Here is a 230,686-nt window from a genome sequence, read left to right on the forward strand (position 1 = left end):
AGTCGCCCCTCTTGGGTGAGCCGGGATGGACGACACATACGCCGAAACCGAATTTCGGTAAAGTGGAATATTTTTAGCGAAGCGGATTGACAGAGGGCGACACAGGCTCGGCCCCGGAGCCCGGATGAGCGTAGCGACATCCGGGATCGGCGCGGGTCGCGGCACAGCGATGGGCGCAGACGCGCGGAACCTGTTCAGCGACATCGAGCCGGACAGCGCGGGAGCGCAAGGGCTCTCGTTTGCGCCCTCAGTCGTGAGCGCCGGACATTTCGTCGTGCTTCAAGTGCCGCCTGCGGATATTGCGGGTGACGATCCAGACCACCGCCACGGCGACCGGCACGAAGATCGCGGTTGCAAGCGAAGGCTCGACATGCAGGCCGCCGTCATGGGCACCCTTGGCGAGGTAGCCGAACAGGCTGACGACGTAATAGCCGATGGCCGCCACCGACAAGCCTTCGACCGTGCTCTGTAGCCTCAATTGCAATCGGGTGCGCTCATCCATCGAGCGCAGCAGATCGCGATTCTGCTCCTCGAGCTCGACATCGACGCGTGTGCGCAACAGATCGGCCGCGCGCGCGAGCTTGATCGACAGATCGGCCTGCCGGTCCTCCATCGTCGCGCAGGTGCGCATCGCAGGTGCCATGCGGCGGGCGAGGAAGGAGGACCAGGTCGGATAGCCCGCGATCTCGCCGCCTTCGATCACGGCGAGGCGCGCCTGCACGATGTCGTTGTAGGCGCGGCTGGCGCCGAACCGAAACGAGCTGCCGGCAGCTCCCCTTTCCAGCGAAGCCGCCAATGCGGTCAGTTCCGTCAGGAGATGATTGTTGAGCTTGAGATCCTCGGCGCCCTGCATCTCCTCGAGCACTTCGACGAGCCGCCTACCGATATGATCGACAGCGGGCGCAAGCTCAAGCGCGGCGGGCAGACCGAGCAGCGCCAGCGTGCGATAGGTCTCGATCTCCAGCACACGCTGCACGAGGGCACCGAGCCGGCCGGGCGAGAGGCCGTCGTTGCAAACGAGAATGCGGACGAAGCCCTGATCGTCCGTGCGAAAGTCGGATGCGACGACGGCAGGTCCGCTGCGGACCGCGGCAATGGCGAGACTGCCTCTCTCGAACAGCTGCTGCGCACGCTCCAGCGCCGCCGAAGTCTGCTCGACCTCGAGCTTGACGGCGACCAGCAATTGGCCGGATTGGCGCAGAGACCGGATCAACGCGGCCGACTCTTCACCGATCTCGCCGAACCGGCGCGCGGGCGTCTGCGGGCTGCTCAGGATCCAGGTGAAGGTGCTGAACTCCGAGTGTTGCTCCCAGCGGAGCTGGGTGTCACCGATCATCACCTGATGATGCTTGGTTCCGGCGTCCGGCGGCGCCTGGCCGTGCGACATGCAGAATGCCACGAAGCTCTGCCGGTCCGCCTCAGCGACCTCGCCCTGGCCGAGAAAGGCAAAGCGCAGCACCGTGACCGGCGCTGTCAGCCGGGTGAATGGGCGGGCATGCACCTCGGCCAGCACCGCACCACGCTGCGGGTGCAGTTCGAAGTCGGCGAGATCGAGGTCACGGTTCATCGACGGTCCCCCTGCTGGGCTTTCAGGCCGCGATGTGTCGCCAACCTCGCCGTTCACTACCACAACACACCTCGCCTGCAACGCATCGCGCGTTGCGGGACCATTTTTTCGCGCGGAGACTCTCGCGGCCCATGGCCTGCCGCGACCTAGAACGTCCCGGCGATGGTAAGACGGAACGTCAACGGCTCCACGGGGTGCAGCACGTAGTCCATCACGCCGTTCTGACAGACTGAAGTTGGCGCAGTGCCCGATATGCAGAGGTTGTAAAGCGTATCGGTCTTGAGCAGGGAGCCATAGGCATAGCTGATCTGGTTCGCCCTCGTGTTGAAGAGGTTCAGCACGTCGAGCTGAAGGTGCCAGCCATTGTCGATGCGATAGCCAAGGCGGCCGTTGAAAATGCTGGTCGCAGAGGAACGGAATGCGTTGTCCTCCGTCAGCGGGCTCGACGCCAGATAGCGCCAGCGCAAGGTTCCGAACCAGCCGGTCCTCTCGCCCAGCGTGACGCCTGCCGATGCCACCATCGCCGGCGCGTTCGGAATGTAGTTGCCGGGCGCGTTACCGATCTGCGCCTCGGGATAGCCGGCGAGCGAGGCATAGACGTCCGCCTGCTCGCTGTCATAGCCGCGGAAGCGTGCATGAGTCATTGCGAGATCGGCATCGATGTCGATCCAGGATCTGGGCCGGTAGTGGTTGGTCCATTCGAAGCCGTAGCGGCGGCTGGCGCGGGTTGCCGACGTGTCCCCGGCATCGCCGGAGAACAGGATCTCGGAATCCTGATCCAGCATGAGGACGCTGAGCGAGGTGTCGAGGCCGGGAACGATCCTGCTGCGCACGCCGACCTCTGCACCCCTGGTGCGCACCAGGAGCGGCGATGGCGTCAGCCTCGTCGCGGGATCGCTGGGATCCTCCGTCGTGGTCGCGCCGCGGGCGTCGTTGGAGTGCATGCCGTAGCCGGCGCCGAAGAAGAATTCGGTCTGGTTGAACGGGCCGAGCACCATCCTGAATTTCGGGCTGCCGAGCGCGGCGTCGGTGCGGCCGGAGTTGTTGGCATTGAACCGCGAGGTGACGTCGGCGGCATAATAGTCGCCGCGCCATCCCACCGTCGTCCTGAGCCAATCGGTCCATCTCACTGTGTTTTCGGCATAGACGCCGACGCTGCCCTCGCCGACCTTGTCGCTGCGAATGTTGGCGAGGAAGCCGCGCTGGAAAGTGTTGGTGAGCGCGAGATCGATCGCATCATAGCGCGACTGCAGGCCAAAGGTGGTCTGCATCGGCAAGCCCGCCAACGAGCCGTTCAGCGTGCGCGAGATGTTGGCGCCCGCCATCAGGCGATCGTCGTGCTGGTGGAACTGGTCGCCGAGCACGGGATCGCTGAGGAAGTAGGTGAAATTGTTGAAGAGGTCGAGCTGGCTCTTCACGACATAGGCGTTGGCTTGCCAGGAGCCGAGGTCGTCGCTCTGCGCGATGCGGCCCGAGAGCGCGAAACGGTTGGTGTTGCCGCCGTCGCTTGGATCTTCCGAGCCGAAGCGATCGAGAAAGCCGGATGCGATCGCGCGCTGCGGGACCTGGTCCGTCGAATTCCATTTGTTGGCGTAAGCCATGCCGGTGACGGAGACGCCGTCGGTCGCGGTGCCCTGGCTGTAGCGCACGAGGCCGTTGAGCTTTCGCACATTGTCCGGGTTGTCCCACGGGCCGTTGTAGGTCCCGATCTCGCCGGCCACGAGCAAGGAGCCGTCACCGACCTTCGCGGAGTCCATGCCGAGCAGACGGCGATAGCCGAAGCTGCCGGCGGTCACCTGCGCTATTCCCCTGGTGCGGTCGATCAGACCGATATGGACGCTGCCGGCCGAAGCGAAATCGCCTTCGTCGGCGAAGTACGGCCCCTTGCGCGCGTCCACTGCGGCGATGGTTTCCGGGATCAGCCAGTTGAGATCGGCATAGCCCTGGCCGTGCGCGTGGGTGCGCATGTTCACGGGGACGCCGTCGACAGTGATGGCAAGGTCGGTACCGTGGTCGAGATTATAGCCGCGCAGGAAATACTGGTTGGCTTTGCCCTCGCCGGAATGCTGCGTCACGATGAGACCCGGCACGGCTTCGAGCGCTTCGCCCGGCCGCGTGAAAGGGCGTGCATTGATCTCCTCGCCCGCGACGGAGATCTCGCTGGCCATGCCAAGCTGACCCTTTGCACCCGAGGCGACGCTGCGCACATCCGACGCTTGCGCCGCTGCCGGATACGCGGGGATGCGGTGGTCGGCCGGGGACGGCTTGCCGGCCCGGCGCGATGCGACCGGCTTCTTGCGCCCCGCCGTCTCGCCGCGGCCGACCTGGATTGCCGGCAGCTCGCGTGAGGTGCTCTCGCCCTGCGCCAAAGCGCGGCCATCATCCGCGAGCAGCACCAGGACCGAGAGTGTCGTCAGCGCGCCGCCGCCACGAAAGGGCTCATGCCGCTTCGGTTGCATCGGCGCATGCCAGAGCTTTCGTCGCGGCCCGGTGCCGGCCGTCCGCAAAGATGCGGCGATAGAGCACGACCGAGACGAGCCAGGCGATTGCAAACAGCGCGATCACGGCAAAGCCGACATTGGCGAGCGACTCGTTGAGGCCCTCGACCAGCGTCCACATCCCTCCGGACAAGTCGAGCCGGTCGGCGATCAGCCCGAGCGCCTCGATACCGCCGATGAACAGCGCGACCGCCACGGAGGCGCCGGTGATCGTGAGGTTGTACCAGAGCTTTCGCAAGGGATCGACGAAGGCCCATCGATAGGCGCTCACCATCAGCGCGGAGTCGGCGGTGTCGACCAGCGCCATGCCCGACGCGAACAGTGCAGGGAAAACCAGCACGTCGGCGATTGACGCGCCGCGCGCGGCTTCGGTTGCTGAGATGCTGAGCAGGCCGATCTCGGTCGCCGTGTCGAAGCCCAGCCCGAACAGGAAGCCGAGCGGATACATGTGCCAGGGTTTTGTGACCAGGCGGAACAGCGGTCCGAGCAGTCGCGCGAGGAAGCCGCGGTTGGCGAGCATCGTCTCAAGACCCTCGGCGTCGTGAACCCCCTGCTCCCGCGCCGCGCGAAACGTCCGCCACAGGCCGGCGAAGATGACGAGATTGATGGCCGCGATCACGAGCAGGAACAGCGCCGACACCGACGTGCCGATGAGGCCCCCGATCTCCTTGAGCAGGCTGTCGCCGCCAAGGCTCACCACGCCGAGCGCGAGCAATATGGTCGCGACCACGACTACGGTGGAATGGCCGAGCGCAAAATAGAGGCCGACGCTGCGCGGCGCGCCACCCGTCTGCATCTGCTTGCGCACGACGTTGTCGATGGCGGCGATGTGGTCGGCATCGACGGCGTGGCGCAGACCGAACACCCAGGCCAGCAGCGCAGTCGCCAGCACCGTCGGCCGATCGCCGAACAGCGCGAAGGCCCAGGCCCATGCGGCGATGTTGGCGGCGATCAGCCCCCCGAACAACACCACCGTTCCGGGCTCGACCACCCGCGAAGTCCGCCTCACCGCCTGCTCCATCCACCTGATCCCGCAGTATGACGTTTATCAAGAACCCTCATACTGGCAAGAGCAAGAGCCGCGCCACTTTTCGGCCTGGCGGCCGAAAGGGCTCACCGAGACGGAAGTCACCTCGTTGATTCAATGGAGACTTTTCTAGTCCGGCGCATCACGGCGCCGGAGCGGAATGCTGGGCTGCGTTTCACGCAAGCGAAATGCGCAACGATCACATGTCCACGGTCATCGACAGGAGATATGTGCGCGGTGCTCCCAGGAAGAACGTTCCGAACGAAGCCACGCTGGACCAGTAACTCTCACCGGTCACGTTCTGGATGTTTGCGCGGAAAACCGTCTTCTTGCCGTTGATCGCGGTGGTGTAGCGAGCGCCGAGGTCGAGCCGCGTCCACTCGGGAATCGGCTGCTTGTTCGCGGCGTCGACGAACTGCCTGCCCGTGTAGATCACGGCTCCATTCACGGTGAGCCCTCTCATCCACGGGAGGTCCCACTCCGCGCCGATATTGGCCTGTATGTTCGGAACGCCGATCGGTGTGTTGCCCACATTGGCCGCGACGGCGGTCTTGGTCAGGGTGCCGTCCAGCAGCGAAACGCCTCCGAGGATACGAACATCCGGCGTGAGCTCGCCGGATACGTTGAATTCGAGCCCGCGGACTCGTTGCTCGCCTGTCGCCGCGAAGCGCCCGGCGGACAGCTCGCCGCTCGCCTTCGATATCTCGAAAGCGCTGAAGGTGGTTGCAACCCGGCCAAAATCCACTTTGATGCCGGCCTCGTACTGCTTGGCGACGTAAGGCTGCAGCACTTCGCCAAAGTTGGACGCGTTCTGAGGAGCCACGTCGCCCCGGGCGAGACCTTCGACGTAGTTCGCGTACAGGGAAATATTATCCACGGGCCGGACGACGAGGCCGACCACAGGGGTGACCGCGCTCTTGTCATAGGACGACGTCAGTGTCCCGACGTTGGAGAGGTAGTTGTGCGCCTCAATGCCCTGGCGCCGGACGCCCAAAGTCAGCAGGACGCGCTCATCGAGCACGGACAAGGTGTCGGCAATCGAGAGCCCGGTAAGCTCGCTGTCCGAGAGCCGGGGGCGGTCGCTGATCTCGTTCGCGAACTGCGTCGGCGCGACAGTGGGACTGTAGATGTTCGAGGTGACCAGACTGCCATTGGTGAGCCGCCGGTGCAGCGCGTCGTGATAGACCGAGGCCTGGAAGGCGACTGCATGGTGGACGAAGCCGGTATCGAAGCGGGCGCGAACACCGCCATCATATGTAGTTCGATCGATGCTGAGGCCGAAGTACTGGGGCGTTGAGGTCGTATTGCCGCTCGTGCTGACGATGGTCGGAAGACCGAAGAACCGCTCGACGTTGGTCTTGGAGCCGCCGACGTCCGCGAACAGCGTGACCTGCTCGGTGAGATCGTACTCGGTCCGCAGCAAGGCGGACTGGTCGTTGATGCGCGACCATTCCCAGGGCTGGGTCACGTTCAGCTTGCCGTCCGGCGCCTTCGGCACCTGCAGGCCGGGAGCCATCAGAAAGGGACGTGACGGCGCGTCGAACCGATCGGTCTGGGCGATGAGATAGAGCCAGGATCTGAACCGTTCGCCTTGATAGTCGAGCGCCAGCGATCCGACACCTGTCGTCTCGGACTGGCGGTCGATGGGCGTGTCGCCGCCGCGGACGCTTCCGCTGGCGCGTACGCCCCATTCCTTGCCATCGCCGTAGCGCCTCGCAACATCCCAGTGACCGCCGAAACGTGCGGTCGAGCCGTAGCTCGCGGTCAAGCGGGTCAAATCCTCTTCCGCGCGCTTGGGCACGACATTGATGACGCCGCCAACGCCGCCATTGGGCGCCATGCCCGAGAGCGCGGCCGAGGGACCCTTGAGCACTTCGATGCGCTCGACGTAGTCCGTGAAGATCCGATATGTCGGCGCGATTCCGTAAAGGCCCTCGAAGGCGAACTCGCCGTTATTGCCTTCGTTGATCGGAAAGCCGCGTATGTTGAAGGAATCGACGATACCGCCGGTCGGATGGGAACTTCGCACGGAGGGATCGAGGATCAGGGCATCCGCACCCGTTGCCGCCTGCTGATCCCGAATGAGCTTGTCCGTGTAGCTCGTCACGCTGAACGGTGACTTCATGGTGTTGGTATTTCCGAGCATCCCCAGTCGTGCGCCTTGAGCGACCTGCCCGCCGGCAAATGGCGGGACGACAGCCGGTTGCGATTGCACTGCGACCGTCGGGGCTTGCGGGGCGCGCCGTGAGGTCGATCGGACCCGCGCGTCGTTTCGCCTGGTTGGCGCACGGCGAACCGACTGTTGCGTCGGGGCTTCGACAGTCACGGGCGGAAGGGAATTACCGCCCTGGGACGTTTGGGATTGAGCAGGCGATTCGAACCACGTCAACCACGCCACACCACCCAGCAGCGCCGCACCGAAGCGAGCTACCGTCTTATCCCCACCCGCACGTCGCATTCCAGAAAGTCCTTCATCAATAGTGCGCAGCCCGCCGTGAAGCGGCTTCCGCGTCTGGCCAGCAACGACCATGGATCGAAGAGCAGCTCTTCGTATCCGAGCTCGGCCGGCATGCATGGCCCGTCAATCAGTTGCTCTGCAGACGCGCACGCGCGTTTGCTGCCTTCGTCTTGGCGGCAACATTCGAATGTCAGCGATCTGCATCGCCTCTTTAAAAAGACGCCATTGTGACGGCAACGCAAATGCGTGCGCGCGACTTAGAATGCCTCGATCATCGCCAACCGGGAGGAGAATGTCTGGAACGATTCAAATGCGCTTTCGATGATTGCAGATCGGTGCGGTCAAAATGCCGCAGGAAGATTCGCCGGGAGTGCGGTCGTCAGGAATGCTTCGGCGCCATCACTTCGTTGCTGTGGCCTTTATTGCGACGACATCTGCCGCTGACGCGCTCGATCTCAGCGAGATCATGATCCGGCTGATGGTGGCTGCAATGCCGATACGTCTGGGGTCGCGACAGGACTGACGGGGCTGCTCAGGTCGGCGAAAATTGCCGAGCGTTGCGACATTCTGGTTGTGAGACGCGCGATGTTGAGCTGGTGGATCCGGCTGGTGCCCTCATCTCATTCCTGCAGCGCCTCCTCGCGCCGCGCCCGGATCGTGGGTAGCATGATCAGGATAATCGCGATGGCGGCCGCGGCCAGGAGGCTCGCCGAGAGCGGCGATGTGAGCAGCACGGTGACGTCGCCGCGCGACAGCACCATGGCACGGCGAAAATTCTCCTCGATGGCAGGGCCCAGAACCAGCCCCAGCAGCAGCGGCGCCGCCGGCAATTGCAGCTTGATCAGGACGTAGCCGAACACGCAGAACATTGCGGCCTCGTAGACCTCGAATGTTCCGCTGTTGATGGAATAGACGCCGATCGAACAGAACACCATGATCGCCGGAAACAGATATCGGTAAGGAATGGTGAGCAGCTTCACCCACAGCCCGACGAGCGGAAGATTGAGGATCAGCAGCATCAGATTGCCGACCCACATCGAGACGATGAGGCCCCAGAACAGGGTCGGGTTCTTCGTCATCACCTCCGGGCCCGGGTGGATGTTGTGGATGTTCATGGCGCCGACCATCAGGGCCATCACGACGTTGGAGGGAACGCCGAGCGTCAGCAGCGGAATGAACGAGGTCTGCGCGCCTGCGTTATTCGCCGATTCAGGCCCTGCAACGCCTTCGATGGCTCCTTTGCCGAACTGCTCGGGATGCCGCGACAGCTTCTTCTCGAGCGTATAGGACGCAAAGGACGAGAGCACCGCACCGCCGCCGGGCAGGACGCCCAGCAACGTGCCCAGGGCCGTACCGCGCAGCATCGCCGGCACCATGCGGCGGAAGTCGTCGCGGGTCGGAAACAGATTGGTGATCTTCTGGGTGACCAGCGACAGCTTGTCGTCCTGCTCGAGATTCTTGACGATCTCGGCAAAGCCGAAGATGCCCATCGCCAACGGCACGAAATCGAGACCGTCGAACAGCTGGGGAATGCCGAAGGCAAAGCGCTGGCTGCCGCTGTTCAGATCGGTGCCGACGAGGCTGAGGAGCATGCCGAGCACGACCATGCCGATGCCCTCGATGAACGGGCCGCTCGACAGCACCGAGGCGAGGATCAGCCCCAGGATCATGAGCGCAAAGAATTCCTTTGGGCCAAACAGCAGCGCCGTCGCGGTCAGCGGGCCTGCAAGGGCGGCCAGCGCGAGCGTGGCCACGCATCCTGCAAAAAACGAGCCGATGGCAGCGGTGGCGAGCGCGACGCCGGCGCGGCCCTGCTTCGCCATCTGGTAGCCATCGATCGTGGTCACCACAGAGGAGGACTCGCCGGGCAAATTGACGACGATGGCAGTGGTCGAGCCGCCGTATTGCGCGCCGTAATAGATTCCGGCGAGCATGATCAGCGCGGCGTCCGGCGGCAGCGCATAGGTGATCGGCAGCAACATCGCGATGGTTGCGAGCGGGCCGAGGCCGGGAAGCACGCCGATCAAGGTCCCGAGCAGACATCCGAAGAAGGCGTAGAGCAGGTTGGCGGGCTGGGCGGCGGTCGCAAAGCCGATCGCCAGATTGTGGACGAGATCCATCGATCGGCCCGTTCAGTTGAGAAGGGACGGCCAGACGGGCAGCTGCAACCCGAGACCGTAGACGAAGACGGCAAGACACAGCGCAATCAGCACCGCCGCATTCGCCAGCGCGCCTGTCCAGGTGAACTCTGAGCTGGCCCGGCTCGACACCATGATCAGCACGAACAAGGCGCCGACCAGACCGAGCGGAAACAGCAAGGCTGCGAACAGGACCACGGACCCGGTCACCCAGGCGAGCCCCTTGAAATCCCATTTGCGCAGCAGCTGCCGTTCCGCGGCGGGCTTCATGGCACTGAGAATCACGACGAGGCCGATGGCAGCGAGCACGATCGCGAGCAGGCGCGGGAAATAGCCCGGCCCCATTCGCGCGACCGTGCCCGCGGGGTAGCCGAGCGCCGCCACGAAGAAGAAGATTGCAAAGGCGAGGAACAGGGCGCCGGACGCGAAGGCCCTGTGATTGCGGATCGCCAATCCCTTCATGCTCGCTCTCCCTCGCCCGGCCCTTCCCCGCTTGTGCCGGCCATCGACGAACGCTCATCGAGGGCTTCCATCAGAACCGGCATGCCGATGGCGCAGGCATGAACGCCTAGATGCGCGGTCATCTGGAGAACCTGAAGCATCTCTCGCTGGCCGATGCCGAGCCGCAGGGCCCGTTTGATCTGCACACGCAGCCCTTGCGGGTTGAGCGCTGTGAAGCAGGCGTTCAATGCGATCGAGATCAGACATTGCGACCGCTGGTCGAGGCCCTCCCCGGCCGCTCCGCCCGCGAGGAGATCGAACAAGAGGGCAAAATAGCCGGGATCACGTCGCAGCCACTGCTCGCAGAAGTCAGGCCAATCGCCGAACCGCGCGACATAGGCATCCCGCAGCACCCTCTGCTCGTCGGAGAGCTCGCCTTGATCGACCTCCAGGCCCGCGCTTGCCAGTTCTTCCGCGAGAATGCCGACGCCGACGTTGCAGCCGTCGAGCCCCTGGGCCGTTGCGAGACGGAATACATCGACGATCTCCCGCGCCGACGCTCCCTCCTGAAGCGCGAGGCGGAGGTGCAGTGCGAGCCCTGAGCGGAACAGATGCGTCGCTGAGCCATCGAGCGCGACGTAGATCAGCTCCCGCATCTTGGGCGACAGCGGCCCCTTCTCCGCGGCGTAGCCCGCATACTTGCCATAGGTCTGAAGAAATTCGGGATCGAGGCGCAGCAGGCCTTCCGTCCAGGGCCGCCAATAGCCGCGCGCCTTGATATAGGCCTCTTTCAGGACCTGCTGTTCCGGCGTCAGACTGGACATGGCGATCGCACCGTCAGGCAATGTTGGTGAGGGTGATCCCGCCGTCGACGGTGAGCACCTGTGCCGAGATGAATCCGCTGTCGTCGCCGGCGAGGAAACAGATCGCCTTGGCGATGTCGTCGACCGTGCCGAGCCGCCCCAGCGGCGTTCGCGCGATCCGGCGCGCATCGAGCTCGGCGTTGCGGTTGCGCATGGTTCCCTCGGTCGGAATCGCCGAGGGCGCCACTGCGTTGACACGGATGTTGCGCTCCCCGAGCTCCGCCGCGGCTGCGCGTGTGATGCCCATGACGCCGGCCTTGATGCCGCTGTAGACGATGCTGTTCTTGGCCGAAAGCAGACCGGCCACCGAAGCGACGTTGACGATCGCGCCGCCACGTTCGGCATCCATGACTTCCGCGGCCGCCTGGATACCCCACATCACCGACTTGAAGCCGATATTGAGCATGCGCTCGACGGTCTCCGGCGCGATGTCGGCGACCGATTGATAACGGACCCAGGCTGCGTTGTTGACGAGGATGTCGAACCGTCCCTGCCGCTCCGCCACTCCAAGCACCGCCTGCCGCATGCCGTCGCGACTGGACACGTCCTGCGTAACGGCCAACGCCTCGCCGCCGGAGGCCTTGATCGCATCGACCGTGCCGTTCACGAATTCCGGCTTCAGATCATTGACGCCGACAATCGCGCCGCGTGAGGCCAATTTGAGCGCAGTCGCACGGCCGATGCCGTTTCCGGCACCGGTGACGAGTGCAACGCGGCCCGCGAGCGTCTGATCCCTGGTCTCGGTCATGGTCATCTCCTTCATGCTCCTGCCTCAGTGAACGGAGCAATTTCCGATACGTAACGGCGGCCAAATGCGCTGATCAGGCCGCTGGCATCGCCCTGCGCTTGCAGCGTGCGGATCCGGCGCAAATGACGATGCACCGGAATGTCCCAGGTGAAGCCCATACCGCCATGGATCTGCAGCGCGCCTTCGCTGATCGAGCTGCCATAGGTTGCCGCGGCCAGGAACGCCGCATCGCGCTGAACGGAACCACTCCCCTCGGACAGGCTTCGCGTGATCGCATGACGAATGCTCTCCAGTCCCAGCTTCTGTCGCGCCAGCGCATGACGAATGGCTTGATTGTAGGACAGAGCGTGACCGAACTGCCGGCGCGTCGACGCATGCTCCTGCGCCAGCGACAGGCAGGCCTCGGCAGATCCCAGGATGGCCGCGGCACGCAGTACGTTGGCGTCTGAGCTGAGCATATCCCATGTGTTCGCCGGCAGGATCGAGTCGATGGGAATGCGGACCCTCTGGAGACGCACCGCGTGTTCCGGCACAGTCAGGTCGAGGCCTGCCGCGTCTTCCACCACAACGCCTTCGGCATCGATTCTGACCAAGGCCGCAGCACCTTCGCCGATCCGGGCCAACAGATAGTCGACCTTGTCCGCGCAGGGGGCTCGCGCAACCCAGCCGCTCAGCACGACAGCTTCCCCTTCCCGCTCGGCGACAGCCTCGCCCTGCCACGCGATGGACACCAACGTCTCGCCCGAGACGATCGCGGTGGCGAGATGCGGCAGCGACTGCTGGAGCAGGCGGCCGGCAAAGAGCGTCTCGAGCAGCGGAAAGCCGAGCAGTCCGGAATGGGCGGCCGCGATCACCGGCACCGCGAAGCCGAGCGGAAGGGCAAGTCCCCCGACCTCCTCGTCCGCGATGATGCCGAGCAGTCCGTCACCGGCGAGATTGCGCGCCTGCGCCCGCATCTCCTGCCCCGCACAGGCGACGACCGCACGCGTCGCGGTTGCGGCGAATTCGGCGGGCTGAAGTCCTTCACCGGCCACGATCATCACTTGCCTCGCGAGAGCTGGAGGATCCGATCGGCGATGATGCCGAGCTGTATCTCGGTCGTGCCGGCGTAGATCGTTTCTGCGCGGGCCTGCAGATAGATCGCCTCGAACCGCCGCCGCGCCACCTTGATCGCCGCGAGCTGCGGCAACATGGCCTGCTGGAGCAGCTCCAGGGCGAGCGCGGCAAAGCGCTGATGCGATTCGCTCCAATAGAGCTTCGCAAGGCTGCCCCGCGCGCCGATCTTGTCACCGTTGACGAGCGCCTCGACGGCGGTCTCGACATGCGCTTTCAGCACCTCGATCTCGACCGCGACCTCGCCCAGCCTGACCGCGTAGTGATGATCATCGACCATCTGCGACAGCGCAGCGTCCGCCTTGCAGGCCGAAATCAGATGGCGCAGCTCGTTCTCGAAGCGCCAGGCGCGATACATGCGGTTGGTCGCACGCTCGATCTCCAGCACGCGGATCGCCGCGGCCCAGCCCTCGTCGGGCGCGCCGATCGCATCGGTCTGGGCCACCTCGACCTCGTCGAAGAAGACCTCGCAGAAGCTCTCGCGGCCATCGATCGACTTGATTGTCCGCACCCGCACGCCCTTCGCATCGAGCGGCACCGCGAACATCGCAAGGCCGCGATGGCGGTCCTCCAGCGGCCCGGTGCGGGCGAGCACGAGACAGCGTTGAGCCCGGTATGCGCCGCTGGTCCAGATTTTCTGGCCGGTGATGCGCCAGGCGTCACCGTCCCGGGTGGCGCGGGTGCGGAGCCCCGCCAGGTCGGAGCCGGCTTCGGGCTCGGAAAAACCCTGACACCAGATGTTGCGCATGTCGAGGATCGCAGGCAGGAAACGCTGCTTCTGCTCTTCGGTCCCAACTGCGAGAATGATGGGACCGGCAAGCTCCTTGCCGATCGAGTTGACGCTTTCGGGCATCGCGAGCGCACCGATCTCCTGATTGGCGATCAGGTGCTCACGCAAGGAGCGGCCGTGCCCGCCATAGGCCTGCGGCCAGGTAATGCCCGTCAGCCCGGCGCGGTACATCGCCGACTCCCAGGCAATGGACTGCTGAAGTGTGGGCGATGCGAATGCGGCGCTGTCGCTGCGGAAACTGGCGGGCAGATTGCCTTGCAGCCAGCGACGCATCGCGCCGCGATAGGCTTCACCCGTCAGGTTCTCCACCACGACGGCTTGCATCGATACCGCTTCAACCACACTCATCGCACGCTTCCTGCTTTCGTCATATCCGCCGACATGTCCTGCCCGGCCGCCTATCCTTCACTGCGACTTGAGAAGATCGCAGGCGCTTTCCGATGCCGGCCGCCATGCATCCTCGGGCGCGATCGTGCCTGTGATGTCGTAATAGTCGTAGGTGTATTTGGATTCCGCCGGAGCCTTGATGCGCGCGACATGGAGCGGTCGCATGACCTGGCCGTCAGCCCTGATGCTGACATTCTTCATTTCGAAATCGTTGATCGGCGTGTTCTTCATTTGCCGCATCACGGCGTCGCCGTCGTCGGAACTGGCGGCAGCGACCGCCTTCAGATAATGCGTGATGGCGCTGTAGGTGGCGGCCTTGCCCTCGTTGAGAAGCTGACCATTCGTCGCCTCGGCATAGCGCTTGGCAAAGGCCCGGCTCTCCGGCGTCATGTCCCAGTAGAACGGCGTCGTCAGCCGCACGTTCTGAAGATCCTTGAGACCAATTCCATGCGTCTGGCTGATCATGAGGCCGAGCGGAACAAGCAGTTGCGATTTGGTCAGCCCGAACTCCTGCGCCTGCTTGATCGCATTGGCGAAATCCGCGCCCGAATTGGCGAGCGCAATCGCCTTGGCGCCGCTGGCCTGTGCCGTCAGCAGGAACGAGGAGAGATCCGACGAGTTGAGCGGATGCAGCACCGAGCCCACCACCTTGCCGCCGCCCGCTTCGATGAACTTGGTTGCATCCGCCTGCCAGGCCTTGCCGAAGGCATAATCCACCGTCAGGAAAAACCAGCTGTCGATCCCTTGCGCGAGCAGGGCTTTCACGGTGGCCTTCGGCTGGGCATAGGTATCAACCACCCACTGCGTGGTCATCGGCGAGCATTTGTCGTTGGTGAAGAACGAGCCCGCGGTGCCGGCCAGAAGATAAGGCTTCTTGCGGTTCTTCATGATATCCTGCACGGCCAGCGCGATCGACGACGCCGAGCAGCCGACAATGGCGTCGACACCTTCATTGTCGACCCAGCGCAGCGCGATGGCGACGCCGATATCGGGCTTGTTCTGGTCGTCAGCGATCACGAGCTCGATCTTCTTGCCATTGAGCGTTCCGCCAAAGTCGCCAACCGCGAGCTTCGCCGCGGCGACCGAGCCGAGGCCGCAATTGTCCGCATAGGGGCCGTTCTGGTCGTTCATGATGCCGATCTTGACGACGTCGCCGGAGATGCCCTGTGCGGACAGCGGCGCATTCGTGAGCAGCAAGGCAATCATGCCGAGCGCAGTGATCGTCGATCTCTTCACCGTTTCCTCCTGCTTTGACGCGCTTCCTCTGGACCGGCTTCTGCCGGTTCTCTTCGTTTAGATTCAGTGTGGGACCGGCCGCTCTCCGTGCGGGATCAGCAGCGCATCGAGCGCCACGGCCCCCTCGCCCTCCGCCCGTAGCAGCAGCGGGTTGACGTCGATCTCGGCGATCTCATCGACATGCGCGGCGGCAAAACGCGACAACGCGGCAACGGCCGAGGCCGCAGCTGCGAGGTCGGCCCGCGGCCGGCCGCGCGCGCCGTCGAGCACCGCGAACGCCTTGAGCGATTTCAGCATCGCCATGGCCTGCGTCTCGCTGACCGGCGCCATCTCTACGGCGGAGTCCTGCAGGATTTCCGCGAAGATCCCGCCGAGGCCGACCATCACCACCGGTCCGAAGACGGGATCGATGCGGCTGCCCAGGATGAGCTCGGCGACGCCCTTGGCCATTGGCGCCACGATCACACCATCAATCGTTGCATGCGGCGCCCTGGTGGCGACGCGATCGCGCATCTGGGCAAAGGCCCGCCGGACCTCGGCTTCCGAGCCCAGGCCTAAGACCACACCACCGGCCTCGGTCTTGTGCGGCAGATCGGGCGAGGCAATCTTGAGCACCACGGGATAGCCGATCTCGGTGGCGGCACGCGCCGCCGCATCGACATCCTGCACGAGACGCTCGGCAAGGACAGGAACGCCGGCCTCGGCCAGCGCGCGCTTGGCTCCGAGTTCGTGGCGGAACGCATCGGTTACAAGCGGTCGTGCTCGCTCGACCGCCGCGGGCGCCTCCTGCGGGTGCTTCGACACCGCCTGCAATCGCACCAGTGCAGCGATGGTTGCGCAGCAGCCGTCGAAGCTTTCCACCGTCGGAAAGCCCAGTGCGTGCAGCTCGGTCAGCGCATCCTCAGGGCCGTCGACACACAGGATGACGGGACGGTGCGGAAACTGCGCGCGGATGTTGCGCAGCGTGTCCATATAGATGGATCGCAGGCGCGGCAGGTGCAGCGAGAACGGCAACGGCAGGATCACCGCATCAGCGCTCTCGTCCGCCACGACCGCGGACATGATCCTTTCCAGGAGATCCGGACGGCTCGACATCTGCGCCGTGGCGTCGACCGGGTTGCGGGCCGACGCGAACGGCACCAGCTCAAGAATCTGCCGCTGCGTCTCCTGTCCGAGTTCCGGCAAGGTCAGCCCAACCGCCTGTGCCGCATCCGCGAGCAGCACGCCGAAACCGCCCGACGCCGTGAGGATCGCGACGCCCGGCCCCTTCGGCAGCCGATCCGGCAGCAGGATCGATGCGGCATGACCGAGATCGATGAGTTCGTCGACGCTGCGGACGCGCACCGCACCACAACGGCCGAACAGTGCGTCGAATACGGCGTCCGCCCCCGCCATCGCTCCGGTGTGCGACGCCGCGGCGGCCTGCCCAGCCGCCGATGTCCCGATCTTCATCGCGATGACGGGCTTGCCGGCATCACGCGCCTCTTCCAGCGCCGAGATCAGGCGGCCGGCGTCACGGCAGGCTTCGAGGCAGCACAGGATGACCTTGGTGGCGGGATCACGCGCCATCCAGGCGATGCCGTCAGCGATGTCGATGTCGCACTCGTTGCCCGTCGTGATGAAGCGGCTGACGCCGACACCGCGCTCGCTGGCGAGCCGCATGGTGTAGCTGCCGAGATTGCCGCTCTGCGACACGATTCCGAGCGAGCCGGCAACCGGCATGCTGTGCTCGAGCACGATCGAAAACGTCGCGATGCTCTTCTCGGCGATGCTGACCGCGCCGAGGCAGTTCGGCCCCAGCAGGCGCATGCCGCCATTACGCGCGGCGACGCGCAGCCGCTCCTGCATCGCGCGGCCCTGCTGGCCGAGCTCGGCAAAACCGGACGAGAACACGACGACGCTGCGGACGCCACGCGCGGCGCACTGCTCCACGGCCTCGCCCGCGCGCTCCGCGTCAACCGCGATGATGGCGAGATCCGGCGCCTCCGGCACCTCGGCAACGGAAGCATAGGCCTTCAGGCCCTGCACCATCGCGGCCTTCGGGTTGACCGGATAGATGCGGCCTGCGTAGCCGTGGCGACGCAACAGATCGACCGGCCGGCCGCCGATCTTGGTCGCCTCTTGCGAGGCGCCAATGATCACGATCGAACGCGGCGACATCAGCGCGTCGAGACCTTCTCCCGGCCGCATCTCAGCGCCCCTTGAACACCGGTGCGCGCTTCTCCAGGAACGCCATCCGCGCTTCCTTGGCGTCTTCCGTCTTCGACAGCGCCATGGTGATGTTCTGCTCGAAGCGATAAGCGTCGCGCGGCGGCATCAGCTCGACCATGTTCGCCGCGTTCTTGGCGTATTCCATCGCGATCGGGCTCTTGGACGCGATCTCCCGAGCGAGCTTCATCACTTCGGGGATCAGGTTTTCCTTGGTCGTGCAGGCCTCGATGATGCCGAGGCGGTAAAGCTCGGCGGCCGGCACGCGATAGCCGGTGAAGAACATGCGGCGCATCAGCGAGCGGCCGAACAAGGTGTTCAGCATGGCCGCACCGCCGGCGAGCCCCACATTGATCTCGGGCATGCCGAACACGGCCTCTTCGCTGGCGTAGAAGATGTCGCAGGAGGCCATCAGGCCAACGCCGGCCCCCAGCGCAACGCCGTTGATGGCCGCAATGACGGGCTTTGAGCATTCGCGGATGCAATTGCCGGTCTCGCGCGTGATCCGGTTGTGGCTGTGGAACGCACCGATCTTGGTCGGATCCGGACGATCCTTCAGATCCGCGCCGCTGCAGAACACCTTTCCGGCTCCGGTCAGGATTGCGACCCTGACGTCGCTGCGCTCGGAAATCTCGTCGAACACGGCGACGATGCGGTCGCGCATCGCGCGATCGAGCGCATTCACGGGAGGCCTATTCAGCGTCACCAGCGCGATGTGGTCGGACACTTCGAGGGTGACGATATCTCCTGACATGGCTTCCTCCTGGGCTTCTGCTTGCCTGGTTTGTCTTGCTTGTTATCTCCTGACCGATCGGTCAGCTTTTCGCGGTGATAGCACCGAACGTTGCAGCTGGCAATATCCTGCCGATGTCCTATTGACCGACCGATCGGTCAGCCGATAGATTCACATGCAATCAAAGAACGACCTTGAGGAGGACTCGCATGCCCAGGATCAGCCGACGCCAGGCGGCAACTCTGATCGCCGGCGCCCTCGCCGCTCCGCTTGCCGCACCTGGCATCGTGAGAGCGCGCTCCTCTCAGACGGTTTTCATCATTGTGCCTTATGCGCCCGGCGGCTCCATCGACAGCCTGATGCGCTCGATCGCGAAGGCGATGGCGGAAAACCTGGACCAACCGGTTCTGGTCGACAACAAGCCCGGAGCCAACGGCATCGTCGGATCGCAATATGTGGCGCGCGCGCCGAAGGACGGATCGGTTCTCTTGGCCGGCGGCACCGGCCCGATTTCGCTGAACGTCCTGCTGCGCAAGAACCTGCCCTACAAGCTCGCGGATTTCGCCTCCGTCGCCATGCTCTGCAACGGCCCGCTGTCGCTGACCGTCAACGCGCGGACGCCCGTCGCCGACGTGAAGAGCTTCGTCGCCTATGCCAAAGGGCGCGACAAGCCGCTGTTCTACGCCACCCTCGGTCCGGGCAGCGTCACGCATCTGTTCGGAATCATGATGAGCAAGTCGATGGGATTTGCCGTCACCGACGTCGCCTATCGCAACAATCCGGCCTCCATCATGGAAACGCTGTCGGGAGAATGCGACCTCAATTTCGCAACGCCCGCCGCAGTCATCGAGCACGCGCGCAGCGGTCAGCTTCGCATCCTCGCGGTCTCTTCGGACAAACGCATGGCCAGCTTCCCGGAGATCCCCACCCTGGCCGAATCCGGCTATTCCGACCTGACGGCATCATTCTGGACCGCGCTGCACGCGCCTGCGGGCACGCCGCGCGATGCGACCGCGCGGCTGAACGCGGCGGCCAACGCCGCGATGCAGAAGCCCGAGATCGCAAAGCAGCTCGAGACCGACGGCCTGATCACCGATACCGGCGCACCGGACCGGCTCGACGCGCAGCTGACCAAGGATGCCGCGCTCTGGGGACCGGTGATCAAGGCGCAAAACATCGTGTTGGAATGAGGCCCGGCCGCCAGCCGCCGCTCAGCGCGATTTGCGCCGGCCTGTCTTGAGCGGCTCCTTGGGTGGCACCGCTCCGGGAAGCTCGACCAGCTCGCCGCTTCGTAGCCCATTGAAGATCATGTCGAAGAAGATCTCCGCGATCTGCTCGGGGGTCGCGGACTTGTTGGGGTTGTACCAGCGATGCATCCAATTGAGCGAGGACAGGATCAGCCGCCCGGTCATGGGAACGTCGACCTTGCGGATTTCGCCGGCATCGATGGCTTCCTGGATCAGGCCGCGGAGAAAATTCTCGAAACGGTCGCGGCGCGTCAGCCGCTCCTTGTGCCTGTGGCGATCGGGATCGTTCCAGAAGGCGGTCGTGGAGGCGATCCAGGCCCAACGATAGCGCCGGAAGTATTCGGCCGTGGCGACCATGAACGCGCGGATCTTCTGCGAGGGCGCCCCGTCGGGAATGCGATCGCGCACGAACAGATAGAGCTCGAGCGTCGAGCCGACCGCCACGCGCGCGTAGATCTCGTCCTTGTTGGCGAAATGGTGGTAGAGCAGCGACTTGGAGATGCCGCAGGCGAGCGCGATATCGCGCATCGACGTTCCCTCGAATCCCTTGCTGGCGAACAGCCGCCCGGCTTCGGCAAGAATCTGCAGCACGCGGTCGGAGGCCTCGGCCTGGTTCGCAACGCCGTCCTTCATCGTTGACAGTTCAGTCATGAAGCCTGCAATCCATTCGGCGGCCCGGCGCCAACCAGAGAACCCTGGAATGAAACTAGTTTTTCACAGACCGATCGGTCAAGCCCGGCGACCCCTTCGAGAGGAACCATGAGCGCAATCCGGATTATGCGCGTCGGCGCGACAAAGGACCAACTCGGCGAGAGCCCGGTATGGGATGAGCGCCGCAAGCGCTTCTTCTGGATCGACGCGCTGGCCGGATTGATCCGCATGCGCGATCCCGCCACCGGGACGGCGGACGCGTTCAGCGTGCCTGCGCCGATCGGTTCGATGGCCCTGCGAGACGATGGCGGCGCGGTGCTGGCCATGCGCCACGGATTTGCCGGTTACGATTTCGACAAGCGCACACTGATCGAGGGACCGTCGATCGGGCTGGACCACCCGAAGCTGCGGCTGAATGACGGAAAGGCCGATCCCCATGGTCGCTTCCTGGCAGGCACGATGCACAGTGACCGCGCCCAGGATGAGACGCCGCTGGGCGGTCTCTACCGGCTGGACGCAACAGGCGCGGTGGAACTGCTGGAGACCGACCTTGCCGTGAGCAACGGACCGTGCTTCAGCCCGGACGGCCGGACATTCTATCTCGCCGACAGCGCAAGACGGATGATCTGGGCCTATGACTACAGGGCGGAGGGCCCCCTCGCGAACAAGCGCGTCTTCGTCGAGACGGAGGCGCAGCAGTCGGGTTGCGACGGTGGAACGATCGACTCGGAAGGCTATCTTTGGTCCGTCCTCGTGCGCATCGGCAAGATCGCGCGGTTTGCACCTGACGGGACGATGGTGCGGACGATCGACATGCCGATCCGTCACCCGACCAGCCTCGCCTTCGGCGGACCCGATCTCGACGTCCTCTACGTGACATCGATCTCGCGCAGCCACGCACTCGCCGACGATCACCCGGATGCCGGCGGCCTGTTCGCGATCGAAGGCCTCGGCGTGCGCGGGCTGCCGGCGCACAGGTTTGCTTCGGGCTAAGCGCGACCTCGATTACTGCGATCGCTTGACCTGCTTCGGTACGTTCTCCGCCATGTAGTCCACGAACACCCTGATCTTCTCCGGCAGATAGCTGCTCTGGAGAAACGTCGCGTAAATGCCTTCATCGAAGGTGGAGTTCGTCACCCGGAAGCCCGGCAGCAGGCGGATCAGACGCCCGCTCTTCAACTCCTCCGCTACGGTGTAGTCGTCCAGCAGGGCAATGCCGTGCCCGGAAACGGCGTGATCGCACAGCACCACGCCGTTGTTGCTACTGAGGGACGAAGGCACGACGATCTCGCGCAGCCGGTTCTTGCGCATGAACTTCCAGACCACGTCGTCGGGACCCATCCAGTAGGTCAGGCAATTGTGGCGGGTGATGTCCCCCGGTTCTCGCAATTTCGGCATCCGGCCGACATAGTCCGGTGAAGCCACGAGAATCCGCTCGCTCCTCAGCAGCCTTCGCTGCATGAGGCCCGCGTCCTTCGCCGCCTGGATCTGGAAGTCGACGTCGAATTCATCTTCGCGAAGCTGTGGACGCCGCTCGGACAGACGCAGCTCCACCTTCAGCTCCGGATAGAGCTTCTGAAAGCCCGGTATCAGGGGCGAAAGCACCTTGATGCCGAACAGCGTCCGCGAGTGCACCCGCAGGGTTCCACGCGGTGCAGTCTGAAGCGCAAGCGCCGCGGCTTCGGCATCTTCGATGCCGTGCAGCACCTGCTCGGTGCGCTGGAAGAAGATCTTGCCGGCATCGGTCAATCCGAGATGGCGCGTGCTGCGGTTCAGCAGCTGCACGCCGAGCTGCGCCTCGAGCTCGCCCACGTAGCGCGACACCGACGCCGGCGAGAGCCCGACGCGGCGCCCGGCCGCGGAAAAGCTGCCTTCACGGACGGCGCTGACGAACAATTCCATGGCCTGAAGGCGATTCATTCGATCTTTTCAGATTTTGCAAAGGACATGCTCAGATTACGTCAATTGTTCGAAAAAGCTCAAGCCCCTAGCTTGCTGAGAACGCGTCGCAAAAGCGACGAGCGGCCGCAAGCGCGGCCGAGAAGCAATCCGGTGGAGGACGCAATCGATGGAATTCGGCGTATTCATTCTGGCGCAGCAGCGCGGCTATCATCAAAGCTCGCAGCAGGTCATCAACAACGCCGTCGAGCAGACGGTTACCGCCGAGCACGCCGGTTTCGACACGGCGTGGTACGCCGAGCATCATTTCAACAATTACAGCCTCTGCCCCTCGCCGCTGATAATGGTCGCGCATTGCGCCGGCCTGACCAGGCGCATCCGCCTCGGCACTGCGGTCTGCGTGCTGCCACTGTACAATCCGGCGCGACTGCTCGGCGAGATCGGCTTTGCCGACACCGTCTCGAACGGCCGCCTCGATCTCGGCATCGGCTCGGGCTACCAGAAATTCGAGTTCGATCGCTTCGGAGTCGATCTCGATCATTCGCACGCGCTGTTCGCCGAGTTCTACGACGTGCTCGAGGCCGGCATGCGCGAACGCATCTTCTCCTATGACGGCGAGCACCTGAAGATGCCGCCGACCGCGATCGCCGTGCGCACCGTGCAGAAACCGATGCCGCCAATCTGGGTCACGTCCGGCCATGGCGAGACCCTCGGCCGCGCCATACGTGACAACCACAATCTGTTCGTCACTGCGCTGCTCAACGGCCTCGACGCCATCAAGGCGCTGCGCGAACGTCTCGAGGGGATCGCGGCTAAGGAAGGCCGTTCCATCGACGACACGCATTTCGGCTTCCTGCGCTGCGCCTATGCCAGCGACAATGACAGTGAGATCCAGTCCTATCTGGACAATGCGCGCTTCCAGCGCCGGCTCTCCGAAAGCCTGAAATTCCGACGCGCCCAGAGCGACGACGGTTATCTGATCAAGGAAGAGGCCGGCCCGAACGATATGAGCCTGGAAACGATGCGCAGCAACCTGCCCGTCGGCAGCGTCAACCAGGTGATCGACCGTATGCTGGAAGAGATCAGCATTCTCAAGCCGTCCCATATCGCGCTTCAGACCCAGCTCGGCGATTTCGATCAGCGCACGATGCTGCGCCAGATCGAATTGTGGGGCAGCAGGATCATCCCCGCGATCCGGAAAGAGCTGAAATCCGCCCCTGCCGGGCGCGGCATGATCGCGGGCGATACGGTTTCGGCATAGCGCGGCGCCAGGGCGAGCCCGGAGGTACGTCATGGGATGCCAGATCACTCAAATGACCGACGTCCGCTCAGTCGAAGCTGCCGAATTCCGCCTGGCCATGCGCAACCTCGCGAGCGGCGTCGCGATCGTGGCGACGGGAACGGGGACCGCACGGCGCGGGCTGACGGTCAGCTCCGTCACCTCGCTGTGCATGGAGCCGCCCTGTCTGCTCGTCGGCGTCAATGCGAGCTCCGAAACGCATGCCGCCATCCTCGCCAATGGCTGCTTTGGCATCAGCCTCCTCGGCAGCGGACAGGAAGATCTGGCGCTGCGTTTCGCCGGCGGCGCCAAGGGCATTGACCGCTTCGCGACGGCGCCATGGGCACAAGGCGTCCTTGACGTGCCGCTGCTCGAACCGGCGATCGGCGTCCTGGAATGCGTGCTGCACCACCACCAGATGGTCGGCACGCATGGTCTCTTCATCGGCAGGATCGTGGCGACGCGCGGCGGGGACGGCGATCCTCTCGTCAACTTTCAGGGCGCACTGCGGGCCTTGCCTCAAGCATAGGCGGCTCCGGCGGTACCAAATCGGCATCGTCGCCCGAGGGCCAGAACACTGGAGCGGCATCGTGATCATCGAATGCTTCGACGGCGGAATTGTCCGGCTCACCGAGCCGTTCGACTTCCGCAACTTCAAGCTGGCGCTGCATGCCGACGCGAATTCCGAAACGCAGGGCTGGAAAGGGATCACGCTTCTCGACGATCGTGATGCGCTCGTCTCGATCGATCTGGTCCCTACGCTGGCGGGCCGCCCCGATGACGCAAGCTGGGATCGGCGCTATGCGGAGATGGTAGCCAAGGCGCGCCAGCATGGCTGGATCGATGCCGAGCGACAGGCGATCCGGGCTCATATCGAACGAGCGCGGTAAGGCTGGCAGTTTGATGCAGCGGGCAGACCCGATGGCACTGACCGCCACCGGCAGAACATCCCGAAGAGCTCTCGCTCAGCGACGGCTTCCGTCGGCATTGGTTCCGGCTTCACACGCAGGCCTGGCGCGATCTCAATCGCGCTTGAGCCCGGTCGACCTGACGATGGGAGCCAGGCGGACCAGTTCGTCCTCGACCAGGCGCTGAAACTTGTCGGGACCCGAATCGATGTCCGGCTCCAGACCTTGTGAGCGATAGCTTTCCTGCAACTGAGGATCGGCCATCGCCGTGCGGGTCGCCGCTGCGATCCGCTCCACGATCGTATCCGGGGTCGCTCTTGGAGCGAACAAGCCAAACCAGCCGGCGTAGTTGAGGCCCGGCATGCCGGATTCAGCCACCGTCGGAATCTCCGGCGCGCCGCTCAACCGCTGTTCGCTCGTCACGGCGATCAGCCGCAGCTTGCCCGCAAGGTGCAACTGCAGGATCTGACTCGATACCACGGCAATGACGGCAGAGATCTGGTTGCTGACCAGGTCGTTGGTAGCGGGGCTCATGCCCCGATAGGGGACGTGGACGACGTCCGCTGCGAGGCCGGATTGCAGCCTGAACATTTCCCCGACGAGATGATTGCCGGTGCCGACGCCTGGAGTGCCGTAGGAGAGCTTGCCCGGATGAGCCTTCGCAAAGGCTATCAGTTCCTGCAGATCTTTCACCGGCAAGGAGGGATGAACCGCGAATGCGAGCGTGCTGGTAATCAGGCGATAGATGGCGCGGAAATCACGAACCGTGTCGTAGGCGGGTTGCGGCGACGATAACGGAATCATCACCTGCGTGCTGCCATTACCGAGCAAAATCGAATAGCCATCGGGGGCGCTCTGCGCCACCGCGGCGGATCCAATCGCACCACCGGCGCCGCCGATATTCTCGACATAGATCGGCCCCAGCAGCGAGCCCATCCTGTCCGCCCAGGGACGTCCGATCTGATCACCAGCGGCGCCAGCCGTATAGGGAATGACCAGCTTGATGGGACGGGAGGGATAATCGTCGGCGGCAGCGCAGCCGGGCCATGCGGCCAGCGCCGTGATCCGCGCCGCCATATCGAACAGCTCTCGCCGTGAAAGGGGGGACATCTTCCGCATATTCCGAACTGAGCTGGTCATCATACACGAATGAGGGACCTTGGAAATCCGTGCAGGACGATCGCTGCCGCGCTTGGCGCAAGCGCACATTCACGACCACCACCGGCGTCAACGACGAGGTTTCGTTGGGGCGGGTGAACTTCAGCTGCCCGGAGCCTTGTCTGGCATCAGGCCGCCTCTGCACAATCTCATCCTGAGACCAAGCCCAAACGGCTCTGGAATTTAAGAATTTGGTAACGATACGAACGTGGTTGAGCGCGTTAATGCAAATCGCACGCCGCCGGTGTCTTGCCCGTAACGGCCTGCTATAAGGCGTAGCTCGATCGACTTCGCGAATTATCCGGTTTCCCTGATTGCGCATGAACAAGCTTAGCAACACGTTCGACATCGTCATCGAGCAGGCGTTCGACTTTCTGTCTCCGGAATATGCCGAGCTGTTTGATCGCTCGGCTGCTACTGCGTTCCAGCATCCGATCTGGCTGCACAGCCTCTACACCAGGCTCGCGTCGGATGCGGGTGCGACACCTCTGGTCGTCGTGGTCCGCCACCGCGCGACGGGCGCCCTTGCGATGGTGCTGCCCTTGCTCCGGATCCGGCGCGGTCCGATCCGAACCGTCGAGTTCGCCGACCTCCGTGTCTCCGATTATCTGGCGCCGGTTTGCAGCCCGAAATTGTTTTCACAACTGCTCGACGACGCCGAAGCATGCGCGGAGATCCGGCGCCTCGTTCGTCCTTTCGATCTGCTCCGGATGACCAAGCTGCCCGACGGGCGGCTTCCGATCGAGAACCTCCTGGCTACGTCCCGCCGCGTATCGATGGACACCAATGCCTACGCGACGGTGCTCGTCGCGCCGTTCGAGCAATGGCGGGCCAGCGCGATCGATCGCTCCTATCAGAAGGAGCTTGCAAAGAAATATCGTCAGCTCCAGAAAAAAGGCGCACTGAGCTTCTCATGCTGCAATGACAGCGCCTCCGTGCTCGAAGCGCTGGATGTGATGAGGAAGTTTCGCGGTCCGCGCTTTCAGGCGCAAGGCGACGGAGATCTGCTCCAGCGTCCCGAATATTTCGGCTTCTATTCCGACGTGGCCCTTCGTGGTCTCGGCTCCTTTGTGCGTCTCTATGCCATGAAGATGGACGGCGAAGTGATCGCCGCCGTGCTCGGCCTCTGCCATCAGGGCAGTTTCCTCATCATCATGAGCGCCTTCGACATTGCCGGGTACAAGAGCCAGTCGCTCGGCGCGCTGATGTTCGAGCAGGTCGCGCGGGATTGTATCGAGCGCGGCGATCAGATGCTCGATTTCACCATTGGTGACGAGCCATACAAGAAACTGTTCGGCGGACAGCCCTCGCCGATGTGGGCGATCACGAAAGCCGGCAGCACCGCAGGTGCCGTCGCCCTGTTCGCGCTGAAGCAGGCTCCCTGGCTCAAACTGGCGGCCAAGCGGCTGTCGGATTTGCGGCTCCTGCCCGCCCGCACTCCAACGCCCACGCGCTGAAAAACGGCAGGCGAAGGGCTACGGAGCTCAGGCGCGCAACGCCCCGCGAACTCGCCCGAGCCAGCCGGGATGCATTTGATCGACGCGGTGCGCCAGGCTGCGCCGCAGGAAGTGCAACCGGCGCCGGACATCCCAGCCGATATCGTTGCGGGATGTCAGGGCCTGGCGGAAGCGCGCCATCTTCAGGGACTGCTGGTCCGCCGCAATCTTGTCGCGGTCGGAATAGAACTGCGGGATCTTGTCCAGGCCCATGCCTGGGGTCGCGAGCCACTTCGGAGCATATTCAGTGCACAGACGATCGACGTCCACCAGCAGGCGCGCGACGCCCGTGCCGGCGGCGGGACAATTGGTCTGGAACGCATCGCCGATGAGCACGATGCCGGGCTGGAGATGTCCCTCGACCACGGTCAGATCCATCACCCAGTTCTGGACACGGTCAGTGACGCGGAAATCGCCGAGATAGGGCCGCAATCCCGGCAGCAGACGCAGAACTGTCGCTTCCGGCTCACGACGCAGCTCGCGCATGATCGGATCGGTCGGGTCGCGGAACATGAAAAGATTGGCCCGCATGCCGGCGCGCACCGGAAACAGGCTGAGATAGTCGATGCCGTCGGCGGTGCGCTCGCCATAGCAGGTCAGCGCCTCGAAATCGAACGGCGCGCCATCGCGGCGGGCGATCGTGAAGCCGAACGAGACCGAATGGCGTTCGGCCAGAATCTGCCGCTTGATACCGAGTTTGTAACCGAGAGCCGCCGCCATGCCCGTGGCCAGAACGACGAGGCGCGCAGTCACGCGCCGTCCGGAGGCCAGCTCGAGATGCTGGACGTCGTCGCTGCAGCTGATCGCGGTGACCTCGTCGACGATCAGATCGGATGGATCGGGGATCCGGCTGCGCGCCATGGCGACGAGATCGGCATAGGGAAATCCGTAGGCCTGGCCGACGCTGACATCGACCACCTTGCCTTCCCGGATATTGAGCACCTGATCATATCGACAAGCGACATTTTCGAGCGCATCGAGGAAGCCCAGCTTGCGGAGCATCGCCAATTGATGGCCGCCGATCTTTTCGACCCGGAACTCGTCCGGATAGACTGCCCGCTTGTCGATCAGGACGATGCGATGCCCTGCCCGCGCCAGCACGGCCGCCGCAAGCGATCCCGCAAGGCCACCACCGACGATCGCGATGTCCGCAACGATCGTCGAAGTGCCAGCTGCGCCGATCGGCTCGGTCACAGTTCTATCCGCCGTCATGATCCAGGCTCCCACGGTCAACCAAAGCCGCACGTGCAATTCTCCGGCCTGATGTCGCATCGCAGGACCAAACGCGATCATTTCTCGGTATCGAGGTTAATGAAGCAGAGAGCCGGGCTACCCAGACGATAACCGGCACGCCTCTTGCTCGGGATTCTCGGTAAATTCCGGCTTCCGGCAGTTCTGCGGCCGATCCCGGCGAGCCATTCCGCATTCAAGCGCCTGATCTCGCCTTTATCGGCCGTCGATGCGGCACTATGCCGTCAGTCGGCCTGAGCTCGGCGCTGCTCTATTTGGGACAACGGGGAAGGCGATGTTCCACAGTGGAGCAACCGGCATCATCGCGGTATCGAGCCGCGGGCGAGATCCTGGACGCCCGCATTAACACTCGCTGTTTTTCGGCATGCTAGGTTGTCACCGATATCGGAACATGTTTTTCAGGGGAGAGCAGCTCCTTAAACTTCCATGATTAAATCCATCCTCCAGCTCATGCGGCGCGATGTCACGCGCGGTGTCGTCGGTACCATCCTGCTCAAGGTTGGTAGCGGCGCGCTCGCGTTTGCGTTGTTTTCGCTGGCGGCGCGAACGATGTCGCCCGACGGCTTCGGTATCTTTGCGACCTGGCTTTCGGTTGCCCAGATCGCCGCCGTCGTGGGACTGGTCGGCCAGGAATCGTTGCTGGTGCGGTTCCTGAACGAGTATCAGGTCGGCGACAGGCCGGACCTCACCAAAGGTGTTCTCCTGTCGAGCTTCAAGATTACCTCGGTCGCAATGCTGATTGTGATCATCGGGATCGCCATCGCGGCGGACATGAGAGGCGACGGGTGGCTGCTCATACTTGCGGTGTCGGCCTATACGGCCGCGACTGCCGGAGTGATGCTTGGCAGCCAGATCGCACGCTCCCTGGTCAGCATTCTCACGGGCGAAGGAAATCGCGAGTTCTTCTGGCGAGTCATCGTCGTCCTGTTTCTGCTCGCCATGCTGCTCGGTCATCGGCAACTCGATCCCGCCGAGTTGATGGCGGTGATGACACTTGCCATATCGGTGGGCCTGGTTGCGCAAATCGTTTCGATCGCGCGCGTGCTGCCGGATTTGCGCGGTACTCCGGCGCGCTCCGAAACGTCCCGCTGGCGCTCGAGCGCCCTGCACTTCTGGCTTGCATCCATCCTTGAAGCTGCAAACCAGTATTTCGACGTCATTCTGGTGTACTGGATGCTGGATCCGGTGACTGCCGGTATCTACTTTGCCGCATCGCGCCTTGCCAACATCTTCGCCATGCTGTCGGCAGCGCTATACACGTTCGGAGCCCGCCGGCTTCCCTCGCTGTATTTCAGCAAGAACCACCGGGAGTTCGAGCGAACCTTGCAGCTGATGGCGGAGGTGACCGCGCTATGCGTGATCGCCGGGCTGGCAACGATCTGGATCGGCGGCCCCTATCTCCTCAACCTGTTCGGACCTCATTTCACCGCGCAGCACTCGGTCTTGATCGTGCTCGCAATCGGGACGGCCATCCAGGCCGCAGGCGGCCCGTCTGCTGCGATCCTGCAACTGACCGGCCATGAACGAATCTACGTCCCCGTCGTTGCCGCCAATGTCGCGCTGCGGCTCGTGGGATTTCTCATCCTCATTCCCTGGCTCGGTGTGCTTGGCGCCGCGATTTCGGCGACCGTATCGCTGGCGCTCGCGACCATTGCCCTGAACGTCCTCTGCCGCCGCCGAACAGGGGTGGATCCTTCGATCCTCGTGCTGCTGCGCTTCTCCGCCTTGAAGCGCGGCAATTATGCAGTGCGCGGCGCCGACTCCAGCGACTAGGCCTCAATCACGCCCTCCCCCGGCAGTTCGCGATCACGCGCTGGTAGCGCTCGGGATCGATTGGTTAACGCGCTCGCTGCGCAGCATCCTGGAACCCGTGAAATGCCTGCGGGAGCGATGTCGGCGGCCAGGCCTGGCATTAACTCCGTTTGTTGCTAGTCGGTGTCCGCGCGATGCCCGCATGATAGGTACGGAGTTAAGAAGGTGAAGATTTCGTTTCTTTAGCGGGTCGGGATCGGTGCTCCACTATCAGCCGAACAAGGAATTGGGCGAGACGACCGCGACGGCACCCGCGCGGTCGAACGGCGGCGGACGAAAGCTGCACGTGCTTCTCGCGCAGACCCAAGCCGAGAACGCCGGTGCGCAGGAGATCTCCAGGCTTCTCGGCGCCGGGCTGACCGCGCGTGGCTACCGCGTCACCAATCTATTTTTCTTCCGCAAATCGGATTCCTTCGACGAGCCGCCCGATACGCTCTATTGCGCACCGAGCCGACCCGGCAATCCGGTGGCACTGCTGCGGATGCTGTGGGCGCTCGGCCGCCATATCAGCACCATCAGGCCCGACGCCGTCCTGACCTTCCAGCATTTCGGCAACGTCATCGGCGGCGGCGTGACGCGCCTCGTCAGCCGCGCACCTGTCATCGCCAATCAGGTGTCATCCGCATTGTCGATGAGCTGGCCGGTCCGCACCGCCGACATCGCCATGGGCAGCCTCGGCTTCTTCGATCGCATCACGCTCAATTCGCAAGACATGGAGCGCGAATATTCGCGCTACCCCGCGGCCTACCGGTCGCGCATGGTGCATGTCCCGCACGGCTTCGATGACAAGGCCCTGATCCTGTCGAAGGAAGCCGCACGACAAAAATTCAGCCTGCCGCCGGATCGTATATTGCTCGGCTGCGCAGCGAGGCTGCATCCGCACAAGCGTCTCGACCTGGCGATACGTCTGCTGCCGGATCAACCGTCCTGGCACCTCGCGCTTGCCGGCCAGGGAGCCGACGAGGCCCGGCTGAAGCTGCTCGCGAGTGAATTGAAGGTGTCAGACAGGCTGCATTTGCTGGGGGAAATCCCGCCCAGCCGGATGGCGGAGTTTCTCGCCTGCCTCGACGTGTTCGTATTCCCGACACAGGCCGAGACCTTCGGTCTGGCCGCGGTCGAAGCTGCGAACGCCGGTGTTCCCTCCGTCGTCAACGATCTTCCCGTCTTGCGCGAAGTGTTGTCCTACGAAGGAAGACCGACTGCGCTCTTCGTCGATGCCTCCGATCAAGCGAAGCTCTCTGCAGCCGTCTCCGGGCTGTTGACGGACCAACATTTGAGCGACCAACTGCGACAAAACGCCAAAGGCCTGCGGCTGCGCTATTCGGTAGATGCCATGGTGGAGGAATACGTTCGAATTCTCGGCCAGGTCACTTGACCTGATACGTTGGAATAGATGGGCTCGACATGATCATCGAGTTTCGCTGTGAACGCGACTACGCGCGGCGGTGGATGGATCGCCAGACACTGTCGATCGACGGCCGGGACGTTCCGGTTCAAATCGCGTGGACGGCGACTGCAGAGCCGCGTCCCACAGGCCTCGACGCCCTGTTCGAGCTCGAACGCCTGGTGTTGCACAAGGGCAAACACAGCGGCGCCAACAGGCTGAACATTGTTGCGGAACGGACGCAGGCGCCCACCGGGACGGCCGACGTGATCGTCGATTTCACCGGCGGCGCGCGCAATCCGAACGGCTCGGCCCGGCTGTATCTCCGTCCGCTGTTCAATGGAGTTGCAGGCGAAAACGCCGCGCTCGCCGCCATCCTGGCCGGCGACCTGCCGGTGATCGACATCGTCAACGAAGTCGACGGCTCGGTCGTCGATCGCGGCCATCCTTCCGGCGAAATCGCCGCAGGCCTCAGCGGCGCACTCGAAACCGTCATGGCGCGAACGCTGACTATGGTGTCGGCGATCCTGTCGGGACGGCCGCGGATTGTGCCGCAACTGGCGCGTCCCGCCGGAGATGGCTCGCGGCGGGGTCCCGCCGGCTATGTCGCGCGCGGCCTTGCCGTGTCGATCGCCAAGGAGATCTATCGCCTCTGCTGCTACGCCCCGCATTGGCATATCGGGTGGCGTTTCAACGACGGCGCAGGCGTCTGGCAGACGGGCGACCTGTCTGGACCAGGCTGGAACATTCTTCCCGATCCCGGCAATCACTTCTACGCCGATCCCATTCCCGTCACGTGGCATGGCCGAACATTCGTCTTCTTCGAAGACCTCGATCACCGGGTTGGAAAGGGCATCATTTCGGCGATCGAGTTCGGTGACAATGGGCCGACCGGCGAGGTCGTGCCCGTGCTCGAGGAGCCCTGGCACCTCTCCTATCCCTTTCTGATCGAAGACGGCGGCGATTTGTGGATGATCCCGGAGAGCTCGATCCACGGCGACGTTGCCCTCTATAAATGCGTTCGCTTCCCGGACAAATGGGAGCGACACGCGACGCTGCTGTCAGGCCTTGAGCTCGCCGACGTCACGATCACGCGGCACAACGGCCTGCATTATCTGTTCGGCGCCTGGCGCGATGGCACCGGCGGTTATTCGGACTCGCTGGCGATCTATTACGCCGAGCACCTCCTGGGACCCTGGTTGCCGCACGCCAGCAATCCGGTCCTGATCGACCGTGCAAGCACGCGGCCGGCGGGGAATTTCGTGACCATCAATGACCAATTGTGGCGCCCGGTCCAGAACTGTGCCGACGGATACGGTGCGGCGCTCGCGCTGGCGGAAGTCATCGAGCTGTCGCCGACGGCCTTCAAGCAGATCGTCCGCCATTCCCTCAAGCCCGGACCGGTGTGGCCCGGCAGAAAGCTGCACACCCTGAACCGCTGTGGCCGGCTCGAGGTGATCGACGGATCGCGTGTCCAACCCAAGACCCGCGCCTTCGCGAGCAAACTTCCGTCCGCCGTTCAGTCTCCGCGCACCAGTTCATACACCGCCGGCTGAAGCCGCCGGCGCGCCGTCGCTTGCGCCGTGCCCAAGCGCGCGGGCGAGGACATGCCCGATCGTTCCGACCTGTGACGCGCTGCCACGCCAGGCCACGATCTGGTCGGGGCGTATCAAAGCAAGGTCGGCGTCATAGAGTTCGCGCAAGGATCCCGGCAGCTTGACGAGCTTCACATCCGCCCCGAGCGCGCGGACGCCGTCGGCGACCGCAGCGGGCGCCGGCGCGGCCTCGCCGAACTGGAGCAACGTCCATTCGAATCCGAATAAATCGTACAAGGACACGCCGTCCTCCAGCCACGCATGCGGTGCGCGTCCGCCAGGACAGGCGCTGGGAATGTAGACGTTCGCAGCATCAGGCGGCGGCCGGCTGCCGTCGGAGACGATGATTGGCGAACCGTCGTAACGCCCACCGAAGGTAACACCGGGGATGTTGAATTCGGCACGAGCGTGCTGCTCGAGATAGACGCCTGCCGTCCGCCGCGCTTCGTTGCCTTCGTCCGTGGCGTCCTCGATGTCAGGCGCGGGCGCGAACAGACCAAGGGAGTCCGCGAAGCGCCGGGCATAATCGGTGTTGCGGAGCGCCACCGGACGCCGCTCGACCTCGTAGCTGTCGAGCAGCGATACCGGGCTTACGCCCTTGACGACGCTTGCCAGCTTCCAGCCGAGGTTGACCGCGTCCTCGATCGCAGTGTTGTAGCCGAGCCCGCCGGTCGGCGTGAACAGATGTGCCGCGTCGCCGCCGAGGAACACCCTGCCCCGCTGCATGCCGTTCGCGACCAGCGCGTGACCTGCGGTCCAGGTCACGAACGACAGCACCTCGCATTCGATCGGCGCGCCGCAGGCGCGCTGGAACGCGGCCTTGGCCTCGTTGACCGTGATCGCACTCTCATCTTCACCCGGCCGCAGCTGGGTGTGAAACGCGAATTCGTCGCGTCCGTTCACCGAGGCCATGAAGGCCCGGCGGTCACCATTGAAGCAATTGTACATCCACGCCTTGGCGTGCGGGATGCTGGCGTAGAACTCCGGCGCGCGGAGATACACAGCCAGCATGCGGCCGCCCATGAAATCGCGCTGCGTCCCGGTCTCGCCGCCATAGACGATGCCGAGCGATTGGCGAACCGCCGAGCGGGGTCCGTCGGCGCCGACCAAGAAGTCGGCCCGGACCTGAAAGCGCCTGCCATCATCGAGACATTCGATCTCGCCGACGATGCCGTCATCGTTTTCGGTGTAACCGACGAGCCGGTGGCCATAGTTGAGCTGCATACCGGGAAGCCGCTCGGCATGGCCGCGCAGCACCGCCTCGACATATTTTTGCGAGACGCGATGCGGCAGCTCCGCTGCGCTCCAGGAGCCCGACATGCCCTTGATCAGCTCGCTCGCGCGGGACGATGACGGCAATGCAAAGCGCGCCAGCTCGTAACCGGTATAGCGGGTGAAATACGCAACGTCGGTCGGGTAGTCCGCGGGCAGGCCCTCGCGCCTGATCTCGTCGGCAAAACCCAGCCGCCGATAATGCTCCATCGAGCGCGCCTGCGTTGCGTTGGCTTGCGGATTGAATGCGGTGCCCGGCTTCTCGTCGACCAAGATCGCGGACACGCCGCGCCGGCCGAGCTCGTTGGCCAGCATCAGCCCGCATGGCCCCCCGCCCACGATGAGCACCGAGGCCGTCAGACGTGTTTCCAATAGGCTTCTCCCCACCAGCATTATCTCGCATGGTAAGGCTGCCTGACGATATCGTCAAGTTACCTGACTAATCGATATCGTCGAGCGTGTCGAACTTCGCCCCGTAGACCGTCAGCCCTTTCAGGATCGCGTCCATGGCGGATTTGCCGAGCTCGACGCGCATCTCCTGCTCGGCGATGTCGACCGCATCGCGGAACGCGTCGAGCCATTTGCGCCCGGCCGGCGTGAACATGACGATGCGGGCGCGCCGGTCGGTCGGATCGGCGATGCGATCGACCAGGCCGAGCTCGGCGCATTGATCGACCAGCTCGCCCATCGCCTGCTTGCTCATGGATGCACGGCGGGCGAGCTCGGTGAGCCGCGTCCCCTCCACGTCGAGATTGCGGGTGAGGCTGACATGGGCAATGCGCGTCTCGTCGTGTCCCCGCTCGCCCATCAATTCGAAGACGCGGCCTTCGAAGCGGCGAACCGCGTTGTTGAGCAGGCGGCCGATATTGGCATGCCGCCACGCGGTGCCGGATGTCCTGGATTTCACGAGATCTGCTTCCGATTCGACCGGTCGAGGTTGCGCGAGGCTAACACAAGAGGCAGCCCGCCCGCTCGTACAGCAGATCGGCACGTGCATCGGCTTTGGCATGACGGGCAGCGTGGTTTCAAACGCCGCCCGTCATCCCCGTTTCAATCGCTCCCGGCACGGGACCGCATCTTACTGCGAACGATCCGAGGTCCAGCCCTTATACTCGGCGACGTTGTCCCGGGTCACGAGCTTGGACGGCAGCAGCTCAACGGTCGAGGCCGGTTTCTGGCCGTTGAGGATGCCGACACCCACCTGCACGGCCCGCCGTGCCATGAAGAACGGATCCTGCGAAGCCGAGGCCTGGATCTGCGGCGACTGCGGATCTTTCAACGCGGCCTCGATATCGGGCGCGCCGTCGACCGCGGTGATGACGATGCCGCTGCGGTTTTGCTGGCGCGCCGCAAGGTCGGTGCCGATCGCCTGCGGATCGTTGATGGCGAAGATGGCGTCGATCTTGGGGAAGCGGGTCAGATAACCCTGCGCGACGGTGAGGCCGCCTTCGCGCGAGCCTTTGCCGTCCTGGTCGTTGGACAACACCTTGATGCCGGCGTTCTTCGAGAAGACGTTCTTGCAGCCGACGACGCGGTCGATCACCGCCGAGACCTGCGGCCCGTTCTCGATGATGACATCGCCCTTGCCGCCCAATTTGTCGACGATGTACTGGCAGGAGATCTCGCCGGCCTGCACGTTGTTCGTGGTCACGGTGGCATCGGCGCCTTCGGCCGCGGTGTCGACCGCGACGACGACGATGCCCGCCGCCTGCGCCTTCTTGATCGCCGGCCCGATCGCCTTGGGATCGCCCGGATTGAGCAGGATCAGGTCGACGCCGGCGGCAATGAAATTGTCGATCTGGGTGACCTGCTTGCCGAGGTCGTATTCGAAGCCGACGGTCGTGATCTTCACATTGGGATTGGTCTTCTTCGCCTCGAACTCGGCGCCCTTCGACAGCGCGACGAAGAACGGATTGCCCATCGACCCCAGCGAGACGCCGATCGACTTGAGCTCCTTGGCGAAGGACGGCGCGGTGCTTAGGGCAAGTGCCGTCGCGGCGCCGGCGAGCGTGATCGTCTTCAACATTGGCTTCCTCCCTGGTCTGTCTTCATGTCAGGCACGGCAGACCAGTAGCCGCACCGGAACCTTTCACGTTCTGGCGGAGCCCTGCAGCCGGTAGCGGTCGAGCGCGACGGCGCCGATGATCACGAGGCCTTTGATCACGTATTGCCAGATGTCGGAGACGCCGACGAGGATCAGGCCGTTCGACAGCACCGCGATGATCAGCGCGCCGACCAGCGTACCCCAGATCGAGCCGATGCCGCCGACGAATGAGGTGCCGCCGAGGATCACGGCGGTGATGGCGTCGAGCTCGTAGGACTGGCCGAGCTGCAGGCCGTTGGCGGCGTAGAGCCGCGCCGCCTGCATGGCGCCGCCGAGCCCGGCGAAAAGCCCGGAGACGCCGTAGACGAAGATCAGCACGGCCCAGACCTTGATGCCGGCTAACCGCGCCGCGCTTTCATTGCCGCCAACCGCGTAGATGTGCACGCCGAGCACGGTCCGGCGCAGCACCAGCCACGAGACGAGAATAACGAGCAGGGCGATCACCGAGAGCCATGGGATCGAGACGACGCCGGGAATGAGTGTCAGCGAGCCGTTGCCGATGAAGGCGTAGGGAATCGAGGGATTGAACACCGTGGTGTCGGCGCCGAGCAGTCGCGCCAGGCCGCGCACGGCGGTGAGCGAACCGAGCGTGACGATGAAGGGCGGCAATCGGAGCAGCGCGATCAACGCGCCGTTGACGACGCCGAAGCCAAGGCCGGTGAGCAGCGCGGCCGGCAGCCACAGCATCCCGAGCTCCGGCATCTTGGAGAGCGTCAACCCGGCCATCGCGGAAGCCGCCAGGATCGAGCCGACCGAAAGGTCGATGCCGCCGGTGAGGATGACGAAGGTCATGCCCGCGGCGAGCACGGTGTTCACCGCTGCCTGCTGCAACACAATCCCGAGATTTTGTCCGGTGAAGAAGCGGCCCTCGGACAGGAAATGGAAACCGCCGCACAGGATCAGCAGCACCGGCAGCATGCCGAGCGCGCTGATCAGCACCCTCACCCGCTGGCGCTTTGACTCTGCGGCAGCACCGTTGGTCGTCGTCGATGCCGGCTTGGCCTGCGAAGCACCATTGTCAGGCATCGAGATGCTCCATCCCCGTCGCAAGCGCCATGATGTCTTCCTGGTTCAGCGCGACCGCCGCTTCACGCCTGACCTCGCCGGCGATGTGCCCGGCTCGCATCACGACGACGCGGTCGCAGATGCCGATAATCTCCGGCAGATCGGACGAGATGACGAGGATGGCGGTGCCGGCCTTGGCGAGATTGTCGATGATCGAATAGATCTCGGACTTGGCGCCGACGTCGACGCCGCGCGTCGGCTCGTCGAGGATCAGCACCTTTGGCGCAATGGCAAGAAGCCGCGACAGCAGCAGCTTCTGCTGATTGCCGCCGGACAGGCCACCGGCGGGGACGCCGACATTGGCGGCGCGAATGCTGAGCCCTGCAAATGCTCGATCGGCGCGCTCGCGTGCCTTGTCACGATCCAGGAACCAGCCGAGCTTCGCATCGCGGCCAAGCACCGCGAGGTTGATGTTGTCCAGACACGACATGTCCAGGAACAAGCCGAGCGCCTTCCGGTCCTCGGTCAGGTAGGCGATGCCGGCCTCGAGCGCCTCACCCGGTGTACGGATCTCGACCGGACGCCCCTCCAGCTCGAGACGTCCCGACGTCTTGTGCGCCGCGCCGATGATGAGATGCGCAAGCTCGGTGCGGCCGGCGCCGATCAGGCCGGCGAGGCCCACCACCTCGCCAGCGTGCACGGTGACCGAGCAGCCCTTGACGCGCAGGCCATCGGCCATGTCGATCGCGGCGAGCACGGGATGGCCGCGTCCTGCCTCCGGATCATGGTCCTTCTTGTAGAACGATGAGACGTCGCGCCCGACCATCAGCCGCACGATGGTGTCGGCACGGATCTCGGCCTTGTCGAGCGAGCCGACCAGCCGGCCGTCGCGCAGCACGGTGACGCGGTCGCCGAGCGCGTAGACCTCGTCCATGCGATGCGAGATGTAGATGATGGCGAGCCCCTCCGCCCTGAGCTGGCGGATCAGCGCGAACAGCCGCTCGCTTTCGGCGGCCGACAAGGAGGTGGTCGGCTCGTCCATGATCAGGATCTTTGATCTCGCATGCAGCGCCCGCGCGATCTCGACCAGCTGCCGTTGTCCCATGGACAGATGCGCCACCAGCGTCGACGGCTGGAAGTCAGCGCCGAGCCGTTTCAGGATCGGACCGACGGCCTCGCGCATGGCACCGCGCGCCAGCAAGCCTGTCCGCGATATCTCCCGTCCCAGATAGATATTCTCGGCAACACTGAGATTGGGCGCGAGCGACAGCTCCTGATAGATGATGGAGATGCCCGCCGCGCGGCCGCCGAGCGGGCCTTCGATCCGTACCGGATGTCCTTCGATGCGGATCTCGCCGCCGGGATCGGGTCTGTAGGCGCCGGACAGGATCTTCATCAGCGTCGACTTGCCGGCGCCGTTCTCACCCATCAACGCATGAATTTCGCCGGCATAGACGGTGAGATCGACGGCACGCAGCGCCTTGATGCCGAAGAAGGATTTTGAGACCCCACGCATCTCGAGGATCGGATCGTTCATCGTGCCTCCCGGCGCACAATGCGTTTCCCACCCGCGTCTCAATCATTCTGTCAGCGCGGCTTGCGCATTAAACAAAAGGCCGCGGCACAGGGCAATACCGAACAGGCCGGAATGTAGCATCGAGGCGATGCTAGTGGCGCGGCCGATACAGTTCGCGCCACGCGGGAAGCCGCTCGGCATAAGCATCCGTCAGCCCAGCGTCAGGTTCGAACGTCTCGATGCGTTGCGGCCGCGTGCACACGGTTTCGATTGCCTCACCCGTGACAGCAAGTCGCCCCAATCTCGCCGCACCGAACGCGGCGCCGGTCTCACCTCCGGCGAAGCGGTGGATCGGAACGTTCAGCACGTTCGCCAACACCGAGAGCCAGAAGCCGGACCGTGAACCACCGCCAATGGCATCGGCTTCCGCAATCACAATGCCAGCATCGGCGAGTGCGTCGCGGCAATCGGCGAGCGCAAACGCAACGCCCTCGAGCACCGCCTGCACGATCATCCCGCGATCGGTGCCATGGCTCAAGCCATCGAGCATGCCGCGCACGACGGAATCGTCGTGCGGCGTCCGCTCACCCGCGAGATACGGGAGGAAGCTCACGGGCGAAGGTGCCCGCGGGCGCGATCCGAGCGGTGCCAGCAATTCAGCCTCGGTAACGCCGAACACGCGCGCGGCCCAGGCAAGGCAGGAGGCAGCCGACAGGATCGCGCCGGCTTGAATCCACATGCCGGGAATGGCGTGGCAGAACGTGTGCACGACGCGGTCGGGGTTGGCGGCTATCCTGTTGGTCGGGGCCAGCAAGGCACCCGAGGTTCCCAGCGAGATGAATGCGGTTCCCGGCTCGATCGCGCCGATGCCGACGGCGCCGGCCGGATTGTCGCCGGCGCCGCCCGCGATCACCGGCTGCCGGGTCATACCCCAGCGTTCCGCGAGCTCGCTGCGCAGCGTCGTTGCAGGCGCGCATCCCTCGACCAGACGCGGCATGTGATCGCGCGACAGTCCAGTCGCGGCGAGCGCTGCGTCCGACCAGTCGCGGCGCGCGGCGTCGAGCCACAGGGATCCCGACGCATCCGAGACGTCCTCGATGGCTTCGCCTGATAGCACCAGGCGCAGGTAGGCCTTTGGCAGCAGCACCAACTTCGTCGCTGCAAAGACTTCAGGTTCGTGCCTCGCGATCCAGAGCAGTTTTGGCGCGGTGAATCCCGGCATCGCCTTGTTGCCCGTCACTGCACGCAAGGCGGGCCAGCGCTGCTCCAGGACGCGACACTCGGCGGCGGCGCGTCCGTCGTTCCAGAGGATACAAGGCCGCAGCGGTCTCAAGCTCGCATCGAGCAGCATGGCGCCATGCATTTGTCCGGACAGCCCGATGCCCTCGACCGCCGCGAGTTCTCTTCCATGCGATACCTTCAGGGCATCGAGCGTGGCGAAGGTCGCCTCGATCCATTGCGCGGGATCCTGCTCGGAATAGCCTGATTGCGGAGAGGTGATCGTCAGCGGCCGGCTCTCGCTTGCAATCACGCGCTGGGCACCGTCGACGAGAATGGTCTTGACTGCGGAGGTGCCGAGATCGATGCCGAGATACATGGATGCTTCCGCTCACTTCGCCGCGTCGATCCAGATCCCCGGCTCCGAATGCTCGCGGATGTGGCTGACCAGGAAGTCGGAAAACACCCTGATCTTGGCGGGCAGCCGGACGCGGTTTTGATAGGCGATGTTCATGGTGAGCAGCGGCAGCTCCCAGCCCATCAGGACAGGCACGAGCCGGCCGGCCGCGATATCGCTCTGCACGATGTAAAGTGGCTGGATCAGGATGCCGAGCCCCGCGCGTGCCGCACCGCAGATGATCTGGCCATCATTGCTGTCGAGCGTCGGCGCGATCCGCACCGTCTGCGTCGTGCTGCCCTGGCTGAGCCGCAGCGAATAGGGATCGTTGGCGAGATTGTAGATCAGCATGTTGTGGCGGGCGAGATCGGCAGGGTGCTCCGGCCGGCCGTGCTTCTCCAGATATGACGGGGCCGCCGCGAGCACGCGGTGCATCTGGCCGATACGGCGGACGATGATGTTGGAGTCCGGCTCGTGCTCGCGCGTGCGGATCGCGACGTCAATGCCGGCCTCGATGAAGTCCAGGTAGCGGTTTGCGCTGATGATCTGCACGCTCAGATCAGGATAGAGCGCGCGGAAGGCGGGCAGCATCGGCGCGAGATAGATCATCGCAAAGGACAGCGAGCTCGTCACGCGCAGCATGCCCTTCGGCGACAGCGCGCGGTCGGAGACGGCATCCTCGGCTTCGGCGAGCTCGTTCAACAATGTGCCGCACCGCTGCAGGAGCTCCTGCCCTGCCTCCGTCAGCCATAGGCGGCGCGTGTTGCGCTCGATCAGCCGGACTGCGAGTCGTTCCTCCAGCGCGCTGAGGTGGCGGCTGGCGGCCGCGTTCGACATCCGCAGGATTTCGGCGGCCTTGGACAGGCTGCCGAGCTCGGCGGTTTTGGAGAAGACTTCGAGTTGGAGCAGCCGGTCCATTTTTGCGAAAATAGGAAAAGAGACTTACAAATTTTGGCCTTTATTTCCGATTTCTGCAAGGCAAAATAGCGCCAACAAAGCACAATGGCAGGCGAGGAAATCAGGAAATGTCGGGCCCGATCAGGCACATCGTGATGTGGCGGCTGCGCGGGGAAAGCCCCGAGGAGCGCTCCGCCGCCCGGGTCAAGGTCAAGACCCTGTTCGAGGGCCTCAAGGGCCGGATCGACGGTCTCACCCATATCGAAGTCGGCATGGATGTCAGCGCCGTCGACTACGCCTGCGACGTGGTGCTGTTCTCCGAATTCACCGACCAGGCCGCGCTCTCGGCCTATGCCAACCATCCGGAACATCTGCGCGTGCGCGAGGCGCTTGGCGACTTGCGGATCGGGCGCTTCCAGGTCGATTATCCCATCAAAGAGACCGGCGCATGATCGGTTCGTTCACCTTTGAAAACCTGCCCTGCCGCGTCGTGTTCGGCAGCGGAACGCTTGGCTCCGCGAAGGCCGAGGTCGAGCGGCTCGGCGGCAAGCGTGCGCTGGTGCTGACGACGCCGCAGCAGGAGGCGCAGGGCAAGAGCCTGGGGGCGGCGCTCGGCTCGCTCTATGCCGGACTGTTTTCCGGCGCCACCATGCACACGCCTGTTGAGGTTACGGAGCGTGCGCTGGCGGCGATGAAGGCGTGCGAGGCCGATTGCGTCGTCTCGCTCGGCGGCGGCTCAACCACCGGCCTCGGCAAGGCGCTGGCCTTGCGCACCGGAATCAACCAGCTCTGCATTCCCACCACCTATGCAGGCTCCGAGATGACGCCGATCGTCGGCCAGACCGAGAACGGCCTGAAAACCACGGTGCGCGATGCGGCAATCCTGCCGGAGACCGTGATCTACGATGTCGATCTCACCTTGACGCTGCCGGCGAGCCTGGCCGCGACATCGGGCATCAACGCGATCGCCCATGCCGTTGAGGCCCTCTATGCGCGGGATGCCAATCCCGTGACCTCGCTGATGGCGGAAGAAGGCATCCGCGCACTGGCCCGCGCCCTGCCTGCCATCGCGGCCAAGGGCGACGACCGCGAGGCCCGCACCGAAGCACTTTATGGTGCATGGCTATGCGGCGTCTGTCTTGGCACCGTCGGCATGGCGCTGCATCACAAGCTCTGCCACACGCTCGGTGGAACCTTCGACCTGCCGCATGCCGAGACACACACCATCGTGCTGCCGCATGCGCTCGCCTACAACGCGCCAGCCGTGCCCGACGCGATGGCACGCGTCTCGCGCGCAATCGGCGCTGCCGATGCATCGCAGGGACTTTTCGAGCTTGCGAAGCGGTTGGGTGCGAAGACGGCACTGCGCGATATCGGGATGCCCGAGGGCGGCATCGACAAGGCGGCGGATCTTGCCGTCACCAACGCCTACTGGAATCCGCGCCCGCTCGAGCGCGGCGCCATCCGCGACCTGATCGCGCGCGCCTGGGCTGGCGAGCCGCCGGCCCCAATCAAGGCGGCGGCTTGACGATGCAGCGCACCTTGATCAGATCCGCGACCGTCATCAGCATGGATGACGCGATCGGCGACCTCGGCAACGGCGACGTGCTGGTCGAGGGCAACCGCATCGTCGAGGTGCGGCCATCGATCGACGTTGCGGCCGACACCGAGGTCATCGACGGCGCAGGGCGCATCGTCATCCCCGGCCTGATCAACGCGCATATGCACACTTGGCAGACCGGCCTGCGCGGCTATGCCGCGAACTGGACGCTGCTGGAATATTTCCGCCGCATGCATGCGGGCCTTGCGACCGTGTTCCGGCCCGACGACATTTACATCGCAACCCTCGTGGGCGCGTTGAACCAGATCAATTGCGGCACCACCACGCTGGTCGACTGGTGCCACAACAATCCGACGCCTGATCATACCGACGCCGCCGTGCGCGGCCTGATCAAGAGCGGTATTCGCGCCGCCTTCTTCCATGGCTCGCCAAAACCGGAACCAAAGCCCGGCGAGCCGCATTTCTCGGAAGTGCCGCATCCGCGCCGCGAGGTCGAGCGGCTGCTGGCCGGTCCCCTCGCCGACCGCGACGGCCTCGTCACGCTCGGGCTTGCGATCCTCGGCCCGCATTATTCGACGCTCGAGGTCGCCATGCATGACTTCCGCATGGCGCGCGAGCTCAAGCTGATTGCATCGATGCATCAGGGCGGCGGTCCGGCCAAGACACCCGGCGGTTGGGAGAAGCTGATCGAAGCCGGCCTCGTCGGCACCGGCATCAACATCGTCCATGGCAACGATCTGCCCGACGATCTGCTCGATCGTCTCGTCGATCTCGGCGTCTCCTTCTCGGTGACGCCCGAGAACGAGATGATCCAGGGCCATGGCTTTCCGATCACCGGACGGTTGCTCAGGCGTGGCGTGCGACCGACCATCGGCATTGACCTCGAATCAATCCTGGCCGGCGACCTGTTCTCCGCCGCGCGCATTGCGCTCTCGATGCAGCGATCGCTCGACAATGCGGAGTCCCGCAAGACCAGCGGCACCATCCCCGCAACGACCACGATTCCCGTGCGCGAGGCGCTGCGCTGGATCACGACGGAAGGCGCCCGCATGCTCGGCCGCGAAGATCAGATCGGCTCGCTGACACCCGGGAAACTTGCCGACCTCGTCATCATCAACGCCTCCGATCTCAACCTCGTCCCGGTGCACGATGCCGTTGCGACCGTGATGATGCAGACGAGCCTCGCCAATATCGAGGCCGTCATGATCGGCGGCGCCTGGAAGAAGCGGAACGGCCGACTGCTGGCTGAGGGGTTGGAGACGAAGAAAGAGCTGCTGGCGCAATCCGGCCGGCGGCTGGTGCAGGACATCGAACGACAGGGACGCGCCGCCTGAGGCGCCAACGGACAACAACAATGACAGACACCTCGAAAAACATCGCTTTCATCGGGATCGGCAAGATGGGCCTGCCGATGTCGGCGCTCGTCACCAAGGCCGGTTATGCCGTCACCGCGTTCGACCAGAGCGCGGCGCGGATCAACGAGGCACGCACGCAAGGCATTGCGATTGCCGCATCGCCGGCCGAGGCCGTGAGCGGCAAGGCGGCTGTCGTCACCTCCCTGCCCGACGACGTCGCGTTGCGCGGCGCCCTGCTCGGCACCACCGGCATTATCGCCGCCATGGCGCCGGGCGCCAGTTTGATCGAAACCAGCACTGTGAGCGTCGAGGCTTCCACTGAAGTTGCGGCCGCGGCGCAGGCCCGCGGCATTGCCTATCTTCGTTCACCGGTCTCCGGCAACGCCAGCATCGTTCATACGGGCGCGCTGACCTGCTTCGTCTCGGGGCCGAAAGACGCCTTCGAAAACGCAAAGCCGCTGTTCGCCGCCTTCACCCGCGCGCAGACCTATCTCGGGCCGGCCGAGGAAGCCCGTTACGCGAAACTCTCGGTCAATCTGATGATCGCGGTATCGGCGGCGATGATGGCGGAGAGCCTGGCGCTGGCGCGCAAGGGCGGCATCGCCTGGCAGGACATCTTGAAGGTGCTCGACGACAGCGCGGTTGCCTCGCCGATGGTGAAATACAAGACCGCACCGCTGCGCACCCGCGATTTCGAGTCGACCTTCTCCTGCAAGCAGATGGCCAAGGATCTCGACCTGATCCTGGGGGCCGGCCATGCCGTCGGCGTGCCGTTGCAGCTCGCGGCGCAAGTGCGCGAGACCTACGGCTCGCTGGTCGCGCAAGGCGACGGCGACACCGACTTCATCGCGACCGTCAAGCACCTCGAACGGCTGTCCGGGCTCGGCGAGCCCAAACTCTGATCGGCGGAAGGCACATATGCGCAATTTCAACGAGAACACGATCACCGACGCGGTGCTGGAGCGGATCAAGGACGCAACCGATCCGCGCATCAAGCAGGTCAGCGAAGCGCTGGTGCGACACCTTCATGCCTTCGTCCGCGAGATCCGTCCGACCCAGAAAGAATGGGAGTTCGGCATCGACTTCCTGACCCGCACCGGCCACATGTGCGACGACAAGCGCCAGGAGTTCATCCTGCTGTCGGACACGCTCGGCGTCTCCATGCTGGTCGATGCGATCAACCACCCGGTGCCGGAGGGCGCGACCGAGACAACGGTGCTCGGCCCGTTCTTCGTCCAGGCCGCACCGGAGAAGGACAGCGGCGCGGATATCTCCGGTCCGATGGAGGGCGATCCGATGCTGGTCACCGGCTCGGTCTCGACCGTCGACGGAAAGCCGCTCGCAGGGGCCGTCGTCGACGTCTGGCACTCCGACGATGACGGCTATTACGACGTGCAGCAGCTCGACGCTATCGGCGATCTCGCGATGCGCGCGCGCTTCCACACCGACGCCAACGGCAGATTTCATTTCTGGTCGATCAAGCCGGCCGCCTACCCCATTCCGCATGACGGGCCGGTCGGCGAGATGCTGGAGGCGCAGGGCCGTCATCCCTGGCGGCCAGCGCATGTGCATTTCATGATTTCCGCGCCCGGCTTTGAGCAGCTCGTGACACACGTGTTCGTCGCCGGCGACCAGTATCTCGATTCGGACGTGGTGTTCGGCGTCAAGGACAGCCTGATCCGTGAATTCGCGAGACATCCGGCCGGCCGTGCGCCTGATGGTCGCATGGTGGACAGCGAGTATTTCCATCTCAACTATGATTTCGGCCTGAAGCAGGCCGCGAGCAACGCAAGAGCCGCTTAAGCTAGAGCGGCGACGGACCAGCAAGAGTCCGGCAACAGGGAGCAGACGGGAGCTGAGGATGGGACCGCGGGTCAGCACGAGCATCTTGGCCGAGCGCCTCACGGGCATGATCGGCCCGCGCGCGAGCGTTGCGCGCGGCGTGCTCGATCAGCACGGGCAAAGCGAGTCGCATTATCGCAATTTGCCGCCCGACATCGTCGTCTTCCCTGAGACCACGCAGGAGGTCGCGGAGATCGTCAAGCTGTGCGCGAGCGCGGGCATGCCGATCGTTCCGTTCGGCGCCGGCACCTCGCTCGAAGGCAATGCGGCCTCGGTCGCCGGCGGCGTCTGCTTCGACTTCGCCCGCATGAACAAGGTGCTCACCGTGCACGACAGCGACATGGATGTCGTGGTGCAGCCTGGCATTACCCGCAAGCAGCTCAATGCGGAGCTGCGCAACACCGGCCTGTTCTTCCCGATCGACCCCGGCGCCGACGCCTCGATCGGCGGCATGACCTCCACGCGCGCCTCCGGCACTATGGCGGTGCGCTATGGCACCATGAAGGACAATGTCATGGCGCTGGAAGTGGTGCTGGCCGATGGCCGCGTGATCCGGACCGCGAAGCGTGCGCGGAAGTCGGCCGCCGGTTATGACCTCACCCGCGTGTTCGTCGGCGCGGAGGGCACGCTCGGAATCATCACCGAGATCACGCTGAAGGTGCATCCGGTGCCGCAGGCGATCTCGGCCGCGGTCTGCAGCTTCGACACACTCCATAATGCCGTCGACACCGCGATCTCCGTGATCCAGTCCGCGATCCCCGTCGCACGCATCGAGCTGCTCGACGACGTCATGATGCGCGGCATCAATGCCTACGCCAAGCTCGGCTATCGCGAAGCGCCCACCCTGTTCTTCGAATTCCACGGCTCCGAGAGTTCGGTCGCCGAGCAGGCCGAGGCCGCGCAGACGATCGCCGCCGACAATGGCGGCCACGGCTTTGCCTGGGCCAAGGCACAGGAAGATCGCAGCCGGCTCTGGCACGCCCGCGACAACACGCTCTATGCCGGCCTCGGCCTCCGGCCCGGCGCGCGCGCCGTGATCACCGATGTCTGCGTGCCGATCTCGCGGCTGGCGGAATGCCTGACCGAGACGCGGCGCGACGCCGACGAGCACGGCTTTACCGCGCCGATCGTCGGCCATGTCGGCGACGGCAATTTCCACATGCTGATCCTGATCGATCCGACAAAGCCGGAGGAGGCCGAAGGCGCCAAGGCGCTGCAGGCCCGCATGGTCGCCCGCGCCATCGCCATGGACGGAACCTGCACCGGCGAGCACGGGATCGGGCTTGGCAAGATCGATTATCTCACCGACGAGCTCGGCGAAGCCGTCGATGTGATGCGATCCATCAAGGCCGCGCTCGATCCGAATGGTCTGATGAACCCTGGAAAGATCTTTGCGAGCGGAGCCAAAGCATGAGCGACGCGCTCCCCATCGAAGTCACCTCGCCGACGCCGCTGCTGGAGCTGCGCGACATCAGCAAGGAGTTCCCCGGCGTCAAGGCGCTGGATGACGTGTCCTTTGCCGTTCACCCCGGCGAGGTCCACATGCTGCTGGGCGAGAATGGTGCCGGCAAGTCGAGCCTGATGAAGGTGCTGTGCGGCGCCTACCGCGCCGATGCCGGCGAGTTCTACTACAAGGGCGAGAAGGTCGCGATCTCCTCGACGGCAGATACGCAGAAGCTCGGCATTGCCGTGATCTTCCAGGAATTCTCGCTCGTCCCCTATCTCGATATCGCACAGAACATCTTCCTCGGCCGCGAGCCGAAAGGCCACATCCCCGGCACCATCGACCGCCGCAAGATTTTGGCTGACGCAAAGCGCGTGCTCGATACCATCGGCTTCGACATCGATCCCTCCACCATTGTCGATAAGCTCGGCGTCGCGCAGCAGCAGATGGTCGAGATCGCCAAGGCGATCAGCCAGAACGCCCGCATCCTCGTCATGGACGAACCGACCGCGGCGCTGTCCGACCGCGAGACCGAGTTGCTGTTCGCCTTGATCGCGCGGCTGAAGGCCGACGGCGTGTCGATCGTCTACATCTCGCACCGGATGGCCGAAGTGTTCGCACTCGGCGATCGTATCACGGTACTACGCGACGGCCGGCGCATCGACGGCGTCCGGCCCGCCGACGTTACGCCGGACCAACTGGTCCGCATGATGGTCGGCCGCAACGTCGACATGACCTATCCGCGCAACTTTGCCGACAAGCCCGGCGATCTGCTGCTCGAGGTCAAGGGTCTGACCGCCTCGACCGGCATCTCCGACATCAACATCGAGGTGCGCCGGGGCGAGATCGTCGGCCTATGCGGCCTGGTCGGCTCGGGCCGCAGCGAAGTCGCGCGCGCCATCTTCGGCGCCGATCCCGTCAGCGCCGGCGAGATCATCTTCGACGGCAAGACCATCTCCGGCGAGCCTGACCTCGCCGCCCGCCGGGGCATCGCGCTGATCCCGGAGAGCCGCAAGAGCGAGGGCCTCGCGCTGCTGCGCTCGGTCAGCGACAATCTGGTGGTCTCGGCGCTGCGAAAACTGTTCCCGAGCGGGCTGTTCGACCAGCGCGGTGCGCAGCGCACGTCCGACGGCCTGATCCGGCAATTGAGGATCGCGACACCGAGTGCGCGTCAGACCGTCGGCCTGCTCTCGGGCGGCAACCAGCAGAAGGTCGTGATCGGCAAATGGCTGGCGGCCGGCTCAAAGCTCTTCATCTTCGACGAGCCGACGCGCGGCATCGACATCGGCGCCAAGTCCGAGATTTTTGCGCTGATCGACCGTCTGGTCGCGGAAGGCGCGGCGGCACTGATGATCTCGTCCGAGCAGGTCGAGATCTGCCATGTCTGCGACCGCGCCTATGTGATGCGCGAGGGGCGCATCGCCGGCCACCTGAACCGCAACGAACTGACCGAGGAAAACATCGTGCGATTGGGGATGCATCATGCGTGAGGCCGCGGTCGTTTCACAACCCAATCCGTTGCAACGCATTCCCGGCGTTGCCATCGTCCTGGTGCTCCTGATCACGCTGTTCAGCGTGATCGCGCCTGGCTTCCTGTCGGTCGCCAACCTCTCCAACGTGCTGGTGCAGTCGACCATCCTGACCATGCTCGCGCTGCCGATGACCCTAATCATCATGACCGAGGGGCTGGACTTGTCGATGGGCGCGGTGCTGACCCTGACCTCGCTCTGCGTCGCGATCGTTTCGCTGGCCACCAAATCGATGTTGCTGGGTTTCGGCGCCGGCCTGCTGGTCGGTGCGGCCTTCGGCGTCGCCAACGGCTGGCTGGTCGCCATCCTCGGCATTCCGCCCTTCGTCGCGACGCTGGGCACGCTCGGCATGGCCCAGGGCCTGTCGCTGATCGTCAGCGACGGCCAGAGCGTGGTCGGCATCCCCCACAGCGTCCGCGACATCTATTCGGCGACACTGCTCGGCATTCCCGTGCCGATCGTGATGGCGCTCGTCACCTACGCTGCGTTTCACGGCCTGCTCTATCACACCCGCTTCGGCACCTACATCTTCGCGCTCGGCGGCAACCGCGAGGCCCTGCGCTATGCCGGCCTCTCGCCGAACAAGCTGCTGATCGCGGTCTACGCGCTCGGCGGCGCCATGGCCGGCATCGCGGGCCTGTTGATGACCGCGCGGATGAATTCCGGCCACCCGACCGCCGGCCTTGGCCTCGAATTCGATGCCATCGCCGCGGTCGCCGTCGGTGGCACCTCGTTCGAGCGCGGCAATGGCTGGCTGCTCGGTACCCTGCTCGGCGTCCTCTCGGTCGGCGTGCTGCGCAACGGGTTGAACCTGATCTCGCTGCCCTCCTCCGTGCAAGTTGCTAGCGTCGGCGTCCTCGTCATCATCGCGCTGTTCCTCGATGGTCTCAGGAGCCGGGCATGACCGACATCTCCAAAGAGGCGATGATGCCACCCCGCTCATTCCTGTCGCAGGACGCGATCCAGGTGTTCTATCGCCTGCTCGCGGCCCTCTTGATCTGCGCGGTGCTCGCCGTGCTCAGCGATTCCTTCCTGAGCCTCGGCAACATCCTCAATGTGCTGAGACAAGCGAGCCTGACCTTCTTCATCGCCTCCGGCCTGATGCTGGTGGTGCTGACGGCCGGCCTCGACCTCTCCGTCGGCGCCAATGTTGCGCTGTCGGCCTGCATCGCCGGCACTGTGATCCACAAGACCGGTTCGCCCGCGCTCGGTATCCTCACCGGGCTTGCCTGCGGCGGCATCGTTGGCCTGCTCAACGGCATCATGGTCACTGCGCTGCGCATCCCCTCCTTCATCGCCACCTATGGCATGCTGTGGGTGCTGAACGGCCTCACCTACTGGTACATGGCGGGCGAGACCCTTCACGGCTTCCCCGCGGGCTTCCGCCAGATCGGTAGCGGCTATCTGTTCGGCCTGCCCATCCCGGTCTATCTGCTGCTGGTGTTCCTCGGGATCGGGACGCTGTTTGCGCAGCGCACGATCTGGGGCCAGGAGATCTATGCGATCGGCGCCAATCCGGTCGCGGCCCGCCTCTCCGGTATCCCCGTCGCGCGCCGCCTGCTGCTGGTCTACGCGGTCTCGGGCACCATGGCGGGCCTTGCATCGATCATCTTCCTGTCGCGGCTCAATTCGGCCGAGGCCGATATCGGCGAGAGCCTGACGCTGCCCGCGATCGCGGCCGTGCTGATCGGCGGCACCTCGCTGTTCGGCGGCGTCGGCACCGTGTTCGGCACCTTCATCGGCGCGCTGATCCTGACGCTGGTGCTGAACGGCATGAACCTGCTTTCGGTCAGCGCCAACTGGCAGCCGCTCGTCACCGGCATCATCGTCATTCTCGCGGTCTGGCTCGACATGAAGACCCGCCGCCGCGCGCAGTAAGTGTTTTTCGATATCCAACAAGCAAAACGAGGGATGGAGGCAATATGAGACAGAAACTGGGCTATCTGGCGCTGCCGTTGCTGATGGCGGCCGCGTTCACCACGCAGGCGCGCGCCGACGGCGAGACCATCGCCGTCTTCACCAAGAACCAGACCAACCCGTTCTTCCAGACGGTGCGGGTCGGCGCCGACAACATGGGGAAGACGCTGAACGCCAAGACGCTTCAGTACATCCCGACCAAGCCGGATTCGATCCCGGAGCAACTGAGCCAGATCGAGGATGTCGTGGTGAAGAAGCCGAGCGCGATCGTCTTCACGCCGGTCGACTACAAGGCGATGGTACCCGGCGTCGAGAAGATCAACGAAGCCAAGATCCCCGTCGTCAACATCACCGACCGCTCCGCGGGCGGCAAGTTCCTCTCCTTCGTCGGCGCCGACGATTACAGCCTCGGGCTCGAGACCGCGCGCTACCTGCTTAAGTCGCTGGGCGGCAAGGGCAACATCGTCATCATCGAGGGCGTCAAGGGTTCGCTGACCAATGTCGACCGGGTCCGCGGCTTCAACGACGCGCTGAAGGAGACCCCTGGTGCGAAGCTCCTGGCCTCGCAGCCGGGCAACTACCAGCGGCTCCAAGCGCTCCAGGTGATGGAGAATTTGATGCAGTCGAATTCGCAGATCGACGGCGTGCTGGCGGCCAACGACGCCATGGCGGTCGGTGCGATCGAGGCGCTCGACGGCGCCAACCGCAAGGCCCAGGTGATCGGCATCAATGGCACCAAGGAGGCCATCGACGCGATCAAATCCGGCAAGCTGCTCGCCAGCGGCGACTATAACGGATTTGCGCAAGGCTGCCTCGGCACCATGATGGCGATCCGGTCCCTGCGCAATCAGCCGGTCATCAGCGAGATCGTGCTGAAGCCGACCGTCATCACCAAGGACAATTTTGGGCCCTTCGACGTGCCGCTGGAGCAGCGGACCTGCCCAACCTTCGAGGAAGCCGGCAAGCTCGGCGCGAAGTAGACCAACCCTTCACAGCAAGTCCGGACGGCCGCCTCTCGCGGCCGTCCCAAGAACCAAAGTCAAGAAACGGAGACCACCATGCTGTTCGCCATTCACGCCGTCGACCGCGCCGGCGCGCTGCCGACCCGGCTCGCCAATTACGATGCCCACAAGGCGTTCCTGAGCGACACCTCGCGCTTCGGCGTCAAGATCGTGATGTCGGGGCCGCTCGTCTCCGACGATGGTCAAACGATGATCGGCAGCCTGTTCCTGATCGAGGCCCCCGGCCGTGGCGACGTCGAGGCCTTCAACCGTGCCGACCCCTTTGCCGCGGCCGGCATCTGGGAAAAGGTGACGATCACGGGCTTCCTGCGCCGGCAGGGTTGAGGCCGGGCCCCATCAAAAATGCGAAAACAACCCCATGCACAGTAGAATGGGGTTGTTTTTGCTGACGAATTTCCGGCGCGAATCTCACCCTTCAGCCGCTCGTCGCCACAGCTCCGTCTTCGAGATGACAGGCCACCCACTGCTCGGTCCCAACTGCGCGAAGCACCGGCTCTTCGACCCGGCAGCGATCGAAGACGAGCGGGCAGCGGGTGTGGAAGCGGCATCCCTTCGGCGGATTGATCGGGCTCGGCACGTCGCCCTTGAGGATGATGGGATTGCGCTGGGCGCCGGGCTCGGGGAGCGGCACCGCGGACAGCAGCGCCCTGGTGTAGGGATGCCTTGGCGCGGCAAAGATCTCTCGGCGCGGCGCTATCTCGACGATCTTGCCGAGATACATCACGGCCACGCGGTGGGTCATGTGCTCGACGATCGCGAGGTCGTGGCTGATGAACAGCAACGCGAGGCCGAACTCGCTCTGGAGATCCTGCAGCAAATTGACGATCTGCGCCTTGACCGAAACGTCGAGCGCCGAGACCGCCTCGTCGCAGACGATCAATTCGGGTTCGGCCGCGAGCGCGCGGGCGATGCCGATGCGCTGGCGCTGGCCGCCGGAGAACTCGTGCGGCCTGCGGTTCAGCGCCTCGCGCGGCAAACGCACGGTGTCCATCAGGGAGGTGACACGGACCTCGAGATCCTCGGCGGATTTGGCGAGGCCGAAATTCCGGATTGGCTCGGCCAGGATGTCGCGTACCCGCATGCGCGGATTGAGGCTGGAGAACGGGTCCTGGAACACCACCTGCACGCGCCGGCGCATCTGGCGCATCGTGCCCGGATGTGCGTCGTCGATACGCTGGCCGTCGAGGATGACCTGCCCTGCGGTGATGTCGAACAGCCGCAAAATGGCGCGCCCGACTGTCGACTTGCCGCAGCCGGACTCACCGACCAGCGACAGCGTCTCGCCGCGCGCGATCTCGAAGGAGACGCCATCGACCGCATAGACGAATTCGGACTTGCGGCCGAACAGGCCGGACTTGACCGGAAAGTGCTTCTTGAGGTCGTTGACCTGGAGCAGCGGAGGGCTCATGCCGCGACAGCTCCCTTGGCTGCGTAGTGGCAGGCGGCGACGTGACGAGGGCCTTTCTCTTCGAGCCCCGGCGCATATTGACGACAGAGATCGGTCGCAAGCGCGCAGCGGCCGGCAAAGACGCAGCCGGTGATCGGCTTTCTGAGATCGGGCACCTGCCCGGGAATTTCGGCGAGCCGTCTTGCCGTGCCCGTCAGCGACGAGCCGAGCCGCGGCACCGCACCTAATAAGCCTTGCGTATAGGGATGCCGCGGCGCGCGGAACAGTTCTGCCACCGGCGCCTCCTCGACCTTGCGGCCCGCATACATCACCATGACGCGCTCAGCGATCTCCGCGACGACGCCGAGATCGTGGGTGATCAGGATGATGGCCGCGCCGACCCGTCGCTTGAGGTCCAGCATCAGCTTCAGGATCTGCGCCTGGATCGTCACGTCGAGCGCGGTGGTCGGCTCGTCGGCAATGAGAAGCTTGGGATTGCAGGCCAGCGCAATCGCGATCATGACGCGCTGGCGCATGCCGCCGGAGAGCTGGTGCGGATATTCGCGCACGCGGCGTTTCGGCTCGGGGATGCCAACCAGCGTCAGCATCTCGATCGCGTGCGCCTCGGCGGCCTGCTTGTCCAGGCCCTGATGGATCATCAAGGTCTCGCGGATCTGCCGGCCGACGGTCAGCACCGGATTGAGGCTCGTCATCGGCTCCTGAAAGATCATCGAGATGTCGTTGCCGCGGATCGCGCGCATCTCGCGATCGGAGAGTTGCAGCAGGTCTCTCCCTGCAAAGCGGATCGCGCCTGCGATCCTGCCCGGCGGCTCCGGGATCAGCCGCATCAAGGACATCGATGTCACCGACTTGCCGCAGCCGGATTCACCGACGATGGCGAGCGTCTCGCCCTCGTTGACATGGAAGGACACCCCATCCACCGCGCGGTTGATGCCGCCCGGGGTACGAAAGTGGGTCTGGAGGTTTTCGACTTCGAGCAGCGCCATCGCGATCAACCCCGGTCAGAGACGCTTGGCCATGCGCGGATCGAGCGCATCGCGGAGACCGTCGCCGAGTAGATTCACCGCAAGCACGGTGACCGAGAGGAAGGCCGCCGGAAAGAACACGATGTAGGGCTTGACCTGCCACAGCGCGCGGCCCTCGGCCATGATGTTGCCCCAGGACGGAATGGTCGGCGGCGTGCCGGCGCCGATGAAGGACAGGATCGCCTCGGTGATCATGGCGCTGGCGCAGATATAGGTCGCCTGCACCAGCATGGGCGCAAGCGTATTGGGCAGGATGTGGCGCAGGATGATCATCGGCGTGCGCGTGCCGCAGGCGATTGCGGCATCCACATAAGGCTGCTCGCGCAACGACAGCACCACGCTGCGCACGAGCCTCGAAACGCGCGGGATCTCGGCAACGGTGATGGCGAGGATGACGTTGCCGACGCTCCCCCGCGTCAGCGCCATCAGCGCGATCGCCAGCAGGATCGGCGGGATCGACATCAAGCCGTCCATGAAGCGCATCAGAATGCCGTCGGCCCAGCGGATGAAGCCGGAGACCATGCCGATGGCCAGGCCGGCCACGGATGCGAAGATAGCGACCGACAGGCCGACCGTGAGCGAGACCCGCGCACCGAACAGTACGCGTGAATAGATGTCGCGGCCGAGCACGTCGGTGCCGAACCAGAAATCGGCCGACGGCGCCCGGGTGCGCTTGGCGGGGGCGAGCGCGGTCGGGTCGACCGTCCAGAGATAGGGCGCAAAGATCGCGATCAGGACGAGCGCCAGCAGCAGCGCGCCGCCGATCGCGACCGTGGGATGGCCGCGCAAGAACCCGACGAAGCCGCGCCGGATCGTGACCGGCCGCAGGATTTCAGGCAGTTGTGGCGCAAGAACGAGCCCGGCCGGAAGCGATTGCGGATTGACGGTCGTATCGGTCAATAGCGGATCCTCGGGTCAACGAGCGTGTAAATGACGTCGATCATCAGATTGACGAGGACGTAGACGAAGCTGAACAGCAGGACGATGCCCTGGATGACGGGATAGTCGCGGCGCAGGATGGCATCGATCGTGAGCCGGCCGAGGCCGGGAATCGCGAACACGCTCTCGGTCACCACCGCGCCGCCGATCAGCAGCGCGATACCGATCCCGATCACGGTCACGATCGGCACCGCCGCGTTCTTCAGCGCGTGGATGAACAGGATGCCGCCCTGCCCCAAGCCCTTGGCCTTGGCGGTGCGAATATAGTCCTGCTGCAAGACTTCGAGCATGGCGGCGCGGGTGATGCGCGCGACCAGGGCAATGTAGACGCAGCCGAGGGCGATCGCCGGCAGGATCAGGTTCTCGAGCCAGGGCCAGAAGCCTTGGTTGAGCGGCGTATAGCCCTGCACCGGCAGCCATTCGAGCTCGAGCGCGAAGATGTAGGCGAGCATGTAGCCGACCACGAAGACGGGCAGCGAGAAACCGAACACGGCAAAGCCCATGATGACGCGGTCGATCAGGCTGCCGGCCTTCCAGGCCGCCACCACGCCGAGCGGCACCGCCACCACGATCGTGAGCAGCAGCGTGACGATCATCAGCGACAGCGTCGGTCCGAGGCGCTGCCCGATCATCGCCGAGACCGGCAAATTGGTGAAGATCGAGGTGCCGAGATCGCCGTGCAGGATACGCCAGACCCAGCTTCCGAACTGGACCAGGAAGGGGCGATCGAGACCGAGGCTCTGGCGGATGCGCTCCACATCCTCCGGGCTCGCCTGGTCGCCCGCGATCACCACGGCGGGATCGCCCGGCGCGATGTAGAGCAGGCTGAACACGAACAGCGCGACGATGGCCATGACCGGCAGGGTCGCGACGATGCGACGGAGGATGTAGGAGAGCATCTGGCCTCAACGCACGATCATGCAGACTTCGACACGCCCCAGAAGAACGGCAGCGGCCCCTTGGTGATGCCGGAGACGTTCTTGCGCCAGGCTGTGTAGGTCAGGAAGAAGCCGGTCGGCGCATAGACGACATCCTCGAGCGCGGCCTTGTTGACCCGCCCGATCGCCGCCTTCTCCTCCTCGAGATTCTTGGCGTCGAACCAGGTCGTGATCTCCTTCTCGGTATTCGGGCTATTGGGCCAGCCGAACCAGGCCTTCTCGCCATTGGCGCGGATGGCGGTGTAGGCGGCGGGCGTGATGCAGTCGGCGCCGGCATGCCAGCTGTGGAACATGTTCCAGCCACCCTGCCCGGGCGGCGTCTTCGCCGCGCGGCGCGAGCCGACCGTGCCCCAGTCCGTCGCGACGAAGTCGACATTCATGCCGAGCCGCTTCAGGAGATCCGCGGTGACGTCGCCTTGCGCCTTGGTGATCGGCTGATCCTGCGCCACGAGGCACGTCACCGGCTGGCCGGAATAACCGCTCTCGGCCAGCAGCTTCTTGGCCGCATCGAGATCGCGCTTGCCCTTCAGGATCTCGCCACCCAACTCGCTGTAGAGCGGGGTGTCCGGCGTGAAGAAGCCAGGCAGCGATTTCCACAATGCGTTGTCGTCGCCGACGATCGCGCGCATGTAGTCTTCCTGGCTCATCGCCATCAGCACCGCGCGCCGCGCCCGCACGTCGTTGAACGGCGCGAACAGATGGTTCATGCGGAACGAGCCGATATTGCCGAGGGGATCGCCGATATCGACGCTGATGTTCTTGTTCTTCTTCAGCACGGGCACGAGATCGGCGATCGGGTTCTCCCACCAGTCGACCTCGCCGTTCTGCAGGGCGGCGGCCGCGGTGGCCGGATCCGGCATCACGATCCATTCGATGCGATCGAGCTGCATCTGCTTGCCGCCTGCGAGCCACGACGGCTTCTCCTGGCGCGGCACGTAGTCGGTGAACTTCTCGAACACGGCCTTGGCGCCTGGCACCCATTCGCCCTTGGCGAACTTCATCGGCCCGGAGCCGACATACTCGGTGATCTGCTTGAACGGATCCGTCTTGGCAATGCGCTCGGGCATGACGAAGGAGCACGGCGCGTTGTTCTTGGCGAGCGCGTAGAGCATTTTCGGGAAGGGCTGCTTCAAGACCCATTTGAAGGTGCGGTCGTCGACGACGGTCAATTCCTGCTGGTTGGCGAGGATCATCAGCCCCATCGGATCGCGCGCAGCCCAGCGCGACAGGCTCGCGACGACATCCTTGCTCAGCACCGGCTCGCCGTCGTGGAACTTGAGACCGGGGCGCAGCTTGAACGTCCAGATCTTGCCGTCGTCCGAAGTCTCCTCGGACTCGACCATCTGCCGCTGCGGCTGCAGCTGCGCGTCGATGCCGTAAAGCGTGTCCCAGACCAGCGCGGCGGCATTGCGCACGACATATTGCGTGCCCCAGATCGGATCGAAATTGGCGAGATTGGCTTGCGGCACGAAGCGGAGGGTGCGGGCTGATGCGCCTTGCGCGATCGCGGGGGCCGAGAGGCCCGTCAATGCCAGACCGCCCGCGCCAGCCAGTCCCTTCAATACGGTCCTGCGATCCATGAAGTCCTCCCGTTAATGCCGTGATGCCGGCCATCGTTGGCCAAGAGCAGGTGAAACCAGAACCCGTTGGCGTGCAAATGGTATGCCACTAACCGGACCTTCGCCAGCGGGATCTCAATGTCTTTTGGGCCGGCCCAGGCCTCACAGAGCTGCCGCCAGCATCTCGCCGGTCTCGATATGCGGGATGGCCTCGACCAGCTTGCGCGTGTAGTCCGTCTTCGGATTGTCGAACAGCGCCCGGCTCTCGCCCTGCTCGACGATTCCGCCATTGCGCAGCACGATGGTGCGGTCGCAAAGCATGCGCACCACGTTGAGATCGTGGCTGACGAACAGCAGCGCGATGTCGTTCTCGCGCCTGAGGCGGTCGAGCAGTTGCAGCACAACCGCCTGCACCGAGACGTCGAGCGCGGCCGTCGGCTCGTCCAGCACCAGCAGCCGCGGCCGGCAGGCGATGGCGCGGGCGATGCCGACGCGGGCCTTCTGGCCGCCGGAGAGCTGGTGCGGAAAGCGCGGCAACAGATCCAGCGGCAGCCCGACCCGCTCCGCACATTCTTCCACCCGTTCGCGCAGCGCCTCACCCGCCCGCATGCCGCCAAGCCGCATCAGGGGGTGGGCGATACAATCGAAGGCCGTAAAGCGCGGGTTGAGGCTCTCGTTCGGATCCTGGAACACCATCTGAATGTCTTTGCGCAAGGGCGAGCGGTGAAAGTCGCGCGAGGCCACGTGGCCGATCGAATGCCCGTCGAACACGATGTCGCCTTCGCTCGGGTCGATCAGGCGGCAGATCATCCGCGACGTCGTGCTCTTGCCGGACCCGGACTCGCCGACGAGACCGACGCTCTCGCCACCGGCCATCGTCATCGAGAAGTCGGCCACCGCAGCAGAGCCCTGGTCGAAACGCTTTGCCAGTTTTCGCACCTCCAGAAGCGGCGGCGTGCCGTGCGCGAGCTCCGCTCGGGGCTTGCCGACGACAGTCGCGTAGCGCTCCCGCTCCTCTTCCGTCACGAGATCTTCGATACGGGACGTCGCGGTCGGCGATGCCGCGACCAGGCGCCTCGTATAGGCGTGCTGTGGCGCGCTGAAGAGTGTCCTGGGACTCGCCTCCTCGACGATGCGGCCACGTTCCATCACGGCAATACGGCGGCAATAGCGCGCCGCGAGCCCGAGATCGTGCGTGATCAGGATCGTGGCCATGCCGCGCGCGGCGGCGATGTCCGCCAGGAGATCCATCACCACTTTTTGCGTGGTGACGTCGAGGCCGGTGGTCGGCTCGTCCGCGATCAGCAGCGCGGGATTGCAGGAGATCGCGATCGCGATCATGACGCGCTGGCACATGCCGCCGGAGAGCTCATGCGGATAGGCGTTCATCCGCGCCTCGGGCTCACGGATCTGAACGGCGCGCAGCAGGTCCAGCGCCTCGCCCCGCGCGGCCTCTTTCGAGATGCGCTTATGGGTGAGGATTGCGTCCGCGATCTGCAGGCCGATGGCCCGGATCGGATTGAGCGCCGCCCGCGGGTTCTGGAAGATCATCGACATCGCGGCGCCCTGGAGCTGACGAAGGTCGTCGCCCCTGAGTTTTGTCACGTCCTGCCCGCGAAACAGGATCTTGCCGCCGGTAACGCGGCCGGCCGCGTCGAGCAGCCGCGTCGTGGCAAAGCCGGTCACCGACTTGCCCGAGCCACTCTCGCCGACGAGGCCGAGCATCTCGCCCTTCTCGACGGTGAGCGTCACGCCGCGCACGGCCTCGACCATGCCGCGTCGCGTCGAGAACGCGACGTGGAGGTCGTCAATGTTGAGCAGCGCCTCGCTCATGTGCGCATGCGGGGGTCGAGAATGTCCCGCATCCCGTCCCCGAGGAGATTGAAGCACAGCACGGCCATCATCAGCGCCAGCCCCGGAAATGCGACCAGCCACCACCGCCCGGTCGAGATGAAGCGCGCGCCTTCCGCTACCATGATGCCCCATTCCGGCGTCGGCGGCTTGACGCCCAGACCGATGAAGGACAGGCCCGCGGCGTTGAGAATGGCCCAGCCGAGGTTGAGCGAGATCTGCACCGCCATCGCCGGCAGGATGTTCGGCAGCAGGAAGCGCAGCACCACCGAGAAATGGCTCTCGCCGCAGGCCCGCGCCGCCTCGACCCAACCGACATTCCGGCGGACATTGACCTCGGCCCGCGCGAAGCGGATGTAGAAGGGAAGATTGATGATCGCGGTTGCGATCACGATGTTCTCGATCCGGTTGCCGAGGGCTGCGACCATGGCCATCGCCAGCACGAACAGCGGAAAGGCCATCATCACGTCGACGAAACGGCCGACCCCGCGGTCGAGCCGGCCGCCGGCATAGCCACAGAAGGAGCCGACCACCGCACCGATCGCGAAGGAGATGCCGACGGCCGAGACCGCAATGGCGAGATCAAGACGCGCGGCGATGATGAGACGGCTGAACACGTCGCGTCCGAGTTGGTCGGTGCCGGCGATGTGCGCCGCGCTCGGCGGCAGCAACGCCTCCGAGACGTTGGAGGCTACGGGATCGTAAGGCACGATCCACGGTCCGAAGATCGCAACCAGCACGAACAGGAGTACACCGGTGGCGGCAACGGCGGTGAGCGGGTTGCCGCGCAGGATCCAGACCGAATGGCGGAGGGTTGCGCTGGTCATCCGATCGAGACCCTGGGATCGGCGATGCCGTAGCAGATGTCCACGACCAGATTAACCAGCACGAACAGGCTGGCCATCAGCAGCACAAAGCCCTGCACCGGCGCATAGTCGGAGGATAGCAGCGCATCGAGCGCGTAGGAGGCAACGCCCGGCCAGGAGAACACCTTCTCCACCAGCACATTGGCGCCCAGCATGGTCGAGAACACGATGCCGGCGATGGTGATGACGGGCAGGATCGCATTGCGCAGCGCGTAGGTCACGACCACCTTGCGCCAGGACAACCCGACCGAGCGCGCGGTGCGCACGAAGTCGCTGCCGAGCGAGACCAGCATCGAGGCACGCGTGATCCGCGCCAGCGGCGCGATCACGAACAGCGCCATGCTCACCGCCGGCAGGATCAATTGCTTGCAGGCCGCCCACCATCCCTCGAAATCACCGGCGAGCAGGAAGTCGATCGAGAGAAACCCGGTGTGCTGCGGCGGCAGCGACGTGAAGACGTCGATCCGCCCTGTCGGATCGGGTGCAAGGCCGAGCAGATAGTAGAAGACGTAGATCAGCAGCAGGCCCGACACGAAGGTCGGCACGCAGACGCCGAGCGCGCAGAACAGCCGGACGCCGTGATCGACGACCGAGCCCGGCTTCAAGGCCGCGACCACGCCGAGCGGCACCGCGGCGATCAGCGCGATCAGGAGCGCGGTGAAGGTGAGCTCGAGCGAGGCCGGCAGCCGCTCGCGCAGATCCTTCAGCACCGGCTGCCCGGTCATCATGGAGCGGCCGAGATTGCCGCGGCCGATGTCGGAGAGGTAGAACACGAGCTGCTCCGGCACCGATTTGTCGAGCCCCATCTGCTTGCGGATCTGCTCGATCTCCTCCTTGCCGGCATTGGGCCCGGAGGCGAAGAACACCGCGGGGTCGCCGGGCAGGACGCGCATCAGGAGGAAAGTGAAGACCAGCACACCGAACAGCGCCGGCAGCGACGACAGCAGCCGCCTGCCCGCCCGCACCATCGTTGCGCCAAGACCGGTCCTCACCTTCTAGAGCTCCTTTGGACTGACGCTATCACTTGCGGCTGACATCGCGATAGTCGACCTGGCGGTGGAACTCGTAGGTGTAGCCCTCGATCGAGGACGCCATCACCGCATCCTGGTTCGGCTGCCACAGCATGATTTGCGGCATCAAATCGAAATGCATCGCGTTGAGCTTGCGGCCCGCTTCCTCATACTTCGCCTTATCCGGCTCGAAGCGGGCTTCCTGCGCGATCGCGGCAAGGTCCGGGTTGTTGATCGAGCTGTAGTTCCAGCGCTGATTGCCGGTGTAGAAGTTGCGGTAGAAGTAGTCCGTGGACGGCAGCCACGCGACGATGCCTTCGGTGTAAAAGGGCAGCTTCTTCTCGTTGATCTGCGTCGACATCTGCGCGTCCGGCAGCTTCTGGATGTCGACCTTGATCCCGATCTTGCCGAGCGACTCCTTGACCAGCGCCGCCATCGGCTCGGCGGTCGAGGCCTGGCCTACATTGAAGCTGAAGGTGGTCGAGAAGCCCTCGGGGAGCCCTGCGGCCTTGAGATATTCCCTGGCCTTGTCGAGGTCGATCTTGACGGGCTGCTGGAACGGATAGATGCCGTTCAGCGGCTTGCCGTCCGGCCAGCTCGCACCGAACAGCGGCGCGCCGCGGCCGAACAGAGCGGCCTTGAACATGTCGTCATAGGGCAGCGCAAAGGCGACGGCGCGGCGGACATTGACGTTATCGAAGGGCGGGATCTGGTTGTTCATCGAGACGAAGGTGATCGAATTGTATTGCGGGGTCGAGATCACCTTCAGCTTGCCCTTGGCCTCCAGCGACTGCACGTCGCTGGCCTGGAGATCGACCACGAGATCGGCATCGCCGCGCTCGACCAGATTGGCGCGGGTCGCCGGCTCCGGCACCGACTGGATGATCACGCGCTTGAAGAACGCCGGCTTATCGGGCGAACCGCGATTCCAGGCCTCGTTGCGCTTGACGATCACCTGCTCGCCCGGCTTGAACGTCTCGATCACATAGGCGCCGCTGCCGGCAGTGTGCTCCTTCAGCCAGGCGGTGGCCCAGGGATCATCCGCGGTCGCATGCTCCTTCGCCACCTTCGAATTGATGATCATGGGATAGACGGTGGCGAGGTTCGGCAGCGCGAGCTTGTCGGGCTTCGGCAACGTTACCTCGATCGTGAGAGGATCGATCACCTTGAACTGATCGGCCGACGTCAGGGAGCCCGTGAGCAGCTGCGCCTTGCCGAGGATCGGCGCGGTGACGCAGCGATCGAGCGACCATTTCACGTCCTCGGCCGTGACCGGCGAGCCGTCCTGGAATTTTGCGTCCTTGCGCAGGCGGAAGGTCAGCTTCAGACCATCGGGACTGACGTCGTAGGATTCGGCGAGCTCGCCGGTGATCTTGTCGAGATCGAACACCCATTTGCCATTGAGCTGCTTGCGGCCGAACGCCACCAGCCGGTCATAGGTGCTCATGCTCAGCGCGAACGATTCCCGCGTCGAGCCGGGGATGTTGGGATCGAGCGTGTTGACGGATGCGCCGGTGACATAGCGCAGCGTCTCCGCCCGGGTTTGCGCCTGCGAAGGCGCGGTGGCGACGAGCAACAGCGCAGCGGCGGCGAGCACGGAGGACGCCGGCCTGAAAGACACAAAACGCATTGGTTTTTCCCCGAATTTCGAACAAGAATGCCAGCAAGGCAGGTTAAGAAAGAAGCAAGTTGCGCGCCAGTCTCGCAGAGGCGCATCGTCGCGGCGGCGCATGGATAATCATCGCGCTTCTCCTATCTTTCCCGCCCTCCGCGTGACCACGGCCTGCGGCACGTCGTAGGCGCTGAGCGAGGCCCAGTGCCGCGCAACATCGGCGCGGAATAGGCCACGCGTCAGGCCGTGGACCAGCTTCGGCACGGCCGTCGTCATCGCGTTGATTGATGACCCCGACGGGCCGAAACTCATGGTCGAGGCGATGGCGAACAGATGGATGTCGGAGATCCAGGGCGTCTCGCCCGGCACGCGCTCGGTGAAGGCGTAATCGTCGGCGAGATAGGGGAAGCGGCCGAGCCGCGCGTTGCGCTCGTTGTCCGGCGGCTGATAACGGTCGGCCCAGGTCGCGATATTGCCAGAAAATCGACTGAGCTCGCCGCGCGCGGCAAAGTTCATATCGATACCGGTGCCGCAGATGACGAAGTCCGCCGCGATGGCGCCAAGCGGCGTGTGCAATTCAATACCTTTTCCGGTCGCGCACGCGGCCTCGAGCGGCGCACCCTCATGCAATGTGAAATTGGCGTGGCGCGCGCAGCGGTCGTAGGTCGCTTGCGGAAATCCTTCCCGCATTTCCAGGATGGCGCGCATGAAGCGCCAACGCCAGGCATCGTCGAGATCGCTGAGGTGGCGCAGGAAGCCGCGGAAGGTCAGCCAGCGATAGGGCTGGATCACCTGGATCTGCTCGCGCCGACAGAGCAGGTGCACCTCACTGGCGCCCGCCTCCAGCGCCGTGGCCGCATTGTCGAACGCTGATGCGCCGGCACCGATCACGGCGACGCGCTTGCCGCGAAGGTTTTCGAAATCGATCTCGTCGGCGACGGTTGCGACCGAACGTGTAGGAAGATCGCGCAGCGGCTCGGGGATCATCCAGCCGCCCATGCCCTCCTGTCCCGTCGCCAGCACGATCTTGCGCGCATGGAGCGTCTCGACTTCTCCGGATCGTTTCACGATGGCAGCCAGCAGGCCATCGGCCGCCGGCGCAATCTCCAGAAGCTCGCAGCCGTTGCGCACAGGCAGGTCTATCGTGCGTCGCAGCCAGAGCAGATAGTCCGCCCAATGCTCGCGCTCGATCAGGCCAAGCCCCTGCCAGCTCTCCTTGCCGAAGCGGGCTTCATGCCAGGACTGATATGTCAGGCTCGGGATATCGAGGTCGGGCCCCGTATAGTCCTTCGGGCTGCGCAAGGTCGGCATGCGGGCATAGGTCAGCCACGGCCCCTCCATCCCCTCCGCGGCCTTGTCGAGCAGCAGGATGTTGCTGACGCGGGAGCGCATCAGACCGAAGCCGATGGCCACGCCGGATTGGCCAGCGCCGACGATGAGCACGTCCAGAGCGGGCTTGCCGTCCGGCCCCATCTTCGGTTCGAGCCAGGCGGCGCCGGGATGCGCGATCCTGGCGAGATCGGCGCGAATGCCCGCTTCGAGCTGTGTCAGCGCATCACTCATGCCGCGAGCCAACCTCCGTCGACCACCATCACCGTGCCGGTCGTGAACGAGGATGCGTCGCTCGCCAGATGCAGCGCGGTCTGCGCGATCTCCTCAGCCACGCCGAACCGCTTCATGGCATGGCGGTTGCGGGAGGCTTCGCGCACCTCGTCGGCATTGCCATGCCGGGCAAAGCTGCGGCGAAGCATCGGCGTGTCGATCGCACCCGGCGCGATGGCGTTGACGCGGATGCCGTCGGTGGCGAAATCCACCGCTATCGTGCGGGTGAGGCTGACGATGGCGCCCTTGGCAGCGATGTAGGCACTGTTGCCCTTGCCGCCGGCGATCGCGAGTTGCGAGGCCAGCGTGATGATGGAGCCGCTGTTCTGCCGCTGCATCTGCGGCACCGCGGCCCGCGCCCACAGCCAGGTGCCACCGACATTGGTGCGGAACACGGCATCCCAATCGTCCGGATCCGTGGTCAGCACCGTGCCGCCGACGGAAAATCCGGCCGCCGTCATCAGGATGTCGAGCCGGCCGTGCCGAGAGACAACGTCGCTTACGACGGTCTCGGCGAATGCGGCATCGCCGACGTCGCCGACATGCGTCGTGGCCTCGCCCACCAAGCGCAACGTCTCTTCGAGCCCTGCGGCATCGCGATCGACCAGAGCGAGATGCGCGCCCTCCTCCGCGAACAGATTTGCGCTGGCCCGGCCGATGCCCGAGCCCGCTCCGGTGATGATGGCCGTGCGCCCCTGCAGCCGCATGTCAGATCCCATCCTTGTGCTGCATCCACCAGGCGCTCATCGCAGCGGCCGACTCCGCGCAGCCGAACCGGGCGCGCCAGCCGAACTCATCGGCCATCCGCTCGACCGACAGTGGCGCCCGATCCCCGCCGTGGAGCTTGATGACGGTTCTTTCTCCCGGCGCGGCCAGCCGGCATTGCAGCCCGGGATGCAACGCCGCAAAGGCCTCGCCCCATTGCAGCGCCGACCAGGCCGCACCGCTGGAGATGTTGTAGAGCCGGTGGCGCGGCCGCTCGGCCTCGATCAGCACCGCCACCGCTTCGGCGGCGTCGGGCGCGTAGGTCCAATCCTTGGTGCCCGGCGCGGGAAGAAGCGCCGGCTCACCGCGGGCGAACTCGGCGAGAATCTGGAACTGGAGGCTTGGCGTATCTCGCACCTTCCCGATCCGTTCCCACGGACCGAACACCGCACTCAAACGTACGCTCAGGAAATCGCCGCCCCACAGCTCGGCAAGGCGTGCCACCGATCGCTCCGAGGTAAACTTGCTGATCGCGTAAAAGGAAACTGGATCGCAGGGCGTCTCCTCGTCCAATACCGGATGGCGCTGCCCCGCAGCACCATAGGCGGAAGCGGAAGAGAGGTTGACCACGCGTCGAACGCCACGGCGGTTCGCCGCGCTCAAGATCGGTATCTGAGCCATCACGTTGATCTCGAGGATATTCGAGGTGACGGACCGTTCGAGCTGGTCCCCGGCCGTTATGGCAGCGCCAAGGACGATCGCATCGCAACCGTTCTTTATGAGCGCGTCGATCCTCTCGACGTCTGTGATCTCGCCCTGAACAATCGTAAGCCGCTCCCGGTGATCGGCAAAGGACCGCTCCGCTCCCGCTGGAAGTTGCTTACGATCATACAGCGTCACCTCGTGCCCGCGCGCGAGCAGCACCTCGGCGAGGTTGAGGCCGACAAAGCCGGTGCCGCCGAAGATGACGATTTTCATCGCGCGCGATCCACGATCACAGCAGTTTGGCCCCGAAATTCCGTTCCGGATCCATGTCGGCGACCAGCCGGCCCGTCGGCTTCGCCGCCTCGCCGCCGCTGCGCGCCAGGAATTTTCCGCTGCCGGCGCTCGCGAGGCACTTGTCGCCGTCGATGATGACCCGGCCGCGCGACAGCACCGACACCGGCCAGCCCTTCAGCTTGCGCCCCGCGAACGGCGTGTAGCCGGTAAGATCATGCATCATCTCGTCCGCAATCGTGACCTCGCGGTTCGGATCCCAGATCGCGATATCGGCATCGGCGCCGACCGCAATCGAGCCCTTGCGCGGGTGCAGATTGTAGATCTTTGCCGGCGCGGTCGAGGTCAGCTCGACGAACTTGTCCAGGCCCAGCCGCCCCTTCGAGACCATCGCGTCGAACAGCAGCGGCAGCCGCAGCTCCAGCCCCGGCAGCCCGTTCGCGACCTGCTTGAAATTGGGGTTGGATCCGGCGCGCAGCTTGCCGGTCTCGTCAAAGCGATAGGGCGCGTGATCCGACGAGATGGTCTGGAGGTCGCCGAGCGACAGCGACTGCCACAGCGCCTCCTGATCTGCATGCGTGCGCGGTGGCGGGCTGCACATCCACTTGGCGCCTTCGGCGCCGGGCTTGTCGAGATCGGCGGCGGTGAGGAACAGATATTGCGGACAAGTCTCCGCGAACACCTTCAGCCCCTGCCCGCGCGAGTCGCGGATCACCTTGGCGCCTTCGGCGGTCGAGACATGGAAGATCATGATCGGCTGGTCGATCAGCGCCGCCATGCCGATCAGCCGGGTGAAAGCTTCCGCTTCCGACACACGGGCATGACTGACGGCATGGTATTTCGGCATGGTGTAGCCGCGCGCGAGCAGTCGCTTGACCATCCAGGCGATGATGCCGTGGTTCTCGGCATGGGCGCACAGCATCGCGCCGGACTGGCGCGCCGCGAGCAGGATGTCGAGCAACGGCTCGTCGTCGACCTTGAGCCGGTCATAGGTCATGAAGATCTTGATCGAGGCGTGGCCCTGCTTCACCAGCGCCGGAATATGCTCTTCGACCGTCTCCTTGGTCGCGTCCGCAATGATCATGTGAAAGGCGTAGTCGATCACCGCGCCCTTCTTCGCCAGCGCGTGATAATCCTCCACCACCTGCGGCAATTTCATGCCGACATGCTGGGCGGCGAACGGGATCACCGTGGTGGTGCCACCGAAAGCGGCAGAGACGGTCGCGCTCTCGAACGTGTCGGCATTCATGATACCGGCGGCCGACAGCTGCTCGATATGGGCGTGGCTGTCGACGCCGCCAGGCAGCACCAACTTGCCGCGCGCATCGATCTCGCGCCTGGCCGCCGGAAGCCCGCGGCCGATGGCCGCGATGGTCTCGCCGGAGATGGCAACGTCGGCCTCGAAGACATCGGTGGTCGTGGCGACGCGTCCGCCGCGGATGATCAGGTCGTAGGTGGGTTCAGTCATGAGGCACTCCGTGATAGGCTTGGGCAAATGATCTCCGTTTCGTAGGAAGACCATCATGTCCCGGCCACGCATTCTCGTCATCAATCCGAACTCCAACCCTGCAGTCACGCAAGGGCTGGAGGAGGCCTTGAGGCCGCTCGGTTTCGAGGGCGGACCGGAACTGGTCTGCCAGTCGCTGGCAGAGGGTCCGTTCGGCATTGAGGCCAGGCCGACGTCGACGGCGTCGCGATGCCGCTGCGACGGCTGGTGGAAAGCGACAACAGCTCTTCGGCCTTCGTCATCGCCTGCTATAGCGATCCCGGCCTTCAGGTCTGCCGCGAAGGCACGGAACGGCCGGTATTCGGCATTGCCGAGTGCGGCGTGCTGACCGCGCTCGCCCGCGCCGAAACGTTCGGCGTCATCGCCATCGCGCAGCGCTCGATCCCGCGCCACATGCGCTATCTCAGGCAGATGGGATTGACCGATCGCCTCGCCGGCGAGCGGCCGCTCAACATGAGCGTCGCGGAGACCGCCTCGGGCGACGGAACACTCGCGAAGATGATCGAAATCGGCCGTGCGCTGCGCGACCAGGACGGCGCCCGCGCCATCGTGATGGGCTGCGCCGGCATGGCGCGCCATCGCCGCCCGCTCGAAGACGCGCTGGGCATTCCCGTGATCGACCCGACACAGGCGGCCGTCACGATGGCGCTGGGCACGGTGCAGTTCTCGGCTCACTAGGCGTCCTTCAGCTCTTTGGCGTCCTGCCGCGCGCGCCATTGCGCGTGGCTCTCGCGCGTCAGCGAAAAGACATCCCGCTGGGTGGTGTAGAGATTGCCGAACATGCGGCCGATCGGCCGATAGGCGTCGAGATCGACATACATGTTGGCCTCGTCGACCAGGCCCTCACGGGCGTGAATCCTGAGCACCTCGCCAACCAGCAGTTCCCGGTCGGGCGAGAAGTTCAGCACCACATGGCGCCGGCATTCCAGCGCAAAGGGCGCTGCCGCGAGGCGCGGCACTTTCACATCGACGGAGGGAAGCGTCGCAAGCCCGGTCGCCGCGACCTCGCTGTCGCCCGAGGGGAAATCGACCGCGCAATCGTTCATCGCCACCGAGAGCGCCTCATCCACCATGTGCACGACGAACTCGCCGTCGCGATGGATGTTGCGGGTGGTATCCTTCGGGCTGTGATCCGGCTTGTGCTGAAGGCCGAGCACGATCAGCGCGGGGCTCTCGGAGAACACGTTGAAGAAGCTGAACGGGGCCGCATTGACCGCCCCGTTCTCGTCCAATGTCGTCACCAGCGCGATCGGCCGCGGCACGATTACGCCGCAGAGCAGCTTGTAGCGATCGCGCGGATCAAGCTCGCGCAAGGATATGCCATTATCCGACATCGGCGTCATTTCTCCGGCGGCGGCACCGCGCCGGTTTGGCTGGTGATCAGGCCGTAATGCTCGATCCGGCGATGCTGCGCGAAATTGAAGATCGTGGTCTTGCCAAACTTTGTGGCATCGAGATCGCAGGGATGGAGCAGGAGTTCATCGTCCTCCGTCCTGGCTTCAGTGACGATCTCGCCGTTGGGATCGACGATCAGGCTGCCGCCGAACAGCGGGTGGCCATCCTCATTGCCGGCCTTGGCGACCGCGACGACCCAGGTCGAATTCTGATAGGCGCCGGCCTGCACCGAGAGGCGGTTGTGAAACAGGCGCTTCTCGACGCCCTCCTCGCTTCGCTCCGCGTTGACGGAGGGCGTGTTGTAGCCGATCAGCACCATCTCGACGCCCTGCAGGCCCATCACGCGATATGTCTCCGGCCAGCGCCGATCGTTGCATATGGCCATGCCGATGATGCCGCCCAGCTCACGCCAGACGTTGAAGCCGAGATCGCCCGGCTCGAAATAGCGTTTCTCCAGATGCTGGTGCGAGCGCTTGGTGTCGTACTCCACATGGCCCGGCAGATGGACCTTGCGATATTTGCCGACGATCTTGCCGGACTTGTCGGTCAGGATCGCCGTGTTGAAGTGATGGCCGTCCGGTGTCAGCTCCGCATAGCCGAAGTTCATCGCCATCTGGTGCTGCGCTGCGCGCTCGAATAGCGGCTTCGTCGCCGCGTTCGGCATCTCACGCTCGAACCAGATGTCGAACTCGGCGCGGTCCTCCGCGTACCAGCGCGGAAAGAATGTCGTCAGCGCCAGTTCCGGATAGACGATCAAATCGGCGCCCTTGCTCTTGGCTTCGTCCATCAGCGCGATCATGCGCCTGACCACGGCCTCGCGGCTGTCGGCCTTCTGGATCGGACCCATCTGGGCGGCGGCAACATTGACGATACGCATCAGCGATTTCCCGGTGATCTCTTGGAGGAAGTGAAAGCTTCAACGAATTGCGGGCGCGTGCAGCATAACGCGGCACCGCCGAAGGTTTCCAGCCGGATGGGTTGGACAGTTTTTGTGGCGCGATCGGCGCTCATCGGTGCTCCTCGTCGGCGACATCGAGGCCATGATCGAGCGCGTCCAGAAGCTGGTCGGCCTCACGTTCGGACATGACGAGCGGCGGTGCCAGGAACAGCGAAACCTGCTCGCCGCTGGTTCCGATCACCGCGCCGGCTTCCAGCGCCCGCGTCGCGACGCGCGAGGCGATCGGCACTTCGGTGGTGTCGGCGTGCCAGGAGCGCCAGTCCGGTCCGTGCAGCTCCACCGTCCAGTGCAACCCTTGCCCCGCCACGCGCTGGACGCTGGGATGTTTCTGCGCGATCGCGAGCAGGCGGCGGCTGAACAGCTCTTCGAGGCTCTTCACATGCTCGAGAATCTTCTCTTCGCTGATGACCTTCAGGTAAGCGCTGACGGCGGCCATGCTGATCGGGTGGCCCCGCAAGGTGCCGTAATTCTGCCAGCTCGTGCCATTCAACCGCTCGACGATCTCTTTCGACACGACGACCGCCGCCACTGCGGCCGCACCGCCACCGAGCGACTTTCCGAGCGTCACGATATCGGGGCGACTTTCGGCGCCCTGAAACGCGAACCAGCGCCCGGCGCGGCCCGCGCCGGTGACGACCTCGTCGGCGATCCGGTATGAGCCCGCTTGTCGCGCGCAGCGCGCCACTTCGTCCTGATAGGCGCCGTCGTAATAGATGCCGCCCTGGGTGTAGTCGATGATCGTCGCCGCGGTATCCGACAGCAGACGCGTGGCGTCGGCCAGATATTCGCGCGGCGGCTTGTTGCTGGCCGGCCCACCGTAGATCGCGCCATCCGGCGCCGGCAGGATTCGCACCGGCGCCATCGGCGCCGGTAGCCTGGAGCCGCCGGAGTGCACCGCAAGGCCGCCATGCCATTGCGGCTGCACGGTCATGCTGCGCGACAGGCCCGTGATGCCGTGATAGGCACGCTCACGCGTCGCTAGCGCCGAGCGCTGCGTCAAGGCCTGGCAGAGCGACAGCGCCATGTCGTTGGCCTCGCTGCCGCTGATGCAGAAGCGCACTGCGCCAACCCAATCCTCCTCGCCGCCGAACGCCGTCGCCATCAAATCGTCGGCGGCCTGCTCGCGGCCGACCCAGGTCCAGCCCTCGTTGACGACGGGCGTATCCGCCGCGCGGCGGATCGCCTCCACCATCGCGGGATGACGGTGACCGAGACCGCCGCCGGTGTTGCTGCCGTCGATGAGCTTGCGGCCGTCCGCAAGATGAAAATAGACGCCCTCGCCGCCGACCACGGCCATAGGCGCGTTGTCGCCCGCGTTCAGCCCGGTTCGCAACAATTTGCTCATCGCAATCCCTTCACTCCGCAGCTTCAGCGCCGTAGCCGCCGCCGCCGCAAGTCTCGACGGTGACGAGATCGCCGTGCTGCAGCACGAGGTTGGATTTGCCGTCGATCGCGACGTTTACGCCCTGCCTGACAAGCGAGATGCGACAGGCCTTGCCGGGTTCACCGCCCTGCATGCCGAACGGGGGAATCACCATGCGCTCGATGCAGGTGGTCAGATGCATGGACGGAGCCAGAATGCGGTAAGCGCGCACGACGCCATCGCCGCCGCGGTGGACGCCGGCGCCGCCGGATTGCCGGCGGATGGCCTGCTGCTCGAGGCGGATCGCGTAGTTCGCTTCGATCACCTCGACCGGCGTGTTCGAGGTGTTGGACAGATGCACCCGGGTCGCCGAGATGCCGGCCCGGTCGTGACGCGCGCCTTCGCCGCCGCCGTGGACCTCGTAGAGCATCTTCCAGGAACCGTCCTGCCGCGGCTGCGCAAAGAACAGGACGCCTGCGGTGGTGGCGCCGCCCGCCGACAATCGTTCGGGGATGGTGTCCTGCATGGCGCGGAAGATCGCATCGACGATGCGCATCGACGTCTCGTGGTTGCCGGCGGCGACGGAGGCCGACCAACCCGGCTCCAGGATCGAGCCCGGGCGGGTGATAATGGTCAGGGGGCGCAGCGCGCCGGCATTCTGCTGCATGTCGCGCCCGCTCATGATGCGCGCGGCATAGGCGACGGCCGAACGCGCCATGAACGGCGTCGTGTTGCAGAAATTCGAGACGCGGTCACAGCTCCCCGAAAGGTCGAAGGTCGCCTCGTCGCCGGCAATGGTAATCTTGACGTGGATACGCGCGGGCGCGTCGTTCGCGCTGCCGTCGTCGAGATGATCTTCGCCTTCGTAGATCCCGTCCGGCAAGGCGCGCAACGCCTCGCGCATCTCGATTTCGGAGAGATCGTGCAGGCGCGACTGCGTCGCGGTGAACACCGCCTTGCCGTGCTCGCGGCAGAGATCGACGATGCGCCGTTCGCCGGCTTTGGTTGCCGCGATCTGCGCGAGAAGATCACCCTCGCAGGATTCGGCGTCGCGGACGTTGGCCTTGAGCAGCTGCACGATCGGCGCGATGACGCCGGCTGCGGTCGCGATCAGCACCGGCGGGATACGCATCGCCTCCTGGAACGTGTCGATGGCTTTTGCAAAATAGCTGCCGGGCCAGGTGCCGCCGATATCCGGCCAGTGCGCGAGGCTGACCGCGAACGCCACGATCTCGCCATCGACGAAGACGGGGCGCACGACCTTGACGTCGTTGAGATGATTGCCGCCGAGCGCGCCGACATTGTAGATCAGCACGTCGCCGTCGTTCAGGCTGTCGCGCGGCACCACCTTCAGCAATTCGGGGACCGTGTAAGCCATCGCGCCAAGGTGGATGGGGATGTCGCGGCCCTGCCCGACCAGGCCGCCATGGCCGTCCGTGATCGCCGACGACAAATCGCCGGCCTCGCGCAGCAGCGGCGAGCGCGCCGACCGCGTCATCACCAGACTCATTTCCTCGGCCGCAGCGGAGAGACCGTGCCGGATGACCTCGACGACGAACGGATCGAGCTTCATGTTGCCCTCCGCGTCAGGAACAGATTGCCTGCGGCATCGGGCCTCGCCTGCCAACCCGGCGGCACCACCACGGTCGACCAGGCGTCTTCAATGATGGCTGGGCCGCGGACGGTGTCGGCCAGCGAGGCACGGTCGATGATCCCTGTCGCGATGTCGGGGTAGCCGTCGAACGAGCAAAGGCGCGTGCCTGACGACATCGCCCTCGCCGCTGTCGCCGGCCGGCTCACCACCGTTGTCGACGGCCGGCGCGCCTGCACCCGCACGGATTCGATGACGCAGGGCTCGCTCGTCGCATAGCCGAAGAGTTCGTGATGCCGCGCCAGAAAATCGCTCTTGAGCCTGATCACGTCGAGCGGCAGTGCGAGCGGGACTGGAATGGCGTCGTTCTGCGCCGCGTAACGCATCAGCGCCACCAGCTCGATTTCGATCTCCGCCTTCGCGACACCGTTGGCGATCAGCGGCGCCGACGCATCGTCAATGAGCGCCCCTATGCGCTCCGATACGCGTACGAGATCGATGCCGTCGAGACCGGCGCGCAAGGTCTGCTGCTGCAGGAAGCTGAAGTCGGCGGTGAGACAGCCCAGCGCCGAGAACGCGCTCGATGCGCTGGGCACGACGACCTGCGCAATCCCGTAGAGATCGGCGAGCCCCGCGGCATGCATGGGGCCACCACCGCCGAAGGCGAGCAGCGTACAGTCGCGCCCGTCGATGCCGCGCTCGACCGTGACGCGGCGCAGCGCGCGGGCCATCGTCGCGTTGGCGACCTTGATGATGCCGAGCGCCGTTTCGGTCAGGCTCAGCCCCAACGCCCGCGCGATCGGCTCGATGACGCGCCTGGCCGCCTGGACGTCGATGCCGATCCGGTCGCCGAGTTTGGTTTCGGGATTGAGATAGCCGAGCACGGCGTTGGCGTCGGTGATGGTTGGCTCGGTGCCGCCGCGGCCGTAGCAGGCCGGACCCGGCTCGGAGCCGGCACTCTCCGGCCCGACGGTCAGACCACCCGGGCCGTTGCGCACGATCGATCCGCCGCCCGCCCCGATGGAGTGAACCGCGAGCATCGGCTGGCGCAGCGGCTTGTCGCCGAGCATGCGGCCGTCGGTCATCTCGGCCTGGCCGTCGACGATCAGGCAAACGTCCGTCGTGGTGCCGCCCATGTCGAAGGTCAGCATGCGCGGCGTGCCGAGCTGGCGCGCGATGCTGACCGACGCCGAGACGCCGGCGGCCGGGCCCGACATTGCCATCACAAGCGGGCGACGTTTCACCGCGGAGATCGGGATCATCGCGCCGGCGGAATGAAACACCTGCAACCCCGGCCCGATCGGCAGCCGCTGCTCCAGCTCGCTCAGATATTCCACCGCAATCGGCATCGCGGCGGCGTTGAACACGGTCGCCGAGGTCCGCTCATATTCGCGTGCCTCGGGATTGACCTCGTGCGACAGCGAGACATGGGCGACGACGTCCTTGAGGCGCTCGCCGAGCATTTTTTCGTGCACCGGATTGGCATAGGCGTGAAGCAGAGCCACCGCGACGCTCTGAACGCCGGCCTCCTTCAGCCAGGCCACCAGGCGCTCGATCTCCGCTTGTTCCAGCGGCTTCAGCACGCGTCCCTCGTGATCGAGGCGCTCGGCGAGCCCGAAGCAGCGCTCAGGCGGCACGAGCGGCGGCGATTTCGGCGGAACGTCGAGACGGTAGAGATCGCGGCGGCGATAACGCGCAATCTCGAGCACATCGGCAAAGCCCTCGGTCGCAACCAGCGCCACCTTCGGCAGCCGGCCCTCGACGATAGCGTTGGTCACGCGCGTGGTGCCGTGGACGAAGCGCCTGACCTCGCTTTTGCGCAGGCCCACCGCCTCGATCGCTTCCAGCATCGCCTGAACCGGAGCGCCGGGGCGCGACGGCACCTTTGCGATCCGCGCCTCCGATGAATCGCGCCGGATCGCGATGATATCGGTGAAGGTGCCGCCGATATCGGTGCCAACCTCCCAGTGATTTTCGGAGGAGCTCATGTGCGGGGGCAGCGACGCATGAGGTCCGAACCGGACGCCGGGCTGTTACCGTCCATCGCGACATCCAATGCCCAACCGAGAGCGCTCATCATGCATCCCTTGTCTTGCCATTGTCCGCGAGTGTGCGACAGAGCGGTCAGGTCGGGATAGAGCCAGAGTTGTCGCAAACCACCGGGCCGGCGCCGCGAGCCGCAAATTCGGTTGCACGTTTTGGTGCAGCTCTGCCCGCGCGGAGAGCATGCAGATGTCGACTGCTGAACACCAGCAAAGTGCATCGCACCACGGGTTTTTCGGCGCAAACCGTCACGTCCGTTGCAGTGCAATCGCAACGTCAAAGATCATCTGTCTAATTTGCAGGCGATCGGACGCGAGGTTGGTATCCTATGAGCTATGCACGGCAGGCGGCACAGCCTTTCTTTATTGTACGGTCAGTAAGCGAGGATATCGTCTCGCAAGCAGCGCCGCGATCCGGTGGGACGAGCTCGTTAGAAACCATCGAGATTCGAACGTCCTGCGTTGAAAGTCGCGATCGCGGGCCAGATATTGCCTGAACCCGCCAGTCATGTTCGGATCGACCATCGCCTGCCATGCCCTTCTTCCGGCTCAACGACGACCATATGAACCCCGATGATCTCGGGGATTTCGATCCTGAAACCGTGCCGCGCGCCGTTGCCGCTTTCGGGGGCCAGATGGTCACCAAGGGCATGGAGCTGGCCATGCACGAGCATCGCAAGGACGAGCTCGTCCTGACCACGCGCGGCCTCGTCAGGCTGGAGGCCGGACACGGCGTCTGGATCGTCCCGCCGCGCTGTGCGGTGTGGATTCCCGGGCATGTTCCGCACAGCGTCAGCGTCGCCGGCGACGTCGAGATGCATTGCCTGTTCGTCGAACCGGAGGCGGTACCGGCGCTGCCGCGGCAATGCTGCGCGCTGACGATCTCGCCCTTGCTCGAGCGTTTGCTGGTGCATGCCACCCACATGCCGGTGATGTACGATCTCGACGGCGCCGACGGCAGGATCGCCGCGGTGTTGCTCGACCAGCTGTCGCTGGCTCCCGCCGAAGAGCTGCTCTTCCCGATGCCGGCCGATGCCAGGCTGCGCCGGATCGCCAGCGCGATGATGACTGATCCTTCCGATCGCGCGACGATCGAGGATTGGAGCCGGCGCATGGCCGTCGCCCCGCGCACCCTCACCCGCATCCTGCAACGCGAGACCGGCATGAGCTTCGGCCGCTGGCGCCAGCAGCTCCACATCCTGATCGCGCTTCAGCGCCTCGACCAGGGCGCATCGGTTCAAGCGGTGGCGCTCGATCTCGGCTATGAGGGGGCCAGCGCCTTCGTCATCATGTTCCGCAAGGCGCTGGGCAAGCCGCCGGCGCGATATCTGGCCGAACGCCGCATCGGCGCACACTGACCGGAATTCGCAATCGATTGTCCCGTTCGCGGAATGCGGTCTGAGGGACCATTTCGTATCCAGGCTCCGAAGCGCCCGGCGGGCGCATTAAGGAGCCGACCGACATGGATTCACTCAGCAAGGGCGCCGTCGCCGACGTCCTCCTTCGTCTTCACCAGGAAGCGGAGGTCGCCGACGGACAACTGATGCAAACCTTCGCGAACGAAGCGAAGAGCCGGGATGAGATCATCAGCAAGACCATCGCCGCCGAGAGCCGTGATCTGAACGAAGTCTATCGTGGACTTGCGGACAATTTCCTGAGCGTCTCTCCGCGGTTCGGACGCTTCCTCTACATGTGCGTCCGTGCCACCAAGGCACAGCGCATCGTCGAGTTCGGCTCCTCGATGGGGATTTCCGCGATCTACATGGCGGCGGGCCTGCGCGACATCGGTGGCGGCCGTCTGATCGGGACCGATCTCGAACCCGGCAAGATCGAGCGGGCGCAAGCGAACCTTGCCGCCGCGGGGCTCGCCGACCTCGTCGAGTTCAGGCACGGCGATGCGCGCCAAACGCTCAGCTCCGGCCTCGGCGGCGAGGTCGACATGGTGATGCTCGATGGCGCTTTCACTCTCTATCTTCCCATTCTCAGGCTGCTGGAGCCGCACCTGAAGCGCGGCGCGCTCATCGTCGGCGAGAACGCGCTCGAGGAAGCTTCGGGCTATATCGACTACGTGCGCGATCCCGAGAACGGCTACCTCTCACTATCGCTGCCGTTCGAGCCGGGACGTGGCAACGAATTCACGATCAAAGCCAGATGATCGGCACGGCGGTGAACCCTGTGATGGAGCCAAACTTGAACGAGCCCGCTCACGAGCCACAAACGTCCGAGCCATCGCGGGCACCGCAGGGACGGCTCACGCGGATGTTGCTGCGATGGCTGATGCGTCCTGCACACGTTGCCGGCGTCAGGACGCTCTCGCCGCATTTCCGGCTCGTCGAGCTCGAAGGCGAAGCGCTGGAGAACGTCGCCTGGACGGCCGGCGACAAGATCCAGGTCGCGATGGGCTCGGGCCTGAGCGCGCGCACCTATACGCCGATGTCGTGGGACGCCGGCAACGGCAGAACGCGGCTGCTCGCCTTTGCACATGGCGATGGCCCCGGCAGCCGCTGGGCCAGCGGCTTGCGCGCGGGCAACGCCTGCCAGTTCTTTGGTCCACGCCGCTCGTTCGACCTCGCGGACCTCGGAGCGCCCATCGTTCTGTTCGGCGATGAAACCTCGTTCGGCCTTGCGGCCGCGTTGCGCGACAGCCTACAGGCTGGCGGCGCGCTCCATCTGTTCGAGGCCGCCGATGTCGCGGAGTCGAGACTGGTGCTGGATTCCATCGGCCTCGGCCAGGCCAGATTAATCGCACGCAGTGCCGATGACACCCATCTTGCAACTGCAGAATCCGAGCTGCTGCGTCTTGCCGCAAACGGCGCACAGTTCGTCCTGACCGGCAAGGCACCCTCGATCCAGCGCGTCGGCCGCGCCCTGAAGGCCGCCGGCGTCGCATCATCGCGGATCAGAGCGAAAGCCTATTGGGCACCGGGCAAGACCGGTCTGGATTAGAGAGAGCCGATATAACCGCCGGCCCTCGGTCAGGACATGCGCGTCGGTCGGGGCCGCAGACGCCGCCAGCCAATCGCGATCCCGGTGACGGAGAACACCAGTCCCAACACACAGAGTCCGACGATGATGGTATCGCGCAGACGCGGGTGCGCCACCAGAAGGGGAAAATCGAGGGTGTGGAGCGCGCTGTAGAGCCAGCGATAGGCCCGCCGCGAGGCATCCAGCCTTTGCAGCACACTGCCGTCGGCACCGTCGATATCGAACCAGAGGTCGCCGCAGCGCGAACGGTAGACGGGCGCACCGGCAATAGCCGATTGCGCGGGGTAATCGTCGTTGCCAGCAAGAACGGACGCCGCGCCGCAGCCGGCAGCAAGGTGCGCCACGAGACTCTGGATCTCATGCACGTCCAGAAATTCCGTTGGTCCGTCGCGGGACGCGTCCCCTGCTTTGATCAAGACCTGATGGTCAAGGCTCACCCGATCGCGGCGATAGACGTTGCCGTTGAAGGCAAACCATTCGATCTCCCGGGCCGAGGGCGATATCGGCTGCCGATCGAGCCATGAGGCAGCCGCCCAATCAAGCGGCGCGTTCATCACGCCGGATTCGGCCAAGGTCAATTGTCCGCGCGAGAACAGCCGGCCGTGATCCATCGAGAGCCAGCCGCTGAGACTCCATGTCAGCACGAACATTGTTGCCGCGAGGCCAATGACGTGGTGCAACGCGTGCCAGCCACGATAGGGCGAGGACATCCGGCGCCCTCGCAGCTTCACCCGCGCGATCCCGAGCACCGCACCAAGCATTGCCGCGATCAAGGCCAGCAATGACAGCGTCCAGACGACGCGATCCCACAGGAGCCGGTTGCTTCTCAGGACCGTCGGATAAATCCAGTGCAGGACACTACCGGCCCAATTCCAGCCCCGCTCGCGCCGCGTCGTATCCAGGACGATCTCGCCGGTGGGCGAGGAGACATAGACTTCCGTCCCGGCAGCATCGCCGAAGGCCACGCGAAACAGCGGCCGATGGCGATCGAAGCCGTTCGGCACGCTCCACTGATCATAGTCCGGACGGGCAACGACCGCGGCCTGCACGGCATCGAGCCCGCGATTGCGCGCGTGCTCCCGCGCAATCGCAAGGACGGTATCGGCAATTGCGACCGACGCATCCGCTCCGTCGGAGGCGCGGACCGCGCGCACGCGCGATGATCCCGACACGATGTAGACCGCTGCATCGCTCCGCTGGATCAGCCGGACGCGCACGGCGTCCGCGACCCCGCTCACAGCGACCGCCGCCGCAACCGGGATCCTCGCCGCTTCGCGATCCACCGGCGCCAGGCCGGCAAACCGTTCCGCTTCCGTCAGCGACGGAAACGGCACGAAGTGCATCACGATCCCCGTCGCGAACCACATCGCGAACAGCAGGCAGAACGCGATCCCGAGCCAGCGATGCGCAAGGACGATCGCGCCCATCATGCGTTCATGATCCTACCATTTGAACGCGGCCGAGAGCTCGTAGGTCCTAGGCGCGCCGAGCAGGATCTGGTCGGGATAGAACGGATCGCCCCAGATCGCATAGCGCTTATCGGTGATGTTGCGGACGCGGAAGGTCAGGCGGGCCTGATCGACCGCGTTGAACACCGTCTTGGGAATGTCGACGAAGGCATAGACGTCGGCGACGGTATAGGCCTTCATCGTCACGACATTGGCATCGGTGTTGTAGCGGTCGCCGACATGGCGGCCGACGATGCCGAGCTCTACCGGCCAGGGCGTGAAGAAGCGCCAGGACGCGCCAGCATTCGCCACAATGCGCGGCACGTTCGGCGGCGTATTGCCGGAGAACGAGCCGCCGGCGAAATTGTAGTCGGCATAGCGGGCATCGACATAGGCGATGTTGCCCCACAGACGCAGCGGATCGATCGGACGAACCGAAGCGGCAAGCTCGACGCCCTTGGATTCCTGGCGCCCGGCGATGTTGAGCGCCATGCCGCCGGCCGCGGCATAGACGTTCTTGCGCACGATGTCATAGGCCGAGAACGACCACTCCGCCCGGTTGTCCCAGAACAGGTGCTTGACGCCGGTCTCATAGGTACGCGCGGTCGTCAGGTCGAGCGGCTGGGTCGGCAACAGCAGGAAGCTGGTGTTCGCGGAGACGTCGGCGCCGGTGGCGTACTGACTGAAGAAGATCAGGCCGGGCACGGCCTCCCAAGTGTAACCGATGCGGCCCGTCACCGGCGCCCAGTCTTTCGTGAACGGAAAGCCGGCTCTCACAAGCCCGGCGGAATCGGTCGAATTGCGGTCGAGCCCGATATGCTCGACGCGCAGGCCGCCGATCAGCGCGAAGGTCCGCGTCAGCTTCAGCCGGTCCTCGAACGACAGCGCCTCGTTGTTGATGCGCGCGGTCTGCTGCTGCGTCGTGAGCGAGCCGTAAAAGCCGCGGTTGGGATCGACCAGCGAGACATAATCGTTCGGGAAATTTGCCGCGCCCGGCCTGACGAAGTCGAGATAGCTCGATGACAACGTCGTGACCAGCCGATTGTCGAAACCCGCGATATCAGCGTCCCAGATCAAATCGGTGATGTTGCCGACGAGGCGCTGGCTGTGCGCGACATAGAAGCGCTCGCGATACACCTGGTTGTTGGTGGAATCGAACGCCTCGATCTCGTTGTTGAACCAGGTGCGCTCGGCGCCGTAGCCATAGGCTTGACTCTTCAGCGTCAGGTCCGGCGCCAGCTTCAGCTCGAAGCCGCCGCGCAGCCACACCTCCTGCGCGACATTGCGATTGTCGAGGACGTTGTAGTTGGTATTGAAGGTGCGGTCGTCGATCGTGACCGCGCCAAGATCAGTCCTATTGAAGTAATTACCGGAGACGATCCTCGTCGTCGCGTGCGAGCCGCTGAAGGCGATCGGCACCAGCGGCGCGCCCCAATAGGCTTTCGAACGGTCCTCGCGATACTCGATCGCGCCCCAGATCTTGAGACTGTCGGAGATGCGGTAATTGAGCTGGCCGGACACATCGAGCATCTTGGTATTGGTGTCGTCGGCAAAGCCGTTGAGCGCGGAACGGCTGATGTCGAAGCGATAGTCGAGGCCTTGGACGTTGGTGCTGCCGCCCGAGCCGTAATGCGCGCGGAACGAATTCAGCGAATCCCAGGAGAAATCAGCTTCGTTCCGGATCGGTCCCGTGTGCGGCTGCTTGGTCACAAAATTGATCGCGCCGCCGGCGGCGCCTTCACCCGAGATCAGCGATGCCGGGCCCTTCAGGAATTCCACGGCCTCCAGATTGGCGGTGTCCATGATCCGCGAGGTCATGTTCTGCGGGCCGATCTTGATGCCGTTGTAGAGCGTGTTGATCTGGCTGTTGGTGAAGCCACGCATCGAGAAGGCGGAAGGTTCGGCCGGGTTATCGCCGGCGGTGACGCCGACCGCGCCCTGGGCCACGTCGGACACCGTGCGATAGCCCTGCTCGCGCATGGTCTCGGCGGAGATCACCTCGACGGTCGCGGGCGTCTGTCGCACCGTCAGGCCGAGCCGCGAAGCGCTTTCGGCGACGGCATTGCTGTTGAGCGGCGTCGGGGGTGCCGTAGCCGGCACGACGGGCTTCGGCATCGCTGCCGCGGCCGCCGGCCTGCGCGCTGCTTGCCGGTGCGCGCTCTGCGCCTCCCGGGCGGCAGGCTTGGCCTGCTTGCGGGATTGGGCCGGCGATACTTCGACGGGCGGCAGGGGTTCCCGGGCCTGCTGCGCCAGCGCAGCGGGCAGATCGAGTGCGGCAAGGGATGTGAGCGCAGCGGATGCGAGCAGGAATTGTCGCGGTCGTACGATACGGATGGAAGACACGGTTTTCGGACCTCGGTATGACGTCAGTGGCACGTCACAGCGAACGAGGTCTCACCTTTTGGCTCTTCAGCCGTCCGATGAAGCCGAATGTCTGTACTCCCCGACCGACATCTTCGCGTGTGACCACGGCTGACGGCAGGTCTCCTGGCTCGCGGGTCATCACCACTTCGTCGCCTTCCCGGGACCGAGGACCCAGTGGCTTCTGACGAAGGATTATCCGCTCACAGTTGCGGGGGCAGCCACGGCGTTGGGGACAATGTCCCCGCACCGTATTCCCTTTTCATCCCCTCTCGGGGAAACCGTCGCGAGCATCTAGGATTACCATCACAACAGAGTCAATGTGCCAGTTGCGGCGTTATGGCCACAACGACCAACTTCCTTGGAGATGAGCATGGAAGGCGAGACCTTCCTCTGGTTGATACGGCACGCGCCCGTCGCGGGCGTCACAGGCACCATCCATGCCGCCGACGCGCCGGCCGATCTCAGCGATCGCGTGCAACTGGACGCTGTGCGACGGCGCCTGCCACCGGATGCCGCCGGCTATGCCAGCCCGTCGCGGCGCACGATCGAGACGGCACGCGCGCTGGGGCTCGAACCGAAGCTGGTCAGTGAATTCCGCGAGCAGGATTTTGGTGACTGGACCGGCCACCGCCATGACCAACTCGAGGCGACCCGCGGTGAGGCCTATGCGCAGTTCTGGAGCGATCCGGCTGGCGGACGGCCGCCCGGCGGCGAAAGCTTTGCGGATCAGGTCGCGCGTGTCCGGCTGGGCCTGTCGCGGATCGCAGCCGGATCGGCCACGCTCGTAGTGCATTCCGGCACCATCCGCGCCGCGCTCTGCATCGCGCTGGATCTGACGCCGCAGGCCGCCTTGCGCTTCGTGGTCGATCCGCTGTCGCTGACCCGGATCGATCGCCTCGCGAGCGGCTGGCGCGTCGTCTCCGTCAATCAGCCGATCAGTTAGGTCTGTCAGGCACATTGGCCTGCGCAAACGTCGCCATGCCGTTGTGAAGGCTACAAGCGAGCCGCACCAGCGGCAGCGCGATGGCGGCGCCCGATCCCTCGCCGAGCCTGAGATCGAGGCTGATCAACGGCTGCACGTTCAGCGCGCGCAACACCAGCCGATGCCCCTGCTCCGCCGATTGATGCGACGGCAGCAGGAACGGCTGGCACGACGGATTGAGTCGCACTGCTGCGAGCGCTGCCACCGATACGATGAAGCCATCGATCAATACGGGAATACGGCGCTGCGCCGCCGCAATGATCGCACCTGAGATCGCCGCGATCTCGAGGCCGCCGACGGCACACAGGATTTTTTCGGGCGAGGCGCCGCCAACGCCGTGACGCGCGATCGCCGCGTCGATCACGCGGGCCTTATGTGCGCGGCCGGCCGCATCGACGCCGGTGCCGCTGCCCGCGATCTCTTCGGCGCTGATGCCGAGCAGGCCTGCAGCAATCGCCGCCGACGTCGTCGTGTTGCCGATCCCCATCTCGCCGAAGATCAAGAGATCGGGCTGATTGGCTTGCGCGCGCGCAACCGCGCGCTGGCCGACCTCGAAGGCATACGCCAGCTCGGCGGGTGCGAGCGCGGCTTCGACGCTGAAATCGCGCGTGCCATGGCGCGGCTTGTCGGAGATGACACCCGCCATCGCCTCTGTTGCTAGCGTGCCGGCATCGACGACGTCCAGGCTCGAGCCAAGCTCGCGCGCCAGCACCGAGATCGCGGCGCCGCCGGAGGCAAAATTCGCCATCATCGCGATGGTCACGGCTTGCGGATAGGCCGAGACGCCCTGCGCGACGATGCCGTGGTCGCCGGCGAAGACAATGATCGGCACCCGTGCGGCACGCGGCTGTTCGGTCGCCTGCAGGTCCGCAAGCTCGATTGCGAGCTGCTCCAGCCGGCCGAGTGCACCGGTCGGCTTTGTCAGTTGCGCCTGCCGTGCGATCGCGGCCTCGCGATGCACGGCGGAGACATCGGGGCAATTTCGGGTGACCCATTCGGGGAGCATGCTGCCTCGCTTACGGCCTGCGCTTGAGAATGTAGCTGTCCATGATCCAGCCATGCCGCTCGCGCGCTTCCTGCCGCGCCGCAACGATGCGCGGGCCAACCTCGGCGAGCACGCCGGACATGACGATCTGGTCGGGCATGCCGAGATAGGCGCCCCAATAGATTTGAATCCCGGCTGGATCAAGCGACTGGAATGCCGTGCCGCCGTCGAGCATTACAACAACGGTATCCACCCCTGCCGGCCAGCCGCCTTCGCGCAAACGCCGCCCCGTCGTGACCAGAAAGGGCTCGCCGATGTCGTTGAGCGGCAGCGCATGCGCCGCGCACAGCGCCTGGATCGAGGTGATGCCGGGCACGACCTCGATGTCAGGCAGGGGATTGAGCCGCCGCGCAATCCGCAGCGAGGAGTCATAGAGGGAAGGGTCGCCCCAGATCAGCAGCGCAACCTTGCCCTCGCCTTCGAGATGGTTCGCAATCGCTTTCGACCAAGTCGCGGCAACCGCATCGTGCCAATCGTCCACGCCCTTGCGGTATTCCGCCTCACCTGCGTCGCGCACGGGAAGGTCGAATTCAGCGATGGCTGTGTTATCGCCGGTGAGTACATTCGCGCAGATCGTCCGCCTGAGATCGGCGAGATCGGACTTCGCGGCACCCTTACGCGGAATCAGGACGAGGTCGGCGGCGTTGATCGCTTGAACAGCGGCGCGCGTCAGCTGGTCGGGATCGCCGCAACCGATGCCTATCAGGGAGAGCGTGAGCATCGCGAACGCGACGGGCGGCCCTGCTGGCCGCCCGTTCGCTTATCTCTCAGGCCGCGTTATGCAGGCGCGGGGTGACGAGACCGGGCGCGGTGACGCCGCGCAGCGACTTCGCCAGTGCCAGCACCGCGAGATCGGCCAGCGGCTCGATTACGATGACGAGCGCATAGGACGCCGCGAACGTCGCGATGTTGGCGAGGTTGCTCATCGCAAAGCCCGAGCCATAGAGCGCCCAGAACGCCACCCAGGCGATCACGCCGGCCTGGTAGGTCGTCGAGAGCGCCAACGCCTGCCGATACTTCAAATCGACATAGGCGGTGTTGCGCGAGATGATCCGTGTGGCGATCGCCTGGATCGCGAACAGCGGCACCAGCAGCGTCGTGACGTTCATGCCGTATTGCGGGATGTCGACCGGCTCGAAGAATACGCCCTGGAGCAGCAGGCCGAATGCGAGGCCGAAGGCCGCGGGCGCTGCGCCGAACAGCAGGAACAGTGTCGAGCCGAGAATGAAGTGCACCTCGGAGACGCCGACCGGGAAGTGCGGCAGGATCTCGAAGAAGATGAACACAAGGACTGTGGTGGCGAGCGTCCGCGCTGCGAACGACGTGATGCCCTGCTCACGCACGGTCTCCACCGCAAGCTTCAGCGCAACGCCGCCTGCGGCGATGCCGGTTGCGTAACTCAACACGAGCTTGGCGCCCGTCACGACCCCGGGTTCGATATGCATGGCTCAATTCCTTCCTGCCGTCACACCCGACGGCCTTGGCCTCAAAACGTGCAGGGCCGGTCTCCTGGCTCGCGGTTCCCCGGGATTTCCGGCCTTCCCGGACCTTGCGGCCCAGTGGCTGATCGGAGTCCCTCACCGCTTACAGTCGCGGGGGCGGCTGGGGTTTTGGGCGCCGCAACTGGGTCCGCCCACCCCCATTCCCGATTATGCTCCGGCGCTTTGCGCCGCGTCGAGCACCATGCTTCTCTTGTGTGCCCCTTTCGCTGAGCCTGCGTCAAGGGGCGAACGGCGGCCAAGGCCGTCATGACGGATAATCCCCCGCCAGCGCCCCAAACAGGATCACGGCGGCCGTCGACGCGGCGCCGCCGCGCGCAAGCTGCTCGGCAAGCTCGGCGATGGTGGTGCGGACCAGCCGTTCGTCCGGGCGGCCGAGGGATTCGGCGAACAGCGCGGGAGTATCTGCAGCGAGGCCGTGCGCGATCAACTTTGCGACAAGCGCGGGGAAGGTGCGCCGACCCATATAGACCACGGTCGTCGCCTCAGGATCGGCCAGGGCCGCCCAATTCAGATTCGGCGGCAACTCGCCGGTGACATCAGCGCCGGTGACGAATTGCACCCGGCGCGAGGTGTGGCGCCGGGTCAGGGGGATGCCGGCTTGCGCTGCGGCAACGCAGGCCGATGTGACGCCGGGAACGATCTCGTAGCCGATGCCGGCCTCACGCAGCGTCTCCAGCTCCTCCTCGAGCCGGCCGAAAATGCCGGCATCGCCCGACTTGAGCCGAACCACGCGCGCACCTGTTGCGGCGTAGTCGACCAGCAGGCGGTTGACGTGGTGCTGCTTGGTCGAGGGACGCCCTGCCCGTTTCCCCACCGCGACGAGATTGGCGCCGGGCCGGGCGAGATCAAGGATCGCGCCGGAGGCGAGATCGTCATAGAGCACGACGTCGGCCTCGCGCAGCCGCGCGGCGCCCTTGAGCGTGAGAAGCTCGGGGTCGCCGGGGCCGGCGGAGATGAAGGAGACGAATCCGCTCACCGGTCCTCCGCGATCAGATGAAAGAACGTGCCGGTGGCGTGGCCGCGCTGCGAACCGGTCTCGGCAATGACCGCGCCGGTTGCATCGTGCACGACTGCCAACGGCGTATCAGGCTGGGCAAGAATGGTCGAATAGTGGAACTCATGGCCGCGCAGGCGCGCACTGGGGCGATGTCCCGGCATCGGCGCGGCCAGCGTCGCGAGACGATAACCGAGATGCATGCGACGTTTGGCAAAGCTGGTCTCGAGGCCAAGCAGGCCTGTCATCTCATGGCGAACACCGTCCGCATCGGTCAAAGCGGTTCCCAGCACCATATAGCCTCCGCATTCGCCGTGCACCGGTCGCGTTTCGGCGAAGGCGCGCAGGCCGCTGCGAAAACGCGCATTGGCCGCGATCCTGCCGGCATGCAGCTCGGGATAACCGCCGGGCAGCCAGCACACATCGGCGCTCGCGTCGGGCGCTTCATCGGAGAGCGGCGAGAATGTCGAGATCTCCGCGCCCGCCCCGCGCCAGGCTTCCAGCATGTGCGGATAGACGAAAGAGAACGCCGCATCGCGCGCGAGCGCGATGCGCCGGCCCGGCGGCGTCACGTTCAGCCCATTCGCGGCGGGTTGTGGTGTCCAGGACGCAGCCGATCGCAGCACCGCATCGAGATCGACATGCTCGGCAACGAAGCGCGCGGCCTCGTCGATCAGCTTGCCGATCTCGGCCTGCTCCTCGGCCTGCACCAGGCCGAGATGCCGCTTCGGCAGGCTGATCTCGGCATGGCGCGGCAGCGCGCCGAACACGGCAATGCCGGCGTCGTTGAGCGCACGCCGCACGAGGTCTTCGTGGCGCGGGCTGGCAACGCGGTTGAGCACGACGCCGGCGAGCCGTACGCCGGGGCGATAATCACGAAGACCCGCGGCGATCGCCGCCGCGGTCTGCGCTTGTCCGGAAGGATCGATCACCAGCACCACCGGCCAGCCCAGCATCTCCGCAATGTCGGCGGTGGCACCGGTGCCGGAAACACCGGGCGCGGCGACGCCGTCGAACAGGCCCATCGATCCCTCGGCAAGCACGACATCGGCGTCCGCGCCGCGGCCGACGAGATGCGAGATCGCCCCGCGATCCATCGCCCAGCTATCGACGTTGACGGAAGCGCGCCCCGTGGCGGCGGCGTGGAAGGCGGGATCGATGTAATCGGGACCGCTCTTGAAGCACTGCACGTTCAAGCCGCGATGGCGCCAGGCGCGCGCGAGCGCCAGCGTCAGCGTGGTCTTGCCGACGCCGGAGGCCGGTGCGGAGATGACGAGGCCTGCCGCCATCACGAGCCTTCCGGAAAACGCGGCTCGGCGCCGACCGGCCGATAGCGGCGATCGTAATCAGCGGCGTAAAGGCGGCTCTCGTCGAAATCCGCAGCGCCGAGCGTCTTGCCGACCAGAATGATCGCGGTGCGCTCCATCTCGGTGCCGACGGCAGCATCGAGCGTAGCCAGCGTGGCGCTTATGATGCGCTGATCCGGCCAGCTCGCGCGCCAGACGATCGCGACCGGACAGTCCGCGCCGTAATGCGGCGCGAGCTCGGCGACGACCTTGTCGAGCAGATGGATCGACAGATGAATCGCGAGCACTGCACCGGTCGCGGCGAAGGCTGCCAACTTCTCGCCCTCAGGCATCGCGCTGGCACGGCCCGGCGTGCGCGTCAGCACCACGGTCTGAGCCAGGCCGGGCAAAGTCAGCTCGGCCTCGAGCGCTGCCGCAGCGGCGGAGAAGGACGGCACACCAGGCGTCACGGTGAACGGAACGCCAAGTGCGCGCAGGCGGCGGAGCTGCTCGCCCATCGCCGACCAGATCGAGAGATCGCCGGAATGCAGGCGGGCGACGTCCTTGCCCGCCGCATGCGCGGCGGCGATCTCGGCAATGATCTCGTCGAGCGACAGCGCCGCGGTATTGACGATGCGCGCGCCGGGCGGACAATGCGCCAGCACGCCCTCGGGGACCAGCGAGCCGGCATAGAGGCAGACCGGACAGGCCGCGATCAGGTCGCGGCCGCGCAACGTCAGCAGATCGGGAGCGCCCGGCCCCGCGCCGATAAAATGCACCGTCATGCGCCGTCTCCTTCCGCGATCGCGGCCGTCGCCGTGCGATCCTGCGAGACAACGCGTGTCGAGATCAGCCGAGCGCGAGGCCCGGCCGCAGCGAGCGCCGCGGCTTCGGCGATCGATCCAGTGCCGAACTTCTCCATCACGAGATTGGACTGGGTCGGCGTGGCGATACCGGCCAACATTTCGGCCGGTACAGCCTTGATCGGCACACCGCACTCACGCGCGAGCTGCTGCAGCGGCTCCGCGTCGGCCTTGTCGCTGACGGTTGCCATCGCAGTGAGGCCTTCGGGATCACCCGCCGCCAGCAGTGCTTCGCGCAGCGAAGCGAGACTGACATCTCTTCTGAAGCCAAACCCGGCCACCTTCATCGGACCGTACTCCACTGCACCACCGGCCGTGCCGCCTCCCAGGAGCGGTAGCGGCCGAGCGGCGCGGCATGCGCGATCTCCACCCGCATCAGCTCGCCGCCGTGGCGCTGGTGCAGATCGCCGAGCAACGCTTCCGTCTCCAATGTGACTGAATGTGCAACCAGCCGCGTGCCCGGCGCAATTCGCGACCAGATCTCATCGAACATCGCGCTATCGAGGCCGCCGCCGATGAAGACCGCATCCGGTGCTTCCAGGGCAGCAACAGCCTCGGGCGCCCTCCCTTTGACGACGGTGATCCGGTGCGAAAGTCCAAACGCCGCTGCATTGCTGCGGATGTTTGCGGTGCGTTCCTCGCGCGCCTCGATCGCAGTCGCTGTCCCGCCGCACAGCGCCCACTCGACCGAGATCGACCCCGAGCCGGCGCCGATATCCCACAGTCGCTCGCCCGGACGCGGCGCCAGCGCCGACAGCGCCAGCGCGCGCACCGGCCGCTTGGTGATCTGGCCGTCATGGATGAACAGATCGTCTGACAGGCCCGAGCTGCGGGGCATGCCTTGCGTGCCCCTCGCCAGCAGCGCTACCGCAACCAGATTTCCAGCGATATCATCAGCAAAGAGATCGACGCGATGCTGATCAATGTATTCCCGTGGGCCGCCAAGTGCCACGAGGGTCCACAAGAGTGAAGCGCCCCATCCGCGTTCGGTCAACCATTTCGCGAGATCGTCGACCGCCGCTGCGTCGCGTACCAGGCAGATGATGCGTGCATCTCGCGCCAGATGCGGCACGAGACGCTCGAACGGCGCGGCATGAAGCCCGATGCAGGTCACGGACTCCAAACGCCAGCCCAGCCGCGCGGCCGCAAGCGAGAAGGTCGACGGTGCCGGATGCGCGATCCACTCGTCCCCTCCGAGCTTCTCGGCAAGACCTGCGCCGGCGCCGTACCAGAATGGATCGCCGGAAGCGAGCACCGCCGTCGGCCGGCCGCGGCAGCTCAGAACGACACGGGCGTCGAACGGCACCGGCCACGGACGGCCGCGGCTGCCGACGCCGGCAAGCGCGAGATGCCGTTCACCACCGAAGACGGTTTCGGCCTCATTGAGCGCCTTTCGGCTTGCCTCCGACAGCCCGGCAAGGCCATCTTCGCCAATACCAATGATGGTCAGCCAGGGATCAGCCATGACGCGCGCCCTCATTCTGGGCGGAACTGCCGATGCGAGCTTGCTCGCCGCGGCGATCGCGCGAGCAGGCATCGAGGCCGTCTACTCCTATGGCGGTCGCACCCGCGCGCCTGCGGATCAGCCGCTGCCGACCCGCATCGGCGGCTTCGGCGGCGTTAGCGGACTGGCCGATTACATCCGCCGCGAAGGCATCACGCACGTGATCGACGCGACGCATCCGTTCGCTGCCGAGATGAGCCGCAATGCGGTCGAAGCGTGCGCGGAAACCGCCACACCGCTGATTGCGCTGGAGCGCCCGCCTTGGACGAAAGCGCCCGGCGACAACTGGATCGAAGTCACGGACGTCAGCGCCGCCGTCGCCGCGCTGCCCGAGGCGCCCGCAAAAGTGTTCCTCGCCATCGGACGCCAGCATATCGCGCCGTTTGCGAACAAGCCGCAGCATACCTATACGCTGCGGTTCGTCGATCCGCCGGAGGCGCCCCTGCCCTTCGCCGCCGACGTGATCGTATCGCGCGGGCCGTTCACGTTCGACAGTGAGCTTGATCTGTTGCATGGGCGCGGCATCGGCTGGATCGTCGCCCGCAATTCCGGCGGCGACGGCGCGCGCGCCAAGATCGACGCGGCCCGCATGCTCGGCCTGCCCGTGATGATGATATCGCGGCCGGAGCTGCCCGAGCGGTTGCGGGTCGAGAGCGTGGCCGAGATCATGCAGTGGCTCGGTCATTCTACCCGCCTCGGCGCATAGACCCAGCGGCCGACCCGGCGGGTCTGCGAATTGCAGACGATCACCAGCGTGCGCATGTCGGCCATCTCGGGCCGGGCTTCGTTCAGCGTGACAGTTTCGATGCTCTCATCAGAATCGCTGATCGCGCGCGCAAAAATCACGAGGCGCTCGCCGCAGCCTGCGTCCTTCAGCACCGCAAGCGCGCGGCCGAATCCTTCCGGCCGGCTTGCCGAGCGCGGATTATACATCGCAATCGAAAAATCGGCCTCGGCGGCGAGCCGCAGGCGCTTCTCGATGACTGCCCACGGCTTGAGATTGTCGGAGAGATTGATCGCGCAGAAATCATGGCCGAGCGGCGCGCCCGCACGTGCGGCCGCTGCCAGCATCGCGGTGATGCCAGGCAGCACGCGAATCGAAAGATCCCGCCATTGCGGCGCCTGTTCGAGCGCCTCGAACACGGCCGAGGCCATCGCGAAGACGCCGGGATCGCCGGAGGAGACGACGACGACCTGCCCGCCTTTGGCGGCAAGCCGCAGCGCTTCGCTCGCACGCTGCAGCTCCTCGCGGTTATCCGAGGGGTGCAGCTTAAGCCCAGCACGCGGCGGCACGCGCGCGACATAGGGCGCGTAACCCAGAATGTCGGTCGCGGAAGCCAGCGCGGCCGTGACCTCGGGCGTCACCAGCGCATCGCTGCCCGGCCCGAGGCCCGCGATGGTCAATGTGCCCGTCATTCGGCAGCGTCCAGGTGCCGGCCCTTGCCGTGCACCAACACAATCGCGAAATAGGGACAGTCGGCGCCGTCGACCTCGGCGAGCCGCACCACGCGCTCGCCTGGCATGGTGCCGCGCTCGACCAGCCAGGCATCGTCGAGCCGGCCGGCAGAGCTGAGTGCACGCCGCACCTTTGCGAGATTGCGTCCCGTCTTCATGACGACGATCGCATCGGAATCGCGCATACGCCGCTCGAGCTCGTCTTCGCGAAGCGTCCCCATCAGCACGGTCGTCACGTCATCGCCGAGTGCGATCGGCTGTCCAACGCCGTTCCAGCAGCCGACCATGCCGGGAATGCCCGCGATCACCTCGATCTCGACGCGGCCCTGCAGGCGTATGTGCAGATGCATGAAGGAGCCGTAGAAATAAGGATCGCCCTCGCAAAGTACGACGACGTCGACCGCGCGCGCAAGCCGCGCCAGACGCTCCGCCCACTCGTCGTAGAAGCCGGCCAGCAGCTGCACGTACTCGGCGCTGTCGAAGGCGATCTCCGTCGTAACGGGATATTCCATGGGATATTCGGTGACATCGGTCGCCAACATGCCTTCGACGATGCGCCGCGCCTGGCCCGGCCGGCCCTTCTTGCGGAAATAGGCGACGTGCTGCGCGGCGCGCACGGTGCGATCGGCGCGCACGCTCATCAGATCAGGATCGCCGGGGCCGAGACCGCAGCAGATGATGCGTCCCATCGCTATTCGCTCCGGCTCGCCAGCGCATTCACCGCGGCAACCGTGATCGCAGAGCCGCCGAGGCGGCCCTGGACCGTCAGCGCCGGCACGGGCGGATCGGCCATCAGCGCGGCCTTGGACTCGGCCGCGCCGACAAAACCGACGGGACAGCCGATGATCGCCGCAGGCCGCGGGCAGTCGCGGTCCTCCAGCATGTTGAGCAGATGAAACAGCGCGGTCGGCGCATTGCCGATCGCAACGACCGCGCCATCGAGATGCGGCCGCCACAGCTCCAGCGCCGCGGCCGAGCGGGTGTTGTGCATGGATTGTGCGAGTGCAGGCACGGTCTCGTCGCCAAGCGTGCAGATCACAGCATTGGCTGCGGGCAACCTTGCGCGCGTAATCCCTTCCGAGACCATGCGCGCGTCGCAGAGGATCGGCGCGCCCTTCTGCAAGGCGGCGCGCGCAGCGATCGCCATGCCCGGGGTGAAGCGGATATGCGCCTCAAGACCCACCATGCCGGCGGCATGGATCATCCGCACCACGACTTGCTCCTCGTCGGGCGAAAAGCGCGCGAGATCGGCTTCGGCGCGGATGGTCGCAAAGGACTGCCGGTAGATCGCCGCGCCATCGGTCTCGTAAGTGTGCGGCATCAGTTCCCTCCCACCAGGATGGAGGGGTCGCTGACGATGTCGGCGCCGTTCAGGCCGCGCAACACCGGCTCGTCGCGGATCGAGCCGTCACGGACGAGATCGAAGCCGGCGCGGGTCGCCACCAGCGTGACGGCGGCCGTGCCGGAATGGGCACAGCCCTTGCCGCAGCCGGAGACGTGCAGCCGCGTATCGGCGGCGATGCGCGGGGCGAGCGCTGCTGCGAGCGCGCGCGTATCGGCATGGGCTTCGCGGCAGCGCGGCGCGCCACTGCAGGCGATGACGCGCAACGCGGGATCGAACGGCTCGGTGATCAGGCCCGGCGCGCTCGGCATCTCGCGCTTGCCTTCGCTCAGCACCATCCGCCAGGGCGTCATGCGCAGCGCATGTCCGCAACCGGCGAATTGATGCAGCGTCGTATGCAGCATCTGCCCGAACGCGACGCCCACCATCGCGCCTTGCGGATAGTGCCCGGGGCGCGAGGCGGCCATCACGGGCGCGGGCTCGGTCTCGCCGCGCAACGATTGAGGCAATAGCGCGCCGGAGGCGATGTGGGCCGCCATGCGCCCTCGCCCGCCCGTCGCGCCGCCGGAGACCAGGAACCAGCTTGCGAGCGCGAGCGCCGTGCTCACGGCCTCTCCGCGTGCGACGGAGCGGCCGAGCTTTGCGCCGTTGGCCCGCACCAGGAGACCGCCTGTGCGATCGCGCTCGATGCGTATGTCGGCGGAATCGCCGGCGAGCACGCGCGAGGTCCCGTCATCGATCGCGAAACCGAACTTCGTTGGAAGCGCGAGCGCGTTATCCTCGAGCGCTTCTTCGAGCTCGGCTGCTAGCGGTTGAGTCGCGTCGCCAGCGCGCCAGAACGGCGTGACGAGGATGTTGCGACGGGCTTCCGTCGCCGGATCCGGATCGAGCAGCGCCAGTCGCGCAAGGCCGTCGATCAACGGCCGATGGCCTTCTTCGCTAACGCCCCTGATCTGCAGATTGGCACGGCTCGTCACGTCGATCAGACCATTGCCGTGTTGCCCGGCGAGCTCGGCAAGTCCTGTGATTTGTGGTGCTTCGAGCCGCCCACCGAACGGACGCACGCGCACCACGAGCCCGTCGCCCGAGAGCATCGGGCGCAGCGCGCCGGGACACCAGCCCTTGACCGTGGCCGCGCTCATGAGGCCTCCCGCAGCGCCGCCGCGATCGAATTGCGGCGCGTTTGCCAAAGCGCCGCATCGTGCAGGCGCGCGAAACAGGTTTCCATCGCGGCGAGAGCGGACGGATTTTCACGCGCCATGAAGGCGCGGACGTCGTCATTGCCGAGCGTCGCATCGTAGTAGAGATCGAACAGATGCGGCGGCACGGCGCCGGCAAGATGAGCGAAAGCGGCCATATGCTCCAGCGTCGCGGTGATCTCGGCGGCGCCGCGAAAGCCATGACGCATCATGCCGGCGATCCACGCCGGGTTGGCGGCGCGCGCTCGGACGACGCGCGAGACCTCCTCGGTCAGCGTGCGCGCGTGGGGCTGCTCGGGACGAGTCGTGTCGAGGTGATAGAGCGATGGTCCTGCCGCGCCCAGATGCTCTGCAGCCGCCGCAACGCCGGCTTCATGCGCGGCATAATCGGCCGCGAGCAGCAGATCAGTTTCCGGCAAATCCTGGACATGGACAAAGCCATCAGCCGAAGCAAGGCGCTGCTCGATGCCGGCGCGATTCGGCTGCATCTCGCCGTCGGCCGAGAACGCCCAGGACGATGCCGACAACCAGGCTTCGCCCGCGGCTTCGCGTGTCTCGGGCGTGAAGGCATCGGGGATCGCCGATAGACCGACGCCGTATTGTCCGGGACGCGGCGCGAACACGCGGGAGGCGCGGTGGCGGTACGGATTCTCGTCGCCCTCGTCCTCGCGCGTCGCAAGCGCTTCGGAGGCGGCCTCGAACAATTGCGCAAGGCCTGAGAAGACGTCGCGGAACAGGCCCGACACCCGCAACGTGACATCGATGCGGGGACGGCCGAGCTCGGCCGGCGCGACGATGTCGTATCCGATGACGCGGCCGAAGGCGTGATCCCAGCGCGGCGCAAGGCCGGCCAGATGCAGCGCCATCGCAAATTCCTCGCCCGCGGTGCGCATCGTTGCCGAGCCCCAGAGATCGACCACGAGGCCCTTCGGCCAGTCGCCATGATCCTGCAGATGGCGGCGCAGCAGCTCTTCGGCAAGCTTGATGCCCTGCGCATGCGCCGACGGCGTCGGCACCGCGCGCGGATCGACGGCAAAGAGATTGCGTCCGGTCGGCAACACGTCCTGACGGCCGCGATAGGGCGAGCCCGACGGTCCCGGCGCAACGCGCTTGCCGGCAAGTGCCGAACGCAACGCGTCGCGCTCCGCATCGCCGCAGGCGCCGCGGCCGAACACATGCAGGCCGTCGCCGAACTGGCTTTCCTTGAGATCGCAGACGAAGCGATCGATCCGCGGAATGGCTTCGGCGGGCGCGGCCGAGGCATCCAAACCGAGATCGTCCTCGAGGCCCGCCACGCGCGCCTCATCACGGATCGCTGCGATCAATCGCTGACGGCGCGCGGGATCGAGACCATCGGCGGTCGAATATTCGTCGAGGAGCTGTTCGAGCCGGCGCAAGCCTTCGGGCACGGCGGATGCGGTGAGCGGCGGCGGCAGATGACCAATGGTGACGGCCCCCAAGCGCCGCTTGGCCTGCGCGGCCTCGCCGGGATCGTTGACGATGAAGGGATAGATGATTGGAAGATCGCCGATCAGGGCTTCCGGCCAGCACGCGGACGACAGCGCCACGGATTTCCCGGGCAGCCATTCCAGCGTGCCATGTGCGCCCATGTGCACGACGGCGTCACAGGCCTGCTGCCGAAGCCAGAGATAGAACGCGACATAGGCGTGGCGCGGCGTGCGGGCGAGATCGTGATAATCGGTATCGCGCGTGGTCGCATCGCCGCGTTCCGGTTGAACCGCGATGATCGATCGGCCGCATTGGATCGCGGCGAAATGAAACGCGCCGTCGCGGCAGCTCGGATCACTCTCGGGCGCGCCCCAGGCTTGCGCGAGATCATCCTGCAAGGCTTGCGGCAGGCGCGAAAGCGCCGCGCGGTAGTCGGCGACGCTCCAAGTGAGCTTCTGCTTGAGCAGCGCCTCGCCGAGCGCATGGACCGGAACAACATCGAAGCCGGCCTCGGCGAGATCCGACACCAACGCCTCGACCGAGGCCAGCGCATCGAGCCCGACCGCATGCGCGATCTGGTGCGGCCGGCCCGGATAGTTCGAGAGCACGAGCGCCAGGTGCTTCTCACCGGCCGGCGTCTCCGCAAGTCGCCGCCACGCCGCGACGCGCGCAGCGACGGCCGTCACGCGCTCCTCATCGGCGCGATGCGCCAGGTGTGAGAACTGCAGATCGGGGTCACGAATGCCGGCTGATTTGAAGCTCACCACGCCCGCGAACAAACGGCCGTCGACCTCGGGCAGCACCACATGCATCGCGAGATCGCCGGGCGACAGGCCGCGCAGCGACTCCGTCCAGTCCTCGCGCCGGGCGGTGGAGAGCGCGACCTGGAACACCGGGCACGCTGCGGCATCGAACGGCGTCGTGCCGTCGTCGCCAGCCGCGGAGAACGCCGTCGCGTTGACGATCGCCGCCGGAGGATTTTGCGCAAGATGCGCCCGCAACCAATCCGCGACGCCCGCGGCCTTCAGCGAGGTCACGAACACGCCGCAGGCTTCAAAGCCGCGCCCGCGCAGCTCTGCGATCAGGGCATCGACCGGGCCCATGTCCGCGGCGGTGAGATATGAGCGATAGAACGTTACCAGCACACGCGGCTTGCCCTCGCCGTGCGCCGGTGCCGCAATGACGCCGCGGGCGGGATCGTAGAACCCCATCTCGGGCACAGCGGTGTCGCCGATAACAGGCCCGGCATAGAGTCCCGAAGCCAGTGCGAGCTGTGCGATCGCGGCTTGCGCGGCGACCGGTCCGCCGGTGTCGCAGAGCACCTTGAGCCGGCGCAGCGTCGAGACCGGCAGGGTCGAGTATGCATCGAGCCGCGGGTCGTCGCGGCCGTCGGCCGGCAGCACGGCCAGCACAATGCCACGGTCCTTGGCGAGCTGCCGGAGCACAGCCAGACCATACGGCCAGTAGGACTCACCACCAATCAGGCGAACCAGAATGCCACGCGCCTGAGACAGCGTGCGCTCGATATAGGTGTCCACTGACAGCGGATGACGCAGCTCCGCGAGATTGGCGAGCCGCAGCGTCGGCAGGCTGTGGCGGCCACGCCGCCAGCCGGCTGCGAACGCCGCGAGATCCGAATCCGAATACGAGAGCACCACGAGATCGGCCGGGTCCTGGCCGATATCCCTTGGCGTCGCGGTCTCCTCCAGACCGCGGCTCTCGCGGAAGACGACGTGCATCAGATACCTAGTCCTGCCTTGATGGCGGCCTCGTCGATATCGCCGTGCTCGCCGATCACGACGAGCTTCGACCGCCTGTGACCTGCGCCCCAGGGCTTGTCGAACTGGTGGCGCACGCGCTCGCCGACCGCCTGCAGCAGCAGCCGCATCGGCTTGCCCGCGACCGCGATGTAGCCCTTAGCGCGCAGCACGTTCTGCTCGCGCGCCAGCTTCTGGACGGATGCGACCAGCGCATCGACGTCGGCGACTTCAGGAAGGTCGACCACGACCGAGGCGAAATCATCGTGCTCGTGCTCTTCCTCGCCGTCATGATGCGAGGGACGCGCGGCGAGATCGTTCTCGGCGGCAGCGCCAAGACCGAGGATGACGCGCGCATCGATCGCACCGTCGGTCACGGGGAGCATCGGCACGCGGCGCGGCATCTCGGCGGTGATGGCAGCCTTGGCCGCTTCAAGTCCCGCCGCGCCAACGAGGTCGGCCTTGGTCAGCAGCACGATGTCGGCGCAGGCGATCTGATCCTCGAACACTTCCGACAGCGGCGTCTCGTGATCCAGGCTCTCGTCCGCCGCGCGCTGCGCTTCGACGGCGTCAGGATCCGGCGCAAAGCGGCCAGCGGCGACAGCCTCGGCATCCGCGAGCGCGATCACGCCGTCGACGGTGATGCGCGAACGGATCTCCGGCCAGTCGAATGCCTTCAGCAGCGGCTTGGGCAGCGCCAGGCCCGAGGTCTCGATCAGGATGTGATCGGGCCGCACGGGCCGCGCCAGTAGTTTTTCCATGGTCGGAATGAAATCGTCGGCAACGGTGCAGCAGATGCAGCCATTGGCGAGCTCGACGATGTTCTCCTCCGGGCAATTGGCGTCGGCGCAGGATTTCAATATCTCGCCGTCGACGCCCTCACTGCCGAACTCGTTGACGAGCACCGCGAGCTTCTTGCCGCCGGCATTGCTGAGCAGATGCTGGATCAGCGTCGTCTTGCCCGAGCCGAGAAAACCGGTGACCACCGTCACAGGGACTTTTGCGAGCGAGTTCATTCGGCGGCCTCCGGCACGACGGCAATGGGGGGAATGCGGGCAAGCGACTGCTTGCGGAATATTTCCGGCCGGCTGCGCCAGGGCACGAGGCCGTCAGGCGCGGCCGCATAGGCCGCGGCGCCCGCGACCACATCCTGCGCATTTGCATCCGAGAGGCGGCCATAGACGTAAGACCACCGGCCGGGCGCGCTCAGCGCGACCGAGCAACCCTGGTTGCATGCCGACAGGCATTCGACGGGAACCACATTGACACCCTCGGGCACGCCCGCGTCGAGGATCGCCCCATGCAGGCGCTTGCCGGGCGTCGCCTCGCCTTCGCCAGGCGTCTCGCCGGCACGGCAGGTGATGCAGACGTGAAGTGTGACGGTCATCGCCTCTTCCAGATAACAGCGGGAGGCGATGAGGCACACGGACCGCTCTATTGGAGGCCCGTTTTCCCCGTCGCGGAACACCCCGTCCGCCGGTCCAAAACTCGTCCGCGCTGGCAGGTCTCCCGGCTTGCGGAGCAGGGTTTTCCCCTTCGATCCCCGCCTTCCCGATTCCCTGAGGGAATCAGTGGCTTCGGACATCTCTCCGGTCACGGTCGCGGGGGCGGCTGCATTTTGGACCCAAATCTTGCCGATTCGGACCCTATCGCATTCCCTCTTCGCCTGTCATAGGACAGGAACCAACGCCGGGCCACCATTTGCCGGTGGCCGCCACTTGTCAAGCCGAAGGACCGGGACCCGATGACGCCTGAACCGGATACAAAAACGGCCGAAGAAACCGACGCCCGCCACGCCACGAAAATGGCGAAGAAGAAGGCCGCCCGCGACAAGATCATGGCGACCAAGAGCGGCGAAAAGGGCCTCATCATCGTCCACACCGGGGCCGGCAAGGGCAAGTCCTCGTCGGCCTTCGGCATGATCGTCCGCTGCGTCGCGCACGGCCTTCCCTGCGCAGTCGTGCAATTCATCAAGGGCGCCTGGGATACCGGCGAGCGGCGCCTGCTCACCGGCCATTTCGGCGACCTCTGCCAGTTCCACGCCATGGGCGAAGGTTTTACGTGGGAGACGCAGGACCGCGCCCGCGACATCGCCGCCGCGCGCGCCGGCTGGGAGAAGGCCAAGGAGCTGATCCTCGATGAGAGCCTGCGTATGGTCGTGCTCGACGAGATCAACATCGCGCTGCGCTACGACTATCTCGACATCGCCGAGGTCGTCGAGTTTCTGACCACCTCGAAGCCGCCGATGACGCATGTCGTCCTCACCGGCCGCAACGCCAAGGAGGAGTTGATCGAGATCGCCGATCTCGTCACCGAGATGACGCTGGTGAAACATCCCTTCCGCTCCGGCATCAAGGCACAGGCCGGCGTCGAGTTCTGAGTTCGATGGCACGCGCGCTGATGATCCAGGGGGCCGGCTCGGACGTGGGCAAGTCGCTCATCGTCGCCGGTCTCGCGCGCGCCCTCACGCGGCGCGGCCTGCGCGTGATCCCGTTCAAGCCGCAGAACATGTCGAACAACGCCGCCGTCACCGTCGATGGCGGCGAGATCGGCCGCGCCCAGGCGCTGCAGGCGCTGGCCGCTCGCGTCGAACCGCACACCGACATGAACCCCGTGCTGCTCAAGCCCGAGACCGACATCGGCGCGCAGGTGATCGTCCAAGGAAAGCGCATCGCGACCGCGCGTGCCCGCGACTATGCCGCGATGAAGCCATCGCTGATGGGCGCGGTGCTGGAGAGCTTTGAGCGGCTGAAGGGGCGGGCCGATCTGGTGCTGGTGGAAGGTGCCGGTAGCCCGGCCGAAGTGAACCTGCGCAAGGCCGACATCGCCAATATGGGCTTTGCGCGCAAGGCGGACGTGCCGGTCGTGCTGGTCGGCGACATCGACCGCGGCGGCGTCATCGCCCAGCTGGTCGGCATCAAGACCGTGATCGACCCCGACGATGCCGCGATGATCCAGGGTTTTGTCATCAACAAGTTCCGCGGCGATCCCTCGCTGTTCGACGACGGCTACAGGCTGATCGAACAAAGAACGGCCTGGCTCGGCTTCGGCGTGCTGCCCTGGTTCGCGCGCGCCGGCGAGCTGCCGGCCGAGGACGCGCTCGGCCTCAGCGACGCGCGCAAGCCGGGCCAGTGCAAGATCGCCTGCCTGGCGCTGTCGCGGATCGCCAATTTCGACGATCTCGATCCGCTCAAGCTCGAGCCGGGCGTCGATCTCGTGATGGTACGCCCGGGCGAAGCGATCCCGGGGGACGTGCGTCTCGTCATCATCCCCGGCTCGAAATCCACCCGCGGCGATCTCGCCTTCCTGCGCGCGCAAGGCTGGGACATCGATCTGCTCGCGCATCACCGCAGGGGCGGCCATGTGCTCGGTCTCTGCGGCGGCTATCAGATGCTTGGGCGCAACGTCGCCGATCCTGACGGCATCGAAGGCACCGCAGGCGACACGCCGGGCCTCGGGCTGCTGGACGTGGACACGGTGATGAGTCCGCAGAAGACGCTGACGCGTGTCGCGGCCGTGCATGCCGACACAGACCAGCCAATCGAGGCGTACGAAATCCACATCGGCCGCACTGACGGGCCGGACCGCGCGCGCCCGTTTGCGAAGCTGAACGGCGAGCCGGAAGGCGCGATCTCGCGCGATGGCCGCGTGCAGGGCAGCTATCTGCACGGCCTGTTCACGTCGGATGATTTCCGCAAGGCCTATCTGGCCAGGCTCGACATTCCCGCAGGTGGCGAGCCCTATCAAGCCAGGGTCGAAAGCGCGCTCGATGCGCTGGCCGATCACATCGAAAAGCATCTCGACGTGGAAGGACTGCTCGCGCTAGCGCGCTAGCACCTCGGCAAGCCGCGTCCATTCGGCTTCGCTGCCCGGAAGCCCGAGGCGCAGCCATGTCGGCCTTTGTGCAAAGACGCGCGACCAGATATGGCTTCGTGCCAATCTCTCTTGCGCGGCGAGCGCGCCGGGCGTCTCGTAGAGACGGAACAGCGGCGTCCCCCCAAGCAGCATCCAGCCTTGCGCGTGCGCGATGGCATCGAGGCGAACACAGTCCCGGGCGAGTCGCGCTGACGTGGCCTCGGCCCAGGCGTCGTCACGCAACGCGCGACAGCCGATCGCGATCGCCGCTCCCGAAACCGGCCATGGACCCGACATCAACGCAAGCTTGCCTATGTCGGCGGCATTGCCGATCGCGAAGCCGAGCCGCAGGCCGGCAAGACCATAGAACTTTCCGAACGAGCGCAGGATCAGCAGTCCCGGCCGACCGGCTTCCGATGCAAGTGACAGCAGCGGAACGGCGTCGACAAAGCTCTCGTCGATGACGAGGCGGCCGACGCGCGGCAGCAGTGCGAGCAGATCCTTCGGTGCATGATGCTGACCGCCGGGATTGTTGGGATTGACGACGATGGCGAGATCCGCGCCTGCCAGCGCGTCGAGCTCGCTGGCCTCCTGGACATCCCAGCCTGCGGCCGACAGAACCCCTGCGTACTCGTTATAGGTCGGCGCGAGAATGCGCGCGCGGCCGGTCGGCACCAGTTGCGGCAGCAATTGAATGGCAGCCTGCACGCCGCCCATCGCAACGATCGGTGCGCTGGTGCGATAGGCCTGCTGCGCCGCCTGATGCAGGGCGTTGAGGTCGGATCGCGAAGGCAGTGCGTTCCAATAGCGCGGATCGATCTCGGCCACGGGGTAAGGCAGCCGGTTGATCCCTGTCGACAGGTCAATCCAGTCTTCCGCGCGCCCGCCAAAATGCTGCTGTGCCAGATCCAGATTTCCACCGTGCTCGCGCATGCCCCGTTCTTTCACGCGAAGGCCAGGATCGCAAGGGTGCCAGCGAGCAGCACCATGGCGCGGCGATAGACCGTCAGTCCCTCGCCGATGTCAGCTGCCAGCGGATCGCGCGCACCTTCATTGAGCCAGGGCTCATTCGTCGAGCTGCCGTGATAGATGCGAGGGCCGCTGAGCCGCACACCGAGCGCACCCGCCATCGCCGCTTCCGGCCAGCCGGCATTGGGCGAGCGGTGACGGCGCGCGTCCCGCGTCATGCACGCCAGCGCCTGCGATCGGTGCGGGGCCAGCAGCACGAACAGAAAGCCGGTCAGCCGCGCCGGAATGAAATTGGCGACATCGTCGATGCGCGCCGCGGCCCAACCGAAGGCCTCATGCCGCTCGCTACGATGGCCGATCATGGAGTCCAACGTGTTGATCGCCTTGTAGCCGAGGATACCCGGCAGGCCGAACAGCGCGCCCCAGAACACTGGCGCGACGATGCCGTCCGAGGCGTTTTCGGCAAGGCTTTCGATCGCCGCCCGCGCGATGCCGGCTTGATCCAGCGCTTTGGGATCGCGACCGACGATGCGCGAGACCGCCTCGCGCGCGGCGGTGATGTCACCGGCCATCAGAGGATTCGCGACGGCGGCGACGTGGTCATGTAGCGAGCGCGAAGCGACCAAGGGCCAGGCTAGGATGCCGATCAGCACGATCTGGATCCAACCCGAGGAAAGCAAGGCCTGAAGCGTCCAGCCGAGTGCGACGGAGAGCGCAATCACCAGAAGCGCGCCAGCGACACCAGCAGCGCGGCGAAATGCCGGCGGATCGGACGAGCGGTTCCAGGTGATGTCGATGGCACCGATCAGCCGACCCAGCCAGGTCACGGGATGACCGATCCGCGCGAACAGCCACGACGGCCAGCCCAGGAGGGCATCCACCGCCATCGCCACCACCATCGCGCCCGCAAAGCCCACACACGCCTCCTGTCCCGCCCCTGTTGCGCAAAGCAAGTCCCAAGCGCAAGCCCCTACCCGCCTGATTTCGGCTTTGTCTTTGGCCGCGTTTGGTGATTAGTCAGGCCCACAGGAGACCTTTATGGCCGTCATCTTGATCACCGGCGGAGCGAGATCGGGCAAGAGCAAGCGTGCGGAAACGCGCACGCGCGCTTTTCCCGGGCAGCCCGTCTATGTCGCGACGGCGGAGGCACTCGATACCGAAATGGAGGCGCGCATCGCCAAGCATCGCGCGCGCCGCGGAACCGACTGGATCGAGCGCGAAGTGCCGCTTAATCTCGTTCCCGCGCTAGTCGCAAGCGATGGCGGCGGCGCACGGCTGGTGGACTGCCTGACACTGTGGCTTTCCAACCTGATGCATGCGGAACGCGACTGGGAGCGTGAAGTGACCGAACTCGCGGCCGCCCTGCCCCGCCTGAAAAGCCCGGTCGTCCTCGTCACCAACGAGGTCGGTCTCGGCATCGTCCCCGACAACGCGCTGGCGCGCAGCTATCGCGACGCCGCCGGCATCATGAACCAGATCATCGCCGAAGCCGCCGACGAGGTCGAGTTCGTCGTCGCCGGTTTGCCCATGAAATTGAAATGATGCCGCGCGCCGAGCTCTTCAAGGACGTCGTCGCCGATCTCAGGATGGCAGCGTCGTTCGTCACGATCCTTCCCGTCGCATCGTCGAAGCCTGCAGGCGACGGCGCCGTCGCGCGCGCGACCTGGGCGCTACCCGTCGCGGGACTGCTGGTCGGCCTTGCCGGCGCTTTCGTCTACAAGGTCGCCATCCGCTTCGGACTGACACCGAACATTGCTGCCCTGCTTGCACTCGCGACGACCGCCCTCATCACCGGCGCGCTGCACGAAGACGGTCTCGCCGACACCGCCGACGGGCTCGGCGGCGGTCGCACGCGCGAGCGCAAGCTCGAGATCATGCGTGACAGCCGGATCGGGACCTACGGCGTCTGCGCGCTGATTGTGTCGTTCGGCCTGCGCTGGAGCGCACTCGCGGCCATCGCCGATCCCTTGCTGGTTGCATGTGCACTGTTGTCAGCGCATGCCGCCGCCCGCGCCGGCGTGCCGGCCTTCATGTCATTGGTACCGCCAGCGCGGCCTGACGGGCTGTCGGCGAGCGCGGGATCGCCGCCGGGCCGCAGCATTGCCATCGCCTTCGCTCTTGGAACGCTCGCGCTCGCTCTCGCGTTGGGGCCGGGCAAGGCGCTGGTCGGCCTGATCCTGCTGTCGCTCGCCGGCCTGTTGCTGGCGCGGCTTGCGGTGCGCCAGATCGGCGGGCAGACCGGCGACATCCTCGGTGCCTTCGAGCAGATCGGCGAGATCCTCATTCTGCTGGTCGCGGCATCCTTCCGGATGGGAGGCTGATCTCATGGTCGAGTTCGACGACACCTTCCGTCAGCACTTGCGCGAGCTGTTCGTATGGCGCCGCGACGTCCGCCGCTTTCGAGCTGACCCGCTGCCGGCCGGCGCCATCGATCGCCTGATCGAGACCGCTTGTCTCTCGCCCTCGGTCGGCCTGAGTCAACCCTGGCGCTTCGTCACCGTCGATGATGCTGCACGACGTCGCGCCATCATCGACGATTTCACGGCGTGCAACGCCGACGCGCTGAACTGCTATTCCGGCGAACGTGCGGCCCGCTACGCCACGCTGAAATTGTCGGGCCTCGAACAGGCCCCCGGACACCTCGCCGTGTTCGCCGACAAGGCCAGCGACATCGGCCACGGCCTCGGCCGCGCGACCATGCCGGAAACCACCGAGTATTCCGTGGTCGCTGCCATCACCGCGATGTGGCTCGCCGCACGCGCAGAGAGCATCGGCATCGGCTGGATCTCGATCCTCAATCCGGATCGTATCCACGCCGTTCTCGACGTGCCCGATACCTGGAAGTTCATCGCCTATCTCTGCATCGGCTATCCGGAAGTCGAATGCGACCAGCCCGAGCTGGAGCAGGCGAAATGGGAGCACCGGCGCGGCGCGGATGAGTTTACGTTGCGGCGTTGACCCCAAGCTCGTCATGCCCGGGCTTGTCCCGGCATCCACGTCTTCGTTTCCACGTCAAAAGAACGTGGATGGCCGGACACGCCCGGCCATGACGGAGACGCTACGACCTGCTCCTGCCAGCCATCGCCGCCACAGGCGAGGGTGGCTCCGGCTTCTGGAACATCAGCAGCGGCCGGAAGATGACGCGGCCATAGGCCTCGTAATGGTTCTGGGTCGAGACCGCCATCTTCAGCGGCGTCGCGTAATTCGCCTCGAACGTCATGAACGACGCATAAGTCCAGGAGAAGCCGACGCCGACAGAGGCCATTTCGGTGACGCCGGGGAAGGTCGAATACACCGCACCCCAGTCGGTGAAGACGTAGGTGTCGAAACCCCTCAGCCATTGCGACCAGTTGTAATGCAGTTCGGCGTTGAGATAATAGCCGCTGTCGCCGGAAGCCGCATTGGAGGGATAACCGCGTACGGTGGTGGGGCCGCCGATCGAGAAGATCTGATCGCCCGGCAGCAGCTTCTCCTGCGTGTACTGCCAGCTCGCCAGCACATTGGCGCTGAAGTTCTGGGGCCCTGCAGCGCTCGTCGCGATCAGCGAGCCGGTATAGGTGTTGAACGCGCGGTTGTTGCCGAGCACATAGTCATGCCACGCGATGTAGTTCACTGCCGGTGAGACCGTGATCGAATAGGTGTTGCCGGACTTGGTCACCGAGATTCCGGCCGTGGTCTTGTCGTAGTGGTCGTCGGTGACGGCGACCGTGGCAAAGCGGCTGACGGTCTTGCCCTCGGTCAAGGCGGCGTTGAGCAGCACCAGCCAGTCCTGGGTCACCCAGACCGGCTGGCTGAAATTGACCGCGGCCTGGCTCGAGCGGCCGGTGACGTCGAGCGCGACGAACGGCCCCTGGACGATCTTGATCTTGCCTTCGGTATAGCTGACGCCGGCGCGGCCGCCCCAGGGATTGACCGGGATGCTGTAGGCGACGTTGCCGTTGAGATTGCCGTCGGAACGGACGCCGTAGAAGGTCAGGCGGTCGTCGACGCCGAACAGGCCGTGGCGCTTGTAGAAGGCACCGCCTTCCCAGCGCCCCGTGTTCTCGGAACCCTGGTTGTCGGTGAAGAGCTGCAAGGTGTCGACCGGCGGCTCGATCACCGCGAATTGGAGGTCGGTGAGGCCGAAGCTCGTGCCGGGCTGCAGCAGCGCCTTGATCTGGACGTCGTTGGTCCGGTTGAACCAGATCACGTCGCGGTTGAGCTTTGGAACGTCGAGGACCTCGCCTTCGGGCTCCTTCACGCGATCGAGGATGTAGTCGGTGCGGGTCTGCTTGTTGCCCTCGACCGTCGTCTTCTGCAGCCGACCTTCGGTCAGCTTGACGCGGACGACACCGCCCTTGGCGTCCTGCTCGGGCAGGGTCGCGATGCCCGTGACGATGCCGCGCGCGGCATAGATCGCGTTGATGTCGGCAACGAGCTGCAACAGCGAGGCGATGTCGACGTCCTTGCCGACATATTTCTTCGCGATCTCATCCAGCTCCGCCGGCGTGATGAACTTGGACTCGTCGAACGTGACCTTGCGCAGGCGAAATTTCGGCCCGCCCGGCTTCAGGAGCTGGGACTTTTCCCGCTCGCCGCCGATCACCGCCGGCCCGGTGAGCTTGGGCGGCGCGCTCTGCTGTTCGAGCTGCCGCCGCTGCCGGTCGACGTCGTTCTGGATCACGCCGGGATTGATCGACTGGGCGCGCGCAGACGCGATGCAGCAAGCTGCAAGCCCGATCCCCAACGATGCCCCCAGAATCCGCATCCCGAATCCAATTACCATGCCTGTGCGAGACGGCCAACGGCCGGCTTCGCCGATTCAACCGCCGCATCCTTCCAGCCCGGACGTCCCGCACGCTGCCCCTTCTGGTGCAGCTTGCGCATGTCGCTGAGCCCTTCGATGTTGACGGCGGGGCCGGACCCGACGGCCTCGACCGGCCGTGGCGTCAGCAGCGCATCGAGCCGCGCCTGACCGGAGAGACCGAGCAGGTAGAACGTCCCCCCATCCTTCTTCGCGAGCCAGGTCTCGATGCTCTCTTTGCCCTCGCCGTCGACCGAGATGTTGCGCGCCATGCTGGCGCCGGTGAAGACATTGCAGCAGGTGTGGGTCGGGCCGTAATTGGTGACGGTCGCCGAGACGTCCCCGGTGTAGAACACCACATAGGCGTTGCTGATATTGGCGTTGCCGGTCTGGCTCATCGTGAACACGCCGCCCGGCTGGTAGAGCTGGAGCGTCGGCCAATTGGACGGCGCCGGCGTACGGTTGTTCAGGAGTATCTGCTGGGTCGCCGTGGTGAGCATGAGCTGGCCCGGCACGTAGCCGTTCAGGATCGAGACAGCCGGCGCATCGGTCCAGAAGGTCGCGTCCACCACCCTGAACTGGTTGACGATGATGTGGTCGGGATCGATCGAGATGTTGGCGGACTTCGCGACGCCGCCGTTATAGCCGGTGACGTTCAGGATCAGCGGGACCGCCGGGTTCGAACGAATCTGCTCGCCCTTGACGTTGATGGTATCAGCCGCGAGGTCGAGCTCCCGCACGACGCTGACCCAGTTGATCGTCAAATCACCCGACGAGGTCATCTTGACGATGTCGCCGCTGATCCGGTCGAGCGAGACCGGTCCGACCACATCGAAATGCGTGTCGCCGTGCGCGGAGATCGATCCGCCGCGGAGCGAGCCCGTGTCGGACTTGATGTTAAGATCGCCGGCATCACCGGGGATCCCCGTCGTGGTGAGTTGGCTGAAGACGACGTCGTTCACGGCATGCAGGGTCTGCGTGCCGCCGCTGATGGCGGTGCCGACGGTGATCCCTCCGGTCGTCGCGGTGACGTCGAGCGTGCCGCCGGCGTTGAGATTGTCCCAATGAACGACCGTGCCGCTGAGGACTGCGTTGCCGGTCGAGGCCGTGAGGTTATGGCCGGTGTTGGTACCCGCCGCGATCAGCCTCGCCGAGCCGTGGGCCGAGACCGAGCCGAGTGTCGGCACGCCGCCTGACATCACCGTCTGCGCGAGGATGAAACCGTTGTCCGCGGTGACGTTGATGCTGCCGGCATCACCGTTGATGCCCGTCGCCGTCAACGCGTTGAAGCTGACGTTGTCGTGGGCGCGGATGGTCTGCGTGCCGCCACTCTGCGCGGTCTGGAAGGTGATGCTGCCCTGGCTCGCCGTCGCGCCCAGCGTCGTCCCGACGTTGAGCGTGTTCCAGTTGATCGGGCCGCTATTAGCCGTCAGCAGGCCCGAGCCGGTCGTGGCGGCGAGCGTGTTGCCGGTGATGGTCGTGGCGGCGAGCAAGCTCGCCGAGCCGTGGGCCGAGACCGAGCCGAGCGTGGTCACGCCGCCCGAGGTCACGGTCTGCGCCAGGATGAAGCCGGTGTCGGCGGTGACGTTGATGTTGCCGGCATCGCTGTTGACGCCAGTCGCCGTCAACGCGTTGAAGCTGACATTGTCGCGGGCGAGAATGGTCTGCGTCCCCCCGCTCTGCGCGGTCTGGAACGTGATGCTGCCCTGCCCCGCGGTCGCGCCCAGCGTCGTGCCGACGTTGAGCGTATTCCAGTTGATCGGGCCTGTGGCCGTCAGCAGCCCCGAGCCAGTCGTGGCGGCGAGCGTGTTGCCGGTGATCGTCGTCGCCGCCAGCAGCGTCGCCGAGCCATGGGCCGAGACCGAGCCCAGCGTGGTCACACCGCCCGAGGTCACCGTCTGCGCCAGGATGAAGCCGTTGTCGGCGGTAACATTGATGTTGCCGACGTCGCCGCTATTGCCGGTGGTCGCGAGCGACTTGAACGTCACGTTCTGGGTCGCGTGGATCGTCTGCGAGCCGCTGCTGTCGGCGGTGCCGATGACGATGCTGCCATTGTTCGCCACAGCGCGGAAAGATCCGCTCGCGCCGGTCGCCGTGCCCGCCATCACCTGGTCGAGCGTCAATCCGCCAGTGCCGATGATGTCCACGCTGCCCTTCAGCGCGGATAGCAGGCTCACCTCGGTGTCGGTGAGAACCTTGACGTAGATGTCGCCGGCACTCGCGCTCGCCGACAGCCGCGCGGCACTGACGGTGAACCGGCCGGTCGCGCTGCCGATGCCGTTCGAGGCGCCCAGCGCGAGTTCGGCGCCCGCGCCGGAGGCGATGAACCTGGTCTGGCCGTCGGCATTGTCGATGATCGCGCCGAGCGAGGCGACGCCGCCAGCGGTGACGATGATCGACGGGGTGTTCGAGGCGGCCGCATAGGACAGCGACGAATTCAGCTGGCCGATCGTCGCATCGCCCGTGGTCGTCACCGAGATCAGCCCGGCCGCGTTGATGGCGGAGTAAGCGCCCATCGACAGGGTGGAAGCCACCAGCGTCACGCCGTCCAAGCTGCTGGTCGCAACCACCGGCGCCGCACTGGTGCCGGCCGCGAAGGTCATGCCGCGGTTGGCGAGCAGCTGCATCAGGCCGCCGCTGGTGATGGCAGTATTGATGGTGAGCGCACCGCGCGCCGCGCTCAGCGTCAACGCGCCGCCGGCCGTCAGCGCCCCATAGGGACCGCTCGTGCCGACCGCGAGATCGCCGGTCACCGCGAGGATGCTGAGATCGCCGACCGCCGAGCCGGTCACCGCGCCGGAGATGTTCACCTGCAGCGGCTGGAAAGTCGAGCCGTTGAAGCCGATGCTGCCGCCGGCGCGCAGGTCGAGGTCGGTGCCGAGGATGTGGATTGCGGAGCGATCCGTGAAGCCGGCTTCGGCGTAGATGCTGCCGGTCGCGGCGAGCTGGATCGCATTGCCGGCGGCGATGTTGCCGAGGATGAGATCGCCGGTGGTCTGCTTCACATAGATGCCCTGCGCCGACGAGACCTGGTCGAGCTGGTCGTTGCCCGGGTCGGCAAACGCGATCTGAAGCGCGTTCGCGTTGGTCGCGGGATTGCTTCCGGCCGCGCCGGGCGCGCCGACATTGCCGCGCTCGGCAATCAGGGTCAGGTTGGCAATATCGCCTGAAATCACGGCGCCGGCCACATTGGCGGAGATGTTGCTGACGGCGTCGAGCTTGACGTCGCCGCGGCCGGTCACCTGGATGCCGTTGGCCTGGGCGGCCGTGATCGGGCCGTAATTGGCGGTGACGCCGCCGAGCGCGAGGCTGTTCTTGCTGCCGAGATAGACATTGGTCAGCGCCTTGGCCGAGATCGCGATCGGGTTGTCGACGACGACGAGGTTCTGCTGCGACAGGCTGACCGTATAGGTCGTAACATGGGTCGTCGGGTCCGTCACCGCGCCGACGGTGAGCTGGCCGGGACCGGCCGAGGACAGCAATGCCCGCTGCTCCGTCGTCAGCGAGGAGGCATCGACACTGGTGAAGGTGAAGCTCTGAGGCGCCGCCGAATTGCCGACCGAGCCGCGCGGCGCGTAGAGCATGATCTGGTTGGCGCTGATATTGGCGACGACGTTCTCGTCGATCGGCGGCGGCGCCGCGCCGATCGAGGACGACGAGACGGTGTAGGCCAGCTGGCTCTGCGTCCACTGCGCACCCGCGGTGATGATGCCATAGACCCGCTCGGTCGATGCCAGCGTGTAGCTGTAGCTCGCATTGTACGTGTTCAGCGCGGTCTGCAGCGCGGTGTTGGTCGGCATGCGCTGGTTGGCGGTCGAGACGCCGTCGAACAGCTTCGTGAACAACGTCGTCGACAACGAGCTGCCGAACAGCGTGCCCAGCGGATCCGAAGGTGCGGTGCCGAGCAGGCTCGTCAGCGAGGTCTTGAGCTCGTCGGTGGTGATCTTGCCGAGCAGGAACTGATCCCGCAGGAACCGCGTCGTGGCCTCGGTCTTCATCTGCGTCGTCGTGACATTCGCGGGGTCGATACCGAGCTTGGCCGCCACCTGCGCCCGCAGCACCGTCTGCCCCACCGAGGTCGGGGCGTAGGTGCTGCCGTTCGGGAAGGCGATGTTCTTGAGCTGGAAATAGTCGTTGTAGGCTGACGTCACCATCGACTGATAGCTGTTGACGGCGTTGGTGGCGGCGTTGCCGCTGAGCAGGTCGAGGCTGGCCCAGACGTCCTGCAGATGCTGGCTCTGCGCCTGGGTGAGACCGACCGCCGCCCGGCCGTTCAGGATGCTGGCCTGGTTGCCGTCGGAGCCGGCGGCCTCCAGGAAGACCGGGCCGCCGGTCGACTGGATCGTGCCGAGCCGCAGATCACCCTTGGACTGGATGATGTAGGTACCGGTGGCCGAGGCACTGTCGAGCACGCCGCCATCGACGGCGCCGCCCGCCTGCACCGTCCCCGTCGCCTGGATCACCAGCGGATTGATGTTGGTCAGGGTGGAGGCGTTGTTGACGACGGCGCTCGTCGCGCCGATCGCACCGGAGGTGGAGTTGATCTCGATGTTCTTGCCGATCACGACGGGTGTCGCGACGTTGTAGGCGGCGGCCGAGTTGATGTCGCCGGTCGCCGAGAGGAAGACGCTGCCCTGCGGCGTGGCGCCCGCCGAATTCACCTTCACCTGGTTGATCGACAGCGCGCCGACGGCCGAGATCGCGATGTCGCGGTCGATCGAGCTGGCGGTCAGGCTGCCGCCATAGAGCTGCACCTGGACGGGAGCCTTGGTGGTGCCGAGCGTGCCGATGCCGCCGTCACCCCGGAGCGAGACGCTCGTGCCCGAGATCACCGGGTTATTGGCATTGGCGCCGACCGTGATCGACGAGTTGACGCCGGTGGCGGCCAGCGTCGTCGTTCCCTGCTGGTTGTTGATCGACCCGTTGATGACGATGCCGGAGGTCGAATTGACCACGACGTCGCTGCTGCTGCCACCGGTGAACTTGATGTTGATCGGGTTCGACGCCTTGACCGTGTTGGTCAGCGAGAGCGTCAGGTGATCATAGATCGCCTGGTACCAGTTGTACTGGGCATCCGCGCCGCAGCACGCGTTGGAGTGGGTGTTGAGTCCAACGGGGCTCCCGTCCGGGTTCACGCCGCCCGCCCAGTGATAGCTGCCGGTGGCGGTCGTGACCTTCTGGTAGTTGGTGCTCTGCACGCCCGAAACCAGGCTGGTCGTGGTGGTCCAGTTTGCCCCGGTGGCCTGATTGGGCGTGAACTGCCAGCCGTAGTCGAACTGCGTGCTCGTGGTCGGACGATCGAGGGTCGCAGTGTCGACCCATTGATAGAGCATGTTCTCCTGCGTCGCGTATTGGATGCCTGCCGTACCGGTCCTGGCTGTAAGCATCGACGGGTCGATCGCGGCCGCGTTGACGCTATTGACCTCGTACTTTGAGACCTGTTGGTTGCTCGCCGCCTTGGGATCGTAGACCCACCACGTCGTTTTCCCTTTCAGCTGATCGACGATCTCGACCACGCTTTGGGCGGTGGCGCTGGTATTGATGGTATTGGTGACCAGCTGGAGCCCGCTGGTGTTGTTGACCGTGACCGTGCCGGCGCCGCCCTTGATCTCGATGTTTCCCTGGGTCTGGGTGCTGTCGGTCGAGGTCGAGATGATCTTGCCGTTCAGATAGACGTAGCCGCCGGCGCCCTGCGCCACGCCGTTCAGGATGAGCTGGTCGGTGAGAGCGTTGTACCTGACCCCGATCTTGGCGTCGCCGCTGGCCGACGCCGTCACGGAGCCGGAGACGTCGTAGTAGACGCCGTTCCGCGCATTGGCCTGGGCCGCGGCAAAGTCCGCGCCGTCGTTGCGGTTCTTGAGGCCGTTGCTGCCATAGATGGCATCGTACGCCGCGGCGCCGATGTTAACCGAGTAATTGCTGCTCGAGCCGGCCTGGATGGTGCCGTTGATGTTGATCACCGACGCCGAGATGATGACCGCCTGGCCGGTGATGGTCCGGGAGGCTGTCGCGGTGGCCGGCGAATTCGCGGTCTTCGGCGTGATCGCATCCGGCTGGATGTTGATCACCTGGAAGAAGCCCGAGCTGTCGCAGGCTGACGCACAGTTGAATGGCGTCTTGTACGGACCGCTATCGGTGTAAACGTTTCGGCCGTCATAAGTCGTTTTCTTCCACTGCGCGAGCACGACATTGGTCGAGTCCTGCGACTGCCCCTCGATGATCTTGAGGGTCGCGACGTCAGGCACGCTGCCGGCATCGGGAGTGCTGGTGTTCCCAGGCGTACCCCTGCCCACCGGCAGGAAGATCGACGAATAGAGCGAGGTGCCGTCGTAATACGTCATCAGCATGCGCGCGGTGAAGATCGTGCTGGCATCGGCGTTGCCGACGGGTTGATAAATGCCGTGGCTGCCGTCGGCGCAGCAGTAATAGAAGTATGGATGATCGGCTCCGGAGCCGATATGTGGAGCGGTATAGTAGTCACCGTAGGCGCCGAGATAGGTCGCCGCCGTCATCACCGCCGTCAGCGCGTCTTCCGGCCTGTTCTCGGTGCTGGCCCATTGCGAGGTGACCGCGCTGCCGCTGTCGTAGAAGCTGCCGACGCCGCCGAGGAAGGTGAAGGTGCCCTTGGGCACGACGATCTGCACGGTCGCGGCGCTGAGCGACTGCGATGCGACGACGCTGCCGAGATTGTTGATGATCTTGAGCAGACCGTTCGCGTTGCTGACCGCGCCATTGAAATAGATGTCCGGCGTGCGGGTCAGCACGTTGCCGTTCTGGTCGATGCCCTGGCCGCTGTCAGGATCGAGGCGGTTGTAGGTGGCCGAGATGTCGATGGTCGGCGAGGCGCTCGGCATCGCGGTGAAGGTCACGTTGGAGTGCGAATCCGGGTCGACATGGTCGGTCTGGCGATAGGTGATGTTGCCTCCGGTCACGTCGGTGACCGTGAGGTTGCCGAGGCTCATGAAGTCGAGCCCCTTGTTCTCGATCTTGATCAACGGCGAGCTACGCGCGATGACCGCGGGCGCGGCCGGGTTCGAGCCGCTGTTTCCGGTCAGCTTCTGCGCCAGGATCGAGACGTTGCCGGCGGACACCAGGATGTCGCCGAACGCGAAGGCGTTGCCGGGCGCGTCGGAGGTGAACGGCGCCTGCTTGATCAGCGTGTCGATCTGGCGCTGGATGTCGCCGGTCGGATCGGTGCCGGACGGCGACATGCTGGCGGGCGACGTCGGCGTCGCCGCTGCAAGCTGGGAGCGGACCTGCGCCTCGGTCAGGCCGGTCAGCGACGCCAGCTGGTTGACCACCAGCTGGTAGGGATTGAAGTTGCCGACGATGGCGTACTGGACCGTCTGGTGGTTCCAGCTCATCACCGGGCTGAAGTGGTTGACGTCGGCGACCGACTCGAGGGTCAGCGCGGAGTAAGGGCTCGTCGTGCTCAGCGTCGGCGTGCTCGCGCCGAGCTGGATCGTGATCGTCACGTCGTTGTTGATGCCCGCCACCACCAGGCCGTTGAGCGCGACATCGCCGGTTCCGCTGGTATGGCTGTGGTTGTCGCTGTTCTTGGCGCTGAAGATGTCCAGGTACGGGTTGTAGTTGCTGCCGTTGCCGACGGCCGTGACCTGCCCCTGCGTGGCGCCGAGATAGATGTCGCGCGCCCCGAGGATGCTCGAGGTGGACGCGAGTGTCAGGCTCGTGGTGTCGTCGGCATTGGCCGTGCCGCGGTACAGGGTCGAGATCGGAATGGCAGTGTTGTTGTAGACGACCGTCGTCGCCGTCGCCTGCACGCTGCTGAAGACGCTGCCGTCGCCGGCAAGGCCGGCATAGATGTTGATGTCGCGCCAGGCCACGATCTTCGCGTTGGCGCCGACGTTGACGGACTGGTTGGCGTGAACCCAGCTGTTGGTGCTGGCGCCGACGCCCGCGATCGCGCCATAGAGGCTGGCATTGGCGTTGTTCGCCGCCGCCATCTTGGCCGCCGTGCCGACATAGATCTTGCCGGCGCTGAACAGCTCACGGGCGTTGATGTTGACCGCGAGCGTGGCATTCGCCGTCATGTTGGATTCAGCACCACCGCCGGCGAAGAAGCTGGCTGTGGCGAGACTCGCGGTGTCGTTGGTGTTCAGTGTGTTGTAGGCCTCGATGTTGATCACGGCCGTCGAGGTCCTGGGATCGTCGTTGAGGCTCAGCACCGTGCCGGCGCCGATATTAGTGGTGACGTTCTGCGTCACATAGGACTCGCTGAGCGCGGCCGCCCCCGAGAACGAGCCGCCCGAGCCTGAACGCGCACCGCCGCCCGCCTGATTGACGACGTCGTTGGCGATAACGACCATGTCGCCGGCCGCCGAGTTGATGATCAGATGCGTCCCGACTTCCGCCGTGGTGGTGGAATCGACGTCATTCCTTGTCTTGCCGGCAGACACGCCGGCCGTGGAGGCCTGATAGGCGTCGCCGCTCGCGAGGTAATTCGTGGTGTGCTTGGCGTCGATGCGGAAGCCGCCGAAATAGAGCGTGTCGTCGGTCGAGCCGCCATCGAACCGCGCATTGGTCACCGCGGTCGCGTCGGTGGTGGCGACCGCCGCCGCGCCGGCATAGGTGCCGCCCGCGCCGACCTTCGCGTTGGAGACATTGGTGTCCGTGCCGGTGGCCTTGATCCAGAGGACGCCCGTGTAATTGCCGTGGCTGAGGAAGTCCATGTCCGCGGGCGCACCCAGATAGGCATAAGTGTGCGCGCTGGACGAGGTCTGCGCGACGGTAGCGCCGAGCGCGAGGAAGCCGCTCGAAAGGCCGGTTGCCTCGGCGTATTGGGCACTGTCGTTTTCAGCTTCGATGGTCACGTTGGCGTTGGGCAGCCTGATCCCCGTTCCGCCATAGGCGTTGACGGTCGCGTTCTGCGAGGCCTTGGCGTAGCTGCCCTGCGCGCCGATCAGCGAGCCGCCGCCGCCGGCCAGCGCCTTGGCCCAGGTCGTCGTCCCGCTGGTCGGAACCAGCGCCTTTGCGCTCACGTCGAGCGCGCCGCCCGAGAAGCTGACGGCGTCGCCGACATCGGCGGTCACCGTGGCCCCGACCGTCGACTGGGCGATGGCGATGCCGACGGCACCGCCGCCGACCGAAACGCCGATCGCCTCGCTCGACAGGTTGGGCGCGATCGCCGCTGCCACCAGCGTGCCGATCCCGGTCGCGGACGTCGTGATCGAGGCGCTGGCGCCGATCTCGGCCAGCACCGAGGAGTTCTCGGTGGCCTCCGCATCCGCACCTGTACCGGCGATAATGCCGCCACCGAGGGCGGTTGCCGTTGTGCTCAAGGTGCCTGCGCCGGCTGCGCCAATCAGCAATTGCGAGGTGTTGATGGTGGCGCCGTCAAGAACCCGCGCTGCGACCGAGCTGTGCCGGCTTGCCGTCGCCACCGAAGCGCCGACGGCCGCGGCACCGGCGGAGACGCCGCCCGTGAAGACCACCTGGGTCGTGGAATCCTGCGCCATGACGGCAGCACCGGTCCCGCCGGTGCCGTTAACATTGCCGCCGAGCAGCGCCGTGACGGTGTTGGTGACATTGCCGACCGCCACGGCGGCCTGGGCGCCGAAGTAGAGAGCTGCCCCGCCGGCGATCGCCTCGGTGTCGATGGTCTTGCCGCTATAGGGACCGGTGTTGGCGTCCTGGACGACCGCGGCGACGGAGATTGACGGCGCCACGACAGCCAAAGGCGTATCCGCGGCGACCAGCACGCCGGAGCCGTTGCGTCCGTAGTCACTGAGATTGGCGAGCACGGCGCTGTTGACGCTGGTGTAGCCGATGCCGGCACCAATGCCGACGTTCTTGGCAAAGCCCGCGCCCAGCAGATACATCTTGGCCGCATTGGCGCTGGTCGCCCCGACATTGACCTGCGAGCCCCTGATGTTGCCGCCCGCAATCTGCGCGACCACGACGTCGCTGCCGCCGCTCAGCACATTGCTGACGTCGTAGGTCGAGCTGACATTGGCGCTGTTCGGATTGCCGGCGGTGCCGCTCGCGACGGCGCCACTGCCATGCGTGGTGCTGGTGCCGCTGTTCACGGACGCGATGGTGCCGCTGCCGCCCTGATTAAGTTGGCCGGTCTGTTGGCCCTGGGTGTCGGCGTCGGCGGTGTTGGTGCCGATGATGATGACGCCGACGGTCGCGCCGATGCCGACGCTGCCGCCGATGCCGGCGGTGACCGCGTAGGACAGCACCTCCTTGGTGCTGAGCGCATTGACGTTGATCGCGCCTGACGAGTTCAGATTGCTGTTCCAGCTCTCGGCGACGGTCCGGCTCTTGAACACGATGACGTTTGCGGCTGCGCCGACGCCGACGCCTCCCCCGCTGGCGCCGACCGCGAGCGCACCCGCGATCTCCTTGATCGCCACGTCCTCGTTCGCATTGATCGTCACCGCGCCGGCTGTGCCGCCCGTCACCCCTTGCAGCGTGGTGTCATAGACGCCAGCGATGGTGGTGTTGTTGGCAACCTCGATGTTGGCCATGCCGGCGATCGCAGCCGTGCCGGTCGAGAGCGCGCCGCCGATCGCATAGGCCTCGAAACGGTTCTTGGTCTTGGCCTCGACGTCGATCGCGCCGCTCAAATTGAGCGCGGTCGTGTGCGCGGCGCCATTGCCCTGATAATGGAACTCGTCGCCGACATAGGCCTCGGTCCGGTTCGAGGAGACCTGGACCAGGAACGCCGCGCCGATCGCGGCCTGGCTGCCATAGGCACCGGAGCCGTTCGCGGAGAAGATGCCGGTGTTGTTGGTGGCGTTCACCGTCAGTGACGCGGCCGTCAGCGCGCCGCCGTCGACATAGGCTTCCGTGGTCGCCTGGAAGACGTTCAGCCCGACCGAGCCGGTGTTGAAGCCGATCGCGATCGAGGACGCATCCTGCTCGGCATTGGCCTTCACGGTGACGGCGCCGACGGTCGCGCTCGACGACTGGACGCCGCCGACCGTGGCATTGGTGATGAAGGCCAAGGTCTCGCGCGACATCGTCGTCGAGATGATCGTCGCGCCACCGCCGCCGCTGCTGCCGTAGGCGATGCCGGCACCGAACGCGCCGGAATAGGAGAAACTGGACGCGGCGACCTCGATCTGCGGCGCCAGCGTCGACGAGGCCAGGCGCGTGTCAATGGCCGCGCTATCGATATAGGCCCTCGTTGCTCCGCTCATCACGTTGGTGATGGGATTGATCATGATGGCGATGCTGGAGCTCGCAGCAAGCGAGGCGACGTTAGTCACGACCGCCTGGTGCGAGCTCGCGACCACGGCAAGGCCGCGCACGGTGTCCTGGTTCTCGGAGAGGTCGGGCGTGGTGTCGGTCGGCGCGTGGGCGGTGCCGAGATCGAACGCGTGGACGAGCGTGCCGTTGTTGACCGACAGCGTATCGGACGAACTGGTTCCGAGCGCATCGACCTTGGTGTTCGCCCCGCTGATATAGGCCGCGGTGGTTCCCGTGATCTGGTTGGTCACCAGCGAACCTGCGCCGCCGGCCGCGCCCTTGCTGATCGACAAGGCGCCGGCGAACACGGCCGCCTTGTCGTTATTGCCGGCGATCACGCCGACATTGTTGGTGGCGGTCACGTCGGCGCCGTTGATACCGTTGGTGCCGGCAGCGGTGATGCTGGCGGTGACGTTCGTTCCCATCAGGTTGGTGGCGACCGAACCGGCGAGGCCGACCTGCGAGGACATGGCAACGCCGACGGCAACCGTCGAGATGCTGGCATTCGAGTTCGCACCGACGGCAACGCTGCCCGAGGCCGTCAGCTTGGAGCCGGTGACGCCGGCGCTGACATTGTTGGCAATGCTGCTGTAGACCAGCGCGAGGCCCGCGGCGCTGCCTTGCGTCGAGGCGCCGGCGATCGCGGCGGTTCCGGTGATGCTGGAATTGTCGGTCGCGTTGACGGAAATGTTCTTGGCCGTGACGCTCGACTGCGTCATGCTGGACAAATTGTTTCCGATCGCCGCCGAGACCGTGTTGGCGATCGAGCTGATCGTCGTGCCGCCGACGCCCGCAAACTGTCCGGTCGCAAGACCGAAGCCAATCGTGACCGCCTGGATATTGGAGGAATCGACCGCGCTCACGCTGACAGTGCCGTTACTGCCGGCCGTCATCAGGACGTTGGCGATAGAGGCCGAATGCGTCGTCGCGATCGTGTTGTAGACGATCGAGGCGCCGACATTGTTCTTGCCGGCCTGGATCAGGCCCGCAACGGAAACGATGCTCGCGCCTGGACCGTTGCCCGTGCCGTCGTTGAGCGCAGCCGCGCTGAAGTCGATGCAATTCTGCCCGCCCGTGCCGCCGGCGACCGTGCAGGTGTCCGTGGCGAGATGATTGTTGTTCGACTTCTTGACGAGATTGCCGAGCGCAGTGTCCAGCGCCGACACCGCGCCGCTGTCCGCCAGCACCGTCACGCGGCCGACATTGATGCTCACCGTCGAGCCGCTGTTGATATAGGCCGTCGTGGTGGGCGTGATCTCGCTGACGACGACCGCGCCGGCAAGACCGTTGGACCCCGCCCCGCCCGAAGCCGCGCCGGCCGCAATCACGCTGGCGCTGTCGGCCAGCACCAGCAGCGAGTCGTAGTTCGAGATCGAGGTGCTGCGGATATGCGCGTCGGTCGCGTTGCCGCCGGTGGGATCGCCGATCGACGCATAGGTCAGCCCGATGCCGACGCCGGCCTGGCCGCCCGAGATATAGAGCGAGCCGCCGCCGATCGCGATGTTCGTGGTCTGATAGGCGTCCACCTCGAGCGCGCGGTTGACGCCGCTCGCCGGCCCCGTGATCGTCGAGCTCTCGATATAGGCGTTGGCGCTGTCCGTGATGATGCCGACGGACGCCGACAGCGACGCCGCATTGGATTTCGATCCCGCCACGCCGATGGCGACGACGGTCTCCGAGCCGCCATTGAGCGCCTGCACCGTCACCGAACTCTGGTTGTTCAGGGTGGTGCCGTAGATGTAGGCGAGCGTCGCGTTGTTCGACATCGCCGCCGCGATCGCGCCGCCGATTGCGGCGCCCTGGGCGGATGCCCCGGCCAGATTGAGCGCCGCCGAACCGGAACCACTATTGAGCATGGTGTCGTTAAGTGCCTGAACGATCGTGTTGGTCGTGACGGTGCCCGCCGTCGTGTACTTGTTGACCGTCGTGTTCCTGATATAGGCGCTGGTGCCGAGCGCGACGTCGTCGATCGCCGAACTGCCGGCGAGATCGATACTGAAGCCGTCAGTGCTCGATCCCGAGGTCGAGCCGATCTTGCTCGCGGCCGTCGCCGCGCCGGCGGCCCCGCCGGTCGCACCTGCACCGGCGGCTCCCGCCTTGTCCGAGAAACTGGAGGCCTGCGGCTCGGAGATCGAAGCCGCGACCGCGGCGGTCGTGATGCGTCCGGAGGTGGTCGCGCTGAGCGTGAGATTGTCGACGTTGACGACCCCGCTGCCGCCGCCATTGCCGGCGAATGGATCATCGGCGCTGAAGGGACCGGGCCGGATATCGGAATGATTGTCGCCGATATAGGCCGACGTGTCGGTGTTCGCACCGAGATAGGCGACCGCCAACCCGACTGCCGAACCGCCGCTGGTGTTCCGGCTCATTGCGCCGGCCAGCGTGATGACCGATAGGTCCTGCTGCGCCAGGATTCCGACCGTCGGAGCGTACACGGTTGCCTGGCTCGATATCGACGCATGGGTCGTGTTGTTGAGGAAACCGAGCGCGGTGATGCCGTTGAGCGCCAGTGCGCCCGCAGCCTTGCCGGACGTCGGGGCGACGGCAATGAACTGATCAGCGGTGATGGCGTTGACGGCGATATCGTCCGCCGCTCGCACCGTTGCGCCGTCCGAAATGCCGGCGATGGTCCTGGTGTTGAACTGAACGAGATTGAGCGCGCCGCCGACCGCGGAGCCGCCCGACGTGTTGCCGGACAGGAAGCCGAGCGTACCGACATTGCCTGCCGCGTCGATCGACGCCATGGTCGTCGTCGCTGCGACCTGCAGGCTGGCGTTGTAGGTGTGGACGTCGCCATTATCCATGCCCACCGACCAGCCGGTGCCGCTGCCGCAAGCCGCGGCCGCGCAGGTCGTGGTCAGGTTCGCACCGCCCGCGACCCAGGCCGTCGTGTTGTTGTTCACAACGAAATGGTTCAACGAGCCGGCGATGCCGATGGTATCGCCGGCATCCGCGGTGGCGTTGGCGTAACTGGTTAGAATGTTGCCGCCGACACCGAGATTGCCGTTCAGGTGGCTCAGCACGGCGCCCAGGCCGTCCCATTTCAGCCAGGAGTTGGTGATCGGCATCTCGGTGGTGGCATCGACAGCGATATTCGCCGCGTTGATCAGCGTTCCGCCGCCGATATAGGCGTTCGAATTATGCGTGAAATTGCCCCAGGCGACGGCCGCGCTGATCGCCGTGCTCTCACCCGACACCGGGTCCTTCGTGATCGCGCTGGACGTTGCATTGCTGCGAACGCCGCGATCGATGACGTTGCTGGCGACAGCGACGTTGCCGCTGGCATAGATGCTCGGCGCGCCGCCACTCGGATTCTGCGCGATCGCAGCGGTCGCGCTCTGGGCACTGTTGGCCAGCGACAGCGCGCCTGCGACCTTGAAATCGAAGCTTAGCGGCACCAGCGATCCCATGTGGTCCCTGATGATCGACGTCGGCGAGGTGACGGAGCGCAGTCCTCGTTCGATCGCCGCAATCAGCGCGGGCAGACCGGCGATGGACGAAGCCATCGTGGAATTGCTTGTGGTGTCGGACGTCGCTTCGACCAGAACGGAGCCGTTCATCCGGTTGTTGACGTCGGTTCCGAGCGATGCGCCGAGCGTCGCGGTCGCAGACGTCGTGATGTCGCTAATGGCGAACGCCCCGCCGACGGCGCCGCTCGCGCCCGTCCCGGGCGCCGCTACCGACGTTGCGCTGGTCGAGAACGAGTTGTTGTTGATCGCGCGCACCTTCAGGGTGCTGCCGCTCGTATTCACCAGACCCGCCGCAAGATGCGCGCCCGTCTCGACGTTGGCGGTCGTCGTCACCGAGCCCTTCGAATAGGCCACCGTCGGGACGATCTGCGCGCTCGTCGATGCCGCGAGGGCGGAGACGGCAATGGTCGCATCGTTGAGCGCCTTGATCTCGAGGTTGCCGCCGGCGTTGATCGTCGCGCCCGAGGCCACATTGGTCGTGACGTTGCCGTCGATCTTGCCGACGACCACACCGGCCGCGACCGGCGTGAGGCTGCCGAGCAAGGTGCTGGCGACCGCCGGATCCGACGCCGTCTCGGTGGCATGCGCGGAAATGGTGACATCGCCGCGACCGTTGATGTCGGCATGGCTGTTGATGTTAATGGTCGCCGTGGCGCTTGCCGCGACATAGCCGCCGTTGAGCCCGAGCAGCGAGGCGGCAAGTGTCGAGCCGACAAGGGCGAAATCACCGGCCACCGAACCGTTCAGGAAACTCGATACCGCCGTCGAGGTCGCGGAGATCGAGATGATGCCGCCGGTGATCTTGCCGTCGACCGTGATCGACGTCGCGGCGGTGGCTTGGCCGGACAGCTTGATGTCGCTCGCCGTTGCCGTCAGCGTGACGTTGCCGTCGGTGTAGCTGGTCCCACCGAAATTGACCGACTGCGCCAGGATCTGCGCACCATTCTTGATATCGATGTTCGGCGCGTCGATGATGACGTTGTTGGCATTGCCGGTCGAATGGCCGGAGCCGTCGAGGCGGCGGGCATCGATCAGCGCATGTGCGGCGAGTGTGATCGAATGATCGGCTTGGATGAGGTAGTTGGCACCGGCGCTGAGCCCGGCGAGCGCAGCCGCGACGGAGCTGTTCGAAAGCGTCACGCCGGTGTCGCCCTGGGCGGCATCGCCGACGACCAGGTCGGTCGGATCGATCAGCAGCGTGCCGGCCTTGCCGTTCTCCGCGCTGAGCTTGACCTTGATGCCCTGACCGACGTCGATGATTCCGTTCGCGCTGAAATCGACCAGGCCCGCATTGCCGGTCTTCGCGCTGGCGTTGAACCTGGCCCCGCCCGCCACAGTCAGGTTCTGGGCCGCCTTCAGGCGGATCTCGCCGGCATCGCCGGTCTTGCTGGCGATGTTCAGCCTGGCGTTCTTGCCGATATCGATGTTGTTGCCGGCCTGCACCGTGATGTTGCTCGGCGTCGAGGTCTTGCTGTGCGCGGTCAGGCGGCCGTTGACGCGAGCGTTGTTGACGGCGCCGATATGGATCGAACCGTTGCTGACGGTGATCGAGCTGGCGCTGCGCAGGCCCTTGGAATTGACGGATGCCGCGAACTTTGCGGCGTGGTCGAGATTGGCAATGTCGCGCTGGGTCGCGCCGCCGACGAAGACGTTCTGCCCGGTCAGGCGCACGCCGTCCTGGGCATTGACGCGGCCGTAGATGCGGATGTTGCCGTCGGGCGAGACCGGGAACGAGCCCGCCATGAGATTGCCGACCGCCGTGCCGTTGATCGCGCCGCCGGGACCGATCAGGCTGTCGGTGAACTCGCGCGTCGGGGTCGAGACGTTGAGGCTGCCGACATTGACCACGCCGCTGCGGTCGACCACGAACCCCTTGGGGTCGGCGAAATAGACGTTACCGCCGATCGCACCGTTCATGTAGGAGTTCAGCGTGCCGTTGACGTAGACCGGCGCGTCGCGAACGATGTTGACGAGGTTTCGCGTCCCGGTCGGCAGTTGCAGGTTGACCGTATTGCCCTGCCCGACGCTGAACTGCGAGAACGAGTTGAAGGCGTTGTTGCCCGAGACCGTCGACGTCGTGACGTTAGTGACGCTGCCGGAGGTCTGAAGGCTGGTCCCGGTCCGTCCATCGGGGACGATGACGTTCGCCGTCTGCGCCTGAACGCGGACGCTGAACACCGGCAGGAAGACCATCTGCATCGCGCAGAGCAGCGACATCGAACGAAACCGCGCCAGCCGGCGCAGCGTCGTCAGTTCGTCATTGTCTCGCGCCGCAGATGGTCCGCGCATTTCAGATCCTTGTCATCGGCATTGGCGCCGATCCACAACCGGGTGGGAGAATGTCGTGCGATCCCGACATCAGAACTGGCCGGGCGGCAGCTTGAAGATGTCGGGGCTCTTGGCGTCGGCCACGTAGAACAGCAGCAGGCTGGTCGGCGTCAGCACACGCTGGTTGTTCTCCTTGTTCTCGAACGTGCCCTGGAGCAGCAGGATGACCGAGCGATCCTTGGCGTCGCTGCCGCGGAACATCACGATGCCGCCGGCGACGGGCATGTTGACGGCGATGGAGTCTGGCTTGAAGCCTTCGCCCATGAAATGGGCGCGCAGGATGTTGGCGTTGGAGAACAGCTTCTCCGGCGTGATCGCCGCGTCAGTCCCCTTCGACCAGACCGCGCCGACCTGGATCAGCGACTTCGACTTGTAGCCGAACACGTAGGAGAGCTCGGCGGTGCCGCCGTTCGGCAGCAACTCCGGAACGGACAGCAGAATGCTGTGCGTCAGCTCGGACGCGTTGTCCTGCGCCTTGATGGCGTCGGGCTTGGCGTTGAAATCCTTCGTCATCGCCGCGCGCACATCGGCCTCGTTCATGCCGAACTTGGCGGAGCGGAAACCATCGATCGCCTTGATCTTGTCGTCCGCGGCCGGTGTCTCGGCTGAATTCGCCCCGGCGGCGACGGACGTGCCGGCTGCAGCGGGAGCGCCGGCCGCGGCGGCCTTGGGTGCCGGCGCAGCCTTCTGCTTCGGTACGGCGCCCTGGGCCGCGAGCGGTCCGGCTGCAATGGAGGTGAGCAGGCCGACGACGGCCGGAATGAGATAGATTTTGCGCATCGAAACCTTCGAAAAAACTGAAACAACGCTTCAAAAATCGGCAGCTGCGAAATCACCTTCCGCGAACCGTCGTCGCAACCGAGACGGAAAATGTTGCAACGCGACAAGGCGTTACAGGGCGTCACGAAGGAGACAGCGCTCGAAACAGCGACTCTTTGGCAGCGTAGGAATACGGTATCGGGCTGCCAAACGCTGCGAATGAGCATTCATAAGCGCATTTTTTCATCAATTGTGGATGCCGGCCGTTCGCGCTAAGCATCCGCTCCGGGGCAAGCATCATGCAAAGAGTTTCATGACCGAACGGCCTTCCGCTCTCGCGGTCGATCGCCGCGGGTTCATTCGCCTTGCGGGCGCAACTGCCGCGGGATGGGTCGCGCTCGGCGCAACGTCGGATCGCGTGCGGATCGTCGCATCGTTGACCGCATTGCCGCTCGACGACGAACTGACCCGGCGGAGCCTGATCGACAGCACGACCTCCCGCCTCGGTGGCCTCGTCGCCGGCTTGAGGCAGCGCGGCTGGGTCGAAGGCGTCAACTTTCGCCTTGAGCTCCGTTCGACCTTCGGCGGACCGGACCGGCTGAAGGCCGCGATTCAGGAATTGCTGGAGCTGGAGCCGGACGTGATCCTGACGGGGTCGACGGTCGAAACCGCGGCGGTCCTTGCCGCCACCAGGACCATCCCGATCGTCTTCGCGACCGCCAACGATCCCGTCGGCAATGGCTTCGTCGAAAGCCTTGCACATCCCGGCGGCAACGTTACCGGCTTCACCAACAGCACCGCCGAGATGGGCGGCAAATGGCTGCAGCTGATCCGTGAAGCCGTGCCCGACCTCGCGCGCGTCGGTATCCTGTTCAACCCGGCGACCACCCCTCGCGGCGGGCGTTTCTTCCTCGACTCGATCGAGCAAGAGGCGGCCGGGTCCGGACTGTCCGCAATCCCCGCCCCCGTCAACACGCCGACGGACATCGACGAAGCCGTCAAGCCCTTCTCCGAGCCGCCCAAGGCGGCGTTGATTGCGCTGGTCGACAGCTTCCTGGTCGTCAACCGGAAGGCGGTCGTTGGGGCGGCCGCCAAGTATCGCGTGCCCACGGTCTATCCATTCCATTACTTCATGGACGCCGGCGGATTGATGAGCTACGGGCCGACGCTGGAAGTGCGCTCGGCCGACTATGTCGATCTCATCCTGCGCGGCACCAAGGCCGGCGACCTGCCGGTGCAATCGCCGCGGAAATACGAGCTGCTGATCAACCGCACGGTCGCCCGCACGCTGGGATTGACCATACCATTCACGCTGCTCGCGCGCGCCGACGAGATCCGCGAGTGAACGAAACGGTCGACCAGGGACATTTGCGAACGCCTCCCGGCCGGCTGTTCCGCAAATATCTCTACTCGATCGTCGCCCTCGCCTTTGCCGCGCTCGCCATCAACACCGGCTTCGACGTCTGGTTCTCCTATCGCGAGCAGAAGCAGCTTCTGGCGGCGACCCAGCGCGAGCAGGCGGCGTCCGCTGCGATTCAGATCGGCCAATTCATCGGCCAGATCGAAAACCAGATCAGATGGCTCTCGCGCCTGCCGCCGGAGCTGTCGACCAATGAAGACGAGCGCCTGAACGCCATCCGTCTCCTGCGCCTCTCTCCGGCGATCGCGGAAATCGCCGAGCTCGACTCGCACGGGCTTGAACAGATGCGCGTGTCCCGCCGTGTGGCGGACAGGATCGGCAGTAAAGCCGACCTCTCCGCCTCGCCCGCCTTTCGCGGTGCCAATGAAAGCCGAGCCTATTACGGGCCGGTCTACTTCTTCGGCGACACCGAACCCTTCATGACGCTCGCCACCCGCGGAACTGGCCGCAATCCCAATGTGATCGTCGCCGAGGTCAATCTGCGTTTCATCTGGGACCTCGTCGCCGGGATCAGGGTCGGCAACACCGGCAAGGCCTACGTGGTGGACCGCACGGGAGTCCTGATCGCGCATCCCGATTTGTGGCGGGCCCTGCAGCGCAGCGATCTCTCCGGCTATGCCGACGTCCGCGCCGCGCTCGACGGCGTGGGGCCGCCCTCCGGCGGCCTGGTCAAGGAGGACCTGTCCGGTCAGCGCGTGCTGTCGACCTATGCAACGGTCCCCTCGCTCGGCCTGCTGGTGTTCGTCGAGCTGCCGCTCAGCGAAGCCTATGCGCCGATCTACGCGTCGATTGGCCGTTCCACCTTTCTCCTCGTCGTCCTGCTGGCCGGTGCGGTGCTGGTCTCTCTCTTTCTCAGCCGGCGCATGACGGGGCCGATCCAGCTCCTGACGCAGGGCGCACGGCGGATCGGGAGCGGCGATCTCGGCCTGCGGCTCGCGATCAAGACCGGTGACGAGCTGGAAGCGCTCGGCGACCAGTTCAACCGGATGGCCGCGCATCTGCGCGATTCCTACGCGACGCTGGAGCGCAAGGTGATCGAGCGCACCTCCGAGCTGGAGAAAGCGCGCGATCAGGCCCTTGCCGAGCACGATGCCGCCGAACGCGCGCGTAGCGCGGCGGTGGCGGCCAATGAGACCAAATCGCGCTTCCTCGCCGTCGTCAGCCACGAACTGCGCACGCCGCTGAACGGCGTCATGGGCGTGCTGCAGCTGCTCGACGACGGCAAACTGGGCGAGGCGCAGCGGCGCCACCTCACGACTGCGGCCGCATCGGGTGAGACGCTGATCGCGCTGGTCGATGCCATCCTGGAATATGCGCGCCTGGAGGCCAGCGCCGAAACCCTGGAGCCGCGTAATTTCCGCCTCGACCAGCTGATCGAAACGGCCGCCGACCTGATGCGGCCCCAGGCCTTCGGCAAGGGACTGACCTTCGACCTTGCCTGCGATGCCTCGGTCAGGACCTCGGTGCACGGCGATCCTGTCAGGCTCAATCGCATCCTGCTCAATTTGATCGGCAACGCCATCAAGTTCACGCCGTCAGGCGCGGTCGCCGTCAACGCAGCGGCCGAGCGCCGTGACGGTCATGTCCTGCTGCGCGTGACCGTTCGCGACACCGGCATCGGCATCGCCCCCGACATGCATGAGCGGATTTTTGAGGATTTCGTCCAGGCGGACGACAGCATTGCGCGGCGGTTCGGCGGCACCGGCCTCGGACTTGCAATCGCGCGGCGCCTCAGCCGTTTGATGCGCGGCGAACTGACGGTGGAGAGCACGCCGGGCGCGGGCAGCACGTTCACACTCGAAGTACCGCTCGATCCGGCCGCCAGCGGCATCGCCCAAGGTGCAGTACAGCCGCCAGCGCGGCGGCTTCGCGTGCTGCTGGTCGACGACGACCCCGTCAATTGCGAGGTCGGCGAAGCCATGCTGAACCGGCTCGGTCATCATGCCACGATCGCCAGAAACGGCGCCTCGGCCACAGAGCTTGCCCGCGATCAGGCGTTCGACGTCATCCTGATGGACCTGCACATGCCCGACATGGACGGCGTGGAGGCGGCATCGCGGATCGGCAAGCTCGGCCTGCCGAGAATGCCGCGCATCATCGCCGTCACCGCCGACGTGTCCTCCAGCGCGCGCGAACGGCTCGCCGAGGCAGGCATTGTCCAACTCGTCAGCAAGCCGATCCTGATCAACGCGCTGCGCGAGGCGATCGAGGACGACCCGGAGGTGGAGCCGGCCGCGGCGCAACTCGCTGCAGGTGCGTTGATCGACCGGCATTTCCTCGACGACCAGAAAGAACTCCTGGGCGCGACCCAAATCGCGAAACTCAACCAGCTTCTCCAGCAGACGAGCGAGCAACTGATCGGCGATATCGTCAAGGCCGCGGACATTGGCGATCACGAGAAGCTCGCGCGGTCCGCCCATCAGCTCGGCAGCGCCGCGAGCGCGCTCGGCCTCGTTAGCATGTTCGAGCGCTGCCGCGAGATCGAGCTGGCGGCAGCCACGATGTCTCCACCCGAGTGCCAGAGTGCCGCGCGTGAGCTCGCTGCGCTGCGAGCAGCCTCGATGAGCGCGCTCGACGATCTGCTCGGGCCCGCCGAGCAGCGGTCGGTCAGCTAGAATTGCTCAGGTCGAGCTCTTCGCGTTTGACCCTGAGCAGACCAAGACGGCTGAAATCGCACATTGACGTCTGCGAGTCCCCGGCGTTGAATGGTGTTTTCGATGTGGCGGAGGAGCTGCGGCGTCCCGTCGCCCGACAAGCGATCGGTTAGCCGCTCCTGATCTTCGCCTTCGGGAAGTACAGTTTGGCTTCACCGACGCGCTGGGAGGTCGAGAGCCATGAGATTTCCAACTGCTCTATGGGTGTTCTCGTTGGCATTGCTCACCGCGTCGGGGGCGCGTGCGCAAATCCAGGAGGGCCCGCCAGCATGGGCCTACCCGGTCAACCCGCCCAATTTTCAACGCACGCCAGACGATGGCACGATCAGGCACGTTCCTGACAGCGCCGCCGGTTTTACGCTCACGCAAGTGCGCGATCTGTTCGCCGCGCCCGACTGGCATCCGGACGATCATCCACCAATGCCAGACATCGTGGTGAGGGGGAGAAAGCCAGAGGTGTTCGCGTGCGGCGTCTGCCACCGGGCAGACGGACCGGGCGGTCCTGAGAATGCCAGCCTATTTGGCCTCTCCGCGGAATACATCATTCAGCAAACGGCGGAGTTCAAGACGGGCCTGCGCACGAACTCCGCGCCTCGCGTCGCCACCGACCTGATGATCAAGTTGTCCAAAGCGGTGACAGATCAAGAACTCGCAGAGGCGGCAGCCTACTTCGCCTCCATCAAGCCGAGATCGAATATTGTCGTCGTTGAGGCCGAGGCGGTGCCAAAAACACAGGTGAGAGACCTGTTTCTGGCTCCGCTGGACGGCGCCGAGAAAGAGCCCATCGGCCAGCGCATCATCGAGATACCGGAAAACGTTGAACACTTTGTCAGCCGGGACTCGCGCGCTCGTTTCATCGCCTACGTCCCGGTAGGCAGCATTCAGAAAGGACGGACGCTGGCAACGAACAGCGATCCGCGCGTCCAGTGCGGGACCTGTCACGGTGCTGACCTCAACGGGACTGCCACCGCGCCGGGGCTTGCGTCCCGTTCGCCCACCTACATGTTCCGGCAGCTCTATGACTTCAAATCGGGCGCGCGGAAGGGCGCCAATAGCGAACTCATGAAACCGGTTGTCGAGAATCTCAGCGTCGACGACATGATCGCGCTGGTCGCCTTTTCAGCGTCGCTCAAGCAATAACATTCTTCGGGGGCTGTGCAGAATGGGCCAGCCGGCGCGCTTGGCGCGGTCGGTTCTTCGGCAGGTCGCCCGGCCGGCAATCTGCCGCCGGCCGGGCTAACGCGCCCAACTTCCTTTGCGGCCTGTGACCATTGCGCTGTCACGAACCGGACGTTTTAACGACGAGCTTTATGTTCAGCAGGTTGACGCCTTTGAACGGGTTCGGCGCGCTTTCGATCGTTCCCGTACCCGTGGCGTTCGCATAGGCACCTGTGCCCGACAAGATTGTGTATTCGCCCGTTGATTTGCCGTCCTTGGCCGAACCGGTGTAGCGCGCGGTAATCGAGCCTTCCTCGAACGTGTACGTGCTGTAGCCGAAGAAGGGGCCCGATCCTTTGAGCAAGTCCGAAGTATTGACGAACTCTTTCACTCCGATACGGCCATCGGTGAAGACAGCGACCCCAAAGAATTTCCCAGACACAACCGTCTGTCCTTCGACGTTTGCGGCCTCTATGACCTTGAGGTCGATCGGCTTCGTGATCAGCTTGAACTCGAGCACCCGCTCACCGGCCACGGCTGTTGACGCCGCGACGGCCAATGCCACGCCAGAAAGGAAAAAGGCGAGAGACTTCCGCATAGCTTCCTCCTGCGCTTGTTGAAATCAAGTCGAGAAGTGTGAGCTACTCATCGTGCCCGGCTCTTCGCGGGGGCACGGAAGAGAGCCCTCGGAACGCCCTGACAGCGGCTGAACTCTCTCTGTCCTGAGGCGCGAAGTCGGGACGCAAATATGAGTCCGAGGCACGGGAAGAAAGTTCAACTTTCCGGTCTGGTATAATCGTATCCAGCCACTGCGCGACTCTCAGCAAAGGCACAATCATCATGGCCATTGCTGGTCGCCGGACTTCATCCAATCGTTCGCGGGAGAGCAATTCCGAGGAATCACTGTCAGCAACGTTGACAATAGGAGCACCCTTGCCGCTCACCCTTTCAAAGGCAAATGCCCTGAGTGTCCGCCGTGTAGCTCGCCTTCTTGACTCATCGCGATAGATCGCTGCGAGCCGTTGCCGGGCAGAGTCATGGCTTCCCGACCCAGCCTCAGCCCGCCTGCGCGCCGGCTTCTTCATCGCGCCCAAACCGCTCGACGAGAAAGTCGATGAACAGCCGCACCTTCACCGACAAATGCCGCGTCGGCGGATAGACCGCATAGAGCGCGAGCGGCGGCGCGAAATAGTCTTGCAGGACGGCGCGCAGCTTGCCTGTCCGCAACGCGTCAGCGGCGATGAACTCCGGCAGCAGCGCCAGCCCCCTGCCCTTGATCGCGACGTCGCGCAGCACCTCGGCATTGTTGACGCAGAGCGACCAGGCCGGCTGGATCCAGTGATCGCCATCCGCGCCGGTAAGCTTCCACTGATTGCCGGTGAGCAGGAAGCCGTATGTCAGCGAGGCGTGCTCGCGCAGATCCTGCGGGTGCTTTGGCGTGCCGTGACGTGCGAGATAATCCGGCGAAGCGCAGATCATGCGCGCCACCGGCGTGATTTTCCGCGCGATCAAGCTCGAAGATTCCAGTTCCGCGATCCGCAAGGTCACGTCAAAACCGTCCTGGACGGGATCGAGCAGATCGTCGCTGAGCACGATCTGGAGCTGAAGCTCGCCATAGCGCGCCATGAAATCGGCCAGCACCGGCCCGAGCCGCATCGTGCCGAACGACATCGGCGCGTTGACGCGGAGTAGGCCGCGCGGCGCCGACTGGGCCTGCGTCACCGCCTGGTCGGCGGCCTCGATCTCCGAGAGGATGACGAGTGCGCGCTCGAAATAGCGCTGGCCGTTCTCGGTCGGGCTGGCATGCCGCGTGGTCCGGTTCAGGAGCTGCACGCCGAGGCTCTCCTCTAAGTCGGCGACATATTTGCTGATCGCCGAACGCGACAGCCGCAACTGCCGGCCCGCTTCGGCAAAACTGCCGCTTTCGACCACTTTCACGAAGGCCCGGAGGCTGGCGACCTTATCCAAGGGCCGGCCCCGGTGATTGTTTCCAAATCATAGACATAGCCGTCATATTTGCATGGATTGTCTCCAATCCAAAGCGGAACGATATTTCCGGCCAGAGCAAGACGCTCCCCGAACACTCTGGAGGACGACAATGTCTGGACTGCACCATGTCACCGCGATTGCCGGCGACCCCATCAGGAATTTCCGCTTCTACACGCGGGATCTCGGCCTGCGCTTCGTCAAGAAGACGGTCAATTTCGATGATCCCGGCACCTATCACTTCTATTATGGCGACGAGACCGGCCGCCCCGGCACCATCCTGACCTTCTTTCCGTGGGCGGGCGTTCCGGCCGGGCGCCGCGGCGTCGGCGAGACCCATCAGACTGCCTTCCGCGTGCCGCAGCGCTCGCTCGGCTACTGGACCCAGCGTTTCACCGAGAAGGGCATCGCGTATGAGGCGCTCGAAAAGCGCTTCGGCGAATCCGTGCTGCCGTTCACCGATCCCGATGGCATGGCGCTCGCGCTGGTCGGCGTGCCGGGTGCGGAGAACGAGCCCGGCTGGAGCAATGGCGACGTGCCGGCCGAGCACGCGATCCGCGGTTTCCATGGCGTGACCTTGCTGCTCGACAGCGCGGCGAAGACGGCAGCCGTCCTCACCGACGTGTTCGGCTTCAAGGAGACCGGCCGTGAAGGCTCGGTGATCCGCTTCAAGGCGCCCGGCGATGTCGAGGGCAGCGTCGTCGACATCTACGAGGCCAAGGGCTTCCTGCGCGGGCATCAGGGCGGCGGCTCGGTGCATCACATCGCCTTCCGCGCGGCTGACGATGCCGAGCAGGGCAAGATGGCGCAAAGGCTCGTGAGCAATCACGGCCTGCATCCGACCGAGCAGAGGGATCGCAACTACTTCCGCTCGATCTACTTCCGCGAACCCGGCGGCGTGCTGTTCGAGATTGCGACCGACATCCCCGGCTTCGCCGTCGACGAACCTGTCGCGACGCTGGGGAAAGACCTCAAGCTGCCTGCTTTCCTCGAAGCACAGCGCAAGCAGATCGAGGGCGTACTGCCGAATCTGGAAGAGACCGTGTCATGACCGAGACTGAATTCATCCATCGCTTCGAGCCCGCGGCCAGCGCGGGCTCCCCTCCGCTGCTGCTGCTGCACGGCACCGGCGGCGACGAGAACGACCTGCTCGGGCTCGGCAAGATGATCTCGCCGGGGTCAGCCCTGCTCTCGCCGCGTGGCCGCGTGCTCGAGCACGGCATGCCGCGCTTCTTCCGCCGCCTCGCCGAAGGCGTGTTCGACGAGGACGACGTCCGCCGCCGCGCGAACGAGCTCGGCGACTTCGTCAACGCGGCTCGGCAGCGCTACGGCATCGCCGCGCCGGTCGCGGTCGGCTTCTCCAACGGCGCCAACATCGCAGCCGCGCTGTTGCTGCTAAAGCCGGAGGTGCTGGCCGGCGCGATCCTGCTGCGCGCGATGGTGCCGCTGTCGGATCCGCCCACGGCCGATCTTGCCGGCAAGCCGGTCCTGCTGCTGTCCGGGCAGGCTGATCCGATCGTGCCGGCCGGCAATTCGGCCAAGCTTGCGGCCCTGCTTTCGCAAGCAGGCGCAAGCGTGACCCATAGGGTCCTGCCGGCGGGCCATCAATTGTCGCAAGCCGACGTGACACTCGCCCGCGACTGGATAGGCAACGTCCACGCCAGGGCAGCATGACCTAACTAGCGGCGCATCGTTTCCAAACGGTGCGCCGCCGCCTTCACTCGAACCGCCCGTCGTGGGTCGCACCCATACGGCCTTGATCGCGCCGAAGGGATGCTCGACTGTCTCACGTCGCGTCCGCATGGCGTCTGGAGTGGAATCGAGCAGTCTCTCAACTCTCAAGAAGCGAGCGTCTCGCTACTAGCAAACGCATTGCCTATGCGGTGGGCGTCGCGCCGAGCGCTGAGTGCGATGGTACACCCCTTACGAAGTCTATGAATGCGCGCAACGGCGCCGGCACGAGACGTCTGCCAGGATAGTAGAGAAAGGGACCCGAAAAGCTTTGCCACCAGGGTTCGAGGACCGGCTCGAGCTGACCACTGGCGAGATGGGGACGAAGCCAGTCCTCGAAGAGGGTGACAATGCCGGTACCGGCGATGGCGGCGGCAACGGCGAGATCTGTCGCCGCCCCGACGCTGACCAGCAGCGGCCCTTTGGGTTCAACGCGAACCATTTCGCCCTCCCGTTCAAACTCCCACGGAGCCACCATCGCGCCGGACGAAAGACGACTGCCAAGGCAAGCGTGGTTGACAAGCTCGCGAGGATGATTGGGCCGGCCGTAGCGATCCAGGTAGTTTGGAGAGGCAGCGGTTGCAAAGCGCTGAACGCGAGGACCGATTGGAATCGCCATCATGTCCTGTTCCAGACGCTCGTCGTATCGGATGCCAGCGTCACAACCAGCGGCCAGAACGTCGATAAAGTTATTGTCCGCAATCACTTCAAGCCGGATGTCAGGATAAGCGGCGAGAAAGGGCGGCGCGATGGTGGGCAGCACGAGGCGTGCCGCACTGACCGGTACGTTCAGACGCAGCGTACCTGCTGGCCTGTTGCGGGAGCCGTTGACAACATCGACGGCAGCTTCCACCTCGGCGAATGCTGGCCCGAGCCGCTCGAGGAGACGTTGACCTACCTCAGTGGGCACCACGGTTCGCGTCGTCCGGTTCAACAATCTGACGCCGAGTTGCGCTTCCAGCCTGGTTACCGCCTCGCTGAGTCCTGACGCACTGGCTCCGCTCGACCGAGCTCCGTCCCGAAAGCCTCCGGCCCGCGCGACGGTCACAAAAGCGTTCAGTTCACCCAGATCGACTTTCACTGTTCGCTTCTCCGAACAACCCGTTCGGATTGTACCCGGTTATCGAGCGCGCGGGCAACGTCTACCTACCGACCATTGGTTCTTATGGAGATGACCTATGCCCAACACCGGCCTAACTGCCAGCTTTGACCTCGGAGACCGCCGCGTGAAGCGGCTTGGCTACGGTGCCATGCAGCTTGCTGGCCCGCACGTGTTCGGTCCGCCCAGGGATCGCACCGCCGCATTGGCTGTGCTGCGAGCGGCCATCGCGTCCGGCGTGAACCATATCGACACAGCCGACTTCTACGGCCCACATGTCACAAACCAGTTGATCCGTGAGGCGCTGCACCCCTACCCCAGGGATCTCGTCATCGACACCAAAATCGGGGCTCGGCGTGGCGCGGACGCCTCATGGAATCCGGCCTTCTCGCGCGAAGAGCTCACCCAGGCGGTCCACGACAATCTGAAAAATCTCGGGGTCGACGCACTCGATGTCGTCAACTTCCGCGTCATGATCGACCGGCATGGCCCCGCCGAAGGCTCGATCGAAGCGCCGCTGAACGTCTTGGCCGATCTCCAACGTCAGGGCCTGATAAGGCATATTGGGCTGAGCAACGTGACCGCGACGCAGGTCGCGGAAGGACGCAAGATTTGCAAGATCGTCTGCGTTCAGAACCAATACAATCTGGCCCACAGGTCTGACGACTCCTTGATCGACGACCTTGCCCGGGACGGCACTGCCTACGTGCCGTTCTTCCCGCTCGGCGGGTTCACCCCCCTGCAATCGTCCACTCTAACCGATGTCGCCGCTCGCCTCGGCGCAACGCCCATGCAGGTCGCGCTTGCTTGGCTCCTTCGTCGCTCACCTAACATCCTGCTTATCCCCGGCACTTCGTCCGTCGCGCATCTGCGCGAGAATCTCGCCGCGGCCGAACTCGATTTGCCGGATGATGCGATCGATGAGCTGAATGGCCTTGCCGGGAGCCCCGGTTGAGGCGGTTTCCGGGCGCAGCATGGTGACAGTGCTGCCTCGTGCCAAATTGGGGCCGACAGTATGAAAATGGAAACGCTCAAGGACATCGGACGTCGCCATGCCCTCAAGACCCTGGCCGGCGCCGAGGTTGGGGTATGGCGCTGCGGCGGTTGGCGCAGCCGCTGCGGCCGGTGCTTACGGTTACTACAACTCCGGCTGCGACTATGACAGCTACGGACAGTATATTTGTCCGGGGCAGTATACTTACCGGTATTTGATCAGCCAAAGTTTAGGTCGGCGGTTCGAAGCCGCCGTACTCATGCCTCGGCCAGAGCGCCGCTTCGTCAGCGGCCATCGTGAGTTTGTAAGATGGCCAAGATGCCCACCCGTGGCGGCGTCTACAATCTGAGACTGGGACCTGAGTTGCAGCTTTTGCAGCAGCCGCTTCCGCTGTTCGCCAACTTGATCAGCTCTTCCGCCCATCTGAACCGCAATGGTGCGATGAACTCGGGGAGCAACAGCCGATAATGCTCCTTCCGTCACCGCGAGACTGTTCACTTTTGGCCACAGCCGCCATCGCTGATGCAATTCGCTTATGCGCAGCAAGCGCGGGACGAACCGATCATAATTCGATAGAAACGGTCATATGACCGACCAAACTGCTGACGTCCAGGCTGCTATGCAGTATTTGACCTGGGCACTGGAAAAGATCGAAACGGTGGGCAACCAGAAAGCAGCCCACCACGCCCGTATAGCCTTAGAGGCGCTGCGCAAGGGTTCAGCTGATAAGACTGAATAATCAGCTTCGGCCTGGCACAGCAAGCCCGCTTCGGGTCAGAAGCGGTCGTCCAAGCGCCGAAGTGGTAGCGCTGCTAGGCGGCCAAGATGCAACCCGAGTCTCGCCCCGCCGCAGGCGGGGCGAGATCGTTGCTTCCAGAGCAACTCGCTCAGATGAGGAAGTCGGTCTGGTGCAGGCTCGCCGCGTGGACGCCGTCGAGCGTGATGCTGTCGCTCGCCGATAGATGAATCACGGCGTCGCCGGCGGCATTGTCGCTGATCAGGCTCGACAGCGCCGTCCAGTCCGCAAACCCGTAATCGTGCACATTGATCAGGTCGTGCTCGGTCACCGTGCTGCCGACCGCCTTGTTGCCCTGATCGAAATCGGTGATCAGGTCATTGCCGGAGCCGGTGTTGAAGACGAAGGTGTCGCTGTTTCCGCCGCCGGAAAGCTGGTCATCGCCGGTGCCGCCGTTGAGAATATCCCTGCCGCCGGTGATCGAGCCCGGCGTCGCGGGGGCATAGTTCGCGGCATCACCATAGAGGTGATCGTTGGTTGCTCCGCCGGTGAGAATATCGTTACCGCCTTGGGCATTGCCGGACATGGTCCGCGCATCGCCGAAGAGCTCCGGGTTCGTATAATGGAGGCTGTCGACGCCATCGAACTCGATTGTGAGAATATCATCTCCCCCTTGGGCATTGTCGGTCAGCGAGGTCGCCGAATCTCCGTAGCCGAATCCAGCGGTCCAGACGACGTCGGTGCCGAAGGTGAAGGTGATGTTGTCGTTGCCACCATGCGCATCGCCGCCGATGGAGCCGATGGAATCGCCGCTAGCTGTCGCAAAGCCCTGCATGGTGTTCACAGTGATGTCGAGCGTGTCATTGCCGCCCTGCGCCGTGCCGCTCATGGAACCGCCGGCATCGCCGGCGTACACATGGTCGTAGCTTCGCCAGCCCACCGCGCTCGTGATGGTGTCACTGCCGCCGTGCGAATTGCCCGACATGTCGCCGGCGACATCACCGAAAACATGCACGTCGGTGTAAAGCGAATCGGCCCCGACACTGATCGTGTCGTTGCCGCCCCTGGCGTCGTCGGTCATTGCCCGGGCGTCGCCGACCACGAGGAAGGCATTCCAGCCGTAGCTCCCGGTAACGGTCAGGGTGTCGTTGCCGCCGCGGGAGTGGCCATGCAACGTCGTGTCGTCCTCGCCGAAGATCGTGACGTCAACTTCCGGCTGGGTGACGGTGACCGTCACGGTGTCGTTGCCGCCCCAGGCATCCGTGGTGGTCGGAAAATTCGGATCGCCGTAGAGGGTTTCGATCTGACCAAACTGGTCGAGCAGGACGTCGATGGTGTCGTTCGGCAGATATTGCATGGCGTAACTCCCATTTCATTGTCGGAAGCGGGGCTCACGTCGCTGGAATTTTTGCGCGACGTGCTGTGACCACGCTTCACGGAGACGAATTTAGTTCTGGTCGATGGCGGAGGTTTGCTGGAATTCGGGACAGAGTTTGATGGCGACGGGTTCGCTGCGCCGTGCGGCGAAACTCGTCATTGCGCAGCCGCGATGGCGCTCCGCGTCGCGGGGCGACACCGCCGCTCTTGCTCTGCGCCTTCAGATGATGAAGTCGGTTGGATGCAGGTTCGCCGTGTGAACCCCGTCCAGCGTGATTGAATCATTGGCGGAAAGATGGATCACGGCATCGCCGGCGGAGTTGTCGCTGATCAGTTTCGACAGCGCCGTCCAGTCTGCAAAGCCGTAGTCCTGCACGTCGATCAGATCCTGTTCCACCGCGGTGCTGCCGACGGCCTTGTTGCCCTGACCGAAGTCGACGATCGTGTCGTTGCCCGAGCCGGTGTTGAAGACGAACAAGTCGCTGTTTCCCCCGCCCCACATCCGGTCGTCGCCAGCCCCGCCGTTCAGCGTGTCGACGCCGCCGGTGATCGAGCCTGGTGTCGCCGGTTCGTAGATTCGCGCGTCGCCATACATGAAATCGCGGCCCGCGCCGCCATTGAGGACGTCGTTGCCGCCATGGGAATTGCCCACCATGGTCGGCGCATCGCCGTACATCTGCGCGCCGGCTTCCGCATACTGGCCGTCGAGCTTGACGGTGAGCACATCGTCGCCGCCTTGGGCGAAGTCCATCAGGGTTTCAGCCGAATCCCCGAACAAGGCTCCGCTCGAGATGGGGCTGCCACCGTTCAAGGTGACGGTCAGGTTGTCGTTGCCGCCCTGCGCGAGCCCCCTCAGGGAACCGATGGCGTCTCCGCTGACAGTCGCCCCGCCGTCCGTCGTGAGCACGGCGACATCGAGTGTGTCGTTGCCGCCGTGCGAAGTGTCCATCATTGAACCGCCGGCATCGCCGGCGAACAGGTTGGCGCCGCCGCGCCACGCGATTGAGCCGGTGATGTCGTCATGGCCGCCCTGCGCATTGCCCGACATGTCGCCGGCGACATCCCCGAACGCCGAGATCGTCGTGTAGATGGTGCGGCCGGCATCCGCGACGATGGTGTCGTTGCCGCCCTTGGAATCATCGATCATCGATTGGGTATCGCCGACCACGAGGGCGGTGTCCCAGCCGCCGTCGATGTCGGCGATCAACGTGTCGTTTCCGCCCTGGGAATGACCAAGGAGCATCGTGTGGTCGTCACCGAAGATCGTGAGTTTTGCATTGAGCGCGGCGACACTGGCCGTCACGGTGTCGTTGCCGCCCACGACGTCGGTGGATGCCGGAAAGCCGGGGTCTCCATACACGGTCGCGATTTGGCCAAATTGGTCAAGCGTGACGTCGTAGGTGTCGTTCGGCAGATGCTGCATGGCGTAACTCCCATTTTCATTGTCGGAAGCGGACCTGACGCCTGCAGAGCTTTCTTTTTTGCAAGACGCGTTGTTGACCACGCTTCACCGGGAGCGAATCTACCTTTGGTAGATGGCAGAGATTTGCAGGAATTCGGGAGAGAGTTTGATCGCGCGCATGGAACCGCGGCGGCGGCGTGCGGATCGTCACCTCAGATTGCGCATCCGTGAAGGTTTGATGACCTGCCGGCAAAAGCAGCCGAGCGAACGCCGGCGAATCTGCTTGCGACTCCACCAGGCGGCATCGGCATCTTCACGGCGTGCCTTGCCCGACAGCGGCCCGAACCACGAGACCGCGATGATGGAATATTGCCGGTGTTTTGCCCGACGGGTCAATGTTCCGGCGTATCGACCATTGAACGACGCAACGCACAAGCCATTGCGACGCAACGTGCAAGCCATTGAAATGACTATGCCCGCCTACTGTGCATGGGGTTGTTTTTTAGTTTTTTGTTTGGACGCGTCAAACGAATGGCCTCTCCCCGATGGGGAGAGGCCAAGATTGACGCGATACGCTCGACTTGATGGAGCGCCCTACTCCCAGGACCATGTCGAGAAATCGTTCTCGTATTGCGGGACGTCCTTCCAGACGCCCTTCAGCTTCTTGGCTGTAATGGTGATCAGCTGCGGCTGATAGAGGTAGGCGGAGACGGCGTCGGTGGCCAGCATGCGCTGGGCGTCGCCGAGCAGTTTTGCGCGGGCGGCCTCCTCCGGCGTCGACACGATCTGCTTGTAGAGTGCGTTGAACTTCTCGTTGTTGTAGCCGAGGTAGTAATCCGGCTCGGTGATCTTCACGAGATCGAACGGTTCGACATGGCTGACGATGGTGAGGTCGAAATTGTGCGGACCGTTGCCGGCGAACACCTGCGACAGCCATTGCGCCCATTCGACGTTCTCTATCTTGGCGACGATGCCGACCTTGGCGAGCTGGGCTGCGGCGATCTCGCCGCCCTGCCGCGCATAGGACGGCGGCGGCAGCTTGAGCGACAATTCGAGCGGCGTGGTGACGCCGGCTTCACTGAGCAGCTTCTTGGCCTTCTCGGGGTCGTAGGGATTGATGCCGGTGGTGTCGACATAGCCGAGCGCCCCCGGCACATAGAAGCTACCGATCGGCGTGCCGAAGCCGTCGACGGCGCCGTCGATCATGGCCTTGCGGTCGATCGCGGCGAGGATGGCGCGGCGGACGCGGACGTCGTCCAGCGGCTTCTTGCGATGGTTGATCGCGACGATGGTCTTGGCCCTGGAGCCGCCGACCAGCACCGTGAAACGCGGATCGGCTTTGAACTGGGCCAGGGCGCGCGCCGCGGCGACGCGCGGGAACGCATCGACGTCGCCCGACAGCAGCGCCGCCACCTGCGCGGCCGGATCGGAGATGAAGCGGATCGTCACCTTCGAAAGCTTGATCGCCGAGGCGTTGCGATAATCGGCCCACTTATTCAGCGTGATCGAGGAGCCTTTGGCCCAGGCGCCGAGCTGATAGGGCCCGGTGCCGACCGGCTGCGTCACGTTGGTCGGCGCGCTCTTCGGCTCGACGATCGAGCCGCCCGCCTGGCCGAGCAAGAACGGCAGGTTCGGCTCGGAATATTTCACCGTGATCACGACCGTGTCGGCATCGGGCGCCTCGACCTTCTCGAAGGCCTGGTACAGGCTCTTGTCCTTGTTGGTGCTGGTCGGCGCGGCGTTGCGCTCGAACGAGAACTTCACCGCGGCGGAATCGAATGCCTCGCCGTTATGGAATTTGACGCCCTTGCGCAGCTTGAACGTATAGGTCTTCAGGTCCGGCGAAGCGGTCCAGCTCTCCGCCAGCAAGGGCGAAACGGAGCCGTCCTCGTTGATCTTGGTCAGGGTCTCGTAGATGTTGTAGAGCGTGACCTCGGCGATCGCGGCGGCGGCGGCGTTGGTCGGATCGAGCCCCGGCGGCTCCAGCGCCATGGCCATGACGACGCTGTCCTTCTTGCTCTGCGCCAGCACCGGCAGAGGCGCCGCGACCAGCGCGGCGGCAAATGCGACGATGGATAGTTTCCTGAACATCTCGTAACTCCCCGGCCTGCTGTCTTCGTGAGCCTACGCCAATCCTGCTCCGGACACTAACCTTCCATGGCCGCCTGCGGCAACGCCATCACGGCCTCGGCCTTGTGGCAGGCGGCAAGGTGCCCCTCGCCCACCTTGCGTAACGCAGGCAGGGCCTCGCGGCAATGCTGGTCGGCGAGCGGACAGCGCGCGACATAGGGGCATCCGGCCGCCGCCGTCGATTGCGAGGCGATCGCCTGGCCACCGCGCCGCCGCCGACCGCCGCCGGCGCGGGCCCGCGGCACCGCCTCCAGCAGCGCCCGCGTATAGGGATGGGCGCAATGCTCGAACAGGTCGTCGGGCCGGCCCTGCTCGACGATCCGGCCGAGATACATCACCGCGACCTCGTCGCAGAGATAGTCGACGACAGCGAGGTCATGGCTGATCAGGATGTAGCTCAGCCCGAACTGCTCCTGCAGATCCTGCATCAGGTTCAGCACCTGCGCCTGCACGGAGACGTCGAGCGCGGAGACCGGCTCGTCGGCGACAATCAGCTTCGGCTGGGTGATCAGCGCGCGCGCAATGGCGATGCGCTGGCGCTGGCCGCCGGAGAATTCGTGCGGATATTTCTCCATGTCGGCATCGCGCAAGCCGACCTGGCGCAGCACTGCGGCGACGCGCGCACGAAAAGTGGTGCGGTCGGCCTCTTCCAGCACAGTGAGCGGCTCGGCGACGATGCGGGCTATGGTCTGGCGCGGATCGAGCGAGCCGTAAGGATCCTGGAACACCATCTGAAAATCGCGCCGCGCGCGGCGCAGCTCATCGGGCGGGATACGGTTGAGATCGCGGCCGAGTAGCGCGACCTGCCCCGAGGTCGGCCGCTCCAGCGCCATCACCAGCCGCGCGAAGGTCGACTTGCCCGAGCCGGACTCGCCGACGACGCCGAGGCTCTTGCCGGGTGCAACCTGCACGCTGACGCCATTGAGCGCGCGCACCTGGCCCGGCGGGCGAAACAGGCTCTCCCGCGGCAGGGCGTAGCGCTGCTCGAGATCCTTCACGTCGAGAAGGGGCGCAGCGATCATGCGGACAGCGCTCCGACGTTTTCAGCCATGGAGACATCCGTCCTGATGCAACGCACGACGTGCCGGGGTCCGACGTCGACCATCGGCGGAAGCGCGGCGCGGCATTGATCGATCACGAGCGGACATCGGTCGGAGAACGTGCACCCCGCCGCCAGATCCGCAAGCTCCGGTACGGTGCCCGAAATCGTCTTCAGCCGCGTCCCCTTGCGCGCGCCGAGCTTCGGCCGGGCGCGGAACAGGCCCTGCGTATAGGGATGCCCCATGCGGCGGAACACCTCGTCGGTCGGCCCGCTCTCGACGACGGTGCCGCCATACATCACCATCATGCGCTGCACGTTCTCGGCGATGACGCCGAGATCGTGCGAGATCAGGATCATCGACATGCCGCGCTCCTCGACGAGATCAGCGATGAGGTCGAGGATCTGGCCCTGGATGGTGACGTCGAGCGCGGTGGTCGGCTCGTCCGCGATCAAGAGATCAGGCTCGCAGGCGAGCGCCATCGCGATGGTGATGCGTTGGCGCTGGCCGCCGGAAAACTGGTGCGGATAGGCGTCGACCCGCCGCGCCGGATCGGGCAGTCCGACGCGATCGAGCAAGGCGATGGCTTCTTTGCGCGCCTGCGCCGCCGAATGCTTCTTGTGACGTCGCAGCGGCTCGGCGACCTGATGCCCGATCGTATGCATTGGATTGAGCGCGGTCATCGGCTCCTGGAAGATCATGCTGATGCGGTTGCCGCGCAGGCGGCAGTAATCGGCATCCGATAAGCCCGCGAGCTCGTTGCCGTCGAGCTTGATGCTGCCGGTGACGCGTGCGCTATCAGGCAGCAGGCCCATCAGCGACATCGCGGTGACCGACTTGCCGCAGCCGGACTCGCCGACCAGCCCGAGCGTCTCGCCGCGCTTCAGGGAGAAGCTGACGCCGCGCACGGCCTGTGCCGGCCCGCGGCTGGTGTTGAGGCGGACACCGAGATTGTCGACCTCGATCAGCGGCATGGTGGAGCGCTCGCCCATCGTCATCGCTCCCGTGCCAGTCGGGGATCGAGCAGGTCGCGCAATCCGTCACCGAGAAGATTGAGGCCCAGCACCGCGATCGCGATCGCAGCGCCCGGATAGACCGCGAGCATCGGCGACTGGAACAGCAGCGTCTGCGCATCGTTCAGCATCCGTCCCCAGGACGGCTGTGGCGGCTGCGTGCCGAGACCGAGATAGGACAAAGCGGCTTCAGCCAGGATGGCGAGCGCGAACTGGATGGTGACCTGCACGATCAGGATCGACAGAATATTCGGCAGTACATGCTCGATGGTGATGCGGAAGGCGCCCTTGCCTGCGGCGCGCGCGGCCAGCACGAATTCGCGCGCCCAGATCGCGTTGGCGGAGCCGCGCGTCAGCCGGGTCAGCGTCGGGATCTGGAAGATGCCGATCGCGACGATCGAGGTCACCATCCCCGGCCCCACCACCGCGGCGAGCATGATCGCGGACAGCACCGCCGGAAAGGCGAAGGTGAAGTCGGAGAAGCGCATGATGATCTCTTCGGTCCAGCCGCGCCGGGCCGAGGCGATCAGGCCGAGCGTGACCCCGAAGCTGAGACCGATGCTGACGGCGATGACGCCGACCATGATGGTGGCGCGGGCGCCGGCGAGCAGCAGCGAGACGATGTCGCGGCCGAAGGAATCGGTGCCGAGCCAGTGCGCCGCCGATGGCGGCCGCAGCTTCGAGGCGATGTCGATCTCGTAAGGAGACCATGGCGTCCACACCAGCGAAAGCAGCGCCGAGGCGAGCACCAGAAGGCTTAGCGAACCGCCGAGCACGAAGCTGCGATGGCGCAGCGCGCGGCCCCAGAAGGTCTTGGCCGGTACGCGGCGCGCCGCGACCGGCGCGTCAACCGGAGTGGTTAGGGGCGCGCTCACAGGTCGTGGACCTTGATGCGGGGATCGATGAAGGCATAGAGCACGTCGACCACGAAATTGACGATGACGACCATGGTCGCCAGCAGCATCACGCAATTGCGCACCACGATCAGGTCGCGGTTGGCGATCGACTGGAAGATCAGGCGGCCGAGGCCCGGCAGATAGAACACGTTCTCGATCACGATGGTGCCGGCGAGCAGATTGGCGAATTGCAGCCCCATCACCGTCATGACGGGGATCATGGCATTGCGCAGCACGTGGCTCCACAGCACCTCGCGCTTGCCGAGCCCCTTCGCGCGCGCCGTTCGAACAAAATCCTCGCGCAGCACTTCCAGCATGGCCGAGCGCGTGACGCGCGCAAGGATCGCAGCCTGCACCACCGCGAGCGAGATCGCCGGCAGCAGCAGCGACTTGACGCCGAGCCAGATGCCATCCTCCCAGCCGGAAAATCCCCCCGCCGAGAGCCATTGCAGCCGCACCGCGAACAGGAGCACCAAGAGGATCGCAAACCAGAAATTCGGCAGCGCGATGCCAACCTGCGTCAGCGACATCACGCCGACGTCGCCGAGCTTGTTGTGATTGGCGGCGGTATAGATGCCGGCCGAGAGTGCCAGCGTCACCGTGATCGTCATGGCCATGATCGCGAGCGGAATGGTCAGCACCAGCCGCTCAGCGATCAGGCTGGCGACCGGCGTGCCGTAGACATAGGAGTTGCCGAGATCGCCGACGAGGAGGCCCTTGATCCATTGCAAATAGCGAACCGCCAGCGGCTGGTCGAGCCCAAGCTTGACGGTGAGCGCGCGGACCGCATCCGGCGAGGCATCTGCGCCCATCAGCATCTGCGCGGCGTTGCCGGGAAGCGCGTCCAGCACCAGGAAAATGATCAGGGATGCGCCGACCAGGGTCGCCAGCAAGGTCAACAGACGTCGGAGGAGAAATACGCTCATGCGCGCTCGGCTTCGGGGCTCAGCTGCGGCACGATCAACATGTCCGGGCGGTTGAGGCAAGCCTTTTGCTGCATGCCCATCTCCTCAAGCCGGCCAGCGGGACAGAAGGTCGCTTGAAGCCTCGAACAGCGCGCTGACGCGCAGCAATTCCGCATCGGCGCGGAAGCGACCGACGAGCTGAAGCCCGATCGGCAGGCCGTCTCGGCCAAAGCCAGAGGGCAGGCTGACGGCGGGATGGCCGGTCATGTTGAATGGCATGGTCCAGGGGAACCAGTGCGGCCGGACACTGTCGAAATGCGCTCCGTCGATCTCGATGGAGCCGAACAAATCCTGCTTGATCGGCAGCGCGGTGCGCGTGAGCGTCGGCATCGCCAGGAAGTGTGCGCGCGCAAGCAGCGATTGCACGCGGCGGAACAGCGCGGTACGCGCGAACATCGCCTCCTGATAGTCGACGCCGCTGACCTCGGTCGCGAGCGCGAGCTGCTTGAGGAAGGCCTCGCTCAGCTCGTCCTTGTGGTCGGCTGCGAGTTTTGCAAAGCGCGTGCGCCAGACCGTGTGGTTGATGGCGCGCCAGATCGGCTCGATGTCGAAACCGTCACCGGAAAATTCCTCGAGCTCGGCGCCGAGCCCCGCCAGCCGGTCGAGGCTCGCCTTGAAGCTGGCTGCGACCTCGGCGGACACCGGACGGCCGGGCGGCGTCAGGCAGTACAGGATCCGCTGCCCGCGCAGATCGCCGCGCGGCGCGGCCGTGCCGATGAAATCGGGCACCCGGACGCCGATCGACCAGGGGTCGCAAGCATCCTCGCCTGCCATCGCCTGCATCATCAGCGCGGTGTCGGCGACGGTGCGGGTGGTCGGCGTGACGTAGGTCTGGTTGCCGAACGCATCGAGCGCCTGACTATGGGGGATGACTCCGTTGCTCTGCTTTAAGCCCACCACGCCGTTGCAGGCGGCGGGAATTCGCGTCGAGCCGCCGCCGTCGGTCGCGATCGCGAGCGGCGCGATGCCGCTGGCGACGGCGACGGCCGCGCCGCCGCTGGAGCCGCCGGAAGACCGGCACCGATCCCACGCATTGCGGGTGCGGCCGAACAAAGGTGAATCGGTCAGGCACTTGCTGCCGAATTCCGGCGTCGTGGTCTTGCCGATCAGGATCGCGCCTTCGGCGCGCAGCCGCGCCACCGCGACGGCATCCTCGTTCGGCACATTGTCCTTGTAGGGAACGGCGCCGAAGGTGGTCTTGACGCCCTTGGTGTTGACGATGTCCTTGACGGTGACGGGGATGCCGTGGAGCAGACCGAGCGGCTCGCCGGCCATCATTTTGCGCTCGGCGACGCGCGCCTGCGCCATCGCCTCGTCGCCGGAGAGCGTGATGAAGCAGTTCAACTCGGACTGGAGCGCCTCGGCGCGCGCGAGCACGGCACTGACGATCTCGACGGGCGAAATCCGCTTTTCGGCGATGAGGCCGCGCAGCTCGGTTGCGGACAGGAGACAGGGATCGCCGTTCATCGTCGTCACATCACGCTCCGAGGCGGGCCGCCGTTGGCCCAAAGCATTGACAGCGAGAATGGCAGTTTTGTTAACTCGCCGTCCAATACGATTTTGATGGCCAACCCATACGTTTTCGGTATGCCAATGGATCTTCGCCGCCTCCGCTATTTCGTCGCCGTCGCCGAGACACGCAGCGTCGGCAAGGCCGCCGAGCGGCTGCGGATGGCTCAGCCTCCGCTGTCCGTCCAGATCCGCAAGCTCGAGGCCGAGATCGGTGCGCCGCTGTTCCGCCGAGGCACCCGCGGCATGGACCTGACCGAGGCAGGCCAGGCGCTGCTGGCGCGTGCGAGCGAAGCTCTGGCGCTGGCCGTCGACGGCGCCGAAGCTGCGCGCGCGGTCGCCGCCGGCAAGCGCGGGCGGCTCTCGGTCGGCTACATGTTCGTACTGGCGAATGCGATGCTGCCGCGGCTCATCCCGGAGCTGCGGCGGTCCATTCCCGGCGTCGATCTCGACTTTGCCGAGCTCAGCGCATCGACGCGCGAGGCCAGGCTGCTTGACCGCAGCGTCACGGTTGCGCTGTGCATGCCGGCCATCAACCATCCTGAGATCCAGGTGGCTCGGATCGGTGCGCAGCCATTCATGCTGGCAGTGCCGATCCGCTCGCCGCTCGCGCGTCTCGGCGCCGTGCCGATGGCGCGGTTGCAGGGCCGTCCGCTGATCGCGTTGCCGCCTCCGGAGCAAGATCCCGCCTCCTCCGCGGTCGCAGCCCTGCTGCGACGACATCAGATCGTGATGCCGATCGCGAGTCGTGTGGAGACGGTGCATTCGGCGATGAGCCTGGTTCTCGCCGGCGAAGGTCTTGCGATCGTGCCGGCCTGCGCCCAGCTCGGCGCGCCACGCGGCATCGTGTTCAGGCCGCTGCGCGATGCCGCCGATTCCATCGACATCGCGGTGTGCTGGCGGAGGGATTCCCAGAGCCCGCTGATCTCAAGGTTCATAAAATGCGCCGAGAAGGCCGTTGCGCGGATGTGAGGCGGCGCTACAGCTCCAATTGATCTCATGGCTCCAGGGCGGATCGGCGCCCGGACGGGTGCAGGTCAGGCCGGCGCAATTGGCGGCAAAGGACAGGGCCAGGCGGAGCTCGACGGCGCTGATGTCCTTCAATGCTTGCCGGGCGAGCCTCCCCTGCTTGTGCAGGGCAAAGAGCAGCGCCGCCTGAAAACTGTCGCCCGCGCCGATCGTGTCGGCGACTTCGACCTTGGGCGCGGCGACCTCGATCTGCCCTGCCCCCGCGTGCCATGCGATCGCGCCGTTGTTGCCGCGGGTGATGACGACGAGGCCCGTGCCCTGCCCGAGCAGCATGCTCGCGCGTTGCGGATACGGCTCGTCGCCGAAGAGATAGGCGAAGTCGACGTCGGACATTTTGATGAGATCGGCGCGGCCAGCGAACTCGGCCATGCGCGCCAGATAAGCCGGCTTGTCCTTGACCAGATTGGGCCGGCAGTTCGGATCGAAGGAGATTGTCGATGACGCCCGCGCGTCCGCGATCAGGGCGCTGGTCTCCGCCGCGCCCTGGTCGTTGACGAGTGTGGTCGAGCCGACATGAACGGCGTCAACATGCGCGAACGGAATCGTCCCGCGCCGGTAGGTCCAGTTCCGAGTCGCGGTTCCGGCGTCGTAGAAGGCGTAATGCGACTCGCCCGCGACGATGCGGACGAAAGCGAGCGTGGTCTGGTGATCACTGCGGGTGGCGAGATTGAGGTCGACGTTGGAGGCCGCCGCATGATCTGCAATCATCCGCCCGAACAAATCGGTCGAGATGCCGCCGACGAATCCAGTGGGTGCGCCCAGCCGGGCCATGCCGATGGCGACGTTGAGACAGGAGCCGCCGACCGCCGGCATCACCGCCTCGCGTCCTTGCGCATTTCCCGTCGGCACGAAATCGATCAGCGCATCGCCGCAGGCAATCAGCATGTCCTTCAACCTCTCGCGATGTCGGCCATCGCCGCGCGGCTGCCGCGATCGACGTCGCGCAGGAGCTTATAGACCTCGCGCTTGCGGGCGTGAAACGCGGCCATGTCGGGCGCAGTCGGCTCGCTCTTCCGTCCCAGCGCCGACATTTTTGCCATGGTCTCGCCGATCGAGGCATAGGCGCCGCCGGCCACCGCCCCCAGCATCGCAGCCCCCAGGAGCACCGGCTCCCTGGTCTGCGGCAGCGCGACGGTGAGGTCCGTCGTATCCGCCATGATCTGCCGCACCAACGGGCTGCGGCTCGCACCGCCCCCCATGATCATGATACTGGAGCGAACGCCATGCGCGGCAAATGCCTCGATCACCTCGGCGAGCCCATAAGCGAGTCCGCACAGGCCGGCGACGAACAGCCGCTCCATCGCGGCGATGTCGGTGTCGAGATCGAGGCCCGCGATCACCGCGCGCGTATCGGGGTCGGCGTACGGCGAGCGGTTGCCGATAAATTCGGGCAGAACATGGATGTCACGGGCGAGCAGCGCGGCACGGCTGGCGCTGCCTGCGCGCGCGATGATACGGCGCTCGAGGAAGTCGATGAGGTCGAGACCCTCGCTGCGCGCCGCCGCGCTCGCCTCGGTATGGCCGGGATGCGATTTGAGGAGATGGTCGATTGCCGCGCCCGCGGCCGACTGGCCGCCCTCGTTAAGCCAGAAATCAGGAACCATGCCGGAGTAATAAGGTCCCCACACGCCGGGCACGAAGCACGGCTCTGTCGTCGTCGCCATGATGCAGGCCGACGTTCCCATGATGTAGGCAAGCCGGTCACTGACATCGCTCGCCCCGCCCGATCCGTCGCGGCCGCCGATCGCACCGATGCCGCCGGCATGCGCATCGATCAGCGACGCGCCGACCGGTATGCCCGGCGACAAGCCGAGCTCGGCAGCGGCCGTGGCGGTGAGCCCCGCGCCGAGCCGCGTGCCGGGGGCGACGATCTCGGTGCCGATGCGGGCGTATTTCTCGTTGACGAAGTCGGACAGGCCAATGCGCTTGAAGAATTGCGCGCTCCAGCCGCCGCCGTCATGGGCGAGATAGTTCCATTTGCAGGTGACGGTGCAGGTCGAGCGCTGGAGCGATCCCGTCGCGCGCCAGGTCAGATAATCCGCGAGGTCGAAGAAGTGACCGGCGGCGTCGAAGCTCGCGCGCAGATGCCGCTTCAGCCATAATAACTTCGGCATCTCCATCTCGGGCGAGATCGAGCCGCCGACATAGCGCAGCACGGCGTCCTCAGTCTCGTTGATCAGCCGCGCCTCGGCGATGGCGCGATGATCCATCCAGACGATGACATTGCGTTGCTTGTCGCCGGATGCACTGACGGTGAGCGGCTCGCCCTGCCGGCCGAGGACAACCAGCGAACACGTCGCGTCGAAACCGATGCCACCGACACTGTCGGGCGCGATGGCGGCTTCCGCCATTGCACCCCGCACCGACGTCGCGCAGGCCTCCCAGATGTCCTGGGACGATTGCTCGACGATATCGCCGGCCTCGTGCCAGATCCGGATCGGATGCCGGGCGGAGGCCAAAAGCGTGCCGGCCTCGTCAAACACTCCGGCCCGCGTGCTGGTGGTCCCCACGTCGACGCCGATATACGCTCGCGGCATTGTCGCTCCCGGTCGCTTTCCGTCAGCTTTGACGGTGAACCTACCAGCAAGTATAGCCGCCATCCACCAGCACGATGCTGCCGGTCATCAGGCTCGCCGCTTCGGAGCTCAGGAACAACACGACCGAGGCGATCTCCTCGACCTGCCCCATCCGTGCCATCGGGGTTCCACCGATCCAGGCGTCATACATCTTGGCGTTGCTCTTCACGAAGGCGTTGAGCGGGGTCTCGATATAGGTCGGCGCCACCGCATTGACGCGGATGCCGCGCGCGCCCCATTCGGCGGCCAGCGATTTGGTCAAATGATGCACCCCCGCCTTGGAGGCATTGTAGAAGCACTGCTCCTGCGGCTTGTTGACGATGAAGCCGGACATCGAGCCGACATTGACGATGGCGCCGCTCCCGGCCTTGAGCATGTGCTTGCCGAATTCGCGGCAGCACCAGAAGGTGCCGTTGAGATTGACGTCGATGACGTTGAGCCAGTGCTCGTCGGTAACGGTCTCCGCCGGGGTTTCGCTGCGGGCGATGCCGGCATTGTTGACGAGGATGTCGACCTTGCCGTGGCGGGCGACGAGGTCGTTCGCGACCTCCGCCACGCGCTTGGTGTCGGTCACGTCCATGATCGCGGTCTCCACGTCAAAGCCCTTCGCCTTCAGGCTGGCCTTGGCGCTGTCGGCGACCTTGCTGTCGCGGTCGCCGATGATGACCCTGGCGCCGGCTTCGGCCAGCGCTTCCGCGCAGCCAAGGCCGATGCCCTGCCCGCCGCCAGTGATGAACGCGGTCTTGCCGTTCAGCTTGAATTTTTCCAGGTACATGGTGGTCTTCCCGTTTCTTGTTAGTTCCGAAGCGCGTTACCGCCGTCGTCGAAGCGATGGATGCGCGCGGGGTCCGGCACCAGCGACACGCGGTCGCCGGCATGCAGGCTCAGCTCGCCGATGTAACGTGCAGTCAGCATGCCGAGCGGACCGGCATCGACGTAAAGGAAGGTGTCGCTGCCAAGATGCTCGGCCACCGCGATGGTCCCCTGCCAGCCTCCGGTGCCATCGCGGTCAATCTTGAGGTGCTCCGGCCGGACGCCGATGGTGGCCGCACCACGTTGCAGGGCGAGCTCGCCGGTGACGAAATTCATCTTGGGCGAACCTATGAAGCCGGCAACGAAGAGATTGGCCGGCCGCTCGTAGAGCTCCAGCGGCGAGCCATATTGCTCGATCTTGCCGCCGTTGAGCACGACGATCTTGTCGGCCATGGTCATGGCTTCGACCTGGTCGTGTGTCACGTAGATCGCGGTGGTGCCGAGCTGCTTCTGCAGCCGCGTCACCTCGATGCGCATCTGCACGCGCAGCGCCGCATCGAGGTTGGAGAGCGGCTCGTCGAACAGGAAGGCCTTGGGCTCGCGCACGATGGCGCGGCCGATCGCGACGCGCTGGCGCTGGCCGCCGGAAAGCTCGCGCGGCTTGCGGTCGAGATAGGGCGTGAGGTTCAGCGTCGCGGCGGCCGCCTCGACCTTGCGGTTGATCTCGTCCTTGGCGAGGCCCGCCATCTTCAGGCCGAAGCCGATATTGCCGCGCACGCTCATATGCGGATAGAGGGCGTAGGACTGGAACACCATCGAGAGACCGCGCTTGGCCGGCGGCGTATCGACGACGTTCTTGCCGTCGATCAGGATCTTGCCGCCAGAGACGTCTTCGAGCCCTGCGATAAGCCGCAAGAGCGTGGTCTTGCCGCAGCCGGAGGGGCCCACGAACACCACGAAGGAGCCGTCGGCGATGTCGAGGTCGGCGCCCTTGATGATGTGCACCGGGCCGAAGGATTTCTGCACGCCCTGAAGTGTGATCTGACCCATGATCCGGCAGCCCCTCTACTTCACCGCGCCGAAGGTGAGCCCGCGCACGAGCTGCTTCTGGCTGAACCAACCGAGGACGAGAATGGGCGCGATCGCCAGCGTCGAGGCCGCCGACAGCTTTGCCCAGAACAGCCCTTCCGGGCTCGAATAGGAGGCGATGAACGTGGTGAGCGGCGCCGCGTTCGACGTCGACAGATTGAGCGTCCAGAACGCCTCGTTCCAGGCCAGGATCAAATTGAGCAGCATGGTCGAGGCCAGGCCCGGGATCGCCATCGGCGTCAAGACATAGACGAGCTCGCGGCCGATGGTGGCGCCGTCCATGCGGGCGGCTTCAAGGATGTCGCGCGGGATCTCCTTGAAATAGGTGAACAGCATCCAGATCACGATCGGCAGGTTTCCGAGGCACAGGATGAAGACGAGGCCGATGCGGGAATCGAGCAGGCCGAAGGACTTGAAGATCAGGTAGATCGGCACCAGCACGCCGACCGGCGGCATCATCTTGGTTGAGAGCATCCAGAGCAGGATGTCCTTGGTGCGCTTGGTCGGCGAGAACGCCATCGACCAGGCCGCGGGGATCGCGATCAGAAGCGCAATCAGCGTCGAGCCGCCTGCGATGATGACCGAGTTCATGGCGTGGTGGAAATAGTCGCTGCGCTCCTGCACGGTCGCATAGTTTTCGGTGGTCCAGTGGAAGAACAGGAAGGATGGCGGGATGGCGAAGGCCTCTAGCTCGGTCTTGAAGCTCGCCAGCACCATCCAGAGGATCGGGAAGAAGATCAGGAAGCCGAACAGCCAGGCCACCGCCGTCGATATCACCACCCGCCGCGTCGTCGCCATCCGTGCCATGCTTCAAGCCTCCAGATTGCGGCCGACGATGCGGACGAGGAAGAAGGCGACGACGTTGGCGATCACGACAGCAACGAGGCCGCCTGCGGAGGCGCTGCCAACGTCGAACTGGATCAGCGCCTGCGAATAGATCAGGAAGGCGATGTTGGTGGTCGACAGTCCCGGGCCACCCCCCGTGGTGACATAAATTTCCGCAAAGACCGTGAGCAGGAAGATCGTCTCGATCAGGATCACCACGGTGATGGGCCGCGCCAAGTGCGGCAGCGTGATGTAGATGAAGGTCGAGACGGCGCTGGCGCCGTCCATCTCGGCGGCTTCCTTCTGCTCCTCGTCGAGCGATTGCAGCGCGGTCAGCAGGATCAGCGTCGCGAAGGGCAGCCATTGCCACGTCACGATCAGGATGACGGCAAACAGCGGAACGTCGTTGAACCAGTCGATCGGCGTCAGATGGAACAGCGAGGCGAGCCAGGCGAACAGGCCGGACACCGGATGCATCAGCAAATTCTTCCAGACCAGCGCGCTCACCGTCGGCATCACGAAGAACGGCGCGATCACCATCAGCCGGACGAAATTGCGTCCGATCACCGGCTGGTCCATCAGCAGTGCCAGCGGAATCCCGAGCAGGATCGTCAGCGCCAGTACCGAGCCGACCAGCACCAGCGTGTTCTGGAGCGAGGCCAGGAAGGCGGGATCGGTGAGGAAGTAGCGGAAGTTCTCCAGCCCGATGAATGATTCCGAGCCGGGATCGAGCAGGCTGTAATGCAGCGTCGAGAAATAGATCGTCAGCGCCAGCGGGACGATCATCCAGATGAACAGCAGCCCGACGGCCGGCGTCAGGAGCGAGCGCGCAAGGGTCTGCGTCTGCCGGGTTGCCATCAACGCTTCTCCGCTGGCGGGAAGAAGGCGGCCATCCATGACGCTGGATGGCCGCTAGTCTGAGCTCAGGAGGAAGAGCTCGGGTTCACTTGATGTAGCCGGCGCGCTTCATCTCGCGCTCGGTTGCCGATTGCGCCGCGCTGAGCGCGGCATCGACGGTCATCGAACCCGCAAGCGCGGCGGAGAATTGCTGGCCAACCTGGGTGCCGATGCCCTGGAATTCGGGGATCGCAGCGTATTGCACGCCGACATAAGGCACCGGCTTCACCGTCGGCTTGTTCGGATCGGCCGCATCGATCGAGGCCAGCGTCAGTTTTGCGAAGGGTGCGACCTTCAGATATTCATCGTTCTTGTAAAGCGAGGTGCGCGTGCCCGGCGGCACGTTGGCCCAGCCCTCCTTCGATGCCACGAGCTTGGTGTAGTCCTTGCTCGTCGCCCAGGCGATGAACTTCTCGGCGGCTTCCATCTTCTTGGAGCCGGCGGGGATCGCAAGATTCCAGGCCCACAGCCAGTTGGCGTTCTTGCCGAGCCCGGTGTTGGGCGCGAGCGCGAAACCGACCTTGTCGGCGACCTTGGAATCCTTCGGATTGGTGACGAAGGACGCCGCCACCGTGGCGTCGATCCACATCGCGCATTTGCCGGCGTTGAACAGCGCCAGGTTCTCGTTGAAGCCGTTGGAACTCGCGCCGGGAGGGCCGGCTTCCTTCATCAGATTGACATAGGTCGTGAGCGTCGTCTTCCATTCCGGCGTGTTGAACTGCGGTTCCCACTTCTCATCGAACCAGCGCGCACCGTAGGAATTGGCCATGGCCGAGAGGAACGCCATGTTCTCGCCCCAGCCGGCCTTGCCGCGCAGGCAGATGCCGTAGGTGCCGGCGCTCTTGTCGGTGAGCTTCTTGGCGGCGTCGATCACGAAATCCCAGGCCGGCTTTTCCGGCATCTTCAGGCCGGCCTTCTCGAACAGATCGGTGCGATACATCACCATCGAGCTTTCGCCGTAGAACGGCGCGGCATAGAGCTTGCCGTCGACGGAAACCGCATCCTTGATCTTGGGCAGGAGGTCGGCGACGTCGTAATCGCCGCCGAGATTGGCGAGCGGCACCAGCCAGCCCTTCTTGGCCCAGATCGGCACCTCATAGGTGCCGATGGTGAGAACGTCGAACTGACCGCCCTTGGTGGCGATGTCGGTGGTGACGCGCTGGCGCAGCACGTTCTCCTCCAACGTCACCCATTTGACGGTGATATCGGGGTACTTCTTGGTGAATTCAGCCGTCAGCCCCTGCATGCGGATCATGTCGCCATTGTTGACGGTGGCGATCGTCAGGGTCGTTTCGGCCATCGCGGGGACGGCCAGCAACAGAACAGACGCGCCACAGACGGCGCCCAAGACATGTTTCACGGTGACCTCCCTCAAACTCGCGTTTTGAGCATATGCCCACGCGTTGGGCGTATGTTCAACGCAAGGAAGGAGGATTGTCAAGCAGGCGCAGAGCCGTTTGCGCAACTTATGAGTGCTGCGGTGCGGAAGGGGTTGCGAGCGAATGGAAGAGGTTGGCGCGGCTTGTCCACCTCTCCCGCTTGCGGGAGAGGTCGGATCGCATCGAAGATGCGATACGGGTGAGGGCTTTCACCTCTTGGGGAGTCTTCCCAGCGGAAAGACCCTCTCCCCACCCCTCTCCCGCAAGCGGGAGAGGGAGCCGAGTCCCGCAGCCGCGCCAGTTCGCCCTACCGCTCCAAAATCGCCTGCGCGGTCGTCTCGTCGGTGATCAGGCCGCTGATTAGCCGCCCATTCAATGCCGCCGCGATGGCCGGCACCTTGGCCACACCGACCGCGGCGGCAATCGTCGTGGTCTTCGCCGGCACTTCGGGCGGGATGCTGGTGAGGCGCTTGTTGGTGCCGGCCTTGAGCAGGCGGCCCTTGGAATCATAGGCCCAGCCGGTGATCTCGCCGATGGCACCCAGCCGCATCATCTCGAACAATTCGTCACGGGTGACGAAACCGTCGACATGCACCTGCGCCTTCTGGTCCATCTGGCCGATGCCGACGAGACGCAAGTCCGCCTTGGCCGCGACCGCCTTCACCTTGGCGATCGGCTCGATGCGGACCATCTTGTTGCGCTCGTCCTCGGACGACATCAGGAACGGCAGCGGCATCGGATAGTGCCGCGCACCGGTGCGGTCGGCGAGCCGGCCGACGGTGTCATAGAAGCTCGCCGAACCATCGGCGGAGATGTTGCCGACCAGTGAGACGATCTGGTGATTGGGCCGGTCGATCGGCGTGACGCGCTCGACTGCGGCGCGCACTGCACGGCCGGTGCCGAGCGCGACGATCACCGGCGTCTCCGAACGCAGCGTCGCATCGAGCAGATTGGCGCAGCGTTCGGCGATGCCGGAAGTAGCCTGCGGCGCCGCCGGATCGGCCGGCACCACCTCGCAGTGAGCGAGATCGAAACGCTCCTTCAAGCGCGCCGCAAGCTCCATGCAGGCGGCGATGGGGTGTTCGAGCCGGAAGGTGATGAGACGCTCGGCTAGGCACAACGAGACCAGCCGCTGCGCCGACGCCCGCGAGACCTGGAGCATCTTTGCGATCTCGTCCTGGGTGTGACCGGCGATGAAATACAGCCAGCCGGCGCGCGCGGCGTCGTCAAGTCGGGATTTGTCGTTCTCGGCGGCCATGCGGGCCTCACGCCTCCCAGAAATCGCTCATGCGCGCAAAGACCCGGTCGGCCCCCGCCTCGGACAATATAGCCCGGCCGTCGCGACCGCGATAATGGTTGCCGCCGACAAATCCCCAGACCGTCATGCCGGCCGCCTTGCCCGCCTGCACGCCGCTGACGCTGTCCTCGATCACCAGGGTACGCGCAGGTTGCGCGCCCATCTTCTCGGCCGCAAGGAGAAAGAGATCGGGCGCCGGCTTGCCATTCCTGACCATTTGCGCGGTATAGATCCGCTCGCCGAAATGCGCCCGCAAGTTCGTGACGTCGAGAGAGAGCGAGACGCGGTCGATGTCGCTCGACGACGCCACGCAAAACGGCATTCGCAGGTCGGACATGATGGCGGCAACGCCGGGGATCGGCCGGAGTGAGCCCGCGAACGTCGCCAGCACATGCGACTTCAGGCGCGGCAGAAAGCCATCCGGCACGATCTGCCCGAGATCACGATAATGCTGCTCGATCGCCTTGGTGCTGCGCCCGAGAAAAAGCTCGAGCGCCTGCGTCTGGGTGAGCGCAATGCCGAATTCGGCCAGCACCTCGGACAGACACTGGCAGCTCAAAAGCTCGCTGTCGACGAGTACGCCGTCGCAGTCGAAGATGATCAGGTCGGGTTTTGACCGGAAGTCGTCCATCCGGCCATTCGATCATATACCCAGCTGATGAGCAATAGTTCGAGGGGGAAGCGTCGCCGCGGGCTTCCCCTGTTAGTGCGCGACCTGCCGGTAGATCGCCGGCAGCGCCGCGGGCAGCCGCTTGATGTTGCCGACGATGGCATAGCCGCCGGGCCCGAACAGGGTCGGGAAATAGGATTGCGCGGTTGCGTCCACCGTGACGCCGAAGGCGGCGATGCCGAGCCGGCGCGCCTCTTGCACCGACTTGCGGGTGTCTTCGAGCGCGAAGCGGCCCTCGTAATGGTCGACGTCGTTCGGCTTGCCGTCGGTGAGGACGAGCAGCAGCTTCTTGCGCTGCGGCTGGCGGGCGAGCTCGGCTGCGGCGTGGCGCACCGCCGCGCCGATCCGCGTGTAATAGCCCGGCTTCAGCGCGCCGATGCGGCGCTCGACCGTCCCGCTCATCGGCTCACCAAAGGCCTTAACCGTCTCGAGCCTCACCCAGGACCGCCGACGTGAAGTGAAGGTGAGGATGCTGTGGTGATCGCCGCAGGCCGAAATCCCATGGGCGAGCGCCAGCAGCGCCTCCTTCTCGACGTCGAGCACGCGGTAGCCATCGACCCAAGCGTCCGTGGACAGCGAGACGTCGACGAGCAGCGTGACGGCGAGATCGTGCCCTTGCGGGCGCATCGCGACGTGGATGCGATCGAGACCGCTGCTGCTGCCGGCGCGGAGGTCGCAGCGCGCGCGCACCAGCGCGTCGAGGTCGAGATCGTGTCCGTCGAGCTGGGCGCGCATCAATTCGTGACGCGGCCGCAACACCTCGAAGCGGCGGCGCACCTGGCGGATGTGCCGGCGCATGGCGTCGTCAGGCGTCCAGCTCTCACCGTGCTCGGAGGCCGCACCGGCCAGCACGCGGCAATGATCGGGCAGATAGGTGCCGCTGCGGTAATCCCATTCGGGATAAGTGAGGTCCGCGTTCAATCGCGATGCATCGAGGGCCTCCGGCGGCAGGTCGAGATCGAACTTGAACCGGCTCGCCGGTTTGCCGGTGCGGCGGCTGAGCGTGATCTCCTCGAGATCGTCGGCCGCTTTCTGCGCATCCTCGTCCTCGCTGTCGTCGGCCGGACGGTCGACATTGACCATCTCGGCCATCGCGAGGATCTTCTCGAAGCGGTTGAGCACGAAGGGATCGCGGCGGTTGGCATTGTCCTCGCGCTCGCGGACGGCAAAGCGCTTGCGATTGTCCTGGGCCTCGGGCTCGGCGCCCGGGGCACATTCGTCCTCGCCTGCATGCGCGGGCGAGAGCTCACGCGTCCAGCAATCCCCCCAGAGCGGGCACGGCAGGATCGAGTGATAGCCCGGCGGCGCCTTGTCCGGCAGCGGGCCCGTTCCCATCATCGCCGGCCACAGACTACCCGCAGGCGCCTTGCCGGCGCCGAGCAAGGCCAAGACGATCTGCTCGGCTTCCTGCTCGATGCGCGGCAGGGGGCGACGAGGCCGGGCCTCGGCGGTTGCTGCCGCGAGTTGGGTGTAATCGGCGACGAGCCCAGGGAATTGCGTGAGCACCCAGACCGCGGTCTCACTTGCCCGGCGCAACACCAGAAGATCCCGCCGCAGCGGATCGGCTTCCGTGATCGTCTTGATCGGTGCAGCTGCGAACCATGCCGCAAGCCAGCGATAGAGCGCCGCGTTCAAGGCGCGGTCGGGAAAGATCGAGATCCGATCGGGCAGGAAGATGGTCGCCGCGTCACGGCCCGGCTGCTCGAGGCGCTCGTCACCGAGGCCGATGCGCTGCCGCCAGCCGAGACGGTGCCCCGATTTTCGCGCGCCCGCGCTTGCGATCTGAACCCCGGTCTCGCCGCCGAGCGCGCGGAACATCACCGCGAGCCGGCCTCTCACCTCGGTCAGTGCCACGGCGTGATCATCGTGAACCGGATAGCTCGCGGTGCCGCCGACCATCCTGTGCCAGGCGCGGCCGACCGTCTCCTCCAGTTCGAGGAAGTCGAGCATGGGCGCGGCCTCACCCGATGACGGCGCGTGCGACGTCCAGCAGCGCCGCCTTCACGTCGGAAGCGTCGGTCAGCGGCTCGATCATGCCGGCCAGCACGGCATCGGCAATCGGCGTGCCCGCGGCAATCAGGGTCGCGCAATAGACCACGAGCCGGGTCGAGACGCCCTCCTCCAGATCGTGGCCCTTCAGCGCGCGCAGCCGACCAGCCAGCCCCACCAGCGGCCGCACGCGCTCCGGCGACAGTCCGCTTTCGGCGGACACGACGGCGATCTCCTGCTCGGGCGGCAGGAAGCCGAATTCGATGGCGATGAAGCGCTGGCGCGTCGATGGCTTCAGCGCCTTCAGCAGCGTCTGGTAGCCGGGATTGTAAGAGACCACGAGCATGAAGCTGTTCGGCGCCACCAGCTCCTCGCCGGTCCGCTCCAGCGGCAGGATACGGCGGTCGTCAGTCAGAGGATGCAGCACCACGGTGACGTCCTTGCGGGCCTCCACGACCTCGTCGAGATAGCAGATGCCGCCCTCGCGCACGGCGCGCGTCAACGGACCATCGGTCCACACGGTGTCGCCGCCCCTGAGCAAATAGCGGCCGGTGAGATCGGCGGCAGTGAGGTCGTCATGACAGGCGACGGTGTGAAGCGGCAGGCCCAGCCGCGCCGCCATATGCGCGACGAAGCGGGTCTTGCCGCAGCCGGTCGGCCCCTTGAGCAGAACCGGCAAACGACGTCGCCAGGCATGCTCGAAAAGCTCGCATTCGTTTCCGGATGGAACATAGGCCGGCAGCTCGGGGGCCGAGGTTACCGTGTGAAGGGCAGCTTTCATGATGTCTCTCCGGATTTTCCAGGAAGCAGGCGGCCGCGGCGAACCGCGGCCGCCCTTTCTCGTTTTACTCGGCCGGCTGCAGCGCCGCAGGAATGGTCGCCTGCCTCTCGCGGCCCGGCACCAGCACGGCCCAGACGAACATCAGCGCGGAGATCGCGACGAACACGCCGGAGCCGAGCCGGACCCAGTAGAACATCGCGAGTTGGTCCTGGACGTCCATGTAGCCCTGGCCGAGCACGCGCTGCAGGTGAACCTGGACCACGCCGGCGAAGGTCAGCGCGAAAGTCATGGTCATCATGGCCGTGCACATGATCCAGAAGCTCGTCATGGAGAGCCACTGGTTATAGGGCGCACGTCCCTTGATCTGCGGGATCGCATAGGCCATCACCGACAGGTTCAGCATCACGTAGGCGCCGAAGAAGGCGAGATGGCCGTGCGCGGCGGTGACCTGCGTGCCGTGGGTATAGTAGTTCACCGAGGACAGCGTGTGCAGGAAGCCCCACACGCCGGCACCAAGGAACGCCATCACCGAGCAGCCAACCGACCACAGCAGCGCAGCGCGATTCGGATGCTTGCGGCCGGCCTTCCAGGTCATCTGCACGGTGAAGATCACCATGGTGAAGAACGGCGCAACCTCGAGCGTGGAGAACAGCGAGCCGATCCACTGCCAGTAGCCGGGCGCGCCGATCCAATAGAAATGGTGGCCGGTACCGAGGATGCCCGAGAACAGGGCAAGGCCGATGATGACGTAGAGCCACTTCTCGACGACCTCACGATCGATGCCGTTGAGCTTGATCATGAGATAGGCGAGCACGGAGGCCATGATCAGCTCCCACACGCCCTCGACCCAGAGATGGACGACGTACCACCAGTACATCTTGTCGACGGCAAGGTTCGCCGGGTTGTAAAAGGCGAACAGGAAGAAGATCGCAACGCCCCACAGGCCGAACAACAGGATGTTGGTGACCGTGGTCTTGCGGCCCTTCAGCGCCGTCATCGTGACGTTGAACAGGAACATCAGGCAGACGACGACGATGCCGACCTTGATGATGAAGGGCTGTTCGAGAAACTCCCGGCCCTCGTGGTAGTGGAAGAGATAGCCGACCACGGCGACGCCGGCTGCGCCGAAGAACATCCAGAACTGGATCTTCGCCAGCAGCGGGCTGTAGAGCTCGTTCTCGGTCTCTTCCGGGAGCAGATAGTAGGTCGCGCCCATGAAGCCGATCAGCGACCATACGATCAGCGCGTTGGTATGGATCATTCTGACGATGTTGAACGGCAGCAGCGTCGACAGCGTATTGGGTAGGACGTAGATGGTCCCGGCGAGCAGGCCGAACACGACCTGGGCCAGGAACAGGGTCAGCGCGCCGTAGAAATACAGCATCGCGACTTTCTGGGTTTGGTACTTCATCTCGGGTTCTCTCTGTCTTGAAAGAGGAAAGCTGTGCGCCTTGCTTGTTGTTTGAGCATGATCTCTTCGGAAAACCGCTTCACACTTTTCCGGATCATGCTCAGCCGGCCTTGTTCGGCGGCCAGCTCTGACGCTTGATCGTGCTGGTCCATTGCAGGAAGTCGGCGAGATCGTTGAGTTCCTGGTCGGTGAGGTTGAACTGCGGCATCTGCCGCCGGCCCTCTGCGCCCGAGGGCTGCGATTGCATCCAGGCCTTCAGCGTCTCGCGCGCGGCGGCCGGATCCTCGTTGCCGCCCCAGCGATCCCAGACGTTGCCGACCTCTGGGGCGAAATAGGCGCCCTCGCCCAGCAGCGTGTGGCAGTTGATGCAGGAGTTCTTCTCCCAGACATGCTTGCCGCGGGCGACCGACGACGTCAGCGTCTTCGCGTCGGTCGAGGTCGTCGCCATGTAGTAATGGCTGTGCGCCGTCAGCCCTATGAAAATGGCGAAGAAGAAGGCCGAACCGCCGTAGAAGACATTTCGAGCGGCCGACTTGGTCAGGCGTTCAGCCATTGCCAATCCTTTCCGTTTGATTCCTGAGAAAGATGCGATGCTGCGATTTATTGCCGATTGCCGGGGGGTACTCTTTGACGAAGCGCAAGCAGCGCGACGATGCGCAACCGCCAGTCAGATCAGGGCAACGACGGCTGATGCGAGCCAGGCAAACAGCACCACGATGAAGACCCAGGCGCTGACGATGCCGCGCCAAAGTGCCGGCGCTGAGCGAAGATCGAGGAAATCGAGCACGATACGGCGGCCCTTGAGAGCGGCAAACGTCAGCAGCAAGGCATTGGCAAACAAGGGGCGCGACACCAGCGGCGGCACCAGAATGGTCGCGAGCGCAAGGCCGATCAACGCGATCCAGGTGATGTCGAGACGATCCGGAATCACGGGTGCACCAGATAGATGATGGGAAACATGACGATCCAGAGCAGGTCGACCATGTGCCAGAAAGCCGTTCCGGTCTCGACGCCCGCCGCTCGGGCACCCCGGGACACTACGGCCAGAATCACGATGCCGAGGCCGACATGCAGGAGATGGAAGCCGGTGAGGAGGAAGTACAGCGTGAAGAACGGGCTGGTCTCCAGGCCGTTTCCTAACGCGATCTCGCCGGCATATTCGAACAGCTTGACCGCGATGAAGACGACGCCAAGGGCCATGGCGCCGAACAGCCAGCCGCGTGCACGCCGGCTTTCGCCCGCCCGTGCAGCAGCCGCCCCGCGCGCGGCAGCCCAGCCACTGGTCACGAGCACGATGGTGTTGATTCCCGCCAGATGCGCATCAAGGCTGGCCTGACCGGCCGCGAAGACCGCCGGGTGAAGCGCGCGCGCGATGACGAAAGCGCCAAGGAACAGGCCGAAGGCGGCGAGCTCGCTGAAGATCAGCACCCAGATCATGGGATCGCCGGGAAGATCTTCCAGGATTCCCCAGCCGGTTCCCTGTTGTTCGCATTCCGTTGCCGACATCTGACTTCCGCATCAAGACGCCGAACAGATATCCCACCGGCGCGATTCCAACTTTGTCGCCGGACAAATAGTGCAACTGGCGGGAGGCAGGTTTGCGCTATCGCAACGTCCCGCCCGCCTCACCGCCATAGGGTCGATGCATCCGGTGGTTCCGCAAAACGGCGAGCGATGCAATGAGCGATGCACAAATCGGGCTGATGACCGCGACCCCCATCATCATCGTGTTCGCCATCGCGCTCCGGCGAATGGGGGTCCTGTCGACCGTGGCAACCGTATCGGCGGTAATCCTCTCCGTCGCGATCGCGACGGTGCTGTTCACGACGCAATCACCGCTGCCGTAGGGTGGGCAAAGCGAAGCGTGCCCACCATAGTGCCACAAGAGAAGATGGTGGGCACGGCGCTTACGCGCCTTTGCCCACCCTAGCAGACCGTCAATGCGGCTACCGCCGCTGGTTATACACGTCGATACACACCGCCCCGAGCAGCACCAGGCCCTTGATGACCTGCTGATAGTCGATGCCGATGCCGAGGATGGACATGCCGTTGTTCATCACGCCCATGATCATGGCGCCGACCACGGCGCCGCCGACGCGCCCGACTCCGCCATAGGCCGAGGCGCCGCCGATGAAGCAGGCGGCGATGACGTCGAGTTCGAAGCCCAATCCCGCCTTCGGCGTCGCGGTGTTGAGGCGCGCGGCGAAGACGAGACCGGCGAGTGCGGCCAGCACGCCCATGTTGACGAAGGTGAGGAAGGTCAGCCGTTCGGTCTTGATGCCCGACAGTTTTGCCGCCTTCGCATTGCCGCCCACCGCGTAGACCTGCCGGCCGATCACGGTGCGCCGGGTGACGAAGCCATAGAGCGCGATCAGCGCGGTCATGATGACCAGCACGTTCGGCAGGCCGCGATGCGAGGCGATCAGATAGGTGAAATAGAGCACGGCGCAAGCGAGCAGGACGCTCTTGCCCAGGAAGAACGCATAAGGCTCGACCTCGATGCCATGGGACTGCTCGCGCGAGCGGCCCTTGGCGCTGGCATAGACGAGTCCGAGCGCGAGCACGGCACCGATCAGCATGGAGGTCGGATGCAGCGTGCCGGCTTCGGGCAGCAGCTCCGGAATGAAGCCGGAGGAAAGTTTCTGGAAGGTCGCCGGGAACGGGCCGAGCGACTGCCCTTGCAGCACCGCGAGCGCGAGGCCCTTGAACACCAGCATGCCCGCCAGCGTCACGATGAAGGACGGAATGCCGAAAAAGGCCACCCAATAGCCCTGCGCCGCGCCGATCGCCGCACCCAGCAGCAGGCAGGCGATGAAGGCGAGCGTGTAGTCGATCTTGTAGGTCACCATTAGCACCGCGGCCACCGCGCCGACGAAGCCGGCGACCGAGCCGACCGACAGGTCGATATGGCCGGTGACGATCACCAGCAGCATGCCGAGCGCCATGATGACGATGTAGCTGTTCTGCAGCACCAGGTTGGTCAGGTTGAGCGGCTGCAACAGCGTGCCGCCGGTCATGACCTGGAAGAACAGCATGATCGCGATCAACGACATCAGCATGCCGTAGTTGCGCAAATTGTTCTTGATGAAGCTGCCGTGCCGGCGCTCCTCGGGCAGCGATACCGTCTTGTCGGTCATGGCTGCATTCCTCCCATTTCCGCGGCCGCGGGCGCGGCGTTCCCAATGTTTCGTTCGTTGCGCATGATGGCGCGCATGATCTTTTCCTGCGTCGCCTCGGCTCCGCTGAACTCGCCGACGAAGGCGCCGTCGTTCATGACGCAAATGCGGTCGCAGATGCCGAGCAGCTCGGGCATCTCCGAGGAGATCACAACGACGCCGCGGCCGGCCTCCGCCAGCTCGTTGATGATACAGTAAATCTCGTATTTGGCACCGACGTCGATGCCCCGCGTCGGCTCGTCCAGGATCAGGACCTTGGGGTCGGTCATCAGCCATTTCGACAGCACCACCTTCTGCTGGTTGCCGCCGGAGAGCTGGCCGGTCTCCTGGTAGACGTCGGAGCAGCGGATGCGCATGCGGGTGCGATAGTCGCTGGCGATCTTCAGCTCGGCGATGTCGTCGATCACGCGGCTTGGCGCGACCTGGTCGAGGCTGGCGAGCGTGATGTTCTTGCGGACGTCGTCGGCCAGGATCAGGCCGAGCTGCTTGCGATCCTCGGTGACATAGGCAAGACCGGCGTCGATCGCCGCCGCGACGCTCGGCAGCACCATGTCTCTGCCTTCGAGCCGGATGCTGCCGCTGATATTGGTGCCCCAGGAACGGCCGAACAGGCTCATGGCGAATTCAGTGCGGCCGGCGCCCATCAGCCCGGCAATGCCGACGACCTCGCCGCGCCTGACGCCGAAATTGACGTTCTTGATCACCTGCCGCTCGGGATGGATGGGGTGGTAGACCGACCAGTTCGCGACGTCGAGCACAGGCTCGCCGATCTTCACGCTGCGCTCCGGGAAACGGTGCGCCATGTCGCGATTGACCATGCTGCGGATGATGCGGTCTTCCTGAATCGGCTCGGCGCGGCAATCGATGCTGTCGACAGTGCGGCCGTCGCGGAGCACGGTGATGTGGTCGGCGACCTTGGCGACCTCGTTGAGCTTGTGCGAGATCAGGATCGAGCCGATGCCCTGCTCGCGGAACGCCATCAGGCGTTCGAGCAGCGCGGCGCTGTCGGCCTCGTTGAGGCTCGCGGTCGGCTCGTCCAGGATCAGCATCCGCACCCGCTTGGACAGCGCCTTGGCGATCTCGACCAGTTGCTGCTTGCCGACGCCGAGATCGGTGATCAGCGTGTCAGGGGATTCCTTCAGGCCGACCTGCGCCAGCAGTTCACGCGTGCGCCGGTACACCTCGTCGCGGTCGATCACGCCCAGCTTTGAAGGCGGATGCGACAGAAAAATGTTCTCCGCGATCGACATCAGCGGGATCAGCGCCAACTCCTGGTGGATGATGATGATGCCGAGCGCCTCGGAATCGTTGATGTCGCGGAAGCGCCGCTCCTCGCCATCGAAGACGATGGTGCCCTCGTAGCTGCCTGCGGGATAGACCCCGCTCAATACCTTCATCAGGGTCGACTTGCCGGCACCGTTCTCGCCGACGAGCGCGTGGATTTGCCCGGCGTGAACCGAGAAGTTGACGTCGCGCAGCGCCTGCACACCGGCAAAGCTCTTGCTGACGTTGCGCATCTCCAGCATGGCGGTCATCGTGTCATATCCCTCGATCGCTGTCGTTCACCTCTCCCCGCTTGCGGGGAGAGGTCGGATCGCATCGCAAGATGCGATCCGGGTGAGGGGGAGTCTCCGCGAGTCCCACTGCCACCTCGCTCGCGAAGGCTCCCCCTCACCCTTCCCCTCTCCCCGCAAGCGGGGAGAGGGGAAGGAAAGAGTATTACTGGAACTGCGCCTTCTTGTAGTAGCCGCTGTCGACCAGCACCTTCTCCCAATTGTCCTTGTAAACCACGACCGGCTTGAGCAGGTAGGACGGCACGGTCTTGACGCCGTTCTCGTAGGTCTTGGTGTCGTTGACCGTGACCTGCTTGCCGGCAAGCGCGGCGTCGACCATGTCGGCGGTCACCTTGGCGAGGTCGCGGGTATCCTTGAAGATGGTCGAATATTGGTCGCCGCGCAGCATCGCCTTGATCGAGGGCACCTCGGCGTCCTGACCCGAAATGATCGGCATCGGCTGATCGGCGCTGCCGTAGCCGACGCCTTTCAGTGAGGAGATGATGCCGATCGAGATGCCGTCATAGGGCGAGAGCACGGCGTTGATCTTCTTGTTGCCGTAGTAGGCGCTGAGCAGATTGTCCATGCGGGCCTGGGCGGTGGCGCCGTCCCAGCGGAGCGTCGCGACCTTGTCCATACCCGTCTGGCCCGAGCCGACGACGAGCTTGCCGCTGTCGATATAGGGCTTCAGCACGCTCATCGCGCCGTTGTAGAAGAAGTAGGCGTTGTTGTCGTCGGGCGAGCCGCCGAACAGCTCGATGTTGAACGGGCCCTTGCCGTCTTTGAGACCGAGGCCCTGCACGATCGACTCGGCCTGGAGCACGCCGACCTGGAAATTGTCAAAGGTCGCGTAATAGTCGACGTTCGGCGTGCCGCGGATCAGGCGGTCATAGGCGATCACGGTGATGCCCTTCGCCTTGGCCTGCTTGAGCACGTCGGACAGCGTGGTGCCGTCGATGGCGGCGATCACCAGCGCTTTCGCGCCCTTGGTCACCATGTTCTCGACCTGCGAGAGCTGGTTCGGGATGTCGTCCTCGGCATATTGCAGGTCGGTGTTGTAACCGCGCTCCTTCAGCACCTTGACCATGTTGTTGCCGTCGTCGATCCAGCGCGCCGACGATTTGGTCGGCATCGCGATGCCGACGGTCGCCTTGTCCTGCGCGGAGGCGGTGAGGCCTGTGGCCATCGTCGCAGCGCCGGCAAACGCCAGTGCGAGGAATGTCGTCTTCAGTTTCAGCATGTTTTCACTCCCTTGGGTGTCAGACTGTTTCTTGATGTCGTCGAGAACGTCGTCGTGGACTGCCTCTGGTCTCCTATGCGAGCTTGACGTCGGGCTCCGCGCGACCGCGCGCGGATGGCTCCAATAGAAAAGTGCAACCGGCTTGCGGATCGGCGGCGCGTGCCGCCGCGTCCATATCCTGCCACGCTGACGTGACAAGGAGGCGCGACAGATCAGGGCCGACGAAAGCGGGGCAGCTTGCCTGCTTTGCCGGCACGCTCAGCGAGCGCAGACGCTCGCCTTGCGGAGAATAGACATCGATCCGGCTCGCGCCCCAGCAGGCATTCCAGATGTTTCCGTCGGCATCGCACACTGAGCCATCGAGGCCGCCGATACCGGTGTGTCGCAACAGCACCTCCGGCTCGCCGCGCGGCAGGCCGGTCGCGGGATTGAGCGGGACTGCGTAGAGCACGGCGCGTGCGGTGTCGGTGAAATAGCCAATGGCACCGTCCGGCGAGAAGCAGATCGAATTGGGAATGCTGATGCCGGGAAACAGCGTCGAGATCTTGCCGCGATGGAACGCGTAGATCGCCCCCGCCTTCGGCTCGGCCTTCTTGCCCATGGTGCCGATCCAGAACGTGCCGGACTGGTGCACACGGCAATCATTGGAGCGCGTGGCAGGATTGTCCGCCTCGAGCGGACAGAACAGCGTCATCGCGCCATCGGCGAGCGTGCGGATATAGAGACCGTCCTCGGCGACGATCAGCTGGCGCTCGGCATCGATGCGCCCGAGCGCACTCGCCATCCGGCCAAGCGCGTGGACGCGGATGCTGCCGCTGTCGAGTTGCGCCTCGAACAGCCGTCCCTCGCGAATGTCGAACCACCAGGCGGTGTCTGTGGTCACGTCATAGGTCGGGCCCTCGCCGAGATGACAGGGATCGTCCGAGAGAACTGATGTCGGCACCTGTTCCATCATGACGCCCTCACACCGAAGCGATAGACCGTGTGATGCCGATAAACTCCGCCGGGATCGAGGCGCGGGCTCGGGAAATCCGGCCGGTTCGGCGCGTCAGGCCAGATGTGCGGCTCCAGGCACATGGCATCCGATTGCCGGATCAGCTTGCCGCCCTTCCCCGAAATCGTGCCGTCGAGATAGTTGCCGGAATAGACTTGCAGGCCGGGTTGGTTGGTGAACAGCTCCATGACGCGCCCCGCGCGCGATGCCTCCAGCCGCGCCGCGAGCGCAAGCTTGCCTTCGCGCGCAAGGCAGTAGGTGTGGTCGTAACCCCTGCCGTTGCGCAATTGCTCATCGCTCTGCCGGATGCGCTCGCCAACTTGCCGAGGCTCGCGGAAGTCGAACGGCGTTCCCGCCACCGCGCGCGGCGGTCCAGGCAGCGGAATGGCGGTGGGGTCGATGGCGAGGAAATGCTCGGCGGCGACCGTCAGCCTGTGATCGAGAATGGGCGTACCTGACGTCGCGCCTTCCAGATTGAAGAAGCTGTGGTTGGTGAGGTTGACGATGGTGGGACGGTCGGTCCGCGCCTCCATGCTCAACGACAATTCGGTCGGGCCGGTGACGCGATAGGTCAGGCGGACATCGAGCTGGCCGGGATAATTCTCCTCGCCATGCGGGCTCGTGTAGGTGAGTGTCACCGCGGGCTCGGCGCCGTCGTCGATCTCCGCAATCTGCCAGAGCTTGCGGTCAAATCCATCGAGGCCGCCGTGCAGTGCGTTCGGGCCGTTGTTGACCGGGAGCTGCACCGTTTCACCGTCGAGCGAGAACTGTCCGTTGGCAATGCGGTTGGCGTAGCGGCCGACGGTGGCCCCAAGGAACTTTCGCTCCGCGAGATAGCCGGCGAACGCATCATGGCCGAGCACGACATCGTCGTGACCGCCCTTCGCATCCGGCGCAATCAGCGCCTGGATCACCGCGCCGTGGGTGATGATGCGCGCCTCGAAGCCGCCCTCGCCGCGCAGCACGATGCGCTCGACTTCGCGGCCGTCAGGCAGTGTTCCGAAGATGTCTTTTGTGATTTTTGATGCGGCCATGTCTAATCCACAAACGGTTCGACCACGGTGCGCCTGCCGAGCAGGAAGGCGTCGGCGACGAGGCGAAGCGGCGTCAGATCGACGTCGCTTGCGCCGGTCGCCGCGAGCTCGACGAAGCGCCGGTAGAGTCCGCGATATTCCTCATCGGGCGCCTCGGCAAGCACCTTGCCGTCGACCACCATCCGCGCGCCACCGCTGGACAAAGTCATCCGGCCCTGGTCGGTTTCGACGACGATATCCCAGCTCTGCGGTCCGGTCTGGCGGAAATCGAACTCGGCGGTGACAGCAAGGCCATCGATGTCGGTCAGCGTCAGGTTCGCCGCAATCGGCGCCTGGCAATTGGCGGGAAACGCCAGCTCGGCCGCGGTGACGAACACAGGCTTCGGCAGGATCCTGGTCAGGATCGACAGCGCATTGATGCCGGGATCGAACACGCCGAGGCCGCCCGGCTCCCAGATCCAGCCCTGCCCGGGATGCCAGACGCGGACATCTTCCTTCCAGCTGATGTGCACCGACTTGATGCGACGCTCAGTGAGCCATTGCCGCGCGGGCTCGACCGCCGGCGCATGGCGTGAATGCCAGGTCGCAAACAGCGTGCGCTTTGCCTCCGCCGCCATCGCGATCAGCGGATCGAGCTCGGCGACACCGATGCCCGGCGGCTTCTCCAGCATGACATGCTTGCCGGCGGCGAGCGCCGCGGCCGCCTGCGCGCGCCTCACCTGCGGCGGCGTGCAGAGCGAGACCGCATCGATCGGCGGTCCCTTTTCCAGCAGCTCCTCGATGGTCGCGAAATGCGGCAGTCCCGGCAGCGAGGCGTTACGGCTGGCAATCGCCGCCAGCGCCGCGCCCGGCACGGCGGCGATCGCGCCGACATGCTGGTCACGCGCGATCTTGCCGAAGCCAACGATGGCGATGCGAAGTTCCGTCACGATCTCTCTCCAGATTCCACGGAGGCCGGTGCGCTCTCGATGACCGTGCCCTCATGGCGATGCATGCCGTTGTGAATGACGAAAATCATCGCCTCGGAGGCGGCCTCCGCATCGCCGACCGCAATCGCATCGACGATCTTCTGGTGCCAGAGCAGCACCGTGTCGCGGTCCTCCAATTCGACCGGCGCGCTCAGCAGGAACGAGGCGCGAAGCGCGGCCTCGATGACGTGGCCGATCGAGCGCATGAACAGGTTGCCGGAGGCGCGCGCCACGGCGACGTGAAGTGCGAGGTCGGCATCGGCAAAGCCGACCGAATCGGACGCTTCGAGCCGCATGCGCTCCATGCTGCGCCGAAGGTCGGCCAGATCCTCCTCCGACCGCTGCTTGGCCGCCAGCATGGCCGCGCGCGGCTCGACCGCGAGACGGATCTCGGCGAGGTCATTGAGGAAACGCTTGTCGATACCGGCGTCCAGATGCCAGGCCAGCACGTCGGCATCGAACATGTTCCAGGCGGCGCGTTCGCGCACGACGGTTCCGACGCGCGCCTTGGTGGTCAGCAGGCCCTTGGCGACTAGGGTCTTCACGCTCTCCCGCAGCACCGGCCGCGACACGCCGAACATCGCGATCATCTCGGCATCACCAGGCAGGCGCGTCCCTTCCGCGTAGCGGCCGGCGATGATGTCGACGCCAATCGAGCGGGCGACCTCCGCATGGTTGGAGTGAGCCCGCCGCGTCGGGATGACGACGATGCGCGATGTCATGTGGCGGCTCCTGCGCTCTTCGCCAGCGGCCGGCGCGCGAGCGCGACGAGACCCTGCTGCAAGGCAATGAAGGCGAACAGCAAGATGCCGGTCGCGATCTTGGTCCACCAGCTCGACAGCGTGCCGTCGAAATTGATGTAGGTTTGGATCAGGCCCTGGATCAGCACGCCGAGGAAAGTACCGATCACCGAGCCCTGCCCGCCCGTGAGCAGCGTGCCGCCGATCACGACGGCCGCGATGGTGTCGAGCTCGACGCCGACGGCGGAAAGCGAATAGCCGGCGCTGGTGTAGAACGAGAAGACGATGCCGGCGATGCCTGCGAGCAGGCCCGACAGCATGTAGATCTTCACCGTCATCTTGCCGACCGCAACGCCCATCAGGCTCGCGGTCGTCCGGCTGCCGCCGAGCGCATAGACATTGGCGCCGAACCGGGTGAGATGCAGCAGCAAGGCTCCGCCGATCACGATCGCGAGCATGATGATCGCAATCGCCGTCAACCGCCCGCCACCCGGCAATCGCAAGGCGAAGTCCGACACGGTGGAATAGATCGGCGCGGTGATCGGTATGGATTCGGTGGAGAGCAGGAAGCTCGCTCCGCGCGCCAGGAACATGCCGGCGAGCGTCACGATGAAGGGTGGCAAATCAAAGACATGGATCACCGCGCCCATCGCCGCACCGAAGGCCGCCGAGAGTGCGAGAACGGCGACGAAAGCAACCAGCGGCGGCATGCCCCAGCGCTCGATCGCGAGCGCAACAAAGACGGTGGTGAAGCCGATCACCGAGCCGACCGAGAGATCGATGCCGCCGGAGATGATGACGAAGGTCATGCCGGCCGCGACGATGCCGAGGAAAGCGTTGTCGGTGAGCAGATTGCCGACGACGCGGGTCGAGGCGATGTTGGGAAACTGCACCGCGCATGCGGCGAAGCCCGCGACCAGCACGATCGCCGTGATGAGGGCGGGCGGCAGACCTCTCATGCTTTCGTCCTCCGCAGCCGCGCGGCGATGCCGGCAAAACCGGTCAGCTTGGGCGATTGCAACAACAGCACAGTGAGCACCACCACCGCCTTGACCAGCAGGTTGAACTCCGGCGGATAGCCGGACAAAAGGATGCCGGTGTTCATGGTCTGGATGATCAGCGCGCCGAGGACGGCCAGCACGAGGCTGAAGCGGCCGCCGAACAACGAAGTGCCGCCGATCACCACGGCCAGGATCGCATCGAGCTCGAGCCAGAGGCCGGCATTGTTTGCGTCCGCCCCCATGATGTCGGCCGCCGCGATCACGCCGGCCAGCGCGGCGCAGACGCCGCACCAGACATAGACCGACAGGATCATCGCACGGGTGCCGACGCCGGCAAGCTCGCTCGCCCGCGCGTTGCCGCCGGTCGCCTCGATCAGGAGCCCGAGCGCGGAGCCACGCACCACCGCGCCGGTCAGGATGAGCATGCCCAGGGCAATCACCACCGGTACCGGCAGGCCGAGCACCGAGCCATTTCCGAGCCAGACCAGATCCGGCGAGGAGAACGTCACGATGCGTCCCTCGGTGATGAGCTGGGCGATGCCGCGTCCCGCCACCATCAAAATCAACGTCGCCACGATCGGCTGCATGCCGAGCACCGCGACGAGGAAGCCGTTCCACAGGCCGCAAATCAAGCCCGCGCCGAGTGCTGCCGCCAGCACGACGGCCAGACTGTGAGTGTCGGCGAGGCTCGCCGCAATCGCGCCCGCGATCGCCATGACGGCGCCGACCGACAGATCGATGCCGCGCGTCGCGATCACCAGCACCATGCCGAGTGACAACAGTGCTACCGGCGTGCCGCGATTGAGCACGTCGATCAGGCTGCCGAACAGACGGCCGTCCTGCAGGCGCAGGTCGAAGAATTGCGGCGACACCACGCGATCGACCGCGAGGATGACGATCAGCGCCAGGATCTGGGCAAGGCCGCGGCGCGGCAGCAGCGTTGTCATGTGTGGGCCTCAAGCGCAACAGCGACGCTATCGGCAGCAATGGCGGCGAGAATGTTGCCGACGTCGATCGCCTCGCCCGCGAGCTCCTCGATATGGGCGCGGTCGCGCAGCACGACGACGCGGTCCGAATAGGTCACGATCTCGTCGAGCTCGGAGGAGATCACGAGCAGCGAAAGCCCGTCGTCGCAGAGCTCGCGGATCAGGCGGATGATTTCGGCATGCGCGCCGACATCGATGCCGCGGGTCGGCTCGTCCAGCACGAGAAGCCGCGGCGAGGTCGCGAGCCAGCGCGCCAGCAACACCTTTTGCTGGTTGCCGCCGGACAACAGGCCGACGGGGCGCTCAGCATCGGGCGGGCGGATGTCGAGCATCTTGACATAGCGGCGCGCGAGCTCGTCCTGCTCGCGGCGCGACAGCGGCCGATGCAGGCCGCGCTTGGCCTGGAGCGCGAGCACGATGTTCTCGCGCACGGTGAGCTCGGCGACGATGCCGTCGGTCTTGCGCTCCTCCGGGCAATAGCCAAAGCCGTGGCGGACGCCGTCGCGGGGCGACTGCAGCCGCACCGGCGCACCCTCCACCTTCGCCTTCCCGCCATCGGCGCGCTCGGCGCCGAACACCAGCCGCGCCGTCTCGGTCCGGCCCGAGCCGAGCAGCCCGGCGAGACCGACGACCTCGCCATGGCGCAGCTCGAGATTGAACGGCGCGACATAGCCGGCCTTGCCGTAATTCTCGAAACTCGCGCAGATTTCGCGCACCTTGTGCTCGCCCACTGATGCGCGCGCGCTGGTGGTTTCGGCCAATTCGCGGCCGAGCATCAGCCGGATCAGCTCGAGCCGGGGCAGCGAGGCGGTCTCGCGCTCGCCGACGAGGCGGCCGTTACGCAGCACCGTGATGCGATCGGAGATCTCATAGACCTGATCGAGGAAGTGGCTGACGAAGACGATGCCGATACCGCGCTTCGCGAGCTGCCGCATGATGCCGAACAGGATCTCGACCTCGTGGCGGTCGAGGCTCGCGGTGGGCTCGTCCAGGATCAGCACGCGCGCGGAGAGATCGACGGCGCGAGCGATCGCGGTGACGTGCTGCACAGCGACCGAATAGCTGCTGAGCGGCGCGGCCACGTCGATGTCGAGGCCAAACTCCGCAAGCAGCGCCTTGGCGCGGCGGCGCATCTCGCCCTCGCGCACGATGCCGAAGCGCATCGGCTGGCGATCGAGGAACAGGTTCTGCGCCACCGACAGGTTCGGCAGCAGGTTGACTTCCTGGTAGACGGTGGCAATGCCCGCTGCCAGCGCTGCCTTGGCCGAGCGCGGCGCGACCTCTTCACCGCCGATCCTGACGATGCCGGCATCACGCGGGAATACGCCGGTGACGACCTTGATCAGCGTGGATTTGCCGGCGCCGTTCTCGCCGAGCAGCGCATGGATCTCGCCGGCGCGCAGCGTGAAGTCGACCTCCTGCAGCGCGCGCACAGCGCCAAAGCTTTTGCTGATCCCGCGCACCTCAAGGAGGGGCAGAGCAGGATCGGGGCTGTTCTGCATGGCAAATTCACTCCCACGGGTGCCCGCCATTGAAGCGGACACCCAGCCTAGCCGTTCGTGCAGCGGTTTCGAAGGGGGATCGCCGGACCACTGGAGGCGGTCCGGCACGGAGCCCCCTCAGTAACCGAGGCCCTTCTTGCTGTCGTAGATCTTCTGCGGATCATCGGCGGCAGTATAGAGCTTGGACTCGGTCTGGATCCATTTCGGCGGAACCGTGCCCTTGCCCTTGAAGGCTGCGACGGCATCGAGCGCCGGGCCCGCCATGTTCGGCGTCAGCTCCACCGTGGCGTTCGCTTCGCCGGCAACCATCGCCTTGAAGATATCGGGGACCGCGTCGATCGAAACGGTGAGGACGTCCTTGCCGGGCTTGAGGCCGGCTTCCTTCATCGCCTGAATCGCGCCCACCATCATGTCGTCGTTGTGGGCGTAGACTGCGCAGATGTTCTTGCCGCCGCCTTCGGCCTTGATGAAGCTTTCCATCACCTCCTTGCCCTTGGCGCGGGTGAAGTCGCCGGTCTGGCTGCGCACCACCTTCAGGTTCGCGTGCTTGGCGATGGCGGTGTCGAAGCCTTTCTTGCGGTTGGTGGCGACGCTGGCGCCGACCGTGCCCTGCAGCTCGACGATGTTGCAGGCCTTGGCGCCGACCGTCTTGGCCAGCCAGTCGCCGGCGACCTCGCCTTCATGCACGCTGTCCGAGGTTACGGCGGTGAGATAGAGCTCCTTGCCGGAGGGATCGATGTCGCGGTCGAGCAGCACGACCGGGATCTTGGCTTCCTTGGCCTCCTTCAGCACCGAGTCCCAGCCGGTCGAGACCACGGGCGCGAGGAAGATCGCATCGACGTTCTGCGCGATGAAGGAGCGGATCGCCTTGATCTGGTTCTCCTGCTTCTGCTGCGCATCGGCGATCTTGAGATTGACTTTGCGCTTGGCGGCCTCCTGCTTGGAGACCGACGTCTCGGCGGCGCGCCAGCCGGATTCCGATCCGATCTGCGAGAAGCCGATGGTGAGCTCGGCGGCATTCGCCGGCACCGCGAGCAACAAGGCGGCCGTGGCGCTGGCCGCAAAGAGGGCTTTGAGGATCATCAGGCGAGTCTCCCAAGATGTTATCCGGGGCGCCTATTGGTAGCATGGCACCCGCAGGCCGGCCTTTGAGGCGGCGGGAGGGACTATTTCACGGAAGATGGGTTCCGACTAGTCATATTATTTGACTATTTGGAGGAAATTGCGCCGAACGGCGGCAAGCGGTTTCTAAGACACGCCAAGCGCGATTTTGTTCCACAGATGCAACGGGAAGATGAAGGAAGTTTGTGGTTGGGTCCAGCCGCGGACACCGTCATGGCCGGGCTTGTCCCGGCCATCGACGCCTCATCTCGCATGACGAAGAACGTTGATGCCCGGGACAAGCCCGGGCATGACGGCCCCATAGACGTTCGCTTGGGAGGTCAGCTGCGAGACGTGATGCGCTAAATCAGCTTCCGCTGCGCCAGGTTCTTCATCAGCGCACCGATGCCGAAGGTCCAGGGCTCGCACTCGTCGCTGGTGCGCATCCGGTTGACGAGCTTGCCGAGTTGCGGCGCTGCGATCGTGACGATGTCGTCGCGCTTGTGGGTGAACCCCTGCCCCGGCGCATCGCGATCCTTGACCGGCGCGAACATCGTGCCGAGGAACAGCACGAAGCCATCAGGGTATTGATGCACCTTGCCGATGGTCTGCTCGACCAGATCGGTCGGATCACGGCTGATCTTGCTGATCGAGGAATGGCCGTCGAGAACGAAGCCGTCCGCCCCCTTCACGTTCAGGCTGATGTCGAGCTTGCGCGCGTCGTCGAGCGTAAAGCTGTCGTCGAACAGGCGCAGCAGCGGTCCGATCGCGCAGGAGGCGTTGTTGTCCTTGGCCTTCGACAGCAGCAGCGCGGAGCGTCCTTCGAAGTCGCGCAGATTCACGTCGTTGCCGAGTGCGCCGCCGACGATCTTGCCGCGGCTCGACACGAACAGCACGAACTCCGGCTCCGGGTTGTTCCAGGTCGATTTCGGATGCAGGCCGGCATCCATGCCGGTGCCGACCGAGGACATGGTCGGCGCCTTGGTGAAGACTTCGGCATCGGGACCGATGCCAACCTCGAGATATTGGCTCCAGGCGTTCTGATCGATCAGCACCTGCTTCAGATGCATCGCCTGGTCGGAGCCCGGCTTGAGCTTTGACAAATCGTCGCCGATCAGCCGCGTCACTTCCTTGCGGATCGCTTCAGCAGAGGCCGGATTGCCCTTCGCCCGCTCCTCAATCACGCGCTCCAGCATCGAGATGGCAAAAGTCACGCCGGCCGCCTTCAGCGTCTGCAGGTCCACGGGCGCAAGCAGCCACGGCTTTTGGCGATCGCGCTGGTCCGGCGCCGTGTTGGCCACGATGGCGTCGAGATCGCCGATGTGCTCGCCCTTGGTCAGGCTCAGCGCCTTGGCCGGATTGTCCTCTTCGCAGAGCGCGCTGATGGTCGGAAATCTTGCGGTGACGTCGAACACGCCATCGCCACGGACGGCGACCACGGCCGGACCGTTCGCCTGCGGCAGCCAGACGCGGCCGGCGAGTGTGCCGCGTGTTCCGTCCTCGGGGAGAAGGTCTTTCACCGTCAATGTCGTCATGGCCGCGCCCTCACTGTTTCTCGGATCAGCCGCAGCCGATCATATTGGCGAAGACCAATAAACGTCTGGCGGGGGAAGTCCAGAGAGCGAGCCCCTCACTTGAACCAATGCACCAGTGCGATGCTGATGCCGAGCAGCAGCATCAGCGACAGCGTCACCGCGGCCGTCACCCGCCCGCCGACATTGGCGAGCACGCGCACGTCGACGCCGAGTCCGAGGGCCGCCATCGACACCACAGTGAGAAAACTCGTGATCTTGGTCACCGGCCCAACCACCGTCCCCGGCACGATCTCGAGGGAACGCAAGGTCGCCAGCGCCAGAAAGCCGAGGATGAACCAGGGCACGAGGCGGAAGAAGCCGACGCTGGTCTTCTTGGCATCGCTCTGCCAGCGCGAGGCAACCAGCGACAGGCCGACGACGACCGGCCCGAGCATCAGCACACGCATCAGCTTCACGAGCGTGCCGATCTGCGTCGAGACGAGCCCGGCCGGGACCGTCGCGGCCAGCACCTGCGGCACCGCATAGACCGTGAGGCCGGCGAGGATGCCGTATTGCGTGGCAGACAATTGCAACAGCGGAATCAGCAGCGGCAGGCCGAGCACCATCATCACGCCAAGGATCGCGGTGAAGGAGATCGAGGATGCGATCTCGTCATTGTTGGCGCCGATAATCGGCGCCACGGCGGCGATCGCCGAATTGCCGCAGATCGAGTTGCCGCAGGCGATCAGGATCGACAGCCGCGTCGACAGGCCCAGCATCCGGCTAATGCCAAAGGACACGCAGAGTGCAATCACCACGACGGCTGCGATCGACGCCAGCAGCGCGACGCCGGAAGCCGCGATGGCGGCGAAGCTGATCGAGGCGCCCAGCAGCATGACCGCGACTTCGAGCAGCTGTTTCGCGCTGAAGGCGATGCCGGCCTGCCAGCGCGGCGCAGGTTTCCAGAAGCTGCGCAGGGCCATCCCGAGCAGGATCGCCATCACCAGCGCCTCGACATAGGGATGCTCGAACACCCCGAGCTCAGCCCTTTCGAGCAGGGCCGAGACACCGGCGACGGCGATACAGAGGAGGATGCCTGGAATCAGCGCGAAAATACGGCTCGCGGCGGTGGCCGGCTTGGCATCGGCCGGGCTGGATGCTTGATTCTGCGACACAAATCTCTCCCAGGGGAGAAAGATTTATACGCAGCGCCAGCTCAATGGGGAATAAGTTTTCGACATATCAGGGCCGAGGGAAGTTCTGTCCTCAACCCGGAATAAACGGCCTCAGAAGATCAGGCTCTTGGCGAGCGAGGCCACACGGCTGAACCCGTCGTAGACGCCGGGTTCGAAGAACGCTGCACGCGCGAGCACAATTCCGGCCACGAGCGACCAGAACAGGCCGGTGCCGACCCGCAACAGGAGCTTTGACGCGCGCGACTTCGGCTGGGCATCCGTTGCGGACACCAATTGCTCGCCGAAGGGCTCAAATCCAGTGCGTTCCATAGCAGGCCAATCCATCAATTCGTGGCTGAAATGTCGTCTTTTCGACCCCAAACAGCAATGGAAGCGATTGGCTTTTTTGGTCCCCCGCGGGGAAACTCCTTCCGCCGGAATGACCCCGGACAACCGTTTTCTTCTTCGGGCCTATTCGGGCACCGCCCGCCCGGCTCAAAGGGCCAGATAACGCCGGCGGATCGCCTCATTGGCTTTCAGCTCGTCGATTCCGGCGGCGTAGACGATCTGGCCCTTGTCGATGATCGTGGCGTGGCTCGCGAGCCCCAGGCAGAAATGCATGTTCTGCTCGGCGATCAGCACGGTCGATCCGATGCTTCGAAGCTGCCGCAACAGCTCGCCGATCCGCTGCACGATGATCGGCGCGAGCCCCTCGCTCGGCTCGTCCAGCAGCAACAGCGCCGGATTGCCCATCAGCGTGCGCGCGATGGCCAGCATCTGCTGCTCGCCGCCCGAAAGACGCCCGGCAATGCGATGGCGCAGCGGCTCCAGCAGCGGGAAGACCTCATAGATGCGCCTGATCGGCCATTCGTCCTGGCCCTCCGGCCCCTTCTTCTTTCCGATCACGAGATTGTCCTCGACGGTGTGCTCCGGAAAGATCTGGCGGTCCTCCGGCACGAAGCCGAGGCCGGCACGCGCGATATGGTGCGGCTTCCAGCCGGAGATCACCGAGCCGCGGAGGCTCACCCTGCCGCGCCGCGGCGGCGCCAGCCCCATGATCGCCTTCATGGTCGTGGACTTGCCGGCGCCGTTGCGGCCCAGCAGCGCCATGGTCTCGCCCTGCCGCACCGAGAGGCCGACGCCGAACAGGATCTGGCTGGTGCCGTAATAGACGTCGAGATCGACGACTTCGATGACGACAGAACTCATGCGGTCGCTCCCGCATGCTCGGTGCCAAGATAGGCCTCGATCACGGCGCTGTTGTTGCGGATCTCCTCGGGCGTGCCGGTCGCAAGAATGCGGCCATAGCAGAGCACGACGATTTTCGGCGCGATCTTGAACACGATGTCCATGTCGTGCTCGATGAAGACGACGGTGATCTTCTGGGTCTCCCAGAGCTCGCGCACCTTGTCGATCATGCGCCAGCGCTCTTCCGGCCCCATGCCGGCGGTCGGCTCGTCCAGCAGCAGCACTTTTGGTTCGAGCACCAGCGCTAGGGCAATATCGAGCAGCTTCTGATCGCCATGCGACAGTGTCGCGGCTGTGCGATGGCGTTTGCCCGCAAGGCCGAGCAGCTCCATCACGTGCTCGGCGCGGTCGCGTGTCTCCGGCAACGGAAAGCGCTTGTGCAGCACCGCGGACGAACGCTGGTCGGCGCTGACCGCAGCCAGCATGGTCTCCTGCACCGTCAGCGATTTGAAGATGCTCGCAACCTGGAATGCGCGGCCGATGCCGTGCCGGACGATCTCCGGCGGCGAGCGGCCGGCGAGATCGACTCCGTCGAGCAGCACCTGGCCGGTGTCAGGCTTCAACGCGCCGGTGATCAGATTGAAGAAGGTGCTCTTGCCGGCGCCGTTCGGACCGATCACCGCGGTGAGCGAGCCGTCGGGGAAATCGAGCGAGACGTCGTTGGTTGCCTTCACGCCGCCAAAGGACTTTGCGAGGTTGCGGATCTCCAGCATCGCTAGCGGCCCTCGCCTGCGTCGCGCCGCTGCGAAAACCATTCCGCGACGAAATCCAACAAGCCTTTGCGCAGGCCCAGCGCGAAGAACAGGATGACAACGCCGAGCACGATGCCATGGTACTCGGTGAACCGCGTCACGGTGTCGTTGAGCAGCAGCAAGAGCACGGTGCCGACCATCGGCCCGAGGAAGGTTGAGACACCGCCGAGCATGTTGATGAAGATGCCTTCACCCGAGATGGTCCAATAGGCGAATTCCGGATAGGCCCCGGAAACGAACAGCGCCATCACCATGCCGCCCATTGCCGCGAACAGCGCTGCCAGCACGAACACGGTGAGCTTGGCGCGCCAGACGTCGATGCCGAGGAAGCTCGCGCGCGCGGCATTGTCGCGGATCATCCGCAACGTGTAGCCGAACGGCGATTGCGCGATCTGGCGCATCGCGAGCAGGCCGAGGATCAACAGCGCGCAGCTCGTGACATAGAGATGGACGTGGTTGGCGAGATCAATGCCGAGAAAGACCGGTCGCGGAATGCCGCCGCGCAGGCCTTGGTCGCCGCCGGTGAAGGAAGCCCAGGACAGGATGGTCGAGTGGATCAGCATCTGGAAGGCGAGCGTGACGAAGGCGAAATAGATCTCCTTCAGCCGCACGCAGATCGCGCCGATGACGGCCGCGACGAGCGCCGTGATCGCCAGCGTCGCCACGAAGGCGACCGGAATAGGCACGCCGAGCTTCTGCATGATCAGGCCGAAACTGTAGGCGCCAAGGCCGAAGAACATGCCATGGCCGAACGAGGTCAGGCCGGTGTAGCCGACCAGGAGGTTGAGCGAGGTCGCGAATAGGCCGTAAGCCGAGCAGCGGATGACGAAATCAAGCAGCGCCTTGCTGCCCGTCAACAGCGGCACGCTCGCCAGCACGGCAAAGGCGACCAGCGCGATCAGGACGTCGCGATAACGTTGCAGCACCGAGCCACCGCGCACTGGTGCCAGCCCTTGCGCACGTCCGGCCTCCAGCTCGGTCATGCCGCCTCCTTGCCGAACAGGCCGGTGGGTTTCGAGACCAGCACGATCACCATGAACAGATACATCAAGCCTTCCGTGAACAGGGGAAAGCCGAGCGAGCCGAACGAGCGGATCAGGCCGAGCAGCAGCGCGCCGATCAGGGCACCCAGGATCGAGCCCATGCCGCCGATCACGGTGACGATGAAGGATTCGATCAGCACCGAAAATCCCATGCCGGGCGTCAGCGAGCGCACCGGTGCGGCGAGCGCACCCGCGAGCCCCGCCAGCATGCCGCCGAGCGCGAACACGCCGCCATAGATCAAGCCGGTGTTGATGCCGAGCGCGGACACCATGCCGGGATTCTGCGCGGCGGCGCGGATCACCTTGCCGATCCGGCTGCGCGACAGCCCGATGCCGAGCACGATCGCTGCGACCAGCGCGACACCGATCAGCAGCAGGTAATAAGGTGGCACCACGCCGCCGGCGATGAACAGCGGCATCACCTGGAACGCGGACGGCATGCCCATCGCCTTGAATTCGGGTCCCCAGATCAGGCGCACGACATCGTCGAAAATCAGCACGAAGGCGTAGCAGACGAGGAGCTGCATCAAGACGTCCGCGCCATAGACGCGGCTCATGAAGACGCGCTCGAAGATCAGGCCGAGAATGGCCGTGCCGGCCGCGCCCGCCAGCATCGCCAGCGCGAAACTGCCGGTGAGCTGATAGGCGGTCATCGCGAAATAGGCGCCGAACATGTAGAAGGCGCCGTGGCTGAAATTGACCACCTTGAGCACGCCGAAGATCAGCGTCAGCCCAACCGCGACCAGGAACAGCAGCATGCCGATGATGAGGCCGCTGGTGGTTTGCGTCACCAGGCAGGCGGAACTGGAGAGGCAGCCGGCAAGCGCGTCGAGATCCACGAGAGCACTTTCATTATCGGGCGCCTGACACGGCGCGAAAAATCAAACGAAACGGCGAAGACGGTCGCCCGCCTCCGCCGCGCATCAGATCAGGTGTAGCCCTTGCTCTTCTTCCACTCGGCCTCCAGCTCGAAGATCGTCTTCCAGTCGCCGGCCTTGACCTCCGGCACATACGGCTCCTGCGGGATCGTGGTGCCCCAGCCGATGGCGTAGCCGACCAGCGTGTGATCGTCGCCGCGCATCGTCACGGTGCCGTCGGCGCCGAACGGGCACTTGATGGTGAGGCCCTTCAGCGCCTCCGCGATCTTCTTGCCGTCGGCCGAGTTCGCCTTCTTCGAAGCTTCGGCCATCAACATGATGGCGGTGGCGTTCTCCCACGACCAGTTGGTCGGATATTCATTGTACTTCGCCTTGTAGGCGTCGCCCCAGGCGGCGTTTTCCGGCGTGGTCGGGAACGTCTTGATGTAACGGTTGCCGGAGTGGATGCCCTTGGGCAGGTTCTTCACGACAGTGAGCGCGGTGTAGTCGGCCATGTTGACCGCGAACACCTCCATCTGGCCGAACATCGCGTAGATGTTGGCCTGATCGATATAGGAGGTGAGATCGCCGCCCCACAGGCAGGAATAAAGCGCCTGGGGTTTGGCCTGAAGGATCTTCGTCACCACCTCGGTGTAGTCGGGCTGGAACAGCTTGGGCCAGGACTCGCTGATGATCTCGACCTCGGGCGCGAAGCGCTTCAGGTACAGCGTGAACTCCGCCGTTGTGTCGCGGCCATAGGCATAATCGGGCGAGCAGGTCGCCCATTTCTTCAGACCCTTGGTCTTGGCGATCGCCGCGGCATAGCTGCCGCCGATGATGGAATCGTGCACGCCCTGTCGCGCAGTGCGGAAGGCATTGGGAATGTGCTGCTTCGGGTCCGCAGTCAGCGACGAAGTTTCCGAATTGGTGTGGATGCAGAACACGCCGAGATCGCGTGCAACCTCATGCACCGCGAAGGCGCCAGACGAGGCTTCGGCGTCGATCAGCAGTTCACAGCCATCGGTATTCACGAGCTCGCGCGCGACGCGGGCGGCTTCCTGCGGCTGGCCCTTGGAATCGCGGATCACCATCTCGATCTGCCGGCCGGCCAGGCCGCCGGCGACGTTGACCTTCTCGACCTCGAGCATCACCGCATTGCGCGAGGACGTGCCGAGTTGCGCGACGCGTCCCGACAAAATCGTCGGCATGCCGATCTTGATAGTCTTGGCCTGAGCGCGCGCCACCCAGGGCGCGGCAAATGTCATCGCACCGGCGCCCATCAGCGCCAGTGTTGAACGGCGGCTGATGCCCGGTGTGCGGGTCCTCGTCATTTTTCCCTCCCTCTGTCGGGTCGGCGTGTCCTGATCCCTGTCGGAGATCGTCTCGTCTCCGTATTCCGGAGGATTTCAGAGGGCGGGGGGTGACGTCAAGCCAAAGATGAATTACGAGTCAGAATTCATCCAGGGAGGAAGCGAGGCCGGTAACAGGCCCAAGATCCGCAAAATGATCAATCTTTCGAGCTTCATCGCCTTTCATGCCCGGCGCACGCCGGACCGGCCCGCGCTGAAATATCGCGGCGAGGAGATTTCCTACGCGGCGTCGACGCGCGTGTCCGGACGGTGGCAGGCTGGCTCGCTGCGCGGGGCATCGGCGCCGGCGATGTCGTGGCCGTGCTGATGAAGAACAGTGCGGCTTTCCTGGAGCTCGTCTTCGCCGCCAGCCATCTCGGCGCGGTGTTCGTGCCGATCAACTTCCGCCTCTCCCGCGACGAGGTCGGCTACATCACCGGCAATGCCGGCGCGCGGCTTCTGATCGTCGACGAGGAATTGGCTGCGAATGCCGCGGGCACAGAGGTTGTCGTGCTCGACGAGGCCGCGCAGCAGAGCCTTACGCGTCTTGCTGGCGATGCGCCGCCCGCGCCCATGCATGTCCGCGCACCATCGGACCTGATGCGGCTGATGTATACCTCGGGCACGACCGACCGCCCCAAGGGCGTGATGCTGTCTTACGATAATTTCTACTGGAAGTCGGCCGACCAGACGATCGCGCTCGGGCTCAGCGCCGAGACGCGGCTGCTCGTCGTCGGCCCGCTCTATCACGTCGGCGCGCTCGACCTGCCCGGCCTCGCCGTGCTCTGGCATGGCGGTTTCATTCGCATCGAACGCAATTTCGAGCCGGAGACCGCGCTTGCAGCGATCGCCGAGGACAAGCTCAACGCCGCCTGGTTCGCACCTGTGATGACCAGCGCGATGCTCACCTGCCCGACGCGCGAGCGCTACGACGTCTCCAGCCTGCAATGGGCCATCGGCGGCGGCGAGAAAACGCCGGAGCTGCGCATCCGCGCCTTCGCCGAATATTTCCGCAACGCACGCTACATCGATGCCAATGGCCTCACCGAGACCGTCGGCGGCGACACCTTCATGGAAGCGGGCCGCGAGATCGAGAAGATCGGCTCGACCGGGCGTGCGATTGCCCATGTCGAGATCGAGATCCGCGACGAGGACGGCAAGGCCGTGCCGGCGAACGTTAACGGCGAGATCTGCCTGCGCGGACCGAAGATCACGCGCGGCTACTGGAAGGATCCGGACAAGACGGCGTCCGCCTTCTTCGGCGACTGGTTCCGCAGCGGCGACGTCGGTTATCTCGATGAGGATGGCTTCCTGTATCTGACCGACCGCAAGAAGGACATGATCATCTCCGGCGGCGAGAACATCGCCTCCTCCGAGGTCGAGCGCGTCATCTATGAACTGCCTGGGGTGCGCGAGGTCGCGGTGATCGGCCTGCGCGACGCACGCTGGGGTGAACGGCCGGTCGCGATCGTCGTGCTGACCGAGGGCGCCAGGCTCGAGCTCCCTGCCCTCACCGAGCATTGCCGCGCGCGGCTCGCGAGCTTCAAGGTGCCGAAAGAGCTGATCATCCGCGACAGCCTCCCGCGCAATCCATCTGGAAAAATTCTCAAGCGCGTGCTGCGCGCCGAACTGGAGACCGTGGCATGACGCAAGGCCCAGCCACCGCAAAGATCACAAAGCTCAACCGCGTCGAGCGCAACGCCTGGACCAAGCAGAAGATCTTCGAGGCCGCCACCAAGGTCGTCGGCAAGTATGGCTATGCCGAAGCCTCCGTCGCCCGCATCACCGAACAGGCCGGCGTCGCGCAGGGCACCTTCTACAATCATTTCGAGAACCGCCAGGAGCTGCTCGACCAGCTGCTGCCCAAGATCGGCCTCGACATGGTCGAGTTCATCCGCGTACGCACCGGCACGGCGGATGCGGCGCGGCAGGAGATCGAGCGCTTCGCCGCCTTCTTCGACTTCATCCGCGAGGTGCCGGAATTTTTGCGCATCCTCAACGAGGCCGAATTCTTCGCACCCATCGGTTACCAGAAACATCTCGACAACATCTCGGTCGCCTATGTCCGCATCCTCCGCCGTGCGCGCCTTGCCGGCGCCATCGCGGATTTCAGCGACGAGGAGTTCGAGGCGATCGTCCACATGCTGATGGGTGCGCGCGGCTATCTCAGCCGCCGCTACTCCTACTCGGCCGGCGGCGTCACCGCCGTGCCCGAGCACGTCATCTCCGCCTATCGCAAGCTGATGACGCGCGGCCTCTTCACCGGCTCCGGAGACCAGGACACGCCATGAACATCGAATCTCCGCACAGGCCGCTCGACCTTGCCTCGACCATCGCAGAAGGCGACATTCGCTGCCTCCTGATGGTGCTGGTGCATATGACCGGCGACGAGAAATGGCTCGCCGCGCCGTACTTGCCCAAGCGCGACATCCGCCTCATTCCCGATCCCGAGGCCGGCGTGCCCAAGGAAATCCAGGACGAGATCCGCGCCGCGGTGGTGAAGCTCTTCGCCAATGGCACGCCGAAGCCCGTCATCACTGATCCCGGCGACGAGCTGCTGCTGAAGATGATGCGCGGCTGCCTCGGCGAGAATGTCGCGCCGGAATACGCCCCGCTGATGCGCGAGGAGATGGGGTTTGTTGCGCGCGAGGCGCGTTGGACCAAGCAGCCATCGAGCGACAAGCTCGCGGAGCAGCACGTGCTGATCGTCGGTGCCGGCGTCTGCGCCATTGCGCTCGGCGTGGCGCTCGGTCATCTCGGCATTCCCTACACTATCGTCGAGAAGAACGCCGAGCTTGGCGGCACCTGGTGGATCAACCGCTATCCCGGCTGCGGCGTCGATACGCCGAACCATTCCTATTCTTATTCCTTCGGCTCCGGGAATGCATGGACCCGCTACTTCTGCCAGCGCGAGGAACTGCTCGGATATCTTCAGAAGGTCGCCAACGAATACGGCATCCGCGAGCACCTGCGCATCAAAACCGAGCTGACCTCGTCGCGCTGGGACGAAGGCAAAAGGCGCTGGATCTCGACGCTCAAGACCGAGAGCGGCGAAGAGACCTTCGAATCCACCGCGCTGGTCTCGGCCATCGGCCAGCTCAACGATCCCTCCCGTGCACACTTCGAGGGCGAGGACAAGTTCACGGGAACGATCCTGCATTCGGCGCTGTGGTCCGATGACATCAACATCGACGGCAAGCATGTCGCCGTGATCGGCACCGGCGCGACGTCGATGCAGCTGGTGCCGTCGATCGCCGGCCGCGTCGCCTCGGTCACCGTCTATCAGCGCAGCGCGCAATGGGCGCGGCCGGTGAAGGGCTATGCCGATCCGATCAGCGAGGGCGCGCGCTGGCTGCTGGCGCACCTGCCGTTCTACGTGCAATGGTACCGCTTCAACATGTTCTGGCGCTATGGCGACGGCCTCTTGCCTTTCCTGCGCAAGGACCCGGCCTGGCCGCATCCGGAGCGCGCCGTCAACAAGGGCAACGACCGGCACCGCCAGGAGCTGACCGATTTCATCCTGTCGGAATTGCAGGGCCGGCCGGACCTGATCGAGAAGTGCGTGCCGACCTATCCGCCCTATGGCAAGCGCATCCTGCTCGACAACAACTGGTTCAAGACGTTGACGCGGCCGAACGTGGAGCTCGTCACCGACGCAATCGACCATTTCGACCAGCGCGGCATCGTAACCGCCGATGGCAATCACCGCCCTGCCGACGTCATCGTGGTCGCAACCGGCTTCAAGGTGACGGAAATGGCGGCGCGCCTCAACATCAGCGGCCGCAAAGGCAAGGATTTGCGCGAGGCCTGGAGCAACGACAATCCGACCGCGTTCCTCGGCCTCACCGTGCCCGATTTCCCCAACTTCTTCTGCATGCTCGGCCCCAACTCCGGCCCGGCGCATGGCGGCAGCGTCATCTTCCAGTCTGAATGCCAGAGCCGCTACATCGCCGCCTGCCTCGCCGAAATGATCGAGCACGACGTCGCTGCCATCGACGTCCGCCAGGACGTGCTCGACGACTACGTCCGTAAGGTCGATGTCGAGCACGAAGCGATGATCTGGACGCACCCTGGCATGAGCACCTACTATCGCAATTCGAGTGGTCGGGTGTTTTCGGCGATGCCGTGGCGGTTCGTGGACTATTGGCGCATGACCCATGATCCCGATCTGCGGCAGTACAGGCTGACGAAGGCGTGAACGTTGATCGCTCGGCAGAACCGGTGCACCCTCTCCCCTTGTGGGAAAGGGTGAGACATCCGCGTACGCCGCGCCGCTAAGCCGCCAGCCCACTCTCCACCGGAGCAAACTCCAGCCCGAGGCTCTCCGCCACCGCCCTGTTGGTGATGCGCCCGCGATGGACGTTCAGCCCATTTCGCAAATGCGGGTTTTCCAGCACCGCGGCAAAGCCCTTGTTCGCGAGCATCAGGCCGAACGGCAGTGTCGCATTGTTCAGCGCCTGGCTCGACGTCACCGGCACCGCGCCCGGCATATTGGCAACGCAATAGTGCACGACGCCGTCCACCTCATAGGTCGGGTCGGTATGCGTGGTCGCGTGCGAAGTCTCGAAGCAGCCGCCCTGATCGATCGCGACATCGACCAGCACGGCGCCCGGCCGCATCGACTTCAGCATCGCGCGCGTGACCAGCTTGGGGGCGCTGGCGCCCGGCACCAGCACCGCACCGATCACGACGTCGGCGGTGAACACCTCGTCCTCGACCGATTCGATGGTCGAGAAGCGGGTACGCACGCGTCCGGCAAAAAGATCGTCCAGTTGGCGCAAGCGCGGGATCGAGCGGTCGATCACGGTGACTTCGGCACCGAGGCCTGCGGCCATGCGCGCCGCCTGCGTTCCGACCACGCCGCCGCCGAGCACGACGACGCGCGCCGGCTGCACGCCGGGCACGCCGCCCAGCAACAGGCCGCGGCCGCCGGCCGAGCGCTTGAGCGCGGCGCCGGCGGCCTCGATGGCGAGTCGGCCGGCGACTTCGCTCATCGGGGCGAGCAGCGGGAGGTGACCGTTCGCGTCCGTGACGGTTTCATAGGCGATCGCGGTGCATCCGGAGGCAAGCAGGCCCTTGGCCTGCTCCGGATCCGGCGCAAGATGAAGATAAGTGAACAGGATCTGGCCGTCCCGGAGCTGGGCCCATTCGCTCTTCTGCGGCTCCTTTACCTTCACGATCATGTCGGACTTGGCAAAGATGTCGCGGGCGCTCTCGGCAATGGTGGCCCCTGCCCGCCGATACACCTCGTCGGATGCGCCGATGCCGCCGCCGGCGCCGGTCTCGACCGTGACCTGGTGCCCGGCCGCGACATACTCACGGACCGCACCAGGGGTGAGCCCGACGCGATATTCCTGCACCTTGATCTCCTTGGGCACACCGACGCGCATCTTCCGGGCTCCTTTGCCGACGCCTTGATTCTGTTCCCATCGTAGCGACGGGACCGGTTTGGTTTCGTGCAAATATCCGCTAGTTTCGGCAGGCGCGCGCCGGTTTCCGGCGCCAAGCTGCCCTTTCACGCTGGAAACGAAACATTGGCCCTCGACCGGAAAGACCTCGCGATCCTCGCGGAACTCACGACCAATGCGCGTGCCAGCCACACCGAGCTTGCCAACAAGGTCGGGCTCTCCAGCACGGCGCTGGCCCGGCGGCAGAAGGCTCTGGAGGACGAGGGCTACATCCAGGCCTACCAGGCCGCACTCGATCTCGCCCAGTTCGGCCTCACCATCACCGTGTTGGTGCGCATCGCGCTGGAAAGCCAGAGCGACGACGCGTTGAAGGCGTTCGAGGCGGAGGTGGTGAAATGCCCTTCCGTCGTGCGCTGCTTCCTGATGTCGGGAACCGACGACTACATCCTGATCGTGCTTGCCCGCGACATCCAGGATTTCGAGCGCATCCACCGCACCGAGCTGTCCCGCCTGCCGCGCGTCGCGCGCGTGCAATCGAGCTTTGCCCTGCGCGAAATCGTCAACCGCGCGGTGCCGACGGTGGTATTCGGCGAAGTGAAGCGCTAGCCGGGGCCATCCCGCCTCTTGTCATCCAACTGTCATCGAATGTGCAGAGAGCTGTATCTCCTGCACATTCGGGACAGACCATGGATTATTTCAAGCGCTTCAACTTCCTGTTCGCCGCACCAATGTTCGACGCCGACGATCTCGAAGGCGTCCGCTTCAACCAGATCATCGAGGAGATCCAGCGCTCCGGCTTCGAGGTGGTCCGGGCGCGCAAGCTCGAGGATGCCGAGATGGCGGTGCAGACCGACGCCGCGATCGGCTGCATGGTGGTGGACTGGGGCAAGAAGGGCCTGGAGGGCAAGACCTCGGCGCTGATCAATTTGATGCGCCGCCGCGGCCTCGATTTCCCGATCATCCTCCTGATCCGGCGCAAGCGCTTCGAGGACCTGCCGGTCGAGGTGCTCGATTTCATCGACGGCTATGTCTTCCTGTCCGAGGAGACGCCGACCTTCATCGCCAAGAATCTGATCAGCCGGCTCAAGCAATATGCCGAGACGCTGAAGACGCCGTTCTTTGGCGCCCTGGTCGACTATGCCGAGGAAGGCAACCAGCTCTGGACCTGCCCGGGGCACAATGGCGGCGTGTTCTACAACCGCAGCCCGATCGGCCGGGTCTTCGTCGAGCACCTCGGCGAATCCGTATTCCGGGACGACCTCGACAATTCCGTGCTCGATCTCGGCGACCTCCTCACCCATGAAGGGCCTGCCCTCAAAGCGCAGAAGGAAGCCGCGCAGATCTTCGGCGCGGAGAAGACCTATTTCGTGCTCAACGGCACCTCGACCTCGAACAAAGTCGCGCTCGGCGCCCTCGTCACCGACGGCGACCTCGTGCTGTTCGACCGCAACAACCACAAGGCCGCCCATCACGGCGCCCTGATGATCAACGGCGGCGTCCCGGTTTACGTGCCGACCATCCGCAACGCCTGGGGCCTGATCGGCCCAATGCGCTGGGACGTGCTGGACGAGAAGACCTTGCGCGAGGCGATCCGCAATCACCCGCTGGTCACGGACAAGGAGGCCTGGCGCAAGGAGCGGCCGTTCCGCGTCGCCGTCGTCGAACAGTGCACCTATGATGGGACGATCCACAGCGCCGAGATGATCCTGAAGCGCATCGGCCATCTGTGCGAGTACATCCTGTTCGACGAAGCCTGGGCCGGCTTCATGAAATTCCACCCGCTCTATGCCGGCCGTTTCGCCATGGGGCTGGCGAACCTTCCGCCGGAAGCACCGGGCATCATCGCGACGCAGTCGACCCACAAGCAACTGGCCAGCTTCTCGCAGGCCTCCCAGATCCACATCAAGGACCGCCACATCCGCGGCCAGAAGCGACGCGTCGAGCACCGCCGTTTCAACGAAAGCTTCATGCAGCACGCCTCAACGTCACCCTTCTATCCGTTGTTCGCCTCGCTCGACGTCGGTGCGCAGATGATGAAGGGCCGCTCCGGCGAAGTGCTGTGGGACGACACGATTCGCCTCGGCATCGAGCTGCGCAAGAAGATCCGCGCGATGCGCAGGGAGTTCGAAGAGAAGGAGCAGAACGCCGATCGGCGCTGGTTCTTCGAGCCCTTCGTTCCCGACCGTGTCGCCATTCCCGATGTCGGCCGTCCCGGCGCTGCGCACAACGTCGCCTGGGAAACCCTCTCGACCGATGAGCTCGCCACCAACGCCGCGCTGTGGCAGCTCTCGCCCGATACCAACTGGCACGGCTTCCCCGGCATGGCCGAGGGGTTTGCCATGACAGATCCGAACAAGCTGACGCTGCTCACCCCCGGCTTCGACCGCTCAGGTGCCTATGCCGAGCACGGCATCCCCGCCCCCGTCGTGGCGCAATATTTGCGCGAGAACCGCATCGTCCCCGAGAAGAACGACCTCAACTCCCTGCTCTTCCTGCTGACCCCCGGCGTCGAGGCGAGCAAGGCCGGCACGCTGATCTCCGGCCTTGTCGCCTTCAAGAAGCTCCACGATGACAATGCACTGCTGGCTGACGTCATTCCGGAGTTCTATCAGCGGCGGCAGGCGCGCTATGCCGGCGTGCGATTACGCGATCTCTGCGGCGAGATGCACCGGTTCTTCCGCGCCGCCGACGTCAGCGCGCTTCAGGCCCGGCAATTCATGCCCGAGCACATGCCTGAGATCGCGATGTCGCCTCGCGATGCCGCGCGCTATCTGTTCAAGAACGATGTCGACTATTTGCCGATCGAGGCCATCGCGGGCCGCATCGCGACTACGCCCTTCGTGGTCTATCCGCCGGGCATCGCCACCATCGTGCCCGGCGAGCGGCTGACGGAAGGGGCCAAGCCCATGGTCGATTATCTCAAGATGTTCGAAACCTGCTTCAACACGTTTCCGGGCTTCGACGTCGAGATCCAGGGCGTCTACAAGGAGATCGATGCCCAGGGGCGCATCGGGCTCTATACTTACGTCGTTGCCGAGTAGGTGCGAATGAACGAAACAGCTGCGCGCGCGAGTGACGAACCCGTCCTGGTCAGACCGTCACGCGACAGCGATGTCGAGGCGATGCTGGCGATCTACCGCCATCACGTCCGCAACGGCGTGGCGCGCGACATCGAAGGAACCGGTGCGCCCGAGCCGGACGATCTGCGCGACCGGCGCAAGAACCTCAAGCAGACCCGCCTGCCGCATCTGGTCGCGACCTTTCGCGGCGAGGTGGTCGGCTATGCCTATGCGGTGCTGTTCCGCAAGCGTCCGGCCTATCGCTACACGGCCAAGCACTCGATCTACGTCCACCACGAGCAGCTTGGCCGCGGGGTCGGCCGGCTGCTGCTGCACGAGTTGATCGATGCTTGTGCGGCGGCCGGCTTCCGCCAGATGATCGGCTATATCGACGCCGACAACGCGCCCTCGCTGGCGCTGCACGAGAAGTTCGGCTTCGCGCGCGCCGGCCTGCTTTGCGGCGTGGCCTATCGCCACGGCCGCTGGTCCGACACCGTCATGGTGCAGCGTTCGCTCGGCGCGGGGACCACGGCGCCCCCACCCGTCGTGGCGCCGGGCCGGTAGACCTCAGGACGGAAAGTCGGCCGCTCTCACATGGATGCGGTCGGCATGCAGCGACCAGTGATGCAGGGCCTGGTCCTTGCAGAACCTGGCCTTCGCCCGCTCCCTGGCCTCGTTCTCGTCGGAGGCGTCGATTTCCAGCGTACCCTGGCAAATCTCGCTCTGCCGGCCGTACTCGCCGAGCACATCTTTCATGAACTTGACGACATAGGTTGACATGGGACCTCCCTGCTGCCCCGGCCGCACTCTAATCCCATTTAAGCCGGACCGGGGAAGGAGATTTTGACGCGGATCAAGGACCGGGCAAGGTTCCCGCCGCCCATCCGGGCGACAGTCCGCCCTCATGTGGTGATGTCGAGAAGCGACTCTGTCGTTTCCGCGTAAGCCTGAATGACTTTCGCATTGGCAATGAAGCTGTACTTGGCGGCCGCCAGTTGAACGAATTCGCTGGCGATATCGACATTCGGCGCTGCGACCAGCCCATCCTGGTTTGCGAAGGGAGCGCTTGGGTCGGATTGCGCGGTATAGCTCGGCGATACCGTCGACACCTTCGCGATCGTGCCGCCCGGCGTCGAGCGGCTCGATTGGTCGACCTGATCGACGCGCAATGGCACGTAAGCCGCAGGAAACGTCGGAGCAATGCCCGGACTGCCTGTAACGGCCGACGGGCTCGACCCGCCCGACCCCGGCAGCGGGCCGGTCGTTTGAACATTCGCGATGTTGCTCGCGGCCACGTTCACGCGCAAACTCGCCGCCGAAAGTCCGGATGTCGCAATCGAAAATATGCTCATGGACTTTCAACTACAGGACAAGTGATACGCGTTCACTTACCCGCTCGATAAGATGCGGCGCTTTGCCTTTCCGTCGTGGTAACCAATGATCGGAGCGCGCTGAGCCTTCGCGCCCTACCCCGGCGTCACGCCAAAAGCCTGCTTGAAGCGCTCCGCATAACGCGGCCAGACCTCGGGATTGATGATGCGCGGCGGGCGCTTGCCGTCGAGCGTGTCCAGCACCTGCTCGGCCGCGATCCGCCCCATGTTCTGCCGCGCTTCGATGGTCACTCCCGCGGTGTGCGGGCTCGCCAGCACGTTGTCGAACTGGAGCAGCGGATGCTCCGGCGGTGGCGGCTCCTTGGACCAGACGTCGAGGCCGGCACCGGCGATGCGCTTGTCGCGCAGGGCCTGGAGCAGCGCATCCTCGTCATGGATGAAGCCGCGCGCCGTGGTGATGAAATACGCATGCGGCTGCATCAGCCCGAACTCGCGCGTGCTGATCATGTTGCGGCTGCCCTTGTCGAGCGGACAGGAGATCGAAACGAAATCGGCGCGGCGCAACAGCTCGTCCAGCTCGACCTTCTCTCCGCCTCGCTCGGCCATCACCTCGGCCGACAAATATGGGTCGTAGGCCAGCACCTTCATGCCGAGCAGGCCCTTGCACAGCGCGGCGATGCGGCGGCCGACATTGCCGAGGCCGATGATCCCGACGGTCTTGTGCTCGACCTCGTTGCCGACCAGATCGTTGCGGTTGACGTCGCGCTCGCGGCGCAGACGGCGGTCGGACTGGATGATGCGCTTGGACAAGGTCAGCATCATCGCCAGCGCGTGCTCGGCAACCGAATGGGCATTGCCGCCGGACTGGTTGACGACCAGCACGCCCGCATCCGTGCAGGCCTCGACGTCGACAGGGTCGAAGCCCGCGCCATTGCTGGAGACCAGCAGCAGGTTCGGCGTCCGCCTCAGGAAGGTGGCATCGACATGGAAATGCGGGGCGAGCTCGTCCCGGGCGGCTCCGATCTGGTAAACGTGCGCCGCATTCAGGATCGGTGCGTAGACATCTTCGGGACTCCCGTTCTCGATGCGGTCGAGCCGGACGTCGGGCCGCGCCTTCAGGATGTCGACATAGATCGGATTGGCCAAATAATTGGAGTAGAAGACGCGCTTGCTGTTGACGGACATCAGGACCATTCCGGCTCTCCAGGGAGATCCGCAAGGTCAGCGCGATGCGCGCCCGTCCGTGCCCCCTCCCGTTTTCTCGTTGTCGCCGCTTATGACATGGCGGCGCCGACCGCGGCAGGCCGTCCAGCGCAGATCACGGTGCGGCCCGGACATGTTGACAATCCCGCCTGCTCCGTCAAGTTCGACCGATCGCCGCGACGGCCAGAACCAAGAAGCATGCGCGGCCCAAGAAAATACGCCAAGGGAGAACGCAATGGCGATTGCGGAACAGCAGACGCAGGGACAGGCGTCCGGTGACCAGAGCTGGCACGGCATCGTCCTGCAAACCCTGAAGCGCAACGAGATCAGCCTCATTCCTTACGTGCCCGACCGGGTGCTGACGCCCCTGATCAAGAACCTGCACGCCGATCCCTTCTTCACCACCTTCGCCACTGCCCGCGAGGAGGAAGCCGTCGGCATCATCTCGGGCGCCTGGATGGGTGGGCGGCGCGGCGCGGTGCTGATGCAGACCTCCGGCTTCGCCACCCTCGCCAATGTGCTCGCCTCGCTCGCGGTGCCCTACCAGATCCCGCTGATCATGTTCGTGTCCGAGCGCGGCACGCTCGGCGAGTTCAACTACGGCCAGTCGCTGGTCTGCCGCACCATGCGTCCGGTGCTGGATTCGCTGGCGCTGGAGCACCACACCATCACCCGGCTCGACGAGCTCGAATTCATCGCCGACCGTTCGATCAAGCAGGCCGTCACGACACAGGCGCCGGTGGCCCTGATCCTCAACCCGCTGCTCACCGGCGGCAAGGTTTTCGACAAGTGAGCGCCACCATGAACACTGGCAATACCAAGGTGATGAACCGGTTCGATGTGACCTCGCGCCTGATCGCAAAGCTCAAGCACGAGGAAGCCGTGATCGGCGGCATCGGCAACACCAATTTCGACCTCTGGGCCGCCGGGCATCGCCCGCAGAATTTCTACATGCTGGGCAGCATGGGACTCGCCTTCCCGATCGCGCTCGGCGTGGCGCTGGCGCAGCCCGACCGCCGCGTCTTCGCGCTCGAAGGCGATGGTTCGCTGTTGATGCAGCTCGGCGCGCTCTCGACGATCGCGACGTTGAAGCCGAAGAACCTCATCATGATCGTGATGGACAACGGCATCTATCAGATTACCGGCGCACAGCCGACACCCGCGGCCAGCGTCGCGGATATCGTTGCCATCGCAGCAGGCTCCGGCCTTGCGAATAGCGCCTGGGCTGCGGACGAGGAGGATTTCGAGCGCCTGGTCGATACGGCGATGTCCGCCGCCGAGCCGAGCCTGATCGCGGTCCGCATCGACGACAAGCCGGGCATCGGCACCACAAGGCGCGATCCCGTACAAATCCGGGAGCGCTTCATGCACGGGCTCGGCGTGCGCGAGCCGCTTTAACTTTTTGTCATTAACTACACAGCGATCTGATGGAGGGACTGTACCGGCCCGCTGCCAATCTGTGCTAAGCGAACCGGATGTCCATTTTGATCCGTTCCTTTGCCTGGCTGCTCGCGGCCGCCGTTACTTTCGCCACCCTCGGTCCCCCTGGCCTGCGGCCCCATTCCGACCTCGGCCAGGACGGCGAACACGCTCTCGCATTCATCCTGGTAGGGCTGGCCTTCGGCCTTGCCTATCCGCGGCGGCGCCTGCTGGGCGCGGGGGCCGCAGTCGTCCTGATTGGCGTGCTCGAACTGATGCAATTTTGGGCACCCGGACGCCACGCCCGGCTGGAGGACTTTCTGGTCGACGCGCTGACGGCCTGCCTTGGCTTTGCGCTCGCGGCGATCACCGATTGGGTTGTGACACGCTTTCTCGCAAGCCCCTCTGCAGCAAGCGAAGGCCCCGCGGAGTAGAACTCCGCAGGGCCCTTTTCTCTCCACGCCTGTGGTCGGCCTGGATCAGTCGATGATCTTGACGACGCGACGCGTGCGCGGTTCGACGATCACGCGGCGATCGTTCACGACCGCATAGCGATACTCGGTGTAGTTCGGCACGGGGCGGAGCACCACGGTCGGCGGCAACGGCTCGCCCACCACGACGCGCTCCTCGACCACGACGGAGTCACTCCGCGGGATTCCGCCCAGCACCGCATTCGGAATCTCGAGGCCGGCTCCGACGGCCGCACCAACGGTGCCGCCAACCATCGCGCCGATCGGTCCGCCGATGTCGCCACCAGCACGCGCGCCGTCCCTGGCGCCTTGTTCGGTCGTCGACTGAGCAAAGGCTGCGCTCGACGCCAGCAGCGACGCTGCAGCCAACGTAATCGCAAGACGGGTTTTCATGTTGTTTTGTCTCCAGTGATTGTCCTGCGCCTTCAACCGCGGGGCCGGAGCATTGTTCCGGTTCCCCCGTGTCGAAGAGGCTTCAAAACTGGAGACTGTTACCGCGTAACAGTTCAGGCCGCCGCGATCTCGTGGCCTGCCATCAGTTCCAATGCCCGCACCATCGCGGAATGATCCCAGCCCTTGCCGCCATGCGCGGTGCAGGCCGAGAACAATTGCTGCGCCACCGCCGTGCTCGGCAGCGACAGGCCGAGCGTGCGCGCGCCCTCGAGCGCGAGATTGAGATCCTTCTGGTGCAGCTCGATGCGGAAGCCGGGATCGAAATTGCGCTTCACCATGCGCTCGCCGTGCACTTCGAGGATGCGCGAGGAGGCAAAGCCGCCCATCAGCGCCTTGCGCACCAGCGCCGGATCGGCCCCGGCTTTGGATGCAAATAACAGCGCCTCGCTCACCGCCTCGATCGTCAGCGCGACGATGATCTGGTTGGCAACCTTCGTCGTCTGCCCGTCGCCATTGGCGCCGACGTGAGTGACGTTCTTGCCCATCTTGTCGAACACCGGCTTCATGGTGCCAAAGGCCCGCTCCGGCCCGCCGACCATGATGGTGAGGCTTGCCGCCTTGGCGCCGACCTCCCCGCCCGACACCGGCGCGTCGAGATAGTCCGCCCCGAGCGCCTCGATCTTCTTGGCGAACTCCTTCGTCGCCAGCGGCGAGATCGAGCTCATGTCGACGACGATCTTGCCTTTCGAAATGCCGCTCGCAACACCATCCTTGCCGAACAGCACCGCTTCGACATGCGGCGTATCCGGCACCATGATGATGACGGCATCCGCGCCCTCCGCGACCTCCTTGGCCGACTTGCAGGCGATGCCGCCCGCGGAGATCAGCTCAGCCGCAACCGGCGCAACATCGTGCAGGAGAACACGATGGCCAGCGCTAAGGAGATGGCCGGCCATCGGCCGTCCCATGGTGCCAAGTCCGATGAAGCCGATGTTGGTCATGTCTCATTCCTCCAGATTTAGGCCAAGTCGATCCACAAGCTCGGTGCACCTCTCCCGCTTGCGGAGGAGGTCGGCGCGTAGCGCCGGGTGGGGTCTCTATCCGCTTGGGGGCTTTCAGCGCATCTCGATCGAATCTTTTCGCGGAGATACCCCCACCCCAGCCCTCCCCCGCAAGCGAGAGAGGGAGCGCACCGTCGCTGTGGGTGCGTTCTCAGGTCTCAAAGGTCTGCGCAGCGTGCCAGGACAGCCCTTCCAGCGTCGTGGTGCGCGGCTTGTATTCGCAGCCGATCCAGCCGCGATAGCCGATCGCGTCGAGATGGCGGAACAGGAAGGGATAGTTGATCTCGCCGGTGCCGGGCTCGTGGCGGCCCGGATTGTCGGCGAGCTGGATGTGCGCGATCTCAGGCAGATATTCCTGCATGGTGCGGGCGAGATCGCCCTCCATGATCTGCATGTGATAGATGTCGTACTGGACGAACAGATTGTTCGACCGCACCTCGGAGATCAGCTGTATCGCCTGCTCGGTGCCGTTGAGGAAGAAGCCGGGAATGTCGAGCGTGTTGATCGGCTCGACCAGCAGCTTGATGTTCTCACGTGCCAGCGTCGAGGCCGCAAAGCGCAGATTGCCCACCAGCGTCTCGTTCAGCTCGCGTGGATCGGTATCGGCAGGCGCGATACCCACGAGGCAGTTGAGCTGCTCGCAATCGAGCGCCTTGGCATAGTCGATGGCGCGAAACACGCCGTCGCGGAATTCAGCTGTGCGATCGGGCAGGATCGCAATGCCACGCTCGCCCCCCGCCCAGTTTCCCGCCGGCAGATTGTGCAGCACCTGCGTCAGACCATGGGCTTCCAGCTGCTCGCGCAGCTGCGCCTTGTCGAAATCATAGGGGAAGAGATACTCGACCCCGGAAAAGCCCGCCGCCTTCGCCGCTGCGAAGCGGTCGAGGAACGGCATCTCGTTGAAGAGCATGGTGAGGTTGGCGGCGAATTTCGGCATGATGAGGTCCTTCCCTATTCCGCCGGCTGCAGCACGCCCGGGCGCGCCCGCTCGACCTCGTCGAGCGGCAGGTCCAGCACCTCCTCGAACTCGACGATGTTGTCGATCTCCGTGCCCATCGCGATGTTGGTGACGCGTTCGAGGATGAACTCGACCACCACGGGCACGCGGTGCTTGGCCATCAATTCGCGCGCGGTCGCGAACGCGGCCTGCGCGTCCTTCGGATCGGTGACGCGGATCGCCTTGCAGCCGAGGCCTTCGGCGACCGCGACGTGGTCGACGCCGTAGACGCCGATCTCGGGCGCGTTGATGTTCTCGAAGGAGAGCTGGACGTGATAGTCCATCTCGAAGCCGCGCTGGGCCTGGCGGATCAAGCCGAGATAAGAATTGTTCACGACGACGTGGATGTAGGGCAGATTGAACTGCGCCCCGACCGCGAGCTCCTCGATCAGGAACTGGAAGTCGTAATCGCCGGAGAGCGCGACGATGTCGCGATCCGGGCACGCCGCACGCACGCCGAGCGCGGCGGGCAGTGTCCAGCCGAGCGGCCCCGCCTGCCCGGCATTGATCCAGTTGCGCGGCTTGTAGACGCCGAGGAACTGGGCGCCGGCGATCTGCGACAGGCCGATCACGGTCACGTAGCAGGTGTCGCGACCAAAGGCCTTGGTCATCTCCTCATAGACGCGCTGCGGCTTGATCGGGACGTTGTCGAAGTGGCTCTTGCGCAGCATCGTCTTCTTGCGATCGCGGCAGGCCGCGGGCCACGCCTGGCGCTCGCGCAGCCTGCCTGACCGGCGCCACTCCCTGGCGACGCTGACGAACAGCTCAAGCGCGGCCTTGGCGTCCGAGACGATGCCGAGATCCGGATTGAACACGCGCCCGATCTGGGTCGGCTCGATGTCGACATGCACGAAGGCGCGGCCCTTGGTGTAGGTCTCGACCGAGCCGGTGTGGCGGTTGGCCCAGCGGTTGCCGATGCCGAGCACGAAGTCGGATTCAAGCATGGTGGCGTTGCCGTAGCGGTGGCTGGTCTGAAGGCCGACCATGCCCGCCATCAGCACGTGATCGTCGGGGATCGCGCCCCATCCCATCAGCGTCGGCACCACAGGAACGTTGGCGATCTCGGCGAATTCGACCAGGAGGTCGGACGCATCGGCGTTGATGATGCCGCCGCCCGCGACGATCAGCGGACGCTCGGCGGCGTTGAGCATCTCCAGCGCCTTCTCGACCTGTTTTCGCGTGGCAGCGGGCTTGTAGACCGGCAGCGGCTCATAGGTCTCATCGTCGAACTCGATCTCGGCCAGCTGCACGTCGAGCGGCATGTCGATCAGCACCGGCCCGGGCCGGCCCGAGCGCATGACATGAAACGCCTGGCTGAAGACGCGTGGCACCAGCGCCGGCTCGCGCACGGTAACGGCCCATTTCGTCACGGGCTTTGCGATCGACTCGATGTCGACGGCCTGAAAATCCTCCTTGTAGAGCCGCGCCCGCGGCGCCTGCCCGGTGATGCAGAGGATCGGAATGGAATCGGCGATCGCCGAATAGAGCCCGGTGATCATGTCGGTGCCAGCCGGCCCCGAGGTTCCGATGCAGACGCCGATATTGCCGGCCTTGGCGCGCGTATAGCCCTCTGCCATGTGCGAGGCACCCTCGACATGCCGCGCCAGAATGTGGTGGATCGAGCCGCGCTTCTTCAGCGCCGAGTAAAGCGGATTGATCGCGGCCCCGGGAACTCCGAAAGCGGTGGAGATGCCTTCCTTTTCCAGAATTCGCACGGCAGCATCGATAGCTCGCATCTTCGCCATATCGGACCTCGCTCGGTTCAAGTCAGCGAGCGAGATCATCGGGTGCGCGTGATGCGATCTCAACGAGATCGATTTTATTTTCCACGATGTGGCAGCCGCGGAAAAATCTTGGGCGTCTCAAGCGGTTAGATCGAGAGTCGCGTGAAACGCGGATCACTCGAACAGCGGCGCCAGCTCCATCTGCGGCACCAGCACGAGGCCCTTGTCGGTGATGCGAATTTCCGGAATGACCGATAGCGGAATCAAATTGAAGCCCATGTAGGGGATGGTGCAGCCGGCCTCGGCCCATTCCTTCTTCAGCGCCTTGACCTCTTCGGCCACCTCCGTGACGCGCTTGTCCGAGAGAAGCCCCGCGATCGGCAGCGGGACCAGCGCCCTTACCTTGCCGTCGGCGACGACGCAGACGCCGCCCTGCAGGTCCTTGATGGCCGCGATCGCGACTTGCATATCGGGCTCGTTGGTGCCGGCGACAATGATGTTGTGGCTGTCGTGCCCCACGCTGGAGGCGACCGCGCCGCGCTTGAGGCCAAAGTCCTTCAGCAGTCCATAAGCGACGTTGCCGGACGACTTGCCGTGGCGCTCGATGACCGTGACGAAGCAGAGGCCGTAGCGCGCGAACAAAGACGGCCAGTCTTTGGCGGGTTCGATCGCGACTTTGTCATGGATCAGCGTGATGCCCGGCAGCGCCGTCTTGATCGCATTGACGGTGCAGGCCTTCGAGGGCAGATCCGGCGTTAGCTTGACCTTCTTCGGCAGCTTCACCGTCGCGTAAGCCGCCTTTGGATATTGATAGCGGTGCGACAGCGCCTGATCGAGCAGCCCGGTGATCTTGCGGTTCTCGACCACGAGCTCGCCGCCATACCAGGTGCATTGTGGCTTGAGCTGGTCGTCCATCAGCACGAGGTCGGCGCGGCGGCCGCCACCGAGGCCACCGATGTCGCCATCCATGCCGAAGCGCGTAGCGCCATGCAGCGAGCCCATCGACCAGGCCTGCTCCGGTGACATCCCGGCCTTCACGGCTTCGCGCACCACCCAGTCGAGGCCGAACATGAGCAAATCGTCGGCGTCGCGGTCGTCGGTGCACACGGCCGTGCGCTTGTGCGACGCACCGAGCTCGGTGATGGTGCGGATCGCCTGCGGCAGCGAATGCCATGGCGTCGTCGGCGGTCCGCCGCGCAGGAATACCCAAACACCGGCATCGAGCAGATCGTCGGCGATGTCGCGCTCGATCGCCTCATGGGTGTCGCTGACACCGCTCGCCGCATAGGCCGAGACGAATTCGCGGCCGTAGACGTGGCCGGATACCGGACGTCCCCGCTTCAAGGCGGCCGCGAGGATGGCGTGGCTGCGCTCGTCGCCCATCGTGACCGGGACAAAATCCATCTTCTCGCCGAGCCCCACGGCTTCGGGCCAGCGGTCGAACAGGCCGGCGATCTTGTCCGGCGTGAGATCACCGCCGGCCGTTTCCAATTCGGCCGACGTTGCCGGCACCGTGCTCGGCACCGTCAAAAAGATCGAGAGCGGCGCCTCGCGCGCGTCCTCCAGCATCGCCTCGACGCCGGCGACGTCCATGACATTGCCGATCTCGTGGCTGTCGCAGAAGATCGTGGTGGTGCCGTTGAGCAGCGCGGCCTCGGCATAGGCGCAGGCCGTCACCATCGAGGATTCGATGTGGATGTGCGGATCGACCAGGCCCGGCGCGACGATGCCGCCAGCGGCATCGTAGAGCGGCACGCTGGGCCAGACTTTCTTCGCCGCACCTGATGGCTTCACCGCCGCGATGCGCCCGCCGGTGATCCAGACCTCCCGACCGGGATGAATGCGTTCCGAATAGGTCGAGAGCACCCGCGCGCCGGTGATGACCAAATCTGGCGCGAGGCGAGCGGAAGCGACGTCGGCCAGGCGCCGGGTCATGCTGTGCAGCGGCGCGACGGTGAAACGGGTCAGCTTGGTCATGGGGACTCTCGCGATTGGACAGTCCAACGATGATCGCCCCCGCAGGCCGACGGGGGCAATTCAAATAAAGCGGCACCTTTGCTTACGCACTGGGCAAACGTGCCGCGTGGCGAGTTCCGCTAATCTTCGGTCGCTTTGAACCGGCCCAGCCCCTTCAGCACAAACGGCGCCAGCAGCGCGATCAGGGCCAGCGCCAGCAGCGTCGCCGAGATCGGGCTCTGCACCAGCGCCATGGGATCGCCGAGGCTGATCGCGAGCGCCCTGCGCAACTGGCTCTCGGCGATCGGGCCTAGGATCAGGCCGACCACGACGGGCGCGATTGGAAAATCGAACCGGCGCATCAGGAAGCCGAGCACGCCGAAGCCGGCCAGCATCGACAATTCGACCACCGACGGCTTTGCCGCGATCGTGCCCATGGTCGCGAACACGAGGATGCCGGCATAGAGCCACGGCTGCGGGATCGCGAGCAGCCGCACCCAGAGGCCGACCAGCGGCAGGTTCAGCACCAGCAGCATGCAATTAGCAATGAACAGACTGGCGATCAGGCCCCACACCAGGTCAGGCCGCTCGGCGAACAGCAGCGGTCCCGGGTTGAGGCCGTATTGCTGGAAGCCCGCCAGCATCATCGCTGCCGTCGCCGAGGTCGGCAGCCCGAGCGTCAGCAGCGGCACCAGCGTGCCGGCGGCGGAGGCGTTGTTGGCGGCTTCCGGCCCCGCGACGCCTTCGATCGCGCCCTTGCCGAACTCTTCGGGGTGTTTCGTCAGCCGCTTCTCGGTCGAATAGGACAGGAAGGTCGGGATCTCCGCCCCGCCCGCCGGCAGCGCGCCGATCGGAAAGCCGAACATCGTGCCGCGCAGCCACGGCTTCCACGACCGCTTCCAGTCCTCCCTGGTCATCCACAGCGAGCCGCGCACCGGCTCGAGCTTTTCCTCGGTGTGGTGGCGGCGCGACGCGACGTAGAGCGCCTCGCCGACCGCGAACAGGCCAACCGCCAGCGTCGTCACCTCGACGCCGTCGAGTAATTCAGGAACGCCGAACGCAAGCCGCGCCTGTCCGGTCAGCTTGTCGATGCCGACGAGGCCCAGCGTCAGGCCGATGAACAGGCTGGTCAGGCCGCGGATCGGGGAATCGCCGAAGGTCGCGGACACCGTGACGAAGGCGACGCACATCAGCGCGAAGTAATCCTCGGGGCCAAAACGCACGGCGAAATCGACCAGCCACGGCGCGAGGAAGGCCAGACCGATGGTGGCGATGGTTCCGGCGACAAAGGAGCCGATCGCGGATGTCGCAAGCGCCGGCCCGCCGCGGCCGGCCTTGGCCATCTTGTTGCCTTCGAGCGCAGTCGCCATCGAGGCGCTCTCGCCGGGCGTGTTGATCAGGATCGCGGTGGTCGAGCCGCCATACATGCCACCATAATAGATGCCGGCGAACATGATCAGCGAACCGCCGGGGTCGAGCTTATAGGTGACGGGCAGCAACAGCGCGACCGTCAGCGCGGGGCCGATGCCGGGCAGCACGCCCACGGCAGTGCCGAGGAACACACCGATCAGCGCGTAAAGCAGGTTCATCGGCTGAACGGCGACCGCCATGCCGTGGGCCAGCGCGGCAAAAGTGTCCATCACAGCAGTCGCTCCAGCGGGCCGGTCGGAAGGCTGAGCGTGAGCAGCCGGTCGAACGCGAGATAGATCAGGGTCGACATCACGAGGGCGATGATGGAATCTACCAGGATGGCGCGGCGGCCGAAGGCGGCCGACGTCGTCACGAACAGCGCCGACGTTGCCAGGATGAAGCCGCCGCCAAAGCCGATGATGGCGATCAGCAGCGCAAGGCCGATGAGGATCAGAACCACGGGCACCGGATCGGCGCTCTCGCGCGCCGGCAAATTGCCGCGCAGCGCGTCGATGAAATTGCCGATCGCGAGCAGCGCGAGGCCGCTGGCGACTACGACCGGCATCGCCTCGGGCCCCATGCCGTACATCGCGGTGGATGACAGGCCGCGGGCGTCGAAGACCAGCAACGCAGCGAGACCTGCGAGCAGTGCAGCGATGACGATGCCGGCGCGATCGACGCGCCGCGGCGGCTGGGCCGGATCGCCCGAGGTCATGACTTGACCAGGCCGACCGATTTCAGCACGTCGGTGACGCGCACGGTTTCCTTCTTCAGGAAGTCGGCGAAGGCGTCACCGCCGAGATAGGCGTCTTCCCAGCCCTTCTGCTTGAGGATTTCCTTCCAGGCGTCCGACTTCACCATCTTCTCGACCGCATCGCTCAAGGTCTTGCGCTGCTCCGGCGTGATGCCGGGAGGCGCCACCACCGAACGCCAGTTGGCGATCACGAGGTCGATGCCCTGTTCCTTGAAGGTCGGGATGTCGCTGCCGGAGATGCGCTTCTCCGAGGTCACGCCGATCGCGCGCAGCTTGCCGGACTTGATCTGCCCTTCATATTCGCTGAGGCCCGAAATGCCCGCGGTGACCTTGCCGCCGAGGATCGCAGCCAGCGACTCGCCGCCGCCGGAGAACGGGATGTAGTTGATCTTCTTGGCGTCGGCACCGACCGCGCCGGCGAACAACGCCGCCATCACGTGGTCCACGCCGCCGGCCGAGCCCCCGGCGAAAGTCACCTTGGCAATATCGGCCTTCACCGCGGCGGCCAGATCCTGCGCGGTCTTGATCGGCGAATTCGCGGGAACCACGATTACCTGGATTTCCTCGGTGAGGCGCGCGATCGGCGTCACCTGCTCGAGCGTCACCGGCGACTTGTTCATGGCGAGCGCGCCCACCATGACGAAGCCGTTGACCATCAGCTGGTTGCCGTCGCCCTTGGCGCCATTGACGAACTGGGCGATGCCAACGCTGCCGCCGGCGCCGGGAACGTTGGTGACCTGCACGCTGCGCGCGACGCCCGCGGCCACCAGCGCCTGCTGCATGGAGCGCGCGGTCTGGTCCCAGCCGCCGCCCGGGGCCGCCGGCGCCATCAGCTTGAGCTCGAGCTGCTGGGCAAGGGACGGCGTCGCTGCCGCAAGGGTCAGCGCGACGGCTGCGCCGGCAAGGCGCGCGGAAAATTGGAACATAAGGACGCTCTCCAGGCTCATGCGGACGTTTGCCGCATTGTGTCGTTTGGTCGCATATCAGCCAAAACGGCCGATGCTGTCCAGCGACAGTGCCCGGGTTCCCCAATTAGCGCGGTATCGGCATCACCCCGCCGAGCGCGACCGTCAGCTCGCCGGCGACCTCGCGCACGATTTGGCCAATCTCCGGCAGCCTGTCGTCGGTCAGGCGGCTGGTCATGCCTGAGACGGAAATCGCCGCGAGCGGCTCGGCGCAGTCGTTGTAGACCACTGCGGCAATACAGCGCAGCCCCATGCAGGCCTCTTCATCGTCGAGCGCAAAACCTTGCTTGCGGATTTTTTCGAGCTCCTTGAACAGGTCGCTCGGCCGCACGATCGATTTCTCGGTCAGCCGGGGCATGCCGTGATGGCGGATGACGGCGCCGACGTCCTCATCGGAATAGGTTGCGAGCACGGCCTTGCCGACGCCCGACGTCACCATGGGAACGCGGCCGCCGACCTGGGTCAGCGAGCGCATGATCTCGCGGCTCTCCATGCGGGTCAGCACGATGATGAACTCATCGTCGACCACGGCGAGATTGGCGGTCTCGCGGGTGAGATCACGCAGCTTGCGCAAGTAAGGAATCGCCTGCGTGGAGAAATTACGCCGCCGCGCGAAGCTCGCGCCGACCGTGAAGGCGCGCGAGCCGACGTGCCATTTGGATTCGGCGCGGTCGAACTGCACGAAGCGGCGGCTTTCCAGCGTCGCCAGCAGGCGGTGCACCGTGGAAGCCGACAGGCCGGTGCGCACCGCCAGATCGCTGAGGCGATAGCCTTCGTCGTCCTCGGCCAGCGTTTCCAGGATCGACAGCGCGCGATCGACGGACTGCACGCCGCCGTCGCGCGTGTCGTTATCGGCCTCCGATGCCGATCGAGGCTCGAGCGATTTGCGCCGGATCACGTTCTTGCTCATCGCGACCTGCATTCGTTCTTCTTCCCCTCTCCCCGCTTGCGGGGCCGAGACGAGCTCCGCTCGCTCTGAGAGGGTCAGGGTGAGGGGGAGCCTCCGCAAGGACGGCAGCAGTCAGACTCGCGGAGAGTCCCCCTCACCCGGAATTTGCTGCGCAAATTCCGGCCTCTCCGCGCGTGCGGGGAGAGGCGAACATCAACGTCTCAGAGCAGCCCTGCCCCCCGCGCCCATTTGTACTTGGCGCCGAGGACCTCGACCGGCAGCTCGGTCGAGTAGGCGTAGGCCGGAATGCCGTTCTGGTAGAGATATTCGGCGGCTTCCTCGACCTCGACGTCGCCGGCGAGCGAGGCGACGATCGGCTTCACGAAGCCTTTCGCCTCCATCTCCTTCTTCACCTCGACCATGTTGCGGGCGAACACCATCGGCGGCGTGACGATGGTGTGCCAGTAGCCGAGGATCAGCGAATGGATGCGCTCATCGGAGAGGCCGAGCTTCACCGTGTTGACGTAGGTGATCGGAGGCTCGCCGCCGGTGATATCCACAGGATTTCCGGCAGCCCCGAACGGCGGGATGAACTTGCGGAAGGCCGCATCCAGATCCGCCGGCATCGACATCAGCGACAGGCCGTTGTCGACGCAGGAGTCCGACAGCAGCACACCGGAGCCGCCCGCACCGGTGATGATCAGCACGTTCTCGCCCTTCGGCGTGGGCAGCACCGGCACGCCGCGGGCGAATTCGAGCAATTGCCGCAAGCTGCGGGCCCGGATCACGCCGGACTGCGCCAGGACGTCCTCGTAGATCTTGTCGTTACCGGCGAGCGCGCCGGTGTGCGACGAGGCCGCCTTGGCGCCGGCCGAGGTGCGGCCGGCCTTGAGCACGACGACCGGCTTCTTCTTGGAGACGCGCTTGGCGGCTTCCGCGAACGCGCGACCGTCCTTGAGGTCTTCGCAGTGCTGCGCGATCAAATTGGTGTTCGGATCCTGCTCGAAGAAGGCGAGCAGATCGTCCTCGTCGATATCGGACTTGTTGCCGAGGCCGACGATGGCCGAGACGCCCATCTTGGCCGAGCGCGAGAAGCCGATGATGGCCATGCCGATGCCGCCCGACTGCGACGACAGCGCCGCGTGGCCCTTGACGTCGTAAGCCGTGCAGAAGGTCGCGCAGAGATTAGCGGGCGTATAGTAGAAGCCGTAGATGTTCGGCCCCATCAGGCGGATGTCGTACTTCTTGCCGACCTCGACGATCTCGGCCTGCAGCTCGGGCGCACCGGCCTCCGCAAAGCCCGACGGAATCAGCACCGCGCCCGGGATTTTCTTCTCGCCGCATTCGGTGAGCGCCGCCGCGACGAACTTCGCGGGGATCGCGAACACCGCCGTGTCGATCACGCCAGGCACGTCCTTGACGCTCTTATAGGCCTTGTAGCCGAGGATCTCGGCGGCCTTGGGGTGGATCGGGTAGATGTCGCCCTTGTAGCCGCCGTTGATGAGGTTCTTCATCACGGAATTGCCGATCTTGCCGTCCTCGGCGGAGGCGCCGACCACGGCGACCGCCTTCGGCTGCATGATGCGGCTCATCGCCGCGACAATCTCTTCGGTCGGGCGCGGCTTCGGCTTCGGCACATAGGCGAAGTCGACGACGATGCGCACGTCGGCGGCGGTCGCGCCCTTCGCCGTCGCGAACACAGGATTGAGGTCGAGCTCGACGATCTCAGGGAAATCGGTGACGAGCTGCGAGACCTTGACGATGACATCGGCGAGGGCGTTGCGGTTCACCGGCTCGCCGCCGCGCACGCCCTTCAGGATCTCGTGCGCCTGGATGCCGTCGAGCATCGAGAGCGCGTCTTCCTTGGTCGCGGGCGCGAGGCGGAAGGTGATGTCCTTGAGCACCTCGACCAGCACGCCACCGAGGCCGAAGGCGACGAGCTTGCCGAACGAGCCGTCGGTGATCGAGCCGACGATGACCTCGGTGCCGCCAGCCAGCATCTGCTGCACCTGGACGCCGTCGATCTTGGCATCGGCCTTGTACTTCCTGGCGTTGCCGAGAATGGTCTCATAGGCCTTCTCGGCATCTTCGGCGGTCTTGAGGCCGACGATGACGCCGCCGGCTTCGGTCTTGTGGAGAATGTCCGGCGAGACGATCTTCATCACGACCGGGAAGCCCATCGACGAGGCCATCTTGCCGGCCTCGCCCGCCGACTTCGCCACGCCCTCCTTCGGCACCGGAATGCCATAGGCGTCGCAGACCAGCTTGCCTTCCGGGGCCGTCAGGCTGGTGCGGTTGTCCGCCTTGACCTGGTCAAGCACCTTGCGGACGGCTTCTTTGGAATTGGACATGTGGCTTCTCCCTTGACCTCAGTTCGTTCTTTTCAAAGCGCGCGCGTGGTTTTGCGGCTGCCCGTGATGCTTGCCATTCGCCGCGCTCTGTTCCATTCCGCGGAACGGAGCGGCATAAGCGCCAGACTACTCCGCCGCCGTGGATCAAAAATGGCTGGCGATGGCATTTGGTATGCCAGAAGCCAACTTGTCAAGCTGCAGCATTGCTTGGAACGCCGCAAAAAATAGCCAGCTTGACATTCTGGCATGTGGTATGCCAAAAACTTTCCCGTTAATAATCCTGTAAAAGACGACTCCCACTGGAGGAGATTCGTCGTGTCACTGCGGAAACCAACCAAGGCGTTGCCGAACATGGCCGAGGCAGATATCGCAATCGTTCGTATTGCCCCGGAGAGCAGCTTCAAGAACAAGGCGTATGACGCCTTGAAGGAAGCCATCCTCAGGATGGACATCTATTCGACGCCCGAGCCGGTGATGCTCGACGAGCGCGCGCTGTCCGAACGTCTGGGTGTCAGCCGCACCCCGATCCGCGAAGCGATCGCGATGCTCGAGCAGGACGGCTTCGTGAAGACGGTGCCGCGCCGCGGCATCATGGTGGTGCGCAGGACCAAGAGCGAGATCGTCGACATGATCCGCGCCTGGGCGGCGCTGGAGAGCATGGCCGCGCGCCTCATCACCACCACTGCGCGCAAGAAGGACATCACGGCGCTGCGCGACTACTTCAAGGACTTCGGCAAGGACCGCCTGCCCGAGGATCACGTCGAGGAATATTCGCGCGCCAATATCGCCTTCCACCAGGCGCTGATCTCGCTGTCGGAATCGCCGGTGCTGGTCGATCTCACCAACGACCTGCTGCTGCACGTGCGCGGCTATCGCCAGCTGACCATCGGACGCAAGGACCGCACCGCGACCTCGCTGCCCGAGCATCTCGGCATGATCGAAGCACTGGAGGCGCGCGACACCGAGCTCGCCGAGAAGCGCGCCCGCGACCACACTCTCGGCCTTGCCGCTTACGTCGAAGCGCACGGCCAGGAACTGTTTACTTAACCAAGCAACGTTCACCAGAAGGGCGAACAATTCGCCCCACTATCTGAGACCAGGGAGACAAGGCCCATGCTGAATACCGCGACCAAGTCCGAGGCACCGGGCACCGAGCAGGAGCTGACGGATGGCTTTCATCTCGTCATCGACGCGCTCAAGCTGAACGGCATCACCACCATCTATAATGTGCCGGGCATCCCGATCACGGATTTGGGCCGCATGGCGCAGGCCGAGGGCATTCGCATGATCTCGTTCCGCCACGAGCAGAATGCCGGTTATGCGGCGGGCATCGCCGGCTACCTCACCAAGAAGCCCGGCATCTGCCTCACCGTCTCCGCGCCCGGCTTCCTCAATGGTCTCACCGCGCTCGCCCACGCCACCACCAACTGCTATCCGATGATCCTGATCTCGGGCTCGTCCGAGCGCGAGATCGTCGACCTGCAGCAGGGCGACTACGAAGAGATGGACCAGCTCGCGATTGCGAAGCCGCTGTGCAAGGCGGCCTATCGCGTGCTGCACGCACAGGACATCGGCATCGGCCTGGCCCGCGCCATCCGCGCTGCTGTCTCGGGCCGTCCGGGCGGCGTCTATCTCGACCTGCCGGCCAAGCTGTTCGGCCAGGTGATGAACGCCGATGCCGGACGGAAGTCGCTGGTCAAGGTGATTGATGCTGCGCCCGCGCAGATCCCCTCGCCCGCTTCGGTCAAGCGTGCGCTCAACGTGCTCAAGAGCGCCAAGCGTCCGCTCATCATCCTCGGCAAGGGCGCGGCCTACGCGCAGGCCGACGAGGAGATCAAGACCTTCGTCGAGAAGAGCGGCGTGCCCTTCCTGCCGATGAGCATGGCCAAGGGCCTCCTCTCCGACACCCATCCGCAATGCGCAGGCGCTGCCCGCTCGACGGTGCTGAAAGAGTCCGATGTCGTGCTGCTGATCGGCGCGCGGCTGAACTGGCTGCTCTCGCACGGCAAGGGCAAGAACTGGGGCGAAGCGCCCAAGAAGTTCATCCAGGTCGATATCGAGCCGCGCGAGATGGACTCCAACGTCGAAATCGTCGCGCCCGTCGTCGGCGACATCGGCTCGGTCGTCTCTGCCTTCAATCAGGCGATGGGTACGGGCTGGACCGCCCCGCCCGCCGAATGGACCAAGGCGATCTCGTCCAAGCGCGAAGAGAACGTCGCCAAGATGGCGCCGAAGCTCATGAACAACAAATCGCCGATGGACTATCACGGCGCGCTCGGCGTGCTGAAGAACGTCATCAAGGAGTACCCCGAGGCGATCCTCGTCAACGAAGGCGCCAACACGCTCGATCTCGCCCGCGGCGTCATCGACATGTACCGCCCGCGCAAGCGTCTCGACGTCGGCACCTGGGGCGTGATGGGCATCGGCATGGGCCAGGCGATTGCCGCCGCGCTCGAGACCGGCCACCCCGTGCTCGCAGTGGAAGGCGACTCGGCCTTCGGCTTCTCCGGCATGGAGGTCGAGACCATCTGCCGCTACAACCTTCCGATCTGCGTCGTGATCTTCAACAACGACGGCATCTATCGCGGCACCGACGTCAACGGCGCCAACGCCGATCCGGCAACGACGGTATTCGTCAAGGGCGCGCGCTACGACAAGATGATGGAAGCCTTCGGCGGCGTCGGCGTGAATGCCACCTCGCCGGACGAGCTCAAGCGAGCCGTCAACGAAGCCATGAAGTCCGGCAAGCCGACGCTCATCAACGCGGTGATCGATCCGGCCGCGGGCTCGGAGAGCGGCCGCATCGGCAACCTCAATCCGCAGAGCGTTCTGCAGAAGAAGAAGTAAGTCCACCCCTCAACCCTTAATTCCCTGCGGTTGGCGGGGGCAGACACAGAGTACGGAGCAACACGATGACCAAAGCGCTTACGGGCGTTCGCATTCTCGACTTCACCCACGTTCAATCAGGACCGACCTGCACGCAGCTGCTCGCCTGGTTCGGTGCCGACGTGATCAAGGTGGAACGTCCGGGCGTGGGTGACATCACCCGCGGCCAGCTGCAGGACATCCCGAACGTGGACAGCCTGTATTTCACCATGCTCAACCACAACAAGCGCTCGATCACGCTCGACACCAAGAACCCCAAGGGCAAGGAAGTCCTCACCGAGCTGATCAAGAAGTGCGACGTGCTGGTGGAAAACTTCGGCCCCGGCGTGCTCGACCGCATGGGCTTCCCCTGGGAGAAGATCCAGGCCATCAACCCGAAGATGATCGTCGCCTCGATCAAGGGCTTCGGCCCCGGACCGTACGAAGACTGCAAGGTCTATGAGAACGTCGCGCAGTGCACCGGCGGCGCCGCTTCCACCACCGGCTTCCGCGACGGTCTTCCGCTCGTCACCGGCGCGCAGATCGGCGACAGCGGCACCGGCCTCCACCTCGCGCTCGGCATCGTCACCGCGCTCTACCAGCGCACCGTCACCGGCAAGGGCCAGAAGGTTACGGCTGCGATGCAGGACGGCGTGCTCAACCTCGCCCGCGTCAAGCTGCGCGACCAGCAGCGCCTCGCCCATGGCCCGCTGAAGGAATACAGCCAGTACGGCGAAGGCATTCCGTTCGGCGACGCCGTGCCGCGCGCCGGCAATGATTCCGGCGGCGGCCAGCCCGGCCGCATCGTCAAGTGCAAAGGCTGGGAGACCGATCCCAACGCCTACCTCTATTTCATCACCCAGGCGCCGGTCTGGGAGAAGATCTGCGACGTGATCGGCGAACCCGGCTGGAAGACCCATCCCGACTACGCCAAGCCGCCGGCCCGGCTGTCGCGCCTCAACGAGATTTTTGCGCGCATCGAGCAGTGGACGATGACCAAGACCAAGTTCGAGGCGATGGAAATCCTCAACAAGGACGACATCCCCTGCGGCCCGATCCTGTCGATGAAGGAGATCATCGAGGACCAGTCGCTGCGCGCCACCGGTACCTTGGTCGAAGTCGACCACCCCACCCGCGGCAAGTACATTTCGGTCGGCAACCCGATCAAGCTGTCGGATAGCCCGAGCGACGTCGAGCGCTCCCCGCTGCTCGGCGAGCACACCGACGAGATCCTGCGCTCCGTGCTCGGCTTCAGCGACCACCAGGTCGCCGACATCCACAAGTCCGGCGCGCTCGACCCGCCGCAGAAGCAGGCCGCGGAGTAAGCGGACCTATCAGTGAACGACGAAAGGCCGCCGGTTTCGGCGGCCTTTTTGTTTCGGACCGAAGGAACTGAACCACACGCCGGCCGTTACTCCTTCGACCGGCATGCTCTCAGAAGTGCGAACGTGCCGCCTCCACGGCGAGTGACCAAACCTCGCGCCAAACCGCCCAGCACTGAAGGATTGTCCACCCTCCCGTTCAGAGGGTGACTAATCCGCTCGCAAGCGGGTGGCGTCGCGTTCGGCGCTCGCGGGCCACGCCCATTGATCGAAGTGAGGTCGAAATGTTGAGAGATCAATCCTCTGATCGGGCCAGGCGTGAAGCCAACAAGGCGTTCAAGCCTGTCAAGACGCAGAAGCCCATGACTGACTATGCGAAGCACCAGCACTCCCTCAACGAGAACCGCGAGCGGCTCAAAGCAGAGCGATTGGCCCGCGAGGCAAAGTCGAAAGAGCTGCTCGAAAAAGGCTTGCCCGAATAGGAAGCGTAGGTTTGAGGCGACTACGCGAAGCCTCCTCTGGCGAAACACTTAGGAGTTGAACGAGGAACGGCTGCGGAATTGTGGCTTCCGTTGACGCGGCGTAGACATTCGGGCTGATCTTGCTGCTCAGGATGGGAGGTCACCATGTCACTACTGGGCAAGGCCGCCGTCGCGATGTGGTGGAGCGTTCGCCCCGAGCAGCGCACCGAGTTCGGCGACTGGCATTCGCATGAACACTTCCAGGAGCGGATGAGCATTCCCGGCTTCCGGCGCGGGTCGCGATGGACCAGCACGACAGACGCCGAAGGTTTCTTCGTGCTCTACGAGCTCGAACAATACGAGGTCCTCACGTCGAAGGGATATCTCGACCGGCTCAACGCGCCAACGCCGTGGTCGACCAGGATGATGCCGCATCATCTCGGCATGGTCCGCAGCCAGTGCCGGATCGTCGCGAGCTTTGGCGGAGGTGTGGCGACCTCGCTTGCCACCATCAGGCTGTCGCCGGAAGCCGGACAAGATGCGCAATTGCAGACGCGCCTCTCGGAAACGCTCAGCGCATTGGCGCTGCAGCCGGGGCTGACAGGCGCCCACCTCCTCTTCACCGACACGCCTCGCACGAGCGCGCCCACGACTGAACAACAGATCCGCGGCAAGGACGGCGCTGCCGACTGGATCGTGCTGCTCTCAGGCTACGATGCCGATGTGGTTGAGGCTGTGATCGCCAGCCCGCTTTCGCCAGGATCGCTTGGCGATCTCGGCGCACAGAACAATGCGACGATCGGCCGCTACAGGCTGGCATTCACGATGACGCCACAGGATGTCGCAGCGACCTAGCAACCCGGCCAGAAGGACCGCCGACAAAAAAAGAGATGCCATGTCGGATCGGCGCCTTCCCGGTCGTCCTCGTGACATGAATGGGCCATAGACGCCAATCTCGGGCCCATCAATCACTGAGGATAACAACCATGCCCAACACGATCCGCCTGCATCGCGTTCTCGCCACCAGCCCGCAAAAAGTCTATCGCGCTTTCCTGGAGGCCGATGCGATGGCGAAATGGCTGCCGCCGAACGGCTTCACCTGCACCGTGCATCATTTCGAGCCCAAGGTCGGCGGCACGTTCAAGATGTCGTTCCGGAATTTCACGACGGGCAACAGCCATTCGTTCGGCGGCGAATATGTCGAGCTCGTGCCCGGCGAACGCCTTCGCTACACTGACAGGTTCGACGATCCCAACCTGCCCGGCGAAATTCAGGTCACCGTGATCCTGAAGAAGGTCTCGGTTGGCACCGAGATCGACATCACGCAGGCCGGCATCCCCGACGTGATCCCGCCGGAGGCCTGCTATCTCGGCTGGCAGGAATCCCTGCGCAATCTGGCGAAGCTGGTCGAGCCCGAGATCAATCAGTAGCGACGGCCTTGACGTCGTAGGGTGGGCAAAGGCGTAACTGCGCCGTGCCCACGATCTTCCGATACGGCGACAGACGCGTGGGCACGCTTCGCTTTGCCCACCCTACGGCACTGGTCGAGCCGATGCGCCGTTCTACCCACGCCGTCATTGCGAGCGTAGCGAAGCAATCCAGAGTGTTTCCGCGGAGGGATTCTGGATTGCTTTGCTGCGCTCGCAATGACGGAGAATCGTTAAGCCCCCGCCTTCGCCTCGAGCCCGCCGCCGGCAGTCCAGCGGTCCGGGTTGGGGCTGTGCCCGATCAAGGCGAGCCCATAGGCGATCGACTCGAACTGGTCGCCCGACATCAGCCGTTCGTTGCCGAACCGCTCGGCGAACAGTTTTCGCACCGCCGGTACGAAGGACGTGCCGCCGGTCAAGAACACCTTCTCGATCTCGTGCGCGGTGATGCCGGCTTCGGCCAGCACCTTGTCGACGGTGGCCCCGAGCCGGGCGATGTCGTCGGCGATCCACGATTCGAAATTCTTCCGCGTGATGGCCGCGCCGATGTCGACGCCGCCGCCCCTGAAGCGGAAATCCACCTCGTCCTGGGCCGACAGCGCGACCTTGGCATTTGACACTGCACGGTACAGCGAAAAGCCGAGGTCGAGATCGACGATGGTGATGAAATCCTCGAGCAGCTTCGGCTTCAGCGCGGTGCGCGCAAGCTCCCTGAGCTCGCGCAGATCGCCGTTGCTCTTCATCATCGCAAGTTGATGCCAGCGCGCGAGGTTGGTGTAATGGCCGCTGGGGATCGGCAGCACCTTGTCGAACGAGCGGAAGCTGGAGCCCTTGCCGAGCCGCGGCGAGACGACGTGGTCGACGATCCGGTAGTCGAACGTGTCGCCGGCAATGCCGATGCCGGCGTGGCCGAGTGGCTCGGCGCGAAGGCTGCCGCCCGCGCGCGAGAAGCGCATCACGGAGAAATCGCTGGTGCCGCCGCCAAAATCCGCCACCAGCACGGTGGCATCGCGCTCCAGCCTTCGGGCAAAGGAGAACGCGGCGCCGACGGGCTCGTAGACGTAGCGCGCGTGGCCGGCGCCCAGGCGCTCGAACGCGGCGCGGTAGCGCTGCATCGCCAGCTCTTCATCGGGATTGCCGCCGGCGAAGCGCACCGGGCGGCCGACCGTGATGGTCGAGGTCTCGAAGCCGAACCTGTCGCCGCCATGGCGCGCCAGCGTCCGCAGGAACGCCGCCAGAATATCCTCGAACTTGAATCGCTGCCGGAACACTTGCGTGGTGTTGAAGCTGCTGCTCGCCGCAAACGTCTTGAACGATTGCAGGAAGCGGTAGACGTGGCGTCCTTCGAGGAATTGCTCGATCGCCCAGGGGCCGCCTTCGGCCTGGGCACCGGCGCCCGGCCGGTCCTCCCAGAAGCACAAAGCCGATACATAGACGCTATGGCGCTGTCCGCCGTGGTCGAAGCGGATGGCCTCGACCCGGCGGTCGTCCGCGGCAAGGGCGACGACCGTATTGCTGGTCCCAAAATCGATGCCGATCGAGACGGCGGGCGAGGCGCTCGACATGAACCACTCTGACAGATGATTGGAAGGGGGCAGACCACTAGCGACTTTGACCTGCCCTGCCAAGCCTTGCCCTGCCAAGAAAGCCCTTGCCCTGCAAAGCCCTCGGCCATTGAGGCTCGCGTCAAGTTCGCGCCGGAGGGCACCGTTTTCCGCATCAATCGTATGAATTTGCCTCTGATCGATATGCTTTCGGCGTCCGAAGATGGCGTCTAAGACGGAAAAGCCTCTTTTGGTGGGCCTTTTAAGCCCGAACCGGCCGGATTAACCCGGCATTATGCTGCAATGCGGGACTTTGTATGCTGCTATGCAAACAAACGCGTAGACAGTGGCATCTGGTATACATAGTTTCATCCCCAGACGAGACGCCAAGATCGATCGTCTCAAGAAAGGGAATTCCAATGTCCAAGACCGCTTCCGTCGCTTTCGCCCCCTCCTCCTCGCTGTTCAGCCGCTTTATGGCTGCGGTCGATCGTTTCCTGATGGCGAGCGCCGCGATCTCGAACCACAACGGCGACCTGCCGCGTTTCGGCCTGTAAGAAAGGCCTTTCTCGCGCAGCCGAAACGGCGCGCGGCCGGCAATCGCAGGCGCTACGTTTGATAATGGCCCCCTCGTCGGGGCCATTTTCTTTTGGTCCCGCTTCGCCCGCGAACACAACTGCGACGATTGGTCCGCCGATCTGGCCAGCTGTCCAATTGTGAGCCAGCTGGTATCTCGCATACCATTCGACAACCAAAAACGATTGCACGACCAAGGTGCTAAATGGGGATGCAGAGCGCGGGACAGGAACGGCCAAGGACATGGCACGTTTGCCAATCATGGCGGAGCCTTAGCCCAAAGGAGCGGATGTCGCGCCGTGTCCCCGCTCATAAACTTCTGGTTGGTGAGGCTGCAATGGGAGATCGACCGCAAAGGTGACCCCAAGCGTGTGAATCCGGATGGGCTGACGCGAGCCGGCAAAGAACGGCCGCGTTTCGACAGGGAGTGAAACGAGATGAAGTCATTCGTTCTGAATGTCGCTTTGGCGGCAATGGCGATGTCGTGCGCAGGCAGCACCGCAAGTTTTGCGGCCTGGGAGCCGGTTCGTCCGGTCGAGTTCATCGTGCCCGCGGGCACCGGTGGCGGCGCCGATCAGATGGCACGAACCATCCAGGGCATCGTCACCAAGCATAATCTCATGAAGCAGCCGCTGGTCGTCATCAACAAGGCCGGCGGTGCAGGCGGCGAAGGCTTTCTCGACGTGAAGACGTCGTCGGGCAATCCGCACAAGATCATCATCACGCTCTCGAACTTGTTCACGACGCCGCTGGCGACGGGGATTCCGTTCAACTGGAAGGATTTGACTCCGGTCGCGATGCTGGCGCTGGATGAATTCGTGCTCTGGGTGAATGCCGAAAAGCCGTACACCAGCGTCAAGGATTATGTCGACGCCGCGAAGAAGGCACCAAGCGGCTCGTTCAAGATGGGCGGCACCGGCTCGAAGCAGGAAGACCAGATCATTACGGTCGGCATCGAGAAGGCAATCGACGCGAAGTTCACCTACATCCCCTACAAGGGCGGCGGCGAGGTCGCGGTTCAGCTCGTCGGCAATCACGTCGATTCCACCGTCAACAATCCGATCGAGGCGGTCGCGCAATGGCGCGGCGGCAAGCTCCGTCCGCTCTGCGTCTTCGACGCCCAGCCGATGGCCTATGACGAGCCGATCGCCGAGGGCAAGGCCTGGAAGGATATTCCGACCTGCAAGTCGCAGGGCCTCGCGATGGAATATCTCATGCTGCGCGGCATCTTCATGTCGCCCAAGGCCACCAAGGATCAGGTCGAGTATTACGTCGAGCTGTTCAAGAAGGTTCGCGCCACGCCGGAATGGCAGGATTTCATGAAGAGCGGCGCCTTCAACACGACCTTCCTGACCGGGGCCGACTACGCCAAGTGGGTCGAGGCGGAGGAGAAGCGGCACGAGGGCTTGATGAAGGAAGCCGGTTTCCTCGCATCGAATTGAGCCACGGCATCGATGACGGCCGAGGATGCTGTCGTCCTCAGGCCGTCGGCGAATGCGACGACTGCATTTCTGCGCGGAGGTCTCATGACTGAACGATCCGGATCCGAATCTGGCCCGGCACACAAGACGATGGAAATCGGCATGGCGCTGTTGATCGGCGCCTTTGGTCTCGTCGTGATCTTCGGCAGCCTGAAGGCCGGCATCAACTGGGGCGCGGAGGGTCCGCGAGCCGGGTTCTTCCCCTTCTATGTCGGCGCCGCAATCGTCGGCGCCAGCGCCATCAACCTGTGGCACGCGCGACGCGACGACGACGGCCGCCTGTTCGCGGAATGGGGACAGCTTCGCCAGGTCATGAGCGTCGTCGTACCCACCGCGATCTATGTCGGTTCGATGCCGTTCATCGGCCTCTACATCGCCTCGATGGTCTTCATCGCCTGGTTCATGCGCTGGCTCGGCGGCTATCGCTGGCTGACGGTCATCGCGGTGGCGGTCGGCATGCCGGTGGTGACCTATCTCGTTTTCGAGCGCTGGTTCCTGGTCCCGCTTCCCAAGGGGCCGTTCGAGGAATGGCTCGGTCTGTAAGGGCCACGCATTCATTCAATTGCTGCTGCAGGACGTATCGATATGGAAGAGTTGGCCAATCTATTTCACGGCTTCGCGGTCGCCCTGCAGCCCTATAACATCATGCTGATGATCATCGGCATCACGCTCGGGGTCATCATCGGCGTGCTGCCGGGGCTCGGGGGCGCCAACGGCGTGGCGATCCTGCTTCCCCTGACCTTCAGCATGCCGCCGACATCGGCGATCATCATGCTGTCATGCATCTACTGGGGCGCCTTGTTCGGCGGCGCCATCACCTCGATCCTGTTCAACATCCCCGGCGAGCCATGGTCGGTGGCGACCACCTTCGACGGCTATCCGATGGCGCAGCAGGGCAAGCCCGGCGAAGCCCTGACCGCCGCCTTCACCTCCTCCTTCGTCGGCGCGCTGTTTGCCGTCATCATGATCACGCTGGTCGCGCCGCTGGTCGCGGGCTTTGCGCTGCGATTTGGTCCGGCGGAGAAGTTCGCGGTGTACTTCCTCGCCTTCTGCAGCTTCGTCGGCCTCAGCAAGGAGCCGCCTTTCAAGACCATCGCGGCGATGATGATGGGCTTCGCGCTCGCGGCGGTCGGCCTCGATTCGATCACCGGGCAATTGCGGCTCACCTTCGGCGTCACCGAGCTGCTCAACGGTTTCGACTTCCTGATCGCCGTGATCGGCCTGTTCGGGATCGGCGAGATTCTGCTGACCATGGAGGAAGGGCTCGCCTTCCGCGGCGGCAATGCCAGCATCAACCTTCGCGTCGTGCTTCAGACCTGGCGCGAGCTGCCCACCTACTGGATGACTTCGCTGCGCTCCTGCCTGATCGGCTGCTGGATGGGCGTCACGCCCGCCGGAGCGACGCCGGCCTCCTTCATGAGCTACGGCATCGCCAAGCGCCTGGCGCGGCGCGGCAACAATTTCGGCAAGGGCGAGATCGAAGGCGTGATCGCGCCGGAGACGGCCGCGCATGCGGCGGGCACCTCGGCGCTGCTGCCGATGCTGTCGCTCGGCGTGCCCGGCTCGCCGACGGCTGCCGTGCTGCTCGGCGGCCTCCTGATCTGGGGCCTGCAGCCGGGCCCGATGCTGTTCGTCGAGCAGAAGGAATTCGTCTGGGGCCTGATCGCCTCGATGTATCTCGGCAATCTCGCCGGCCTCATCGTCGTGCTCACCTGCGTGCCGCTCTTCGCCGCGATCCTGCGCGTGCCGTTCGGCATCATCGCCCCGCTGATCCTGGTGCTGTGCGCGATCGGCGCCTATTCGGTGCACAACAGCACCTTCGACGTGATGCTGATGCTGGTGTTCGGCGTGCTCGGCTATCTCCTGAAGAAATGCAACTACCCGCTCGCACCTCTCGTGCTCGCCATCGTGCTCGGCGACAAGGCGGAGGAAGCCTTCCGCCAATCGCTGCTGGGATCGCAGGGCTCGCTCGGGGTGTTCTTCTCCAACGGCCTCGTCAGCACCATCATGGCGCTCGGTCTGGTCGCCCTGTTCTGGTCCGCGATCCAGGAAGGCTACAGCCGGCTCCGCATGTCGATGGCGTGAGGCGCGCGCCGGCGCAATCGCGTCGGCGGCCGCCGTTGAACCCGGCCATGCGGCCGAACTTCTGGAATACAGAATTCCACGACGCAGCAGTCACGGCATAGCCGCGCACCGATGTGCGAGGGGGCCGCGCGCTCGACCGACCCAGAAGCTGAAAATTGTGGATGCGTAGGTTCCCACCAGCTGCTTGCGGCTTCGCCGCAACGGGGAAGACTTCTCACGAAATCAATGCGTTGATCGCAGGCCGAAAGCGAATTGGGCTTTACAATCGCCCGGCCATGGCGCATGTGATAAAGCCGCGATATTTCGCCGCACCCTCCAGTCCTTCGCTTGAATCTTGGCATAATGAATACCAGGATGCGGCCAGCGCACGCATAAAAATGATCGGCGCCTTCGGGAGGGTTTTTTATGACAGACATGGTGCAGTCAACAGCGGCCCCAAGCGTCGCGCGCGTCAGCGACGCCTATCGCTGGACGCAGTTGGCAGTTGGCGTCGCCGCGATGGTGATGATCGCCAATTATCAGTACGGCTGGACGTTCTTCGTCCCTGACATCCAGAAGAAGTTCGGCTGGGATCGCGCGTCGATCCAATGGGCCTTTACACTCTTCGTCCTGTTTGAGACCTGGCTGGTCCCGGTCGAAGGATGGTTCGTCGACAAATACGGTCCGCGCATCGTCGTGCTGGTTGGCGGCGTGCTCTGCGCCATCGGCTGGGCGATCAACGCCCAGGCCACCTCGCTCAACGGCTACTATCTCGGCATGATCATCGCCGGCATCGGCGCCGGCGGCGTCTACGGCACCTGCGTCGGCAACGCGCTGAAGTGGTTTCCGGACAAGCGCGGTCTTGCCGCGGGTATCACCGCCGCGGGCTTCGGTGCGGGCTCCGCGCTCACCGTCGCGCCGATCCAGGCCATGATCAAGGACAGTGGATTCCAGACCACCTTCCTCTATTTCGGCCTCGGACAGGGCATCATCATCTGCATCCTCGCCTTCTTCCTGCTCGCGCCGAAAGCAGGCCAGGTGCCGACCGTGGTGGCCAATGCCAACCTGCTGCAGACCCGGCGCAACTACCAGCCGACCGAGGTGCTGCGTCAGCCGATCTTCTGGCTGATGTACTTCATGTTCGTGATCGTCGGCGCCGGCGGCTTGATGGTGACGGCCAACCTGAAGCCCATCGCGGCCGACTGGAAGGTCGACAACGTGCCGGTCACGCTGATGGCGGTGACGATGACGGCAGTGACGTTCGCGGCCACCATCGACCGCGTGCTCAACGGCCTGACGCGTCCGTTCTTCGGCTGGATCTCCGACATGATCGGCCGCGAGAACACGATGTTCATCGCCTTCGGCATGGAAGGTTTCGGCATCTGGATGCTCTACCTCTGGGGCCACGATCCGATCTGGTTCGTGCTGCTCTCGGGCTTCGTGTTCTTCGCCTGGGGTGAGATCTACTCGCTGTTCCCCTCGACCTGCACCGACACGTTCGGCGCCAAGTTCGCGACCACCAATGCCGGCCTGCTCTACACCGCGAAGGGCACCGCCGCGCTGCTGGTCCCGATCGGCAACTACATGCAGCAGTCGTCGGGCACGTGGGACAGCGTGTTCATCATCGCGGCCGGTGCCAACATCCTGGCTTCGCTGCTGGCGATCGCGGTGCTCAAGCCCTGGCGCAAGGTCGTGGTGGCCAAATCGACCATCTGACACGCTCCATCACAGCTCTTCATCAAGCAGACGCCCGGCCTCACGGCCGGGCGTTTTCGTTTTGGCGACGTCTTGCAGCGCCGTTCCCCTCCAATGGAACCGCAGATTTGTGACAATCCGCCGCAGTTAGGGCTTGCATTCTGGAATATGGTATACCAAGCTCCGTGCCGCGCTTGCGACGATAAGCCACAACATTTGCGACACTGGGTCATCTTGCCATCCAAAGTCGCGATCAATCAGGCGCGTTGGGAGGTTTCTTGATGATTTCCAGCACGGACGGCGCCGTCACGGCCGCGCCTCTTCGCACCGGTTTCCGTTGGCTCCAGCTCGTCATGGGCATCGTCTGCATGGCGATGATCGCCAATTTGCAATATGGCTGGACGCTGTTCGTCGATCCGATCGATGCGGCCCACCACTGGGGACGCGCCGCGATCCAGCTCGCCTTCACCGTCTTCGTCGTCACCGAGACCTGGCTGGTGCCGATCGAAGCCTGGTTCGTCGACAAATACGGCCCGCGCATCGTCGTCATGTTCGGCGGCGTGATGATCGCGCTGTCCTGGATTCTCAACTCCTATGCCGACAGTCTCACTTTGCTCTACGCGGCCGCGATCATCGGCGGCATGGGCGCGGGCGCGGTGTACGGCACCTGCGTCGGCAACGCGCTGAAATGGTTTCCCGACCGCCGGGGCCTTGCCGCCGGCGCGACCGCGGCCGGCTTCGGCGCCGGCGCCGCGCTCACCATCGTGCCGATCGCAACCATGATCGCATCGAGCGGCTATCAGCACGCCTTCTTCACCTTCGGCATCGGCCAGGGCGTGATCGTGTTCGTGCTCGCCTTCTTCATCCAGCCGCCGCGGCTCTCGATCCCGCCGAAGAAGAAGCAGCTCAACCTGCCGCAGACCAAGATCGACTTCACCCCGCCGCAGGTGCTGCGCAGCCCTATTTTCTGGGTGATGTATCTCGTCTTCGTCATGGTCGCATCCGGCGGCCTGATGACAGCGGCGCAGATCGGCCCGATCGCGCACGACTTCAAGATCGCCGACACCCCGGTCACGCTGGCCGGCTTCCAGATGGCGGCACTGACCTTCGCGATCTCGCTCGACCGCATCCTCGACGGCTTCGGACGCCCCTTCTTCGGCTGGGTCTCCGACACGATCGGCCGCGAGCACACCATGTTCATCGCCTTCGGCACCGCGGCGCTGATGCTGCTGACGCTGTCGGCTTACGGCCATGTCCCGGTCGTGTTCGTGCTCGCGACCGCGGTGTATTTCGGCGTGTTCGGCGAGATCTACTCGCTGTTCCCCGCGACCTGCGGCGACACCTTCGGCTCGAAATTCGCGACCACCAACAACGGCATGCTCTACACCGCGAAGGGCACCGCCTCCCTGCTCGTCCCGCTCGCCAGCGTGATCTCGGCGACCTACGGCTGGAAGGCCGTGTTCGTGGTCGCCGTCGCCTTGAACGCGACGGCGGCGCTGACGGCGCTGTTCGTGATCAAGCCGATGCGCCGCTCCTTCATCCTCGGCAAGGAAGTCGAGAGCGCGAACATCGCAACCGGCAGCGCCAAGACCACTGCAAAGACCGAGACGGCGTAGCCGCCACTTACATTGCAGGGATCGACCAAGGGGCGCAGCGATGCGCCCCTTTTCTTTTTCGCGCACGGCAAACGTCAGTATTACTGTCGCAAGATTTTTCGGATCGCCCAAACCAGCGCTTGACGATTGGCATTATGTATACCACACTTCTCGCAACATTCACCCAGGGAGGTTGCAATGCTGGTCGGAGACATTCTGCGCAAGAAGACGCCGCGCGTTGTCACGGTGCGAATGAACGAAACGGTAGGTATCGCCGCCAAGCTGATGCGCGCCAACAACATCAGCGCTCTCGTGGTCAAGGACGTGGTCCGCTCCGAGGGTAATACCGCCGTCGGCATGTTCACCGAGCGCGACGTGGTGCGCGCCGTCGCCGAGCACGGCGCGAACGCCGTCAACGTCAAGGTCTCGCAGCTCGTCTCGGTGCAGCAGCTGGTGTCCTGCAGCTCCAGCGATACGATCGAGCAGGTCCGGCATCTGATGAACCGGCATCACATCCGCCATTTGCCTGTCATCGACGATTACAGCCTCGTCTCCGTCATCAGCATGCGCGACATCGCAGCTGCCATGGACGAGGCCATCAACGGCAAGCCGCAAGCGGCAGCCTGAAGCGACGCACTCTTCCCCTGTGACTACCGGCCGGCTCGGACGCGTTCGAGCCGGACCGGATCTTTCGTCCCAAAATTCCGGTCTCCCGCGAGGATTTCATGAAGATCTGCATCTACGGCGCCGGCGCATCGGCGGATATCTCGGGGTTCAGCTTGCGCGCGCAGGCGCCGATGTCAGCCTCATCGCGCGCGGCGCGCACCTTGCCGCAATGCGCGAGCGCGGCCTGACGCTGCTCGCGGGCGAGGAGAAGCACACCGTGCATCCGCGCTGCACCGACGATCCCGCCGAGCTCGGCGCGCAGGACTACATCATCATCACGCTGAAGGCCCATTCCATCACCGGCGTGATCGAGAAGATGCAGCCGCTGCTCGGGCCGCACACCCGCATCGTCACCGCCGTCAACGGCATCCCCTATTGGTACTTCTACAAGCACGGCGGCCAATACGAGAATTCGACGCTGGAGAGCATCGACCCCGGCGGGCGGCAGTGGCGCGAAATCGGCGCCGAGCGCGCCATCGGCTGCATCGTCTATCCCGCCACCGAGATCGAGGCGCCCGGCGTGATCCGCCACGTCTACGGCAACAACTTCCCGCTCGGCGAGCCCTCCGGCGAGATCACCAGCGACGTGCAGCGCCTCGCGGATCTGTTCGTCGCGGCCGGGCTGAAGGCGCCGGTGCTCGACCGCATCCGCGACGAGATCTGGCTCAAGCTGTGGGGCAATGTCTGCTTCAACCCGATCAGCGCGTTGACCCATGCAACGCTCGACGTGATCTGCACCGATCCGTCTACCCGAGCGCTGTCGCGCGCGATCATGGTGGAGACACAAGCGATCGCCGAGACCTTCGGTGTCAAGTTCCGCGTCGACGTCGAGCGCCGCATCGAGGGCGCCCGCAAGGTCGGCGCGCACAAGACCTCGATGCTCCAGGATCTCGAGCGCGGCCGCCCGATGGAGATCGACCCGCTCGTCACCGTGGTGCAGGAGATGGGCCGCCTCACCGGCATCGCGACGCCCGCGCTCGATTCGGTGCTGGCGATGGTGACCCAGCGCGCCCGCATCGCCGGGCTCTATGACGGCGTTTCGACGCCGTCAGATCCCCGCGCACTGGCGGTGGCGTGATGGCGGGCGAGATGAAGCAGTGGCTGCGCTTCCGGAATAATGGCGCGACCGGTTTCGGCACGCTGACGTCATCGGGCATCAGCGTGCACGAGGGCGAGATGTTCGGCCGCAACACCGCGACCGGCAAGATCCTGGCGCTGTCGGAGGTCGAGCTGCTGGCGCCTTGCGCGCCCAGCAAGATCGTCGCGCTCTGGAATAATTTCCACGCGCTCGCCGCCAAGCTGAACCAGCCCGAACCGCCGGAGCCGCTTTATCTGCTCAAGGCCACCACCACCATCACGACGCCGGGCGCCGTGATCCGCCGTCCCTCCTATTACGACGGCAAGACCACCTATGAAGGCGAGCTCGGCATCGTCATCGGCAAGACCTGCGCGCGTGTCTCCCCCAGCGAAGCCAACAGCTTCATCTTCGGTTACACCTGCGTCAACGACATCACCGCCAACGACATCCTGACCAGCGACCCTACCTTCCCGCAATGGGCCCGCGCCAAGGGCATCGACGATTACGGCCCGTTCGGTCCCGTCATCGCAACCGGCCTCGATCCGGCCAAGCTGACCGTCCGCACCATCCTCAACGGCGCGGAGCGGCAGAACTACCCGATCTCCGACATGATCTTCTCGGCGCAGCAGCTGGTCAGCAAGATCTCCCACGACATGACCCTGCTCCCCGGCGACCTCATCGCCGTCGGCACCTCGGTCGGCGTCGGCGTGATGAAGGAGCCGGTCAACACCGTCACCGTCGCGATCGACGGCATCGGCGAGCTCACCAACGAGTTTCGGCTGTAGCCGCGAACACCGTCCCGTAGTCCGGATGAGCGCAGCGACATCCGGGACGGCTCTTCGCTTGGTCCCGCATGCGCTACGCTCGTGCGGGCTACTCACTTATTCTCGCTGCAGCGCGGCAAAATTGATCCGGCGCAAATCGCGCCAGCACGGCCGCCTTATCCTTCCCGGCAGTCAATTTCTGACGCCAGGGAGGATGCCATGACGAATGCAGGTAATGCACTTTTGTGGACAGCTCTGTACTTTGCTCTCGCGTTCGGTGCGATCTTCGCGGTCTGGTTCGCCGACAAGATGCGCTCGAACTTCCTCGGGAAATGATAGCGCGCACGGCGCCGCAGTCCGGATGAGCCAAGCGACATCCGGGACGGACGACCCGCAAAGCACCCCGGATATCGCTACGCTCTTCCGGGCTACGGCACCGCGGTCCGCACTCCGAAACATCCAGACACATCACATCTGCGCGCGTCAGAGATATGCCGCCAACATGTCGCGGGGGTGCCGCACTGTCGTCGCATTCCGCCGCCCTTCTGTGAGGCGTGTCTGGGGGGCACGGCACTGCCGTGTTTGGACCAAACCTTCTAGGGGTATCGCTGTGAAGAAGATTGTAATTGCTCTGGGTGCCACGCTTGCTCTGGTGACGGCTGCGAACGCTGCGGATCTGCCGCGCCGCCAGCCCGTGCCGGTCTATCCGGCCGAGCAGGCGCCGATCGGCAAGATGCCGATTGGCAAGAGCCCGGTTGGAAAGGCCCCGATCGGCAAGGCGCCCGGCCCGGTCGCTGCGCGTTACTGAAACGCAAGCAAGACTAGCGTAAGCGGCCGACAGTCGAGGGGCACAGCGTGACGAACAAACCTGATCGATCGGGACCCTGCATCCTTGCGGGGTTCGCCCTCGCGGCCATGATCGCGTGTACGACGCCCTCGGCCTCGGCCCACGAAGCGAACAAGCGCGTTGCTGACGCCAACGCGCTTGCCACGACCGACTCCACATCGCGGCCTCAGCCGCAAGCGGCGCGGCGCTCCGTCGCGCGTGTGGAGAAGGGTCCCTATTACGTCGACTTCCGCGCCCGCACGGCCGCGAGCTGGGGCCATGCCTTCGTCTGGTACGGCAAGACCAGCGAGAAGGCGGTCGAGGTCGCAGGCCTCACGCCCGCCGGCGACACGCTGGCTTACGTGCTCGGCCACATCACCTTCGTGCCGTCGGAGACCGGTGCGAGCTACGGCGATCTCGATCCGGAATATCTGACCGCGAGCTACCGCGTCTATCTGAACGAGGCCGACGCCAAGCGCGTGTTCGCCTACATCAAGAAACTGCAGGCGAGCTCGCCGGTCTGGAACGCCGAGACCACCAACTGCACCGGCTTCATCGGCGACATCGCCGAGTTCATGGGCCTGAAGGTCCCGTATCGCTGGCAGCGCCCGGAAAACTTCGTCAACAGCCTCAAGGACATGAACGGCGGCCGCCAGATGGTGCGGCTGTCGGCGGAGTAGCTGCCCTGTAGCGGCGGCCTCGTAGCCCGGATGGAGCGAAAGCGAAATCCGGGACCGCCTTCGCTCGTCGCACAGGCCCCGGATTGCGCTACGCTCCATCCGGGCTACGAACCCGCCGCCGTCACCTCCGGCGTCATTGCGAGGCAAGCCCTTGCGAAGCAATCCAGAGTGTTTCCGCGGAGGGATTCTGGATTGCTTCCGCCTTCGCCAAAGGCTTCGGCGGACAAGTCGCTGCGCTCGCAATGACGGTGGTTGACGCAGCGGTGCGCATAGCGCTCCGACACGTTCGGAGCGCCCTCGCCCGTCGGGCAAAACACCCGCCAATTTCTCCACTGTGCTTGTCAATCCCCGCCCGCCAAAATATTCCACTTTACCGAAATTCGGATTTGTCGTACACACAAGCCACCCTGGCCCGAGACAAGGGGCGGATCGCGATCGTCACGAACCGCGGGCCGGGGTGCGATGGACGCGACGGCGTCGGGCGCGAGCAGCATTGCAGGGCGGGAAACCGTGAGCAAAGCGCTTCGCGCATACGACCCGGCGCCGACAGCGTCTTCGCATGGCTTCGGGCGTGAGCACGCGCCAGCACTCGAAGCGACATGCGAAGACGTGCGCGGACGGTCAAGTCGTGTGGTCCTGACGCCCGGGGTCTGTGCGTCAAGTCCTGCGGTGATGTGGCGGCCAACCGGTGCGCGCATCAATCATCCGCAAGGCGACGGGGGCAATAGTGCATCGCTCCCCGGGGAGAGCACGAAGTACGCCGTAAACCATCGCGCAGGGAAGGCCGGGCGTTCGGCTCACCTGTGGTCCACCCCGTGTGCATCTTTTTCGCGCACGGACTTACGGGTGCCAGCCGGCGCCCGGCCTTCCCTGCGCCCTTGTCTTTCATGAGGGCAACGCGACGAAGCAAAGCTCGGGCGCAGATGCCGCGAGAGCGCGAAGGTGTGTCTGCGACGAGCACAAACTGCTTATTGCCGCGGGTCCAAATCTATGATCGTCCCTGAGGTGCGCGCTCAGGGGCGCATCGCGCCACCGAGCAAGCCTCGAAGGGCGACAGCCCGGCTTTCGCAGCGTGGCCGTTCATCCTTCGAGGCTTGCTGCACCTTGCTTCGCACCGTGCAGCTCGCACCTCCAGCGACAACCGCTTCGCGGTTGCGCGGGGATGACGGAACAAAATTATCCGCCCCGCGGAATCATCCCCACCGCCCGCATGATCGCCCCGCCCCCACCGCACGCCCGCGCAATAGACATTTCCCGACCCGGGCGGCATCCTTGCGCCATCAACCGACAACAGAGCCTGCGGGCCATCCCAGGGGGACACACACGTCATGTTGCAGACACGGTTCACGAAACTCGTCGGCGTCGAGCACCCGATCGTCCAGGGCGGCATGCAATGGGTCGGCCGCGCCGAGCTGGTCGCCGCCGTTGCCAATGCCGGCGCGCTCGGCTTCATCACGGCGCTGACCCAGCCGACGCCGGAGGATCTGACCAAGGAGATCGCGCGTTGCCGCGACCTCACCGACAAGCCGTTCGGCGTCAACCTCACCATCCTGCCCGCGATCAAGCCGCCGCCCTATGCCGAATACCGCGCCGCCATCATCGAGAGCGGCATCAAGGTGGTCGAGACCGCCGGCAACAAGCCGCAGGAGCATGTCGACGAGTTCAGGAAGCACGGCGTCAAGGTCGTGCACAAATGCACCAGCGTCCGCCATGCGCTCTCGGCCGAGCGCATGGGCGTGGACGCCATCTCGATCGACGGCTTCGAATGCGCCGGCCATCCCGGCGAGGATGATACGCCCGGCCTGATCCTGATCCCCGCCGCCGCCAACAGGATCAAGATCCCGATGATCGCCTCGGGTGGCTTTGCCGACGCCCGCGGCCTCGTCGCCGCGCTGGCGCTGGGCGCCGACGGCATCAACATGGGCACGCGCTTCATGGCGACCAGCGAAAGCCCGATCCACCAGCTCATCAAGGAGAGAATCGTCGCCAATGACGAGCGCGAGACCGAGCTGATCTTCCCACCATGCGCAACACCTCGCGCGTCGCCAAGAACGAGATCTCGACCAAGGTCGTCGCGATGGAGAAGGAAGGCGCCAAGTTCGAGGACATCCGCGACCTCGTCGCCGGTGCCCGCGGCAAGATGGTCTATGCGACCGGGAATTCCGACGAAGGCATCTGGTCGGCCGGCCAGGTGCAGGGCCTGATCCAGGACATCCCGACCTGCGCCGAGCTCATCTCCCGCATCGTGCGCGAGGCGGAAGCGATCATCCGTAGCCGGCTCGAGGGCATGATCGTTCAGCCGCAACGCGAAGCCGCCGAATAATCAC

191 protein-coding genes, 3 pseudogenes and 3 riboswitches are annotated in these 230,686 nt (G+C 65.0%); of the genes and pseudogenes, 69 read left to right on the forward strand and 125 right to left on the reverse strand.

The window, feature by feature from the left end:
• Positions 1-247: 247 nt before the first annotated feature.
• From GGD61_RS17355 to GGD61_RS17370, 4 genes are all read right to left on the reverse strand, one after another.
• Positions 248-1,567, reverse strand: coding sequence for a DUF3422 domain-containing protein (locus GGD61_RS17355; RefSeq protein WP_018316040.1), 1,320 nt, complete (start codon positions 1,565-1,567; stop codon positions 248-250).
• Positions 1,568-1,713: 146 nt separating this feature from the next.
• Positions 1,714-4,026 (reverse strand): TonB-dependent receptor, encoded by a 2,313-nt coding sequence (locus tag GGD61_RS17360; protein WP_183230937.1) that lies wholly within the window; start codon positions 4,024-4,026, stop codon positions 1,714-1,716.
• A complete protein-coding gene (locus tag GGD61_RS17365) occupies positions 4,007-5,086 on the reverse strand; it encodes a HoxN/HupN/NixA family nickel/cobalt transporter (protein WP_092256012.1) in 1,080 nt (359 codons plus the stop codon). Before GGD61_RS17365 ends, GGD61_RS17360 begins: the two co-directional genes overlap by 20 nt.
• A 205-nt stretch (positions 5,087-5,291) precedes the next feature.
• A complete protein-coding gene (locus GGD61_RS17370) occupies positions 5,292-7,217 on the reverse strand; it encodes a TonB-dependent siderophore receptor (protein ID WP_244550650.1) in 1,926 nt (641 codons plus the stop codon).
• A 679-nt stretch (positions 7,218-7,896) separates the two neighbouring features.
• Between GGD61_RS17370 and GGD61_RS40225 the strand changes: the two genes are divergently transcribed.
• Positions 7,897-8,073: a hypothetical protein gene (locus GGD61_RS40225; RefSeq protein ID WP_210311099.1), complete on the forward strand. Its 177-nt coding sequence runs from the start codon at positions 7,897-7,899 to the stop codon at positions 8,071-8,073.
• A gap of 97 nt (positions 8,074-8,170) precedes the next feature.
• Here the strand turns inward: GGD61_RS40225 and GGD61_RS17375 are convergent, their stop codons facing one another.
• The 9 genes from GGD61_RS17375 to GGD61_RS17415 form a co-directional block, all read right to left on the reverse strand.
• Entirely contained in the window at positions 8,171-9,670 is a 1,500-nt protein-coding gene (locus GGD61_RS17375) for a tripartite tricarboxylate transporter permease (RefSeq protein WP_092256021.1), read from the reverse strand.
• Between the two features lie 12 nt (positions 9,671-9,682).
• Positions 9,683-10,150 (reverse strand): tripartite tricarboxylate transporter TctB family protein, encoded by a 468-nt coding sequence (locus GGD61_RS17380; protein ID WP_092256024.1) that lies wholly within the window; start codon positions 10,148-10,150, stop codon positions 9,683-9,685.
• Complete coding sequence (locus GGD61_RS17385; protein WP_092256027.1) at positions 10,147-10,953, reverse strand: carboxymuconolactone decarboxylase family protein; 807 nt, start codon at positions 10,951-10,953, stop codon at positions 10,147-10,149. The genes GGD61_RS17380 and GGD61_RS17385 overlap by 4 nt, the downstream gene beginning before the upstream one ends.
• Positions 10,954-10,966: 13 nt before the next feature.
• A complete protein-coding gene (locus tag GGD61_RS17390) occupies positions 10,967-11,740 on the reverse strand; it encodes an SDR family NAD(P)-dependent oxidoreductase (protein ID WP_026201585.1) in 774 nt (257 codons plus the stop codon).
• An 11-nt stretch (positions 11,741-11,751) separates the two neighbouring features.
• Positions 11,752-12,780, reverse strand: a complete 1,029-nt coding sequence (locus tag GGD61_RS17395) for an acyl-CoA dehydrogenase family protein (RefSeq protein ID WP_092256030.1) — start codon at positions 12,778-12,780, stop codon at positions 11,752-11,754.
• Positions 12,780-13,991 (reverse strand): acyl-CoA dehydrogenase, encoded by a 1,212-nt coding sequence (locus GGD61_RS17400; RefSeq protein ID WP_092256032.1) that lies wholly within the window; start codon positions 13,989-13,991, stop codon positions 12,780-12,782. Before GGD61_RS17400 ends, GGD61_RS17395 begins: the two co-directional genes overlap by 1 nt.
• A gap of 57 nt (positions 13,992-14,048) precedes the next feature.
• Positions 14,049-15,266, reverse strand: coding sequence for an ABC transporter substrate-binding protein (locus tag GGD61_RS17405; protein WP_092256035.1), 1,218 nt, complete (start codon positions 15,264-15,266; stop codon positions 14,049-14,051).
• A gap of 63 nt (positions 15,267-15,329) precedes the next feature.
• A complete protein-coding gene (locus GGD61_RS17410; RefSeq protein ID WP_092256037.1) occupies positions 15,330-17,456 on the reverse strand; it encodes an acetate--CoA ligase family protein in 2,127 nt (708 codons plus the stop codon).
• A gap of 1 nt (position 17,457) precedes the next feature.
• Positions 17,458-18,228 (reverse strand): enoyl-CoA hydratase/isomerase family protein, encoded by a 771-nt coding sequence (locus tag GGD61_RS17415; protein WP_092256041.1) that lies wholly within the window; start codon positions 18,226-18,228, stop codon positions 17,458-17,460.
• Between the two features lie 188 nt (positions 18,229-18,416).
• Here GGD61_RS17415 and GGD61_RS17420 point away from each other — a divergent pair, with 188 nt between their 5' ends.
• On the forward strand, positions 18,417-19,397 hold the full coding sequence (locus tag GGD61_RS17420) for a tripartite tricarboxylate transporter substrate binding protein (protein ID WP_177237086.1): 981 nt from the start codon (positions 18,417-18,419) through the stop codon (positions 19,395-19,397).
• 21 nt (positions 19,398-19,418) lie between these two features.
• Here the strand turns inward: GGD61_RS17420 and GGD61_RS17425 are convergent, their stop codons facing one another.
• Positions 19,419-20,105, reverse strand: coding sequence for a TetR/AcrR family transcriptional regulator (locus tag GGD61_RS17425; RefSeq protein ID WP_026201583.1), 687 nt, complete (start codon positions 20,103-20,105; stop codon positions 19,419-19,421).
• 108 nt (positions 20,106-20,213) lie between these two features.
• Between GGD61_RS17425 and GGD61_RS17430 the strand changes: the two genes are divergently transcribed.
• Positions 20,214-21,098 (forward strand): SMP-30/gluconolactonase/LRE family protein, encoded by an 885-nt coding sequence (locus tag GGD61_RS17430; RefSeq protein ID WP_092256047.1) that lies wholly within the window; start codon positions 20,214-20,216, stop codon positions 21,096-21,098.
• A gap of 12 nt (positions 21,099-21,110) precedes the next feature.
• Here the strand turns inward: GGD61_RS17430 and GGD61_RS17435 are convergent, their stop codons facing one another.
• A complete protein-coding gene (locus tag GGD61_RS17435; RefSeq protein ID WP_092256050.1) occupies positions 21,111-22,025 on the reverse strand; it encodes a LysR family transcriptional regulator in 915 nt (304 codons plus the stop codon).
• A gap of 148 nt (positions 22,026-22,173) precedes the next feature.
• Between GGD61_RS17435 and GGD61_RS17440 the strand changes: the two genes are divergently transcribed.
• The 3 genes from GGD61_RS17440 to GGD61_RS17450 all read left to right on the forward strand — a co-directional run bounded on the left by GGD61_RS17440 (position 22,174) and on the right by GGD61_RS17450 (position 24,173).
• A complete protein-coding gene (locus tag GGD61_RS17440) occupies positions 22,174-23,265 on the forward strand; it encodes an LLM class flavin-dependent oxidoreductase (protein WP_092256053.1) in 1,092 nt (363 codons plus the stop codon).
• 52 nt (positions 23,266-23,317) lie between these two features.
• Positions 23,318-23,812, forward strand: a complete 495-nt coding sequence (locus GGD61_RS17445) for a flavin reductase family protein (protein WP_177237087.1) — start codon at positions 23,318-23,320, stop codon at positions 23,810-23,812.
• A gap of 61 nt (positions 23,813-23,873) precedes the next feature.
• Positions 23,874-24,173, forward strand: coding sequence for a hypothetical protein (locus GGD61_RS17450; RefSeq protein ID WP_018316021.1), 300 nt, complete (start codon positions 23,874-23,876; stop codon positions 24,171-24,173).
• Positions 24,174-24,305: 132 nt separating this feature from the next.
• On the opposite strand, the gene GGD61_RS17455 is transcribed toward GGD61_RS17450, so the two are convergent.
• Positions 24,306-25,301, reverse strand: a complete 996-nt coding sequence (locus tag GGD61_RS17455) for a tripartite tricarboxylate transporter substrate binding protein (protein WP_177237088.1) — start codon at positions 25,299-25,301, stop codon at positions 24,306-24,308.
• 368 nt (positions 25,302-25,669) lie between these two features.
• Here GGD61_RS17455 and GGD61_RS17460 point away from each other — a divergent pair, with 368 nt between their 5' ends.
• Positions 25,670-26,806, forward strand: coding sequence for a GNAT family N-acetyltransferase (locus tag GGD61_RS17460; RefSeq protein ID WP_092256063.1), 1,137 nt, complete (start codon positions 25,670-25,672; stop codon positions 26,804-26,806).
• A 27-nt stretch (positions 26,807-26,833) separates the two neighbouring features.
• On the opposite strand, the gene GGD61_RS17465 is transcribed toward GGD61_RS17460, so the two are convergent.
• Positions 26,834-28,057 carry an NAD(P)/FAD-dependent oxidoreductase gene (locus GGD61_RS17465; RefSeq protein ID WP_177237089.1) on the reverse strand — a complete coding sequence of 408 codons (1,224 nt, stop codon included), beginning with the start codon at positions 28,055-28,057 and terminating at the stop codon, positions 26,834-26,836.
• Positions 28,058-28,522: 465 nt separating this feature from the next.
• On the opposite strand from GGD61_RS17465, the gene GGD61_RS17470 reads away from it, so the two are divergent.
• From GGD61_RS17470 to GGD61_RS17480, 3 genes are all read left to right on the forward strand, one after another.
• Positions 28,523-29,869: a lipopolysaccharide biosynthesis protein gene (locus GGD61_RS17470; RefSeq protein WP_026201580.1), complete on the forward strand. Its 1,347-nt coding sequence runs from the start codon at positions 28,523-28,525 to the stop codon at positions 29,867-29,869.
• A gap of 238 nt (positions 29,870-30,107) precedes the next feature.
• Positions 30,108-31,283 (forward strand): glycosyltransferase family 4 protein, encoded by a 1,176-nt coding sequence (locus GGD61_RS17475; protein ID WP_092256067.1) that lies wholly within the window; start codon positions 30,108-30,110, stop codon positions 31,281-31,283.
• 29 nt (positions 31,284-31,312) lie between these two features.
• Positions 31,313-32,848: a hypothetical protein gene (locus GGD61_RS17480; protein WP_092256070.1), complete on the forward strand. Its 1,536-nt coding sequence runs from the start codon at positions 31,313-31,315 to the stop codon at positions 32,846-32,848.
• Here the strand turns inward: GGD61_RS17480 and GGD61_RS17485 are convergent.
• The 7 genes from GGD61_RS17485 to GGD61_RS17515 form a co-directional block, all read right to left on the reverse strand.
• Positions 32,831-34,552: an FAD-dependent oxidoreductase gene (locus GGD61_RS17485; RefSeq protein ID WP_092256073.1), complete on the reverse strand. Its 1,722-nt coding sequence runs from the start codon at positions 34,550-34,552 to the stop codon at positions 32,831-32,833. The two genes, GGD61_RS17480 and GGD61_RS17485, sit on opposite strands and share 18 nt — an antisense overlap.
• Positions 34,553-34,598: 46 nt before the next feature.
• Entirely contained in the window at positions 34,599-35,066 is a 468-nt protein-coding gene (locus tag GGD61_RS17490) for a MarR family winged helix-turn-helix transcriptional regulator (protein ID WP_092256076.1), read from the reverse strand.
• Positions 35,067-35,237: 171 nt separating this feature from the next.
• A complete protein-coding gene (locus GGD61_RS17495; RefSeq protein ID WP_092256079.1) occupies positions 35,238-36,185 on the reverse strand; it encodes an ABC transporter substrate-binding protein in 948 nt (315 codons plus the stop codon).
• A 63-nt stretch (positions 36,186-36,248) separates the two neighbouring features.
• Positions 36,249-37,289 carry an ABC transporter permease subunit gene (locus GGD61_RS17500; RefSeq protein WP_018316012.1) on the reverse strand — a complete coding sequence of 347 codons (1,041 nt, stop codon included), beginning with the start codon at positions 37,287-37,289 and terminating at the stop codon, positions 36,249-36,251.
• Positions 37,282-38,805: a sugar ABC transporter ATP-binding protein gene (locus tag GGD61_RS17505; RefSeq protein ID WP_092256082.1), complete on the reverse strand. Its 1,524-nt coding sequence runs from the start codon at positions 38,803-38,805 to the stop codon at positions 37,282-37,284. Before GGD61_RS17505 ends, GGD61_RS17500 begins: the two co-directional genes overlap by 8 nt.
• Before the next feature lie 130 nt (positions 38,806-38,935).
• Complete coding sequence (gene xylB / locus GGD61_RS17510; RefSeq protein ID WP_092256085.1) at positions 38,936-40,381, reverse strand: xylulokinase; 1,446 nt, start codon at positions 40,379-40,381, stop codon at positions 38,936-38,938.
• 12 nt (positions 40,382-40,393) lie between these two features.
• The gene (locus GGD61_RS17515) at positions 40,394-41,317 is read right to left on the reverse strand and encodes a LysR family transcriptional regulator (RefSeq protein WP_018316009.1); all 924 of its coding nucleotides are present in this window, start codon (positions 41,315-41,317) and stop codon (positions 40,394-40,396) included.
• A gap of 107 nt (positions 41,318-41,424) precedes the next feature.
• Between GGD61_RS17515 and GGD61_RS17520 the strand changes: the two genes are divergently transcribed.
• The 11 genes from GGD61_RS17520 to GGD61_RS17570 all read left to right on the forward strand — a co-directional run bounded on the left by GGD61_RS17520 (position 41,425) and on the right by GGD61_RS17570 (position 52,290).
• Positions 41,425-41,748, forward strand: a complete 324-nt coding sequence (locus tag GGD61_RS17520) for a Dabb family protein (RefSeq protein WP_038947956.1) — start codon at positions 41,425-41,427, stop codon at positions 41,746-41,748.
• Positions 41,745-42,824 carry a maleylacetate reductase gene (locus GGD61_RS17525; protein WP_183230938.1) on the forward strand — a complete coding sequence of 360 codons (1,080 nt, stop codon included), beginning with the start codon at positions 41,745-41,747 and terminating at the stop codon, positions 42,822-42,824. Before GGD61_RS17520 ends, GGD61_RS17525 begins: the two co-directional genes overlap by 4 nt.
• Positions 42,825-42,826: 2 nt before the next feature.
• Positions 42,827-44,191, forward strand: coding sequence for an amidohydrolase family protein (locus GGD61_RS17530; protein ID WP_092256091.1), 1,365 nt, complete (start codon positions 42,827-42,829; stop codon positions 44,189-44,191).
• 20 nt (positions 44,192-44,211) lie between these two features.
• The gene (locus GGD61_RS17535; RefSeq protein WP_092256094.1) at positions 44,212-45,114 is read left to right on the forward strand and encodes an NAD(P)-dependent oxidoreductase; all 903 of its coding nucleotides are present in this window, start codon (positions 44,212-44,214) and stop codon (positions 45,112-45,114) included.
• A gap of 16 nt (positions 45,115-45,130) precedes the next feature.
• Positions 45,131-46,015 (forward strand): intradiol ring-cleavage dioxygenase, encoded by an 885-nt coding sequence (locus GGD61_RS17540; protein ID WP_092256096.1) that lies wholly within the window; start codon positions 45,131-45,133, stop codon positions 46,013-46,015.
• Positions 46,016-46,073: 58 nt separating this feature from the next.
• A complete protein-coding gene (locus GGD61_RS17545) occupies positions 46,074-47,468 on the forward strand; it encodes an FAD-linked oxidase C-terminal domain-containing protein (protein ID WP_183230939.1) in 1,395 nt (464 codons plus the stop codon).
• Positions 47,465-48,988 carry a sugar ABC transporter ATP-binding protein gene (locus GGD61_RS17550; RefSeq protein WP_183230940.1) on the forward strand — a complete coding sequence of 508 codons (1,524 nt, stop codon included), beginning with the start codon at positions 47,465-47,467 and terminating at the stop codon, positions 48,986-48,988. The genes GGD61_RS17545 and GGD61_RS17550 overlap by 4 nt, the downstream gene beginning before the upstream one ends.
• The gene (locus tag GGD61_RS17555) at positions 48,981-49,931 is read left to right on the forward strand and encodes an ABC transporter permease (protein WP_183230941.1); all 951 of its coding nucleotides are present in this window, start codon (positions 48,981-48,983) and stop codon (positions 49,929-49,931) included. Before GGD61_RS17550 ends, GGD61_RS17555 begins: the two co-directional genes overlap by 8 nt.
• The gene (locus tag GGD61_RS17560; RefSeq protein ID WP_183230942.1) at positions 49,928-50,905 is read left to right on the forward strand and encodes an ABC transporter permease; all 978 of its coding nucleotides are present in this window, start codon (positions 49,928-49,930) and stop codon (positions 50,903-50,905) included. The genes GGD61_RS17555 and GGD61_RS17560 overlap by 4 nt, the downstream gene beginning before the upstream one ends.
• 44 nt (positions 50,906-50,949) lie before the next feature.
• Positions 50,950-51,924, forward strand: a complete 975-nt coding sequence (locus GGD61_RS17565; protein ID WP_183230943.1) for a sugar ABC transporter substrate-binding protein — start codon at positions 50,950-50,952, stop codon at positions 51,922-51,924.
• Positions 51,925-52,002: 78 nt separating this feature from the next.
• Positions 52,003-52,290 (forward strand): YciI family protein, encoded by a 288-nt coding sequence (locus GGD61_RS17570; RefSeq protein ID WP_038970499.1) that lies wholly within the window; start codon positions 52,003-52,005, stop codon positions 52,288-52,290.
• A 91-nt stretch (positions 52,291-52,381) separates the two neighbouring features.
• On the opposite strand, the gene GGD61_RS17575 is transcribed toward GGD61_RS17570, so the two are convergent.
• The 13 genes from GGD61_RS17575 to hydA form a co-directional block, all read right to left on the reverse strand.
• Entirely contained in the window at positions 52,382-53,374 is a 993-nt protein-coding gene (locus tag GGD61_RS17575; protein WP_028142478.1) for an ABC transporter ATP-binding protein, read from the reverse strand.
• Complete coding sequence (locus GGD61_RS17580) at positions 53,371-54,360, reverse strand: ABC transporter ATP-binding protein (protein ID WP_018315996.1); 990 nt, start codon at positions 54,358-54,360, stop codon at positions 53,371-53,373. Before GGD61_RS17580 ends, GGD61_RS17575 begins: the two co-directional genes overlap by 4 nt.
• A gap of 15 nt (positions 54,361-54,375) precedes the next feature.
• Entirely contained in the window at positions 54,376-55,299 is a 924-nt protein-coding gene (locus GGD61_RS17585; RefSeq protein WP_018315995.1) for an ABC transporter permease, read from the reverse strand.
• The gene (locus GGD61_RS17590) at positions 55,296-56,237 is read right to left on the reverse strand and encodes an ABC transporter permease (protein WP_018315994.1); all 942 of its coding nucleotides are present in this window, start codon (positions 56,235-56,237) and stop codon (positions 55,296-55,298) included. The genes GGD61_RS17585 and GGD61_RS17590 overlap by 4 nt, the downstream gene beginning before the upstream one ends.
• Before the next feature lie 17 nt (positions 56,238-56,254).
• The gene (locus tag GGD61_RS17595) at positions 56,255-57,856 is read right to left on the reverse strand and encodes an ABC transporter substrate-binding protein (RefSeq protein WP_092256119.1); all 1,602 of its coding nucleotides are present in this window, start codon (positions 57,854-57,856) and stop codon (positions 56,255-56,257) included.
• Between the two features lie 141 nt (positions 57,857-57,997).
• Positions 57,998-59,668 (reverse strand): ABC transporter ATP-binding protein, encoded by a 1,671-nt coding sequence (nikE, locus tag GGD61_RS17600; RefSeq protein ID WP_092256123.1) that lies wholly within the window; start codon positions 59,666-59,668, stop codon positions 57,998-58,000.
• A complete protein-coding gene (locus GGD61_RS17605; RefSeq protein WP_018315991.1) occupies positions 59,665-60,513 on the reverse strand; it encodes an ABC transporter permease in 849 nt (282 codons plus the stop codon). The genes nikE and GGD61_RS17605 overlap by 4 nt, the downstream gene beginning before the upstream one ends.
• Positions 60,510-61,544, reverse strand: a complete 1,035-nt coding sequence (locus GGD61_RS17610; RefSeq protein WP_026201579.1) for an ABC transporter permease — start codon at positions 61,542-61,544, stop codon at positions 60,510-60,512. Before GGD61_RS17610 ends, GGD61_RS17605 begins: the two co-directional genes overlap by 4 nt.
• A gap of 28 nt (positions 61,545-61,572) precedes the next feature.
• A complete protein-coding gene (locus GGD61_RS17615; protein ID WP_092256126.1) occupies positions 61,573-63,192 on the reverse strand; it encodes an ABC transporter substrate-binding protein in 1,620 nt (539 codons plus the stop codon).
• A gap of 108 nt (positions 63,193-63,300) precedes the next feature.
• Positions 63,301-64,737 (reverse strand): NAD(P)-binding domain-containing protein, encoded by a 1,437-nt coding sequence (locus tag GGD61_RS17620; RefSeq protein ID WP_092256128.1) that lies wholly within the window; start codon positions 64,735-64,737, stop codon positions 63,301-63,303.
• Complete coding sequence (locus tag GGD61_RS17625) at positions 64,734-65,483, reverse strand: SDR family oxidoreductase (protein ID WP_092256131.1); 750 nt, start codon at positions 65,481-65,483, stop codon at positions 64,734-64,736. Before GGD61_RS17625 ends, GGD61_RS17620 begins: the two co-directional genes overlap by 4 nt.
• A gap of 1 nt (position 65,484) precedes the next feature.
• Complete coding sequence (locus GGD61_RS17630; protein ID WP_092256134.1) at positions 65,485-66,459, reverse strand: NAD(P)-dependent oxidoreductase; 975 nt, start codon at positions 66,457-66,459, stop codon at positions 65,485-65,487.
• A gap of 16 nt (positions 66,460-66,475) precedes the next feature.
• Positions 66,476-67,945: a dihydropyrimidinase gene (gene hydA, locus GGD61_RS17635; RefSeq protein ID WP_092256137.1), complete on the reverse strand. Its 1,470-nt coding sequence runs from the start codon at positions 67,943-67,945 to the stop codon at positions 66,476-66,478.
• 55 nt (positions 67,946-68,000) lie between these two features.
• Here hydA and GGD61_RS17640 point away from each other — a divergent pair.
• Positions 68,001-68,662: pseudogene (locus tag GGD61_RS17640) on the forward strand (aspartate/glutamate racemase family protein).
• Here the strand turns inward: GGD61_RS17640 and GGD61_RS17645 are convergent.
• The 5 genes from GGD61_RS17645 to GGD61_RS17665 all read right to left on the reverse strand — a co-directional run bounded on the left by GGD61_RS17645 (position 68,659) and on the right by GGD61_RS17665 (position 75,279).
• A complete protein-coding gene (locus GGD61_RS17645; protein WP_092256140.1) occupies positions 68,659-69,327 on the reverse strand; it encodes a flavin reductase family protein in 669 nt (222 codons plus the stop codon). The pseudogene GGD61_RS17640 and the gene GGD61_RS17645 sit on opposite strands and share 4 nt — an antisense overlap.
• Positions 69,324-70,256, reverse strand: a complete 933-nt coding sequence (locus GGD61_RS17650; protein WP_092256142.1) for an N-carbamoyl-D-amino-acid hydrolase — start codon at positions 70,254-70,256, stop codon at positions 69,324-69,326. Before GGD61_RS17650 ends, GGD61_RS17645 begins: the two co-directional genes overlap by 4 nt.
• Before the next feature lie 130 nt (positions 70,257-70,386).
• Entirely contained in the window at positions 70,387-71,682 is a 1,296-nt protein-coding gene (locus tag GGD61_RS17655) for an aminotransferase class III-fold pyridoxal phosphate-dependent enzyme (RefSeq protein ID WP_183230944.1), read from the reverse strand.
• A gap of 10 nt (positions 71,683-71,692) precedes the next feature.
• Positions 71,693-73,273 carry a hydantoinase B/oxoprolinase family protein gene (locus GGD61_RS17660; RefSeq protein ID WP_177237090.1) on the reverse strand — a complete coding sequence of 527 codons (1,581 nt, stop codon included), beginning with the start codon at positions 73,271-73,273 and terminating at the stop codon, positions 71,693-71,695.
• Positions 73,270-75,279, reverse strand: coding sequence for a hydantoinase/oxoprolinase family protein (locus tag GGD61_RS17665; RefSeq protein ID WP_183230945.1), 2,010 nt, complete (start codon positions 75,277-75,279; stop codon positions 73,270-73,272). Before GGD61_RS17665 ends, GGD61_RS17660 begins: the two co-directional genes overlap by 4 nt.
• 587 nt (positions 75,280-75,866) lie before the next feature.
• Here GGD61_RS17665 and GGD61_RS17670 point away from each other — a divergent pair.
• The 3 genes from GGD61_RS17670 to GGD61_RS17680 all read left to right on the forward strand — a co-directional run bounded on the left by GGD61_RS17670 (position 75,867) and on the right by GGD61_RS17680 (position 78,279).
• The gene (locus tag GGD61_RS17670; protein WP_092256155.1) at positions 75,867-76,691 is read left to right on the forward strand and encodes a helix-turn-helix domain-containing protein; all 825 of its coding nucleotides are present in this window, start codon (positions 75,867-75,869) and stop codon (positions 76,689-76,691) included.
• A 104-nt stretch (positions 76,692-76,795) separates the two neighbouring features.
• On the forward strand, positions 76,796-77,488 hold the full coding sequence (locus GGD61_RS17675; RefSeq protein WP_092256158.1) for an O-methyltransferase: 693 nt from the start codon (positions 76,796-76,798) through the stop codon (positions 77,486-77,488).
• Between the two features lie 122 nt (positions 77,489-77,610).
• Positions 77,611-78,279, forward strand: coding sequence for a siderophore-interacting protein (locus tag GGD61_RS17680; RefSeq protein WP_244550652.1), 669 nt, complete (start codon positions 77,611-77,613; stop codon positions 78,277-78,279).
• Positions 78,280-78,308: 29 nt separating this feature from the next.
• On the opposite strand, the gene GGD61_RS17685 is transcribed toward GGD61_RS17680, so the two are convergent.
• Positions 78,309-79,748 (reverse strand): PepSY domain-containing protein, encoded by a 1,440-nt coding sequence (locus GGD61_RS17685; protein ID WP_183230946.1) that lies wholly within the window; start codon positions 79,746-79,748, stop codon positions 78,309-78,311.
• 12 nt (positions 79,749-79,760) lie between these two features.
• Positions 79,761-82,109, reverse strand: coding sequence for a TonB-dependent siderophore receptor (locus tag GGD61_RS17690; protein WP_177237091.1), 2,349 nt, complete (start codon positions 82,107-82,109; stop codon positions 79,761-79,763).
• Between the two features lie 116 nt (positions 82,110-82,225).
• A riboswitch (cobalamin riboswitch) is annotated at positions 82,226-82,428 on the reverse strand.
• 72 nt (positions 82,429-82,500) lie between these two features.
• On the opposite strand from GGD61_RS17690, the gene GGD61_RS17695 reads away from it, so the two are divergent.
• A complete protein-coding gene (locus GGD61_RS17695) occupies positions 82,501-83,073 on the forward strand; it encodes a histidine phosphatase family protein (RefSeq protein WP_177237092.1) in 573 nt (190 codons plus the stop codon).
• On the opposite strand, the gene cobT is transcribed toward GGD61_RS17695, so the two are convergent.
• The 8 genes from cobT to cbiE all read right to left on the reverse strand — a co-directional run bounded on the left by cobT (position 83,066) and on the right by cbiE (position 90,267).
• Positions 83,066-84,118 (reverse strand): nicotinate-nucleotide--dimethylbenzimidazole phosphoribosyltransferase, encoded by a 1,053-nt coding sequence (gene cobT / locus GGD61_RS17700; protein ID WP_092256173.1) that lies wholly within the window; start codon positions 84,116-84,118, stop codon positions 83,066-83,068. The genes GGD61_RS17695 and cobT overlap by 8 nt on opposite strands.
• Positions 84,119-84,128: 10 nt before the next feature.
• On the reverse strand, positions 84,129-84,878 hold the full coding sequence (cobF, locus tag GGD61_RS17705) for a precorrin-6A synthase (deacetylating) (protein WP_092256175.1): 750 nt from the start codon (positions 84,876-84,878) through the stop codon (positions 84,129-84,131).
• A 46-nt stretch (positions 84,879-84,924) separates the two neighbouring features.
• On the reverse strand, positions 84,925-85,602 hold the full coding sequence (locus tag GGD61_RS17710; protein WP_092256176.1) for an energy-coupling factor ABC transporter permease: 678 nt from the start codon (positions 85,600-85,602) through the stop codon (positions 84,925-84,927).
• Between the two features lie 36 nt (positions 85,603-85,638).
• A riboswitch (cobalamin riboswitch) is annotated at positions 85,639-85,858 on the reverse strand.
• 45 nt (positions 85,859-85,903) lie between these two features.
• Positions 85,904-86,635 carry a uroporphyrinogen-III C-methyltransferase gene (gene cobA / locus GGD61_RS17715; RefSeq protein ID WP_092256179.1) on the reverse strand — a complete coding sequence of 244 codons (732 nt, stop codon included), beginning with the start codon at positions 86,633-86,635 and terminating at the stop codon, positions 85,904-85,906.
• Positions 86,632-87,942, reverse strand: a complete 1,311-nt coding sequence (locus GGD61_RS17720; RefSeq protein WP_183230947.1) for a cobyrinate a,c-diamide synthase — start codon at positions 87,940-87,942, stop codon at positions 86,632-86,634. The genes cobA and GGD61_RS17720 overlap by 4 nt, the downstream gene beginning before the upstream one ends.
• On the reverse strand, positions 87,942-88,724 hold the full coding sequence (cobM, locus tag GGD61_RS17725; RefSeq protein WP_183230948.1) for a precorrin-4 C(11)-methyltransferase: 783 nt from the start codon (positions 88,722-88,724) through the stop codon (positions 87,942-87,944). Before cobM ends, GGD61_RS17720 begins: the two co-directional genes overlap by 1 nt.
• The gene (locus tag GGD61_RS17730) at positions 88,721-89,089 is read right to left on the reverse strand and encodes a cobalamin biosynthesis protein (protein ID WP_177237093.1); all 369 of its coding nucleotides are present in this window, start codon (positions 89,087-89,089) and stop codon (positions 88,721-88,723) included. Before GGD61_RS17730 ends, cobM begins: the two co-directional genes overlap by 4 nt.
• Positions 89,086-90,267, reverse strand: a complete 1,182-nt coding sequence (gene cbiE, locus GGD61_RS17735) for a precorrin-6y C5,15-methyltransferase (decarboxylating) subunit CbiE (protein ID WP_092256190.1) — start codon at positions 90,265-90,267, stop codon at positions 89,086-89,088. Before cbiE ends, GGD61_RS17730 begins: the two co-directional genes overlap by 4 nt.
• On the opposite strand from cbiE, the gene GGD61_RS17740 reads away from it, so the two are divergent.
• Entirely contained in the window at positions 90,266-91,012 is a 747-nt protein-coding gene (locus tag GGD61_RS17740; RefSeq protein ID WP_183230949.1) for a cobalt-precorrin-6A reductase, read from the forward strand. The genes cbiE and GGD61_RS17740 overlap by 2 nt on opposite strands.
• Here the strand turns inward: GGD61_RS17740 and cobJ are convergent.
• From cobJ to GGD61_RS17775, 7 genes are read right to left on the reverse strand one after another with little or no spacing between them, the layout of a single operon-like run.
• Entirely contained in the window at positions 90,988-91,722 is a 735-nt protein-coding gene (gene cobJ / locus GGD61_RS17745) for a precorrin-3B C(17)-methyltransferase (protein ID WP_092256195.1), read from the reverse strand. The two genes, GGD61_RS17740 and cobJ, sit on opposite strands and share 25 nt — an antisense overlap.
• The gene (locus GGD61_RS17750; RefSeq protein WP_092256198.1) at positions 91,719-92,450 is read right to left on the reverse strand and encodes a precorrin-2 C(20)-methyltransferase; all 732 of its coding nucleotides are present in this window, start codon (positions 92,448-92,450) and stop codon (positions 91,719-91,721) included. Before GGD61_RS17750 ends, cobJ begins: the two co-directional genes overlap by 4 nt.
• A 2-nt stretch (positions 92,451-92,452) precedes the next feature.
• Complete coding sequence (locus tag GGD61_RS17755; RefSeq protein ID WP_092256199.1) at positions 92,453-93,082, reverse strand: precorrin-8X methylmutase; 630 nt, start codon at positions 93,080-93,082, stop codon at positions 92,453-92,455.
• Positions 93,082-94,245 (reverse strand): precorrin-3B synthase, encoded by a 1,164-nt coding sequence (gene cobG, locus GGD61_RS17760; RefSeq protein WP_092256866.1) that lies wholly within the window; start codon positions 94,243-94,245, stop codon positions 93,082-93,084. Before cobG ends, GGD61_RS17755 begins: the two co-directional genes overlap by 1 nt.
• The gene (cobN, locus tag GGD61_RS17765) at positions 94,242-97,490 is read right to left on the reverse strand and encodes a cobaltochelatase subunit CobN (protein ID WP_092256203.1); all 3,249 of its coding nucleotides are present in this window, start codon (positions 97,488-97,490) and stop codon (positions 94,242-94,244) included. The genes cobG and cobN overlap by 4 nt, the downstream gene beginning before the upstream one ends.
• Positions 97,490-98,524 carry a cobalamin biosynthesis protein CobW gene (cobW, locus tag GGD61_RS17770; protein ID WP_183230950.1) on the reverse strand — a complete coding sequence of 345 codons (1,035 nt, stop codon included), beginning with the start codon at positions 98,522-98,524 and terminating at the stop codon, positions 97,490-97,492. The genes cobN and cobW overlap by 1 nt, the downstream gene beginning before the upstream one ends.
• The gene (locus GGD61_RS17775; RefSeq protein WP_018315957.1) at positions 98,521-98,895 is read right to left on the reverse strand and encodes a DUF1636 domain-containing protein; all 375 of its coding nucleotides are present in this window, start codon (positions 98,893-98,895) and stop codon (positions 98,521-98,523) included. Before GGD61_RS17775 ends, cobW begins: the two co-directional genes overlap by 4 nt.
• Positions 98,896-98,989: 94 nt before the next feature.
• A riboswitch (cobalamin riboswitch) is annotated at positions 98,990-99,211 on the reverse strand.
• A gap of 41 nt (positions 99,212-99,252) precedes the next feature.
• On the opposite strand from GGD61_RS17775, the gene cobO reads away from it, so the two are divergent.
• Together cobO and GGD61_RS17785 are read left to right on the forward strand one after the other, a co-directional pair.
• On the forward strand, positions 99,253-99,888 hold the full coding sequence (gene cobO / locus GGD61_RS17780; protein ID WP_092256208.1) for a cob(I)yrinic acid a,c-diamide adenosyltransferase: 636 nt from the start codon (positions 99,253-99,255) through the stop codon (positions 99,886-99,888).
• A gap of 5 nt (positions 99,889-99,893) precedes the next feature.
• Positions 99,894-101,342: a cobyric acid synthase gene (locus GGD61_RS17785; RefSeq protein WP_092256211.1), complete on the forward strand. Its 1,449-nt coding sequence runs from the start codon at positions 99,894-99,896 to the stop codon at positions 101,340-101,342.
• Here the strand turns inward: GGD61_RS17785 and cobD are convergent.
• Positions 101,331-102,296 (reverse strand): threonine-phosphate decarboxylase CobD, encoded by a 966-nt coding sequence (gene cobD, locus GGD61_RS17790; RefSeq protein ID WP_177237094.1) that lies wholly within the window; start codon positions 102,294-102,296, stop codon positions 101,331-101,333. The two genes, GGD61_RS17785 and cobD, sit on opposite strands and share 12 nt — an antisense overlap.
• A gap of 11 nt (positions 102,297-102,307) precedes the next feature.
• A complete protein-coding gene (gene cbiB, locus GGD61_RS17795) occupies positions 102,308-103,249 on the reverse strand; it encodes an adenosylcobinamide-phosphate synthase CbiB (RefSeq protein ID WP_177237095.1) in 942 nt (313 codons plus the stop codon).
• A 121-nt stretch (positions 103,250-103,370) separates the two neighbouring features.
• Between cbiB and cobU the strand changes: the two genes are divergently transcribed.
• Genes cobU through bluB form a run of 3 tightly spaced genes read left to right on the forward strand, consistent with a single transcriptional unit; the run spans position 103,371 to position 105,290 of the window.
• Complete coding sequence (gene cobU, locus GGD61_RS17800; protein ID WP_092256216.1) at positions 103,371-103,874, forward strand: bifunctional adenosylcobinamide kinase/adenosylcobinamide-phosphate guanylyltransferase; 504 nt, start codon at positions 103,371-103,373, stop codon at positions 103,872-103,874.
• The gene (cobS, locus tag GGD61_RS17805) at positions 103,871-104,653 is read left to right on the forward strand and encodes an adenosylcobinamide-GDP ribazoletransferase (RefSeq protein ID WP_092256219.1); all 783 of its coding nucleotides are present in this window, start codon (positions 103,871-103,873) and stop codon (positions 104,651-104,653) included. The genes cobU and cobS overlap by 4 nt, the downstream gene beginning before the upstream one ends.
• A 4-nt stretch (positions 104,654-104,657) precedes the next feature.
• Complete coding sequence (gene bluB, locus GGD61_RS17810; RefSeq protein WP_092256221.1) at positions 104,658-105,290, forward strand: 5,6-dimethylbenzimidazole synthase; 633 nt, start codon at positions 104,658-104,660, stop codon at positions 105,288-105,290.
• 100 nt (positions 105,291-105,390) lie between these two features.
• On the opposite strand, the gene GGD61_RS17815 is transcribed toward bluB, so the two are convergent.
• From GGD61_RS17815 to GGD61_RS17825, 3 genes are all read right to left on the reverse strand, one after another.
• The gene (locus tag GGD61_RS17815; protein ID WP_092256224.1) at positions 105,391-107,079 is read right to left on the reverse strand and encodes a ShlB/FhaC/HecB family hemolysin secretion/activation protein; all 1,689 of its coding nucleotides are present in this window, start codon (positions 107,077-107,079) and stop codon (positions 105,391-105,393) included.
• Between the two features lie 11 nt (positions 107,080-107,090).
• On the reverse strand, positions 107,091-124,088 hold the full coding sequence (locus GGD61_RS17820; protein ID WP_183230951.1) for a leukotoxin LktA family filamentous adhesin: 16,998 nt from the start codon (positions 124,086-124,088) through the stop codon (positions 107,091-107,093).
• 69 nt (positions 124,089-124,157) lie between these two features.
• On the reverse strand, positions 124,158-124,907 hold the full coding sequence (locus GGD61_RS17825; RefSeq protein WP_092256230.1) for a hypothetical protein: 750 nt from the start codon (positions 124,905-124,907) through the stop codon (positions 124,158-124,160).
• A 292-nt stretch (positions 124,908-125,199) separates the two neighbouring features.
• Between GGD61_RS17825 and GGD61_RS17830 the strand changes: the two genes are divergently transcribed.
• The 3 genes from GGD61_RS17830 to GGD61_RS17840 all read left to right on the forward strand — a co-directional run bounded on the left by GGD61_RS17830 (position 125,200) and on the right by GGD61_RS17840 (position 130,100).
• Entirely contained in the window at positions 125,200-126,231 is a 1,032-nt protein-coding gene (locus GGD61_RS17830) for an ABC transporter substrate-binding protein (RefSeq protein ID WP_183230952.1), read from the forward strand.
• Positions 126,228-128,921, forward strand: a complete 2,694-nt coding sequence (locus tag GGD61_RS17835; RefSeq protein ID WP_092256235.1) for a hybrid sensor histidine kinase/response regulator — start codon at positions 126,228-126,230, stop codon at positions 128,919-128,921. The genes GGD61_RS17830 and GGD61_RS17835 overlap by 4 nt, the downstream gene beginning before the upstream one ends.
• 219 nt (positions 128,922-129,140) lie before the next feature.
• Positions 129,141-130,100 (forward strand): c-type cytochrome, encoded by a 960-nt coding sequence (locus tag GGD61_RS17840; RefSeq protein WP_246785951.1) that lies wholly within the window; start codon positions 129,141-129,143, stop codon positions 130,098-130,100.
• Positions 130,101-130,239: 139 nt separating this feature from the next.
• Here GGD61_RS17840 and GGD61_RS17845 read toward each other — a convergent pair whose 3' ends face one another.
• Both GGD61_RS17845 and GGD61_RS17850 read right to left on the reverse strand, forming a co-directional pair.
• Entirely contained in the window at positions 130,240-130,716 is a 477-nt protein-coding gene (locus GGD61_RS17845) for a hypothetical protein (RefSeq protein WP_092256241.1), read from the reverse strand.
• A gap of 458 nt (positions 130,717-131,174) precedes the next feature.
• Entirely contained in the window at positions 131,175-132,086 is a 912-nt protein-coding gene (locus GGD61_RS17850) for a LysR family transcriptional regulator (protein WP_018315942.1), read from the reverse strand.
• Between the two features lie 130 nt (positions 132,087-132,216).
• On the opposite strand from GGD61_RS17850, the gene GGD61_RS17855 reads away from it, so the two are divergent.
• Positions 132,217-133,155 (forward strand): ring-cleaving dioxygenase, encoded by a 939-nt coding sequence (locus tag GGD61_RS17855; RefSeq protein WP_092256242.1) that lies wholly within the window; start codon positions 132,217-132,219, stop codon positions 133,153-133,155.
• On the forward strand, positions 133,152-133,778 hold the full coding sequence (locus GGD61_RS17860) for an alpha/beta hydrolase (protein ID WP_092256245.1): 627 nt from the start codon (positions 133,152-133,154) through the stop codon (positions 133,776-133,778). The genes GGD61_RS17855 and GGD61_RS17860 overlap by 4 nt, the downstream gene beginning before the upstream one ends.
• Positions 133,779-133,980: 202 nt before the next feature.
• On the opposite strand, the gene GGD61_RS17865 is transcribed toward GGD61_RS17860, so the two are convergent.
• Positions 133,981-134,916 (reverse strand): LysR family transcriptional regulator, encoded by a 936-nt coding sequence (locus GGD61_RS17865; protein WP_092256247.1) that lies wholly within the window; start codon positions 134,914-134,916, stop codon positions 133,981-133,983.
• A 97-nt stretch (positions 134,917-135,013) separates the two neighbouring features.
• Between GGD61_RS17865 and GGD61_RS17870 the strand changes: the two genes are divergently transcribed.
• The 3 genes from GGD61_RS17870 to GGD61_RS17880 all read left to right on the forward strand — a co-directional run bounded on the left by GGD61_RS17870 (position 135,014) and on the right by GGD61_RS17880 (position 136,667).
• Entirely contained in the window at positions 135,014-135,889 is an 876-nt protein-coding gene (locus GGD61_RS17870) for an aldo/keto reductase family oxidoreductase (RefSeq protein ID WP_092256250.1), read from the forward strand.
• 348 nt (positions 135,890-136,237) lie between these two features.
• Positions 136,238-136,396, forward strand: coding sequence for a hypothetical protein (locus GGD61_RS17875; protein ID WP_183230953.1), 159 nt, complete (start codon positions 136,238-136,240; stop codon positions 136,394-136,396).
• A 118-nt stretch (positions 136,397-136,514) separates the two neighbouring features.
• The gene (locus tag GGD61_RS17880; RefSeq protein WP_018315939.1) at positions 136,515-136,667 is read left to right on the forward strand and encodes a hypothetical protein; all 153 of its coding nucleotides are present in this window, start codon (positions 136,515-136,517) and stop codon (positions 136,665-136,667) included.
• A gap of 148 nt (positions 136,668-136,815) precedes the next feature.
• Here GGD61_RS17880 and GGD61_RS17885 read toward each other — a convergent pair whose 3' ends face one another.
• The 9 genes from GGD61_RS17885 to GGD61_RS17925 all read right to left on the reverse strand — a co-directional run bounded on the left by GGD61_RS17885 (position 136,816) and on the right by GGD61_RS17925 (position 146,954).
• The gene (locus GGD61_RS17885) at positions 136,816-138,021 is read right to left on the reverse strand and encodes a calcium-binding protein (RefSeq protein ID WP_092256252.1); all 1,206 of its coding nucleotides are present in this window, start codon (positions 138,019-138,021) and stop codon (positions 136,816-136,818) included.
• A gap of 240 nt (positions 138,022-138,261) precedes the next feature.
• Complete coding sequence (locus GGD61_RS17890) at positions 138,262-139,545, reverse strand: hypothetical protein (protein WP_312012685.1); 1,284 nt, start codon at positions 139,543-139,545, stop codon at positions 138,262-138,264.
• A 105-nt stretch (positions 139,546-139,650) separates the two neighbouring features.
• Positions 139,651-139,839 carry a hypothetical protein gene (locus GGD61_RS17895; RefSeq protein ID WP_143109048.1) on the reverse strand — a complete coding sequence of 63 codons (189 nt, stop codon included), beginning with the start codon at positions 139,837-139,839 and terminating at the stop codon, positions 139,651-139,653.
• 198 nt (positions 139,840-140,037) lie between these two features.
• Positions 140,038-141,534 carry an ABC transporter substrate-binding protein gene (locus GGD61_RS17900; protein WP_092256258.1) on the reverse strand — a complete coding sequence of 499 codons (1,497 nt, stop codon included), beginning with the start codon at positions 141,532-141,534 and terminating at the stop codon, positions 140,038-140,040.
• 56 nt (positions 141,535-141,590) lie between these two features.
• A complete protein-coding gene (locus tag GGD61_RS17905; RefSeq protein WP_092256261.1) occupies positions 141,591-142,595 on the reverse strand; it encodes an ABC transporter ATP-binding protein in 1,005 nt (334 codons plus the stop codon).
• Positions 142,592-143,605: an ABC transporter ATP-binding protein gene (locus tag GGD61_RS17910; protein WP_177237099.1), complete on the reverse strand. Its 1,014-nt coding sequence runs from the start codon at positions 143,603-143,605 to the stop codon at positions 142,592-142,594. Before GGD61_RS17910 ends, GGD61_RS17905 begins: the two co-directional genes overlap by 4 nt.
• A 2-nt stretch (positions 143,606-143,607) precedes the next feature.
• Entirely contained in the window at positions 143,608-144,501 is an 894-nt protein-coding gene (locus tag GGD61_RS17915; protein WP_092256267.1) for an ABC transporter permease, read from the reverse strand.
• Positions 144,498-145,448: an ABC transporter permease gene (locus GGD61_RS17920; RefSeq protein WP_092256270.1), complete on the reverse strand. Its 951-nt coding sequence runs from the start codon at positions 145,446-145,448 to the stop codon at positions 144,498-144,500. Before GGD61_RS17920 ends, GGD61_RS17915 begins: the two co-directional genes overlap by 4 nt.
• Before the next feature lie 84 nt (positions 145,449-145,532).
• Positions 145,533-146,954 (reverse strand): amidase, encoded by a 1,422-nt coding sequence (locus GGD61_RS17925; protein ID WP_092256876.1) that lies wholly within the window; start codon positions 146,952-146,954, stop codon positions 145,533-145,535.
• A 126-nt stretch (positions 146,955-147,080) separates the two neighbouring features.
• On the opposite strand from GGD61_RS17925, the gene GGD61_RS17930 reads away from it, so the two are divergent.
• Positions 147,081-147,968 carry a LysR family transcriptional regulator gene (locus GGD61_RS17930; protein WP_092256273.1) on the forward strand — a complete coding sequence of 296 codons (888 nt, stop codon included), beginning with the start codon at positions 147,081-147,083 and terminating at the stop codon, positions 147,966-147,968.
• Here the strand turns inward: GGD61_RS17930 and GGD61_RS17935 are convergent.
• From GGD61_RS17935 to GGD61_RS18005, 15 genes are all read right to left on the reverse strand, one after another.
• Entirely contained in the window at positions 147,924-148,910 is a 987-nt protein-coding gene (locus GGD61_RS17935; protein WP_183230954.1) for a carbohydrate kinase, read from the reverse strand. The two genes, GGD61_RS17930 and GGD61_RS17935, sit on opposite strands and share 45 nt — an antisense overlap.
• Before the next feature lie 5 nt (positions 148,911-148,915).
• Entirely contained in the window at positions 148,916-150,562 is a 1,647-nt protein-coding gene (locus tag GGD61_RS17940; protein WP_092256276.1) for an FGGY-family carbohydrate kinase, read from the reverse strand.
• A 40-nt stretch (positions 150,563-150,602) separates the two neighbouring features.
• Positions 150,603-151,376, reverse strand: coding sequence for an SDR family NAD(P)-dependent oxidoreductase (locus tag GGD61_RS17945; protein WP_018315926.1), 774 nt, complete (start codon positions 151,374-151,376; stop codon positions 150,603-150,605).
• Positions 151,377-151,396: 20 nt separating this feature from the next.
• Positions 151,397-152,404, reverse strand: coding sequence for an ABC transporter ATP-binding protein (locus GGD61_RS17950; RefSeq protein ID WP_018315925.1), 1,008 nt, complete (start codon positions 152,402-152,404; stop codon positions 151,397-151,399).
• A 15-nt stretch (positions 152,405-152,419) separates the two neighbouring features.
• Positions 152,420-153,250, reverse strand: a complete 831-nt coding sequence (locus tag GGD61_RS17955; protein WP_092256278.1) for a carbohydrate ABC transporter permease — start codon at positions 153,248-153,250, stop codon at positions 152,420-152,422.
• Positions 153,251-153,253: 3 nt separating this feature from the next.
• Positions 153,254-154,126 (reverse strand): carbohydrate ABC transporter permease, encoded by an 873-nt coding sequence (locus GGD61_RS17960; RefSeq protein ID WP_092256883.1) that lies wholly within the window; start codon positions 154,124-154,126, stop codon positions 153,254-153,256.
• A gap of 85 nt (positions 154,127-154,211) precedes the next feature.
• Positions 154,212-155,525 carry a sugar ABC transporter substrate-binding protein gene (locus GGD61_RS17965; RefSeq protein ID WP_092256886.1) on the reverse strand — a complete coding sequence of 438 codons (1,314 nt, stop codon included), beginning with the start codon at positions 155,523-155,525 and terminating at the stop codon, positions 154,212-154,214.
• 326 nt (positions 155,526-155,851) lie between these two features.
• Positions 155,852-156,802: a sugar-binding transcriptional regulator gene (locus GGD61_RS17970; protein WP_092256280.1), complete on the reverse strand. Its 951-nt coding sequence runs from the start codon at positions 156,800-156,802 to the stop codon at positions 155,852-155,854.
• Positions 156,803-156,809: 7 nt separating this feature from the next.
• The gene (locus tag GGD61_RS17975; protein WP_092256282.1) at positions 156,810-157,472 is read right to left on the reverse strand and encodes an HAD family hydrolase; all 663 of its coding nucleotides are present in this window, start codon (positions 157,470-157,472) and stop codon (positions 156,810-156,812) included.
• Between the two features lie 72 nt (positions 157,473-157,544).
• Positions 157,545-159,461, reverse strand: coding sequence for a nitric oxide reductase activation protein NorD (locus GGD61_RS17980; protein WP_183230955.1), 1,917 nt, complete (start codon positions 159,459-159,461; stop codon positions 157,545-157,547).
• 10 nt (positions 159,462-159,471) lie between these two features.
• A complete protein-coding gene (locus GGD61_RS17985) occupies positions 159,472-160,281 on the reverse strand; it encodes a CbbQ/NirQ/NorQ/GpvN family protein (RefSeq protein WP_183230956.1) in 810 nt (269 codons plus the stop codon).
• Between the two features lie 64 nt (positions 160,282-160,345).
• Positions 160,346-161,692 (reverse strand): cbb3-type cytochrome c oxidase subunit I, encoded by a 1,347-nt coding sequence (locus GGD61_RS17990; protein WP_092256289.1) that lies wholly within the window; start codon positions 161,690-161,692, stop codon positions 160,346-160,348.
• Positions 161,693-161,792: 100 nt separating this feature from the next.
• Positions 161,793-162,245 carry a cytochrome c gene (locus tag GGD61_RS17995; protein ID WP_018315916.1) on the reverse strand — a complete coding sequence of 151 codons (453 nt, stop codon included), beginning with the start codon at positions 162,243-162,245 and terminating at the stop codon, positions 161,793-161,795.
• 114 nt (positions 162,246-162,359) lie between these two features.
• Positions 162,360-162,620 carry a cytochrome C oxidase subunit IV family protein gene (locus GGD61_RS18000; protein WP_165637145.1) on the reverse strand — a complete coding sequence of 87 codons (261 nt, stop codon included), beginning with the start codon at positions 162,618-162,620 and terminating at the stop codon, positions 162,360-162,362.
• Positions 162,620-163,198: a cytochrome c oxidase subunit 3 family protein gene (locus GGD61_RS18005; protein ID WP_183230957.1), complete on the reverse strand. Its 579-nt coding sequence runs from the start codon at positions 163,196-163,198 to the stop codon at positions 162,620-162,622. Before GGD61_RS18005 ends, GGD61_RS18000 begins: the two co-directional genes overlap by 1 nt.
• A gap of 173 nt (positions 163,199-163,371) precedes the next feature.
• Here GGD61_RS18005 and GGD61_RS18010 point away from each other — a divergent pair, with 173 nt between their 5' ends.
• On the forward strand, positions 163,372-163,539 hold the full coding sequence (locus GGD61_RS18010) for a hypothetical protein (protein WP_018315913.1): 168 nt from the start codon (positions 163,372-163,374) through the stop codon (positions 163,537-163,539).
• A 99-nt stretch (positions 163,540-163,638) separates the two neighbouring features.
• Here GGD61_RS18010 and mmsB read toward each other — a convergent pair whose 3' ends face one another.
• The 19 genes from mmsB to GGD61_RS18105 form a co-directional block, all read right to left on the reverse strand.
• Positions 163,639-164,829: a multiple monosaccharide ABC transporter permease gene (mmsB, locus tag GGD61_RS18015; protein ID WP_018315912.1), complete on the reverse strand. Its 1,191-nt coding sequence runs from the start codon at positions 164,827-164,829 to the stop codon at positions 163,639-163,641.
• Entirely contained in the window at positions 164,826-166,403 is a 1,578-nt protein-coding gene (gene mmsA / locus GGD61_RS18020; RefSeq protein WP_183230958.1) for a multiple monosaccharide ABC transporter ATP-binding protein, read from the reverse strand. The genes mmsB and mmsA overlap by 4 nt, the downstream gene beginning before the upstream one ends.
• A 184-nt stretch (positions 166,404-166,587) precedes the next feature.
• Positions 166,588-167,661 carry a multiple monosaccharide ABC transporter substrate-binding protein gene (chvE, locus tag GGD61_RS18025; RefSeq protein ID WP_183230959.1) on the reverse strand — a complete coding sequence of 358 codons (1,074 nt, stop codon included), beginning with the start codon at positions 167,659-167,661 and terminating at the stop codon, positions 166,588-166,590.
• A gap of 73 nt (positions 167,662-167,734) precedes the next feature.
• Positions 167,735-168,613, reverse strand: coding sequence for an SMP-30/gluconolactonase/LRE family protein (locus tag GGD61_RS18030; RefSeq protein WP_177237116.1), 879 nt, complete (start codon positions 168,611-168,613; stop codon positions 167,735-167,737).
• Complete coding sequence (locus GGD61_RS18035) at positions 168,613-169,689, reverse strand: aldose epimerase family protein (protein ID WP_183230960.1); 1,077 nt, start codon at positions 169,687-169,689, stop codon at positions 168,613-168,615. Before GGD61_RS18035 ends, GGD61_RS18030 begins: the two co-directional genes overlap by 1 nt.
• A gap of 2 nt (positions 169,690-169,691) precedes the next feature.
• Entirely contained in the window at positions 169,692-170,618 is a 927-nt protein-coding gene (locus GGD61_RS18040; RefSeq protein ID WP_183230961.1) for a Gfo/Idh/MocA family protein, read from the reverse strand.
• Positions 170,615-171,379 (reverse strand): FadR/GntR family transcriptional regulator, encoded by a 765-nt coding sequence (locus GGD61_RS18045; RefSeq protein WP_092256316.1) that lies wholly within the window; start codon positions 171,377-171,379, stop codon positions 170,615-170,617. Before GGD61_RS18045 ends, GGD61_RS18040 begins: the two co-directional genes overlap by 4 nt.
• Positions 171,376-172,356, reverse strand: a complete 981-nt coding sequence (gene yjfF / locus GGD61_RS18050) for a galactofuranose ABC transporter, permease protein YjfF (protein ID WP_183230962.1) — start codon at positions 172,354-172,356, stop codon at positions 171,376-171,378. The genes GGD61_RS18045 and yjfF overlap by 4 nt, the downstream gene beginning before the upstream one ends.
• The gene (locus GGD61_RS18055; RefSeq protein WP_183230963.1) at positions 172,353-173,345 is read right to left on the reverse strand and encodes an ABC transporter permease; all 993 of its coding nucleotides are present in this window, start codon (positions 173,343-173,345) and stop codon (positions 172,353-172,355) included. Before GGD61_RS18055 ends, yjfF begins: the two co-directional genes overlap by 4 nt.
• Complete coding sequence (locus tag GGD61_RS18060; protein ID WP_183230964.1) at positions 173,342-174,886, reverse strand: sugar ABC transporter ATP-binding protein; 1,545 nt, start codon at positions 174,884-174,886, stop codon at positions 173,342-173,344. The genes GGD61_RS18055 and GGD61_RS18060 overlap by 4 nt, the downstream gene beginning before the upstream one ends.
• A 117-nt stretch (positions 174,887-175,003) precedes the next feature.
• Complete coding sequence (ytfQ, locus tag GGD61_RS18065) at positions 175,004-175,969, reverse strand: galactofuranose ABC transporter, galactofuranose-binding protein YtfQ (RefSeq protein WP_183230965.1); 966 nt, start codon at positions 175,967-175,969, stop codon at positions 175,004-175,006.
• Between the two features lie 380 nt (positions 175,970-176,349).
• Positions 176,350-177,522 (reverse strand): fumarylacetoacetate hydrolase family protein, encoded by a 1,173-nt coding sequence (locus tag GGD61_RS18070; protein WP_183230966.1) that lies wholly within the window; start codon positions 177,520-177,522, stop codon positions 176,350-176,352.
• A gap of 95 nt (positions 177,523-177,617) precedes the next feature.
• Positions 177,618-178,676 carry a putative sulfate exporter family transporter gene (locus tag GGD61_RS18075; RefSeq protein WP_183230967.1) on the reverse strand — a complete coding sequence of 353 codons (1,059 nt, stop codon included), beginning with the start codon at positions 178,674-178,676 and terminating at the stop codon, positions 177,618-177,620.
• A 111-nt stretch (positions 178,677-178,787) separates the two neighbouring features.
• On the reverse strand, positions 178,788-179,006 hold the full coding sequence (locus GGD61_RS18080; RefSeq protein ID WP_018315898.1) for a hypothetical protein: 219 nt from the start codon (positions 179,004-179,006) through the stop codon (positions 178,788-178,790).
• 165 nt (positions 179,007-179,171) lie between these two features.
• Positions 179,172-179,885 (reverse strand): ABC transporter ATP-binding protein, encoded by a 714-nt coding sequence (locus GGD61_RS18085; RefSeq protein WP_179737504.1) that lies wholly within the window; start codon positions 179,883-179,885, stop codon positions 179,172-179,174.
• A complete protein-coding gene (locus tag GGD61_RS18090; protein ID WP_183230968.1) occupies positions 179,882-180,637 on the reverse strand; it encodes an ABC transporter ATP-binding protein in 756 nt (251 codons plus the stop codon). Before GGD61_RS18090 ends, GGD61_RS18085 begins: the two co-directional genes overlap by 4 nt.
• Before the next feature lie 2 nt (positions 180,638-180,639).
• Positions 180,640-181,659, reverse strand: a complete 1,020-nt coding sequence (locus tag GGD61_RS18095; protein ID WP_183230969.1) for a branched-chain amino acid ABC transporter permease — start codon at positions 181,657-181,659, stop codon at positions 180,640-180,642.
• The gene (locus tag GGD61_RS18100) at positions 181,656-182,558 is read right to left on the reverse strand and encodes a branched-chain amino acid ABC transporter permease (RefSeq protein WP_092256348.1); all 903 of its coding nucleotides are present in this window, start codon (positions 182,556-182,558) and stop codon (positions 181,656-181,658) included. The genes GGD61_RS18095 and GGD61_RS18100 overlap by 4 nt, the downstream gene beginning before the upstream one ends.
• Before the next feature lie 89 nt (positions 182,559-182,647).
• Positions 182,648-183,907, reverse strand: coding sequence for an ABC transporter substrate-binding protein (locus GGD61_RS18105; RefSeq protein WP_092256350.1), 1,260 nt, complete (start codon positions 183,905-183,907; stop codon positions 182,648-182,650).
• Positions 183,908-184,144: 237 nt separating this feature from the next.
• Between GGD61_RS18105 and GGD61_RS18110 the strand changes: the two genes are divergently transcribed.
• From GGD61_RS18110 to GGD61_RS18120, 3 genes are read left to right on the forward strand one after another with little or no spacing between them, the layout of a single operon-like run.
• Positions 184,145-185,572 carry an AMP-binding protein gene (locus GGD61_RS18110; RefSeq protein ID WP_312012687.1) on the forward strand — a complete coding sequence of 476 codons (1,428 nt, stop codon included), beginning with the start codon at positions 184,145-184,147 and terminating at the stop codon, positions 185,570-185,572.
• Positions 185,569-186,216 carry a TetR/AcrR family transcriptional regulator gene (locus GGD61_RS18115; RefSeq protein ID WP_183230970.1) on the forward strand — a complete coding sequence of 216 codons (648 nt, stop codon included), beginning with the start codon at positions 185,569-185,571 and terminating at the stop codon, positions 186,214-186,216. The genes GGD61_RS18110 and GGD61_RS18115 overlap by 4 nt, the downstream gene beginning before the upstream one ends.
• Positions 186,213-188,123: an NAD(P)/FAD-dependent oxidoreductase gene (locus tag GGD61_RS18120; protein ID WP_183230971.1), complete on the forward strand. Its 1,911-nt coding sequence runs from the start codon at positions 186,213-186,215 to the stop codon at positions 188,121-188,123. Before GGD61_RS18115 ends, GGD61_RS18120 begins: the two co-directional genes overlap by 4 nt.
• Positions 188,124-188,199: 76 nt before the next feature.
• On the opposite strand, the gene ald is transcribed toward GGD61_RS18120, so the two are convergent.
• Positions 188,200-189,315 carry an alanine dehydrogenase gene (gene ald / locus GGD61_RS18125; protein WP_092256358.1) on the reverse strand — a complete coding sequence of 372 codons (1,116 nt, stop codon included), beginning with the start codon at positions 189,313-189,315 and terminating at the stop codon, positions 188,200-188,202.
• A 144-nt stretch (positions 189,316-189,459) separates the two neighbouring features.
• Between ald and GGD61_RS18130 the strand changes: the two genes are divergently transcribed.
• From GGD61_RS18130 to GGD61_RS18140, 3 genes are all read left to right on the forward strand, one after another.
• Positions 189,460-189,939: an Lrp/AsnC family transcriptional regulator gene (locus GGD61_RS18130; protein WP_026201569.1), complete on the forward strand. Its 480-nt coding sequence runs from the start codon at positions 189,460-189,462 to the stop codon at positions 189,937-189,939.
• Between the two features lie 80 nt (positions 189,940-190,019).
• Positions 190,020-192,374, forward strand: a complete 2,355-nt coding sequence (locus GGD61_RS18135) for an Orn/Lys/Arg decarboxylase N-terminal domain-containing protein (protein ID WP_183230972.1) — start codon at positions 190,020-190,022, stop codon at positions 192,372-192,374.
• A 6-nt stretch (positions 192,375-192,380) separates the two neighbouring features.
• Positions 192,381-192,956, forward strand: coding sequence for a GNAT family N-acetyltransferase (locus GGD61_RS18140; RefSeq protein ID WP_183230973.1), 576 nt, complete (start codon positions 192,381-192,383; stop codon positions 192,954-192,956).
• A gap of 3 nt (positions 192,957-192,959) precedes the next feature.
• Here GGD61_RS18140 and GGD61_RS18145 read toward each other — a convergent pair whose 3' ends face one another.
• The 3 genes from GGD61_RS18145 to GGD61_RS18155 form a co-directional block, all read right to left on the reverse strand.
• Complete coding sequence (locus GGD61_RS18145) at positions 192,960-193,172, reverse strand: hypothetical protein (protein WP_092256375.1); 213 nt, start codon at positions 193,170-193,172, stop codon at positions 192,960-192,962.
• A gap of 122 nt (positions 193,173-193,294) precedes the next feature.
• A complete protein-coding gene (locus tag GGD61_RS18150) occupies positions 193,295-193,744 on the reverse strand; it encodes a flagellar basal body rod protein FlgC (protein WP_092256379.1) in 450 nt (149 codons plus the stop codon).
• A 114-nt stretch (positions 193,745-193,858) separates the two neighbouring features.
• Positions 193,859-194,908 (reverse strand): hydroxyacid dehydrogenase, encoded by a 1,050-nt coding sequence (locus tag GGD61_RS18155; RefSeq protein ID WP_038947133.1) that lies wholly within the window; start codon positions 194,906-194,908, stop codon positions 193,859-193,861.
• Positions 194,909-195,161: 253 nt separating this feature from the next.
• Here GGD61_RS18155 and GGD61_RS18160 point away from each other — a divergent pair, with 253 nt between their 5' ends.
• From GGD61_RS18160 to GGD61_RS18170, 3 genes are all read left to right on the forward strand, one after another.
• Complete coding sequence (locus tag GGD61_RS18160; RefSeq protein ID WP_183230974.1) at positions 195,162-195,719, forward strand: thiamine pyrophosphate-binding protein; 558 nt, start codon at positions 195,162-195,164, stop codon at positions 195,717-195,719.
• A gap of 8 nt (positions 195,720-195,727) precedes the next feature.
• A complete protein-coding gene (locus GGD61_RS18165; protein WP_183230975.1) occupies positions 195,728-196,324 on the forward strand; it encodes a thiamine pyrophosphate-dependent enzyme in 597 nt (198 codons plus the stop codon).
• A gap of 77 nt (positions 196,325-196,401) precedes the next feature.
• Positions 196,402-196,779 carry a VanZ family protein gene (locus GGD61_RS18170; protein ID WP_092256390.1) on the forward strand — a complete coding sequence of 126 codons (378 nt, stop codon included), beginning with the start codon at positions 196,402-196,404 and terminating at the stop codon, positions 196,777-196,779.
• A 45-nt stretch (positions 196,780-196,824) separates the two neighbouring features.
• Here GGD61_RS18170 and GGD61_RS18175 read toward each other — a convergent pair whose 3' ends face one another.
• The 10 genes from GGD61_RS18175 to GGD61_RS18220 all read right to left on the reverse strand — a co-directional run bounded on the left by GGD61_RS18175 (position 196,825) and on the right by GGD61_RS18220 (position 209,315).
• On the reverse strand, positions 196,825-197,208 hold the full coding sequence (locus GGD61_RS18175) for a DUF1236 domain-containing protein (RefSeq protein WP_018315876.1): 384 nt from the start codon (positions 197,206-197,208) through the stop codon (positions 196,825-196,827).
• Between the two features lie 113 nt (positions 197,209-197,321).
• Positions 197,322-198,209, reverse strand: coding sequence for a 2-hydroxy-3-oxopropionate reductase (locus tag GGD61_RS18180; protein ID WP_018315875.1), 888 nt, complete (start codon positions 198,207-198,209; stop codon positions 197,322-197,324).
• Positions 198,210-198,420: 211 nt separating this feature from the next.
• Complete coding sequence (hyi, locus tag GGD61_RS18185) at positions 198,421-199,206, reverse strand: hydroxypyruvate isomerase (protein ID WP_183230976.1); 786 nt, start codon at positions 199,204-199,206, stop codon at positions 198,421-198,423.
• A gap of 14 nt (positions 199,207-199,220) precedes the next feature.
• Complete coding sequence (gene gcl, locus GGD61_RS18190; protein ID WP_092256400.1) at positions 199,221-201,011, reverse strand: glyoxylate carboligase; 1,791 nt, start codon at positions 201,009-201,011, stop codon at positions 199,221-199,223.
• 153 nt (positions 201,012-201,164) lie between these two features.
• Complete coding sequence (locus GGD61_RS18195; protein ID WP_092256403.1) at positions 201,165-202,967, reverse strand: adenine deaminase; 1,803 nt, start codon at positions 202,965-202,967, stop codon at positions 201,165-201,167.
• A gap of 119 nt (positions 202,968-203,086) precedes the next feature.
• A complete protein-coding gene (locus GGD61_RS18200) occupies positions 203,087-204,586 on the reverse strand; it encodes a tripartite tricarboxylate transporter permease (RefSeq protein ID WP_092256412.1) in 1,500 nt (499 codons plus the stop codon).
• Positions 204,586-205,071, reverse strand: coding sequence for a tripartite tricarboxylate transporter TctB family protein (locus tag GGD61_RS18205; protein ID WP_018315869.1), 486 nt, complete (start codon positions 205,069-205,071; stop codon positions 204,586-204,588). Before GGD61_RS18205 ends, GGD61_RS18200 begins: the two co-directional genes overlap by 1 nt.
• Positions 205,068-206,036 (reverse strand): tripartite tricarboxylate transporter substrate binding protein, encoded by a 969-nt coding sequence (locus tag GGD61_RS18210; protein ID WP_092256416.1) that lies wholly within the window; start codon positions 206,034-206,036, stop codon positions 205,068-205,070. Before GGD61_RS18210 ends, GGD61_RS18205 begins: the two co-directional genes overlap by 4 nt.
• A 106-nt stretch (positions 206,037-206,142) precedes the next feature.
• On the reverse strand, positions 206,143-206,985 hold the full coding sequence (locus GGD61_RS18215) for an IclR family transcriptional regulator (protein ID WP_177237117.1): 843 nt from the start codon (positions 206,983-206,985) through the stop codon (positions 206,143-206,145).
• Between the two features lie 200 nt (positions 206,986-207,185).
• Positions 207,186-209,315: an acetate--CoA ligase family protein gene (locus tag GGD61_RS18220; protein WP_095426484.1), complete on the reverse strand. Its 2,130-nt coding sequence runs from the start codon at positions 209,313-209,315 to the stop codon at positions 207,186-207,188.
• A 351-nt stretch (positions 209,316-209,666) separates the two neighbouring features.
• Here GGD61_RS18220 and GGD61_RS18225 point away from each other — a divergent pair, with 351 nt between their 5' ends.
• From GGD61_RS18225 to GGD61_RS18250, 6 genes are all read left to right on the forward strand, one after another.
• Complete coding sequence (locus tag GGD61_RS18225) at positions 209,667-210,362, forward strand: GntR family transcriptional regulator (protein WP_161966556.1); 696 nt, start codon at positions 209,667-209,669, stop codon at positions 210,360-210,362.
• A gap of 66 nt (positions 210,363-210,428) precedes the next feature.
• Positions 210,429-212,162 (forward strand): oxalyl-CoA decarboxylase, encoded by a 1,734-nt coding sequence (oxc, locus tag GGD61_RS18230; protein WP_183230977.1) that lies wholly within the window; start codon positions 210,429-210,431, stop codon positions 212,160-212,162.
• 65 nt (positions 212,163-212,227) lie between these two features.
• Entirely contained in the window at positions 212,228-213,505 is a 1,278-nt protein-coding gene (frc, locus tag GGD61_RS18235) for a formyl-CoA transferase (RefSeq protein WP_018315863.1), read from the forward strand.
• A gap of 281 nt (positions 213,506-213,786) precedes the next feature.
• Positions 213,787-213,984 (forward strand): hypothetical protein, encoded by a 198-nt coding sequence (locus tag GGD61_RS18240; protein WP_018315862.1) that lies wholly within the window; start codon positions 213,787-213,789, stop codon positions 213,982-213,984.
• Between the two features lie 144 nt (positions 213,985-214,128).
• Positions 214,129-214,818 (forward strand): hypothetical protein, encoded by a 690-nt coding sequence (locus GGD61_RS18245; RefSeq protein WP_092256429.1) that lies wholly within the window; start codon positions 214,129-214,131, stop codon positions 214,816-214,818.
• Positions 214,819-214,949: 131 nt separating this feature from the next.
• Positions 214,950-215,393, forward strand: coding sequence for an SRPBCC family protein (locus GGD61_RS18250; protein ID WP_092256432.1), 444 nt, complete (start codon positions 214,950-214,952; stop codon positions 215,391-215,393).
• A gap of 230 nt (positions 215,394-215,623) precedes the next feature.
• Here GGD61_RS18250 and GGD61_RS18255 read toward each other — a convergent pair whose 3' ends face one another.
• On the reverse strand, positions 215,624-216,955 hold the full coding sequence (locus GGD61_RS18255; protein WP_092256435.1) for an Hsp70 family protein: 1,332 nt from the start codon (positions 216,953-216,955) through the stop codon (positions 215,624-215,626).
• A 398-nt stretch (positions 216,956-217,353) separates the two neighbouring features.
• Between GGD61_RS18255 and GGD61_RS18260 the strand changes: the two genes are divergently transcribed.
• From GGD61_RS18260 to GGD61_RS18315, 12 genes and pseudogenes are all read left to right on the forward strand, one after another.
• On the forward strand, positions 217,354-217,491 hold the full coding sequence (locus GGD61_RS18260; protein WP_018315855.1) for a hypothetical protein: 138 nt from the start codon (positions 217,354-217,356) through the stop codon (positions 217,489-217,491).
• A 456-nt stretch (positions 217,492-217,947) separates the two neighbouring features.
• Complete coding sequence (locus GGD61_RS18265) at positions 217,948-218,952, forward strand: tripartite tricarboxylate transporter substrate binding protein (protein WP_018315854.1); 1,005 nt, start codon at positions 217,948-217,950, stop codon at positions 218,950-218,952.
• 84 nt (positions 218,953-219,036) lie between these two features.
• Entirely contained in the window at positions 219,037-219,534 is a 498-nt protein-coding gene (locus GGD61_RS18270) for a tripartite tricarboxylate transporter TctB family protein (RefSeq protein ID WP_092256893.1), read from the forward strand.
• 42 nt (positions 219,535-219,576) lie between these two features.
• A complete protein-coding gene (locus GGD61_RS18275; RefSeq protein WP_028143032.1) occupies positions 219,577-221,076 on the forward strand; it encodes a tripartite tricarboxylate transporter permease in 1,500 nt (499 codons plus the stop codon).
• A 405-nt stretch (positions 221,077-221,481) separates the two neighbouring features.
• Positions 221,482-222,771 carry an oxalate/formate MFS antiporter gene (gene oxlT / locus GGD61_RS18280; protein WP_026201561.1) on the forward strand — a complete coding sequence of 430 codons (1,290 nt, stop codon included), beginning with the start codon at positions 221,482-221,484 and terminating at the stop codon, positions 222,769-222,771.
• 260 nt (positions 222,772-223,031) lie between these two features.
• Positions 223,032-224,366: an oxalate/formate MFS antiporter gene (oxlT, locus tag GGD61_RS18285; RefSeq protein ID WP_092256441.1), complete on the forward strand. Its 1,335-nt coding sequence runs from the start codon at positions 223,032-223,034 to the stop codon at positions 224,364-224,366.
• Between the two features lie 177 nt (positions 224,367-224,543).
• Positions 224,544-224,972, forward strand: coding sequence for a CBS domain-containing protein (locus tag GGD61_RS18290; protein WP_018315849.1), 429 nt, complete (start codon positions 224,544-224,546; stop codon positions 224,970-224,972).
• Positions 224,973-225,070: 98 nt separating this feature from the next.
• Positions 225,071-226,089: pseudogene (locus tag GGD61_RS18295) on the forward strand (2-dehydropantoate 2-reductase).
• Positions 226,090-226,100: 11 nt separating this feature from the next.
• A complete protein-coding gene (locus tag GGD61_RS18300) occupies positions 226,101-226,874 on the forward strand; it encodes a fumarylacetoacetate hydrolase family protein (RefSeq protein ID WP_177237102.1) in 774 nt (257 codons plus the stop codon).
• A 589-nt stretch (positions 226,875-227,463) separates the two neighbouring features.
• On the forward strand, positions 227,464-227,661 hold the full coding sequence (locus tag GGD61_RS18305) for a hypothetical protein (RefSeq protein ID WP_018315845.1): 198 nt from the start codon (positions 227,464-227,466) through the stop codon (positions 227,659-227,661).
• A 47-nt stretch (positions 227,662-227,708) separates the two neighbouring features.
• Positions 227,709-228,359 (forward strand): hypothetical protein, encoded by a 651-nt coding sequence (locus tag GGD61_RS18310; RefSeq protein WP_092256450.1) that lies wholly within the window; start codon positions 227,709-227,711, stop codon positions 228,357-228,359.
• A 1,328-nt stretch (positions 228,360-229,687) separates the two neighbouring features.
• Positions 229,688-230,682: pseudogene (locus GGD61_RS18315) on the forward strand (NAD(P)H-dependent flavin oxidoreductase).
• Positions 230,683-230,686: the final 4 nt, after the last annotated feature.

Origin of the sequence: Bradyrhizobium sp. SBR1B (assembly GCF_014198205.1) — a bacterium.
Taxonomy (GTDB): Bacteria; Pseudomonadota; Alphaproteobacteria; order Rhizobiales; family Xanthobacteraceae; genus Bradyrhizobium.

Excerpts from the sequence above, each read along its gene's own strand:
- GGD61_RS18270 (WP_092256893.1), top strand. The coding sequence starts at position 219,037 with ATGACTGAACGATCCGGATCCGAATCTGGCCCGGCACACAAGACGATG.
- GGD61_RS17590 (WP_018315994.1), bottom strand. The coding sequence starts at position 56,237 with ATGCTCTCCTACATCCTCCGTCGCATCGTCGCGACCCTGCCGGTCATG.
- GGD61_RS17710 (WP_092256176.1), bottom strand. The coding sequence starts at position 85,602 with ATGCATATCGAACCCGGGGTCGTGACGGGCGCCAAGCTCGTGTTGAGT.
- GGD61_RS17840 (WP_246785951.1), top strand. The coding sequence starts at position 129,141 with ATGAGATTTCCAACTGCTCTATGGGTGTTCTCGTTGGCATTGCTCACC.
- GGD61_RS17885 (WP_092256252.1), bottom strand. The coding sequence starts at position 138,021 with ATGCAATATCTGCCGAACGACACCATCGACGTCCTGCTCGACCAGTTT.
- GGD61_RS17845 (WP_092256241.1), bottom strand. The coding sequence starts at position 130,716 with ATGCGGAAGTCTCTCGCCTTTTTCCTTTCTGGCGTGGCATTGGCCGTC.
- GGD61_RS17370 (WP_244550650.1), bottom strand. The coding sequence starts at position 7,217 with ATGAAGTCACCGTTCAGCGTGACGAGCTACACGGACAAGCTCATTCGG.
- GGD61_RS17515 (WP_018316009.1), bottom strand. The coding sequence starts at position 41,317 with ATGGACCGGCTGCTCCAACTCGAAGTCTTCTCCAAAACCGCCGAGCTC.
- GGD61_RS17355 (WP_018316040.1), bottom strand. The coding sequence starts at position 1,567 with ATGAACCGTGACCTCGATCTCGCCGACTTCGAACTGCACCCGCAGCGT.
- GGD61_RS17955 (WP_092256278.1), bottom strand. The coding sequence starts at position 153,250 with ATGGCACGGATGGCGACGACGCGGCGGGTGGTGATATCGACGGCGGTG.
- GGD61_RS18260 (WP_018315855.1), top strand. The coding sequence starts at position 217,354 with ATGTCCAAGACCGCTTCCGTCGCTTTCGCCCCCTCCTCCTCGCTGTTC.
- GGD61_RS18135 (WP_183230972.1), top strand. The coding sequence starts at position 190,020 with ATGGATTATTTCAAGCGCTTCAACTTCCTGTTCGCCGCACCAATGTTC.
- yjfF (WP_183230962.1), bottom strand. The coding sequence starts at position 172,356 with ATGAGAGGTCTGCCGCCCGCCCTCATCACGGCGATCGTGCTGGTCGCG.
- GGD61_RS17960 (WP_092256883.1), bottom strand. The coding sequence starts at position 154,126 with ATGGCAACCCGGCAGACGCAGACCCTTGCGCGCTCGCTCCTGACGCCG.
- GGD61_RS17360 (WP_183230937.1), bottom strand. The coding sequence starts at position 4,026 with ATGCAACCGAAGCGGCATGAGCCCTTTCGTGGCGGCGGCGCGCTGACG.
- GGD61_RS18140 (WP_183230973.1), top strand. The coding sequence starts at position 192,381 with ATGAACGAAACAGCTGCGCGCGCGAGTGACGAACCCGTCCTGGTCAGA.
- GGD61_RS18265 (WP_018315854.1), top strand. The coding sequence starts at position 217,948 with ATGAAGTCATTCGTTCTGAATGTCGCTTTGGCGGCAATGGCGATGTCG.
- GGD61_RS17995 (WP_018315916.1), bottom strand. The coding sequence starts at position 162,245 with ATGGCTGAACGCCTGACCAAGTCGGCCGCTCGAAATGTCTTCTACGGC.
- GGD61_RS17505 (WP_092256082.1), bottom strand. The coding sequence starts at position 38,805 with ATGAACGATCCGATCCTCGAGATGCGTGGGGTCTCAAAATCCTTCTTC.
- GGD61_RS17870 (WP_092256250.1), top strand. The coding sequence starts at position 135,014 with ATGCCCAACACCGGCCTAACTGCCAGCTTTGACCTCGGAGACCGCCGC.
- GGD61_RS17935 (WP_183230954.1), bottom strand. The coding sequence starts at position 148,910 with ATGCTGATTGCCTGCGGCGATGCGCTGATCGATTTCGTGCCGACGGGA.
- cobO (WP_092256208.1), top strand. The coding sequence starts at position 99,253 with ATGACGCCTGAACCGGATACAAAAACGGCCGAAGAAACCGACGCCCGC.
- GGD61_RS18060 (WP_183230964.1), bottom strand. The coding sequence starts at position 174,886 with ATGCAGAACAGCCCCGATCCTGCTCTGCCCCTCCTTGAGGTGCGCGGG.
- GGD61_RS17990 (WP_092256289.1), bottom strand. The coding sequence starts at position 161,692 with ATGAAGTACCAAACCCAGAAAGTCGCGATGCTGTATTTCTACGGCGCG.
- GGD61_RS18180 (WP_018315875.1), bottom strand. The coding sequence starts at position 198,209 with ATGACCAACATCGGCTTCATCGGACTTGGCACCATGGGACGGCCGATG.
- oxlT (WP_092256441.1), top strand. The coding sequence starts at position 223,032 with ATGATTTCCAGCACGGACGGCGCCGTCACGGCCGCGCCTCTTCGCACC.
- cobW (WP_183230950.1), bottom strand. The coding sequence starts at position 98,524 with ATGAACTCGCTCGCAAAAGTCCCTGTGACGGTGGTCACCGGTTTTCTC.
- GGD61_RS17660 (WP_177237090.1), bottom strand. The coding sequence starts at position 73,273 with ATGAAGCTCGATCCGTTCGTCGTCGAGGTCATCCGGCACGGTCTCTCC.
- GGD61_RS17740 (WP_183230949.1), top strand. The coding sequence starts at position 90,266 with ATGACGCGCGCCCTCATTCTGGGCGGAACTGCCGATGCGAGCTTGCTC.
- GGD61_RS17520 (WP_038947956.1), top strand. The coding sequence starts at position 41,425 with ATGTCGGGCCCGATCAGGCACATCGTGATGTGGCGGCTGCGCGGGGAA.
- GGD61_RS17465 (WP_177237089.1), bottom strand. The coding sequence starts at position 28,057 with ATGACGGCGGATAGAACTGTGACCGAGCCGATCGGCGCAGCTGGCACT.
- GGD61_RS18095 (WP_183230969.1), bottom strand. The coding sequence starts at position 181,659 with ATGACCGAGCTGGAGGCCGGACGTGCGCAAGGGCTGGCACCAGTGCGC.
- GGD61_RS17385 (WP_092256027.1), bottom strand. The coding sequence starts at position 10,953 with ATGTCCAGTCTGACGCCGGAACAGCAGGTCCTGAAAGAGGCCTATATC.
- GGD61_RS17670 (WP_092256155.1), top strand. The coding sequence starts at position 75,867 with ATGCCCTTCTTCCGGCTCAACGACGACCATATGAACCCCGATGATCTC.
- GGD61_RS17820 (WP_183230951.1), bottom strand. The coding sequence starts at position 124,088 with ATGCGCGGACCATCTGCGGCGCGAGACAATGACGAACTGACGACGCTG.
- GGD61_RS17565 (WP_183230943.1), top strand. The coding sequence starts at position 50,950 with ATGAGACAGAAACTGGGCTATCTGGCGCTGCCGTTGCTGATGGCGGCC.
- GGD61_RS17540 (WP_092256096.1), top strand. The coding sequence starts at position 45,131 with ATGCGCAATTTCAACGAGAACACGATCACCGACGCGGTGCTGGAGCGG.
- ytfQ (WP_183230965.1), bottom strand. The coding sequence starts at position 175,969 with ATGATCCTCAAAGCCCTCTTTGCGGCCAGCGCCACGGCCGCCTTGTTG.
- GGD61_RS17580 (WP_018315996.1), bottom strand. The coding sequence starts at position 54,360 with ATGGCGCTGCTCGAAGTCGAAAACCTCCAGACCCACTTTCGTACCCCG.
- GGD61_RS17900 (WP_092256258.1), bottom strand. The coding sequence starts at position 141,534 with ATGTTCAGGAAACTATCCATCGTCGCATTTGCCGCCGCGCTGGTCGCG.
- GGD61_RS17500 (WP_018316012.1), bottom strand. The coding sequence starts at position 37,289 with ATGCCTGACAATGGTGCTTCGCAGGCCAAGCCGGCATCGACGACGACC.
- GGD61_RS17785 (WP_092256211.1), top strand. The coding sequence starts at position 99,894 with ATGGCACGCGCGCTGATGATCCAGGGGGCCGGCTCGGACGTGGGCAAG.
- GGD61_RS18245 (WP_092256429.1), top strand. The coding sequence starts at position 214,129 with ATGTCACTACTGGGCAAGGCCGCCGTCGCGATGTGGTGGAGCGTTCGC.
- GGD61_RS17400 (WP_092256032.1), bottom strand. The coding sequence starts at position 13,991 with ATGAGTGTGGTTGAAGCGGTATCGATGCAAGCCGTCGTGGTGGAGAAC.
- GGD61_RS17455 (WP_177237088.1), bottom strand. The coding sequence starts at position 25,301 with ATGTCCCCCCTTTCACGGCGAGAGCTGTTCGATATGGCGGCGCGGATC.
- gcl (WP_092256400.1), bottom strand. The coding sequence starts at position 201,011 with ATGGCGAAGATGCGAGCTATCGATGCTGCCGTGCGAATTCTGGAAAAG.
- cobN (WP_092256203.1), bottom strand. The coding sequence starts at position 97,490 with ATGCACGTCGTCTTCCGCGAGAGCCGCGGTCTGGAGGAGACCGCGACG.
- GGD61_RS17855 (WP_092256242.1), top strand. The coding sequence starts at position 132,217 with ATGTCTGGACTGCACCATGTCACCGCGATTGCCGGCGACCCCATCAGG.
- GGD61_RS17630 (WP_092256134.1), bottom strand. The coding sequence starts at position 66,459 with ATGAAAATCGTCATCTTCGGCGGCACCGGCTTTGTCGGCCTCAACCTC.
- GGD61_RS17460 (WP_092256063.1), top strand. The coding sequence starts at position 25,670 with ATGAACAAGCTTAGCAACACGTTCGACATCGTCATCGAGCAGGCGTTC.
- GGD61_RS17425 (WP_026201583.1), bottom strand. The coding sequence starts at position 20,105 with ATGACTGAACTGTCAACGATGAAGGACGGCGTTGCGAACCAGGCCGAG.
- cobM (WP_183230948.1), bottom strand. The coding sequence starts at position 88,724 with ATGACGGTGCATTTTATCGGCGCGGGGCCGGGCGCTCCCGATCTGCTG.
- GGD61_RS17550 (WP_183230940.1), top strand. The coding sequence starts at position 47,465 with ATGAGCGACGCGCTCCCCATCGAAGTCACCTCGCCGACGCCGCTGCTG.
- oxc (WP_183230977.1), top strand. The coding sequence starts at position 210,429 with ATGCTGAATACCGCGACCAAGTCCGAGGCACCGGGCACCGAGCAGGAG.
- GGD61_RS17395 (WP_092256030.1), bottom strand. The coding sequence starts at position 12,780 with ATGATCGTGGCCGGTGAAGGACTTCAGCCCGCCGAATTCGCCGCAACC.
- GGD61_RS18035 (WP_183230960.1), bottom strand. The coding sequence starts at position 169,689 with ATGGCCGCATCAAAAATCACAAAAGACATCTTCGGAACACTGCCTGAC.
- GGD61_RS17380 (WP_092256024.1), bottom strand. The coding sequence starts at position 10,150 with ATGAAGGGATTGGCGATCCGCAATCACAGGGCCTTCGCGTCCGGCGCC.
- GGD61_RS17545 (WP_183230939.1), top strand. The coding sequence starts at position 46,074 with ATGGGACCGCGGGTCAGCACGAGCATCTTGGCCGAGCGCCTCACGGGC.
- GGD61_RS18275 (WP_028143032.1), top strand. The coding sequence starts at position 219,577 with ATGGAAGAGTTGGCCAATCTATTTCACGGCTTCGCGGTCGCCCTGCAG.
- GGD61_RS18165 (WP_183230975.1), top strand. The coding sequence starts at position 195,728 with ATGAACACTGGCAATACCAAGGTGATGAACCGGTTCGATGTGACCTCG.
- GGD61_RS17495 (WP_092256079.1), bottom strand. The coding sequence starts at position 36,185 with ATGTTGAAGACGATCACGCTCGCCGGCGCCGCGACGGCACTTGCCCTA.
- GGD61_RS17575 (WP_028142478.1), bottom strand. The coding sequence starts at position 53,374 with ATGAGCCCTCCGCTGCTCCAGGTCAACGACCTCAAGAAGCACTTTCCG.
- GGD61_RS17530 (WP_092256091.1), top strand. The coding sequence starts at position 42,827 with ATGCAGCGCACCTTGATCAGATCCGCGACCGTCATCAGCATGGATGAC.
- GGD61_RS18200 (WP_092256412.1), bottom strand. The coding sequence starts at position 204,586 with ATGGACACTTTTGCCGCGCTGGCCCACGGCATGGCGGTCGCCGTTCAG.
- GGD61_RS17535 (WP_092256094.1), top strand. The coding sequence starts at position 44,212 with ATGACAGACACCTCGAAAAACATCGCTTTCATCGGGATCGGCAAGATG.
- cobD (WP_177237094.1), bottom strand. The coding sequence starts at position 102,296 with ATGCGCGAGCACGGTGGAAATCTGGATCTGGCACAGCAGCATTTTGGC.
- GGD61_RS17815 (WP_092256224.1), bottom strand. The coding sequence starts at position 107,079 with ATGCGGATTCTGGGGGCATCGTTGGGGATCGGGCTTGCAGCTTGCTGC.
- GGD61_RS17685 (WP_183230946.1), bottom strand. The coding sequence starts at position 79,748 with ATGATGGGCGCGATCGTCCTTGCGCATCGCTGGCTCGGGATCGCGTTC.
- cobT (WP_092256173.1), bottom strand. The coding sequence starts at position 84,118 with ATGCTCCCCGAATGGGTCACCCGAAATTGCCCCGATGTCTCCGCCGTG.
- mmsB (WP_018315912.1), bottom strand. The coding sequence starts at position 164,829 with ATGACCGACAAGACGGTATCGCTGCCCGAGGAGCGCCGGCACGGCAGC.
- GGD61_RS17665 (WP_183230945.1), bottom strand. The coding sequence starts at position 75,279 with ATGAGCTCCTCCGAAAATCACTGGGAGGTTGGCACCGATATCGGCGGC.
- GGD61_RS18005 (WP_183230957.1), bottom strand. The coding sequence starts at position 163,198 with ATGTCGGCAACGGAATGCGAACAACAGGGAACCGGCTGGGGAATCCTG.
- GGD61_RS18055 (WP_183230963.1), bottom strand. The coding sequence starts at position 173,345 with ATGACAACGCTGCTGCCGCGCCGCGGCCTTGCCCAGATCCTGGCGCTG.
- GGD61_RS18240 (WP_018315862.1), top strand. The coding sequence starts at position 213,787 with ATGTTGAGAGATCAATCCTCTGATCGGGCCAGGCGTGAAGCCAACAAG.
- GGD61_RS17925 (WP_092256876.1), bottom strand. The coding sequence starts at position 146,954 with ATGAACGGCGATCCCTGTCTCCTGTCCGCAACCGAGCTGCGCGGCCTC.
- GGD61_RS17430 (WP_092256047.1), top strand. The coding sequence starts at position 20,214 with ATGAGCGCAATCCGGATTATGCGCGTCGGCGCGACAAAGGACCAACTC.
- GGD61_RS17905 (WP_092256261.1), bottom strand. The coding sequence starts at position 142,595 with ATGATCGCTGCGCCCCTTCTCGACGTGAAGGATCTCGAGCAGCGCTAC.
- cobJ (WP_092256195.1), bottom strand. The coding sequence starts at position 91,722 with ATGACGGGCACATTGACCATCGCGGGCCTCGGGCCGGGCAGCGATGCG.
- GGD61_RS17615 (WP_092256126.1), bottom strand. The coding sequence starts at position 63,192 with ATGCGTTTTGTGTCTTTCAGGCCGGCGTCCTCCGTGCTCGCCGCCGCT.
- GGD61_RS17480 (WP_092256070.1), top strand. The coding sequence starts at position 31,313 with ATGATCATCGAGTTTCGCTGTGAACGCGACTACGCGCGGCGGTGGATG.
- GGD61_RS18205 (WP_018315869.1), bottom strand. The coding sequence starts at position 205,071 with ATGACCTCGGGCGATCCGGCCCAGCCGCCGCGGCGCGTCGATCGCGCC.
- GGD61_RS17390 (WP_026201585.1), bottom strand. The coding sequence starts at position 11,740 with ATGACCGAGACCAGGGATCAGACGCTCGCGGGCCGCGTTGCACTCGTC.
- GGD61_RS18115 (WP_183230970.1), top strand. The coding sequence starts at position 185,569 with ATGACGCAAGGCCCAGCCACCGCAAAGATCACAAAGCTCAACCGCGTC.
- GGD61_RS18030 (WP_177237116.1), bottom strand. The coding sequence starts at position 168,613 with ATGGAACAGGTGCCGACATCAGTTCTCTCGGACGATCCCTGTCATCTC.
- GGD61_RS18300 (WP_177237102.1), top strand. The coding sequence starts at position 226,101 with ATGAAGCAGTGGCTGCGCTTCCGGAATAATGGCGCGACCGGTTTCGGC.
- mmsA (WP_183230958.1), bottom strand. The coding sequence starts at position 166,403 with ATGACCGCCATGCTGGAGATGCGCAACGTCAGCAAGAGCTTTGCCGGT.
- GGD61_RS17410 (WP_092256037.1), bottom strand. The coding sequence starts at position 17,456 with ATGCGGCCGGGAGAAGGTCTCGACGCGCTGATGTCGCCGCGTTCGATC.
- GGD61_RS18155 (WP_038947133.1), bottom strand. The coding sequence starts at position 194,908 with ATGTCCGTCAACAGCAAGCGCGTCTTCTACTCCAATTATTTGGCCAAT.
- GGD61_RS17695 (WP_177237092.1), top strand. The coding sequence starts at position 82,501 with ATGGAAGGCGAGACCTTCCTCTGGTTGATACGGCACGCGCCCGTCGCG.
- GGD61_RS18105 (WP_092256350.1), bottom strand. The coding sequence starts at position 183,907 with ATGACGAGGACCCGCACACCGGGCATCAGCCGCCGTTCAACACTGGCG.
- GGD61_RS17975 (WP_092256282.1), bottom strand. The coding sequence starts at position 157,472 with ATGGACGACTTCCGGTCAAAACCCGACCTGATCATCTTCGACTGCGAC.
- GGD61_RS17830 (WP_183230952.1), top strand. The coding sequence starts at position 125,200 with ATGACCGAACGGCCTTCCGCTCTCGCGGTCGATCGCCGCGGGTTCATT.
- GGD61_RS17485 (WP_092256073.1), bottom strand. The coding sequence starts at position 34,552 with ATGCTGGTGGGGAGAAGCCTATTGGAAACACGTCTGACGGCCTCGGTG.
- bluB (WP_092256221.1), top strand. The coding sequence starts at position 104,658 with ATGGTCGAGTTCGACGACACCTTCCGTCAGCACTTGCGCGAGCTGTTC.
- GGD61_RS17860 (WP_092256245.1), top strand. The coding sequence starts at position 133,152 with ATGACCGAGACTGAATTCATCCATCGCTTCGAGCCCGCGGCCAGCGCG.
- GGD61_RS17940 (WP_092256276.1), bottom strand. The coding sequence starts at position 150,562 with ATGCCGCGAGCGTATATCGGCGTCGACGTGGGGACCACCAGCACGCGG.
- GGD61_RS17570 (WP_038970499.1), top strand. The coding sequence starts at position 52,003 with ATGCTGTTCGCCATTCACGCCGTCGACCGCGCCGGCGCGCTGCCGACC.
- GGD61_RS18215 (WP_177237117.1), bottom strand. The coding sequence starts at position 206,985 with ATGAGCAAGAACGTGATCCGGCGCAAATCGCTCGAGCCTCGATCGGCA.
- GGD61_RS18170 (WP_092256390.1), top strand. The coding sequence starts at position 196,402 with ATGTCCATTTTGATCCGTTCCTTTGCCTGGCTGCTCGCGGCCGCCGTT.
- GGD61_RS17775 (WP_018315957.1), bottom strand. The coding sequence starts at position 98,895 with ATGACCGTCACACTTCACGTCTGCATCACCTGCCGTGCCGGCGAGACG.
- GGD61_RS18250 (WP_092256432.1), top strand. The coding sequence starts at position 214,950 with ATGCCCAACACGATCCGCCTGCATCGCGTTCTCGCCACCAGCCCGCAA.
- GGD61_RS17365 (WP_092256012.1), bottom strand. The coding sequence starts at position 5,086 with ATGGAGCAGGCGGTGAGGCGGACTTCGCGGGTGGTCGAGCCCGGAACG.
- frc (WP_018315863.1), top strand. The coding sequence starts at position 212,228 with ATGACCAAAGCGCTTACGGGCGTTCGCATTCTCGACTTCACCCACGTT.
- GGD61_RS18175 (WP_018315876.1), bottom strand. The coding sequence starts at position 197,208 with ATGAAAACCCGTCTTGCGATTACGTTGGCTGCAGCGTCGCTGCTGGCG.
- cobG (WP_092256866.1), bottom strand. The coding sequence starts at position 94,245 with ATGAGCGCGGCCACGGTCAAGGGCTGGTGTCCCGGCGCGCTGCGCCCG.
- GGD61_RS18290 (WP_018315849.1), top strand. The coding sequence starts at position 224,544 with ATGCTGGTCGGAGACATTCTGCGCAAGAAGACGCCGCGCGTTGTCACG.
- GGD61_RS18070 (WP_183230966.1), bottom strand. The coding sequence starts at position 177,522 with ATGACGACATTGACGGTGAAAGACCTTCTCCCCGAGGACGGAACACGC.
- GGD61_RS17950 (WP_018315925.1), bottom strand. The coding sequence starts at position 152,404 with ATGGGTCAGATCACACTTCAGGGCGTGCAGAAATCCTTCGGCCCGGTG.
- GGD61_RS17440 (WP_092256053.1), top strand. The coding sequence starts at position 22,174 with ATGGAATTCGGCGTATTCATTCTGGCGCAGCAGCGCGGCTATCATCAA.
- GGD61_RS17470 (WP_026201580.1), top strand. The coding sequence starts at position 28,523 with ATGATTAAATCCATCCTCCAGCTCATGCGGCGCGATGTCACGCGCGGT.
- GGD61_RS17730 (WP_177237093.1), bottom strand. The coding sequence starts at position 89,089 with ATGAAGGTGGCCGGGTTTGGCTTCAGAAGAGATGTCAGTCTCGCTTCG.
- GGD61_RS18090 (WP_183230968.1), bottom strand. The coding sequence starts at position 180,637 with ATGCTGGAGATCCGCAACCTCGCAAAGTCCTTTGGCGGCGTGAAGGCA.
- GGD61_RS18150 (WP_092256379.1), bottom strand. The coding sequence starts at position 193,744 with ATGAGCATATTTTCGATTGCGACATCCGGACTTTCGGCGGCGAGTTTG.
- ald (WP_092256358.1), bottom strand. The coding sequence starts at position 189,315 with ATGCGCGTCGGTGTGCCCAAGGAGATCAAGGTGCAGGAATATCGCGTC.
- GGD61_RS40225 (WP_210311099.1), top strand. The coding sequence starts at position 7,897 with ATGCCGCAGGAAGATTCGCCGGGAGTGCGGTCGTCAGGAATGCTTCGG.
- GGD61_RS18120 (WP_183230971.1), top strand. The coding sequence starts at position 186,213 with ATGAACATCGAATCTCCGCACAGGCCGCTCGACCTTGCCTCGACCATC.
- GGD61_RS18255 (WP_092256435.1), bottom strand. The coding sequence starts at position 216,955 with ATGTCGAGCGCCTCGCCCGCCGTCTCGATCGGCATCGATTTTGGGACC.
- GGD61_RS17970 (WP_092256280.1), bottom strand. The coding sequence starts at position 156,802 with ATGGCCGCCGAGAACGACAAATCCCGACTTGACGACGCCGCGCGCGCC.
- GGD61_RS17945 (WP_018315926.1), bottom strand. The coding sequence starts at position 151,376 with ATGTACCTGGAAAAATTCAAGCTGAACGGCAAGACCGCGTTCATCACT.
- GGD61_RS17920 (WP_092256270.1), bottom strand. The coding sequence starts at position 145,448 with ATGAGCGTATTTCTCCTCCGACGTCTGTTGACCTTGCTGGCGACCCTG.
- GGD61_RS17445 (WP_177237087.1), top strand. The coding sequence starts at position 23,318 with ATGACCGACGTCCGCTCAGTCGAAGCTGCCGAATTCCGCCTGGCCATG.
- GGD61_RS18220 (WP_095426484.1), bottom strand. The coding sequence starts at position 209,315 with ATGTCCAATTCCAAAGAAGCCGTCCGCAAGGTGCTTGACCAGGTCAAG.
- GGD61_RS17645 (WP_092256140.1), bottom strand. The coding sequence starts at position 69,327 with ATGACGCCGATGTCGGATAATGGCATATCCTTGCGCGAGCTTGATCCG.
- GGD61_RS18145 (WP_092256375.1), bottom strand. The coding sequence starts at position 193,172 with ATGTCAACCTATGTCGTCAAGTTCATGAAAGATGTGCTCGGCGAGTAC.
- GGD61_RS17595 (WP_092256119.1), bottom strand. The coding sequence starts at position 57,856 with ATGGATCGCAGGACCGTATTGAAGGGACTGGCTGGCGCGGGCGGTCTG.
- GGD61_RS17555 (WP_183230941.1), top strand. The coding sequence starts at position 48,981 with ATGCGTGAGGCCGCGGTCGTTTCACAACCCAATCCGTTGCAACGCATT.
- nikE (WP_092256123.1), bottom strand. The coding sequence starts at position 59,668 with ATGAGCGAGGCGCTGCTCAACATTGACGACCTCCACGTCGCGTTCTCG.
- cobS (WP_092256219.1), top strand. The coding sequence starts at position 103,871 with ATGATGCCGCGCGCCGAGCTCTTCAAGGACGTCGTCGCCGATCTCAGG.
- cobF (WP_092256175.1), bottom strand. The coding sequence starts at position 84,878 with ATGCTCACGCTCTCCCTGATAGGCATCGGTTGCGGCGATCCCGACCAG.
- GGD61_RS17985 (WP_183230956.1), bottom strand. The coding sequence starts at position 160,281 with ATGAAAGCTGCCCTTCACACGGTAACCTCGGCCCCCGAGCTGCCGGCC.
- GGD61_RS17625 (WP_092256131.1), bottom strand. The coding sequence starts at position 65,483 with ATGCGGCTGCAGGGGCGCACGGCCATCATCACCGGAGCGGGCTCGGGC.
- GGD61_RS18225 (WP_161966556.1), top strand. The coding sequence starts at position 209,667 with ATGGCCGAGGCAGATATCGCAATCGTTCGTATTGCCCCGGAGAGCAGC.
- GGD61_RS17930 (WP_092256273.1), top strand. The coding sequence starts at position 147,081 with ATGGATCTTCGCCGCCTCCGCTATTTCGTCGCCGTCGCCGAGACACGC.
- GGD61_RS18085 (WP_179737504.1), bottom strand. The coding sequence starts at position 179,885 with ATGAGTTCTGTCGTCATCGAAGTCGTCGATCTCGACGTCTATTACGGC.
- GGD61_RS18195 (WP_092256403.1), bottom strand. The coding sequence starts at position 202,967 with ATGACCAAGCTGACCCGTTTCACCGTCGCGCCGCTGCACAGCATGACC.
- GGD61_RS17680 (WP_244550652.1), top strand. The coding sequence starts at position 77,611 with ATGCGTCCTGCACACGTTGCCGGCGTCAGGACGCTCTCGCCGCATTTC.
- GGD61_RS17435 (WP_092256050.1), bottom strand. The coding sequence starts at position 22,025 with ATGAATCGCCTTCAGGCCATGGAATTGTTCGTCAGCGCCGTCCGTGAA.
- GGD61_RS18160 (WP_183230974.1), top strand. The coding sequence starts at position 195,162 with ATGGCGATTGCGGAACAGCAGACGCAGGGACAGGCGTCCGGTGACCAG.
- GGD61_RS17375 (WP_092256021.1), bottom strand. The coding sequence starts at position 9,670 with ATGGATCTCGTCCACAATCTGGCGATCGGCTTTGCGACCGCCGCCCAG.
- GGD61_RS17880 (WP_018315939.1), top strand. The coding sequence starts at position 136,515 with ATGACCGACCAAACTGCTGACGTCCAGGCTGCTATGCAGTATTTGACC.
- GGD61_RS18080 (WP_018315898.1), bottom strand. The coding sequence starts at position 179,006 with ATGGAACGCACTGGATTTGAGCCCTTCGGCGAGCAATTGGTGTCCGCA.
- GGD61_RS17415 (WP_092256041.1), bottom strand. The coding sequence starts at position 18,228 with ATGTCAGGAGATATCGTCACCCTCGAAGTGTCCGACCACATCGCGCTG.
- hyi (WP_183230976.1), bottom strand. The coding sequence starts at position 199,206 with ATGCCGAAATTCGCCGCCAACCTCACCATGCTCTTCAACGAGATGCCG.
- GGD61_RS17605 (WP_018315991.1), bottom strand. The coding sequence starts at position 60,513 with ATGACCAGCGCAACCCTCCGCCATTCGGTCTGGATCCTGCGCGGCAAC.
- GGD61_RS17650 (WP_092256142.1), bottom strand. The coding sequence starts at position 70,256 with ATGCGTATCGTCAATGTTGCCGCCGCCCAGATGGGTCCGATCCAGAAG.
- GGD61_RS18210 (WP_092256416.1), bottom strand. The coding sequence starts at position 206,036 with ATGTTCCAATTTTCCGCGCGCCTTGCCGGCGCAGCCGTCGCGCTGACC.
- GGD61_RS17560 (WP_183230942.1), top strand. The coding sequence starts at position 49,928 with ATGACCGACATCTCCAAAGAGGCGATGATGCCACCCCGCTCATTCCTG.
- GGD61_RS17750 (WP_092256198.1), bottom strand. The coding sequence starts at position 92,450 with ATGGGACGCATCATCTGCTGCGGTCTCGGCCCCGGCGATCCTGATCTG.
- xylB (WP_092256085.1), bottom strand. The coding sequence starts at position 40,381 with ATGTATCTCGGCATCGATCTCGGCACCTCCGCAGTCAAGACCATTCTC.
- GGD61_RS17980 (WP_183230955.1), bottom strand. The coding sequence starts at position 159,461 with ATGCTCGACTTCCTCGAACTGGAGGAGACGGTCGGCCGCGCCTGGCAC.
- GGD61_RS17720 (WP_183230947.1), bottom strand. The coding sequence starts at position 87,942 with ATGGCGGCAGGCCTCGTCATCTCCGCACCGGCCTCCGGCGTCGGCAAG.
- GGD61_RS18045 (WP_092256316.1), bottom strand. The coding sequence starts at position 171,379 with ATGACATCGCGCATCGTCGTCATCCCGACGCGGCGGGCTCACTCCAAC.
- GGD61_RS17675 (WP_092256158.1), top strand. The coding sequence starts at position 76,796 with ATGGATTCACTCAGCAAGGGCGCCGTCGCCGACGTCCTCCTTCGTCTT.
- GGD61_RS17825 (WP_092256230.1), bottom strand. The coding sequence starts at position 124,907 with ATGCGCAAAATCTATCTCATTCCGGCCGTCGTCGGCCTGCTCACCTCC.
- hydA (WP_092256137.1), bottom strand. The coding sequence starts at position 67,945 with ATGACTGAACCCACCTACGACCTGATCATCCGCGGCGGACGCGTCGCC.
- GGD61_RS17655 (WP_183230944.1), bottom strand. The coding sequence starts at position 71,682 with ATGAGCAAATTGTTGCGAACCGGGCTGAACGCGGGCGACAACGCGCCT.
- chvE (WP_183230959.1), bottom strand. The coding sequence starts at position 167,661 with ATGCTGAAACTGAAGACGACATTCCTCGCACTGGCGTTTGCCGGCGCT.
- GGD61_RS18010 (WP_018315913.1), top strand. The coding sequence starts at position 163,372 with ATGAGCGATGCACAAATCGGGCTGATGACCGCGACCCCCATCATCATC.
- GGD61_RS17525 (WP_183230938.1), top strand. The coding sequence starts at position 41,745 with ATGATCGGTTCGTTCACCTTTGAAAACCTGCCCTGCCGCGTCGTGTTC.
- GGD61_RS17620 (WP_092256128.1), bottom strand. The coding sequence starts at position 64,737 with ATGAGTGATGCGCTGACACAGCTCGAAGCGGGCATTCGCGCCGATCTC.
- cobU (WP_092256216.1), top strand. The coding sequence starts at position 103,371 with ATGGCCGTCATCTTGATCACCGGCGGAGCGAGATCGGGCAAGAGCAAG.
- GGD61_RS17875 (WP_183230953.1), top strand. The coding sequence starts at position 136,238 with ATGGCCAAGATGCCCACCCGTGGCGGCGTCTACAATCTGAGACTGGGA.
- GGD61_RS17755 (WP_092256199.1), bottom strand. The coding sequence starts at position 93,082 with ATGCCGCACACTTACGAGACCGATGGCGCGGCGATCTACCGGCAGTCC.
- GGD61_RS17910 (WP_177237099.1), bottom strand. The coding sequence starts at position 143,605 with ATGGGCGAGCGCTCCACCATGCCGCTGATCGAGGTCGACAATCTCGGT.
- GGD61_RS17420 (WP_177237086.1), top strand. The coding sequence starts at position 18,417 with ATGCCCAGGATCAGCCGACGCCAGGCGGCAACTCTGATCGCCGGCGCC.
- oxlT (WP_026201561.1), top strand. The coding sequence starts at position 221,482 with ATGACAGACATGGTGCAGTCAACAGCGGCCCCAAGCGTCGCGCGCGTC.
- cbiE (WP_092256190.1), bottom strand. The coding sequence starts at position 90,267 with ATGGCTGATCCCTGGCTGACCATCATTGGTATTGGCGAAGATGGCCTT.